We start from the raw sequence: 230,686 nt of genomic DNA on the forward strand, positions 1-230,686 counted from the left end.
GCTTCACCCTGGCGAGCAGTTCGACGTCGATCATCACGATCGGCATCTGGACAAATCTGTCCAGGTACGTGCTGATGTCGGTCGCTCTCGTCTCCGTCGTATTGTTCGGGACCGCAACGGGGTCGGAGGTGTGGATTGCCGTCGGCACGTGTGTGGTCGTCACTGCGATCTGCCTACTCGTCGCACTCGTGATCACCAACGACGCATTCGCTCGTCGTGTCGGCCGGGCGCTCACACGTGGCCGAGATGTGTTGGCACGACGGGTCGGGCGGATCGCTCCACGAGACATGGAGGAGGTCGTAGCCGACTTCCGCGAGCACCTCCTCACCCGGGTGCGTACCTGTTGGCGCTCGTTGACTGCGACGATGGTGCTCTCGCAATTACTCGGGGCACTCGTGCTCGGCGTGGCTCTACGGCTGATGGGCACGAGCAGTGACGAAGTGGGTTGGGATCGGATCGTGGTTGCCTTCGGCGCCATGTCGTTGGCAGTGCTGCTTGCACCGACTCCTGGCGGTCTCGGCGTAGTCGAGGCCGTGCTGATCGCAGTTCTCGGAGTCGGCATGACCACGGCTCAACAAGGAGATCTGGTTGCAGCCGTGATGTTGTTTCGGATGGCAACGTGGCTGCTGCCGATTCCGCTCGGTCTGATCGCCTACCTCTATTGGCGATTGACGAAGAACTGGAGAGTCACATCGGACCAGCCGTCGAGTGATCCCAGCTTATGAAGATTCCGGTGGCGTGAGAGCGTGTGCGCTGCCGTCGATCCGGAAGCTGACGGCTTCGAGCGCGAGCCGCCGGACCTCGACGAGGGCGCGCTCGAGTACGACGGTTCCGATGAGCATCGTCTCGACCGCGGTCGTGCGGTCCGGCATCGCTCGTGCGTACTTCACTTCGACTTCGGCGGTCCGCTCGGCGGTCTCGGCGGCACCGTCGAAGTCGGTGAGGGCAGTCGGAAAGTCGAACCGGCGCAGCGTTGCGACGAGCTCTGCCAGTCGATACTGCGCGGGCGCATCCGGCTCGATGTGCCAGTCCTTGACCGAAAGCCATTCCTGCACTTCGCGGTAGGCCGCCGCGACTTCGGCGGCTTCGTTATCCGGTGGGGGCTTGTCGAGACCGTGCATCACCGACCCGAATGCGTCGTGAAGCGACGTGGACTCATCGTCGACTGCGGCCAGCGTGGCGCGAACATGTGAAATCGACAGGCCGCCGATGTCGACGAGCGAGCGGATCAGGCGCAGCCGACGAACGTGCTGATCGCTGTAGACGGCCTGGTTGGTGGCAGTTTGGACACCAGCGGGAAGCAAACCCTCACGCAGGTAGTACTTGATCGAGGCGACCGATACCCCGCTGCGTCGACCGAGTTCGGAAACCCTCACCGGTATGCCCTTGACTCCATCAGTGGATAGTAGCACTATCTATTATGGATAGAGGAACTATCCATACCGAAATTGCACACGGAACGAGCGAAGGGGACGAGCCCATGGATCATCGAATACGAACCGGGCGATACACCGCACAGATCGACGGAGACTTCGTCGTCTTCCTCATTGGGATAAGAATCAACAAGCTATGGAAGATTCACAAGTGGATCGGCCCATTCCTGGCGATGCCACGCATGTTGCGAGAGCTGAGATTGCACCCGGACAAGGGTATGTTGGGTGCTCGGATATCGACGGGCGGACGCACCGTCACCGTAGTGCAGTACTGGCGTAGCTTCGACCAACTCGAAGCGTTTGCAAAGAACCCGAACGATCCGCACCTACCGTCGTGGAAGGCATTCAACAAGCAAGTCGGTGCCAGCGGCGACGTCGGGGTGTACCACGAGACCTACCGTATCGGCGCAGGCCGACACGAGTCGATCTACTCGAACATGCCCGTCATGGGACTGGCTGAAGCAGGTACATCGGTCGTAGTGGGTAAACGCAGCAACACGGCGCGAGCCCGTATCACCGCCGAATGAACCGATCATCGGTGCCGAGATGCGCCTGGCTCGGTTCGCGGCAGAGCGGCGGTAACTTTTCCTCCTAGGATGACGAATATGGCTTTCACCGGTATTCCTTTCGCTGCGCTGGACTTCTACGAGGACCTCGAAGCGGACAACAGCAAAACCTGGTGGGCTGCACATAAATCCGTCTACGACGAGTCGGTCAAAGCGCCTATGACCTCGTTGCTCGCAGAGCTGGAAGCGGAGTTCGGCGAGGGGAAGGTATTCCGTCCGTATCGCGACGTGCGATTCTCCAAGGACAAGACGCCGTACAAGACTCATCAGGGTGGGTTCGTCGCGCGCGGGCAAAGCCTCGGCTTCTACGTACAGATCGATCCAGCCGGACTCTTCGTCGCGGGCGGGTTCTACGGTTCCACCACGGACGGCATTGCCCGCTATCGAGAAGCAGTGGACAACGACGTGCGCGGGGTCGAACTCGAAAAATTGGTGACGACGTTGACCGCGGCCGGGTTCGAGATCGGTGGTGACCAGCTCAAGACGAAGCCGCGTGGATACGAGCTCGACCATCCTCGAATCGGCCTGCTCAGACACAAATCCTTGACGGCGTCGAAACACTTCGGATCACCGGACTGGCTCGAGACGCCCGCCGCGATGGCGCACGTGCGCGATACCTGGCGTGAACTCGTACCCCTGGTCGAGTGGGCGAAAGCGGTGATGGGCTAGTCGAGTGGGCGAGACAGATCCACGATCATCGGGCAGCGGACATCGAAACTCTCGAAGGAGAAACAGTTGACGGGCGATGCGACAGGGGTGCTGTTGGCTGCAGGTGCCGGTACCCGCTACGGATTACCGAAGGTACTCGCCGACGAAGGCCGGTGGCTCGACATCGCCGTGCGCGCCCTGCTCGATGGTGGATGCGACAAGGTGATCGTAGTACTCGGCGCCGCAGACAGCGCCATGCCGGACGGGGCGATCGCTGTGCACGCTCACGATTGGCCTGTCGGGATGAGCGCCTCGCTCAAGGCTGGGCTGGCCGCGGCCGAGGGCGCCTCGTACGCGGTCGTCCATGTCGTCGACACTCCCGATGTCGGTCCCGAGGTTGTAGGCGCGGTGCTCGATGCGGCCCGGGAATCGCCGTCGCATCTGGCTCGTGCGGTATTCGACGGTACTCCCGGTCATCCTGTGGTGTTCGGTCGTGAGCACTGGGACGAAGTGATCGCCACCTCGAACGGGGACGCGGGTGCACGGGTATTTCTGAGCGGTAGATTCGACGTCGTCGCCGTCGAGAGTTCTCGTTGGGCGACGGGCATCGATCATGATTATCGCTAGAACAGTGTCGCCATACGCGAATTCTGTTGTGAGAGGGACTGCATGGAATTCGACCATCTGGATATGACCAGGACGGCATATGACGCGGTTGCGCACAGCTATGCCGAGCTACTGCGAGATGAACTCTCGCACAAGCCACTCGATCGGCGATTGTTGGATACGTTTGCGGACATGGTGAGTGCCTGGGGAGGCACACGCGTCCTCGACGCCGGGTGTGGACCCGGTCGGGTTTCGGAGTACCTCCACGGCCACGGGCTGACTACTGTCGGGATCGATGTGTCCGCGACGATGATCGACATCGCCCGAAGAGACTATCCTGCATTGCAATTCGACGTCGGTTCGATACTCGATGTGAACCTCGCAGGCGGAAGCGTCGAGGGGGTAGTCGCATGGTATTCGATAATTCACACCCCGCCGAAGCTCCTGACCGTGGTCTTCGCCGAGTTCTGGCGGGTCCTTGCCCCGGGCGGGTTGCTTCTGCTCTCGTTTCAGGTCGGAGACGAGCGAGTACGGATCGAGCACGCTTACGGTCATGCCGTCGCGTACGACGTCTACCGTCTGTCTCCTGAAGAAATCTCGGATAAATTGTGCGCGAATGGATTTCAGGTGGAGGTTCGGGTACTCCGTGCGCCGACGGGATCCGAGCTGCAACCGCAGGCATACGTTGTTGCGCGCAAGTAGAAGCGAACGAGGGTCCGATCGACGCCGGGCGAAGAGTTCCCGCCCGCGAACGGGCGGGAAGCTCGGATCAGCTCTTGTACCGCAAGATTGCCGCGATCTGTGCGCCGTCGGGCATATCTTCGCTGCGGACCGCGGTCACCGTCGCACCGGACAGCAATGCACGCCGGGTTATCTCGTCCACCACGCCGTAGACCTGTGCGTCGTCGGCGTCTGTGAAGTGCACGTCACCGGTGGCTGGATCGACGGTACCCGGAACGATGCTCTCGATGTCGACCAGTACCGTGCTGATCGCCCCGTATGTGGCGGCCTTCGCGACGTCCGCAACATCAGTCAGTCCGCGGCCCTGCGACTTGCGCTCGTCGAAGAGCTGACGCAAATCGAACAGTTGGTCGCGGTAGTGATGGTCCAGCACGGTGCGGGCAGCGTCGGCCAGGGCGCCGTCGCTGAGTGCCTGGGGATTGCCTTCGATGCCCTGTGGCAGAAGCCCCGGATAGGTAGCGGTGCCACGGTAGATCGAAGCGATGGGGTCGGCCGCAGCGAGAATCAAAGGAATGCCGCGACCGATCAAGGTGGTGCGCAGCGCCTGGTCGACGATGCGGGTGAATTGCCGAATGCGGGTCATGCGACTGTCCGGGTTGTGGGGCCTTCCGCCAGGACCGTATCCGCTGCGCTCGGGCTTGCCGAGTTCGGACTCGAGGTCCGTCGGCAGGCCGGGCACGCTTACCTCTGTGGGCGGTTGGTCAGCGGAGATGTCGACCAGCCGTACGCCACCCTCGGCCAATGCCAGGACGAACGCAGTCTGTGGGAACGAAGTGGTGCGGAGCATGGGTTTGAGGTAGAAGCGGTCGCCGGCGAATGTCACGGCCGAAAGGCGGTTGGGCAAGCGATAGCTACGGATGCGCTCGGTGGTTGCGTGCACCACGAGGGTACGAGATTGGTATCGCCAGAACTCCGACCATTCGGTGAGCGCCTCGAACGACTGCTCGATAGTTGCTCGCTCGTCGGAGTTTTCGATCTGCGCTAGTGCCGAGCGCACCTGGCCGGCAAATTCCCGCTGCACGCGATCATGATCTCGCACCGTGTCTGCAGTCGGAGTGTAGATCGACACGCAAGTTCTTCCCTCGGTGGAAGCCAGGTCGATGATCTCTGCCTGGCTTGGTATGTCTGTGTGTTGCATCTTTAGCCCTTCTCTCGGAGAGAACTGACCGCCGGAAAGCTGTGACCATCCCAACCGATGCGCAGATGCGTGTTCGCGAACTGCGTGCAGTAGGTGGGGCTGTGTACCGGCTCGTCCTTCGTGAGTGTCCCACATTCGGTCTCGAACTGGGGCTGTGTGACTACGTCGGAACGAAAACATGACAAGCAGGTCAAGATGCTCCCATGGAGGTCCGCGGCCCAGGGCCGAAGTGGACTCCGCTTTCGCTCTGGGCCGAAAGTAGCCACAGGCGTTGGGTGTTCGTCCCGCACGAGGAACTAAATCGTGCGGGACGGATCTCGCCGCGCAGCGCGTGTGAGGTGAGCCGCGGCCGGTTCTCCTCAACCGGGCAGGCAGCTTCGGTGTGCTCGGTTTTCGGTGCGCACTCGACGAAAGCGGGCTACCGTGAAACCGCGATCGCTGGCTTCCGATTTCGAAAGGCTGGGAGATGCTTGCGTTTTTGGTCCCGGACAGTCAGCGTCGAACTCTCGACGAACTCGACGAGCGGCTGGATCTCGCTGTCGGCGACGGCGGTGCAAAGCGGTCGGCATTCTGGATCATGCTCACCCTTTCCGGAATCATCGCTGTCGCGGGAGTGGTTGCAGACTCGACGGCCACCGTCATCGGGGCGATGATCGTAGCTCCGTTGTCGACACCGATCCTCGGTGCCGGCCTCGGGATTGCCACCGGTCGTGGATCACTCGTGTTCAGGAGTGCTTTGCATGTACTGCTGGGGCTCCTGTTGGTCGTGGCGTTCGGATACCTGTTCGCGCAGCTGTTGCTCAACCCGAGCCACGTGCTGACCAACTCTCAGGTTCTCGGACGTACCTCCCCGACACTTGCCGACCTCATGGCTGCGATTGCCACTGGCTTCGCCGGATCCATTGCCATCGCTCGTCGTGACGTCGGTGACGTGCTTCCCGGCGTGGCCATCGCAATTTCATTGGTCCCGCCACTTGCCGTCGTCGGTGTCTGCCTCGGATCCGGGGCATCCTCGCTTGCGCTCGGTGCCCTGGTGTTGTTCGCCTCGAATGTGGTCGCCATGGTGATCACCTCCACCCTGGTACTCGTTATCGCCGGCTACGCCAAAGAAAGCCGCACCACTGAGTCGCCGCGACACGTTCGCGCATTCCTCCTGTTGGCAGCAGCACTGGTAGTCGTGGCCATTCCCATGGTGGTAAATTCGCTCACCTCACTCTGGGTGCGTCAGATTCACGACACGGCGGAGCAATGGCTCGCATCCGTTCCGGACGCCCAGGTCGGATCCGTCACCTGGCAGGCCGACACTGCGGTGATCGAGGTACTGGGCCCTCAGGATCTTCCGCCGATCGACGAGCTCGAAAAATCGATCGACGCCCTGGTGCCGTGGAATCCACAAATCGTTGTCGTCCATGCGGTCGGTGGCCGTATCGAGGCTGTGAAATAGGACCGCCTCGAAATCGATTGTTTCCACGGACGCATCTCAGAAGTGCAGGGCCGTGGAGAGTCCGGTGATCGAGTTCGCGCCGTATGTCCAGTCCGCTTCCGGAACAATGCTTTCCGCCTGTGAGGGTCACATGCCCGCGCGGTCGAGAAACCAAAGATCGAGGCTGCGACACCGATCAGCGAAAGCGAGTGAATCTAACCGAGCCGCTAAGGCAGCGGTGACCTCGCACGCAATGCTCGTTCGTCGATCCACCACGGTGCCGAACACATCGAACAGCAGGGCTCTCGGGGGATTGGAGGAAATCACCGATTGCGCCGCCTGGATCGATTTCCACCGGCAACGAGTGCACCGACGAGAGGGATGAGCAGAAAGAACAACCAACTGTTGGAGACGGGGACGATGAAAAACAGGATCAGAGCAACGATGGGGGTCACCGCCATCGCTGTCTTGCGCCAGTCCCACCCGTCGGTGCCGTCGTCCTCGTCCACGTTTGCGGGAGGGGTCGTCTTTCTCAGGTCCAGCGGAGCCGACGCGGTCGGATTCGGGGAGGGCGAAGGAAGGTCGGCGAACACCGAGTCCAGCTGCCCTCGCGTGTTGGCGGAGGCAGCCACGGCGCTTCGCTCGTCGAATTCGGGGAGGGTGAGCCGCCCATCGCTGAAATGCTGGCTCAGTGCGGATAGCGCCTGTTCACGCTCGGCCGTTCCGACGCGAACGTCCGGGTTGTCTGCCATGAGAACAGACTAACCCGGACGTCGGTGTGGATCGTGTTACTTCAATTCAGCAAGAACGGTGCCCTGAGTGATGGCCGATCCCGGCTGCACCGACAGGCCGGTAACGACACCTGCCTTGTGGGCGTTGACCGGGTTCTCCATCTTCATTGCCTCGAGGACAGCGATGAGATCGCCTTCGGCGACTTCCTGGCCCTCTTCGACGGCAACCTTGACGACGGTGCCTTGCATCGGAGCGGTGACAGCATCGCCCGATGCCGCGCCTGCGCCCGAGCCACCGCGCTTGCGAGCCTTCGGCTTACGACGGATCGCACCGTCGCTCGCGGCGCCGCCACCGCCCATTGAGAACTGGCCGGGGAGCGAGACCTCGACGCGACGGCCACCGACCTCGAGAACGACGGACTGGCGGGGGAGTGCCTCGTCTTCGTCGGCAGGCTCACCGGCGGTGAACGGTTCGACCTGGTTGTCCCATTCGGTCTCGATCCAACGGGTGTGAACGTCGAACTTCGTGCCGTCTCCGATGAACGCGGGATCGGAGACCACGGCGGCGTGGAACGGGATGACTGTTGCCAGGCCCTCGACCTTGAACTCGGCCAGCGCGCGACGGGAACGTGCGAGAGCTTCTTCTCGGGTGGCACCGGTGACGATGAGCTTGGCGAGCATGGAGTCGAACTGGCCGCCGATCACGGAGCCGGACTCGACACCGGAGTCGACGCGTACGCCGGGGCCCGAGGGGGCGACGAAGGTCGTGACCGGTCCGGGAGCAGGCAAGAAGCCGCGGCCCGCATCTTCACCATTGATGCGAAACTCGAACGAGTGCCCACGAGGTTCCGGGTCCTCGGTGATGGAGAGCTCTTCACCGTTGGCGATGCGGAACTGCTGCAACACCAGGTCGATGCCGGAGGTCTCCTCGGTGACGGGATGCTCGACCTGCAGGCGGGTGTTGACCTCGAGGAACGAGACAAGACCGTCCTGGCCGACGAGGTATTCGACGGTACCTGCACCGTAGTAGCCCGCTTCGCGGCAGATCGCTTTCGCGGAGGAATGAATCTCGGCGCGCTGGGCGTCGGTGAGGAACGGCGCAGGCGCTTCCTCGACGAGCTTCTGGAACCGGCGCTGCAGACTGCAGTCGCGGGTGCCGGCGACGACGACGTTGCCGTGCTGGTCGGCGATGACCTGAGCCTCGACGTGGCGCGGCTTGTCCAGGTAGCGCTCGACGAAGCACTCACCGCGACCGAAGGCGGAGATCGCTTCGCGGGTGGCTGAGTCGAACAACTCGGGGATCTCTTCACGGGTGCGGGCAACCTTCATGCCGCGTCCGCCGCCACCGAAGGCAGCCTTGATGGCGATCGGTAGACCGTGTTCGTCGACGAATGCGAGGATTTCGTCTGCGTCTTCGACCGGCTCGGAAGTGCCGGGCACCGAGGGCGCTTTGGCGCGGGCGGCGATGTGGCGGGCGGTGACCTTGTCACCGAGATCGCGAATCGACTGCGGCGACGGTCCGATCCAGATCAACCCGGCGTCGATGACGGCCTGGGCGAATTCGGCGTTTTCGGACAAGAATCCGTAGCCGGGGTGAATGGCGTCGGCACCGGACTTCTTGGCGGCGTCGAGGATCTTGTCGATCACCAGATACGACTCGGCAGATGTCTGTCCACCGAGAGCGAAGGCTTCATCGGCAAGGCGCACGAACGGAGCATCGGCGTCAGGTTCGGCGTATACCGCGACACTGGTCAGGCCGGCATCCGCTGCTGCTCGTATCACCCGAACTGCAATCTCGCCGCGATTGGCGACAAGCACCTTGGTGATATGCGCGCTGGCGTGGCTGGGCACTGAGCCTCCTGTGGTTTCAAGTGTTCCGTGCGCGGCGTTTTTTCGCCGCTCGGTTACGGGCGTCTATTCGGAGTGTAAGCACAGTCGCCGACACATCCGAAACTGGATGGTGGTTACAGGGAACGGACCCAAAAAAGCCGGAGGTTCCTACTGATTGGTAGGTGTCGAAGCGAACGATGCGCTGTCCAATGCCGGGCCGCTGCTCACCATCGAGGTCAGCGACGCCGTTCCCGTGTCGATCACCTCGTCGAGGATTCGCCGCAGTACGCCGATGTAGCGGTGAACGTGTGCGGTTGCGATGGCGTTGTCGGGGTAGCGCGCCGAGATGTTCACTCCGCGCGGTGTTCGGTTGATCCAGATATAGACGTCGTGGTCGTACTGCTTGCTGCGCAATGCCCTGGCGTTCCAGTCGTCCCACCGCTCGGCCATCGGCGCAAAACGCACATCCATGAACGACACCACGAAGCGCGGCTTCGCAGAGGCACCCAGCGCGCGGAAGACTCGGTCGAGTGGGACCCGGGCTACCGGTTTGGTTGCCGTGACCTGCTGAGTGGCCCGCGCAACGATCGCGCCGAACGATTCTGCATCCGCGATATCGAACGAGAGCGGGCACAATCCGACGAACCACCCGAGTGACGACACCCAGTGCGGCTGATCCCGAGTGTGTACCGGTGTGATGGTCCGGAACTCGGTCCGGTCGGTCAGCTCCGCCCCGGCCATTGCCAACGCGGCCAGCAGTCCGGCGAACATACTGTTGCCGGTCTTGCGGCACGCCACAGAAAAGGAATCGGCCCGTTCGGCATCGAGGATCCAGTCGGTCAGCCCGCCCTGGGGAGTGTCACCGCTGCCCGCGGTACCGATGTCGAGGGGGAAGGCCGGTAGCTGACCGTCGCCGGCTTCGAGGAACCGACGCCAGGTCACGACGGCATCGTGGGTGTGCTCGAGTTCGGCGTGCATCCGGCGCTCGGACACCCCGAAGTCCAGGTAGCTACCAGCCTCGAACAGCGCGGCGGCGGTGCCGTCGACTGCTTCGGCGTACAACGCGGATATCTCGTGGGCAACCAGAACGGTGGACAAACCGTCGATGATGGAGTGATCGGCGGCGAAGAAGACGGTCACCTTTCCGGTGTCTCGCGTTGCCAGCGGCTCCACTGTCACGAACGCATACGCGGGCCATGCGAGAGGGGAGGTGTACTCGTCGAACAAATACTGCAGATGGTCCAACACTTCGCTCGAGAGCTCACAGCGCTCCTGCTCGACCTGCCAGACGTCGACGGTGCCTTCAGCGGCGGTGACGCGGCTCAGCCCCCCACTGTCGACATCGATGGCTGCGTGCGAACGCATCGACTCGTGGCGATCGATCCACGCGAGCACGGCACGTCGGAACGCACGCTTGTCGAGCGGGCCTTCGATGTCGAACGCCGCGCCCAACCAACTCTCCCGGCCCTGGCGGGGACTCTTCAGGCTGTCGCGCAGGTGCGCCTCGTGCACATACGACGTGGGGCGGTCATCGGGCTGCCAGCCTGCCAGAACTGGGGTGCTCGCGTGGGGGCCGACACTGGGAATCCACTCCGTGATGGTGCCTGCGGGTATGGCGTAGTCCGCCAACTCGGTGAACTCCATTCGGCAGCAACCAACTCTCACGCGGGATGAAAAAACAACCACGGTGAGCACAACCAGACCTGCCTGACTTGCGTACACCGTGTCCGGCAACGAGTGTACCGACCCTCGAGTGTATCGATCAAGACGACCTCGACCAGCGGATCGAGGTCGTCTCTACTCGAACGTCATCTCACATGTCGCTTGATCCGCGACAGCATCGCCGACATTCCGCGCAAGCGCAAAGGACTCACGGCTTCTCCGAGACCGAGCGCAAGGTAGAAATCATCCGGCACAGCGAGAATGTCCTGCGCCGAATGTCCGTCGAGACCCTGGTGGAGTATCGAGGCGAAACCTCTCGTCGTCGGTGCTTCCGGCGGCGCACTGAAATACAGCTTGACCGCATCTCGATCCGCGCTGTCCACGGACAGAAACAGCGGTGACTGGCATTCGGGCACCGGCTCCATGGCTGCCTGTTCCAAATGCTCGGGCAACTCGGGGAGCTCACGGCTGAACTCGAGGAGCAACTGAAGCTTGTCCTGGCCCTCGACTGCGGCGAAATCCTCGACGATCTCGGAGAGCGACTCCGGCAACTCGGCCATGATCAGGCCTTCACGGGTGCGGAGCCAGGCTCCTCGCCGCGTGCAATCGGTACCCGAACTGCATTGCCCCATTCGGTCCACGAACCGTCGTAGTTCCGAACCGATTCGTGACCGAGAAGGTGAGTCAACACGAACCAGGTGTGGCTCGATCGCTCGCCGATCCGGCAGTACGCGATCACCTTCTCACTAGCGACGTAGTCGGCGTAGATCTCGTCGAGCTCTGCTCTGGTCCGGAAGCGACCGTCGGGGGCCGCAGCCTTCGCCCAGGGGATGCTGACAGCGGTAGGGATGTGGCCGCCGCGCAGTGCCCCTTCCTCCGGATAGTCGGGCATGTGGGTACGTTCCCCGGTGTATTCGGCTGGTGAACGCACGTCGATGAGTGGAATCGTGCCCAGGGTTGTAAGGACGTCCGCAGCGAAAGCTCGTATCGGTGCGTCGTTTCGCTCCACCACTGGATATTCCGTGGCCGGGTACTCAGGGACGTCGAGGGTTGTCTCGCGGTTCTCGGCCAGCCATGCGTCGCGGCCACCGTCGAGCAGTCGGACGTCTTTGTGTCCGAACAAGGTGAATACCCACAGAGCGTAGGCGGCCCACCAGTTGCTCTTGTCGCCGTAGATCACGATGGTGTCGTCGCGAGAAATGCCCTTGCGGCCGAGTAGGGCCGCGAACTGATCTCCATCGATGTAGTCCCGCGTGACGGGGTCGTTGAGATCGACATGCCAATCGATCTTCACCGCACCCGGAATGTGGCCGACGTCGTAGAGGAGCACATCCTCATCCGATTCGACGACCCTGAGGCCGGGAGTGCCGAGATGTGCGGACAGCCATTGAGTGGACACCAGTCGATCTGGGTGCGCATAGTCGGAAAACGTGGGCGTGGGGTCTGCTGCTACGGGCACTTCTTCTTCGCTCCTAGGAGTGATCGAATCGATCTGACTCTGTCGATCCTAGGCGGTCGAGGAGTTGAAGGAGCTGGGCTCGGAGTGCAGAGCCGCCCGCAGGCACCATTACTGCACACGGACAGTAGGTGGGATCCGACCCTCACTGCTGGTGAGGCTATTCTCACTTACCGATTCTTTCGGTGGTCGAGGAAAAAGATTCAAGAAGGGGAGAGGCCATGGCAGTAGTGGTGTTGTTCGGTTCGGAGACCGGCACAGCCGAGGAAGTTGCGGACAAGATCGCCGAGGTGATGACCGATCATGACGTCGACGTGCGGGACATGCTCGAATACGAGGTAGCCGATATCGATACCGACGACTTTCACGTCATCATCTGCTCCACCTACGGCGAAGGCGAACTCCCCACGTGGGCAGGCCCCTTCTACGACGCGCTCGTCGAGGACACTCCGGATCTCTCCGGGCTCAGATTCGCCATGTTCGGACTGGGCGACCGCGTGTACGAGGACACGTTCAACCGTGGCGGCGAGATCATCGCCGAGAAGCTGGTGGAACTAGGCGCTCAGCAGGTCGGCGAGCACGCCAGACACGACAGTTCCTCGAACGTGAAGCCGAAGGTGCAGGCTGCCGAGTGGGCCCGAGACATCACAGCTCTAGTGGCTTCCTGAATCGGCCCACAGCTCGGACAACGATGTACCGACGTCGGAGAGCAGACGACGGACGAGCGGTAGCCCGATCCCGATGACGCTGGACGGATCCCCTTCGATGCGGTCGACGAACCACCCACCGAGGCCGTCCAGCGTGAAGGCGCCGGCCACCGACAACGGCTCTCCCGACGCGAGATACGCCTCGAGATCGTTGGACGACGGTTCGCTGAAGTGAATCTTCGTCGAACTACACCCGGATGCAACCGCGACCGATCGCCCGTTCAAGACTCGAACGACGGCGTGGCCGGTCATAAGATCACCTGACCTGCCTGCCATCGCAGCCCACCGACGCCGCGCCACATCGACGCTGTGGGGCTTGCCCTGTAATTCGTCGCCGATGGACAACATCGAATCGCACCCGACCACCACTGCGTCGTCGAACTCGGTGAGGACTGCCTCGGCCTTGGCTTGCGCCAAGGCTACGACCACATCCTCGGGTATCGGATCGGGTCCGAGGGCTGCGGTGAGCGCGTCCTCGTCCACACCGGACACCCGCACGATTGGCTCGATTCCCGCATTGCGTATAACTTCGAGCCGCGCAGGTGACGCCGAGGCGAGAACGAAACGAGGCACTCTAGTAACGCTGCGAGGCGCCGTACGAGTACGGCGAATACGGCGCGAACGTCCGATGCTTCGAGGCATGAGAACCCCACAGCTCGGGTGGACGTGAGTCGACGGCCGAGCCAGTCGAACCCGCCGCCGCGGTGAGGACCACGACAAGTGCCGCGATGTCCTGGTCCGACGGATTGCCCTTCACCACTCGGATCACATCGAGGATTGTGGAGGCCGCCGATGCGTCTTCCAAGCCTGCAGACTCGATCAGGTCCGTAGCTTCGGTGATGTCTGATTCCTTTGCCGGTGCGCTCACAGTGGAATGTTCCCGTGCTTCTTAGGCGGCAACGTCACCATTTTTCGCTCGAGAAGCCGCAACGCAGCGACAATCTGTCCTCGCGTATGGCTCGGCGGAATGACAGCGTCGAGGTAGCCGCGCTCGGCCGCAATGTACGGGTTGACGAGCGTGTCCTCGTACTCCTGTTGCAACTTCAACCGCAATGCATCGACGTTCTCGCCGTTTTTCGCGGCCTCGAGGAGTTGCTTGCGGTAGACGAATCCGACGGCACCGGATGCACCCATGACGGCGATCTGCGCGGTCGGCCACGCGAGGTTGACGTCGGCGCCCATGTGCTTGGAGCCCATGACGTCGTACGCGCCGCCGTAGGCCTTGCGGGTGATGACGGTGATCTTGCCGACCGTCGCCTCACCGTAGGCGTAGAGCAACTTCGCGCCGCGACGAATGATGCCGTTGAATTCCTGTTCGGTTCCGGGTAGGAAGCCAGGAACATCGACGAGGGTGATGATGGGGACGTTGAAGCAGTCGCAGGTTCGTACGAAGCGAGCCGCTTTCTCTGAGGCGTCGATGTCGAGAGTGCCCGCGAACTGGGTGGGCTGGTTTGCCACGATGCCCACCGAGCGACCGTCGACACGTCCGAAGCCGACGATGATATTGCGCGCGCGGCCTTCTTGGACTTCGAGGAACTCGTCGTCATCGAGGATCCGACGGATGACCTCGTGCATGTCGTACGGGGTGTTCGGGGAATCCGGGATCAAGGTGTCCAGTTCGAGGTCCTCTGCAGTGAGGCTTTCCTCGATGCCACCGACGATCGGATCCGACGGCGCCAGGCGGGGCGCGTCGGCGCGGTTGTTGCTCGGTAGGTAGGACAGCAGATCGCGGACGTAGTCCAACGCGTCCTGCTCACCGGACGCAACGTAGTGCGCGACACCGGACTTCTCCATGTGGGTGTGCGCGCCACCGAGTTCTTCCATCGTGACGTTCTCACCGGTGACGGTCTTGATCACGTCGGGGCCGGTGACGAACATCTGCGAGGTGCCGTCGACCATGACGACGAAGTCGGTCAGTGCGGGGGAGTAGACGTGGCCACCGGCAGCCGGCCCCATGATCAGCGAAATCTGTGGGATGACTCCGGAAGCCTGGACATTGCGGTGGAAGATTTCGCCGTAGAGACCCAGGGAGACGACGCCCTCCTGGATGCGAGCGCCCGCGCCTTCGTTGATGCCGACCAGCGGGCGGCCGGTCTTGATCGCCAGGTCCATGACCTTGACGATCTTCTCGCCGTAGATCTCACCGAGGGAACCGCCGAAGACGGTGGCGTCCTGGGAGAAGACGCAGATGTCGCGGCCGTCGATGGTGCCGTAGCCGGTGACTACGCCGTCGCCGAAGGGGCGGTTGTCGGCCATTCCGAAGTTGACGGACCGATGACGAGCGAGCGCGTCCAGTTCGACGAACGAACCTTCGTCGAGCAGCGCCGTGATGCGCTCACGGGCAGTCAGCTTGCCTTTCGCGTGCACCTTCTCCACTGCAGCTTCACCACTGGGGAGCATCGCGGCTTCCCGGCGACTTCTGAGATCGGCGAGTTTTCCCGCGGTGGTGTGGATATCGGGCTTGGAGGCCGAACCCTGTGCAGTTGCGTCCTGAACACTGGTCATGGGGGATCACTTTAACCACGACTGCGATGGGTGTCCCGACCGAGGGGCGACAAGCACAGTCGACCAAGAAGCCTACTGGCCGGTACGTCGACGAGGCATGTTCGGTAGGGCCATATGCTCATGGGTCATGTGGACCAATCTCGACCGCCCCCCGCTCGATGTCGCGGCTCTTCGTCGAGCTCTTGTCGATGGACCGCAAGCGTCTTGGTCGAGGCTCGACGTGGTCGAGCAAACGGGTTCGACCAATGCCGACCTCATCGCACGCGCCGACGGGCTCGCCGACCGCACCGCGCTCGTCGCCGAGCATCAGGACAGTGGACGTGGCCGTCACTCACGGCCGTTCTCCGGCGTACCTCGCTCACAGATCCTGTTGTCGGTGCTGATGAAATTTCCAGGAATCGATCCGTCCGTCCTCGGGTGGCTGCCGCTCCTGACCGGAGTCGCCGTAGTCGACGCGTTGCGAACGGTAGCCGCGGTCGACGCGGCCCTGAAGTGGCCGAACGACGTCTTGATCGAGGGGCGAAAGGTCGCTGGGATTCTCGCCGAGGTGGCAACTTATGGTCAGCATCCGGTCGTGGTGGTTGGTATCGGGCTGAACGTGTCGATGACGACGGAGGAACTGCCTGTACCGACGGCGACATCGCTGGTGCTCGAGAATGCGGTCGTGACCGATCGTGACACCATTTTGCGCGCAATGCTGCGTGGGATCGGAGCTGAAGTGGATTCCTGGAAGGACGCCGGTTGGAACACCGAGCATCTCGCTCAGCGATACCGGGAGCGGTGCGACACGGTGGGCCGAAGAGTTCGAGTCGAGATGCCCGGGGATCGAGTACTGGTGGGGGAGGCAACCGACGTCGATGTTCACGGCCGCATCGTCGTTCGTATCGATGAGACCGGGGAAGCGGTCGCGGTAGCGGCCGGCGACGTCACGCACCTACGCGCGGTGGATCCGGAGTAATAGGTGAAGTCACATCATCCGTGACGGATGATGTGACTTCGGCCGATGCGATGGGATTGTTCTGAGCAGATAATTACCTGCGGAGGGGCGCTCATGGAACCGCGACATGCATCGGATGCGACGTCGTCGAGTATGTCGGAGTCATGGTCGCTCCCACGCGGGGTGATCGTGTTGTTGGGGCTTGCCTCACTCGTGGTCTGCGTCGCCGGAACACGCGCGTTCTCGGGCGTGGTGGGGCCGACGTTTCTGGCCTTGATGTTGACCGTCGCGGTACATCCGTTTCCGGAGTGGCTGCGACGCAAGGGGTTTCCGACGTGGGTCGCAACGATCATCGCGATTGCCGTCGTGTACGCCATCCTTCTCGTGTTGGTATTGGCGCTCGTCGTATCGACCGCCCGGCTCGCGACGCTTTTGCCGACCTACGCCGACGAATTCAACGGTCTGGTCGACAGTATTCGAAATCTTTTGTCGAACAACGGAATTGGGCAAGATCAGATTCAAAGTTTGATGTCGAAAATCGACGCAGGCACGGTGTTCGGGGTGATCGACAGTCTCCTCGTGGACGTGCTGGGTATTTTCTCCAACTTGCTTTTCGTCCTCGTGCTGCTGTTGTTCATGGCGGTCGACGGCAGTTCGTTCACCACGCGGATATCGACATTGGTCGGTACCCGGCCCGATATCGCGGGCGCATTCGTGTCGTTCTCTACGGGAACTCGTACTTATCTGGTGGTTTCGACGATCTTCGGTTTGATCGTTGCCGTCATCGACGCAGGTGCGCTGTGGGCGATGGGTATCCCGCTTCCCGTGTTGTGGGGGATCTTGTCGTTCATCACGAATTACATTCCCAACATCGGATTCGTTCTCGGACTGATTCCGCCGGCTCTGTTGGCACTGTTGCAGGGTGGGCCCAGTCTGATGATCGCCGTGATCGTCGTCTACAGCGTCGTCAACGTCGTCATCCAGTCGATCATTCAGCCGAAGTTCGTCGGTGACGCCGTGGGACTGTCGGTCACTCTGACGTTTCTCTCGCTCGTATTCTGGTCCTGGGTTCTCGGTCCGCTCGGAGCAGTCCTCGCCATTCCGTTGACTCTGATGGCCAAAGCGTTGTTGGTGGACATCGATCCAGCGACCAGATGGGCGGACATCCTGTTGTCCGGTGGTGACGGCGAAACCACCGATTCGGAACCGGACCCTGCCGATGCACCGGCTGCCGATTCCGACAGTGTGGACGATGCCGACGGCCCCTCTGATTCCGATGGTGATGAGGGTGCAACTCTCGTGGCAGGATCGCCTCGTACGAGTAGGGAGCCGGCCGAGGAGTGAGTCGTATGGGGTATCCGGAAGATGCGTTGGCAGACGAGGAAGAACTGCTTCTGCATCACCACCCGCATTGGAAGATGTTGGTGCTGCCTGCGTTGACATTCATCCTCGTCACCGCTGTCGCAGGTTTCGTCATCGGCCTGGTCTCGGTAAAGCTCGACGGTTCGAGTTCGACTGTCGCATCGATCGTCACTGCAGTCCTGTGGGCGGTCATCGTCGCCTGGCGGTGCATTGCCCCCCTCATCGGCTGGAAATGCACGCACTTCATCGTCACCGACCGCCGAGTGCTCATCAGGCAGGGCGTCATCACGCATTCTGGAATCGACATCCCGATGGGCCGTATTTCCAACGTCCAGTTTCGGCACGGACTGATCGATCGCATGCTCGGTACCGGGACCCTCATCATCGCCTCGGCGTCGGACGACCCATTGGAATTCGACGACATTCCCCGCGTCCAGCGGGTTCATTCGCTTCTCTACCAGCAGGTATTCGACGCGCTGGAGATTCGCCGGGACGACCGTCTGCAGATCGACGACGGAGAAGTCTCGTACGAGGATTCTCCGGACTCCGCGAAAAGAGGATGGCGTGCGGGGAAACGCTGGTAAACGAAGCGTTCTCACAGAAACGAACCGTAGGGTTGCGCAGGTGACCGAAGTGCTGCTTGCAGAAGACGACGAAGCAATTGCTGCCCCTCTCTCGCGAGCCCTCGGGCGTGAGGGCTATACGGTGACGGTCGAGCAGACCGGACCGGCTGCCCTCCAGCGGGCCCTCGACGGGAACTACGACCTGCTGATTCTCGACCTCGGTCTGCCGGGGATGGACGGCCTGGAAGTCTGTCGGCAGGTCCGCGCCAACAGCTCCGAGCTTGCCGTCCTGATGTTGACGGCGCGAACGGACGAGGTGGACTTCGTGGTCGGGCTCGACGCCGGCGCCGACGACTACGTCGGTAAGCCGTTTCGGCTCGCTGAGCTCATGGCCCGTGTGCGAGCCCTGCTTCGTCGGCGGGGTCCCGGTGAGGACACCCCGATCGAGGTCGGCGGGATCAGGCTCGAGCCTGCAGCCAGGCGAGTGATGGTGAACGGAACCGAGATCGCACTGGCAAACAAGGAATACGAGCTGCTCAAAGTGCTCCTCGACCATGCTGGACAAGTCGTCTCCCGCGAGACGATTCTCCGGGAGGTATGGGGCGACGCGGAACTCCGCGGATCCAAGACGCTCGACATGCACATGTCATGGCTGCGACGGAAGATCGGTGACGAGGGATCGGTTGCCGAGCGCCGCATCGCCACCGTGCGCGGAGTCGGGTTTCGGATCAACAGCGACTGATCGATGCGCCGTCGCATACTGCAATCCATCCTGGCTGTCGTCCTACTGACCGCTATGCTGCTCGGTCTGCCCCTCGTCTATACCGCTTGGCTATGGGTGGAGGATTTCACTCGCGACGACCTCCAACGTCGACTCGATCGGATGGCATCGGAAATCCTGTCGCAAGAGGGGGACCGAGGCATCGTGGAGGGTGTCCTCGACATCGGCTCGCTCAGGTTGGCCGTCCCAGAAGGTGGACGTCTCGTCGTGGTGTTTCCGACACCGCAGGATGCCGCGTCGAGGGTGGACATCGGTGAGAGTTTCGTGCCCGCGCCATTGGTGGAATCGCTGTCGCTGGGAACTGCCGGATCGTTACGGCTCGAAGTGCCGTCACGCGATATGCGAACCTTGCAGCAACAAGCTGTCGGTGCGGTCGCCCTCGTGGTGTTGGCTTCGATTCTCATCGGAACCGCCGTGGCTGTACTGACCGCCAATCGTCTGGCCGATCCGCTACGCGACGTCGCACGACGAGCGCAGCGACTCGCCGAAGGAGACTTCCGTCCCGATCCACGACGGCACGGAATTGCCGAGCTCGACCGGGTCTCGGAAGTCCTCGACTCGGCGACGGTCGAGATCGCGGGCAGACTGCAACGCGAGCATGCGCTGGTCGCCGACGTATCGCACCAGTTGCGCAGTCGGCTGACGGCCGTCCGGCTTCGGCTCGACGAACTATCGACGCATCCAGATCCCGATGTAGTCGCCGAAGCCGATGAAGCGATGGCACAGGTGGACCGCTTGACCCTCGCGATCGACGAGTTGGTGCGCTCGTCCCGTAGCGACGGGGCAGCAGGCGCCGAGGATGTAGCCGTCGTCGCGGAACTCAGCGGAGTCATCGGGGAGTGGCAGCGAAACTTCGAGGATGCCGGCCGAACACTGGAACTCGAAGGTGGACCAGGACTCAAGGCATCGGTGACGGGTTCGAGATTGCGCGAGGCAGTCGCGGTCCTGGTGGACAACGCACTCTCGCACGGCGGCGGAAAATGCACGGTGGCAGTGCGGCTGATTCCGGCACTGGACACGGCCGAGCGGCGGCGCGAGCCGCTGGTGTGTATCGAGGTCTCGGACGAGGGCAGCGGCGTCAGCAACGAGTTGGCCCCGCATATCTTCGATCGCGGGTTCTCCGGCGCCGGATCGACCGGCGTGGGTCTCGCTCTCGCACGAGCACTCATCGAGGCGGACGGTGGAAGGCTGGAACTGCAGCGACGCAAGCCAGCCATGTTCTCGGTGTTCCTGCCTGCGTCACGCGAAGAAGCCAGTGCCCCGTCTCCACGGGCCCGAGAGCCACGCTGAGCGCACCGAAGTAGGTCAGCTGTGGCCGAGTTGCTCCTCGGCTGCTTCCGCGGGCGTCGGATCGTAATCGGTCGATCCGGCTGCCGCGCCCCGGGCGTTTTCGTCGGGGAACGCGAACTTTCGCAGCGCCCAGAACCGGAATGCCATCTGTAGAAGATTGCCGATGATGTAGTTCAGGACGAAGTCGAGAATCAACACCATCGTCAGGCTGTTGTGCCCTTCGCGGATGTCGAACAAGTTGTTCGCCACCCACAGTGGGGCAGCCGCCAGAATGACACCGACCCCGCTGATCGTGAAGAACAACAAAGCCTCGTGGTGGCGCTCGCGGCCACCACGATTCTTGAAGGCCCACTCTCGGTTCAGGACGTAGCTCAAAATGGTGGCCATCACGCCCGAGATGATCTTCGCGACGACAGGCTTGGGTTCGAGGACGGTCAGACTGAGCGAATAGAAGATCACCAGGTCGAACACCATCGTGGTCCCACCGACGATCGCAAATTTGATCAGCTCGGTGTGACGAATCGCCAGTACCCGCAGCGGACCGGGAAGGCGATGAATCAAACTGTCGATCGAGGGCACAACGAAGGAGTCTACGAAACGAGGTACCCAATCGACTAACCGGCGCGCAGAGCATCAGGTATTTCTCAGTGAAGGAAGTGAGACTTCTCAGCGATGGAATTGCACGGAACGCTCGAATCCATTCCCGACTACAGGGGGTCTGCTGGCTGTGGAATCTGCCCCGCATGACACGATATGAAGCCGTGACAGGTCTATCTCCGCGCCCCACCACCCCCCGTAGTTCGTCGACCGGAATGCCGGTAGTGGCGATGATCGGCGGAGGTCAGTTGGCGCGAATGACGCATCAGGCCGCAATTGCGCTCGGCCAAACCCTACGAGTCCTCTCCGCAGGCGCCGATGAGCCGGCCGCGCAGGTCAGTGCCGATGTCGTGCTCGGACACCACGACGACCTGAATGCCCTCCGTACGGTCGCTACGGGATCCAACGTCGTCACGTTCGACCATGAGCAGGTACCGACCGAACATCTCGAAGTCCTCGTCGCGGAAGGCGTCAACGTACAACCACCGCCGTCGGCGCTGATCTACGCACAGGACAAGCTGAAGATGCGTCGGAAACTCGGTGAGATGGGGATTCCGATCCCGAAATTCGCTGAGGTCACCTGGGTGGGAGATGTCACAGCTTTCGGAGACGCCCACGGGTGGCCGGTGGTAGTCAAATCCATTCGTGGTGGATACGACGGACGCGGTGTGTGGATGCCGAAGGATGCCGACGAGGCTGAGGAAATCGTGGCGCGGCAACTCGATCTCGGCGTCGCCCTGATGGTCGAGGAGAAGGTCGAACTGCGGCGCGAACTCTCCGCCATGGTCGGAAGGTCCCCGTTCGGGCAAGGCGCAGCGTGGCCCGTGGTCGAAACGGTTCAGCGCGACGGGCAGTGCGCGGTGGTCATCGCCCCGGCAGGCTCGCTCGACGACGATGTGGCGATCGACGCCGAGAGAATGGCCTTGGGGCTTGCCGCCGAGCTCGGAGTCGTCGGCGCAATGGCGGTCGAGTTGTTCGAGACCGTCGACGGCACCATCCTCGTCAACGAACTCGCGATGCGTCCGCACAACTCGGGGCATTGGAGCATGGACGGGTGCCGAACTTCGCAGTTCGAGCAGCATGTTCGCGCGGTACTGGACTACCCACTGGGTGACACGACGCCGTTGGCACCGGTCACGGTCATGGCCAACATTCTCGGAGCACCGCAGGCTCCGTCGATGACGATGGACGAACGGCTTCACCACCTCTTCGCTCGGATGCCGGATGCCAAGGTGCACCTCTATGGCAAGAGCGAGCGCGAAGCCCGCAAGATCGGCCATGTCAACGTGCTCGGAGCGCCGAAAGGGAAAACATCGGACGAGGCGTACGTCGCCGCTGTCCGGGAGAAAGCAGAACGCGCGGCACACTGGATGTCGCACGCAGAATGGACCGACGGATGGGACCCGCACCAATGACCGAACAACTGGGCCCTCAGGTCGGCCTCATCATGGGCAGTGACTCCGATTGGCCGACGATGGAGGCCGCAGCGGACGCATTGGCCGAATTCGGGATTCGCTTCGAGGTCGGTGTCGTCTCGGCGCACCGCACACCCAAGCGCATGCTCGACTATGCGACGAGCGCGGCCGAGCGGGGGCTCAGCGTGATCATCGCCGGAGCCGGTGGAGCAGCTCATCTGCCAGGTATGGTCGCTTCGGCTACGCCGCTACCGGTCATCGGTGTACCCGTTCCCTTGAAATACTTGGACGGTATGGATTCACTGCTGTCGATCGTGCAGATGCCCGCCGGGATACCGGTTGCCACGGTGTCGATCGGTGGCGCCCGCAACGCAGGGCTCCTTGCGGCTCGCATTCTGGGCGCCTCCGACCCGGAGCTCCGGTCGCGCATCGAAAAGTTTCAACAAGACCTCGAAGCAATGGTGCTCGACAAGGACGCGGCACTACGCGCCAAGCTCCTCGGGTAGTGCGTTTCGCTCCGGTGTCCGCATGGTCGATCGAGCGGGCGGGCACCCACACTCGGGGGCGCGCGGTATCCGTCGTCACCTACCTTGCGCTCGTCTATGCGACGTTGTGGCGGGCCGAGATCGCCTTCGATGACGAGCATCGGCTTTTCCTCTGTCGGGGAATGCGAGCTGGGTTCGGTCGGGGAGGCACGACCATCGGTGCCGCTTACCTCACCCGCGCCAACATCTCGCGCAGTGTTCTGCGCCATGAGGCGGTGCACGCAGATCAGTGGGCTCGATACGGGCCACTGTTCGCGGTTCGCTATCTGGTGGAGGAACTACGGAATCCGGGCGCGAGGAATCGTTTCGAGATCGAAGCAGGCCTCGACGACGGTGGATACGCGAGCAGGTCCTAGCCGATCGTCTTGGTGACCTTTTCGGTAGTGGTGCGGCGGTCGGTCTTCGTCGGGTCCGGGTTGTTCACTTGCACGAGCGAGCTGCCTGAAACCAAAACCGACAACAGCCCATCGATCAATTCGTCGGTCGTACCCCACGGCAACGACGAGAGCACGCGGTCTCCGGTCTGCAACGAATGTGCCTGAGCGCGGGTGCGTGCCTGCGCCAACACTTCCTCGACCGATCGTCCGTCGAGAGCAGCGCCAGCGCCGGTCGGCCGAAATTGGTCTCCGTGCACGCGTACCGAGGTGGCGTAGTCGGTCACTCCGATAGGAAGATCGGGAACCGGTTTGCCGAACGCGTCGAGCGAGAGGGCAAGTATTTCGGGTATGTCGCCGGCCTCGTCGATTCGAGAACCGTGCACGAGTGCGAGCTCTGCCGTGTCGTCTGCGGTGAGGACGACCTCTGCACCTGCCCACCACGCACCGAGCAGGATGGCCGCGCTCTGCCAGTGGGCGGGTAGTAGAACACTGACCTTGGCACCCGGTGCGAGACCGAACTCGTCGCACAACAGGTTGGCGGTCTTCGCAGCCCAATTGGCGAGCGTGATCGTCGATACCTCGACCCGTTCACCCGTCTCGTCGTCGTAATACGTCACCCGTGGACCGGCGGGGTCGGTCGCGAGTATCGGATCGAGCAGTTCCTGCGTCAACGTTGTGGCCACAGGCGCAACCCTAGCGGAGCTCAGTTGACGCAGGCAGGGCCCGCCGAGCCTGCGTCGATCGGCGGCGCAGGCGATTCGCCTGCACTGCTCGCGAGCGTTTCCTCGGTGGTCGGGGATGAGGTGGTCGGGGATGTGGTGCTGCCGTCTGCGCCGGGGCCGGAGTAGTCCGAGGCCAGTACCACCCGAACGGTGTCGCGCGGCAGTGCGTCGTCGGTGGACACCTCGAGGCCGCCGAGAGCAGTTGCCACCGATCGCGCTGCGTCACTGTCCGGATCGGCCGCCTGAATCGTCGTGGTGGAGACCGACGCTCCTTCGTAGTTTCCGATCGAGCCGCTGGTGTATCCGATAGATCCGAGCGACGCCGCCACACCGTTCGCGAGTCCGTCGATTCCGCTGTCGTTGGCAACATCGACCGTCACAGACGACGGATCGACGGTGGGAGTATCGGTCCTCGGTGCAGAGTCTTGCTCGTCGGCGGATCCGTCGAGAAGCCCCTCGACGTAGGTCTTCACTGCATCGGGATCGACCTCGACAATTGATTCGCCGTAATCGGTTACGCCGTTGATGTCGACGGCGGGAATGGTCTCGAACTTGACCTTACCGCCGGCCAGATCCTGCAATCGGGTCGCGAATTGTATTATGTCCCAATCGGAATCGAGAACAACCGAACGTTGGACCGCGGAGCTGAGCTGACTCAACTTGCTGGGGTTGCTCAACGTTTTTGCACTCAGCACACTCCGCACGAGTGAAGCCATGAAGACCTGCTGTCGCACGATTCGATCGAGGTCGCCACGAGGAAGATCGTGTCGCTGCCGGACGAAACTCAATGCGTCGGCACCGGACAGTGTCTGCTCGCCGCTGGGAAAGTCAGCTCCGGACAGCGGCTCGTCCACAGAGGCATTGAGGCACACGTTCACGCCGCCGACCGCGTCGGTCAGGAGCACGAAACCGAGCAGACCCACCTCGGCGTAATGATCCACGGTGACCCCCGTCAGATCGGCCACCGACTCGATCAGCGCCTCGCGTCCGGCTTCGGTCGACTGTGGGTCCGCGTCCTTGTCGGACACGCCCTGTTCGACGAGTTCGAGGCGCTTGTTTTCCTTCGTGGCGCCGTACGCCGCGTTGATCTTGGACTTTCCTATTCCCGGAACCTCGACGTATGCATCACGGGGTATCGAGATCGCCGTTGCCGAAGAACCATCGTTCGGTACGCGAATGAGCACGATCGTGTCCGTGTTCGAGGCCACCTCTTCACCGGCGCGCAGTGAATCGAGCTCGCTCTGCGTCAGGGCGTTGCCGTGCGCATCGGTGCGGCTGTCGGTGCCGACCATGAGGATGTCCACGGCGCCGTCGGATCCACCACCTAGACCGAGGCCCCCTGCAGTAGCGATGTTGGAGCGAAGGTCGTCGACGCTTCGCCATGCGAAACCCGTCACGACCAGGACGAGAACGGATATGGCCGCGATCAGTATCCGAGGAACGCCTGGCCCCTCGGTCGGCAGTCCGTTTCCAGGTTTGCCGACAGCGCTCTCGCCTTCGCCGGGGCGGTCGTTGCGGTATGGCGCCCGGGTACGCGCCCGGGCAGAGCGTTGCCCAGGGTCGCGACGCCGCGCCGAGGACCGCCGCTCGCCTCGCGATCGGTCAGACTCTCGTTGCACCTGGTGACCTCTCCACTCTTGTTCCATGCATTTCTCGCCCCGACCAGTCAGGTTACTTGTGAAGTGTCACCGTCTCGCTCAAGCACCGCTGGCGTGCCACACTTTGCAACCGTGGCGAAAATTCTTGTGACCGGCGCGGGCGGACAGCTCGGCCGGCAGATACTGCACCTTTCGGACAACAGCGGCACGGCGAGCAGTGTCACGACGATCGGTGTGACCAGCGCAGAGCTGGACATCACCGACGCGAAAGCAGTTGCCGACGTCGTCGAGCCGGGCATGGTGGTGATCAACTGCGCCGCCTATACCGCGGTCGATGCTGCCGAATCGGACGAAGCAGCGGCGTCGAAGGTCAACGCAGACGGTCCGGAGAACCTGGCGATTGCGTGTGCACGCGTCGGTGCGCGCCTCGTTCACGTCTCCACCGACTACGTGTTCGACGGCACCGCGACCTCCCCGTACCTTCCGCAATCTCCGACGGCCCCGCGCAGCGCTTACGGTCGGACCAAACTAGCCGGTGAGGAGGCCGTCCTGCGGGCGTTACCCTCGGCAACGGTCGTGCGTACAGCTTGGGTCTACACCGGTACCGGGTCGGACTTCGTCTCGACGATGCTTCGCCTCGAACGCGAGCGAGACACCGTCTCGGTGGTCAACGATCAGATCGGATCACCGACTTATTCTCGTGATCTCGCGTCCGGACTGCTCGAACTTGCTGCGTCGCCTTCGAGCGGGCAACCGATTCTTCATCTGACGAATACCGGGACCGCAAGCTGGTTCGAACTGGCCCGTGCTGTTTTCGCCGGTGCGGGTGCGGACCCCGAACGTGTGTTGGCTTGCTCGAGTGCGGAGTTCGTGCGCCCCGCTCCCCGGCCGTCGTACTCGGTGTTGTCCGCTGATGCCTGGACCGCTGCCGGCCTTACCCCACTGCGGCCGTGGCGCGCTGCGCTCACCGATGCGTTGGGTGAGGTAATTGCCGGAGCGAGGTGAGGCAATAACGGCTTCGCCGGATAGTCTGGCCCGCGTGAGTTCCAAGCTGGCCGTCGTCACGGTGACCTATTCCCCCGGGAAGTATCTGGATCAATTCCTCTCCTCCCTCGCTTCGGCGACAGAGGAGGTGCCGCTCGTCATCATGGCCGACAACGGGTCGACCGATGGAAGCGTCGAGGCCGCGGACGCGCGCTACCCACACGTGAGGTTGTTTCGAACCGGAGCCAATCTCGGCTACGGCGGAGCGGTGAACCGCGCGGTAGCCGAACTCGACGACGACATCGAGTTCGTGGTCGTCGCCAATCCTGATGTGCGGTGGCATCCCGGATCTCTCGACGGTTTGCTTGCCGCGGCGGAGCGATGGCCTCGTGCGGGTGCGCTCGGGCCTCTCATCCGCGAGCCCGACGGCACCAGGTACCCGTCTGCTCGCGCAGTTCCGGATCTCACCTCAGGTGTCGGGCATGCTGTCGTCGGCAAAATCTGGCCGGGCAATCCGTGGACGCAACGTTATCGGCAGGACAACGAGGAGGTTACCGAACGCGCTGTCGGCTGGTTGTCCGGATCTTGTCTTCTGCTTCGTCGTGCCGCTTTCGATTCCGTGAACGGGTTCGATTCCCGTTACTTCATGTATATGGAGGACGTCGACTTGGGAGATCGGCTCGGAACCGCCGGATGGCTGAATGTCTACGTGCCCGACGTGGAAATCACCCACACCAAAGGTCATGCGGCAGGCCGACATCCAGAGTTGATGCTGCCTGCGCATCACGCGAGTGCGTACAGGTTCCAGGCAGACCGGCACCCCCATCCGTGGCAGGCTCCCATACGATGGGTTCTGAGAGCGGGCCTGGCGGTGCGCTCGAAGGTGGTTGTGGCTGCGGCACTTCGACAGCGACAGATCGACGAGAATAGAGAGGCCGACCATGTCAGCTGAAACCCGTTCCAATACAGATGCCGTAATCCTTGTGGGCGGCAAAGGAACTCGCTTGCGGCCACTCACGCTGTCGGCCCCGAAGCCTATGTTGCCGACTGCTGGTTTGCCTTTTCTGACGCATCTGCTCGCCCGTATCAAGGCCGCAGGCATCGATCATGTGGTGCTGGGTACATCGTTCAAAGCCGAGGTATTCGAGGACCACTTCGGTGACGGCTCGTCGCTCGGTCTCGAACTCGAGTACGTCACCGAGACGGAGCCCATGGGCACCGGAGGCGGTATTCGCAACGTTCTACCGCGATTACGGGCAGACAACGTCGTGGTGTTCAACGGCGACGTCCTCGGCGGCACCGACTTGACCGCGGTCCTGGACACCCATGAGCGGACCGAGGCAGATGTGACGCTGCATCTCGTGCGGGTCGGTGATCCTCGTGCATTCGGTTGTGTTCCCACCGATGACGACGGGCGAGTGACAGCCTTCCTGGAAAAAGCTCAGGATCCGCCGACGGACCAGATCAACGCTGGTTGCTACGTGTTCAAGCGTGAGATCATCGAGACCATTCCGCATGACCGACCGGTGTCGGTCGAGCGGGAGGTGTTCCCAGCCCTTCTCGCCGATGGCCGTCGCGTCTTCGGCCACGTCGACAGTGCCTACTGGCGCGACATGGGAACCCCGGAAGACTTCGTTCAGGGCTCGGCGGATCTCGTGCGCGGCATCGCTCCATCGCCTGCGTTGAACGGCACCCGAGGTGAATCCCTCGTCCATCCCAGCGCAGGCGTTGCTCCCGGTGCGCTGCTGATCGGTGGCACTGTCATCGGTCGTGGCGCGGAGATCGGCGCCGGCGCACGTCTCGACGGTGCGGTCGTGTTCGACGGTGCTGTCGTCGAAGCCGGTGCGGTGGTGGAGCGTTCGATCCTGGGATTCGGTGTACGTATCGGACCGCGCGCACTGATCCGCGATGCCATCATCGGCGACGGAGCAGACATCGGTGCCCGCTGTGAACTGCTTCGTGGCGCCAGAGTGTGGCCAGGAGTCAAGTTGCCCGACGGTGGAGTCAGGTTCTCCACCGACGTCTGATGTCGCTAACGCAGTAACGCGAGTTCCACGAGATGGGTGATCGTGTCCTTCTCGGCGGTGTCGGGAAGTGCGTCGACGGGCCACCAGCGCAGGTCCGTGGATTCTGCACTGCGGACGGCCTGGGCCCCGGCTGGGGCGCGCACCAGGAACCTCAGGTCCAGGTGCCGGGTGGGCTTTCCGAGTGAGCACGTGATCGGGTGTGTGTGCGCGGACAGCAGTGCCGTGTCGATGTCGAGATCGTCGATCCCGGACTCTTCCCGAGCTTCACGCAACGCGGCGTCGACCACGGTGTCGTCGGATTCTTCACAGTGACCGCCCAGCTGAATCCAACGGCCCACCCGCGGGTGCAGGGTGAGAAGTACGTTTCGGCCCTCCGCGTCGAGAACCAGCGAAGACGCGGTGAGGTGCCCTGCTTCGTTGGCTCGCAGGCAGGCGTCGACATTGCTGTCGATGAAGGCGAGCATCGTGTGGCGGAGTGAATCTTCGTGCCACTGGCTAGTGCGCCACTGCTTCAGCACAGTGGTGGCGGACCTACGGAGCGTGCTCGAGCTCATCTCACATCTCCAGCAGTTCGTCACTCAAGGGGTGTGGCTTCCGCACGTCAGTAGGACTGTCAGGATGACCGATTGCGATGGAGCCCAAGGCTTTCCAGTCGGAAGGTACGCCCAATTCGGTGCAAACCAGGTCTGCAGCGAAAATCGTCGAGCCGATCCAACAGCTACCGAGTCCTCGCACGGCCAGCGCCACGAGTAGACCTTGCACCGCGGCGCCGACGGCAACGGTGAACATCGTTTCCTCGGCTCGGTTTCGGCGCTCGTCGGGGTACGTGTGTGCCCCATCCGGTACGCAGAAGGGAATCACGATCTCGGGCGCATCGAACAAGATGTCGCCGCGTGAAGTTCTGCGCTCGATCTGCTCGTCGTTGTATCCGTCCGAGCGGAGGTCCTCACGCCACTTGTCCTTCATCTTGTTCAACAGTTGAGCGCGCAGAGTCGGGGTTCGAACCCACACGAATCGAACCGGATGGGTGTGGTGCGGTGCGGGAGCAGTCAGTGCTTCGGCGACGGCGCCGCGTATCTCCTCTGGATCCACCGATTCGTCGGTGAAGGAACGAACCGAGCGGCGAACGAGAAGAGCCTCCCGTCGCCCCTTGTCGATCGACTCGGCGGTACCGAGCCAGAAGAGGTCTTCCTCACCACTGCGCACCAAATCCCTTGCGCCGGTGCCGTTGTCGATCGGCTTCAGGCCACGTACGACGGCAACTGGAACGGCGCCGAGCTTTCCTTTGACCAAATCGCCTGCGGCGGCGATCTCGTCGGCGACAGCGACTTCGGTCACGATCAACTCGTTACCTTGGCGGTCCTCGGCGCCGGCATAGCCGTGGATCACGGCGAGACCGGCCGAGCCGATCGCGGCGTCGATCTGGCCGATACGCCACGCGCGACCCATGGTGTCCGTGATGACGACGCCGACGTCGACTCCGAGCGAAGACGCCAGGGCCGCTCGTATTGCGGCAGCGCTTGCATCCGGATCTCTCGGAAGCAGGGCCAATTCGGCCCGATCGACATTGGATCCGTCGATCCCCGAGGCAGCCTGCACTATGCCGAGACGATTCTCGGTGATCAGTGTTCGACCCTTGCGAGCAACGATGCGCACTGCTTCCTGCTCTACCAGCAGTCTTCGCGCGGTATCTCGCTCTTCCGGGTCCAGTGGGGCGTCGACCAGTCGACCTTCGGCCTTGGACACGATCTTGCTGGTGATCACCACTATGTCGTCTTTGCGAATCCACGGCGCGCGCGCGGCGATCGAGGACGCGACATCGTCGCCCGGCCGAAACTCAGGTAACCCGGTCACAGGGATTATCTCGATGCTGCCGCCAGGAGCATGGTCGGTCGGATTCGCCTCGGTCACAGCTCGAGTCCAGCCGACCGAAGTGCCGCTGCGGCCATCGAGGCGGTCGTTTCGGGGTCGGTCATCAGTAACGGCACGCTGTGTACGTCGACGCCGGGAATGGTGGCCTGATCGGTCGAATGGATCAACCATGCGTCGAGAATTCCGGTGTCCGATCGTGCGCCGTAGTGACGCCCGACGGCCTCGGCGGATGTCTCGACACCGATGACAGTCAGGCATTCGTCTGCCATTCCGCGCAACGGCTTTCCGTCCACCACCGGCGACAGGCCGACAATCTTGGCCGACGTCGTACGTAGTGCACTGCGAATTCCGGGGACAGCGAGGATCGCGCCGACGCTCACCACCGGATTGGATGGAGCCAGAATCACGGCGTCGGCGTCGGCGAGGGCATCGAGAACCCCGGGCGCCGGAGTTGCTTGCTCGGCACCGATATTGGCGAAGCTGTGTGTCGGAATCTGTGCTCTGTAGCGAACCCACCACTCTTGGAAGTGGATTGCTCTCTGAGTGTCTCCGTCCTTTTCGTCCGGGTCGGTGACGACGACATGGGTCTCGCTCCGGTCGTCGGTCACCGGTAGGAGTCGCACGCCTGGCTTCCATCGATTGCACAACGCCTCGGTCACCGCCGAGAGCGGATATCCGGTCCTGAGCATCCGGCTTCGGATGAGATGTGTGGCAATGTCCCTGTCTCCGAGCCCGAACCAATCCGGGTCGGCCCCGTACGCGGCTAGTTCGTCACGCGCATGCCAAGTCTCCGCGATGCGTCCCCAACCACGCTCGGTATCGATTCCGTCGCCCAGGGTGTACATGCAGGTGTCGAGGTCGGGGCAGATGCGCAAACCGTGCATCCACACGTCGTCTCCGACATTGACGATCGCTGTGATCTCGTCGTCGTCCCCGAGCAGTGTTTTGAGGCCCTGTAGGAACCGGGCTCCGCCGACTCCACCGACCAAGACAGTCACTTTCACAGATTCAGAGCCTAGGCTCTCGGTCGAATCTATCGGTCGGCGCCCGCCTCCTCGGCGGCGCCGATGCGGTGCAATCCGGACCCCGTCCCGGTTTCGACGCGTTTTTCGGGGCGCGACACGCCGACGACAGGCCATTATGCGGGGAGAGGGCCGATTTCGGTCTGGAGATGGTATTGCAATATCCCGCATCGGCTTGACCGCAACCTACTTCGGCGTGTCTAATCACATTTATGTCATTCCCCGACCATCAGGCGAGTTCGCTTGGAGTGACCCTTGATTCGAACACTCGTTCCCATCTGACGTCGAGTATGCCGGAGCGTGTGTTGAAAGTCGACGGTTGGGGTATGGGTACGAATAGCGGCGCGGGGCAAGGTATTCGGAATCGACCGGAAAATTCTGTGCTATCGAATGGTGAGGAGGCGGAATCGATGTACGACCAGTACGATGCACGTGAAAACCGGGGCGAGCCACAAGCCCACATCAGCGTGGTCAGCTACGCGTCGGAGACTGATTCCCGGGTGCGCGCGGGACGAGGCGACTGCGGGAACCGTATGAATGACAAGACTTTTGCGCCACATGCAGTAGGTGGCCGCTCGGATACGTTTGCTGTCGATGTAACTGAAGCGGACGTGGCGCTCGGTCGCGGTTCTGTGGTTCCCGGGTCTGAAGATGTAGACGATCTGGATGATATCCGTTCAGAATCAACGGATTCCAGCACTGTAGGTGTCGATCACGATTCCGAGGATTTCGTAGACGAAGACGACGCAGTGAGGGAGGGAACAGCTCCGCCGGTGCGTGTTCCGGAGAAGCCGTTTCTGAGTATGATCGCTGGATTCGATCGAATGTTCGAGGAGATCGAGGATCAGTGGCAAGAGCGTGCGCTCTGCGCGCAGACGGATCCTGAAGCATTCTTTCCCGAGAAGGGTGGATCGACTCGCGAAGCGAAACGTATCTGCCTCGGTTGCGATGTCAAGGGCGAATGCCTGGAGTACGCGCTTGCCAAGGACGAGCGTTTCGGAATCTGGGGAGGACTATCGGAGCGGGAGCGTCGTCGGCTGAAGCGGGGTATCGGCTAGGTCGAGGACCTATCTGGATCGAGGTACTCGCTGGGGTCCTCGGGTTAACGTTCTTCTTCCATGCTCGGGTCGACGGTGTCGGGGTCGACTCCTAAGTAAGTCGCAACCTGTTCGACAAGCACTTCGTAGAGAAGATCTTCCAGATCCTCCGGGTGCTTGGCGCGTCGCTCCAAGGGCCGCCTGAACAACACGATCCGTGCGCGTGTGGATTCTCCGCGCTTGTCGATGCCCGCAGGCACCAGTCTGGACAACGGAACGGGGCCCTCTGCTACCACCTCGGGAGGCCACGTGACCGACTCCGGATCTATGGCCCTGATTTTGGGTACTTCGTCGACTGCAATGTCCAGTCTCTCCAAACGCTCGTGCCACTTGTGGTCGATACGAGCGAATGCTTCCAACACCACCCGGTCGAATTTATCTGCGCGCGATCGGTGCCCTGGGACGGTCGCGGGGAGCACCGGGCCGCGAACTCCGCGGCCACGACGGTCCGCGGATCGGGAGGTCGGTTGTCGTCCGGAGCCAGTTCGAGCCATGCCCAAGGTTATCGTCTGACCCTCCGCGGTGTGTCGGGCGGCGTGCAGTCGGAGTCGCGGGATAGTCTCTTGCTCGTGAGATCACTGCGTGGATGCTGCAGGCCCGGGTGTAGCCGTTCGGCCGTCGCGACGCTCACGTATGTCTATTCGGACTCGACTGCCGTCGTGGGACCGCTTGCCACTGTCGCCGAACCCCACTCATGGGACCTTTGTGAAGTACACGCTGTGACGACCACTGCGCCCAAGGGCTGGGAAATGGTTCGCTACGAGGGTGGCTTCACTACTACGACGCCCGACGAGGACGACTTGACGGCCCTGGCCGAAGCCGTTCGCGAGGCAGGCCGTGGCGACCGTGTGCGACGCGAGGATACCGAGGCCGAGGACCGAGTTCGAGAACGAGACATTCGCGCTGACGTGGCTGGAGATCGTCGGGCGTCGGCGGCGCCGGCGCGGACCGGCCGACGGGGTCACCTTCGGGTGCTTCCGGATCCCACTTCCTGAATTGCTGGGGAATCTCCGAGTCCGACCCGGAGGTTCGGTCATTTGTTCGGTTCGATCTTCGGTCGTCGTACTCGTCGATTGTTTCGCACCACCCGGTCGCATGGGGTCGGTCACAACTGGTCGGTATTCTCGCGCTCGACGTATCGAGATGTGACAGATTCGACTCCAGAAGACGATGTCCTAAGAGCAGGGGCTAGGCCTCAGTGGCCTCCTCCACCGCTCACCCACCGAAATTCACGAGGAGTCGTTCGTGGCACGAACTGCCGAGTCCGTCGATGCTGTCATCAAGGCCTATGACGTACGAGGGGTGGTGGGCGAGCAGATCGACGCAGACTTCGTGCGAGACGTCGGCGCATCGTTCGCGCGATTGGTCCGAGAGAAATCCGTCACGCAGGTCGTGATCGGACACGACATGCGCGCATCGTCGCCGGAGTTGTCGCGGGCATTCGCGGACGGAGTCGCCTCGCAGGGCCTCGACGTCGTCCACATAGGTCTTGCCTCCACCGATCAGCTCTACTTCGCATCGGGTGTTCTGGATTGCCCTGGTGCCGTGTTCACCGCAAGTCACAATCCTGCGGAGTACAACGGCATCAAGCTGTGCCGTGCGGGCGCGAAGCCGGTAGGGCAGGACACCGGTCTCGGCACGATCAAGGCCGAGCTGGTCGACGGTGTTCCGGAATACGATGGGCAACCGGGAAGTGTATCGGACCGTGATGTTCTGGTCGAGTACGCCACTTTCGTGCGTGATCTAGTCGATCTGTCTCAGGTATCCGGTGTCAAGATCGCAGTCGACGCCGGAAACGGGATGGGCGGGCACACCGTGCCTGCTGTGTTCGATTCGTTGCCGGTCACCATCTACCCGCTCTACTTCGAGCTCGACGGAACCTTCCCCAACCACGAGGCGAATCCGCTCGACCCCAAGAATCTCGTCGACTTACAGAACTTCGTACGCGAGACCGGTGCCGATATCGGATTGGCGTTCGACGGTGACGCGGATCGGTGCTTCGTCGTCGACGAGCTCGGAAATCCGGTCTCTCCGTCGGCAGTGACCGGGCTGGTAGCCGAGCGCGAGCTCGCCAAAGAACCCGGTGCGTCGGTGATTTACAACCTGATCACCTCCCATGCGGTTCCGGAGTTGGTGACCAGGCTCGGTGGTACACCGGTACGAACCAGGGTCGGCCACTCGTTCATCAAGCAGCAGATGGCAGAGACCGGCGCTGTATTCGGCGGTGAGCACTCCGCCCACTACTACTTCCGCGATTTCTGGGGCGCCGACTCCGGAATGCTCGCGGCGCTGCATGTCCTGGCAGCTCTCGGCGCTACAGATCGACCGCTCTCGGAGTTGATGAAGTCGTACGAGTCGTACTCCGCGTCGGGGGAGATCAACTCGACTGTCGATGATGCCACCGAGCGCACGAATGCAGTGCTCGTCGCCTTCGCGGACCGTACGGTATCGGTCGACCGGCTGGACGGTGTCACCATCGACCTCGCGGACGGTGCCTGGTTCAATCTCCGAGCCTCGAATACCGAACCACTGTTGCGTCTCAACGTCGAAGCCCGAACCAGTGAAGATGTTGATGCTTTGACCTCCGAGATATTGGGCATAGTGCGAGGACAACTGGAATAGTGGGCTGGGAGGCTCGCAATCACGAACGCACTCGATCGGCGAGTGGACGTCGGTAAAGAAAGGACGGTGCAGACAGTCATGACAGCTCCGTCGTCTCTGCTGAATTTGGATGACGCCGCCGCACTTGCCGCCGCCGATACCGACGGGGCTCTGCGCAGCGCCGCATTGGCAGGTGCGCAAGTTCGTGCGACGTATGCAGCCGTCGAGGAATTTGTGTCCGAACGGCTGGGTGATCTTCGCCCTCGTAGTGTTGTTTTCGTCGCGGGCGAAGGTCGCGCGGGTCGGGCCGCGTCCATGCTCATCGCCGCGGTCGGTGCACGCATCGGTTTTCCGCTTGTGCACGCCGCGACGACGCCGCTATGGGTCGGTCCGCTCGACGTAGTCGTCCTCTCCGGCCATGACGCTGGTGACCCACGGCTCGCAGAATCGACATCCGCAGCCGTTCGCCGAGGCGCCGAAACTGTTCTCGTCACCCCGGACGAGGGGCCGCTGCGCTCTGCTGCAGCAGGCCGCGCCGTGTTTCTTCCCCCGAGGGTCGCTGTGCGCGAGCACAACACGTTGATGCGTTACCTGGCGGCTGGGACGGCAGTTCTCGCTGCTGTGTCCGACGGCGCCTACCGATCCGTGCTTCCCGACTTGTCCGGCATTGCAGACCTGCTCGACGCCGAGGCGGCTCGAAATCATCCGTCGCACGAGGTTTTTCACAACCCGGCCAAGTCACTCGCCGCTCAGATTTCGGGCAGCCGGGTTGTGTTGTCCGGTGGGGGAGCCGTCGATGTCGAGTTGGCCCGACACGGTAGTGAGGTTTTGCTGCGGGCTGCCGGCGTCGTGGCGGGGGCGGGTGAGCTCTCCGACGTCGTCGCCGCTGTCGTGTCCTCTGCTCGTACGAGCGGTGCAGCACCCGTGGAATACGATGCGTTTTTCCACGACGACGAGTTCGACGGTCCCCGGCCCGAACAGGCGATTCGAGTAGTGGTCTTGACCTCGGATTCTCTGGCTGCCTCGGCCGAGCGTCGGACGGCTGCGCTACCGGACTCAGTCGTGATCACGGCGGGCCTACCCGAGATCGACCGGGGGAGCATCGATTTCGGATCGCCTGCAAACTCTGTGGTCGGTGCCGGCGGTTACCGGCGCGAAGGTCGGGACGGTGCAGGAACCAACCCGCACTCTGCCGGTGAACTGGGGGCAACGGCAGTATTGGCGACGCGGCTGGAAATGGCTGCCGCGTATCTACAGTTGATGGGCGGGAAATAGTGCATCCACTGCTCGGTGCAGTCAGGTCGTATGCGTGGGGATCGAGAACCGATCTTGCAGCTATGCAAGGCAGGCCGGTTCCGTCCGAACATCCGGAGGCCGAGATCTGGCTCGGGGCACACCCCGCAGATCCAGCAATGATCGACTACGGCACCTCGACGCGGTCGCTGCTCAGCGTCATCGACGAGAACCCGTCTCTCGAGCTTGGAGCGGATACTTCCGCGACCTACATGGGGAGGCTCCCCTTCCTGTTGAAACTGCTTGCCGCCGACGAACCCCTGTCGCTTCAGGCCCATCCGAGCGCGACGCAAGCTGCCGAGGGATTCGCACGTGAAGAGTCAGCACGAATTCCGATCGATTCTTCGTTGCGAAACTACCGCGATGCAAGCCACAAACCTGAGCTGATCGTTGCGTTGACCGAGTTTCACGCACTTGCCGGATTCCGGTGTCCGCAGAGGACAGTGGAGTTCATCGACGCGCTGAACGTGGACGCTCTGTCCGGGTACCGATCACTGCTGGCCGACCAGCCGGACGATGCAGGATTGCGGACTGTATTCACATCCTGGATCACCTTGCCCGGGCCTGCCCTCGATGCCTTGTTGCCGCTGGTCGCCGACGGGTGCGTCGAGTACCTCTCGACTCGTGCGCATTCCGACGGGGGTGAATTCGTCGCGGAGGCAAGAACACTTCTCGAACTCGGAGAGTCCTATCCGGGTGATGCGGGAGTGCTGGCGGCGTTGTTGCTCAACAGAATTACGTTGACCCCCGGCCAAGGTATTTTTCTCGATGCGGGCAACCTGCATGCCTACTTGACCGGTACCGGTGTGGAGATCATGGCGAACTCCGACAATGTGTTGCGCGGTGGCCTGACGACCAAGCACGTGGATGTACCAGAACTTCTCCGGATTTTGGATTTCCGGCCGTCGGAGGTGAGGATCCTCGAAGCGGAGCCTGGCATGAGAGACACCGTTGCCCGTTACGAGACACCGGCGCCGGAATTCGCGTTGAGCCGTGCCGCGGTGTCGAATGGCTCTTCGGTGAAGTCGGACAGTGACGGGCCGTCGATCGTGCTGTGTACCAAGGGACGGGTCGTGGTGGACGACGGCGACCGTGAACTGGTGCTCGAGCAAGGTTCGGCCGTGTGGATATCTGCGGCGGATCCAGCGTTCACCGCCGCGGCGCGATGGGGAGACGCCGAGATATTTTTCGCGACCGTCGGGTAGCCTTTCGCCCGGTACTGGAACCGTTCGATTGGAGCTCGATTTCCCTAGGTGTTACCCAAGGGGACTCGATGGGGCGGGCGAACAAGTCGCAAGCAGAGTACCGTCAGTGACCCGATCTCGACAGGTGGACCACACGCGATGACCGAAGATCGGCCGAAGAAGGCTCCGCGAACGACCGGCCTTTTCAGTACCAAGTCCGTCGAGCAGTCCATGAAGGACACCGATGAGCCGGACACAAAACTCCGGAAGGATCTCACTTCGTGGGACCTCACCGTGTTCGGCGTGGCTGTCGTCATCGGGGCCGGAATCTTCACGCTCACCGCGCGCACTGCAGGAAACGTTGCCGGACCCTCGGTGTCGCTGGCCTTTCTTCTCGCTGCAGTCGCGTGTGGGCTGGCGGCTCTCTGCTATGCCGAGTTCGCCTCGACCGTCCCGGTGGCGGGAAGCGCATACAACCTTTTCGTACGCCACCTTCGGTGAGTTCGTCGCGTGGATCATCGGGTGGGACCTGATCCTCGAGTTCGCGCTGGCATCGTCGGTCGTACAGACGAGACGATCCGTGCGCGCGAAGCGGCCAACGAACGCGACTCGAAATAGCGCCTCAGCGCGCTCGAATAGCCTCTTTACGGGGCGGTAGGTATGTTATAGGCTCCTCGAACCAACTTCGGGTCGAGTTTCAGGGGGTGTGGGTTGAGCCAGGTCGGTCGTAACTGCGCGGTTGTGGACGAGGTCTCCGGCGGTAGCGTCCCTCCCGTCGTAGCCCCACGCCACGAGCGCGAGGCGGCGAGCGCGTCGCAAGTGTCCACTTCATCGAGCGATACGGTGTCGATCACCGGTGCGCATCCTGCCGTCGCGAAAAGCCGGCGAGGCTACAAGCGGTACCTCTGGTTGCTCGGTCTCCTCGCACCCGCTTCGGCTTTGCTGCCCTCGCAACTGGTCCTGTGGACCGGCATGCCGGTATTTTGGTGGAGCGGGTTGATGGTCTTCTTCTTGATCATCCCGGTCCTCGACAAAGCGGCCGGTGAGGACGGTGACAATCCGTCCGATACCGACGTCTCGTCGATGCAGGAAGACAAGTTCTATCGATGGTGCACCTATGCGTTCCTGCCCATTCAGTTCTTCACGTTGCTGGTCGCCTGCTGGATGTGGGCTTTCGGAGGCTTGACGGTCATCGACAGCATCGGTCTGGCTGTCACGGTCGGTCTCGTCGCCGGAACTGGGATCAATGCGGCACACGAGTTGGGTCACCGGGTCGAAAAGCACGAACGTTGGCTCGCCAAGGTGGCATTGACCCAAACCTTCTACGGGCATTTTTTCGTCGAGCACAACCGGGGGCATCACGTCAGAGTGGCAACGCCCGACGATCCAGCCAGTTCCCGGCTCGGGGAGAATCTGTGGACCTTCCTACCTCGCAGTGTGGTCCTGGGGTTGGTATCGGCGTGGCATCTGGAAACGCAGAGGTTGGCTCGCCGGAGCATCCGACCTTGGAGCATTCGGAACAACCTTCTGCATTCATGGTTGATGAGTGCGATGCTGTTCGCGCTGCTGGCGCTGGCATTCGGACCCGCAATTCTGCCCTACCTCGCGCTGCAGGCCGTCGTAGGTTTCTTGCTGTTGGAAACTGTCAACTATGTCGAGCACTACGGACTGCTTCGGGATAAGAACGCTCGGGGGCGTTACGTCAGGTGCTCACCTCGGCACAGCTGGAACAGTGACCGACTGTGCACGAACATCTTTCTCTATCACTTGCAGCGGCACAGCGATCATCACGCCAATCCCTCCAAGCGCTACCAGGTTCTTCGCACCTGCGAGGAGGCACCACAGTTGCCGGCCGGATACGCAACGATGGTGATGATGGCGGCTTTCCCACCGCTGTGGCGTCGGGTCATGGACCCACGCGTGATTGCCCACTACGAAGGCGATGTGAGCAGAGCGAATATCCTTCCCCGGAAACGCGAGAAGATTCTCCGGGCATACGGAGAGCCAGGGTACGCACAGGCCCGGATGGCCAAAAGCAGGTAGCACGAACCCTCGGGGCGTCGACCCGATAGCCTGAAAGAGAACTTCACGCAATCAGGAGAGGCAAGATGACCACCTCAGTAACGCCGGATGATCGTTCGGCCACAGGATCGGCACTCACCGCGGACAACCTCGGTGGAATCGACTTCAAGGTCGCAGACCTGTCGCTGGCGGAGTTCGGCCGTAAGGAGATCCGCCTCGCCGAACACGAAATGCCCGGTCTGATCGCACTCCGTCGCGAATACTCCGAGGTGTTGCCGCTCAAGGGCGCTCGAGTATCGGGATCGCTCCATATGACCGTGCAGACCGCCGTCCTGATCGAAACTCTGGTCGCCCTCGGCGCCGAGGTTCGCTGGGCGTCGTGCAACATCTTCTCCACCCAGGATCATGCGGCCGCGGCCGTCGTCGTCGGACCGCACGGAAGTGTCGAGGAGCCCAAGGGGGTTCCGGTGTTCGCTTGGAAGGGCGAGACCCTCGAGGACTACTGGTGGGCCGCCGAGCAGATGCTGACGTGGCCTGCGGCCGCCGACGGAACGCCACAGCCCCCCAACATGATTCTCGACGACGGCGGCGACGCGACGATGCTCGTCCTTCGTGGCGCTCAGTTCGAGAAGGCAGGCGTCGTTCCGCCCACCGACGAAGACCATGACTCGGACGAGTACCAGGTTTTCCTCGGCCTGTTGCGCCGCTCGCTCGAAGAGTCGAAGACCAAGTGGAGCGAGATCGCAGCATCGGTCAAGGGCGTCACGGAAGAGACGACCACCGGAGTGCTGAGGCTCTACCAGTTCGCTGCGGCCGGCGAATTGACGTTCCCGGCGATCAACGTCAACGACTCGGTGACCAAGAGCAAGTTCGACAACAAGTACGGCACTCGTCACTCGTTGATCGACGGAATCAACCGTGGTACCGACGTCCTCATCGGCGGCAAAGCGGTTCTGGTCTGTGGCTACGGCGACGTCGGTAAGGGCTGCGCCGAAGCATTGAAGGGCCAGGGTGCTCGCGTCACGGTCACCGAAGCCGATCCGATCAATGCGCTCCAGGCACTCATGGACGGGTTCGACGTGCGAACCGTCGAGGAGTTCATCGAGAAGGCCGACATCGTGATCACCTCGACGGGCAACCTCGGAATCATCACGTTCGCGCACATGCAGCGGATGAAGCACCAGGCAATTCTGGGGAACATCGGTCACTTCGACAACGAGATCGACATGGCAGGCCTCGAGCGCGCGAAGGACGTCACGCGGATCAACATCAAGCCGCAGGTCGACGAGTTCCAGTTCGCCGATGGCCATTCGATCATCGTTCTGTCGGAAGGCCGCTTGCTGAACCTCGGCAACGCCACTGGTCACCCGTCGTTCGTGATGAGCAACAGTTTCTCCAACCAGGTCATCGCGCAGATCGAACTGTGGACCAAGCCGAGCGAGTACGACAACGAGGTGTACCGCCTACCGAAGCACCTCGACGAGAAGGTTGCTCGCATCCACGTAGAGGCACTCGGTGGCACGATCACCAAGCTCACCAAGGAGCAGGCCGAATACATCAATGTCGACGTCGAGGGCCCGTACAAGCCCGAGCATTACCGCTACTGATCCGGACGCGACCGCAGTGGGAAAACTTGTAGTGATCGAGGGAGTCGACGGGGCGGGCAAGAACACCCTGGCCCGTCGGCTCGTCTCGGCGTGGGAGCGCGAGGGCCACGAGGTCGCTCGCGTCGGGTTCCCGCGGTACGGGTTGTCGGTTAATGCCGATCTCGCTGCCGAGGCGTTGCGCGGTGAGCACGGGGATACTGCGGAGAGCGTGCACGCGATGGCTTTGCTGTTCGCCCTGGATCGACGGGACGCGGCTGAGATGATCCGAAAGCTGCTCTCGCACAACGATATTGTCCTGTTGGACCGATATGTTGCCTCGAATGCCGCATACACCGCGGCACGGCTCGAAGAGTCGGCCGACGGCGATGGGGTCGAATGGATTCGAGCTCTCGAGTTCGAGAGATTCGGGGTACCGATTCCTGATGTGCAGATCCTCTTGGACGTCCCCGTCGAGCTTGCCGCCGAACGTGCCGCGGCACGTGAGCAAGAGGATTCGACTCGCGTCAGAGACTCCTACGAGCGTGACTCCTCGCTTCAGAGCAGGACTTCGGCGGCCTATTGCGGGTTGGCTGCCGCGAACTGGGTGTCACCGTGGGAGGTGATCGACGCTGATGTCGATCCGACCCAACTCGCCGCGCACCTGGTCAATCAGACATCCGACGGCATGAAAGTGACACCATAGGACCATGAAGCCCCGGATTCTTGTAGTCGACGACGATTCGGCTTTGGCCGAAATGCTCACCATCGTCCTTCGTGGCGAGGGTTTCGAGCCGTTCGTCGTCGGTGACGGCACTCAAGCCCTGGCCGCGGTTCGCGAGAACCGGCCCGATCTGGTGTTGCTGGATTTGATGCTTCCAGGAATGAACGGCATCGACGTGTGTCGAGTTCTACGAGCGGATTCTGGTGTCCCGATCGTGATGTTGACGGCAAAGACCGACACCGTCGACGTCGTCCTCGGTCTCGAGTCCGGCGCGGACGACTACATCATGAAGCCGTTCAAGCCGAAGGAACTGGTTGCTCGTGTTCGGGCGCGACTGCGTCGCACCGAGGACGAACCGGCCGAGTTGTTGTCCATTGCCGACATCGTGATCGACGTCCCTGCGCACAAGGTGAGCCGGGGGGACGAGCTCGTGTCCTTGACCCCGCTCGAGTTCGATCTGCTGGTGGCGCTTGCTCGCAAACCGCGGCAGGTGTTCACTCGCGAGGTGCTTCTGGAACAGGTGTGGGGTTACCGTCATGCCGCTGACACCCGTCTGGTCAATGTTCACGTTCAGCGCCTGCGTGCGAAGGTCGAGAAGGACCCCGAGAATCCAGAAGTCGTTCTGACCGTGAGAGGGGTCGGCTACAAAGCCGGACCGCCGTGACCCGACTCTCCCACTCACGGCGGCGAATCAACGGAACGTTTTCGCCGCTGCTGCGCTGGTTGCGTTCGCTCAGTACTGCGCTCGGTCATGCGTGGCGCCGTTCGCTTCAGCTGCGGGTGGTGGTCTCGACTCTGACGTTGTCGCTGGTCGTCATCACCATCCTCGGGGTCGTTCTGACCAGTCAGATCACTGATCGTCTGCTGGAGGCGAAAATTACTGCTGCGACCGAGGAACTCGATCGTTCACGAACCACGATCGAAGGGTCGCTGGCAGGAGCAGACGATTCGAGTGGGCTGAGCACCCGTCTCGAGCGCGCCCGTGCACAGTTGACCAATCGCGACGTCGATGCCGGGCAGGCATCCGGGTCGGCGGGCACCTTCGATCCGGTGCTGATAGTCGAAGGCGACGGTGTTCGGAGCGATGCCTCCGTCGGTCCCGTCGATCAGATTCCGGCGAGTTTGCGGGAGTTCGTGAAGCAGGGGTTGATCAGCTATCAGTACGCGACGGTCTCCGATAACGAGGGCGGCTACTCCGGTCCTGCGTTGATCATGGGTTCACCCACCGGGTCCGATATCGCCGGGCTCGAGCTGTATCTGGTGTTTCCACTCGGGAGCGAGGACAGAACACTCTCGCTCGTTCGCGGAACGCTTCTCATCGGTGCTGTCGTGCTCTTGGTCCTACTTGCAGCGATATCGATGCTCGTCGCCAGGCAGGTGGTCCTTCCGATTCGCTCGGCCTCACGTATCGCCGTTCGATTCGCCGATGGACGACTCAAGGAGCGAATGCCGGTGCGTGGTGAGGACGACATGGCGCGGCTGGCCATGTCGTTCAACGAGATGGCGGAAAGCCTTTCCAAACAGATCACCCAGCTCGAAGAGTTCGGAAACCTGCAGCGACGTTTCACCTCTGATGTGAGCCACGAGCTTCGAACCCCACTGACGACGGTGCGGATGGCCGCAGACCTGATCCACGACGGCAGCGCAGATCTCGATCCGGCACTGAGGAGATCCTCCGAATTGTTGGTCAACGAGCTGGACAGGTTCGAGACGCTCCTCGGTGATTTGCTCGAGATCAGCCGTCACGACGCGGGTGTCGCCGAGCTTGCCGCGGAGCAACTCGATCTACGGATGTGTGCGCGAGCTGCAGTGTCCACGGTGCGGCATTTGGCGCGAGAGACTGGCACCGAGGTCATCGTCGATATGCCCGCTACTGCCGTCATCGCCGAAGTCGACCCGCGTCGGGTGGAGCGGATACTGCGAAATCTGCTGGCCAATGCTCTCGACCACGGCGAAGGTAAGCCTGTTCTGTTGCGGCTCCGAGCCAATGCGGACGCTGCGGCATTTGTCGTCCGAGATCAGGGAGTGGGGCTACGTCCCGGTGAGGAGAAGCTCGTTTTCAATCGCTTTTGGCGTTCGGATCCCTCTCGCGTGCGTAGATCGGGAGGGACCGGTCTCGGACTTGCCATCAGTGTCGAGGATGCACGGTTGCATGACGGGAAGCTCGAGGCGTGGGGGGCTGTCGGTGAGGGCGCATGCTTCCGGTTGACGTTGCCACTCGTGCGAGGCCACAAAGTGATCGGAAGTCCTCTGCCCTTGAAGCCGAGCACTCGCCGTTACACACAGGGTCAGCCGCTTCCCTCGCGGACCGATGTGCCGCTGACTCTGGATGCGGAGCACTCCGAGTTGTCCTCTGCGGTGTCAGGTGAGTCGACGGACACTTCGAACCAGTCGGAGTCATCGTGATCCGGCGGTGCTCGGCGACCGTTGCCGCCGTACTGGTCGTTCTCCTGTCGCTCGCAGGATGCGCAAGCTTGCCCGAATCGTCGACCCCACAGGCGATCGGTTCGATCACCGGAGGGGCGGCGTCGACTACACCGCCTCCGCCGGCGGAAGGCCGTGAGCCGGATCTGCTCGTACGCGACTTCCTCGTGGCGAGCGCGAATTCGGCGAACCGCCATCAAGCTGCACGACAATATCTGACACGCGATGCCTCCAGTACCTGGGACGACGGAGCCAAAACAGTCGTAGCGGACAGAATCGACCTTTTGTCCGGTCCTCGTACTTCGGACGAATCGGAATACACGATTCGATCGAACACCGTCGGCGTCCTCGCGTCGGGTGGTGACTATCAGGCGGGTGCGGGCGCGGTGGACTCCACGATTCGGATGGTCAAGGTCGACGGGGAGTGGCGGATCGACGAGCTTCCCCCCGGCGTACTGATCGATCGCTCGCAGTTTTTCAATGCCTACCAGCGCCAGTCGTTGTTCTTCGTCGACCCGCTCGGTGCGGCGTTGGTTCCCGATGTCCGGTGGCTCACCGGTTCGCCCGATCAACTGGCCAACCAACTCGTGCAATTGCTGATCGACGGGCCGAAACAAACCTTGGCGCCTGCCGTGTCGAACGAATTGGCGAACGATGTCGGTGTTCGTGGTCCGATCACCAAGGCCGATGGTCGAACAACACAGGTCGGCGTCGGTGCGGGCGGAGTGAAAATCGATTTCGGTGGACTGCAGTCGATGGATACGAAGAATCGTGAGCTACTTGCTGCCCAGGTGATCTGGACGCTCGCATCGGCCGACATATCCGGTCCGTACGTTCTGCTCGCAGACGGGCAGCCTCTCGATGACGACAAGCCGGACGGGTGGACGACCGCAGATGTCGGTTCTCTCGATCCCTTGGGGACACCCGAGACTGCAGTGGGTCTACACGCGTTGGTCGCCGGGCAACTGATGTCGGTCGAGGATTACGGTGCCGTTCCTGTTCCCGGATACTTCGGCACCGTCGACAACCTGCGTAGCGTCGCGCTGTCGAACGACGGAACGTTGGTGGCCGGCGTAGCAGACACCGGCCGCCCGGTGCCCGAGCCGTCCTCGACGTTGATGATCGGTGGGTACGACAGCGGGGCCTTCCCCGTGGCGGAGGGGCAGTCGATCACCAGACCTTCCTGGGGTGCTGACAACAACGCGGCATGGGCTGTCATCGACGGTACGAATGTGATTCGCGCAGCACGTGATCCGGCGACTGGACAGGTGTCGGTGGTTCCGGTGGACGCCACCGCCGTCACTGCGCTCGGGGTGAGGATCACCGACCTACGGCTGTCACGCGACGGTGTCCGGGCGGCCATGATCGTCGACGGATTGGTATATGTCGCGTCGGTCGTGCGCAAGGAGAACGGCTCGTACTCCCTCATGTCGCCCAAGGCGGTCGCGAACGGACTCGGTAGCGACGCTCTGGCGTTGGACTGGAGTACCGGTGACGCCATCGTCATCGTGCGTATCGCGACCGACGTGCCGGTAGTGCAGGTTACGACAGACGGTTCGCGCCTCGATGCGCTTCCGAGTCGGAACCTCACCGCGCCGGTCCTCTCTGTCGATGCGTCGCCGACGAACGAATACGTCGCGGATTCTCGTGCAGTATTTCAGCTGAACAATGGAGATCCCGCCGGTGACCGTTACTGGCGTGAAGTAGCAGGGCTGGCAGGAGTGAAAGCGATACCGATTCTCCCGGGCTGAGCGACCTATCAAGCTGGGAAAAAGTTGTCGTACCCGGATGTTGTGATTCGCCGTATGAACGCGACTGTGCGCACGTTGCTCGACCTGGCGCTCCCTCGTGAATGTGGGGGCTGCGGTGCTGGAGGAACTCTGTGGTGTCCTCGGTGCGAGGCCACGGTGTGCTCCGCCGTCGAGCGAGTATCACCTCGCGTCGACCCAGGAGTGCCGTGCTGGGCGCTCGGGCCGTACTCAGGGGCTCGCCGAAGCGCCGTCCTCGAGCTCAAGGAACGCAACCGTCACGACGTGGCCGTCCCGCTCGGGCGGGTTCTGGCTCACGCGGTCGAGCAACTGCGGATATGGGGCGAGATCGATCCGCCCGAGCTTTCACGACTCGTGCTCGTGCCGGCGCCCACTCGCGCGCGAGCAGCGAGGGTGCGAGGCGGTGATCATGTAGAGCGCTGTGCCAGAGCGACTGCGGCTGAGCTGCGACACGAAGTCGTGCGGATACCGTCGGTATTGCGGATGCGTAGGGGAGTGCGAGATTCGGTCGGGCTCAGTGCGTCCGAGCGGCAGGCGAACGTAGCGGGTCGCATTGAGTTGGCACCGTCGTACAGCGCGAGATCCCCCGGTCGTCGACATCGCGGACGCACCGAACCCGATGTCGCTGAGTGCGTGAGAATTCCGCGTGAGAGAACTGTCCTTCTCGTAGACGACGTACTCACCACCGGCGCCACGGCGACCGAATCAGTAAGTGTCCTAGAGAATTCGGGAGTGCGTGTCGATGGGGTATTGGTAGTTGCTGCAGTTCGGTAGGCGGCCTCGATAGTGCACTCCGGACACGCCGATGCACCAATTTCGAGTGAAGAGTGGCACACGAGCAGATGACAGACTAACGTCGCGGACACGACCTCGATATGTTCTTCGAGGTCTCGTAGTGGAGGTGATGCAGCCGCACGTGATGCCGGTTGGTTCCCCATTCGGCATGAACATTTGCCGCACTGCGAAAAGCGGTGCAGCCTATATCGGGAGGTACGAGTGACGACCCCTTCACAAGCTTCTGTTTTCTTCGACGAGAAGCCTTCGGACGAGTCCACCAAGACCAATGCCGACGTTGTGGTCAAGGGCCGCAATGTCGAGATCCCAGACCACTTCCGGGTGTACGTATCCGAAAAACTAGCCCGACTCGAGCGCTTCGACCCTTCCATCTACCTCTTCGACGTCGAACTGCAGCACGAGCGCAACCGTCGACAGGCCAAAGCATGTCAGCGCGTAGAAATCACTGCAAAGGGCAAAGGCCCGGTTGTTCGAGCAGAAGCTACTGCCGACAGCTTCTACGCAGCCCTCGAGTCCGTCACATCCAAACTGGAAGCGCGTCTACGTCGGACCAAGGATCGCCGCAAGGTCCATTACGGCGACAAGACTCCAGTGTCTGTGGCAGAGGCGACGGCAGAGTTGGCAGAGGACGACAGTCTTGCACTGAATCCGGACATCAAGCTGGATTCGTTCGAGGACGAGGCGACGGGACCCGGACAGATCGTCCGAACCAAAGTCCACTCCGCTGCACCGATGAGCGTGGACGACGCCCTCTACGAGATGGAATTGGTCGGTCACGACTTCTACCTCTTCCATGACAGCGCCGCCGACCGCCCGTCCGTCGTGTATCGACGGCACGCATTCGACTACGGGCTCATCAGACTCACCTGATCTGGCCGACGCCAAAGGTCCGACGTGCGTTTCGTGTCACGTCAGTGGGCCCGACCTGGGGTTCGACCCCAGGTCGGGCCCACCAACGTGTGGTGGGCCTGCAAAGCACTCAGCATCAGCGCCTACCATGGACGCGTCGGTCCGCTGCTGGCATGAGACTTTCGTGCGAGTGCAGCGCAGCCGTCGCTGCCGTAACGCCCTGCTACGACGTAGATGACCAGTCGATATCTTGTTAGCCGATATCCGTAACCGAGGATCGAGGACGAGAAAGCCCGTGCCTTCGCTGTCGTTTTCCAAGCTGCTCCGTGTTGGTGAAGGTCGCATGGTCAAGCGGCTCAAGAACATCGCAGACCATGTGTCCACCCTGTCTCCGGACGTCGAGCGGCTGTCCGACGCCGAACTGCACGGCAAGACCTCAGAGTTCAAGAATCGATTCGCGTCCGGCGAATCTCTGGACGAGTTGCTGCCGGAAGCTTTCGCTGTCGCCAGAGAAGCGTCGTCCCGAGTGCTGTCGCAGCGACATTTCGACGTCCAGGTGATGGGCGGAGCAGCTCTGCATTTCGGGAACATCGCCGAGATGAAGACCGGCGAGGGCAAAACCCTCACTTGCGTTCTGCCTGCATATCTCAACGCGATCTCCGGCAACGGAGTGCACGTGGTGACGGTGAACGACTACCTGGCCAGGCGAGATTCGGAGTGGATGGGCCGAGTGCACCGCTTCCTCGGCCTCGAGGTCGACGTCATTCTCTCGGGAATGACTCCCGCCGAGCGACGTGCGGCCTATGCGGCCGACATCACTTACGGAACGAACAACGAATTCGGATTCGACTACCTCCGCGACAACATGACGCACTCCCTCGACGACCTGGTGCAGCGGGGACACAACTTCGCTGTCGTCGACGAGGTCGATTCGATCCTCATCGACGAGGCGCGCACGCCGCTGATCATCTCGGGTCCGGCCGACGCGTCGTCGAAGTGGTACGGGGAATTTGCCCGAATCGTGCCGATGATGAAGATCGACGTGCACTACGAGGTCGACATTCGCAAGCGCACCATCGGTGTCCACGAGGCCGGCGTCGAATTCGTAGAGGATCAGCTCGGCATCGACAACCTGTACGAGGCCGCGAATTCGCCGCTGGTGAACTACCTCAACAACGCGATCAAGGCGAAAGAGCTCTACACCAAGGACAAGGATTACATCGTCCGCGACGGCGAAGTCATCATCGTCGACGAGTTCACCGGCCGTATCCTCGTAGGGCGTCGCTACAACGAGGGCATGCATCAGGCCATCGAGGCCAAGGAAAAGGTCGAGATCAAGGCTGAGAATCAGACTCTCGCCACGATCACGCTGCAGAACTACTTCCGGTTGTACGACACTTTGTCCGGCATGACCGGTACGGCCCAGACCGAAGCGGCTGAGCTTCATCAGATCTACGGTTTGGGAGTCATTCCGATTCCGACCAACCGGCCGATGGTTCGCGTCGACAACGGCGACCTCATCTACAAGACCGAAGAGGCAAAGTTCGATGCAGTGGTCGCCGACGTCGTCGCGCGTCACGCCAAGGGGCAGCCGGTACTGATCGGAACGACGAGTGTCGAGCGATCGGAGTACTTGTCCAAGCAATTCACCAAGCAAGGCGTAGTGCACAGCGTGCTCAACGCAAAGTTCCACGAGCAGGAAGCCACCATCGTGGCCGAGGCCGGCATGCTCGGTGCCGTCACTGTTGCGACCAACATGGCAGGACGTGGCACCGACGTCGTGCTGGGTGGCAACCCGGACATCATCACCGATCTGCAGCTGCGTAAGCAGGGTCTGGACCCGGTGGAGACGCCCGACGCATATCAAGATGCGTGGGAGCTTGCGCTGGAGACCGTGAAGGCCCAGGTGAAACTCGACGCGACGACCGTGCGCGATGCCGGCGGGCTTTACGTCCTCGGTACCGAGCGGCACGACTCGCGCCGAATCGACAACCAGCTTCGTGGCCGTTCCGGTCGTCAGGGTGACCCAGGGGAGTCCCGCTTCTATCTGTCCCTCGGCGACGAGTTGATGCGTCGATTCAACGGTGGCGCACTCGAATCGATCATGACTCGTCTCAACCTGCCCGACGACGTGCCGATCGAGGCCAAAATGGTCTCCAAGGCCATCAAGAGTGCGCAGACCCAGGTCGAGCAGCAGAACTTCGAGATCCGCAAGAACGTCCTCAAGTACGACGAGGTCATGAACCAGCAGCGCACCGTCATCTACGAGGAGCGGCGCCGCATCCTCGAGGGTGCAGACATGGAAGGCCAGGTCGAGGGGATGATCACCGATGTGATCACCGCCTACGTCACCGGGGCTACTGCTGACGGGTACGTCGAGGATTGGGATCTCGAGCAGTTGTGGACGGCATTGAAGACCTTGTATCCGGTTGGTCTGGACTACAAGGAGCTCTCGCAGGAGAACGAGTTCGGCGAAAAGGGCGATCTGAGCCGCGAAGAGCTTCTCGAGGCATTGCTCGCCGATGCTCGGGCCGCGTACGCGATGCGTGAAAAGAACATCGAAGAGATCGCGGGCGAGAACGGGATGCGTGAGCTGGAGCGTCGGGTGCTGCTCTCGGTGCTCGATCGAAAGTGGCGTGAGCACCTCTACGAGATGGACTACCTCAAGGAGGGGATCGGCCTGCGCGCGATGGCGCAGCGGGACCCTCTGGTGGAGTACCAGCGCGAGGGGTACGACATGTTCCAGGGAATGCTGGAGGGGTTGAAAGAGGAATCCGTCGGGTTCTTGTTCAACCTGCAGGTCGAGGCGACCCCCGCTCCCACAGGTCCGGCGGTAGGGGCAGGCTTGGCCGTCGCGCCGGGTCTGGCGTCTCCGATCGGTACAGCCGGCGCCTCGATGCAGAAGTCGACAGCCGCCCAGAAAGCACCGAATCAGAATCCGCTGCCGACACAGGACAAACTCGCACAGCCGGTGCAGGGTGCGGCACCGAGCGCGCTCCGGGCAAAGGGCCTCGACGAGCGCCCCAGTGGACGGTTGACGTTCTCCGGTCCGGACGAAGACGGTGGTACCGAGGTACGGCGTTCCGGGGGTGGATCCGGTCAACGAGGATCAGGGCCTGCAGGAACCCCGGACACCACCGAGGGAACGCGCCGGGAGCGCCGGGAGGCAGCTCGTGAGCAGTCGAAAACCTCCAACAAGTCCGGTAGGTCCAAGAAGAAGCGTTGAGGACCTGCTGTCGTTCTGGTGAACCTCAACGGATCCTGACCGAGGTGACCGTCCATCCCGAGTGTCGCGCAGTCTTTCGATACTCGAGGCGGGCGGCCACCGCAAAGATGCGCGGTCCGCGCGCATAGGTCCCGAACACCTCCGCGGAGTTCTTTGCGCATCGACTCACGTGCACTCGTCGGAGTGACGCGGTGCCGAGACTCTGGCCCGGTGGCTGCGAATTGACAAGGGTTTTCAGGGACTCGACGACGGTGGGGGTGAACAAGCCTCCCAGCCTGGCGGTCGCTCGGCGTCTGTCGAGAACCTCCAGGATCAGTCTCAATGCGTGTTCTGCACCTCGCTGCGCGTCATCGGAAGCCTGACGCTCGCCTGGGGTCACGACAATCGATACGGGCGTGCTCCCGTGAGCGTGGTTGCCGAGACTTCGCTGAAAGGGGCGACGTCGCCGGTCCGACTGGCTGCCGGGGTGTACTTGCGCGAGATGGTGGGCGAGACGATTTCTGGCGTGTACGGCGGCACTTCCAGAGGCGGTCGGCGGCTCGAAAGGGCGGGCATGCGAAAGGAATGTATGACGATTCGACACGGTTCGGTTGTCCATTTTCTTACATCCCTTACGTCGCGGTACAAGCATCCTCTAGTGAAAGAGACGGAACCGGAGGCCGTACGGTTCCACTGTGTCTTTCGTGCAGCAGGTAGAAAAGGCTGTAGCGTTTTGCTTCATTCAAGTTCGATCGACATGGTCGATTCGAGTGTCGGGCAGAACCAGCAGATACCGGCGAACGGAAACGGGGAGCAGGATTCGCGATGGCGACAAGGCTGACTACGCAGGACGCGTCTTTCTACTTTCTCGAGGCCAGCAGCACGCCCATGCATTTGGGATCGTTGGCGACCTTTCGAACGCCGCGGAGCGGTTTCACTTACGAAAGCCTGCTCGAGCTCGTCGAGGGGCGACTGGTCCTCGTACCACGCTATCGGCGGAAGGTTCGCGAGGTTGCCTTCGGGCTGGCGCGCCCGGTATGGGTCGACGATCCGGACTTCGACATCACCTACCACATTCGTCGGTCTGCGCTACCGAAACCGGGTTCCGATGATCAGCTTCACGATCTGATCGCGCGGCTCACCTCTCGACCCCTCGATCGAACGCGCCCTCTATGGGAGATGTATCTCGTAGAGGGGCTGTCCAAGAACAGGTTCGCCATATTCACCAAATCGCATTCTGCGCTCGTGGACGGAGAGACGGCACTCGAGCTCGGTCAAGTGATCCTCGACGCAAGCAAAAGCCCTCCTGCCATGGCCGAGGAACTGTGGATGCCGGCGCGCGAACCCAAGGACATGACACTCGTCCTCGACGCCATCACCGAGATGATCGTTCGCCCGAGTGAAGGCATCGAAGTCGTTCGGGGTGCGTTCCGCAGCATCACCGATGTGGCGGGTGAGGCCGTCGCCGCTACGGGAAAGGTGTTTTCCGCGGTGCGGACGGCGGCGCAGGTGGCACCTTCCAGCCCGCTCAATACTCCGATATCTCGAAATCGTCGTTTTGCGGTGGCGAAGACAGAACTGTCCGACTATCGAAAGATTCACACCAGATTCGGTTGCTCGATCAACGATGTCGTGCTCGCCGTGGTGACGGGTGCATTGCGCAACTGGCTTCTTTCGCGCGGCGAACCGGTCACCGAGTCGTCGACGGTCCGGGCGTTGGTGCCGATGTCGGTGTACGTCTCGAACGAAGAGTCAGGGCACGTCGAGCAGGCCGCCAGGCTGACCGGTGAGCCCGATGCCGAGGTGCCGCGTAGCGAAGTGGCGTCGTTTCTCGTAGACCTGCCCGTCGGTGAGCCCAACGCCGTCGTACGGTTGTCGCATATTTCACACGCAACCGAAGCTCATTCGCGACAGTCGCCCGGAGTGACGGCCCAAACGTTGATGCGGATTTCGGGATTTGCGCCGGCCAGCTTGCATGCTATGGGCGCGCGAGCTGGTAGTCGCTTGTCGAAGCGATTGTTCAACCTGATCATCACCAACGCCCCGGGACCGCAGTTTCCACTGTATGTGGGTGGGGCGCGCATGCTGGAGATGTACCCGGTGTCGCCGCTCTTCGAGAATCAGGCCCTCAGTATCGGGCTGACATCGTACGACGGCTTCGTGTACTTCGGATTGAACGCCGACCGGGGTGCGATGCCCGACGTCGACGTGGTGACAGCATTGCTACTCGAGTCTCTCGAAGAGCTGATCGATGCCAGCAACGAGTCGAGAGTGTGAGGAGTTCTATTGTGAGGGTGTACATACCGGCGACGGTTGCGATGTTGAGGACGCTGGTGACAGACGGTGAACTCCATCCGGTGAGCAGGACCGCGTTCGCGGTGACGCCGTCCCTTCGAGAGGCGTACTCCTCGGGTGACGACGAGGAGTTGGCCGAGGTCGCCATGAACGAGGCCGCCAGGGCATCGTTGCGGCTCATCGCCGCCGGCATCGAGGACGAGACGGATGCCGGTGTAGTGGACGGGGGAGTGGTGCATCGACGTGCGGTCATCGCCGCGGATGTCGAGGACCCGACGCTTCGTCCCGATCTCGACGACGCGGTCGTTCGGTTGAAGAACCCGTTGCGCATGGACGAGGTGGCGTCGGTTCACCTGGATCTGGAGGGCGCGGAGGATGCGGTAGGAAAGGCTGTTGCGGTAGTCGACGCGGCCGACGTCGGTGATCCCGACGCAGAGTTCGTTCTCGGCGATGCCGAGGACCACATTCTGGCGTGGTATGCGACGCAGGAATTACCGTTTTTGCTCGCGTTGCTGTGACGGGGGTGTAACCCACGTCGCTTTTCCGTTTCGTCAACCTACGGTACCGTAACTTACAGCAACGCATCGTTGCCTCGAGCGAGGGGATGACCAACCGGATGGACCTCAAGAAGTGGCTGGAAGCCCCTGCTGCGGACGTATCTGCGCCCAAGCGGCCCAAGCTGAACATGCTGCGCGGAGCGTTCACCAGGATTACGACCCCATTGCTTCCCGACGATTACCTGCACCTCGCCAATCCGTTGTGGTCGGCGAGAGAGCTGCGTGGACGCGTCGTAGAGGTGAAGCAGGAAACTGCAACCGCGGTAACGCTGGTCATTCGACCGGGGTGGGGTTTCAACTTCGACTACAAGCCCGGCCAGTACATCGGCATCGGGCTCCACCTCGGCGGTAGGTGGCATTGGCGGTCGTACTCGCTGACATCACCACCGAACTGGGATGAAAAGCTCATTTCGATCACCGTGAAGGCGATGCCCGAGGGTTTCTTGTCGAGCCATCTGGTCGGTGGAGTTCCGCAGGGCACCATCGTTCGACTGGCTGCGCCGAAGGGAAATTTTGCGCTTCCGACGCCGCCTCCGGAGAAAATTCTGTTTATTACTGCCGGTAGTGGCATCACGCCGGTGATTTCGATGCTGCGAGCGCTGGACCGTCATGGAGAATTGTCGGACACCGTGCACATTCACTCGGCACCCACTGAGGACGAAGTCATGTTCGCGGGCGAGCTCTCTTCACTTGCCGAGGCGCATCCGCAATTTCATTCGCATATTCAGCTGACACGGTCCGATGGCAAGTTCGCACTCGCCTCGCTCGACGAGCTGTACCCGGACTGGCGTACCCGTGAGACATGGGCGTGTGGTCCCGCTTCGCTCCTCGAAGAGATCGAGCGCGTGTGGAAACACGAAGGGTTGGAAGACAAGCTTCACCTCGAGAGATTCGAAATTTCGCGCGCCGACACTTCCGGTAAGGGCGGAACGGTGACGTTCGCGAAGTCTGATCGTTCCACTGAGGTCGATGGCGCGACCAGTCTGCTCGAGGCAGGCGAAAATGTCGGTGTACAGATGCCTTTCGGATGCCGGATGGGGATTTGTCAGACCTGCGTGGTTCCGCTGACTGCAGGCCATGTCATCGATCTCCGCTCAGGCAAACAGCACGGTGAAGGTGATCGAATTCAGACGTGTATCTCGGCCGCGGCCGGCGACTGCACTCTCGACCTGTAAACACCTGTGCGCTGCGGGGGAGCACACCTACCTCTCAGTATCTTCGGTTATTATTTGGTTAGGCGCCCCGTCGCCTAACAGACATTCGGGCTAAGCCATCAACGCTAGGCCCAGGACCCATGGAGGACCACGATGGCCATTTCGGACATCAAGGAGTTTGCTCACCTGACCGAAGCCGATATGGAAGCCTTCGGGCGCGAACTCGACGCGGTACGACGTGATATCGAGGACAGCCGAGGCGCCAAAGATGCCGCCTACATCCGCCGGACCATCCGCGTTCAGCGCAGTTTGGAGCTCGGAGCCCGAGTTGTGCTGCTGGGCAGCAAGTATCGACCCGCTTGGCTAGCAGGAACGGCGATGCTCACCGTTGCGAAGATCATCGAGAACATGGAGCTCGGGCACAATGTGATGCACGGGCAGTGGGATTGGATGAACGATCCGGAGATTCACTCCACCTCGTGGGAGTGGGATCAGACGGGGCCGTCGGAGCAGTGGAAGCGAGCGCACAACTACTCGCATCACACGTATACGAACATCGTTGGAATGGATGACGACATCGGTTTCGGCATTCTCCGTATGACTCGTGACGAGCCATGGAAGCCGATCAATTTGATCCAGCCCTTGGCCAATGTCTTGCTTGCCATGACCTTCGAGTGGGGCATCGCCCTGCATGATCTCGATGCGAAGAAGGACCTCGACGGCGAGGCAAATCTGCCCTTCTGGAAGTCTGCTTCCAATCGGCAATTCGGCCGCAAGATCGCGCGTCAGGTGGGCAAGGACTTCGTGCTCTTCCCCGCGCTGTCCGGCCCCGCGTGGAAGTCGACTTTGACTGCCAATGCGACGGCGAACCTCGTGCGCAACCTGTGGACGTACGTAGTGATTTTTTGCGGGCATTTCCCCGATGGCGCCGAGAAGTTCACCATCGGCCAGTTCGAGAACGAGACTCGCGCCGAGTGGTACATGCGACAGATGCTGGGAAGTGCGAACTTCGAGGCGGGTAAGGTCATGGCCTTCATGTCGGGCAACCTGTGCTACCAGATCGAGCACCACATGTTTCCCGACCTTCCCAGCAACCGGTACGCGGAGATATCCGAACGCGTGCATGCGCTCTGCGAGAAATATGACCTTCCGTACACGACAGGCTCGCTGGGAAAGCAATACCTGTTGGCACTTCGTACCATCCACAAGCTTTCGCTTCCGGACTCCTGGTTGCGGGCTACCTCGGACAATGCGCCTGAAACCAGCTCTGAGCGACGTTTTCGCACGGGTGAGGTTCCGACCGTCCACGCGCTCCGAATCGATCCGATGACCGGAGAGCGGCGAGGACTTCGTTCGGCTATCGCCGAAGCCCGGGTCACACTTCGGAACGCAAAGAAGGAAGCCAAGCGGCAGGCGAAGGCACTGCGCCGCGCGTAGGCGCGAGTGAATTCACTCACACCTACGCGTGCGTAACCTACGCAACCGTAAGTTGCGGTACGGTCGTTGCAAGAACGTGTACGAAGTGCACCTCGACGACTGCCAGGAGGGCCGTATCCTATGGCGATTTCGGAAATCAAAGAGTATGCACATCTGACCGACGCCGACGTGGAAGCACTCGGAGTCGAACTCGACGCAATCCGTCGGGACATCGAGTCTTCGCGGGGCGAGCGTGATGCGAAATATATTCGCAACACGATTCGCTTCCAGCGCGCACTCGAGATCGGTGGTCGCGCAACTCTTTTCGCGAGCCGCAAGCGTCCCGCCTGGTTGCTCGGCGCAGGCCTGCTCGGTGCCGCCAAGATTATCGAGAACATGGAGCTCGGGCACAATGTGATGCACGGGCAGTGGGACTGGATGAACGACCCGGAAATTCACTCCACCTCGTGGGAGTGGGACAACACCGGACCGTCCGCGCACTGGAAGCAGACGCACAACTACATTCACCACAAGTACACCAACATCCTCGGTATGGACGACGATGTCGGTTACGGACTGCTGCGGGTGACCCGCGATCAGCGCTGGAAGCCGTTCAATCTCGGTAATCCCGTGTTCAACCTGCTGCTGCAGCTGTTCTTCGAGTACGGCGTCGCAGCCCAGCACCTCGAACTGGGCAAGGTCGCCAAGGGGCGTATCCCGCGCGAAGAGTTCGTCCAGAAGCGTCGTGAGGTTCTCGAGAAGGTCGGCAGACAGGTCGTCAAGGACTACGTCGTGTATCCGGCTCTGACCGGTCCCGCGTGGAAGTCGACGATGACGGCGAATCTCCTCGCGAACATGATCCGCAACGTGTGGACGAACACCGTCATCTTCTGTGGTCACTTTCCCGACGGTGCCGAGAAGTTCACCAAGTCCGACATGGAGGGCGAGACTCAGGGTCAGTGGTACCTGCGTCAGATGCTCGGCAGTGCGAATTTCGATGCCGGCCCCGTCATGGAGTTCATGAGCGGCAACCTCTGCTATCAGATCGAACACCATCTGTTCCCAGACCTCCCCAGTAATCGCTTGCGGGAGATCAAGGTTCGCGTCGTTCAGCTCGCCGAGAAATACGATCTGCCGTACACCACAGGATCCATCGGCAAGCAGTATCTGTTGTCGTGGCGCACAATCGCCAAGCTGTCGCTGCCGAACAAGTATCTTCGGGCCACCGCGGACGACGCCCCCGAGACAGCATCCGAGCGTAAGTTCGCCAACGTGCCTGCGGGCCTGCTGACCATCGATCCCGAGACCGGGAAGCGTCGTGGCCTTGCAACGGCGATTCGTGAAGCCAGGAAGTCCCGCGGACTGTTCGGGCGAAAAGGTAAGTGAGATAATACGGTTCGGCTCACGACCATGAACGACGTTTGGTGATCTACTGCCAGGCGTCGTTCGTGCGTACGGCCTCGAGTAGCCCGCGAACGGCGCGGACGCGACGGGCGGCGTCTCCGGTCAAGTCATCGAGCGCACATTCGGGATCAGCGGGTGGTCCGAGGTGGGTGCACCCTCGTGAGCATTCCTCGATGGCGTCGGCCAGGTCGGAGAAGGCGGCCACGACGTCGTGGGGTGAGATGTGCGCGAGGCCGAAAGATCTGATGCCCGGGGTGTCGACGACCCATCCGCCACTGGGTAAGGGCAATGCCACCGACTGCGTCGACGTGTGACGTCCCTTGCCTACGCCCGATACGACGCCGACGGCGCGGTGCGCGTCGGGGACGAGTCGGTTGACGAGGGTGGACTTTCCGACTCCCGAGTGCCCGATCAGTGCGGTCAGTTTGCCACGTAACGTGGCCGTCAGCTCGGTGAGGTCCTCGCTTTGGCCGGCGAGAACGACAGGAACGTCCAAATCGGCGAAAGACGCGGTGAAGTCGGTCGGATCCGCGAGGTCGCTCTTGGTCAGGCACAGAATCGGTGACAGTCCGCCGACATAGGCGGCGACCAGTGCGCGCTCGACGAAGCCGGTACGCGGCGGCGGATCGGCCAACGCAGCGACGATGAGTAGTTGCTCGGCGTTGGCGACGACGACGCGTTCGAAGGGATCGGTGTCATCGGCTGTACGGCGGAGCACCGTGCGACGCTCGGCTACGCGGACGATACGAGCGAGGGTATCGACCTTGCCGGTCAGATCTCCGACGATGTCGACGTCGTCTCCGACGACGATCGGTGTCCGGCCCAGTTCCCGTGCGCGCATGGTGACAACGGGCCGGTTCGGGTCACCTCCCAGAACGCATCCCCACCTGCCTCTATCGACGGCCACGACCATGGCCGATTCGGCATCGGCATGTTCGGGCCGGGTCTTGGTCCGAGGTCGCGAGCTCTTTCCTGGACGTATCCGCACGTCCGATTCGTCGTACCGGCGCGGCGTCAGGACATGGTCCCGTCGGTCTCGAGGTGCGACGGTGAACCGGTGAGCATGTCGGACCAGAGGGTCTCGAACCCAGGTAGCGTTTTCGCCGTGGTGCCGATGTCGTCCACCTGCACTCCGGGTACGCGAAGTCCAAGTATTGCGCCCGCCGTCGCCATTCGGTGATCGGCATATGCGCGCCAGAGTCCGGCGCCGAGGGGAACCGGCGTGATCTCGAGGCCGTCAGCGGTTTCTACGGCTTTTCCGCCGAGCCTGCCGATTTCGGTGGCCAGTGCTTTCAGTCGATCGGTTTCATGGCCGCGCAGATGTGCGATCCCGCGAAGCCAGGACGGTCCATCGGCGAGCGCGGCGAGCGCGGCCACGGTCGGAGTGAGCTCGCCTACATCGTGTAGGTCGATATCGATGCCGTGCAGGACTTTTGACCCCGACACGACGAGGGTGCCGTCGGTGAGTTCGACCTCGGCGCCCATGGACCGAAGGATCTCGCGGATCGCATCGCCCGGTTGCGTCGTTGCGGCCGGCCAATGGGGTACGCGCACTTCACCACCGGTGACCGCAGCTGCAGCCAGAAACGGTGTTGCGTTCGACAGATCCGGTTCGATGACCCAGTGCACCGGGGCAACAGGCCCCGGGTGGACACGCCAGGTATCGGCGTCGCCGCTGTCCTGGGGGGTGTCTACTCGCACCCCGGCCTGCCTGAGCATGTGCACCGTCATCTCGATGTGTGGCATCGACGGCACCGGCTTGCCTACGTGATGAATGGTGATGCCGTCGTCGAATGCTGCGGCGGACAGCATGAGCCCGGACACGAACTGTGAGGATCCGGATGCGTCGATGTCGACGACGCCGCCACGCAGGCGCCCAGCGCCCGTCACGCTGAACGGGAGCGAGTTACCCTCCACCTGCGCGCCCACCGACCGCAAGGCTCCCAGGATCGTATCCAGAGGCCGCGAACGGGCTTGCTCGTCGCCGTCGAAGAAGACTGCACCGTAGGCGAGCGTTGCGAGTGGTGGAACGAACCGCATAACGGTTCCGGCGAGACCACATTCGATCGAACATCCATGGAGTGGGCCGGGAGTGATGTGCAGCTCGGTCGGATCGTCTTGGTCGATGTCGATCCGTACCCCGAGATCACGCAGAGCGGCGATCATCAGATCGGTATCTCGACTTCGCAATGTTCCCGACACCGTGGACGGCCCGGCGGCAAGAGCAGAGATGATCAGCGCTCGGTTCGTCATGGACTTGGATCCGGGCAGGATCACCGTTGCATGTACGGGCTCTGTGGTCGACGGCGCTGTCCAGGTGCTCACTCCTTCATCTTTGCGCATCGACGTTCACTGCGTCGCGATGGGAGCCGTGACCGCCTTGCAGAGCCGAACCAGTTCGCGGGGATCGAGCTCGATTTCCAGTCCGCGTCTGCCTCCACTGCACAGCACCCGGTCCCACGAGAGTGCCGATTCGTCGATGACGGTGGCCAACGCCCGCCGTTGCCCCAAAGGCGAAATCCCACCGAGCACGTACCCGGTCGATCGCTCTGCCTGAGCCCGATCGGCCATGGTTACCTTACGAGTACCGAGGGCAGCCGCCGCATCCTTGAGGGACAGCGCCGTGGTGACGGGCAGTACTGCAACCGCGAGCGTGCGGTCGGCACGCTCGACCACGAGGGTCTTCAAAATCTGCCCACGCGCCAGTCCGAGTCGCGCGGTCAGAATGTCTGCGGCTTCGGCTCCGTACGAGGAGGAGCGCGGGTCGTGCTCGTAGCTGTGCAATCGGTGATGCACTTTCGCCTGGGCCAGCATCGTGACGGCAGGAGTGGGGGCGGCGCGCATGCGCGCAACCTTATCGACGTCGTCTTCGAACTGGGCTCGAGGGAACACGTGGTGTCGCGTCGGTGTTGAACACGCAAGAATCTCTAGCTGGGAAGGACGGGACCTGCTGTGACGGTTTCGACGACAGAGCGCCCCTCGCGCACACCGGTGGGCAAGGAAGCGATCTATGTTTTGGGGCTGCCCTCGCCCGCGGTAACCTGGTCGAACATGGCTACCGAAGGGATCAGCGTGGAGGAAGTCGAGCCGACAGCTCAGGCGACAGCTGAATCGGCGACCGAGCTGACCGAGCGTTTCGAACGTGACGCGCTCCCGATGCTGGATCAGCTGTACGGTGCCGCACTGCGAATGACCCGCAATCCTGCCGATGCGGAGGATCTGGTTCAAGAAACGTATGTGAAGGCGTACACGGCGTTCAGGTCGTTCCGTGAGGGCACGAACCTCAAGGCGTGGCTGTATCGCATCCTGACCAATACCTACATCAACTCGTATCGCAAAAAGCAGCGCCAGCCGGCTCAATACCCAACCGACGAAATCACGGATTGGCAGTTGGCCGCCACCGCTGAGCACTCTTCGATCGGTTTGCGTTCCGCCGAGGTGGAAGCGCTGGATGCGCTTCCCGATGACGACATCAAGGCCGCGTTGCAATCTCTGCCCGAGGACTTCCGAATGGCTGTGTACTACGCAGACGTGGAGGGTTTTCCCTACAAGGAGATCGCCGAGATCATGGGAACGCCGATCGGAACGGTGATGTCGCGTTTACATCGTGGTCGCAAGCAACTGAGGGGCCTGCTCGCTGGTGTGGCCCGTGAGCGTGGATTCAACCGCAACGGCGCGGTCGATGCGTACGAGCAGGAGGTGTCGAAGTGACGTCCGAGGCAACTCCCGACGATGCGGGGCAGAGCGAGTTCGACAATCTCGACTGTTCGGCGGTGATCGCTGATGTATGGCTGATGCTCGACGACGAGTGCGACGACGCCAGTCGGCGGCGCCTACAGAAGCACATAGACGAGTGCGGGTCGTGCTTCGCGGCCTACGGTATCGAGGAGAAGGTCAAGAGCCTGATCAGCCGCAAGTGTGGCGGAGATCAAGCTCCGAGTGGTCTTCGCGAGCGCCTGAGTATCGAGATCCGAAGGACGGTCCTGATCCGGCAAGCCGAATCCGACTGAGGCATTCAGGTCGACGTCGGGTCGATACAAACGGAAAAAGGCCAGGGAGCGTTTCGAGCTCCCTGGCCTTTTCTCGGTTCTCGGCCCGAGCGTCAGCTGTTCGGACGCTTGCCGTGATTTGCCTTGTTGTTCTTGCGACTGCGCTTCTTACGCCCACGCTTACCCATGTGTAGCTCCTCTCGTGTGTTCACTACAGTCTTTCACGTGTGATTGGCTGTGCTTCTACGGGTGCCAGGCAAGTTGGTGGCGCTTGTGGTGTGGATCACCGAACGAGAGGAAAACTCATGGCCGAAGACGTGCGGGCAGAGATGGTGTCGACTGTCTTCGAGATCGTTGTCGCAGAGGGGGACACGGTGGCTCACGGTGACACTCTCGTTGTTCTCGAATCGATGAAGATGGAGATCCCGGTGCTGGCCGAAATAGCAGGCACCGTAACAAAAATCGACGTGAAAGTCGGTGACGTCATCAAACAGGGTGACCTCATCGCAGTGGTGTCCTGAGCCCGGTCGCCGTCCACCGTGTCGACTCTCAGTGACCTTCTTGCCGAGCACACCGATCTTCCCGGGGATGCAGTCGATCATTTGCAGCGAGTGGTCGGGGAGTGGCAGCTTCTGGCCGACCTGTCCTTTGCCGATCTGCTGCTGTGGGTCGGCACCGGCAACGCGGCCGATCGCCCCGATGCCGAAGTGCTCTGCGTTGCCCAGTGCAGGCCGACGACGGCTTCCACCGCCTTCACCGAGGACATGGTGGGGTCGATCGTGTCGGAGTCGCAACACCCGACCGTGATCGACTCGTTGATCACCCGCGACATCGTCCGCGGCAGTGCTTCCGGTACCGAGAGCGTGCCGGTGAGGTGCGGCGACCACGTCATCGCCGTCCTCACTCGCGATATCAACCCCGCCCAGCAGCGGCCACCCAGCGCGCTGGAGAGCGCGTACCGAGAATGTGCCGATGACCTCTGCCGGATGATCAGCGAAGGAACGTTTCCGACGCCGGCCGAACGCACAGATGTGAACTCCTCCCCGCGTGCAGGTGACGGCTTCATTCGGCTCGACACCGATGGACGGGTTGTCTATGCCAGCCCCAACGCTCTGTCGGCGTATCACCGGATGGGATTGGCGACCGAGCTTTCGGGCCGGGACCTTGCGTCGGTGACGCGTTCCTTGATCACCGACCCGTTCGATTCCCAGGAGGTGGCGGACCACATTGCGGCCTCCACTTCGGGAGATGCAGGTCACCGCATGGAAGTCGATGCTCGCGGCGCGACCGTACTGATTCGAACCCTCCCGCTCCGACCTCGCGGTGAATTCGTCGGTGCAATAGTGCTGGTGCGCGACGTGACCGAAGTCAAACGCCGCGATCGTGCTCTGCTGAGCAAGGATGCGACCATCCGTGAGATTCACCATCGGGTGAAGAACAATTTGCAGACTGTCGCTGCACTGCTACGCCTGCAGTCCAGACGACTGGAGAACGAAGAGGCGCGCACCGCGCTGTCGGAATCGGTGCGCAGGGTGACCTCGATCGCGCTGGTTCACGAAATGCTCTCGATGTCGGTGGACGAGGAAGTCGATCTCGACGAAATAGTCGACCGGTTGATACCCATCATGTTGGACATTGCGACAGTCAATCCGCGCGTTCGTGTCGTGCGAGAGGGTGCGTTGGGGGTCTTTTCCGCCGAACGTGCAACGCCGCTGGTCATGGTGCTGGCAGAGCTGGTTCAGAACGCCATGGAGCATGGCTTCGTGGCAAGTACCGACGGCGTTGTCCGCATCACGGCCGACCGGTCGGCGCGGTGGCTCGACGTCGTTGTCCACGACGACGGTCCAGGTCTGCCCCCTGGCTTCTCCCTGGAGAAGTCCGAGGGCCTCGGGCTGCAGATCGTGCGGACGCTCGTCTCGGCAGAGTTGGGTGGGTCGCTGGAGCTGCATCGCGCCGCAGGCGGCGGAACCGACGCTTCACTTCGCGTGCCATTGGGCAGACGCGGACCGCGGATCTGATTCGAGGGTGCTTGCGCAGAAAAAAACTCGGTCCGATACGGACCGAGTTTTCACCTGCTCTTGTTTCTGTGAACGTCAGACGGAGCTACGTGCTCGCGTGCGAGCATTACGACGCTTGAGTGCGCGACGCTCGTCTTCGCTCATACCGCCCCACACGCCCGCATCCTGGCCGGACTCGAGTGCCCATGACAGGCACTCAGCCGTGACAGGGCATCGCGTGCAGACGACTTTGGCATCGGCGATTTGTGCGAGTGCCGGGCCACTGTTTCCCACGGGGAAAAATAGTTCCGGGTCTTCGTCGCGACAAATAGCGTTGTGGCGCCAGTCCATCCTCTGCTCCTTACCGGGCGCCGAAGCACCGTTTTCTGTTTCATTGATGTTCGCGAGTGCGTAACCAATGTTTCCGCTCTGTTGCTTGTGAATGCTTTCACGAACTCAGGGGAAGTCAATAGATTGCCGCGTGACCGTGGTCAAGCTCACTCTGTTAGGCTGCTTCAAGCCTTCTGCGTTCCTTTTTACCCCTCATGGTGAGATCTCGCTATCATTTTTGGTCATTGCTGTGGTAAAAGCAGCTGGATACAGGCCGGAAGTGTCCGTTGTACGAGCGTGCAGCTTTGTGACTCCACGCGTCCTCGCAGGGTTACGCGGACGGCGGGGCGATGACTTCCAGGGCAGAGGGAGTTGCGAAGAATTCGGCCTCGGTGCGCTCCCCGAGGTAGTCACCGTCCATCTGCAGACCGATCGGTTCGGTCGAAGTTATCCTGATCCGAGGCACGTCGTCGATGCGAAAGAGCTTGCGAGACTTGGGCTCTGCGCCCTTGGACAGAAGTTGTCGCACTACCAGCAAGCTGGGTGCCGCCTTGGTGGTCCTCATGGCGAACAACCCGAGTCCGGTATCGAACGTCGTACCGGGATTGGTGTGAACCGGCCTGGCATTGAGATAGGTCCACGGACTCGAATTGGAAACGAAGGCATAATGCACGCCCGTCATCGGATCGCGGCCCGGCACCTCGACGGTCAGCATCGGCTCGTGACGCTTGTGCCGGAAGAACTCGCGGACGGCCGCCCGAACGTAGTGAGTGGCGGAAACGGGGCGTCCGTCCTTTCGGCTCGCGTCGATCGCGCGACATACGTCGGCATCGAGTCCGAGGCCGGCATTGAATGTGAACCACCGGTTGTCACAGTGGGCGAGGCCGATCGTTCGTCTCGATCGCGACGCAAGAAGTTCGATGAGCTGATTTGTGGCAGCCACCGGGTCGGGTTCGATTCCCAGGGAGCGGGCGAAGACATTGGCACTGCCTCCAGGCACCACGGCCAAGGCCGGGATGGCCCCGATCGTTACCGATCGCATCGACGTCGGTAGCGGAACACCGAGAAGTCCGTTGATTACCTCGTTCACCGTGCCGTCACCACCGTGGACGATGACCAGGCCCATACCGTCCTCCCGAGCTTCGCGTGCCAGTTCGGCTGCGTGATCTCGGTGGGTGGTGTGGGCGACCGTGACGCGGACCCGGCTCGACAGCGCATGCGCCAACAGGTCGCGTGCAGCCGGAGTGGTCGATGTCGCATTGGGGTTGACGATCAGAAGCGCGCGCACGGGGCATCAGCCTAGCGGGCCGATGCCGGTGTTCTAGGCTGGCCGGGTGTCAACGCCTTCGCAGCCACTGGTGCCGCCTTCGACCTTCCGGTCCGCAGGGGTGCTCGTCGCCCTCCAAGGGCTCGTGGCGTTGGTCATTGCCGTAGTTCTACTCGTACGCGCTGTCGGCGGCGTCGAGGATGCCGCCGCGAACGGCTACGGAACCGCCGGATGGTTCGCAGTGGTCGGGGTGGCCGTCGGAGCTGCCGGTGGGGCACTGGTGTGGGGTAAGCGTTGGGCGCGAGCCATCGCACTGGTCGTACAGTTCCTCCTGTTGCCGGTCGTCTGGTCGCTGCTCACCGACTCGCATCAGCCGCTGTACGGTGCGTTGCTCGGACTGGTCGTGATCGCGATTCTGGTACTTCTTTTCAGTCCGCCGTCGTCGAGATGGATGGCCGCCGAGTACGGGGACGTCGACGAAGAAATGTAGACGGGACTCAGCTGTGCATTCGGTAGGCCGGCCCGACTACCCGCTGGAGCTGGACGTGTTCGCGAGTGCGGCCAGTGCATCGCCGGTCATCCGAAACGTCGTCCACTCCTCCTGAGCAACTGCGCCGAGCGAGCGGTAGAAGCCGATAGACGGGGTGTTCCAATCGAGCACCCACCAGCTCAACCGGGTGTAGCCCTTCTCGATGCACTCCGTAGCCAGTGCAGCGAGTAGTGCTTTGCCATGGCCTGCTCCGCGAAATGCTGGTTTGACATAGAGGTCTTCTAGATAGATGCCGTTGACGCCATCCCAGGTGGAGAAGTTCAGGAACCACAGAGCTACTCCGACGATCTCGCCGTCGTGTTCGGCGACGTGGGCGAACACCGAAGGCGCTGCGCCGAACAGGGCGGTAGCGATCTGCTCGGGTTTCACCGTGCAGTGTTCGAGAGATTCCTCGTAGTCGGCCAGTTCGTACACGAGCCCGGTGATGGCTTCGACATCGTTCTTTTCCGCCCGTCGGATCATGCTGCTCACGGCTTCTTTCTCCCGGTTCGCACCGACGGATTGATGTTGTGGACGACGAGCTGTCGATACGAGTGATCGAAGCCGAGCACCGAGTACGCCGCAGGAGCCATCGCGAAGCGTTTCCCCTCGGCAACAGGCAGTTCCAACCAACGAGTGAGCAATGCTCGTGAGAAATGACCATGTCCGACGAGGACGACGTCTCGCTCGGTTAAGACCGGCAGCGCAACGGAGAGGACGAGATCGGCGCGCGCGCCGAAGTCGTCGATCGACTCGCCGTGTGGGCACGGGTGCGTCCACACGGTCCAGTGCGGCACGGTCGATCGAATCTCGGGCGAGGTCAGGCCCTCGTAGTCTCCGTAGTCGACTTCGGAGAGCGCGTCCCACTCGCGGTCGATTGTCAGGCCGGCGAGCTGTGCGGTCCGCTGTGCCCGCCCGCGTGGGCTCGACAGGACCAGCGGGTCGCGAAGTGCGAGTTCCCCGATGAGTTCGCCTGCTGCACGGGCCTGCTGCTCGCCGACTGCTGTCAAGGGGACGTCCGTGGTTCCGGTGTGCCGGCCACTGGTTGCCCATTCGGTTTCACCGTGTCGGAGGAGCACGACCCGGCCGGTGGTGCCGGGATTGGAGATTGTCATACCCGCAATGATGCCGTGTGTCCGCGATGTGGGCGCATCGGATTCGGTTTCGACGCGCCCACATTCGCGTTCCCCTGGCTCTGACGTGCTTTGTACGCAAGGATCGCAGGTGTGACGACAGTACTGGCAGTGGCCAATCAGAAGGGTGGCGTCGCGAAGACGACGACGGTTGCGTCGCTGGCGGCTGCACTTCATGCGCTCGACCAGCGTGTTCTCGTGGTCGATCTCGATCCGCAGGGGTGCCTGACGTTTTCGTTGGGTCACAACCCCGACAAACTCGAATCATCCGTGCACGAAGTCCTCACCGGCCACAAAAATGTTTCAGACGTGCTCATCGAAACCGACGAGGGCATCATGCTGCTGCCCGCGACGATCGATCTTGCCGGTGCCGAAGCGTTGCTCCTCATGCGTCCGGGACGAGAATATGCCCTCAAGCGAGCGCTGGCACCAGTGATCGTCAATTTCGACGTGGTCATCATCGACTGCCCTCCGTCGCTGGGCGTGTTGACCCTCAACGGCCTTACCGCAGCTCAATCGGTGCTCGTTCCACTGCAGTGTGAAACTCTCGCGCATCGTGGTGTCGGACAGTTACTTCGGACCGTCTCGGAGATTCAGCAGATCACTAATCCTGATCTGACGCTGCTCGGTGCGCTGCCGACTCTGTTCGATGCGCGGACCACCCACAGCAGGGATGTACTCGGCGACGTATCCGATCGATACGATCTGCCGGTTCTGTCGCCACCGATCCCGCGAACTGTCCGGTTCGCTGAGGCTACGGCTTCAGGGTCGACGGTGCTCTCGGGACGAAAGAGCAAGGGCGCGCAAGCATATCGCGAACTTGCAGCGAATCTTCTGGCGCATTGGCAGCACGGGACTGCTTTGGCCACGTATTCTCCGAACACACCGGACTGATCGGTTTCGGTAGCACCGCTTCAGCTTCCCGCCAATGCAACGAGGTCGTCACCGCGTTGCTCGATGATGACGTCGCCGATCACCGACATACCCACCGGCCCGGTATAGCCGGCTCGGTCGACGTCCAAGGTCCGTTCCACCGTACCTTTGGCGGGATCGATCACGGCTGTTCCGCCGGGTACCGGAACCAGTAACCGGCCGGCGACGACCGTGCCGGGTCCGAGTGCGCCGGGGATCGACCACATCGGGGCCAGATCGGTCAATCCCAGTGCCACGGTTTCACTTCCAGTCCACCAGCTGAACACCGATGCGGCCTTGACTACTGCTTCGGCTGTGGGGGAGTGGTTTTCGTCGAGGACTGCCGCAGGAAGATCGAACTCGGCCAAGGGCTGTGCGTTTCCATCGAAGACGGCTACCCGCGGTGGTTGTGCAGAGTGCGCTGGAATCGCCACTGCAACACGGTCACCCGAGGCGACGAGAATCGATGCGCCGGCGACGGGGCCGTCGGGTCCTATCAACGCCGCCACTACGCTCGAACCGTACTCCTCAGGTTGCTGGGCATCCTTCGGGGCTGGATTCATCGTTGTCAGTCGTGCTCCGGACTCGCCTGGGCACTGCTCGAGAACTGCGACGCGAGAACTGTTGGAACCGGAGGACAACAGGGTGCAACCGGTTCTGGGTTGACCACTCGGATTGACCGGCGCATCGACGCGGCCGTATTCGAGTGTTCGGACCAGGTCCGAGCGCCATAGCTCCATTCGAGTGTCACCTCGCGAGGTGACGTAGGTTCCGTCCTCGCTCAGCTCGATATGCGCATCTGCGTCGCTGCTGCGTTGCGCTTTTCGCGTACCACTGGAGCTGTCGAGTTCGGTGACCTGCGAGCAACCCCTGCCGTCCCGATAGACCGCGACGATCGTGTTCCACGCATCCGTAACGGCACACAGTTCTCGATCTCGGACGTAGCTCCATGCGATCGAGCCGTCGAGCGGGTCTCGACCGGAGACAGCGCCACCGTCGCCCGTCACGACGGCACCGCCTGTGGTGACCGGCACCGAAGTGGCCGGACTCGACGCACGCCAAGTCTCGATCAGCGCGTCCGGGATCGACGTTGCCACATCAGCTTGGGGCAAAGGGGATTCCGCAGGAGCCGATGTCGTGCCGTGCGCGTCGCCTCGGAGCCACACGACTGCGAGGACGAGCACGGTCACGACTGCGATCGCTACGGCGACGGCGATATCGGACCGGCGCCGACGTTCGGGTGCAAGCACAGCTTGGGAGACTACTCCGACGCGGCCGCACCGGACGAGGCCGACGCGGAGGAGCGGCGCCGCCGCCGTCTACGTGGGGGAGCCGTCGTCTCTGTCCCTGTGTCACCGGTCGATTCGGTGGCTACCGGCCCGTTGGTGTCAGCGGCGGGTTCCGTCTCCCCGGTCGCGGGCTTGCCCGCTCTGGTGCGTGAACGAGAGCGGGAGCGGCGAGGCTTGGAAGTGCGCGGCTCCGCATCGGCGTCGGTACTTCCCGAACCCTTGTCTTCCGAGGTCTCGTCGGTCGACGCGCTACCGTTCGAGTCCTTGGGGGCCTTGGCCTCCGAGGACTTGTGGACTGTGCTGCCGACACCGGCAGGGATGTCGAGTTCTTCGAACAGGTGCGGGCTGCTCGAGTAGGTCTCGACGGGGTCGGGTGTCCCCAGATCGAGAGCTTTGTCGATGAGCTGCCACCGGGGGATGTCGTCCCAATCGACCAACGTCACAGCGATGCCGGTACGACCTGCGCGGCCCGTACGGCCGATGCGGTGAACGTAAGTTTTCTCGTCCTCCGGGCACTGGTAGTTGATGACATGTGTGACGTCGTCGATATCGATGCCTCGGGCGGCCACATCGGTGGCCACGAGAACGTCGATTCCACCGGTGCGGAACTTCTTCAGCGCTTTTTCGCGCTGAACCTGCCCGAGGTCACCGTGCACCGAACCGACGGCGAACCCGCGTTCGGCGAGCTCGTCTGCGACTTTCTGGGCGGTGCGCTTGGTGCGGGTGAAGATCATGGTTGCACCGCGGCCGTTCGCTTGGAGCACCTTGGTCACCATCTCGACCTTGTCGAGTGCGTGAGCTCGGTAGACGTGCTGGGCGGTGCGATCGTGCACTGCCGACGACTCGGCCTCTTCGGCGCGGATATGGGTCGGCTGGGTGAGGAACGTACGGGCGAGGGTGATGATCGGTCCTGGCATCGTCGCCGAGAACAACATCGTCTGCCTTTTGTCCGGGACCATTCCGAGAATGCGTTCGATGTCCGGCAGGAATCCGAGATCGAGCATCTCGTCGGCCTCATCGAGGACCAGGACGCCGATCTTGCCCAGAATCAGGTGACCCTGCTTGGCCAGGTCCAAAAGGCGTCCGGGTGTGCCGACGACGACGTCGACGCCGTTCTGCAGGGCACTGATCTGTGCCTCGTAGGGGCGACCGCCGTAGATCGAGAGCACCTTGACAGGTCCAGTCGTCGAGCGGAGATGTTTGGCAGCATTCTGGAGGTCGGAGGTGACCTGGACACAAAGTTCCCGAGTGGGCACGATGATGAGCGCCCGCGGGGTGCCGTCGAGTGCCGTGGTGCCGGAGTCCGTTGTGGAGATGCGCTGCAGCAGAGGAACGCCGAACCCGAAGGTCTTGCCCATTCCGGTGCGGGCCTGACCGATGAGGTCGTCACCGGCGAGAGCCAGGGGGAGTGTCAGCTCCTGGATTGCGAAGGTCCGCTCGATCCCGATGTCCTTCAGGGATCGGACGATCTCCTCGCGCACGCCCAGTTCGGCGAAGGTCGGGGGTACGTGCGTGTCGTCGAGCTGGGCGGACAACGTCGTGTCGCCGGTCTCGTCTTCTTGGTCGATGATGATTTTGCTCAGGGGTCTGGCCTTCCTCGTATCGAGAACGTACGCACAAGGAAGGGCACAGGCCTATTGCCGGCCGAAGTCGATGCCCTCAATCCGATGTGATGTCGCGTCGAGCCTCAGCCGCGATCGTGTTCGGGCCCGAACACGATGGGCGAAGCAGTCGTAGCGACCCGGATCAGGTGCGCACACATTGTCGCTGATCTCCGCGTGAGTCGGTCCGTATCGATCGGTCCGTGCAGTGATCTGAGCACCATGGTAGCTTGCCGAGCGCTCATCCTGTGTATCGATTGATTTTCAGTGCTTTCCCGGCGGCGCGCAACTCGACACTCATCGCCGGTCTGCGCTGATGCATCGATTCCGACGCGACTACGATCGTCTTCTATGGGAGCCCATTCGTATGATCTATCGACCGCTGCTCTGTCTACCTCGGCATCACCCACGGAGGACTCGTCCGATACCGGAGGTTCGCCCGAGATGACGTTGGTCGCATACGACCACCCCGGAATATCGGACCTCTTCGCGGTGCTGGCGTACGGCGAGATTTCCGCGTTCTATCGGCTGGCCGAGGACGCTCGGATGGCTCCGACGATGCAGGGTCGTGTCGCGCTGGCAAGTATGGCGGCAGCGGAGATGAACCACTTCGAAACCGTGGTCGGAGCACTGTCGATCCGAGGAGTGGACGTCTACACCGCGATGGACCCCTTCGTCCGCGCACTCGACGAGTATCACGCTTCGACGAACCCGTCGACGTGGATGGAAGCTCTGGTCAAAGCCTACGTAGGCGATGGCATTGCGGCCGACTTCTATCGCGAGATCGCGCACACACTCGATCCCGGCGTCGCGAGGATCGTCCGCGAGGTACTGGCCGAGACCGGTCATTCGGAATTCGTGGTTCACGAGGTCGCGGTCCGGGTGCAGGAAAGCTCTCAGGACAAGGCCCGCCTCATGCTGTGGGGCCGTCGACTGCTTGGTGAAGCGATCACCCAGGCGCAGTACGTATTGGCGCAGCGTGAAAGTCTCACCGACTTGGTGATCGCGGTCTCGGGCGATCTCAACGGCGTCGCAGCGTTGTTCGATCGAATGCAGGAGCAGCACTCGAAACGGATGCGCGTGCTCGGCCTCGTCTAGCAGAGAAGATGGTGTTCGCTGACAGCACAGGCATGAGGTGAGCTCCTGAGGTGTCGGCTGCACTAGCCTGGATGAAGCAGCCTTAGTTGTCTATGAGTTCGGAGGTTGGCCGTGGAGGTCAAGATCGGTGTGTCGGAAAGCGCTCGCGAGCTCGTGGTGAACAGTGCACAGTCGCCGGACGAGGTCGAGAAGCTCGTCGCTCAGGCTATGAGTGGCAAGGACGGCGTGCTGGCCCTCGTCGACGAGAAGGGCCGCAAGTACCTCGTGCAGGCCGCGAAGGTTGCGTATGTGGAGATCGGCCCAGCCGATCCCCGCAAGGTCGGATTCGCGACCTAAATTCGAGCAGAACGAGCGAGGCCCCGTATCGGAAGGATCGATACGGGGCCTCGCTCGTTGTCGCGAACTCTAGGGGGACTGAAGCGGAACGTGGGACAGTCCGCCCCAGGCGAGTGTCACCGTGGTGTCGACGGCGTCCTCTTTGGAAATCGGACGGTCGGCCTCGAGCCAGTAGCGCGCGGTGAACTGGCTGGCACCGACGAGACCGACGGCAAGTACGCGCGCTCGGTACGGGTCCAGACCCGAGTCGTGGGCTACGAGATCGAACACTGCATCGACACAAGCTTCCGTTGCCTGCTCGACGCGGGCGCTCACCTGGGGGTCGCCCATGAGATCCGATTCGAACACCAGACGAAACCCCTGCGTGTCGGTGTCGACGAAGTCGTAGAACGCCAGCACCGCGGCGCGGACGCGCTGCCGGTTGTCGGTCGTCGAACGTAGCGCCTGTCTGACCCCGGAGATCAGGGTGTCCACATAACTTTGCAGTACGGCAAGGTACAGCTCGAGTTTGCCGGGGAAGTGCTGGTAGAGCACCGGCTTGCTGACTCCGGCGCATTCGGCGATCTCATCCATCCCGGACGCGTGATATCCACGGGTCACGAAAATCTCGCTCGCTGCAGCCAAGAGTTGCGCGCGTCGAGCCTCGCGCGGCAAGCGCGCGCTGCGGCGGCCGGCTGGAGGAGTCGGACGGTCCGAGGACATCCGATCCGCGAGTTCTGTCATAGTGCTTGGTCCCATCCGCATAGGTCACTGCGCCGGTGTCGGTTGCCCGTGGTTGCCCGTGTCCGGAGGCGTTTTGTACTGGTAGCGCAGATCGTGGGCAACAATACCTGCCGAAGTTGTGGCCGAAGGGACTGCGGGTACTCCTCGTTTTTCGAGTCACATTTTTTGGCCGAGTCGGACATCTTGATAAATATGCCTGAATCGGGCATCGGGTTTGTTCGAAGGCGTAATTTTCGGCGCGGCGAGCGGCGTATGCGCCAGACTGTGAGATTCTGGCGGAGTGACTGACCGAGGAGGGCCGAGGCGCGGGGGTGCATACCTCCCACCCGATCAGCGGTCACGCCGGTTCGAGGCGGCAGAAGGCCGCCGTGCCGACGGCGATCGCCATACGGAGAACGCTCGAGCGCAAGGGTATGACGGCCCTGCTCGACGGTATGAAAGCGGTCTGGATGATCTCCCGCGTGAAGTTGGCGGCGCAGGTTCGCACCAGCCGCTGCGGGCCCAGTGGGACCCTACGAGCCGAGAAGAATCACGACGTCCGCGAACTCCGCGTCCGGAACGTCAAGTCAGAAAACAGAGCAAGCTCGGAAAATTTGCATCCGTCTATGGCTGGCGCGCCTATGCAATTCCGCTGCTTCTGGTGGTGACCACGCTGGTCGTGGTCGATGCGGTGCGCACCGGTGATCCCACCACCACCGCGACGGGAAACCTCTCACTGCCGGCGGATCCGGGATTCGGAGCGCTCAGCTCGGACACGAGCGGTTCCGGAGTGATCGGAGTTCCGCCGCGAGCCGACGGTAACTTCGCTGCATCCATTCCCTCCGGAGAACTACCGGACGGCGGTCCGTTTGCTGTCGATGGCGCGGGTACCTGGCATCTGGTCCCTGGATCGTCGAACAAAGTCGGTCAAGGGACCGAGCGCACCTTCACCTATACCGTCGAGGTCGAGGACGGTATCGACACGGCAGGATTCGGTGGCGACGAGTCGTTCGGAAGACTGGTCGATCAGACACTAGGTAACCCGAAGAGTTGGACCAACGACCCCCGGTTCGCATTTCGCCGAGTCGAATCCGGTGATCCTGATTTTCGAATCTCGCTGACCTCGCAGATGTCCATTCGTAAGGCCTGTGGCTACGACATTCAGCTCGAGGTCTCGTGTTACAACCCTGGAATCGAACGTGTCGTGCTCAACGAGCCCCGGTGGGTGCGTGGTGCCATCGCATTTCAAGGTGATATCGGGTCATATCGTCAATATCAGATCAATCACGAGGTCGGGCACGCGATCGGCTATCAGCAACATCAGCCCTGCGAAACCGAGGGAGGCCTGGCCCCGGTCATGATGCAGCAAACCTTCGGTACCTCCAACGACGACATCGCCCGCCTCGATCCAGAAGGCGTCGTGCCTATGGATGGCAAGACCTGTCGGTTCAATCCGTGGCCTTATCCCCGTAGCTGAACGTTCGTCTTACGATCGCGCAGCGGTGCGAGCGGTGGATCACCGAAGGGGCTACGAGTGGGCGGTTCGGTACCCTCGAGTGACCGAACGTGGCATACGGCCACTGACGGAGTGCCGTCGAGGAGTGCATTTTTCATGACGCAGTTGCCCCCGCTTGTCGAACCGGCAGGAGAGCTCACGCTCGACGAGGTGGCTCGATACAGTCGCCACCTGATCATCCCCGACGTAGGAATGACGGGGCAGCGACGGTTGCGGAACGCTCGAGTGTTGGTGATCGGCGCAGGCGGGCTGGGCTCGCCTGCATTGCTGTACCTCGCGTCGGCAGGTGTAGGGACGCTGGGGATCGTCGAGTTCGACGACGTCGAATTGTCCAACCTGCAGCGACAGGTCATCCACGGCAGTTCCGACGTCGGGCGCCCGAAAGGGGAAAGCGCCCGCGATTCGATTCGCGAGATCAACTCCGGTGTCGAGGTCAGGCTGCACAAGGTGAGGCTGGATCGCTCGAATGCTGTGCCTCTCTTCGAGCAGTACGATCTCGTTCTCGACGGAACCGACAACTTTGCCACGCGCTACCTCGTCAACGATGCCGCTGCTCTAGCGGGTAAACCCTACGTGTGGGGGTCGATCTACCGTTTCGAAGGTCAGGTCTCGGTGTTCTGGGAGGATGCCCCCGACGGGGCCGGTTTGAACCTTCGGGATCTGTATCCGGAGGCTCCGCCGCCCGGAATGGTTCCCTCTTGTGCGGAGGGCGGCGTGCTCGGGGTCCTGTGTGCTTCGATCGGGTCGGTCATGGTGACCGAGGCGATCAAGCTGATCACCGGCATCGGTGACACTCTGCTGGGGCGATTGTTGGTGTACGACGCATTGGCTATGAGCTACCGCACTATCCGTCTGCAGCGAGATCCGGATCGAATTCCGATTACCGAGCTCATCGATTACGACGCGTTCTGCGGTGTCGTGTCCGACGAGGGTGCGGCTGCAGCCGAAGATTCGACTATCACGCCCAAGGAGCTGGCAGAGTTGCTCCAGACTGGTGCCGATGTCGCGTTGATCGACGTTCGCGAGCCGGTCGAGTGGGACATCGTGCATATCGAGGGGGCAACCCTGGTGCCCAAGGGCGTGATCATCTCCGGGGATGCGCTCGCGTCGCTGCCCCACGATCGACGCATCGTGTTGCATTGCAAGACGGGAATTCGGTCGGCTGAGGCCCTGGGCGTCCTGAAGCAGGCGGGTTTCGCCGATGCAGTTCATCTGCAAGGCGGCATTATCGCCTGGGCCGGTCAGATCGATCCCAGCTTGCCGATCTACTAGTCGCACGTCGGTACTGTTCGGCCGGTCCTACTCCACGCGCGCCTGCGGAGCGGTGCGGGTCGTCGGCGGTAGCGTGAGAGTTGTGAGCTCAGTGGAACCCCCTCAACACGTGATCTCCACATTCGGGTTGCGCGATGTACCGCCTACGCCGCTCGGTGCCGACTGGGACGGTGGGTGGCGACTCGGTGATGTCGTGCTCTCGCCTGTCGCAGATCACGCGCGGGCCGCGTGGTCGGCGAAGGTGCGCGAGACCCTTGCCGTCGACGGTGTTCGCCTTGCGCGTCCCGTCCGGTCGACGGACGGACGTTACGTAGTCAGTAGTTGGCGCGCTGACACCTTCATCGAAGGTTCGCCGGAACCTCGGCACGACGAGGTCGTGTCGTTGTCGATGCGACTTCATGCGGCAACAGCTCAGTTGGAACGCCCTCGCTTTCTGGTACAGCCCCCGGTTGCCCCGTGGGCGGATGTGGATGTGTTCGTTGCGGCAGATCGGGCAGCTTGGGAGGCGGTTCCCCTGCGGGCGGCGCGCGGTGCAGGCGCTCCGGACGTAACCTCCGAAGACGGGCGTCAGAGCCTCGAATTGATCAAGCAGTTCGCGAGTCTGCGCAGACCTGTCGAGTCGGAAGACCAGTTGGTGCACGGCGATCTGTTCGGCACGGTGCTGTTCGACGGCAGTGAAGCTCCCGGCCTCACCGACATCACTCCATATTGGCGTCCGACGTCATGGGCCGCAGCGGTGGCCGTGGTCGATGCGATTTCGTGGGGTGGAGCGGACGATGCTCTGATCGGGCGCTGGGACGATCTTCCCGAATGGCCACAAATGTTGTTGCGTGCCTTGATCTTTCGGTTCGCGGTGCACGCTCTGCATCCGCGCTCGACGCCCGAAGCTTTCCCCGGGCTCGCACGGACGGCCGATTTGGTTCGCTTGATTCTCTAGTTCAGTGATCCGCCCCGAGTTCGCGGAAGAACACACGTGCTGCCTCGCCCGCACGTAGAGGGTCGCCTGCCGCCACGGCCTCGACCAGCGCGGCATGTTCGCCGACATAGTCGCTGTCGTGCTCGGCGGCGTGATGATGCATAGTCCGTCGGATCACCGGCAGTAGCGAATCGTAGAACTCCAGATAGATGGCGTTGTGGGAAGCGGCGACGATCGCGCGATGAAACTGCGCATCGATCGCGATGGCGTCATCGCGAGACCGAGTTGTCCAGGCGAGGTTTCGTGCGGCGAGTGCCTCTCGTAGAGCGCGGATGTCGTCTCCGTCGGCGCGCTCGGCGGCAAGCGTAGCAGCGGTGACCTCGAGGGTACGTCGTAGCTCGGTGACGTCACGATCCTGCGCGTCGGCGAAGTATTTTCCCAGCGCGCCGCCCAGATCCGACACCGTCATCACATACGTGCCCGATCCCTGCCTTCGCTCGAGCATTCCAGCGTGGACCAGCGCCTGCACTGCTTCGCGGACCGTGTTTCGGCCGGTACCGGTCAGCTCACACAGTTCGGGTTCTGCCGGAATGCGCGAACCGACCGGCCAACGCTTGGCCACGATCTCCGCGCGAAGTTGCGCAGTGACCTGTGAAATCAGGCTGGAACGCTGAACTTGCTGCACGCGTGACTCCCCGTTTTCGTCTCGATGTCTGGGCCAGTTTATGGCTTTGCGTCAGATGATCCGGTCATCCTATGATTTGGTGGTGAGTCCCGCTGCAGTAACAGAGTCGAACGACCGGACCCACGCCAGGAATTTGGTCCGAGGACGTCTACTCGTCTTCGCGGCCATCATTCTGTCAGCGCTGACATTGCGTGCCGCCGTGACCTCGATCAGCCCACTGTTCGGGCGTATCGGCGCTGAACTCCACTTCGGATCCACGGTCGTCGGACTGGTCGGAATGCTTCCACCGGCGATGTTCGCCGTTTTCGGCCTTCTGACACCCCTCATCGTCAAGAGAATCGGTCTCGAGCGCGCCGCCCTCGTGGCGATGTTGGCGACGACCCTCGGTATGGCCACCCGAGCATTCGCGCCGGGGACCGGCTCGCTCCTCGTCTTGTCGGCACTCGCGCTGGCAGGTATGGGAATCGGAAACGTCGTTCTTCCACCGCTGGTGAAGCGCTACTTCTCCGATCGTCTGGCCGTCGTCAGCACCCTTTACATCTGTGCCATGCAGATCAGCACGATGGTTCCGCCGCTGGTGGCAGTTCCCGTCGCGGAGGCATACGGATGGCGCTTCTCGATCGGGATGTGGGCCGTCGTGGGTGTGGCTGCAGCAGTGCCGTGGCTCGGTGTCGTTCTCTCACGCCGTGAGCGTGATGGCAGGGAAGCGGCGAGCGCAGTGGCCGTGCAGGAGCATTCGGAAGGCAAAATCTGGCGCTCGTCGCTGGCATGGGGAATGGTCGGCATGTTCGCGATGACCTCGTTCATCACCTACTCGATGCTGACCTGGCTACCGACGATCCTCACCGATTCGGGCATCAGTGAGGCCTTCGCCGGTGCCTCGGTCGCAGCGTTCGGCGGCATGGGTCTGATTTCCTCGCTGGCCGCCCCGTCGCTGTGCGCGCGCCTGCGCAACCCGTACGGCTTGGTCATCGCGGCTGCGGTCTTCTACCTCATCGGGTTCGCCGGACTGTATTTCTCGCCGACCGCTGGAACCGTTCTCTGGGTATGCCTCATCGGACTCGGCACGATGACATTTCCGATGTCGTTGACACTCATCAATCTCCGCACTCGCACCCATGCCGGATCCTCAGCACTTTCGGGATTTACACAGGGCCTCGGATACGTCGTATCGGCCACCGGACCGCTGTCGTTCGGACTGCTGCACACACTCTCCGGGGGCTGGGGAATACCGATGCTGCTCCTGACCGGATGTGTTGCGGTGCTGCTCGTAGGCGGGTACCTGTGCTGCCGCCCGCGCATGCTCGAAGACACCTGGTGACCGCGCGGTCGTAGCCGCAGGGTCGTAGCGCCGACGACCTCACGGGCACCGATTTCGCCCCGTGAGAGCAAGTTAATCGACAGGTCACCGCGGGCAGCGCCTCCGCAACAAGGTTTTTCTACCTTTGGGTCTCCCACGCGATCAGGAGGCCCACGTGACCAGCATTCCCGAGGCACCACCAGCCCAAGATGCGTCGACAACGACGCCCGAGCGAGGAAGCGTTCCGGTGTCGATCAAGCACCGCATCAGCCACTGGAACTCCGAGGACGTCGAGGCGTGGGAGGCCGGGGGCAAGACGATCGCGAAGCGGAATTTGATCTGGTCCGTCGTCGCCGAGCACGTCGGATTCTCCATCTGGTCGATCTGGTCCGTGATGGTTCTGTTCATGCCGGTGTCGGTCTACGGCATCGACGCGGCAGGCAAGTTCTTCCTGGTCGCGGTGCCGACGTTGGTCGGAGCGATCCTTCGGATTCCATACACGTTCGCAACGGCCAAGTTCGGCGGTCGTAACTGGACGATCTTCAGCGCCCTCGTCCTGCTGATCCCGACGATGCTGACCATGTACTTCATGCTGAACCCGGCGTCGTACACCACCTACATCGTCGTCGCAGCCTTTGCCGGCCTCGGTGGTGGCAATTTCGCGTCCTCGATGACCAACATCAACGCCTTCTATCCGCAGCGCGAAAAGGGGTGGGCACTCGGGCTGAACGCCGGCGGTGGAAACATCGGTGTGCCTGTCATTCAACTCATCGGCCTTTTGGTCATCGCGACGATCGGCAACACGGCTCCCGAAATCGTGTGTGCCGTTTACCTCGTCTTCATTGCGATCGCCGCCGTCGGTGCCGCACTCTTCATGGACAACCTCGAGAACCAGAAGACCAACGGCCGCTCGATGATCGACGTTCTCAGGTCCTCCGATTCCTGGTGGATCGCGTTCCTCTACGTCGGAACGTTCGGCTCGTTCATCGGATTCAGTTTTGCGTTCGGTCAGGTTCTGCAGATCAATTTCCTTGCCGGAATCACCGACGGCGCACCCGCTACCGCAGCCCAGCAGGCACAAGCGTCGTTGCACGCAGCTCAGATCGCGTTTCTCGGACCTTTGCTCGGATCGATTTCACGACCCTTCGGTGGCAGGCTCGCCGACAAGATCGGTGGTGGCAAGATCACGCTGTATACGTTCGTGGCGATGGTCTTCTCCACCGGGATATTGGTCGCCGCAGGCACGTGGGACGACAACACCGCGGGTGCTGCCACCGGAACCATGATGACCTTCTTCGTGATCGGGTTCATTCTTCTGTTCCTTCTGTCCGGCATCGGCAACGGTTCGGTCTACAAGATGATTCCTGCGATTTTCGCCGCCAAGTCCGTTGAACTGCAGGGCATGAGCATCGAGGAACAGCAGCATTTCTCGCGCAGGATGTCCGGCGCTCTGATCGGAATTGCCGGTGCCATAGGGGCTTTGGGTGGTGTGGGAATCAACCTCGTGCTGCGAGCTTCGTACTCGGGCGCGGCGAAGTCCGCAACCACGGCTTTCTGGGTGTTTCTCGTTTTCTATGTTGTGTGCTGTGCAGTGACGTGGGCCGTTTATCTGCGCAAGCCGCGGGTTCTCGAAGGCGAGAAGACGGACGCGTCCGTCGCGGTCTGACTTCTTTTCTTCGAACATTGTTCGACACGAAATTCTCGAAAGGACAACTCACGTGAAGAACGCGGTGGTTGTAGGACACGGCATGGTAGGTCACCGATTCGTGGAGGCGCTCCGCGCGCGAGCCACCGCGTCCGACTGGAAGGTGACAGTGCTCTGCGAGGAGGCATTGCCCGCCTACGACAGAGTGGGGCTTTCGTCCTATGTGGGCGCCTGGGATCACCGGGAGCTTGCTCTGGCGGGCAACGACTATCTCGACGATACAGGCGATCTCGGTAACACAGCCGTCGATCTGCGAATCGGTGTACGAGCTGAGCACATCGACCGCACAACGAAGACGGTCACGACATCGACCGGAGAGACCGTCGACTACGACGCCCTCGTATTTGCTACCGGTTCCTACCCTTTCGTTCCTTCGATCACCGGGCACGATCGCCCGGAGTGCTTCGTCTACCGCACGCTCGACGACCTGGACCGGATCAGGACCTGCGCGGACGCTGCGGGTCCAGGCGCGGTGGGTGTCGTGGTGGGCGGAGGTCTACTCGGACTCGAAGCAGCCAACGCGCTGCAGAAGATGGGCATGACGCCCCATGTCGTCGAATTCGCTCCGCGACTGATGCCGCTTCAGGTCGACGAGGGTGGTGGCGCGCTGTTGGCACGTCTGGTCACCGACCTCGGGCTGACTGTCCACACCGGTGTCGGCACCTCGTCGATCAGCGAGAACGACGATGGGGCAGGGCTTTCGGTGGAGTTGTCCGACGGCAGTGTCATCGATGCAGCGCTGCTGGTGTTCTCGGCCGGTGTGCGGCCACAGGATCGACTTGCTCGGGACTGCGGCCTCGAACTGGGTGAGCGCGGCGGAATTTTGGTGGACATCGGTTGCTGCACGGGCGATCCCGATGTGTATGCCATCGGTGAATGCGCCGCGGTCGAAGGGACTTCCTACGGACTCGTCGCCCCTGGCTATTCGACGGCGGAGGTCGTGGCGGACCGACTGCTCGGTGGTTCAGCCGAATTTCCCGGTGCCGACATGTCCACCAAGCTCAAGCTCATGGGTGTCGACGTCGCCAGCTTCGGCGACGCCATGGCTCTCACACCGGGAGCGCTGGAGGTTGTCTTCAGTGACGCTCCGAAAGGGACGTACGCCAAGTTGGTCGTGTCCGATGATGCGAAGACCTTGCTCGGTGGAATCCTCGTCGGTGATGCTGCCGCGTACTCGATGCTTCGCCCGTTGGTCGGACGGGAACTTCCCGGCGATCCAGCATCGTTGATCTCTCCTGCTGCCGAGGAAGTCGGGATCGGTGCGTTGCCGGATGATGCGGAGATCTGCTCGTGCAACGGCGTGAGCAAGGGTGCGATCTGCAACGCGATCGCGGAGGGGGCCTGTGATCTCGCCTCGGTGAAGAGCTGCACGAGCGCCGGCACGACGTGTGGGGGATGCCTTCCGTCGATCAAGGCGCTTCTTGCCGCATCGGGTGTGGTGATGTCGAAGGTGCTGTGCGAGCACTTCGGTCATTCTCGTGCCGAGCTGTTCGAGATCGTTCGGGCGACGAACACCCGCACGTTCTCTTCGCTGATCGTCAAGTACGGCAAAGGGACTGGATGCGACATCTGCAAGCCGGTCGTAGCTTCGATCCTGGCCTCGACGTCCTCGGACCATATCCTCGACGGTGAGCAGGCATCTCTACAGGACACCAACGATCATTTTCTGGCCAACATTCAGAAGAACGGCACGTATTCCGTTGTTCCACGTATGCCGGGAGGAGAGTGCACGGCGGAACAACTCATCGTCATCGGTGAGGTGGCACGAGATTTCGGTCTGTACACCAAGGTGACCGGCGGTCAGCGAATAGACATGTTCGGAGCCCGCGTGGAGCAGCTACCTGCGATCTGGAAGCGGTTGGTGGACGCGGGCATGGAATCCGGTCAGGCGTACGGTAAGTCGTTGCGCACGGTCAAGAGTTGCGTCGGATCGAGTTGGTGCCGTTACGGCGTCCAGGATTCGGTGGGGATGGCCGTTGACCTCGAGAATCGATACCGAGGCCTGCGCTCGCCCCACAAGATCAAGTTCGGTGTCTCCGGTTGTGCTCGCGAATGTGCGGAGGCGCGGGGTAAGGATGTCGGCGTCATCGCTACCGAAGGTGGTTGGAATCTGTACGTCGGCGGTAATGGTGGCCAATCGCCCAAGCATGCGCGGTTGCTCGCATCGAATCTCGATGACGCCACCCTCGTCAGCTACATCGACCGGTACCTCATGTTCTATGTGCGGACCGCGGACCGTTTGCAGCGGACCGCGCCTTGGCTCGATGCGCTCGATGGTGGTCTCGAGCATCTGAAGGCCGTCGTCTGCGAGGACAGCCTGGGGATCGGCGCCGAACTCGAGGCCGATATAGACCGCCATGTGGCCGGTTACAAGGACGAATGGGCAGGCGTTCTCGAGGACGAGGAGAAGTTGGGCAGATTCGTCTCGTTCGTCAATGTGCCCGACGCGATCGATCCGACCATTGCCTTCGACGAGTCGGGTGAGCGCAAGGTTCCGGTGCTGATGGGGATGCCGGCCTTCGGCGGTTGAGATATCGCTCACAGCCTCCCACGGCATCGGACCGCATGTGCACATCTGAGTAACCGCTACTTAACGACCAAGAAACACGGGCAACGTGCAATAGCACCAGGAGGTACGTGATGACTGTCATCGAGTCTCGAACCAGCACCACCAGAAACAGGAACCAACAGTTCGCTGCGACATCGGGCACCGAATCCGCGCGCTCGTGGACTGCCGCGTGCACTGTCGACGCGCTCGTTCCTGGACGAGGCGTCGCCGTTCTGCTGAGAGGAGGAACCCAAGTGGCGTTGTTCGCATTGCCCGATGCGCGTGTGTTCGCGGTCGGCAACATCGATCCGTTCGGCCGGGCAGCAGTGATGTCCAGGGGTCTCGTCGGCGACCGTAACGGTGAACCCACCGTGGCCTCGCCATTGCTCAAGCAGGTCTTCTCTCTTCTCGACGGCCGATGCCTCGACGCCGTCGACATCTCGCTCGGATCTTTCGAGACCAAGATCTCGGGCGGCGTGATTTTCGTGCGTGGCGCATCGACATGAGCTCGACTGCCGAGACCGGGGAACCTCTGGCAGGATTCGCTGTCGGCATCACCGCGTCGCGGCGCGCCGAGGAGTTCGCGACGCTGCTCGTTCGGCGTGGAGCCTCGGTAATGCACGCGCCGGCCATCCGGATCATTCCGCTGTCCGACGACGCCGAATTGGAACGCGTCACCGCCGCCATCATCGCCGATCCGCCGACGATCACCGTTGCAACGACGGGAATTGGATTTCGAGGCTGGATCGAGGCAGCCGACGGGTGGGGTCAGGCCGAAAGCCTCGGAGCAGCGCTTGCGTCGTCTCGACTGCTGGCTCGTGGGCCGAAAGCCAAGGGGGCGATCCGCGCAGCCGACCTACGCGAAGAGTGGTCACCGGCATCGGAATCTTCGACGGAAGTGCTCGAACATCTTCTCGCAGAGGGGGTCGAAGGCAAACGGATTGCTGTGCAACTCCACGGCGCAACAACGGAGTGGGAACCGGTTCCAGACTTTTGTAAGGAGTTGCGTTCCGCCGGCGCGGAAGTGGTGCCCGTTCCGGTGTACCGCTGGATCGCACCGGACGACAGCGTTCCGATGGATCGCATGATCGAAGCAGTCATCGTCGGAGATCTCGACGCCATCAGCTTCACGAGCGCGCCCGCAGTGGCGTCCCTGCTGATGCGAGCACACGAGAACGGCGTTCTCGAACCTTTGCTGCAATCGATGCGTACCCGGGTGCTGCCGGTATGTGTAGGACCGATCACCGCCGCACCTCTCGAACAACTGAGCGTCGCGACGACGCAGCCGGCACGTGCTCGCCTAGGGGCGATGGCGCGTCATATCGCAGAGGAATTACCGCGACGCTCCCAACCCATGAGCGCGGGCGGCCACCTCCTGAGTGTGCGCGGCAAATGTGTCGTTGTCGACGGCGAAGTGCGTTCGGTGTCCCCGGCGGGCATGGCACTGCTCAAAACTTTGTCGACGCGACCTGGGCGAGTGGTATCCCGGGAAGATCTACTCGCATCGCTACCCGGCGGCGGGGGAGATACTCACGCCGTCGAAACGGCCATGACTCGACTTCGCTCCGCGCTCGGCGCACCGAAAGCCATTCACACCGTGGTCAAACGAGGCTACCGGCTTGCGGTCGACGAACCCGAGGTCACCGGGGAGTTCGAAGAGGACGAGGTTCCCGAACGAACCTCCATGTCCGCCATGCCCACTTGTGAAAGGAGCAATTTCTAGATGAAACCAGGTCCTGCCCTTGTACTGGTCGCCCACGGGACCAGAAATCCGCGCGGCGTGGAGATGATCGCCGAATTGGCCGATGTCGTGAGCGGGCAGGTCGGGGTGTCGCGGGTCGCTTTCGTGGACGTCCTCGGACCCTCTCCATCCGAGCTTCTTCGCGAGGTCCATGGGCCTGCCGTCGTGGTCCCGGCATTTCTGGCCTCGGGATACCACGTACACACCGATGTACCCCGTGAGGTCACCGACAGCGGTCACCGGAGCGTGACAGTCACTCGCGCACTCGGACCGGACCCGGTGCTCGCCAGGGTGCTGCTCGAACGACTGAGCCAAGCAGGATGGCGTCCCGGGGACGCCGTCGTCCTCGCCGCAGCAGGTTCGTCCGATGCCCGGGCACAACTCGAGCACCGCCGTGCCGCTGACATGCTCGCGAGGATCGCCCGCGTCGACGTCGCCGTGGCCCATATCGCCATCGCGTCACCCGCAAACGCGGTCGTCCCGGACACAGTCACCGCCCTACGTGCACAGGGACACGGCCGAGTGTTCCTGGCCTCGTATCTACTTGCGCGCGGCCTCTTTCACAATCGACTTGCCGAGGCAGGCGCCGACGGCGTCGCCGAACCGCTGGGTGTGCACCCCGCCATCGTCGACCTCGTCGTGGATCGATACCGCGAAGGTGCTCGGCAGTTCAACGCACGATCGGCAGCAGTTCCACCGGTTCGGTCGAGCTGACCTCGGCCGGCACCACGGCCAACGCGTCGTGATCGATCAGGTGGAGCAAGTGTGCTGTGCGAACAGCGGTGTCTGCTCGCCATTCGGTGCCTTCGCGCACCACCGGAACGATCCGAGCCGTCGGCGAACCCACGGCTTCCGGGTTGGTCAGGTAGCCGAGGCGAGGGGCGCTCGGAGTACTTGCGGTGAGTGCTTCGACCACAGTGGGCGCAATGAGCAGAAGAGTCCCGATGGCAGCCAGTGGATTACCCGGTAACCCCAGCACCACTCGCCCGCTCGGCAGTACCGCGGTGATCTGAGAGCCGCCTGGGCGCACCAGGATTCGACCGACCACTGTGTCGGCATCTGCGTGAACCAGTGCCGTACGGAGTTGATCCGCGGCACCCGCTCCTGTTGCTCCGACGACGATCGTGATGTCCGCTGCCGTCGACGCAGTCAACAAATCTTCGAACGCCGTCGGTGAATCGGGGAGGTACACCGTGTCGACGACGGTGATTCCGCACGCGTGAAGATACAGGGGAAGAATCGGTCCGAGCGTGTCGCGTGTCTGCCCTGCTTCGAGTGGACCGGACGCTTGTATCTCGTTGCCGCTCAGTACAATTTGCGCACGAACCGGGCCGCGGACCGTCAGCTTGGCGACCTCTGCGCTCAATGCGACCGACACGACTGCAGGAGACACCGACGTGCCGGCAGGCGCGAGCTCGGCACCGGCGTGCCAATCCTCACCGCGGCGTCGCGTGTCGTCCTGCTGCGTGACGTTCGGTGACAACCGCAACTGTCCGTCGGAATCGAGCTCGACGAATTCGTCGCGGACCACTGAGGTCGCGCCTGCTGGAACGTGTGCGCCGGTGGCGATTCGAACAGCGTGGCCCTCCGGAATGGCCGCAAGTCCACTGGTTCCGGCATAGGCGATGTCCGCTCGAACAGTCCAGGGGCCGCTTCCGGACACCGCATAGCCATCCATGGCCGATATGTCGACGTAGGGGAGTGGACGGGCAGCGATCATCGGCTCGGCCAGTACCGTGCCACGCGCCTCCAGCGGTGGTACTCGTCGGGTTGCGCCAGGGGTGAGTCTTTCTCGAATCCGCTTGCGGGCCTGGTCGACGGTGAGAGCCGGCGGTATGGAATCGGCGACGGCACGTTGTGCTCGTGCCCGGTAGAGATCCCCGACGGTATCGCAATCACCGGATACTTCGGAAAGGTCGAGGACTGCATGGTCGTCGGGGGTGATCGATCGCATGGATCGGTTCGCAAGTGTGTCCATTCGGGTCAGTGTCGCCACCAACTTCGAACGATCCCACACACCGAAAAGGTATTGCGTTCGGCCTGTTTCGTCCCGGACGAACGTCGCACCCGCAGAGTTGGTCAGTGACGCAGCGAGAAGGGCGTCGACGCTGCTCGCGTCGATGAAGGGTAGGTCCGCGGCAAGAATGACTACCACTTCCGCCACTGACTCCTGCAGTGCTCTCAGACCGGCTGCGACCGCCGCGACCGGCCCCGATCCGGGCGGCGACTCCTGCGTCTGGCGGACACGAGAATCCAGCTCGTGCCGGGTAGGCCCCACCGTCACGATCAGACCGGCGTGCAGCACGGCCTCCACTGCGATCCCGATCATGCTTCGCCGTCCGACGGTCAACGCAGGTTTGTCGACCCCGCCCATCCGTGAACCGCGTCCCCCGGCCAGGACGATCGCGTCGAACTTCGGATTTTCGCTGTTCACGTCGGGAGCGGGACGTTCTGCAACCGAACCTGGCCACGTGCAAGTGCTTTTCCGCTGTCGGATGCAGTGATGGTGACGAGCCACAGTTGCTGAATTCTGCCTTGCTGCAACGGTTCTGCCAGTACATCGATGCGGCCGCCCTTGCTGGCGCGAAGAAAGTCGGTTGCGTTGTGGACCCCGACGGCGAACTCGCCTCGTCCTTTGACCGCTTCGCTGGCCCCGATACTCGCAGCCGACTCCACCGCGGTCGTGTAGACCCCGCCGTGCACCACTCCCCATGGGGTGAAGTGTTCCGGGGTGAGCTCGATGTGACCCGCGACGCGTGTTCCCGAGACCTCGTCGACGACCAATCCGGCGCTCGCGACGAATTCACTCGCAGTGGCAAGTGCGTACTTGGCGGTCGGACGCGGATCGAATTGTCCCAGGTTCATTCTTCCAGGTTAGTGCGCGAACTGGATTCAGGTAGCCGATGACTACGGGGTGGGCCGTCGAGGCCGCACCGACCACCACTTCGCACAATGACGGGAAGCCAGGCCAACGATGCCACAGGGATCACCAGAAGCAGTCCTATTATCAACATGACTCATTATTGGACTATATTCGGCGAGATTTACTAGGGCCTGTGTGTGAAACTGGACTGATGTCATCCCGCGTCGGCTCTTCCGCCAATACCGCCGATCCCCAGGCCGAGACAGATGCGCGCACGCTTGCCGGACTGATGGGATCGGTCAAGATCGAGGGGATGCCGCTCTACCGTTCGTTGGCGAATCAGTTGCGGAGAATCATTGCCGACGGCACGGTCCCGGCGGGCAAGAGACTGCCGCCCGAACGGGTGATGTCGGCCCAACTCGGCGTCAGCCGTGTGACGGTCACCTCCGCGTACCGGGAATTACGCGAGCAAGGCTGGGCGGCAGCTGTACACGGGGCAGGTACCTTCGTCGCGGTCCCCAGTGACGGGGGTTCCTGGGTATCGATGATGGGCTCGGAGGGTTCGAGCGTTCTCGATTTCGTCAATGCGGCGCCGGAGGCCTCGCCGCTCCTTGCGGATGCTCTCGTCGACGCGGTGTCGTCACTGGCGAAGACCATAGCGGGGCACGGCTACACCCCACCGGGCACCTCGGATCTACGCAGAGCCATCGCGGACAGATACTCCCGTCGCGGCCTGCCATGATCGAGCAAGCCGCCGCCGTCCGATTGTTCGCGGTGTTCGACGATATTGTCGCCGAGCGTGTCACAGGGGTACGTGAGCGCAGAGATCTGCTCGTCTCACGGGTGGCTACTCAATTGCCCGACTGGACATTTCGCGTTCCCGACGGGGGATTGTCGCTGTGGTGCGGACTGCCGCAAGGATTGTCCTCGCAGGATCTGGTTCGCCGTGCGGCTACCCGCGATCTGCTCCTTGTGTCGGGAACAAGATTTGGAACCGGCTATGCCTTCGACGACAGGCTGATCCTTCCGTTCACAAGATCCGCTTCGGAAATTGCTGCGGCGGTGGACGTACTGGCCAAGGTGGTAGCAGGAGATCTCGGCCTGCGGGCCGAGCCGCTTGCCGTCGAGCACGTCGTCTGAAGTTGTTCAGCCCAGATCGAAGCGGGCAGTTCGGAGGTCGACACGGCCGTCGCGAATGCTGACACCCTCACCCTGTAGCTCGGCGAGTTGCCGTGTCGCCAGATGTGCGGCCGGTCTCCCGTTGGCGGGCACGACGCGGTGCCAAGGTAGGTCGGCCGAGTCGGTGCGCAAGATCCACCCGACTGTTCGAGGACTCGACAAGCCGGCGGCCGCTGCGATATCGCCGTAGGTCACAACCCTACCCGGCGGAACCGAGGCAACGATCTCACGTACCCGCTCGACGTGTTCCTCCGTCGTCGCAGCCATCTACAACAGTTCGAGGACCAACTTGGCAACCTCTTTGGGTTTCGCCTGGGCCACCATGTGATTGCAATCCAACTGGACAAGAGTGAGATTCTCGCCCAATTGCTCGCGGAACGCGGCCTTCAGTTCCTTGCTGACATACGGAGGCTGCACTTTCTTTGCCTGAACGACGACGGTCGGTGTACCCGGCGGCGGTACCACCAACGGCCTGGCCAGTTCGCCCCAGGACGCGACTGTTGCAGCGGTGGAAGTCCGCCATTTGACTCGGCCGTCGTCCATCGTCTCGAGGTGCTGGTCGACCTCGAGATCGAGTAGCGCGTGCGGTACATCGGCCCATGCACCGTTGATCTTTTCGGCCTTTGCTTCCTCGGCGTCCGTGTAGTCGGAATGCACCGCGGTCAGTTCGGCCACTTCGAGCAGGTCGACGGGGTCGAGTCCGATCGCCGGATCGAGCAGAACGAGCCCGCGGACGAGCTCGGGATGCTGCACAGCAAGGTGGACTGCCAACGCACACCCGTACGAATGGCCGACGACGAGCACAGGACCGTGGGCATGGTTGTCGAGAAGTGTCTTGAGTCCATCGACCTGCGCGCCGATATCCCACGGCGGCGTCCAAGGCGATCGGCCGTGGCCGATCAGGTCCGGAGCGAGCACTCGGGCCTGCGGAAGATAATTGTCGGCAAGGTCACCCCAGCGAGCACCGTGGCCGGTCATCCCATGGATTGCGAGGATCTCGGGTCCGGTGTCCGGGCCGTACTGGTGAAAGTTCAATTCTGGCACCGCTGACACTATGCCGCATCGCGGCCCGACCCACATCACGTGGACGAGAAACCGAGCATCGAACATGCGCACGGCTGAGGGTCTGTCGGTGGCGCATGATCGAATCCTCTCCATGACTACGGCGAATCCGAGCGGAGTACCGACCATCAGCGGCGGCGGTACCACCACGCTCGTTCGGGCGCCCAAGGTGAAGTCCCCTCGCCGCATCTGGACGGGGCCCGCTGCCCGCCTTCTTGCCAGCGACGAGAATGCGGCCGAAGCCGCATCGAACGGATCGCCGGGTTGGAACCCGTGGCAAGTCCTCGGTGGGCCGGGCACGGGAAAGACCGCACTGGTCGCCGACTACGCGGTGTCGCGAATCGAGCGTGGCGACCCAGAATCGGTGCTGGTACTGACGCAATCGAAGCGCGCTGCCACGGCGGTCCGGGAAGAAATAACTGCTGGACTGTTCGCCGGGGAGCGCGCACCACGTGCAACTCGTGAGCCACTGGTTCGGACCGTTCACTCCTATGCGTTCGCCGTTCTCCGCCTGCAGGCAGCTATCTACGGCAATCCGCCACCACGATTGCTCACCGGTGCCGAGCAGGACGCAGTGGTGCGAGAGATGTTGCGGGGAGACATCGAAGACGGAGCCGCTGATTGGCCCGAACGCGTGCGCCCTGCTCTCGGCATGTCGGGATTCGTCACCGCGGTTCGTGACCTGATGCTCCGCTCGGCCGAGCGTGGCCTCGGCCCGGAAGATCTCGTCAAGCTCGGGCGTCGGCACACTCGCCCTGAGTGGGTCGCAGTGGGAAAGTTCGCGGCCAGATACGAGCAGTCGATGCTGCTGCGTAGTGCTGTCGGGGTAGAGGCAGCGGGAGCGACGGCGCCCGGCCTCGATGCTGCCGAGCTCATCGGCAGCGCGCTCATGGCGTTCGCCACCGACCCCGAGTTGTTGGCGTCGGAGCGCGCTCGGATCAGACATCTCGTGTTGGACGATGCACAGCATCTGGACCCCCAGGCGGCGCAGCTGGTTCGGCTCATCGGCATCAACACCGAGAGCACAGTGATAGCCGGAGATCCGGACCAGTCCGTGTTCACTTTCCGCGGTGCCGATCCGTCTTTCGTCGCCGATCTCGCCGAGCCTGGTTCGGAGCGACGGATCGTCCTCGATCGAAACTTTCGCAGTAGCAGCGAGATTGCCGAGATCACCGGACCGATCGCGGGCAGGCTCTCCGGAACAGGAAGGCACCGAGGTGCAGAAGGGGTGAGAGAGCCACGATACGGTGCAACTCGCACCCTCGTTCAGACCCTGCCGTCAGTGGCCAAGGAAGCGGCACTCATCGCCGACGCCATGCGACGAGCGCATCTCGACGACGGAATGCCCTGGTCGGACATGGCCGTCGTAGTGCGATCCGTGCCCAGGACGATCGCGCCACTGCGGCGGGCGTTGCAATCCGCAGGTGTACCGATCGTCACCCCTGCCTCCGAGATTCCCGTGCATCGGCAACACGGGGCGGTCGGTCTACTGCTCGTGCTGCGTGCGATCGTGGACGAATCCTTCGACGGTGAAGATGCTTTGGCATTGTTGTCCGGCCCGATCGGCGGTGCGGACCCGGTGAGCCTGCGCCGGTTGCGCCGCGGAATTCGTCGTATCGAGCTCTCGTCGGGAGGCGAACGTGACTCTGCCGAACTGCTGCGCGCCGTGATCGTCGAGTCTGCACAACCCACTGAGTCTGCACAACCCACTGAGCCTGCACAACCCACTGAGTCCGACGACCACGACGCGTCAGCCCGTCGCAGTGCCCGCTTCGTCTCAGCGTTGTCCGATGTCGAATCCGCACCGTTGCGCAAGGTGCTCGGGGTCGTCCGAAAAGCGTCCGCGCGCCGAAGCCGCGGGGTCGAGGACGTGTTGTGGGCAGCGTGGCAGGCATCGGGCTTGGAGAGGCGCTGGGCCGCCAGCTCGACGCGGGGTGGATCCACTGGTGCGCAAGCAGATCGGGATCTCGACGCCGTCGTCGCGTTGTTCGAATCAGCCGCCTCGTATGTCGACCGGTTACCGCAGGCGGGACTCGCAGGGTTCGTCGACTACATCTCCGGACAGCAGATTTCGACGTCCAACTCCATCCGTTCGACCGTGCAACCCGATGCGGTCACGGTGCTGAGTGCGCATTCAGCAGCTGGTCGGGAGTGGGAACTGGTCGCAGTCGCGGGCGTACAGGAAGGCTTGTGGCCGGGGCTTCGCTCGCGGGGAAGCCTTCTCGGCACCGAGGCCCTGGTCGATCTCGCTGCCGGAATCGCCGACGCCGGAGAGCTCATCGATGACAAGCTGTCGAAGACCGCACCCCTGCTGGCCGCGGAACGCAAGCTGTTTCTCGTTGCCTGCTCCCGTGCCCGGTCGGTGCTGCTGGTGACCGCCGTGGATTCGAGTACTGGGGACACCGATCTGGTGAGGTCTCGGTTCATCGACGAGCTCCAGGGGAGGGGAGAGCCGGATCTCGATGCGCCCCACACCCCGCCGGCATACGTGTCCGGTCGCATCCTGGCGCTGCCGATGCTCGTCGCAGAGTTACGCAGCGCGGTATGCGATCCGATTGTCGCAGAGAAGGATCCAGCAAAGCATGAGCGGGCCGCGCAGCAACTTGCTCGGCTGGCGCGGGCGGGTGTGAAAGGGGCGGACCCCAAAGAGTGGTTCGGTATCGGTGGAGTCAGTACCGATTCTTCCCTGTGGACCCTCGAAGACGGGCCGGTACCGCTCTCGCCCTCGACGGTCGAGCAGCTCACTACGTGCCCTCTGCGTTGGATGCTCGATCGGCACGGTGGAAACGACGGTGCCAATACGCACGCCGTCACCGGCACTCTCGTGCATACCCTCGTGCAGGCTGTGGCCGGCAAGATGCCACCGGAGCAGGTTCGGAGGGCACTCGAAACTGCCTGGGATGGCGTGGACTTGGGCTCGCAGTGGTATTCGCGGCACGAGCTGGAAAGAACCGAAGCCATGTTGAATACCTTCGAGGCATGGCTTCGCGGTACTCGCGGCGAACTCACCGAAGTAGGCGTCGAAGTCGAGGTCGACGGAATTCTGGAGTCACGGTCCGAGGGAGAACCGTCGGTTGCTCTTCGCGGACGGATCGACAGACTCGAGCGTGATGCCGACGGGCGTCCCGTGATCATCGACGTCAAGACGGCCAAGACCGTGATGTCGAAGGAAGACGCCCGCAGACATAGTCAACTGGCGACGTATCAGGTCGCCGCCGCGGCGGGTGCCATCGAAGGTGAGCCCGCGGGAGAACCAGGAGGAGCGCGGCTGGTGTTCGTGGCCAAATCCCACAACAAGGATGGGGCGACGCAGCGAATCCAGCCGGCGCCGACACCGGAGGTCCTCGAGGAATGGCGAAATACCGTGCACGATGCCGCGTCCGCGACACAGGGGCCGACGTTCGCCGCGTTCGTCAATGACGGGTGTCGACACTGCCCGGTGAAATCGAGTTGCCCAGCACACGAGACCGGCAGACAGGTGACCGACCGATGATGGCTCGTTCCAAGAATCGGGCTCCGATCGACGTCGGTTCAGCTCGAATCGATCCGATCGAACTGGCGAGCGCTCTCGGACAGAAGCATCCACCGACCCCCGAACAAGCTGCTGTCATCGCATCTGCGTTCGGTCCGACACTCGTGGTCGCCGGCGCCGGTGCCGGTAAGACCGAAACGATGGCAGCGCGAGTGGTGTGGATGGTGGCCAACGGCTTCGTAGACCCGGACAGCGTCCTCGGTCTCACCTTCACCAGAAAGGCTGCCCAGCAACTGACGTCGAGGATCCGAGCGCGCCTGGCGCGGCTGGCTGGATCTGATGTCGTGCGGGCACTCGACCCCAGTCTGCAGCTACGCGACCGTATCGTGAGCGGAGAACCAGAGGTCAGCACGTATCACTCGTACGCCGGACGATTGTTGACCGAGCACGGGTTGCTGTTGCCGATCGAGCCCTCGGCCACATTGCTCTCGGAAACCGAACTGTGGCAGCTTGCCCACCGCGTCGTCAGCACCTGGGACGGAGACCTCGATACCGACCGCAACCCGACCTCGATCACCGAGACCGTATTGGCTCTGTCGGGCCAACTCGCCGAGCACCTTGTCGATCCCGATGATCTGCGACAGGCACACACCGATCTGGACAAGCTCGTACACACACTCGCGCCGGGTGCAGGGCAGCGCGGGGGTCCCACGAAAGAACTTCTCGACATTCTCGATGCGCAACATAAGCGAGTTGCGCTGTTGCCCCTCGTGAGCCGTCTCGCCGAGACTCTTCGACGTGAAGGTGCACTCGACTTCGGGAGCCAGATGTCCATGGCTGCACGAGTGGCTGCCGAGCATCCCGAGGTGGGCCGATCCGAGCGAGAACGATTCCGGTTGGTGCTGCTCGACGAATACCAAGACACCGGGCACGCTCAAAGAGTTTTGCTGTCTTCACTGTTCGGAGGAGGTTCCGACTCCGCCCTTGCCTTGACAGCAGTGGGAGATCCGATGCAGTCGATCTACGGTTGGCGCGGTGCTTCGGCAGCCAACCTTCCGCGTTTCGCAACGGATTTTCCGTTGGTGGGAGGTGCGCCTGCCCCGCGGCTCGAACTCTCGACCAGCTGGCGCAACCCACCGGAGGCGCTCGAGCTGGCCAACCTCGTGACAGCGCCGCTCCGGCAAACAGGAGTCAGTGTGCCGACACTTCACGCCCGTCCGGGGGCCACCCCAGGCGATGTTCGATTGACGGTCACCGACACAGTGCTCAGTGAACGCGAGTGGGTGGGCGACCGGATAGCAGGGGAGTATCGGTCCGCAGCCGAGAACGGACGCACACCCCCCACCGCCGCAGTGTTGGTGCGGCGCAACGCCGACGCCGAACCGATAGCCGAGGTGCTGCGTGAGCGAGGCCTTCCGGTAGAGGTCGTGGGGCTCGGCGGCCTGCTCCACATCCCGGAAGTCGCCGACGTGATCGCGATGCTCAGGGTAGTGGCCGATCCGTTGGCAGGTAGCGCAGCAATGCGAATTCTCACCGGTTCTCGCTGGCAAATCGGTGCCGCGGACCTTCGTGCGCTTTCTCGCCGGGCCAGAGAACTGGGCATAAGGTCCGGCTATGGGGCAGTGGGACGCGTCGAGGATGCCGCAGAACTGGACGCTGCGCTCGGGAGTTCGTTGCCCGGTGAGCAATCCGAAGATGCGGGTCTGGCGGACGCAATCGCCGATCCAGGCCCGGCAGAGCACTATTCGGAGATCGGCCGAAGACGGATCACTGCACTCGCCGCAGAGCTGCACACGTTGCGTGAGCGCATCGGTCAGCCGTTGACCGAGCTCGTCGCAGACATCGAACGGCTGATGGGAATCGGGACCGAGGCGCAGGCGCGCACACCGTTCACAACTGGAGGAGACGTCGGCCGGGAACATCTCGACGAGTTCGCCGGTGTCGTTGCTGATTACGCGGACAACCCCAAGGCGACGATCACAGGGTTTCTGTCGTTCCTCGCGGCCGCGGAAACAGTCGAGAACGGTTTGGCCCCCGGCGAGGTCGAGGTGTCTCCGCATCGCGTGCAGGTGCTCACTGTGCACTCGGCGAAGGGTTTGGAATGGGAAGTCGTTGCTGTGCCCCATGTCTCGAAAGGGGTGTTCCCGTCGTCGACTGCGTCCTCGACCTGGCTCGGCGCAATGGCCGAGCTCCCGCCTGCCCTCCGAGGAGACAGAGCGCTCGATGCGGAGGGTTCCGACGGCGTGCCCGTGTTGGATCTGAGTGAGCTGTACACCAGAAAGGATCTCCAAGAAGCTGTCGGTCGCCACAAGGACGCGCTGGCCCGCCGCCGTCTCGCCGAGGATCGACGATTGTTCTACGTTGCGCTTACCCGAACGGAGCGTGCGCTGTTCGTTTCCGGCCACCAGTGGGACGAGACCGGTTCCAAGCCTCGCGGTCCGTCGCCGTTCCTGGACGAGCTGAAGAAGTTCGTCGACGAGTCCGCCGCCACAGGGTCCGCGCCGGTCGCAGTGATCGACGGATGGGCTCCAGCACCGGAAAGCGGTACTGCCAATCCGCTGAGCGCAGAGCCGTATTCAGCGATCTGGCCACGCGACCCGCTCGGTGCACGCCGCCCTGCCGTGGAGAACGGCGCGCGCTCGGTGATCGCGGCGCTTTCGGTATCGACGTCGCAGCATGAGGCGGACCCTGAGAGCGTCGAGGATCCTGAGAATTGGGCTGCCGATGTCGATGCACTCCTGGCCGAACGCGAGGGGCGCTTTCACCCGACGGTGACCGTCGCGTTGCCAGAGAATCTTTCGGTCAGCCAATTGGTCGACCTCGCTGCAGATCCCGATGCGTTGGCCGAACGGCTCCGGCGACCGCTACCGTTCCCACCGAACCCGCTCGCGCGGCGCGGGACAGCCTTTCACGCGTGGATCGAACGGCGGTTCGGGGCAACTCGATTGCTCGACCTGGACGAACTTCCGGGCTCTGCGGACGACGGCGCGGCGGCCGACATCGATCTGGAGATTCTGCAGCACGCTTTTCTCGCGTCCGATTGGGCGCTCCGGAGCCCGATCGAGGTCGAGGTTCCCTTCGAAACATCGGTCGCGGGCACAGTTCTGCGCGGTCGTATCGATGCGGTGTTCGCTGATTCGGACGGAGGCTGGACGGTGATCGATTGGAAGACCGGAAAGGAACCGACAGCCACCGAAGAGGAGTCGGTGGTCATGCAGCTGGCGGCCTATCGAATCGCCTGGGCTGAACTGATGTCGGCCACTCGCCCCGAATCGGACCCTGTCCCGCTCGACAAGGTTCGTGCGGCGTTCCACTACGTGCGCAGCGGCCGGACTGTCGCCCCGAGGGACCTGCCGGACGCGAAGACGCTCGCCGCACTCATCGACGGAACCCCGCACGGGGAATTAGCCAGCGAGGCATAGGTTTTCGAAGCGACCTAGGATGCGTTACGGCGTGCTTTCAGTGCTTGGGTCACCAACGGTATTTGAAGGGGAAGCCGGGCTATCAACGCAGCCTTGACTACGGGGGAGGTCTTCGGATTCTGGACATACCGTCGTGCAAGGTCGATGTTCGCGGGGAATACGGCCACGAAGAGCGCGGCGGCCAATGCGCCTCCGAGACGTCTGGTCCGCGGCACCGCGAGCGTCGCAGCGACGGCAAGTTCGGCCACCCCTGATACCTGGGTGTAGGTACGTGCTTTGCCCGGCAATGCAGCAGGAACCTGAATGTCGAAGTACTGGGGCGTGACGAAGTGGAGAACGCCCGCGCCGCCCAATATCACCGCAAGGCGGACTGCTGCAGCCTGGCTTTTGTGCTCGCTCATGCGTATACCGTGCCACACGGGTATCGGTGAAACTCTCGGCAGCGGTACTACTGAGCGCTCGAACAGGGTTACGCTGCCAGCCGTGGATGATATCGACATAGGTGGCCGACGTGGCAGGTAGGTTACGAGCGCGTTTGACCGCCGGGGACACGCTGACCGACAGACCCGACTTTGCACTCGTGGGCGTACTTCGCGTGCCCGAACTACAGAGCAGTCCGTGGCGCGCAATCTATCGACGCATTCTGGTCGCACTGGCAGTGTTGCTTTTCGCGGCGCTGATCGTATGGATCGACCGAGACGGCTACATAGACGCGCAGGGCGACGAACTCTCGTTTCTCGATTCCCTCTATTACGCAACCGTCTCGCTCTCCACGACCGGTTACGGCGATATCACCCCGATCACGCCGTCGGCGAGGCTGGTGAATATTCTCGTCCTTACGCCGCTACGAATCTTCTTCCTCATCTTGTTGGTCGGTACGACGCTCGCAGTACTCACCGAGCGCTCCCGGCAGGCATTCAAAATTCAGCGTTGGAGGCACAAAGTGCGCAATCACACCGTGGTCATCGGCTTCGGAACCAAGGGCCGCACTGCTGTGGACGCCATGCTGGGTGACGGTGTTCCTGCGTCGGAGATCGTCGTCGTCGACACCGACCCCGCTGTGCTGGAATCGGCGTCGAGCATGGGGTTGGTGACCGTGCACGGTTCGGCTACCAAGTCCGATGTTCTTCGGTTGACCGGTGCACAACATGCGGCAGCGATCATCGTCGCCACCAACCGGGACGATACCGCGGTCCTGGTGACGCTGACCGCGCGCGAGATCGCGCCCAAAGCGAAGATCGTCGCGGCGATCAGGGAAGCAGAGAACACTCACCTGCTGCGGCAATCCGGTGCAGACTCGGTGGTCGTGTCTTCCGAGACGGCCGGCCGACTGCTGGGAATCGCTACGACGACGCCGAACGTCGTGGAAATGATCGAGGATCTTCTGACTCCCGAGGCGGGCTTCGCCATCGCAGAACGCGAAGTCGAACGCGACGAGGTCGGGGGTTCTCCTCGCCATCTGAACGACATCGTTCTGGGGGTTGTCCGCGGCGGCAAGCTCTTCCGTGTCGGATCGCCCGAGGTCGATGCAGTCGAGGCGACCGACCGGTTGCTCTACATTCGTCGCGTCGGCGACTGACGACGGGATCGCGAGGAGGCGAGCCTGCGTTCGCCCGGCGTAGTCGCTCGAGTCCTACGGCAGGGTCCCACGCCTCCACGATAGTGTCGTCGTTGTGCCACGATTCGAACTTGCTCAACCTCCGCTTCTGTCACGGTCGCCGCTCGATCGCGCCGAGGAGTCGAGAAAAGATGCCGAAACTCTTCGGGCCGGCTGGCCGACCGCGAAAGTCGTGCAGATCGATCACCGAGGTCGGCTCCGGATCGACACATCGGGTCTGGTCTACACACCTGCTTCCGACGTCGCGGCCGAGCCTGCGCTGGATGCAGTCTTTCTCGGAGTTCGAGACGGTCACCATCTTTGGGCTCAGCGCGTAGGCGCACTGACCGGGGAGTTGGGGGATCTACGAACAATTGGAGAACGTCTCGACGAGACCGAGTTGTCGATTCTGACCACTGCGCTCGCCATCCTCAATTGGCACGCCAGAGCCAGCTTCAGCGCTATCGACGGGGCAGCGACCACGCCGTCGGCCGCAGGATGGTCGCGGACGAGCACATCCGATGGTCATGAGGAGTTTCCTCGCACGGACCCCGCGGTCATCTGTCTCGTTCACGACGGTGCCGACCGGGTCCTGCTCGCACGTGCACCGACGTGGCCGGAGCGAAGGTTCTCCATTTTGGCGGGATTCGTCGAGGCGGGGGAGTCCCTGGAAACATGTGTCGTACGCGAGATCGCCGAAGAAGTCGGCATCGCCGTGTCCGACATCACCTACCTGGGAAGTCAGCCATGGCCGTTTCCCCGGTCGGTGATGATCGGCTTCTCGGCAGTAGGCGACCCGGAAGTACCCTTGCAATTTCTGGACGGCGAAATAGTCGAGGCCCATTGGTTCGACCGCGAGGAAGTGCGAGCTGCGCTGAAGTTGGGGGACTGGGCAGCAGAATCCGATTCACGGCTGCTACTTCCCGGGTCCATCTCTATCGCACGCGGAATGCTCGAGGCATGGGCCGCCGCCGACTAGCGGTCTCGGCCCGGGCTCCTTACATCGACAAAGCGCTTTTCACTGCAGCGAGTGAGGGATTGGTTGCAGTGGTGCCGTCGGCGAACAACACGGTGGGGACGATGTGGTTGCCTCCGTTGACACTGCCCACGAACTCGGCCGACGCCGGATCTTTCTCGATGTCGATCTCTTTGTACTCGATACCGGCTTCGTCCAGTTGGGTCTTCAGCCTGCGGCAGTAGCCACACCACGTAGTGGAGTAGACGGTGAGTGCGGCCTGGTTTTCGGAAGTAGTCACGGGGAGACTCAACACCGTCCGGTGTGTGATTGTTCCATGGCAGCAGTCGGCCAGCCGGCGTCCGGAACCGCGCTCCAAGAACCGTCGGTGCCTCCTGACATGATGGTCGGCATGCCAGTGGACTCGATGATCGCCGGGTTGGATCCCGAACAGTCTGCTGCCGTGTCGGCGCCACGTGGTCCCGTGTGTGTGCTGGCGGGTGCAGGAACAGGTAAGACTCGGACCATCACCAGGCGGATTGCGCACCTGGTCTCGGCCGGGCACGTATCGGCGGGCCAGGTGCTTGCGGTGACCTTCACCGCACGCGCGGCAGGGGAGATGCGTGGCCGCCTCCGCGAGTTGGGTGTCGGTGGTGAAGGTCCACCGGTGCAAGCGAGGACCTTTCACGCTGCCGCGCTCAGGCAGCTCAAGTACTTCTGGCCGCAGGTTGTCGGTGACACCGGTTGGCAACTGCTCGATCGCAAGTTCGCACTGGTGAGCCAGTCCGCCCATCGTGCGGGTGTGTCGACGTCCACCGATTCGATCCGGGACCTGGCGGGTGAAATCGAATGGGCCAAAGGTTCGCTCGTTGCGCCCGAGGACTATCCCGCGGTAGCGGCACGCCTGCATCGAGAAGTTCCCATGGACGCGTCGAAGGTCGCATCGGTCTACGCGGGTTACGAGGACCTCAAGACTCATGGCGGCGACGGCATGTTGCTCGACTTCGACGATCTGCTGTTGCACACCGCGGCTGCTCTCGAGGAGCACTCCGCGGTCGCCGACGAATTCCGCGAGAGATACCGATGCTTCGTGGTGGACGAGTACCAGGACGTGACGCCGCTTCAGCAGCGAGTCCTCGACGCTTGGCTCGGAGAACGCGACGATCTCACCGTCGTCGGAGATGCGAATCAGACAATCTATTCCTTCACCGGTGCGACCCCGCGATACCTCCTCGACTTCTCCCGACGTTTTCCCGACGCCACAGTCGTCCGACTCGAGCGCGACTACCGTTCGACACCCGAGGTCGTGTCGTTGGCCAACCGAGTCATCGGCGCAGCGCGAGGCCGCATCGCCGGCACCAGGTTGCAGTTGATCGGGCAGCGCCCGTCAGGGCCGGAACCAGAGTTTTTCGAATACGACGACGAGCCGGCCGAGGCCGACGGAGTCGCCCGCGCTGTGAAGAGGTTGATTGCTTCGGGTGTCGCACCTTCCGAAATCGCGGTGCTGTATCGGATCAACGCTCAGTCGGAGGTTCACGAGCAGGCATTGACGGAATTGAAGATCCCGTACCAGGTTCGAGGCGGCGAAGGATTTTTCAACAGACCGGAAGTGCGCCAAGGTCTTTCCGCTTTGCGGACGGCGTCGGGTCGAGACGATCTCCCGCTAGAGTCCAAGTCGGGTGAGGGTGTTCCCTCACTCGTGCGCGCCGTTCTCGCACCGCTCGGTCTGACCGCAACGGAACCAGCGGGTGCTCAGGCTCGTGAGAAGTGGGCCTCGCTCGGCGGTCTGGTTCAGGTGACCGAGGAACTGCTGGCGCAGGATCCCGACTTGGACCTCGATCGCCTCCTGGGCGAACTCGCGGCGCGTGCCGAGGCGCGACATCCACCGGTTGTACAGGGCGTCACCCTGGCTTCCCTGCACGCAGCGAAGGGGCTGGAGTGGGATGCAGTGTTTCTCGTCGGACTTGCCGACGGAACGCTTCCCATCTCGCACGCGCTGGGCAATGATCCGAGTTCGACCAATGATGCTGCTATCGAAGAGGAGAGGCGGCTCCTCTACGTCGGTGTCACGCGCGCGAGGGTGCATCTTCATCTGTCGTGGGCGTTGGCTCGCAACGAGGGCGGGCGGAAGTCGCGTCGCCGATCTCGCTTTCTCAACGGGTTGATTCCGGAGGACTCACCCGCGTCTCGGATTGCAGTACCGGCTACCAAGAAATCCGGTCCCAAGTGCCGTCTCTGTGGGAAGCCGTTGATCGGTTCCGCCGCAACGATGTTGGGTAGATGTGAAAGCCATCCGTCGGATGTCGATGTCGAACTTCTCGACGCGTTGAAGTCGTGGCGACTGGACAAGTCCCGCGAGTTGAAGGTGCCTGCATACGTTGTGTTCAGTGACACGACTTTGACGGCGATCGCAGAACAGCTTCCGCAGGACGATCGCGGTCTCGTCGCCATCCCCGGCATTGGCGCCAAGAAGCTGGAGCGGTTCGGTGAGGATGTGTTGACGGTGGTTCGTGATTCTTCGGCCAAGTGAATAGTGTCGCGGCCGCAAAACTGCAGGTAGAAAATAGCTTGTGCCGTTCGAAGCGTGGGGTTTAGTCTGTTTCCACCGCCCGTGGTAGACCGCGAGCGGGAAGAATGTTCACTTGGTGAACGAATCATCCGTTGATCGAAGAGGAGGTGGGAGAACTATGAAGAATCACATTTTTGTTGCTGACGACACGCAGGCTGCTCAGTCCGTGCCTCTGGCTCATGTTTCTGCCTACCTCGCCACAGCCGGAGCAACCATTGGTGCCGGTGCAACCCCGGCAGGGATTGACACGATGACCGCGAACTGGACAACCCAGTCCTGCGGCGCAGCACTACGTCCCGCAGGCGCAGCAGCTTTTCATCGCCGAGCACAGAGTATGTCCGTGATCGAAAGTCGATATCGAGGGAAGCCTCGATAGGAACGCTTCGAGAATCGCCTCCAAAAGGCCACGGACCCGCTCATGCGGACCGTGGCCATTTTTGTTCGAGAAGACCCCCTCCTGACTCGAACGTTCGGCCCAGGGTTCGCACAGAAGTCGCAGAACCACACATACGCCGTACGACAAGTAGAGGAGACTGACGTGTCTACCGTCATAACCCGGACGACATGCCGATACGAGGTCGAGAGTTCGACCGATTCACATTCGAGCGCAGCACGCATCGCTGCGTCGCCGCAGGCTGTAGCGATATCGACCGACAATGGCATCATCTTCGGAGTCGAAGTACCCTGTCGGGCAGACGATCCCGACTTGTGGTTCGCGGAGAGTCCGCATGAACTGGAGCGAGCGAAAGAGCTGTGCGTCGAGTGCCCCATCCGCCGTATGTGCTTGAGCGCCGCACTCGATCGCGCCGAGCCGTGGGGTGTGTGGGGCGGCGAGATACTCGATCAGGGTGTCGTCATCGCCCGCAAACGTCCGCGTGGTCGGCCTCGGAAAGACAGGAGCAACCAGCTGGAGGTTGCGTGAGATCGGTATGTGATGCCCGGCGTGCGCCGGTCCGATCAGCCTTCGCTCGACCGAGCGTCGTCGTCGGTGAAGCCGGGCATCCATTCGGTCAAGATCGACATGTAGGGCGCGTATGCGTCCAATTGTGCACAGATACCGACCAGGCCACCGAGAACGCGGAAGATCATGACGTATTCGGCGGGCATATTCAGTGCGCGAACAGTTTTGAGCTGGGCGCTGTCGAATTCAGCTGCGGAACCAGCTGCCCTCTGAAGCCATGCGCGCGTGAAGTGGAATGTGTCTGTGCGAATCGGATCCGTGAACGGCCGTAGATAGTCCGATATTTCCGTCGCAGTCACAGTGCGCCCGGGAATGACGAATCCATTATCGGTACACAGTTCGACCAACTCGTCGAATCGTTCCTCGCGTGCTAACCGAACCATCCTGCCCAGCACCGGCGGCAAGCCGTTCGGCATCGGTGCGGTCGCGCCGAAGTCGATGACGCCGAGTCGGCCGTCGGGCAGCATCATGAAGTTTCCGGGGTGTGGATCGGCGTGCAGCAGATCTGCCCTTGCCGGAGCCGCAAAAGCAAACAAAGCCAGCAGAGCTCCCGCGTGGTTGCGTTGTTCTACCGTTCCGCTCGCGATGATGGTAGCCAGCGGTGTACCGCTCATCCACTCGCTGACCAGAACCTTCGGCGCACTGGCGACGACCCGGGGCACCGCGAATTGTGGGTCGCCGTCGAACTCTTGCGCGAAAGCCCGCTGGTTGGTCGCCTCGATACGGTAGTCGAGTTCGTCCTCGGTCCGAGCTATCAATTCTTCGAGCACCGGTTTGACGTCTGCGCCGGTGAAAATGGCGCTGAATGTATTGGCAAAACGCGACAACGTCTTCAGGTCCGCACGCAAAGCGTCGTCTGCGCCTGGGTACTGCACCTTGACCGCGACGTCTCGTCCATCCGCCCACACCGCGCGGTGAACCTGACCGATGCTCGCCGACGCCACCGGAGTGTCGTCGAAAGAAATAAATCGGGACCGCCACGTGGTGCCGAGCTGCCGGTCGAGCATCCGATGCACTTTGTCTGCTGGCAGGGGCGGTGCATCCGCTTGGAGCTTGGTGAGCGCCTCGCGATACGGCTCAGCGAACTCCTCCGGGACGGCGGCTTCCATCACGCTGAGTGCCTGCCCGAACTTCATTGCGCCACCTTTGAGTTCGCCGAGCACCGAGAAGAGTTGCTCGGCTGCTTTGGCAGCAAGCGCGCTGTCGATTTCCTGGCGATTGCCGCCGGCAAGCTTCTTCCCGAAGCCCAACGCAGCCCGCCCGGCGATACCGATCGGAATTCGTGCGAGCTTGGCAGTTCGGGCTGAGCCGCGGCGAGGAATGTCTGACACACACCCATCATGGCTGAACGAAGAACTTCTTGCCCACCTGGCAGGTGAGAGCACACATGTGACTGCTATACGAGGGCGCAGTCGCATCCTGGATGCCGAATCCAGTGGCGGGAGTCCATGGTGTGCGCCACGAGATCGAGCTCGAGCGACATGTCCCGCAATGCGACGTCATGTCCGGCGACGAATGCTTCGATCTGGGCGAGGGCGACGGCAGCGGTTGCCAGAACGGTGGGCTTGGTGGCGTCACCGACACGGCCGAGGAGTTGAGCCGACACGTGCGGCCACTGTGGATCCAAGCTGCACCGAATCAACTCCGCGCACCGAAGGCAACTGGTGTTGCCAGGATCGACGAACGGACCCACGATTCCCTTTCCATCGCGAATTCGAACCTGAAGGTGTGGAGTGCGTGAACGTACGAGCGAAGTGATCACGCGTGGATCGGGCGCCATATCGTCGGCGAGCACGGCGATGTCACAGGGCCATCCGGCGTCGTCCAGTTTCAGTAGTTGTGCGGGCGCGACACTCGAGCGCACTACGACGAGGACGGAGGAGGGGGTCAGACCGGCGGCCAAGGCATCCGACAGCGGGCCTCGTCCGAGTATGTGGACGGTCATCACATTGCTTTCAGCTCCGTCCGTCGACGGAAGGACTCCCTCGCTCAACAGTCCGGCTTCGTCGAGTTCGGCGAGGAGAGTGGACATCGAGTTGCCGGTCAACCCCACGGTGCACCCGAACCACACCACGTGCGCACGAGAATGGGCGCCGTCGAGCTGGCCGAGGATATCGAGCAGCACCTTCGGTTCGACCCCGGGCGGGGGAGTGAGAATGAACGACCGGTCGGGATCCCACCCGACACGAACGGCCCCGTCCCGTTGTACGAACGCCGATACACGAAGCTTCGGTCGACGGATCGCTGATGTGCTCATGAATCGAAACGATGACAGGCGACACGGTCCCACTACGTCGCGAACTGTCGGTTATCCACAGGCCTCGAACGTAGCTGAACAGCGGATAGAGATAAAAAACTGGGTGGACCGAAGATTCTCGACCCACCCAGTTCCCAGCCGCGGTTTCCCGGCTTGTACTTCTAGGAGGACTTGTCGCCGTCCTTCTTTTCACGTTCGGATCGTTCCTGAGCCTCGGTGGCTTCGAGTTGCGCAATCGGGTCGTCGAAACTGCTCGATCCGCCGCCCACGACGCCGTCGATGAACCCGGCGGGGTCGTCGAGATCTGCCGATACGGGCAGCAGATCGGGGTGAGACCACACACCGTCGCGTCCGTCGATACCGACCGCGGCGGTAAGTCGACGCCACAGCTCGCTCGCCTCGCGAACCTTGCGGGGGCGCAACTCGAGACCGACCAACGTTGCGAAGGTTTGTTCCGCCGGTCCACCGGATGCGCGACGACGTCGAATGGTCTCGCCGAGCGCACCCGCGCCCGGAAGCCTCTCGCCGAGAGCTTCACCTACGACGGTCTCGACCCAGCCCTCGACGAGCGCCAGCATGGTCTCGAGGCGTTCGAGGGCGTGCTTCTGCTCAGGCGTCGTCTGGGGCTCGAACGCGCCTTGCTGCAGAATCTCTTCGATCTTCGACGGATCGGTGAGGGATGCGGGGTCGAGGCCTGCCGCTGCCTCCTCGATTGCCGAAAAGTCCATTCGAATGCCCCGGGCATACTCTTCCACCGTGGCAAGCACGCGCTGTCGTAACCACGGAATATGGCTGTACAGCCGGTGATGCGCAGCCTCTCGGGCAGCCAGGAACACGAGAACTTCGCGTTCGGGTTGTTCAAGACCTTCGGAGAACGTCGCGATGGCCTCCGGCAACAGCGCTCCGACCCCGCTCGGTCCGAGGGGAAGACCGATATCGGTAGAGGTCAGTACTTCTTTGGAGAGCTGGCCGAGAGCCTGACCTAGTTGAGACCCGAATGCCATCCCACCCATTTGAGACAGCATGCCCATCATCGGCCCGGCCGCCTGCTGAGCATCGGCCGGAAGACCGGAAGTCCACATTCCGGAGATCTGCTCCGCGACTGGATCGCACAACCGTTTCCAGGTTTCGATGGTGTTGTCGAGCCAGTCTCCCGGAGTCCACGCAAGTGTCTTGCTCGCCCCGGCAGGCAGCGTCGTAGCGCCGTCGAGCCAGAGTTCGGCGAGGTGTGCGGCGTCCGCCACAGCCTCGGATTTGCCTGCAGTCACCGAAGTGATCGTGCCGATCTGCTGACGAGCGAGTTGGACAGCCAGGTCGTAGTTCACCGGCCCCGCGGTCGCGCCTCCCTGTCCTTGGGTGCCCATCCCGCTCAGCATCTGCCCGAACTGGGTAAGCATCTGGCCCAGGGCCGCGGGGTCGAAACCCTCACTGCCGAATCCGAAGCCACCGGGCGTGCTGTTTCCGCCCGGATCCTTCTTCTTGTCCGGATCCTCGTCGGAGCTCTCGAAACCAAAATTGCTCATGGGTCAACGGTACAAGGCTGCAGCGCTCGAGGGTATCAACGGTGATCACGCTGTCGGCGAACACACGCACTGGCTCGCCGATAATGCGGAAAGGAGGGGTCTTGCACCGGTCGTCGTTCGATCGGTTCTACTGTTTGTCGGGTGAATCGTAGGATCGCTACTCTGGTCGCCGCACTCGTGCCCGTTGTCGTACTCGGCGTCGCGGGAACTGTCGTCACCGTTCCGTTCGCCGCGCTCGGCCCGGGGCCCACCTACAACACCCTCGGTGATGCAGACGGGGTGCCCGTAGTGGAGATCGACGGCGTGGGCGTAGACCCCACTACCGGCCACCTGAACATGACCACCGTCGCGGTGCGTGATCAATTGAACATCTTCGAAGCGTTCGGCTATTGGGTGAGCGGACGGCAGGGACTGGTGCCGCGCGAAGAGGTGTATCCACCGGACAAGACGAAGGAAGAAGTTCAGCAGAGTAACGAGGCAGATTTCGAGCAGTCGGAGGCGAGCGCAGAACTCGCCGCGCTGCACCACCTCGGCTTTCCTGTGGTGCTTACGGTCGGATCGGTCGCAGCAGACGGGCCGGCGGCAGGGAAGCTGACCGAAGGTGAGGGCCTGATCTCGATCGATGGCGTTCCCGCCGAGACCGTCGCGGGGGTCCGTGAGGCCGTCAGTGCCCGAGCACCCGGTGCAGACGTCGAGATCGTCGTGTCGAACGTAGACGGCGAACGAACCGAATCCGTGACGCTGGGAGCTCGACCGGACGACCCGGAAAAGGGGTACCTCGGTGTCACACCGGCCGAGAAACCCGATGTCCCGTTCACCGTGAAATTCAACCTGGCGGACGTCGGCGGCCCCTCTGCCGGCCTGATGTTCAGTCTCGCAGTGGTCGACAAGCTCAGCCCCGGCGAACTGAGCAACGGTGACTTCGTGGCAGGCACCGGCACAATCGACGCAGCCGGGACGGTCGGACCGATCGGCGGAATCCCGTACAAGCTGATCGCGGCGAGGGAAGCCGGTGCGACGACGTTCCTGGTCCCGTCGAACAACTGCGAGGAGGCGAAACAGAACGTTCCCGACGGCCTCCAACTGATCAGGGTCGATTCGCTCGATGGCGCTATCGAGTCACTGCAGTCCATCGGCGACGGGGGAGTCGCACCTACCTGCTGAGTGAGTCCTCATCCACCCGGTCAGTCCTCGTAGACCCGGTCAGTCCTCTTCCACGTTGTCGAACGTCGAGTACAACGCGTGCACGATATTGGGTGCGAGGTTGTCGTAGAGGAGCAGTTCGATCGGGGCGAAGGGGTCGGCGTCGTCGTCCGGCTGCATCTGTAGCAGCGTCAACGTGGGGCCGTCCTTGATCACCGCGGCGATCAGTCGGCCATCCTTGCGATCGGGGTGGGTCCGAGCGGCGAGGCGCGCTGCCTCGTCTGCTGCGTCACTGTTTGCCAGCAACGGTACGAGTGCTTCGTCGAGCGCTGACTCGGCCGCGGGTGGCAGCACGACGATCTCCTGGACGAGTGCGCATCCGACGACTCCCTCCGGCCAGCTGGTCGTGGCGAGAAACTCGTCCAGTGCCGGCGAACCGCCCTTGATGTCATCGGGAAGAGAATGCTGCTGAATAGGAGTGAGCTTCGAACCGTCGGCCAATTCTTCCAGTAGTCCCGGCTCCGCAGCAGCCAGTACCGAGGTCGGGACCAGTGCGAAGAGTTGTGGTGGCTGCCCCCACCCTTCGGCGTCGACGAAATCTGCCACTTCGTGCGCGCATCGCGCTAGTGCGGCACCGAGTTCTTCGGGGTCGTTTTCATAGTCTATGCCGTCGCCGTACAGGTCGTCGCTGAAATCGCTCACGTGTTCATCCTCCCACCGAACAGAAAATGCACCTCGCAGGGCTACGAAAGAGTCGACGGGTGTGGGCAGGTCGGTGGGGTCTTCCGTACAGTGGTTCTCAAATCGGACATGGCGGCACACAATGTGTGCCGCCGAAGCCATCTGCGGTACAGATTCGTACCGCCCGAAGTTGGAGTGTGGCACGTGGGCATGAGGCCCCCCTCCGGACTGCCGTCGCTATCGCGACGGAGCCGAATTCTACTTGTCCTGGCTTTGGTCCTCGCAGCGTTGCTGCTGGTCGGCCCACGCCTTATCGATACCTACACCAACTGGTTGTGGTTCGACGAAGTCGGCTTCCGCCAGGTCTTCACGACGACAGTGCTGACTCGCTTGGTGATCTTTCTGGTTGTCGGATTGCTCGTCGGTGGCGTCGTATTTCTGTCGATATATTTTGCCTACCGGAATCGTCCCGTCTTCGTTCCCGTTGCTGGGCCGAACGATCCGATTGCTCGGTACCGCACGACCGTCATGAGCAGGCTCCGTCTGTTCGGCGTCGGAGTTCCCCTGATCTTCGGTCTCATCTCCGGTCTCATCGCGCAGACCAACTGGGTCACGGTCCAGTTGTTCCTACACGGCGGCGATTTCGGAGTTGCCGATCCGCAGTTCGGTCTCGATGTCGGCTTCTACTCGTTCGACCTTCCGTTCTACAGATTCATTCTGAACTGGTTGTTCGTCTCTACGCTCATCGCGTTCTTTGCGAACTTGGTGACGCAGTACATTTTCGGCGGCATTCGTCTGGCCGGCCGCGAGGGCGCTCTCACTCGGGCCGCACGTATTCAGTTGGCAGTCCTTGCCGGTTCGTTCGTTCTGTTCAAGGCAATTGCGTACTGGTTCGACCGATATTCGCTGCTGTCCAGTAGTCGGAAGGAACCGACGTTCACCGGTGCAGGCTTCACCGATATCAATGCTGTGCTCCCGGCCAAACTGATTCTGTTGGCCATTGCATTGATCTGTGCCGCAGCTTTCTTCGCGGCGATCTTCCTCCGCGATTTGCGTGTTCCAGCGCTCGCAACTGCGTTGCTGGTGCTGTCGTCGATCCTCGTCGGTGCAGTGTTCCCGCTCCTGATGGAGCAGTTCTCGGTCCGTCCCAACGCTGCAGTCAAAGAGCAGGCATACATCGAGAGAAATATCGCGGCTACCCGAGATGCCTACGGTATCGGGGACGACAACGTCGAGTATCAGGACTATTCGGGCGAAGGTTCGCAGTCTCCGCGGGAAAGCCCAGCGGACATCACCACTATTGCGAACACCCGTCTGCTCGATCCGAATGTTTTGTCGCGCACCTTCACTCAGCAGCAACAGCTGAAGAACTTCTTCGGGTTTCCGACATCGCTGGATGTCGATCGGTACGAGATCGACGGCCAGCTTCAGGATTACATCGTCGCTGCACGTGAGCTGTCGCCCGAGAGTCTTACAGGCAACCAGACTGACTGGATCAACCGGCACACGGTCTACACGCACGGAAACGGTTTCGTGGCAGCTCCAGCCAACCGCGTAAACAAAGCGGTACAGGATCCGACTGCAGAGGGGTCCAACAGCAACAGCGGCTACCCGATCTACACCGTCAGTGACATTGCTTCGCAGGGCACCGATCAGGTCATTCCAGTGGATCAGCCCCGCATCTACTACGGCGAGGTCATTGCACAAGCCGATCCCGATTACGCCATCGTCGGTACCGGCGGTTCGAGCGGAGATCGCGAGTACGACACCGATACTTCTCGCTACACCTATTCCGGTGCGGGCGGCGTCCCAATCGGTAACTGGTTCAACAGGTTGGCCTTCGCAGCCAAGTACGCCGAGCGCAACATCCTGTTCTCGGGCGCTATCGGCGACGATTCCAAGATTCTGTTCAATCGTGATCCCCGCGAGCGTGTTCAGAAGGCCGCTCCTTGGCTGACCACGGACAGCGACTCCTACCCAGCTGTTGTGGACGGGAAGATCGTTTGGATAGTCGACGGCTACACCACGTTGGAGAACTATCCTTACGCGCAGCGTGCGTCGTTGGACGGTCTCACCGCGGACAGCGTGGAACCGACGACAGGTCGGCCGCTTCCGAAGAAAGAAGTTTCCTACATTCGGAACTCCGTCAAGGCGACGGTGGATGCCTACGACGGCACGGTCACCTTGTATCAGGTGGACGACAAGGATCCGGTGCTCGACGCATGGATGGGCGTATTCCCCGACTCGGTCCAGCCGGAGTCGTCAATCCCCGCCGATCTTCGGTCGCACTTCCGGTACCCGGAGGATCTGTTCAAGGTTCAGCGCGAAATGCTCGCCAAGTACCACGTCGATGATCCGAACGAGTTCTTCACCAACAACGCGTTCTGGTCGGTTCCGAGTGATCCGACCGTTGACGGCGGTACCGATCTCAATCAGCCTCCGTATTATGTACTGATCGGCGATCCCGAGACCGGCAAGCCCTCGTTCAGATTGACCAGTGCCATGGTCGGATTCGATCGGCAGTTGCTGTCGGCGTACATATCGGTGCGTTCCGATCCCGACAATTACGGCAAGTTCACGATTCTCCAATTGCCGACCAACACTCAGACGCAGGGTCCGCAGCAGGCGCAGAACTCGATGACATCGGACGCACGAGTTGCATCGGACAAAACGTTGTTGCAGCAGTCCAACAAGATCCAATACGGAAACCTGTTGACACTGCCGATTGCCGACGGCGGCATTCTGTACGTGGAACCGTTGTACACGGAGCGAAATACGGCTTCTACTTCGACATTCCCACAGCTGACCAGGGTTTTGGTGAGCTACCGCGAACCGGGTTCGGGAGGTGGTGTGCGCGTCGGATACGCAGCGACGTTGTCGGAGGCACTCGACCAGGTTTTCGGGTCGGGTACAGGAACTGCGGCAACCGCACCCGGTGGTGCTCCCGAGAATCCTCAGCCCACCGTCGAGCCAGGTGCGACGACAGGGGCGACTCCGCCACCCGCCACTGCGCCACCGGCTCAGGGCCAGCCGAGTCAAGCTGCTGTGCAGCGATTGAACAGTGCGCTCACCGATGTGCGCACCGCTCAACAGAGCGGTGATCTCGGACGATTGGGAACTGCATTCGACGCACTTCAGCAAGCTATCGACGCGTATAACAACGGCGGCAGCTGACGGTGACTGCGAGTACCCGAACTACTGGGTACTCGCAGTCACCGGGTCACAGACAACATCGGTGACAGAGATCTGAAGACGAAGACCAACGCGAACGGCGCCGTCACTCATATGAGTGACGGCGCCGTTCGCGTTGTTGCGAAGCTATGTCGCGTCGATCAGCGCTGACGGATCAGCCATGCCGAACGGGCGATCGACTACCGGCCGATCGCGCTGAAGATCGGTGCGTTGGCTGCAACGAGCTGCTGGAACTGTGCGCTGACTCCGTACTGCTCGGCGAGCTTCGACGCGGTGTCGACGTACTGCTGTGCAACTGTGGTGGCCTGATCGACGTACTGCTGTGCGGTCGCCTGGTACTGAGGCGCAACAGGAAGTTCCGGTGTGACGACGGGCTCGACCGGGGCGATGTACTCGGCCGGTGCTGCTGGTGCTTCCTGGACGGGTGCTGCTGGTGCAGGCTCGACCTCGGCGGCGGGTGCCGGTGCCGAAACGCCGGTGGTCAGGTTCTGACCGCAGACCGGCCAAGCTCCGGGTCCCTGGCTTTGCAGGGTGTTCTCCGCTACGCGGATCTGCTCGGCCTTGGATGCGTTCTGGGGTGATCCGCTGCCACCGTTGGCGGTCCAGGTGCTCTGCGAGAACTGCAGGCCACCGTAGTAGCCGTTGCCGGTGTTGGTGTTCCAGTTGCCGCCGCTCTCGCACGCCGCGACACCGTCCCAGTTGTGCTCTGCAGCGTTCGCAGTGCCCATCGAGAGGCCGAGGGGGATTGCTACGACTGCGCCGGTGACGGTCGCCCATCCGAGTGCACGCTTGCCGAAATTGGTTCCATTGGACATGTGGGGAAAATCCTCTCCGCGCATGCTGACGCAACCGGCCGTACTGGACTTCGCGAGTGTTACGTGTCCAAGGCGCTGTGTACGAGTAACTCGCACATGTTGCGGCTCTGCCCCCGTTCGTATTCGGGGATCCATCCCCCGCGGGGCAGAGCAACGCTAGCGGCGGGGGTGGTACTGGCCCTGTGTTTTAGGACCGAGAGCGAAGGTAGTCGAGGATTTTCGTGACGTCACACTAAGAATTTCCTGTACGACCGTCCACCTGTTGGGATGAATCACGGCGTTTCCGCTGCTGGGGAGCGGTCGGGACCATTTCGTATCCACATCGTTACGTGCTCGTTATGTGCTATACATCACGTAGTTTGAGTGACTCAGAGCACCGTATTCGGTCTACTGAACCGGCGTGTCCAACAAGTTTCGGACTCATTGTGTTGGATAAATGCCGTGAAGGGACCGCGTCCGGTTTTCTCGTAGTGCCGAGAGTCCAGGTCTCGCTTCACCGGTAGAAGCGATTTGCTTTCGTTCCAGATGGTCCGGTAACTTAGGTCCTACATCGCGGGGTGGAGCAGCTCGGTAGCTCGCTGGGCTCATAACCCAGAGGTCGCAGGTTCAAATCCTGTCCCCGCTACTAAGAACTAAAGCCGGTACCCACTACGGGTACCGGCTTTAGTTCTTTTTAAACTCAGTTCAGTCCGTTCGGCATCTGGTCGATCCGTTACCAGGTCTTCTCGGTCCGTAGATCGTTCACGCCGGCAACCGGGCCGGCATGCTCCGTCAGAGCCCGCCGCAGGATTTTGCCGGTAGCGTTTCTGGGCAACTCGTCGAGGAACACGATTTCGCGTGGAACCTTGTACCGAGCCAGGTTCGACTTCACGTAGCTCACAATCTCGTCTGCATTTCGCGTCGAGTCGTCCGTTGGGACGATGAAGGCCTTGAGGCGATGTCCGAAATCCGGATCAGCGACTCCGATCACCGCGGCCTCGACGACATCCGGACGTTCGGCAAGCAAGTTCTCCACTTCCAGTGGGTAGACGTTCTCACCGCCCGAGACGATCATGTCGTCGTCGCGTCCGTCGACGAACAGCAGGCCATTCTCGTCGAAGTGTCCGACGTCACCGGTCGACAGCATTCCGTCGATCCGCTCCTTGTCACGTCCATCGGTGTAGCCGGAAAAGCTCAGTCCGCTCGAGACGAAGATCCGGCCGACTGCTCCGACGTCGGTCACGCGTCGTCCGTCGTTGTCGAACAGTTCGACGTGGCACGTAACGGGTGGCCGACCCGCAGTGCCGGGTGCCACCGCAAGATCCTCGGGTGTTGCGACGGTGGCAACTGCGACCTCGGTGGATCCGTAAAGATTATGCAGAACGTGCCCGAACGCCTCGGTCGTACGACGGCTCAAGTCGGGTGAGATGGCCGATCCTGCTGCGAAAACTATTCGTAGAGAGGATGTGTCGTACTTCGCGAGTACAGCGGGCGGGAGATCGACAATCCGTTGCAGCATCGTCGGAACCAACACCAAGGAGTCCGCGGAATGACGGGCGACCAGCGCGAGAGTGTTTTCTGGATCGAATTTCCGATGCATCACCACGGTGTTGCACAGTGCCAGAGCCAGTGCGAATTGTGAGACGCCGGTTCCGTGGAAAGCAGGAGCTGCCATCACCATCGTCTGTCCGCGGCGCAGTGGAACCCGATCCAGGAACTGCGCCGACGCCAACGGGGACGTGTGATTTCGGGGAGCGCCTTTCGGCGTTCCGGTCGTGCCACTTGTCAGTAGAACGAACCCTCCTTGCGCCGTCGGTGCCGGGACAGGCAAGGTGGTTTGTCCTTTCGCCACGTCGGCTAGGGTGGCGATTGCGGGATTCGGCGAGTCGGACCAGCTTAGAAAAGCCTTCACCTCGGGTGCGAGAACGGCCGCGACAGGGGCGAACTCCTCGTCGTACACGAAGGTGCCGACCTGCTCGCGGACTGCGACGTCGGCCAATTGCGGGGGAGCGAAACCGGTGTTCATCATCACGAGCCGGATGCCTCCTTTCGCAGCGGCCAGCATGGTGAGCACGAGCCCCCGGTGATTGCGGGCCATGACGCCCATGACGGATCCCGCTCCGACGCCTGCATTCATCCAACCTCGGACGAGCGCGTTGGACTGCTGCTCGAGGTCGATGTACGACATCGACCCCATCTCGTCGACGAGAGCGGTTGTGGTGACGCCCGCCGCGGCGTGCGCGTGGACCGGACCGGCGAAGGGTCCGTACTTACCTACTGCACGGATCGATGCGATTCCTCGATCCAGTCGCGGAAACGGTATGAGTCCCGCTCGATTCATGACGCGTACTGCACCGGCTCCTTCGATAATGTGTGACAGCGTGCGGTGTCGAACCATGCTGTGTTTGACCGACATGATCATCCCCTCGAGATCGTGCGTCGTGCCGAAACTGCTTCGCTTGCAGGTGGGTCGAAGACCGTGGACCAGCACCCTGCGGTCTTGATCATAGTGTGATTCAGTTCACTCCGGGGTGAAAGCGTCAATCCTGGAGTCGCACTGGTGTTCGATTCAGGGATGCGGACAAGTGTCAGAATCCAGGGGTGTCTTCCGGAGTCGGCGCGTTGCGATAGCACGCGGCCAGTCTGCGCTGGACAAATCTCTGCTCGGGTTCGGAGCCGGCGAGGCCGAGTGCGCGTTCGAACCATCGAGCAGCTTCCGACCAGCGTTCGAGCCGTGCGAGGAGATCCGCTCGGGCGGCAGGATATGGATAGTAGTTCTGTAGCAAGGGCTCGGTGGACAACGTTTCCATCACTTCCAGGCCTGCGCTGGGACCCTCGGACATTGCGATAGCCGCCGCCCTGTTGAGAGAGACGATCGGCGACGGCGTGATCGTCGCCAGCACGCCGTACAACTCTGCGATCTGACGCCAATCCGTGCTCTCGGCATCGGTAGCTTCGTCGTGCAAGGCCGCAATGGCTGCTTGAACGCCGTACGGCCCAGGGGAGCCGCCGGTGAGAGCGAGTACCACCAATGTGCGCCCTTCGTCGATCATGTCGCGGTCCCATAACCGACGGTCCTGTTGTTCGAGCATCACCATCTCACCGTCTTTGCCTGCGCGTGCCGGATGCCGGGCGTGAGTGCAGAGCATGAGCGAGAGCAGCCCGGTAACTTCACGCTCGGCCGGAAGCAGGCCATGCAGAATCCGGCCGAGTCGTAGTGCTTCGTCGGCCAGATCTGTTCGGAGCAGGCTTTCGCCGGACGACGCTGCGTAGCCCTCGGTGAAGATCGAATACACGACCTGCAGAACTCCGGGCAACCGTTGCGCCATTTCATGTCGATCCGGGACGCGGAAAGGAATCCGTGCGACCCGGATTTTGTTCTTGGCCCTGGAGATTCGCTGTCCGGCCGTCGACGAAGGAATCAAAAAGGCGCGCGCAACCTCGGTTGTGGTCATTCCGACCAGACAGCGCAGTGTGAGAGCAATTCGATCGTCCGGTACCAGCGCGGGATGCGCACAGGTGAAGAAGAGTTGGAGACGCTCGTCGGGCAGACCGCCGTCGACGGGATCGGCGGACGGGGCCTGAAATGCGCGATCTTGCTCAAGCTGAAGTACGGCGAGTTTGGCGGCGTAGGTCTGATCGCGTCGAAGTCTGTCCACGGCCCGACGCCGGGCGGTGGTCAGTAGCCAAGCGCCGGGTCTCGAGGGGACGCCATCGACCGGCCATCGGCTCAAAGCGGCCTCCAGCGCATCGGAGGTAGCGTCTTCGGCCAAATCCAGATCGCCGAATCGCCCCACGAGCGTTGCCAGGAGTTGCCCATATTCTTCGCGGAACACCGCTTCGACGGAGAGTTCCGATCTTTGACTCATAGAGACAGTCTCAGAAGTCGGCGATCGGTCGTACGACTACCGAACCACCTCCGTGAGAACCCGGGCACCGTTCGGCCCAATCGAGCGCGGCGTCCAGATCCGGCACATCGATGACCTCGAACCCGCCCAATACCTCTCGCGTCTCCGCAAACGGCCCGTCCGTGATGCTGCGCTGCCCGGACGAGTCGACCTGCACTGTTGTCGCCGTCGTGAGATCTGCGAGGGCGTGGCCGGCAACCCACACGCCTGCATCCTGCATTTCCTTACCGAACTGCATCCAGTCCTCCACCGAGCAACCGTTGTCGAAATCCGCGCTCGGCGCGTTGATCAGCAGCATGTACTTCATGGTTCGTCTCCTTGTATCAGCGGTGCCTTGTTCGGCACGTTCGTTGTCTTACATGGTGACGACGAACGGCGTTCAACGATTTCGACACTGTGGCAGAAAATTTCCCGCCGCACATCTACCGACGATAGTTCTGCAGGGACGCAAAAAACCCGTGGTCGACTCGAGCCGACCACGGGTTTGTTCGGGAATGCTGTCTGAAACGACTACTTCAGCGTTGCCGACGTCTTTCCCAGCACGCGACGGGCGACGATCAATTGCTGAATCTGCTGCGTTCCTTCGAAGATGTCGAGGATCTTCGAGTCTCGGCTCCACTTTTCCAGGAGAAGTCGTTCCGAGTATCCAGATGTCCCGGCCAGCTCGACGGCTTTGAGCGTGATATCGGTTGCCGAACGGCCGGCTTTCGCTTTGGCCATCGAAGCTTGAAGCGAGTTCGGCTGCTTGTTGTCTGCCATCCAGGCTGCTCGGAGTGCGAGGAGGTGAGATGCCTCCCAGTCCGCTTCGAGTCGCAAGAACTCGGCTGCAGCGGCATGCTGGTTGTATGCCGGTGTGGTGTACGAGATATCGACACCGGCGTCGGTCAGAATCGACCGCAGCTCTTCCAGGGCAGCCCTGGCTACGCCGATCGCCATACCGGCTACGAGTGGTCGCGTGTTGTCGAACGTCTGCATGACGCCCGCGAACCCTTTGTCCACATCCACTTCTGGGTTTCCGAGGAGATTGTCCTTCGGAATCCGACAGTTTTCGAAGAGCAGCGCTGCTGTGTCGGAGGCTTTGATTCCGAGCTTGTGTTCGAGGCGGGCCACACTCAGCCCTGGGGCATCGCGCGGTACGACGAATGATTTGATCGCTGCGCGTCCCTTCGACTTGTCCACGGTCGCCCATACTACGATGTGGCTCGAGCGCTCACCAGCGGTCACGTAGATCTTCTCGCCGTTGAGAACCCACTCGTCGCCGTCGAGAACTGCGGTGGTGGTCACGGCTGCCGAGTCGGATCCGAAGCTTGGTTCGGTGATGGCCATGGAAGCCCATACCTTGCCGAATCGTTCGAGTTGCTCGTCGGTGGACACTGCGGCGATAGCCGAGTTGCCGAGTCCCTGATAGGGGATGGACAACGTCAATCCGACGTCGCCCCAGCAGGTCTCGATGACGTTGATCAGTGCGGACATGTTTCCGCCGTTGGCATTGGAGGTCTTGCTGGGCTTGGGTGCGGACTCGCTGTCTTTTTGCCGTCCACCTGCTGCGCCACCGATATCGTTGCCTGCGTCGGACATTCCCTCGATCATGGACGCCATGGTGTCGAGTTCGACCGGGTATTCGTGCTCGGCGAGGTCGTACTTGCGCGAGATCGGACGGAAGATCTCGGCCGCCACCTGGTGCGCTTGATTCGCCTGCACCCGAAGCTTTTTGGGTAGTTCGAGATTGATCATCGTGTATGTCCTTGGGTCATTTTCTTCAAGGTGGGCGCGAATCAGATGAGGACGATGCCCTCGGCAGTGCCGATGGCGCGAAGATCGCGGTACCAACGTTCTACCGGGTGCTCCTTGGTGAAGCCGTGCCCGCCGAGGAGTTGGACTCCGTCCGAACCGATTTGCATACCCTTTTCCGACGCGAGGCGACGTGCGAGAGCGGCTTCGCGGGCGAACGACAGTCCCTGCTCCGCACGCGACGCACCGCGGAGGGTGACCAACCGCATGCCGTCCAGCTCGATGGCGATATTGGCGACCATGAAAGCGACGGCCTGGCGATTGCTGATGGGTTCACCGAACGCCTCACGCTCGTTGACATACGGGATGACGTAGTCGAGAACTGCTTGGCTGGCACCGACTGCGAGGGAAGACCAGCCGAGGCGAGCAAGGCTGATGGCATCGGCGTAGTCGAGCGCATGCTGGTCCGAATCTCCGTCGCCGAGCAGTGCGGACTCCGGGAGGGCGACGTCGGTCAGGATCAACCGTCCGAGGCCTGCGGCCCGCAGGCCCATGCTCGGATCGGCTTCGACGACAAGGCCTTTGGAATCGGACTCGACGATGAAGAAGGCTGGGCGGCCCTCCAGTTCGGCGGCGACGATGAACAATTCGGAACTTGCGGCCGCGGGAACAAGGCTTTTGACGCCGTTGAGCTTGAAGCCGCTGGGCGAGCGAACTGCCTTGGTAGCCAAGGCGAATGGGTCGAACAAGGCGCGAGGCTCGTTGACGACGACGGCTGCATTGGGCACCTTGTCGCCGACGAATGCGGGAAGATAGGTTTTCTGCTGGGCGTCGGTGCCCCACTGGGTGAGTGCAACGGCAACTCCGCTGGGCGCCAGAATGGGCAGTGCCAGTCCCATGTCTCCGTGCGCCAATGCTTCGGCAACCAGGGAGTTGGTCACGGCACCGCGCTCGGAGGCCGCGCCGTCGAGCTCCTCCGGCACGTTGATCAACGTGATGCCGAGTTCGGCGGATCTGCGAACGAGGTCCTCTGGAGAGGATGCGGAGGCATCCGAATCGAATGCTGCGGGCCGCAGAATTTCCTCGGCGAATTCCCTGACGGTCTCGACGATCATGCGCTGCTCGTCGTCGGGAGTCAGGTCGAAGTATCCGAGGTTCTTGGTAGCTGAGTCGTCGAGGCGCTTCGGCTTCTCGTTACCGGTCGCCTTCGCGAACGTACGAGTTGCAGCACCGAGGGTCTTGAACCCGCTCTTGGTGCTCTCGTAGGTGACGCGGTCGATTGTTTGGCGGAGGTTGTACTTCTCTGCCAGCTCGGATCCGGTGATTGCCGTGAGCACGCGCATAGCGGTGCCGATGGCATCTCGTTTGAACGGATTGAGGCCAACCGCGGACGTGTCGCGAGGCGCTTTGCGCTTCGTTTCGGTCACACTGTCTTGCTTGCTCATGATCACCAGCTGTTTCTCGGTGTCGGGCTCGGACTCGGACTATCTTACTCCCGGGTAAGATAGCTGTCTACTCCTGAGTAAGTTGTTGGCGGTCGCCGCACGTCAGCGCCAGTGCGGCGGCATCCGAACACCGCAGCACCGTCGTCCTCATGTCTCAGCGCAGACGGCGAACGACCTCGTCCTGAAGAAGTCCGTTGGTCGCAACAGCACTGCCGCCGTGAGGACCCGGTCGGCCCTCGACCGAGGAGAACTTGCCACCGGCCTCGCGTACGAGAATGTCCAGCGGTGCCAGGTCCCACAACGAGACCTCCGGCTCGGCTGCAATATCCAGAGCGCCCTCTGCCACCAGGCAATAGGAGAAGAAGTCGCCGTAGCCGCGCACTCGCCACACATCATCAGTCAACGAGATGAACTCCTCGCGTACCCCACGCTCCAACCAGCCAGAGAGGCTGGCGAAGCTCAAACTGGCCGAAGACAGTTCCCGCACCGCCGAAACACCGAGTCGTCGGGGCGAGCCGTTGTCGAAGTCGGTGAACGCGCCTTCGGACTCCGAGGCCCACCACCTCCGGTTCAGTGCCGGTGCGCTGATGACGCCGACGACCGGGACGCCGTCGTTCAGCAGTGAGATGAGTGTTGCCCAGATCGGAACACCGCGAACGAAGTTCTTGGTGCCGTCGATAGGGTCGATCACCCACTGGCGTCCCTTCAGTGCCACATCACCGCCAAATTCTTCACCTAGCACTGCATCATCGGGGCGTTGCTCGGTCAGCACAGACCTGAGTTGATGTTCGACGGCCAGATCCGCGTCGCTGACCGGGGTCAGGTCCGGTTTGTCATCGACTTCGAGGTCCAGGGCGAGAAATCGATTCCGCGTGATGGAGTCGGCGTCGTCGGCCATGGCAAGCGCGAGTCGGAGGTCGGCAGCGTAATCGGTCACGCGAACAAGACTAAGGGTGTCGACGCAGTCCCCGTCACCCTCGTCAGTCGATGCCTTGGGAAAGTCCGGGGTCGTGCCGGACATAGCGATGCCGTCCGAATGATGGCGCGAAAGATTATGCTCGCAACTGCCGCGGGCCTGCTGGGGGCTCGATCGGGGTCGACTTCCGTCATGCCGAGTTCAGGCGCGGCACCGCCAGGATCGGGCGGCTGTCTCCGCGCCGTCGACGGTGCCGGTAACCTTGGCTCTCGTGCATCCTGACGTTTCCGCAGACCTAGCCGAACTCGACATCACCCTCACCACGATCGAGTCTGTCCTCGACGTCGAGGAGCTGCGCAGACGGATCAACGAGTTGGAGCATCAAGCTGTGTCGCCGGACCTGTGGAACGACCAGGACCACGCTCAGCAGGTGACCAGTGCGCTCTCGCACGCACAGGCGGAACTGCGCCGTGCGGAGGCGCTGCGACAACGGCTCGACGACCTCCCGGTTCTGTACGAACTGGCAGAGGGCGAAGAAGGTGAAGCCGAGGTGTCCGCGACGGCGGATGCCGACGCCGAGCGCGCCGCGTTGCGAGAAGACATTGCTGCCGCCGAAGTCCGGACGCTGCTGTCCGGTGAATACGACGAGCGTGAGGCGCTAGTCAACATTCGTTCCGGCGCCGGCGGAATCGACGCGGCCGACTGGGCCGAGATGCTCATGCGCATGTACATACGGTGGGCCGAAAAGCATGGATACGGTGTCGAGGTCTACGACACGTCGTACGCCGAAGAAGCGGGCATCAAGAGTGCGACGTTCGCGATCAAGGGCCCATATACGTACGGCACGCTCTCGGTCGAGCAGGGAACGCACCGGCTGGTTCGAATCAGCCCGTTCGACAACCAGGGACGACGTCAAACTTCCTTCGCCGAGGTAGAGGTCCTGCCGGTAGTCGAGACCACCGACCACATCGAGATTCCCGAGAACGACATCCGTGTCGACGTCTACCGGTCCAGTGGTCCGGGTGGTCAGTCCGTCAACACCACCGACTCCGCCGTGCGATTGACGCATATTCCGACCGGCATCGTCGTGACGTGTCAGAACGAAAAGTCGCAGCTGCAGAACAAGGTGTCCGCGATGCGCGTGTTGCAAGCCAAACTCCTCGAGGTCAAGCGCAAAGAAGAGCGGGCCGAGATGGACGCGCTCAAGGGCGACGGCGGTAGCTCGTGGGGCAACCAGATGCGTTCCTACGTTCTGCATCCGTATCAGATGGTGAAGGATCTGCGCACCGAGTACGAGGTGAACAATCCCTCCACAGTGCTCGACGGCGACATCGACGGTTTCCTGGAAGCCGGCATTCGCTGGCGTATGCGGGGGGAGGAGTAGACCTACATGACAGCTGGCAGTGCGGTGCACGCTCTCTCTTCAGGAATACCGGACGATCTTCAACTGTGGCTCAGCGGCCGCGGTTTGGAAATCGTGCTGTACATACTCGGCGGCATGCTGGTGGCCAGGTTGATCAGCTGGACCGGATCAAGAATCACCACGCGGATCGACTCGAACTACCAGCACAGCGACGCGCTGGTCCGGTCCGAGGCAGCCAAGCACCGGCACGCACTCGCTCAAGTGATCACCTGGGTTGCGGTCGCCATCGTCTACATACTCGTCACCATCGAAGTTCTCCGACGCTTCGGATTTGCCGTCACCTCGCTCGTCGCACCCGCAACCGTCCTGGGTGCAGCGCTCGGCTTCGGCGCGCAGCGCGTAGTGCAGGACATTCTCGCCGGGTTCTTCATCATCACCGAACGGCAGTACGGGTTCGGTGATGTCGTACAGATCGCCGTCCTCGGCTCGGCAGAAGATGCCGAGGGGACCGTCGAGGACGTCACGTTGCGTGTCACGCGGGTTCGTAGCGTGGACGGTGAAGTGATCACCGTTCCGAACGGGCAGATCGTCAAAGCGATCAACCTGTCGAAAGACTGGGCACGGGCGGTGGTCGATGTTCCGATTCCTTCCACTGCCGACCTCACGCACGTCAACGAAATTCTGCGACGCGTCGGGCACGCTGCCTTCGCCGACGCCAGACTGCGAAAATTGCTGCTCGACGAGCCCACCGTGATGGGTGTGGAGAGCATCGAAGTCGATCTGGTGCATGTGCGCCTGGTGGCGAGAACGTTGCCGGGCAAGCAATTTCAGGTCGGACGCGAACTGCGTGTTCGGGTGGCAGCAGCGTTGCAGCCCGAGGGAATCAGTGTGGCCCCGGACATCTCGACTGCCGGAGTCGCACCCGACTCTGCCCAAGGCGATCGAGGGGCGGACAGATGACCGAAGCGAACACCGAAACCGATCGTTGGACGCGCCACTGGAAGATTCCCTCGCGAATCTTCGGGCGTGCTCGGACTTCGACAGTGGCCCTCGGAATCTGTTTCGTGCTGACCGCACTGCTCTACGGTCAGGTACGGCCTGAGCCGGAAGGAGCGGTGACCGGCCCGACTCCGGTCGACACCGGTCAATACCAGAACCGTCTCCCGAGCGACGTTCCAGAATCCCTACCGCCGTCGAGCAGCGTCCCGCCATCGCCGAGCGGCGACTCCACGACATCGCAAGACCCGTCGGACACAAGCGGCACACCGGAGGAGCCTGGGCAGCAGCGGCAACCGGGGCAGCAAAGAGAGCCAGGGTCGTCGACCGGAGAATCGGGCAGTACGACCTCGCAGGTTCCCACCTATTTGCCAGGTATCACCGTTCCTCCGCAACTGCGATCGCTGTATCCACAGGCGCCTACCACCTCAGCCCCGTCGAGCACCCCATGACATTCGAATCGCGGTCCTCACTTCGGTCGGCTACCCGCCGGTAAGGACTACACTGCGAGCCGTGATCAGCACCACGAATGTGTCCAAGTCGTACAAGACGTCGACCAGGCCTGCTCTGGACAACGTGACCGTTTCCGTGGACAAGGGCGAGTTCGTCTTTCTCATCGGCCCTTCCGGTTCGGGCAAGTCGACGTTCATGCGCCTTCTTTTGAAGGAAGAGAGTCCGACCTCAGGGGACATCCACGTAGCGGACTTTCACGTCAATCGGCTCTCGTCACGGCGGGTTCCACGGTTGCGGCAGAGCATGGGGTGTGTTTTCCAGGACTTCCGGCTGCTCCAGCAAAAAACCGTCGTCGAGAACGTCGCATTCGCCTTGGAAGTCATCGGCAAGCCGCGCTCGATGATCAAGCGGACAGTGCCCGAGGTTCTCGAACTGGTCGGGCTCGGCGGTAAGTCCGATCGCTTGCCCTCCGAACTGTCCGGCGGCGAACAACAACGCGTCGCGATCGCACGCGCATTCGTCAACCGACCGCTGGTTCTCCTGGCCGACGAGCCGACCGGAAACCTCGATCCCGACACCAGCCAAGACATCATGATGCTGCTCGAGCGGATCAACCGAACCGGCACGACTGTCCTCATGGCTACCCATGACAATCACATCGTCGACTCGATGCGGCGACGCGTCGTGGAACTGGACAACGGCCGAGTGGTGCGAGACGAGGCTCGCGGGGTCTACGGCGTGGGCAGATAGCGTCTCCGGTCGTTCCGCAGGCTCCACTCCTGGACAGCGGGTCGTTCCGCAGGCTCCACTCCCGCAGCCTTCGGGTCGTTCCGCAGGCTCCACTCCCGCAGCCTTCGGGTCGTTCCGCAGGCTCCACTCCCGCAGCCTTCGGGTCGTTCCGCAGGCTCCACTCCCGCCGGCACGCCGGCTGACATGACCTTCTCGACCGCACACACCGAAGGGCCCGGATTCCGCGATGCGCGCAAGTTTTATTTTCAGTGAGGTTCTGACCGGACTTCGCCGCAACATCACCATGACAATCGCCATGATTCTCACGACCGCGATCTCGCTCGGCCTGTTCGGCGGCGGTCTGCTGGTCGTGCAGATGGCAGGAAAAACGCAACAGATCTTTCTCGATCGCGTCGAGGTGCAGATATTCCTCACCGACGACATTTCCGCGACCGACCCGGAGTGCGCGCAAGAAACATGCGCGGCGCTTCGTAGCGACCTGGAGTCGACCCCCTCAGTCGTGTCCGTCGAATACCTGAACCGGGATGACGCGGTCAAGGACGCGACCGAACGTGTCTTCAAGGACCAACCCGAGTTGGCACAGTTGGTCAGCCCGGACAGCTTCCCAGCGTCGTTCAAAGTGAAGTTGAGCGATCCCGAGCGGTTCGGCGTCATCAACGACAACTTTGCCGACCGTCCAGGAGTGCAGAGCGTGCTCAACCAACGCGACCTGGTCGAGCGGCTCTTCAGTGTGTTGAACGGGGTACGCAACGCCGCCTTCGCTATCGCCATCGTGCAGGCGATCGCCGCAGTTCTATTGATTGCCAACATGGTTCAGATTGCGGCGTTCACCAGGCGTACCGAGGTCGGGATCATGCGACTGGTCGGCGCAACACGGTGGTACACGCAGTTACCGTTCCTGCTCGAGGCCGTCGTCGCGGCGATCATCGGATCGGCACTCGCAATCGCAGGACTGTTCGGTGCCAAGAACATCTTCATAGACGACGTACTCGCCGACGTATACGAAGCCAACATTCTCGCGCGTATCTCCAACAGCGACGTGCTGCTGGTATCACCGTTCCTGGCCCTCGTCGGAATCGGTATGGCGGCCGTGACTGCCTACATCACGCTGCGCCTCTACGTCAGAGAATAGATCCGCTCCGGCTGATTCTGGTCACTCCGCGGGCTCCGCTCCGGCTGATTCTGGTCACTCCGCGGGCTCCGCTCCGGCTGATTCTGGTCACTCCGCGGGCTCCGCTCCGGCCGGAAGAAAACCGATTGCGCACCGGTTCTATGCTGGAGCGGCTGTGTAAACGAACGCACACGCCTTCCCGCGTTCGAGAAAGGGCCCTGCAGTGAGAGAGAAGGGCCGTAAGGCCATCGCGACCAACCGAAAAGCGCGACACAACTATGCGATCCTCGATGTCTACGAGGCCGGTGTCGCCCTTGTCGGAACCGAAGTGAAGAGTCTTCGCGAAGGCAAAGCATCCCTGGCCGACGCTTTTGCGACTGTGGATGACGGTGAGGTGTGGCTCCGCGGACTGCACATCCCCGAGTACACGCAGGGCAGCTGGACCAACCATGCACCGAGGCGCACTCGGAAGCTTCTTCTACATAAGCGAGAAATCGAACGACTGGCGGGCAAGGTCAAGGAAGGGAGCCTGACGATCGTCCCGCTGTCGATGTATTTTTCCGATGGCAAGGTCAAGGTCGAACTGGCCTTGGCCAGAGGTAAACAGGATTACGACAAGCGTCAGGACTTGGCGCGCCGCACCGCCGAGCGCGAGGTGACGCGCGAACTCGGACGTCGTATCAAGGGTATGCGCTGACAGCAATCCTGCTCGCGCTCGTCGCAGCCGTCGGCTATGGAGTCAGCGACTTCGTCGGCGGAGTCGCATCGAGGCGGGTAGCCGCACTTCGGGTCGTCATCGTTTCTTACCCGTTCTCTTTGGTCGTCGTCTTGCTGATAGCCCCATTCGTCGGCGGCACCGTGTCGTTGGTTCCGATGCTGTGGGGGCTGGCGTCCGGTGTCGCCGGGGGACTTGCCGTGTGGTGGTTCTATCTCGCTCTGGCGTCGGGACCGATGGCCGTCGTGTCGCCGCTGACGGCCGTCCTCGTCGCCGGTATACCAGTGCTCGCTGGGCTCCTGATCGGCGAAAGACCCGGCATACTCGCATTTTGCGGAATTGCCCTTGCACTCGTTGCGGTCGTCTTGGTGAGCAAGGAGTCGCCGGACGAGGCGACTGGCGAGGTGGCGGGCGGTCGCGACATGAGATTCACTCGTACGGTCGCCTGGCTCACGGTCGGCTCGGGCATCACTTTCGCGATGGCGTTCATCTGTCTCCATCAGATCGGTGAAGGGTCTGGGCTGTGGCCACTAGCCGCGTCGCGAGCCTCGGCGACCGCCGTGGTGTGGAGCGTCGCCTTGGCAACCGGCCACTTTTCCGCCACCCATGGAAGTGTTCTGAAACTCGCGGCGTTCGTCGGCGTGCTCGACGTCGTCGCGAACGCCGCGCTGCTCTACGCCTACCAGGGTGGGATGCTCTCGCTTGTCAGCGTCATCGCGTCGCTGTATCCGGCGGCGACGGTGCTGTTGGCGATGGTCATGCTCGGCGAGCGTGTTGGTCGTCTGCAGCAGATCGGAATGGTCATAGCTCTCGGTGCGGTCGGGATGATCGCCGTCGCGTGATGGTCCGATTCCGGTTGGGTGCACATGATTGCCGTGCCGATCCCGGTTGAATCACCCACTACGGGGGTATCAGGGGTTGATGACCGCCAACATCGACTCGACCCCGCTTCGCGTGCTTGTCACCGGAGCGACGGGCTATCTCGGAGGACGCCTCGCTCCGCGGCTTCTCGACGCTGGTTACACAGTGCGAGTGTTGGCGCGTAACCCTGACAAGCTGGACGGTGTTCCGTGGGCAGACGACGTCGAGATCGCGCAGGGTGACCTCAACGATCGAGATTCTCTGAAGGCTGCGTTCGCGGACGTCGACGTCGTCTACTACCTCGTCCACTCGATGGGCTCGGTAGGCCACGACAATTTTGCGGACGCCGAGCGTGCCGGCGCCGAGAACGTCGCCGAGGTCGCCGCTGAAAGCGGAGTGGGAAGAATCGTCTACCTCGGCGGATTGCACCCCACCGACGGCCAGCTGTCGGAGCATCTGCAATCTCGCGCCGAAGTAGGTCGGATTCTCATCGAATCCTCGGTCCCCACCCTGGTGCTCCAGGCTGGCGTCGTGATCGGTTCGGGATCGGCGTCGTTCGAGATGATCCGGCACCTGACGAACCGTCTACCGGTCATGACTACGCCGAGATGGGTGCACAACAGGATTCAGCCGATAGCGGTGCGAGATATGCTCCACTACCTCATCGGTGCCGCTGAGGCCGATCTGAAGGAGAGCCGAACGTTCGACGTCGGAGGCCCCGACGTCATGGAGTACGGCGAAATGATGAACATTTACGCAGGAGTGGCCGGGCTGCGCCAGCGTCGGATGGTGGTGCTGCCGGTGTTGACGCCGCGTCTCGCCGGCCATTGGATCGGACTGGTCACCCCGATCCCGCGCGGACTGGCCATGCCACTCATCGAATCTTTGCAATTCGACGCCGTCGCACACGAAATGGACGTCGATTCGATCATCCCTCGACCTGCAGGTGGTCTGACCTCGTATCGAGACTCCGTTCGTCTCGCGCTGCGGAACATCGAGGAAGGGGAGACCGAAACGACGTGGTCCGACTCCGACTCGGCGCAACCGTCCGATCCACTGCCGACCGATCCGACGTGGGCAGGCGAGGTCGTCTATCGCGACAACCGCAGCGTATTTCTCGGTAGCGGGCCCAGCGAGATCCGTAGTCGACTGCGAGGCGCTGTCGAATCAGGTGAATTGAAGGGTTGGCGTCGGGAGGACCGTGACGGGGAAAACTCGGGTGAGGTGCGGTTGCGGTCTACCGCATCACTGCCTGGCGACGCGCGGATGCACTACCGAGTGATATCGGCGGGTGGTGGCACTCGACTCGAACAGCGAACCTATTTCTTCCCACGCGGACTCGCAGGGAGAGTGTTCTGGTACGGGTCACTGCCGGCCCGCAAGGTCCTGCTGGGCCGTACGTTGCAGGCGGTCGTCGGGCAGGTCGACCGCGCCTGACGCACCGCGGTTGGTATCCCGATGGGTATCGGGATGATTCTGCTCGGCGCACGCGTTACACTGACAAGCCGGAGCACAGTGTTTCGGAACATACGGGGCTGAACGGTTTCGACTTTGTATGTTGAGTCAGGGGAAGCGTGTCGGTGCAGGCGAGAGACCACCGTAAGCGTCATCGCAAAAATATAAGCGCCGATTCCAATCAGCGCGACTACGCACTCGCTGCCTAAGTAGCGACTGCGTGTCTGTCAGTCCGGGTTTGCCCTCGGTCCGGGTACTGGCATCAGCTAGAGGGCTTACCGATTCACTCGGCCACGGAGTGATGAGGAAAATCAAACAGTGGCTGGGATCGTCATCCTGGCTTGTTTGCGAGATCGGGAGATCCAAGTAGAGGCATAGCAGACTGCACACGGAGAAGCCCTGGCAATGCAGCAGAGGACCCGGGTTCGATTCCCGGCAGCTCCACGCAGACGCCGGGCCGCACAAGAGCACCAGCTCTCGAGCGGCCCGGCGTTTTTCTGTATGCCAGTCTCCTTGGCGCTCCGCATCTCTGTACACGTCGCCGGATCGCAGGTGCGCCGACGCGAATCATCGCCGGGGAACTAGTGTTGTCCGGGAGTTGACTCTGCGACAAGAAGGAGGCGCATCATGGCGCACGAACGAGCTGGTTCCATTGCTCTGCCTGAGGATCTCGTCGATCTCGCGCAGCTGGTCACGGCCTACTACTCGCGTACTCCGGACATGTCGGATCCGGGCCAACACGTCGTTTTCGGGACGTCCGGTCACCGCGGATCGAGCCTGGATACGGCGTTCAACGAGGCCCATATTCTCGCAACGACGCAGGCGATCGTCGAATACCGCGCGGCGCAGGGCATCGCCGGCCCGATGTTCATCGGTCGTGACACGCACGCACTGTCCGAGCCCGCCTGGACCACCGCGTTGGAAGTTCTTGCCGCAAACGATGTTTCGGTTCTCGTCGACTCCGGAGATCGCTATACGCCGACGCCCGCAGTCAGTCACGCGATTCTGCGCTACAACTCGACCGGATCTTCGGCCAAGGCCGACGGCATCGTCGTCACACCTTCACACAATCCGCCGCGTGACGGCGGTTTCAAGTACAACCCTCCGCACGGTGGCCCCGCGGACAGTGACGCTACGTCCGTGATCGCGGACCGTGCGAACGAGCTTCTGCGAGGTGGACTGGCAGGTGTGAAGCGTGTGTCGTTGGCGACCGCACTCAATACCTCGGTGGACAAGTACGACTTCCTTGGAACTTACGTCGAGGATCTGCCGAATGTCGTAGATCTCGACGCGATCAGGTCGGCCGGGGTGCGCATCGGTGCCGATCCGCTCGGTGGTGCGAGTGTCGACTATTGGCAGGCGATAGCCGAGCGTCACAACCTCGACCTCACTGTCGTCAATCCACTCGTCGACGCGACTTTTCGCTTCATGACGCTCGATACCGACGGAAAGATCCGAATGGATTGTTCGTCTCCCAACGCGATGGCGTCGTTGATCGCAGCACGGAACTCGTACGACATCTCCACGGGAAACGACGCCGACTCGGACCGCCACGGAGTGGTGACACCTGACGGTGGTCTGATGAATCCCAATCACTACCTGGCCGTTGCAATCGACTACCTCTTCACCCACCGGACCGGCTGGCCGCCGAACTGCAAGGTCGGAAAGACCTTGGTGTCGTCTTCGATGATCGATCGTGTCGTCGCAGGCCTCGGTAAAGACTTGCTCGAGGTCCCTGTCGGATTCAAATGGTTCGTGCCTGGACTCCTCGACGGCAGTCTCGGATTCGGCGGCGAGGAGTCGGCGGGAGCGTCGTTCCTGCGAACCGACGGGCGGGTATGGACGACGGACAAGGACGGCATCATTCTCGCGCTGCTCGCCTCCGAGATCACCGCTGTCACGGGCAAAACGCCGTCCCAGCGCTACGCCGACTTCACTGCGCAGTACGGCAGTCCCGTGTACGCACGGGTCGACGCGCCGGCTTCCCGTGAGGAGAAGGCCGTCCTGGCGAAGCTCTCCGCCGACCAGGTCACGGCAACCGAACTTGCGGGGGAGAAGATCACGGCCACACTGACTACCGCACCAGGTAACGGCGGCGCGATCGGGGGACTGAAGGTGACCACCGAAAACGCGTGGTTCGCCGCACGTCCATCGGGAACCGAGGATGTCTACAAGATCTACGCCGAATCGTTCAAGGGCGAAGATCATCTCGCGCAGGTTCAGACCGCTGCGAGAGAACTGGTGTCGCAGGCACTCGACCGATCGTGACAGCTCCGAAACCGACCGACGGTGTGAAGGGCGGCGCACTGCCGTCGCAAATCTGGGTCCTGATCTCGGCGAGCTTCGTGATTGCTCTCGGATTCGGCATCGTCGCACCGGTCATTCCACAGTTCGCCACCGAATTCGGTGTCGGTGTCGTCGCTGCGTCGGCGGTCATCAGCGTGTTTGCGGCGATGCGACTGTTGTTCGCGCCTGCCAGCGGTCTTTTGGTGCAGAAGCTCGGTGAGCGACCGGTGTACCTGGCAGGTCTGTTGATCGTGGCTGCATCGACCGGCGCCTGCGCATTCTCCCAAACCTATTGGCAGCTCCTGATCTTCCGGGGGCTCGGCGGTATCGGCTCGACAATGTTCACGGTGTCGGCTTTGGGTCTTCTCATCCGAATGAGTCCGGCGGACAGCCGCGGACGCGTATCAGGGTTCTACGCGACGAGCTTCCTGATGGGGTCGATCGGTGGCCCGCTCGTCGGCGGCGCGGTCGTCGGATTGGGTTTACGAGCACCCTTCATCATCTACGCAATCGCTCTGATCATCGCGGCTGCGGTCGTCTTCTTCAGCCTTGGCAACGTCGATTCGACCGAATCCGAGCACGATTCTGCAGTACCGATGATGTCGCTGCGCGCTGCGTTGAAAGTGCCCGCCTACCGGGCTGCTCTTTCCTCGAATTTCGCGACGGGGTGGGCAGTGTTCGGTGTTCGCGTTGCGTTGGTTCCGCTGTTCGTCGTTGCGGTGCTCGACCGCTCGGCTGCAGTGGCTGCAGTGGCGCTGGCGGTGTTCGCCGTTGGAAATGCCCTCGTGCTGATCACCTCCGGACGACTTTCCGACGTCCGCGGGCGAAAACCATTCGTCGTCGCAGGCCTCATCGTTGCGGGTGTGGGAACCGCAGCCATCGGTCTGACGGATAACGTGGCGCTGTTCATGATCGCCTCCTTCGTTGCGGGTTTCGGATCCGGTTTGATGACACCGGCGCAGCAGGCCTCGGTGGCCGACATCATCGGCTCCCGTGCACGCGGTGGTCCGGTTCTCTCGACATTCCAAATGGCATCCGACGTCGGGGCAATTCTCGGCCCCATCGTCGCCGGCGCAGTGGTCGAGTACTACTCCTACGGAACGGCCTTCGTGATGTCCGGGGCGATTCTGCTCGCGGCGGCGGTGTGGTGGCTGTTCGTGACGGATACGGCGAGCGCGGCAAGAGCTGCTGCCCGTAAGCAATGAAGTGCTTCCCGGCACCTCGCGCCTCGGCCGGGTAGCGCTCCGTACTATTTCCACCGTGAGCCAAAAAAGAACATCGAGTGCGAAGTACACCCCACAACCGACGTCCAGTACCTCTACGTACGTTCTGGCCGCGGTGGCGGTACTCGTGGTCGCTGTGGTCGTCGTCGTGGCGGTCATGTGGCAGCGCGGCAGTGACACCCCGCGCAACGACGGCTACGGCACGGTCAAAAATGCGAATGTGGAATTGACGGTTCTTCCCGATGGCGTAGTCCAGCTCGCAGTAGCAAATGCCGCACCGGTCGTCGACCTGTTCGAAGATCCGATGTGTCCCTTCTGCGGTGATCTGGAAGTCGAGCACGGCCAGGAGTTGGCCCAGAAGATCGACGACGGTGCGGTAGCCGTCCGATATCACCTGGTTGTTCTTCCTCAACTGGACGCTTCTTCGGCGAGCGGTAGCTACTCGAGTCGGGCGGTTGCTGCGTCTCATTGTGTAGCCGCATCGGAGAATGCCATCGTTTATTCGGCATTTCACGCGGGACTGTTCGGCACAGAATTCCAACCCGAAGAAAACGGTGATTCCGACCGCACCGACACCGAACTCGCCGACCTTGCCCAGAAGGGTGGCGCAGCAGAGGCGACCACGCAGTGCATTCTGTCCGGCGCGATGACCGAAGTGGCCGCAGCAGATGCGGAGAGCGCCCGTGAAGCCCTGTCCGCGGCCGGCGCAGCCGGAACCCCCGGTGTTCTCGTCGATGGTCAGGTCGTCGATGCTCTCCGTGACTCTTCCTGGATCGAATCGATCGGCTGATCGGGCAGTTGCTGTCCCAGCAGCGGATTTGTAGCAGTGTGCGGCCATGGTGTAACTTCGTTCGAGCAACCGCAGAACAGCGCGGGTGTGCAGTACGGGGCTATGGCGCAGCTGGTAGCGCACCACACTGGCAGTGTGGGGGTCAGGGGTTCGAGTCCCCTTAGCTCCACCGAGTTCGTCCTGAAGGAAGTACACGCAAGCCCTGACCGGTGATTCTGGTCAGGGCTTGCGCTGTTTGTGGCGATGAACGAGTAAATGGGGGCCACCTCGTGGTGACCCCCATTTACTTACCCAGACGTGCTGCAGCCCCGGGTCAGTGAGCAGCGTCGAATGCGTTCTCTACGTCCGAAGGAATTCGGCCCCGTGCCGAAATGGTGTATCCGTTGGATCTTGCCCACTCGCGGATAGCCTTCGTCTGATTGGCATCGCGCTTTTGGCCGGACGAGGTGGCACCGACGGCCTTCTTGGGCCGTTTGCCGCCGACACGGGCCGAGTGTTCGATGTAGTAATCGAGCTTGCGGTGGAACTCTATGGCGTTCTTGTCGCTGAGGTCGATTTCGTAGCTGACGCCGTTGACGGAATAGCTTATGTGCTCTCCGCCGGAGTCGATCGGCTTGTCGTCGATATCGTCGACCAGTTGAACATAAACTTTCTTGGCCATTCTGGAGGTCTCCAATGATCAATCGGGATGAATCCGCGTAGAACTCAGGAAACTATACGACCGAACCCTCGAATATTCCATATCAGCGACCGTGTATCCGAAGTTCATGTATTCGATTGTCCAGTAGAAATCTACGATATCGACGAACAAGTTCTCGAAGCCGAATTATTGGAATCAGGATAGATCCGTACTCGGAGGCTGAGCTGCGAGTCTCATCTCGTCCAAGCCGACGAACTTCACGCGAGGACGCCCAGCGTCTTTTCCAGCCGAAACCTCTGCTTTGTCGATGCGTGCCCACGCGGGAAAGTCCAGTGCGTCGGGTGCTTTCTTCTCCAGCAATAGGTCGAGTTCCGCTCGATCCGCGCGGGAGCGAGGAAGACGGTCCGCCGCTATGTCTTCCAGTAGGCTCCGAACAGTCTCGGCTGCACACTTCTTGTTGGTTCCGATCACGCCGGTGGGCCCGCGCTTTATCCAGCCTGTTGCATAGGTTCCGGAAACCGGTTCGCCTGCATTGTCGATCACGCGGCCTTCTTTGTTGGGAATCACGCCGACACCGGAATCGAACGGAACGCCTGGTATCTCGCTTCCGTGATAACCGACCGAGCGCAGAATCAGACCGGTGTCGAGCATCTCTTCGGTCGAGGTTCGCTCGGCTTTCACCGTGCCGGACTCATCGGTCCGCAGTTCGTTGTGTATCAGACGAACAGAGGTTACCGATTCTTCTCCGAGTATCTCGTCAGGGGAAACACAGAAACGAAGGACTATGCGCTTCCGGTTCGGTTCGGCTCCATGGCTGGCTCCGGCTGCAATCTCGCGAGCCAGTTCCACCTTCAACGCGGTGGAGGGTTCGGCGGTGCCTGCTTCCAGAGCCGCCAGTGTGGTGGCATCTGGTTCGGCTTCGTCGGCTGACAACACGATGTCGATGTCGGCAGCATTCATCAACCCGATCAATTCGGGGTTGGTGTATGCCGCCTGGGCGGACCCGCGTCGACCCAGAACTACCACCTCGCGGATCTTGCTGCCTCGCAAGGCCTCCAACGCGTGGTCGGCGATATCGGTGTTCTCGAGTTCGGCCGGTGAAACCAGCAGAACACGAGCGATGTCGAGGGCGACGTTTCCGTTGCCTACGATGACTGCTCTTTCGCTCGTCAGGTCGTAGCTGCGGTCGGCGTAGTCGGGATGGCCGTTGTACCACCCGACGAACTCGGCAGCTGCGTGAGAGCCGGGAAGATCTTCCCCTGGGATTCCGAGGCGTCGATCGTTGGAGGCACCCGTCGCGTAGATGACCGCATCGTGGTGTTCGAGAAGTTCCTCGTGCGAGATCTCGGTGCCGATCTCGACGCCGAGATGGATCCGTACCGACTTCTTGCCGCCGACCGCGCGGAAGAGATCGGTCACCGCCTTGGTGCCTGGATGATCCGGTGCTACGCCCGCACGAACGAGCCCGTACGGGGTCAACAGGCGGTCGTACATCTCGACCTCGATACCGCGGATGGACGCGAGTTCGGTGGCGGCATAAAACGCCGCAGGGCCCGATCCGACGACGGCAATTCTTCGGCCAGTGAAGTCGACGCCTTTGAATGGCGAACCGACCGCGTTGTACCCATTGCTCTGCATCGGGTGGAATTGGAAGTAGTTGGCATTGATCCCGAGGTATCGCTCTTGTTCGGGCTCCAATTCGTGGTCGGCGCGGATGGCGTCGACGGGGCATTCGTCCACACAAGCACCACAATCGATACAAGTGTCCGGATCGATGTGCAGCATCTCCGAGGTCATGAAGCCCGGTTCGTCCGGCGTGGGGTGAATACAGTCGACTGGACACACATCGACGCACGATGCGTCGTTGCAGCAGGGTTGGAGAATCACGAACGTCATGAACCTGTTCTACCGCTAGATGCACAACTGCGTGGCCGGTTCACTACTCCTACTGCAACGGTTCGGTGTCGACTTGCTCACATTCCGCTTGCAGATTCGGATCAGCCGGTATCGCGCGACCAACTCGGCCTCACTTTTTGTTTGACTTGTAACGAAAGTGTCTGCTGTTGCTGGTGTGCCACAGAGGCTACTGATTCGCGATGTGGAAGGGGAGTGGCACGCTCGACTTCGTCGGAGTGTGTCCAACTGCTTGATGAATAGAACCTCTGTGCTCGGCGTGCTGTCCGCAGGTGTGTTGGCCGGCGCGCTGATGATTCCTGCATCAGTGTCGGCCGCCCCTTCGGGCCTGGAGCTCGACGGCAAAACGGTCTTCGTGGATCCCGGTCACCAAGGCGCGGGCCACGCCGAGAATCTGGCTGCGCAGGTGGACGACGGCCGCGGCGGTACCAAGGACTGCCAGACATCAGGGATGACCACCGTCGACGGCGTCGCCGAACACACCATCAACTGGAACGTCGCTCAGCTGGTGAAATCGAGTTTGGAAAGCCTCGGTGCCTCCGTCGTCATGAGCCGTACCGACGACTCTGCGTGGGGCGGCTGTGTCGATGACCGAGCACGAGCGGCCGGTGCGTCCGGGGCGGACGTCGCTGTCAGCATCCATGCGGACTCGACGGCTGTGGGCACCGATGAAGACAAGCTCGGGTTCCACCTGATCGTCCCAACGCTCCCCATTCCCGACGCGGCTGCCAACGCGGCCCAGTCGGGCGGTGGTCTGGCCGCATCGAACCTGATGCGTGACGCGTATGAGCGAGCCGGGTTCAGTGCCGCCAACTATGCGGGGATTGTGGACGGACTGCAGGATCGTTCCGACATCGCCGGGCCGGCACTGACCAGTGTGCCCTTGGTTTTCGTCGAGATGGGAAACGGCTCCAACCCTGTCGACGCTGCTGTGCTCGAAAGCCCGGAGGGGCAGCTGAAGCACGCCATCGCGATCTCCACCGGGCTGATCGACTATCTCCTCGGCCCGAACACCACTGTCGCGGCACTACCGGTGGAGGATGGACCGGAAGCACCGTCCGACTCGGCCACGGCGACCCCTGCTGCTGGTAAGCCGAAGCTCGAAGCCGCCCCGACTTCGGCCGGGGGGAGTCCGCTCGCGCGCTTGCTTGCCGGGATCGCACCCTACGTCGATTCCGTCGGGATCGACGGATTGTCGGATCTGGTGACCGACGACAACGTTCGGTCGGTGTCGAACTTCGCGCAGGGCCTGCTGAAGCAGATGCTCGCAACCGAGTAGCCTCACGACTCGTGGCGCGTGCACTCGGAGACCGAAGGATTCCCGTAATTCTCGTCTCAGGATTTCTCGGTGCGGGCAAGACGACGTTGCTCAATCACCTGCTTCGCCACAATCGAGGAATTCGCATCGGAGTCATCGTCAACGACTTCGGCTCCATCAATATCGATTCGATGATGGTTGCCGGTCAAGTCGATTCGATGGTGGCTCTCGGTAACGGGTGCATCTGCTGCGCCGTGGACATCGACGAAATGGACTCGATGTTCGACGTCCTGTCCGAGCCAGCGAGAGCACTCGACGTGATCGTTGTCGAGGCCAGTGGCATCGCGGAGCCGAGAAGCCTTATTCGAATGGTGCTGGCCAGCAACAATTCTGCGATCGTCTACGGCGGCCTTGTCGGAGTCGTCGATGCAGTCGAATTCGGAGCCACCGTCGAACGGCATTCCGAGATCGAACAACACCTCCGACTCGCAGACCTCGTGGTGCTCAACAAGACCGACCGACTCGACGATGCCGAGGCGGCCGCGGTTCTCGACAGTGTCCGCGGGAGAGTCGGAGACGTCCCGATCATGGCGACCAGACATGGCCGCGTCGATGCAGCGTTGCTCTTCGATGTACCGACACGTGCTGACGACAGAAGCTCGGCACGGCAATTATCGTTCGACGAGGTGCTGTACGAGGACGACGATCACGACGACCACTCGCAGCATCTGCACGCCGCCTATACGACTACGAGCTTCGAGACCGAAGAGCCGATGGACCCGCGCCGCTTCATCGAGGTGATGGAGAATCCGTCGGGAGAGGTCTACCGCGCAAAGGGTTTCGTATATTTCGGTGTGGATGGCTACGCGGGGAAATACGTACTCGGTACGGTCGGCCGTCATATCCGACTCGAATCGACCACGTGGGGCCGCGACGAGCGAAGAGCGACCTCACTGGTAATGATCGGAACGGATATCGACGAAGAATTGGTCGAGGTCCGCCTGCTCGACTGCATCCGCCGGGCCGGGGACCCGACCGATCGAGCAGCGATGCTACCGGTTCATCGATACACGCCGAATCCGGCGTGAACAGACACCCTGCTGCATCAGTCAGAGGCCGACCCATTCCGAAGTACCCGTGGCGAAATGCTGACGCTTCCAGATGGGAACTTCGGACTTGATGCGTTCGACGAGCGTGGCGCACGTCGCGAAGGCTTCCGCGCGATGTGGTGACGCGACCGCGGCGACGAGCGCGACATCGCCGACAACCAGGTCCCCGACGCGATGTACTGCCGCGACGGGCAACCCTGATTGCGCCGCCACTTCGGCGCAACACGCGCGGAGAAATTTCTCTGCGTCAGGATGCGCCTGATATTCGAGTGCGGAAACCGCTTGACCGCCATCGTGATTGCGCACCACGCCGCTGAAGAGCACGACCGCGCCGTGCTCCGGCCCGGCGACTGCGGCCTCGACGATATCGATATCGATCCGATCCTTCGAGATCTCTGCCAGAGGCTCGTTCACGGCAATTCGCCTTCCTGTGTTTCGGCGTGCAGACCGTTACCGGCAACCTGCGCGAGCAGGTGGTCGAGGATCGGCCCGAGGACCGAAAGTCCGTCCTTGACCCCCCCGGGTGACCCAGGCAAATTCACGATGACGGTCGTTCCGGCAAGCCCGGTCAGTCCACGACTCAAGGTCGCATGAGGAGTGACGGTGGTTCCCTTGGCCCGAATCGCGTCGGCGATCCCGGGGAGTTCGCAATCGAGAACTGCTCGTGTCGCCTCGGGGGTGGCATCGGTCGGTGACACGCCTGTACCCCCGGTGGTGATCACCAGTGATGGCGCACCGGTCAATGCGTCGTCCAGGCCGGATGCGATATCGGCGTCGGCAAATACCAACGGCCCGCGAACAGTGAACTCGCGCTCGCGCAGCCACCGCGCTATCACCGGTCCGGTGGTGTCCTCGCGGGTTCCTCGCGCACCACCGGTCGACGCTACGAGTACCACAGCCGATCTCGTTCCAGCGCAAGATGATTCGCGGTCCTCCTCAGCGCTTCGGGACCATCGCCCACGTTTTCCGCCCTCTTTGCTCAGCAGACGGACGTTGTTCATGGTTGCGGACGGGTCCACGGCCTTGACCATGTCGTGCAGGGTGAGACCAGCGACGGCGACGGCCGTCAGCGCCTCCATTTCCACTCCCGTCGGGCCGGTGGTCTTCGCCGTTGCCTCGACAGTGATCGTCGTATCGGTGAATCCGAAGCGCACATCGACCGAAGACAGTGCCAGCTGATGGCACAGCGGTATCAGCTCCGAGGTCTTCTTGGCCCCGGAGATACCCGCGATTCGAGCCGTGGCCAACACATCTGCCTTCGGCATTCCATCGGCCCGGACGAGGGACACAACCTCGGCAGTGGTGGCCAGTTCGCCTGCAGCGACTGCTATTCGGGTGGTGTCGGACTTGTGTGACACGTCGACCATGCGGGCGCGGCCCTCGGAATCGACATGGGAAAAACTTGTCATAACGGCACCACTGTCACTTCGGACCCCGCGGTCATCTCGGTCACTTCGACTGGCACGTCCACCAACACATCTGCCCATGCCATCGCGGCAACGAGGTGCGAACCTGCTCCGGCTATCAATGTCACGGTCTCTCCCTCCAGCTTTCCTCGCAGAAACTGCCGCTTGCCCGCGACTGAGGTGACGTCTGCTGCCAACTTCGCCACCCGGGTCGGCACCGGCGGTAAGCCTGCTGCGTCACGAAGCACGTCGCGTGCGAAGACCAGGAACGAGACGACGGTGCTCACCGGATTACCCGGAAAGTTCAACACGGGAACGCCGTCGACGACGGCCGTACCTTGAGGGCCGCCTGGCTGCATCCGTACCGGCCCGAATTGCCCGCCCAGCGGGAGCAACACATCCTTCACGACCTCGAAATCGCCCATGGATACGCCGCCGGAGGTGATGATGAGCTCGGATTCGGCGGCAGCAGCGGTGACGATGCGAGCAAAGTCTGTGGGCTCGTCCGAACTGCGGTGTACGCCCGTGACTTCGGCGCCGTTACTACGAAGATGAGAGGCCAGTGCGATGCCGTTGGAATCGAAAATTTGGCCGAGCCGAAGCGAGGAGCCTGCCTCGACGAGTTCGGCGCCGGTGGTGATCACGGCTACCCGAGGTCTGCTGCGAACCTGCGTGTGCGACAAGCCGACTGCGGCGAGGACTGCGATGTGACGAGGTTCCAGAAGCTGGCCTGCTCGGATAAGAATAGAACCAGCGATGACGTCGCTGCCCTGCTCGCGAATGTAGTCACCGGGTTGCCTGGACACCTCGATCGTGACGGAATGCTCGTCATTTGCAGTCGTGTGTTCGACGGGTACGACAGTGTCCGCACCATCCGGGACAGGTGAGCCAGTCATGATCTTGACGCTGGTGCCGGGTTGCACTGCACTCGGCCCCGTCGCTCCCGCGGCCACAGTGCCCGCAACTTCGAGGGTCACCGGGACGGTGGTGATGGCCGAGGAGTGGACTGCGTATCCGTCCATCTGCGAATTTCTGAACAGTGGAAGGTCGACCGGCGAAGCGACGTCCGCGTAGGCGACACGGCCCAGTGCATCGCTCAGCAGGACCGACTCCGCGGTGCGTGTTTTCAAGGGATCGAGTAGGCGTCGAACGTGAGCGGCATGGTCTTCGACAGAGGCCGCGGTCATGCTCCGCTCGCCTTCGGGGCCGACGTGGCGCGGGTCTTCATAGATTCGATCCTAGGCGTGCGTGTTTTCGAAATCGGGGGCGGCCGAGGCCCCCCGTTCTGTGAGGAACGGCATACTGGACCACGTAGCGTTGTCGGAGCGAGTATTCGCTCTTGTTTCTCGAGGAGGGTGCACATGACCGTCAGCAGTGTCGTCGGACTCGGTATCCCCTCGATAAAGAGCCCTGGGGTGTTCTCGGTGGACGACCGGCCCGATATACCGGTTCTGATAGACCGGTTCGGCCGGGTGGCGCGCGATCTGCGAGTGTCCATCACCGAAAAATGTTCGCTCCGTTGTACTTATTGCATGCCTGAAGAAGGTCTGCCTGTCATTCCGGCCGAGGACCTTCTCACTGCCGAGGAGATCGCGCGTGTTGTGTCCCTCGCCGTCCATCGGCTCGGTGTCGAGGAGGTGCGCTTCACCGGTGGTGAACCGCTGATGCGGGCCGATCTGACCGAAATTCTCGCCCGATGCGCACAGCAAGTGCCTGGCGTGCCCCTCGCGATGACCACGAACGCCATCGGTTTGGAGCATCGGGCCAAGAGTCTCGTCGAGGCTGGGCTGAGCCGAGTCAACGTCTCGCTCGACTCCATCGACCGCGCGCATTTCGCCGAACTCACCCGACGCGATCGTTTGCCGTCCGTGATGGCGGGAATCCGGGCAGCGAAGCGAGCCGGATTGAACCCTGTCAAAGTGAACGCCGTTCTCATGCCGGAGACGCTGCACGGTGCAGGCGACCTGCTCGAGTGGTGCCTGAACGAAGGCGTGGCCCTTCGATTCATCGAGCAGATGCCGCTCGACGCCGATCACGAATGGGCCCGTTCCAACATGCTCGACGCGCAGCAACTGCTCGATGTGCTCGTCACCCGTTTCGACCTGACCGAGGTCGGTCGCGAGGATCCGTCGGCGCCGGCCGAGGAGTGGGCAGTCGACGGAACCGACGCCACCGTGGGCATCATCGCGTCCGTCACCAGGTCGTTCTGCTCCGACTGCGATCGAACTCGGCTCACCGCCGAAGGAACAGTGCGGTCGTGTTTGTTCAGCGACGAGGAAACCGACCTGCGGGCCGCCATGCGCGGGGGCGCCACCGACGACGAACTCGCTGCACTGTGGCGGGGCGCAATGTGGAACAAATGGGCAGGACACGGAATCGACGCCGAAGGTTTCGTTCCACCGACGAGAAGTATGGGAGCAATAGGTGGTTGAGGTTCGTTACTTCGCCGGTGCGGCGGACGCGTCGGGATGTGCCGCCGAGACTTTCGATCTGCCCGGGGGCAGCGATCTCGCGGCGTTGAAAGCTGCGGTAGCTCACAGACACGGCGGAAAGGTGGCGGATGTTCTGCGCGTGTCTGCGTTTCTGATCGGCGACGATCTCACGCGCGATCCCACCGCGACGTTCGGCGACCGAGTCGACATCCTGCCACCGTTCGCGGGCGGCTAGCCCGAAGGCTCAGTTCTCGGTGGTCCACCAATCGTCGAACGGTGTGACGGGAACCGCGCGCTTGTGCCTGGAGTTCAAGAACATCCTTTCCAGTTTCTCGGCAACCTCCTCGGTCACGTCCTTGCCTTCGAGGTAGTCGTCGATCTGCGCGTACGTCACACCCAGGGCCTCCTCGTCGGGGAGTGCTGGACGATCGTCCTCCAAGTCCGCAGTGGGCACCTTCTTCCACGTGCTCTCCGGCGCATCGAGTTCTCGCAGCAGCTCGGCCCCCTGACGCTTCGTCAGTCCGGTAAGAGGTGTGATGTCCACTCCGCCGTCACCGAATTTGGTGAAGAATCCGGTGATCGCCTCGGCTGCATGATCAGTGCCGACCACGACGTAGCCGAGTTCGCCGGCGAGCGCGTACTGCGCCACCATGCGCTCACGGGCCTTGATGTTGCCGCGCACGAAGTCGCGAACCGCGTCGTTGCCCAGGGCGTCCGCCACCGAGGCAGCCGCTGCGTCGGCCGATGCTTTGATATCGACAGTCACGGTCCGGTCGGGATCGATGAACGACAGCGCGATGGATGCATCGTCTTCGTCGGCCTGCACGCCGTAGGGGAGACGCACGGCAAGAAATCGGGCTTCGGCGCCTTCGCTGCGAAGTTCGGTGACCGCGCGTTGAACCAGCTTGCCGGCCAAGGTGCTGTCCTGACCGCCGCTGATGCCGAGCACGAACCCCGTGGCAGGTGTCGAACGGAGGTAGCTCTTGAGAAAGTCGACGCGTCGGGTGATCTCGGAGGCGGGGTCGATGGTCGACTGGACCGCGAGTTCACGTTGGATTCGAGTGCGCAATTCCGAACGGATGAGAGACATCACGCCATCTTAGGTGTGCTCCGTACACTGCAGGTGATGACAGCGAAGACCTTTTCGAAGTCCGATCGCAGTGCCCACCCCGACTTCTTTGCAGCCGAGGCCGCCGGGCTTGCATGGTTACGAGCGGGCGGCGGCACCACCGTCGATGTGCTGGACGTCGGACCGACACATATCGAACTGGCCCGACTGGATCCCGGTTCGCCGACGCAGGCCGCGGCCCGCGCGTTCGGGGCCGGTCTTGCCACCGTTCACAGTAGTGGAGCTCGTGGGTTCGGTTGTCCTCCAGACGGTTTCGATGGCCAACTATCTATCGGGGCAAGGCCCATGTCGAGCGTCGAGCACTCGGCGTGGGGTTCGTTCTATGTCGAGGAAAGGGTTCTCCCGTTCCTGCGGGTAGCGCTCGAGGTGGGAAACGTGACGCCGAGTCAGGCTGCTGATATCGAGCGTGCGTGTGAGCGGGTTCGTGCGGGCTGTGTCGACGACGGCGAGTCACCGAGCCGCATTCACGGAGATCTGTGGACCGGAAACGTCGTCTGGACCGATTCCGGCGCGGTGATGATCGATCCGGCAGCGCACGGCGGTCACCGTGAAACCGATCTGGCAATGCTGGAACTGTTCGGTTGTCCATTTCTGGCGGACATCGTCGACGGCTATCAGTCGGTGTTTCCACTGCGCGAGGGCTGGGAGACGCGTATTGCGTTGCATCAGTTGCATCCCTTGGCCGTCCATGCAGCAGGACACGGACCGGCGTACGGCGCGGCACTTCACCGCACTGCGGTGGCGGTGGAACTGCTCTCCTGACGGGTTGCTCGCCGGACCAGGTCTTCCCAGCCGTCGGCGAGCCGTTGCTTCGACATGCCGAGGTCGCGGAATTGGTGCAGTACCAGCGTTGCTTCGAGCGGTGTCAGGAGTCCGTAAGCGAGGAGTTCGAGATCGCCCTCCACGCGGGCTGCTCGGAGGAGGGTCAGCACGTGCGTGTAGTTGACCTTGTGTGCAGGAGCCGAATATCGAAGTTCCGGTGAGTTTTCGGCCGCGCGCATGACCTCTCCTTGTACCTCGACGAGGTTCAAGCGTGCGCGCCCGAACGCGACCAATCTGTCGATCGGGTCCGCCCCCGGGCCCAGCGGTGGGGGGCCGAAAAGGAAGCCGTGCTGCAATTCCTTCTCGGTATGGTCCACCAGCGCTTGCATGAGCCCGGATCGGCTGCCGAATCGGCGGAAGACTGTGCCCTTGCCCACACCGGCTCGGGCGGCCAGTGCGTCCATCGTGACAGCGTCCGCCCCGACTGTGGAGACCATTTCTGTGGCCGCGTCCAGTAAGAGGCGTCGATTACGTGCAGCATCGCAGCGCTCGGTTTCCTCGCCTGCAATGGGGAGCATGAAGTCGGCCACAAGCGAAACCATACCTGTTCCTGGAATAGAAATGGACCGCAGTCCGCTTAGGGTGGTAAGAATCTACCTGCACCAGTCGCAGCTTCAACTTTCGAAGGATTTTTTCATGTCGCAAGCACACGTCCTCGTTCTCGTCGGCAGTCTCCGCGTCGACTCGGTGAACAAGCAGATTGCCGAGACCGCCGCCGCGCTCGTACCGGAGGGAGCCGACGCGCTCGTGTACGAAGGACTTGCAGATGTGTCGTTCTACAACGAGGACCTCGACGTCGCGGGCAAGGTGCCTGCGGCTGCGCTGAGTCTGCGTGCAGCCGCCGAGAATGCCACCGCGTTTCTCCTTGTCACCCCTGAATACAACGGCACCATTCCTGCGGTCTTGAAGAACGCCATCGATTGGCTGTCGCGTCCGTATGGGGTGAGCGCAGTGCAGGGAAAGCCGGTTGCCGTCATCTCCGCCTCGCCGAGCGGTAACGGGGCCAAGTGGGCTCATGACGACACGCGTAAGTCGGTCGGCATTGCAGGCGGAAAGGTTCTCGAGGACGTCGTGCTCACTATCGGCGGCACCATCGACAAGTTCGGGTCCGCGCATCCTCGTGAAAACGTAGAGGTGTCGGCACAGATTTCCGCTGTGGTGGCCGAGTTGGTCAAGGCATCGCACGAGCTCGTCGACGCCTGATTCGAAGCGCGCCGCTCCTGAATGAACTGCTCCGTCGAGGCGTCGTTGCAGAGCCCCCGAATTTGTGTTCGGGGGCCCTCTGCTGCCTACAGGTCGCAAACTTCACCCTCCGCGCGCCGCGTGTCGACTTGCGGTTGCGCGGGCTGCTCATTTCTGGCTGCGAGGCGTACGCGCACCGCAACAATGTGTGATGCACGACACGCCGAGTCGACCTCGACTTTTGGTCCATCTCGAGAGCGTGACCAGCGAATGTCATGGATGTTGTTCGCAACATCTCGTGTTCTAGCTATAAGTCGGACACTAGGTGTAGTGTCTGAACAACCGAGAGGCCACAACGCTCCCCGCCGAGAAAACCGGTACGGAGCCCGTGAAATCCCGCTCGGAACTGCTCGAATCCGGGTTCATATCCGGAATCGACACACAGTCGAAAAAGAAGTTCGAAAAGCTATTCCGCAGTGCATTACGAGCATCTCGGTGAACTCCGCGATGCTGGACAGTGAGAAGGGAACCCTATGAGCGTCACCGTCTACACCAAGCCCGCTTGCGTTCAGTGCAATGCCACCTACCGCGCCCTCGACAAGGAGGGTATCGAGTACTCGATCATCGATATTTCACAGGACACCGAGGCCCGCGACTACATCATGGCGCTCGGCTACCTGCAGGCGCCGGTCGTCGTTGCCGGCGACACTCATTGGTCGGGATTTCGCCCCGATCGCATCAAGTCGCTCACCGCAAGCGTTGCTTGAACAGAAGACGGAGATGAGCAGGTGTGACGTTCACCGGTCTCGATTCGGCTCGGCTTCCTGCCTCGACGCACCCACTGGTGTACTTCTCCAGTGCGTCGGAGAATACGCATAGATTCGTCACCAAGTTGGATCTTTCGTCGAGTCGGATACCGATTCACCGGCCGGAAGAATTTCGGGTGGATCAGCCGTACGTTCTGATCGTCCCGACGTACGGCGGTGGCACCACATTTGCCGGCCGTGACACCAATTACGTTCCCAAGCAAGTGATCAAGTTTCTCAATGACAAGCACAACCGGTCCTTGATCAGAGCGGTCATCGCAGCTGGTAACACCAACTTCGGTGATTCGTTCTGTTTTGCGGGCGATGTCATTTCGCAGAAGTGCGCTGTTCCGTACCTTTATCGCTTCGAGCTGATGGGAACCCCCGAAGACGTGGTTCGTGTTCGGGACGGTCTCGGCGATTTCTGGGAGCGGGAGTCGCGACGAGCGGCGCACATCTATTGACATCACTACGAGTTCAGCAGTACAAGACGCACGAAGAAAGTGGAGCATCCGCCGTGGCACCGACAATCACCGATACAGCACCCGCCCAGACAACCGTCCGAGCGGATGGTGATCTCGACTATCACGCGCTGAATGCGATGCTGAATCTGTATGGCCCCAATGGGGAGATTCAGTTCGAGAAGGACCGCGAGGCGGCCAACCAATACTTCCTGCAGCACGTCAATCAGAACACCGTGTTCTTTCACGACCTGGATGAGAAGCTGGACTACTTGGTCGAGGAAAACTATTACGAGGCAGAGGTTCTCGACCAGTACTCCCGTGAGTTCGTCAAGTTCCTGATCAACCACGCCTACTCGAAGAAGTTCCGCTTCCCGACGTTTTTGGGTGCATTCAAGTACTACACCTCGTACACGCTGAAGACATTCGACGGCAAGCGCTACCTGGAGCGGTTCGAAGATCGCGTCTGCATGGTTGCCCTGACTCTCGGTGCAGGTGACGAAGCCCTTGCCACCGATCTGGTCGACGAAATCATCGCAGGCCGTTTCCAGCCCGCGACTCCTACCTTTCTCAACTCCGGTAAGAAGCAGCGCGGCGAGCCGGTTTCGTGCTTCCTGCTGCGCATCGAAGACAACATGGAATCGATCGGTCGATCGATCAACTCGGCACTGCAGCTGTCCAAGCGCGGCGGTGGAGTTGCGTTGCTGCTCAGTAATATTCGCGAAGCCGGCGCGCCGATCAAGCGAATCGAAAATCAGTCCTCGGGTGTCATTCCGATCATGAAGCTGCTCGAGGACTCCTTCTCCTACGCGAACCAGCTCGGTGCGCGTCAGGGTGCAGGCGCTGTGTACTTGCACGCGCACCATCCCGATGTCTACAAGTTCCTCGATACCAAGCGCGAGAACGCGGACGAGAAGATTCGTATCAAGACGCTCTCACTCGGAATTGTCATCCCGGACATCACGTTCGAGTTGGCGAAGAAGAACGAAGACATGTATCTCTTCTCGCCGTACGACGTCGAGCGGATCTACGGGGTGCCTTTCGCGGACATCAACGTCAGCGAAACGTACTACGAGATGGTCGACGACAAGCGGATCCGCAAGACGAAGATCAAGGCACGCGAGTTCTTCCAGACGCTCGCCGAGTTGCAGTTCGAATCCGGGTACCCGTACATCATGTTCGAGGACACCGTGAATCGGGCCAACCCGGTGAAGGGCAAGATCACTCACTCGAACCTGTGCTCGGAAATTCTGCAGGTCTCGACCCCGTCGACGTTCAACGACGATCTGTCGTACAGCCACGTCGGCAAAGACATTTCCTGCAACCTCGGCTCGCTGAACATCGCCAAGACAATGGATTCGCCCGATTTCGGCAAAACCATCGCAGTGGCAATCCGCGGGCTCACGGCCGTGTCCGATCAGACTCACATCTTCTCGGTTCCGTCGATCGAGCAGGGGAACAACGACTCTCACGCTATTGGTCTCGGCCAGATGAACCTGCATGGATATTTGGCGCGCGAACGGATTCACTACGGATCCACCGAGGGCATCGACTTCACGAACATCTACTTCTACACCGTGGTATTTCATGCCATCCAGGCGTCGAACCAACTCTCGATCGCACGCGGTGAATACTTCAAGGGTTTCCCGGACTCCAAGTACGCATCGGGTGAATTCTTCGACAAGTACACCGACGAGGTCTGGGAGCCTGCCACGTCCCGCGTCGCCGCATTGTTCGCCGATGCCGGAGTGCACATTCCGACGCAGGCCGACTGGTCCGCACTGAAGGCGTCGGTGCAAGAACACGGCATCTACAACCAGAACCTGCAGGCAGTACCGCCGACGGGGTCGATTTCCTACATCAACAACTCGACCTCCTCGATCCACCCGGTTGCCTCGAAGATCGAGATCCGCAAGGAAGGCAAGATCGGTCGCGTCTATTACCCGGCGCCGTACCTGAACAACGACAACCTGGAGTTCTACCAGGACGCGTACGAGATCGGGTACGAGAAGATCATCGACACCTACGCTGCGGCAACGCAACACGTCGATCAGGGCTTGTCGTTGACGCTGTTCTTCAAGGACACCGCCTCGACCCGCGACATCAACAGGGCGCAGATCTACGCATGGCGTAAGGGGATCAAGACGCTGTACTACATCCGCCTACGTCAGTTGGCGTTGGAAGGCACCGAGGTGGAGGGTTGCGTTTCCTGCATGCTGTAGAGCTTTCGTCGTCGTAGTTCCCGTGCGTGGCTGCGAGTCCGCACAGGAACTACGACACACATCTTGTGTCGAGGATTACCTCCCACCACAACGGGTAGTGTCCAGGCAAGCCAACGTTCGGCAGTGTTCCACCGGTAGTAAAGGAAGCATCGTGAAGCTCATCGATCGTGTCTCGGCCATCAACTGGAATCGCGTCCAGGATGACAAGGACTCGGAGGTGTGGGAGCGCCTGACCAGTAATTTCTGGCTGCCAGAGAAGGTGCCGGTGTCGAACGACATCCCTTCGTGGGAGACGTTGAATGCAGTCGAGAAGCAGTTGACGATGCGGGTGTTCACCGGACTCACGCTGCTGGACACGATCCAGGGGACAGTCGGAGCGGTCAGCCTCATTCCCGACGCGATCACCCCGCACGAAGAGGCTGTCTACACGAACATCGCGTTCATGGAGTCGGTACATGCGAAGAGCTACAGCTCTATCTTCTCCACACTGAGCTCCACGCGAGATATCGACGACGCGTTCCGGTGGTCCGAGGAGAACGTCAACCTGCAGCGTAAAGCCGAGATCGTCTTGAAGTTCTATCACGGCGACGATCCACTCAAGCGGAAGGTCGCGTCGACCCTGCTCGAGTCTTTCTTGTTCTACTCGGGCTTCTACCTGCCGATGTACTGGTCTTCACGAGCCAAGCTCACCAACACCGCCGACCTGATCCGGTTGATCATCCGTGACGAAGCTGTGCACGGCTACTACATCGGATACAAGTATCAGCGGGGTCTGGAGAAGGTCACCGAAGCCGAGCGCGAAGAGCTCAAGAACTACACGTTCGAGCTGCTGTTCGAACTGTACGACAACGAGGTCGAGTACACCCAGGATCTCTACGACGAGATCGGGCTCACCGAGGACGTCAAGAAGTTCCTGCGATACAACGCGAACAAGGCACTGAACAACCTGGGATACGAAGGGCTGTTCCCGAAGGACGAAACCGACGTGAACCCAGCCATCTTGTCGGCGCTGTCACCTAACGCCGATGAGAATCACGACTTCTTCTCGGGCTCGGGCTCGTCGTATGTCATCGGTAAGGCCGTCAACACCGAAGACGACGACTGGGACTTCTGACCCAGGGACGGTGTGGTGTGTTCGGCAACCGGCCGGTAGCCGAACACACCCGGAACCGGTGATCAACCACGAAACCAGGTCTCGACCGAGTCGTCGAGTGCTTTGTCGATCCGCAAACGTGAAGTCTCCGAGAGGGTTTCCGGTAGCGCGTCGGACTCGAACCATTCCACTGCCAAGTTTTCGTCATCGGCGACGTGCGCTTCGCCTCCAGTGCGGCGGACCAGGAACGTGAGGTCGAGGTACTGCGCCTGGTCGCCGTTCGGGTAAGTGATCGGCCCTGTGACGTCGACGCTCGTCAACCGAATCAGATCTGCATCGATCCCGGTCTCCTCGGTGATCTCGCGCAGTGCCGCGGGTCCAGGTTCCTCGCCGGGTTCGAGAATGCCCGACACCACTGCCCAGAGACCGTTGTCGCGTCGCCTCGTGAGGAGTATCCGGTCGTCGTCGTCCAGGACGACTGCGCTGACGCCGGAAAGCCAGAGCGGGGCCGTACCCACTTGCCGCCTCAGCGAGAGGACGAACTCGGGTACCGGCACCTCAGGACGCGTATGCGTTGAGAGAGTTCCGCACGTCCGCGAGAATTGCCCGCGCGGCGACGATGCCGCTCCCGGACCACACTGTGTCGTCGACGGCGAACACGCGGCCGTCCTTCACCGATCCGAGCTCCAGCCACGGATCACTGCGCAGGACCTCGGTTCCGAACGATTCACCCTCGTCACCCTCGAATCGCACGTAGACGATGTCGCCTTCGGCCGCGCGCAGATCGTCGGGGACAACGGTGACTTCGCCATCGCGCTGCGCAGGCGGGCGCTGAACGCCGATCTCCGCGAGTACCTGGCCGGCGAAGGACGCCGTGGAATCGGTGACGATGGAATCGGGAAGGAAACGCACGAGGGAGGCTTGGGTCTGGACGGCGTCGATGTCGCGGCCGGCCTGCTGAGCGTCGGCACTGAATCGAGCGAGTTCGTCGAATCCGGTCCGACCACGTCCGAGGGCAGCAGCCGATTGCAGGAACGTTCCCTTCCAACCATCATCGGAGCTCGTGAAGACGGTGGGTGCGATATCGCTGAGGGACGCGTAGGTATCCCGGCCCAGTGAATCGGATCCGATGATGAGGTCGGGGGCGAGAACGGCGACCGCGTCGATGTCCGGAGCGCCGAGAGTTCCGACGCTCGGAACTCTCGCTATGCCCGGTCCCAGATACAGCTCTTGGTCACCGTCGCCACGGAAGTCGGGGTCGAGCGTCGACGCGCCGACGACTCGTTCCCAAACGCCTACCGCGCAGGTGGCGTCGAGCGAAGCTGCGTCGAGCACCACTATGCGCATGGGGTCGGCTGGAACGTTGCTTACTCCTTCGCTGTGGCCGACCGGTCGTACCGATCCTTCTATGCCGGTCGGATCGAGCGGAGCAGGCTCGGAGCACAGGCCGGCAGTCTTGCGGTCGTTGCCGACCACACCCGCTCCGGCGATATTGGACGTGCTCCGGACGATGGTCGACGCGTCGTCCGAGGATGAGGGGGGAGTGGAGCACCCGGCCGTGAACAGAGCGACACCGATGGCCAGAATCAGCCCGGCACGCGAAGTCGAAGTCACGGTCGACAGGCTTGAGGTAGTGGACAACTCGTGCGTTCCTAACGGGAGTGGGATGCAATCACACCATATCGGTCCGTAGCCGTCGGCCCCTTCACATGGTGGTGTGAGGGTGGATTGGTTTCGTTGTTCGGAGGTTCGTACAATCGAATACGACACACGGTAGGACCGGTTCGGCGCTGCTCTGTGGGACGGTCTACGATTTGTGGAGCGCAAGACACCAGGACGTCGCCTCGTGGTTCGAGGTACGACGCGCATTCAGGAGGATCAGTGACTGCCCTAGCGCCTAGGCCCACTCCCGCTGTGGAAGCGGTGAGGCCTTTTCCGCCGCGGACGGGACCCAAGGGTTCGTTCATCCACAAGGCGGTGACGACGACAGATCCCAAGGTGTTGGGGATCATGTACATCGTGACATCGATTGCTTTCTTCCTTGTCGGTGGCTTGATGGCGTTGCTCATGCGCGCCGAGCTGGCGGTACCGGGAATGCAGTTCCTGTCGAACGAGCAGTACAACCAGCTGTTCACCATGCACGGCACGATCATGCTGCTGCTGTACGCAACGCCGGTCGTGTTCGGCTTCGCCAACTACATCCTGCCGCTGCAGATCGGTGCGCCGGACGTGGCGTTCCCGCGGTTGAATGCTTTCTCGTACTGGCTCTACCTGTTCGGTGCGTTGGTCGCCTCGGCAGGATTCATCACCCCCGGTGGTGCAGCTGACTTCGGGTGGACCGCGTACACCCCACTGTCGAGTGCATTGCATTCGCCGGGCGTCGGTGCAGACCTGTGGATCATGGGCCTCGCAATCGCCGGACTCGGAACTATTCTCGGCGCTGTGAACATGATCACGACGGTCATCTGCTTGCGAGCACCCGGTATGACGATGTTCCGGATGCCCATCTTCACGTGGAACATTCTGGTCACCAGCATTCTGATCCTTCTGGCGTTCCCGTTGCTGACGGCGGCACTGTTGGGATTGGCAGCCGACCGACATCTCGGTGCGCATCTCTTCGACCCGGCGACCGGTGGAGTGTTGTTGTGGCAGCACTTGTTCTGGTTCTTCGGCCACCCCGAGGTCTACATCATCGCGTTGCCGTTCTTCGGGATCGTGTCCGAGGTGTTCCCGGTCTTCTCGCGTAAGCCGATGTTCGGCTACACCACCTTGATCTACGCAACGATCGCCATCGCTGCTCTGTCGATCGCGGTGTGGGCTCACCACATGTACGCCACGGGTGCGGTGCTGTTGCCGTTCTTCTCGTTCATGACGTTCTTGATCGCGGTGCCCACCGGTGTGAAGATCTTCAACTGGGTCGGCACGATGTGGCGTGGTCAGGTGACATTGGAAACCCCGATGCTCTTCGCTATCGGCTTCTTGATCACCTTCCTCTTCGGCGGCCTCTCCGGAGTGCTGCTCGCCAGCCCGCCGATCGACTTCCACGTCACCGATACCTATTTCCTGATTGCCCACTTCCACTACGTGGTCTTCGGCACTGTGGTGTTCGCAACGTTCTCAGGCATCTACTTCTGGTTCCCGAAGATGACCGGCCGAATGATGGACGAAAGATTGGGCAAGTGGCACTTCTGGCTCACGTTCCTCGGCTTCCACGGCACTTTCCTGGTCCAGCACTGGCTCGGTAACGAGGGCATGCCGCGTCGCTATGCCGACTATCTCTCTTCCGATGGATTCACCACGCTCAACATCATCTCCACCATCAGTGCGTTCGTGCTCGGTGCTTCGACGCTGCCGTTCGTGTGGAACGTCTTCAAGTCCTATCGCTACGGCGAGGTGGTCACTGTGGACGACCCATGGGGCTACGGCAACTCGCTGGAATGGGCCACATCGTGCCCACCGCCGCGGCACAACTTCACGGAGTTGCCGCGTATCCGTTCCGAGCGTCCGGCATTCGAACTCCACTACCCGCACATGGTGGATCGCTTGCGGGCCGAGGCTCATGTCGGCCCGGGCAGTCACGGTGGACAGACCACCGAAGTGCTCGAGCAGGCGCGTCGAGCTCCTCTCGCTACCAGCGACCACGAGCACTCAGGCGACACGGACCCCAAATAAGTACCCGATCGACCTGAAGAGCCCCTCCCGGTATCCGGGTGGGGCTCTTCGCTTGCAACAATCATCGGGCAGACCAATCAACTTTCGGCTCCTCTGCAGAGCGGGGTCGTGTGAAGGGAGAATCGGTGGCGTCATCGGACACCGCTGTACTCGTGACGGTGACAGGCCCGGACAAGCCGGGCGTCACCTCGGTTCTGTTCGCTGCGCTCTCACGGCACGAGGTCAGCCTGCTCGACGTCGAGCAAGTGGTCATCCGTGGACGGCTCACGCTGGGCGTGTTGCTGACCTGCCCGAACGATCCCGAGGACCTACAGGAAGAACTCGAAGAAGCCATGTCGACGGTGGGTGTGCACGTCGACGTCGAGATCGACGCGGACCCTCTCGGCAAGCACTCGTTGGCTACTCACGTGGTGGTCGTTCTGGGTCGCCCCGTCACAGCCCGCGCGTTCAGCACAATTTCGCGTGAACTGGCACGCCAGGGCGCCAACATCGACTCGATCCGTGGCATCGCCGACTACCCGGTCACGGGACTGGAACTTCAGGTGACGGCGACCGACACGACTCCCGACGCAGACCGCCGACTGCGGACCGGTCTGTCCGAGATCGCAGCCGGAGTCGGATGCGACGTCGCGGTGGAACGCAGCGGAATCTCGCGGCGGTCCAAACGTCTCATCGTGTTCGACGTCGACTCCACCCTCGTGCAGGGTGAGGTCATCGAAATGCTGGCGGCGAAGGCCGGTCGTGAAGACGAGGTCCGCGCCGTCACCGAGGCAGCAATGCGTGGCGAGATCGACTTTGCGGAGTCCCTCACGCAGCGGGTGGAGGCGTTGGCAGGCCTCGATGCCTCGGTCATCGACGAGGTTGGCGACGCGCTCGAGTTGACGCCGGGCGCTCGCACCACGATCCGCACACTACGCCGACTCGGATATCACTGTGGCGTCGTCTCGGGTGGATTCCGTCAGGTCATCGATGGTCTCGCACATGAACTCGAACTCGACTTCGTCAAAGCCAATACGCTCGAAATCATCGATGGGAAGTTGACCGGTCGGGTGATCGGCGAGGTCATCGACCGAGCCGCGAAGGCGACGGCATTGCGGGACTTCGCTGCGCAGTGTGGTGTTCCGATGGAGCAAACGGTAGCTGTCGGTGACGGCGCGAACGACATCGACATGCTCACTGCAGCTGGGTTGGGCGTGGCGTTCAACGCCAAGCCTGCGCTGCGCGAGATTGCCGATACCGCGATCTCGCACCCGTATCTCGATGCGGTGCTCTTCATGCTCGGTGTGACGCGTGGAGAAATCGAGGCTGCGGACGCCATCGACGGTGGCGTCCGACGCGTCCCGATCCCGTGACCGAACCCGTAGCCGAACCGGCGGACGAGACAGTCCCACCGCGAAGTACCTTCGCCGAGCGTCACGCTGTGCTGGCCCTCGGGTATGGGGGCAGGGAAGACCCGCCCGTCCCGGCGGATGTTCTCGCGATGCCGATCGTGCTGAACATTTCCAAAGCGGATCCGCCGATGCGCAGCGATCTGTTGGCAGCGGCGGCAATCGCAACGGTGCGGATCTGCCTCGATGAACGCGCAGGACCCGACGGCGAGTGGGACGAGCAGTTTCGGGCGTGGACTTCGGCACGCATCCGAAAGGTAGCTCGCCGTGCCCGCGGCGCCCAATGGGAGGCGGCTCTCGTAGTCGAAGGCGTCACCGCCGAAGTCGGCACAGCCCAGGCCCGCGCGTTGGTCCCCGGACGTGTCGGCGATCTCGACCCCCGAATCAAGAAGTTGCAGATCGGCGGGACCGATCTCGAGCACGACGATCCGGGTCCCCCTCGGCCCGCTGCGCCGGTGCTGTGGATCGACCGGTCGTTGGACATGACGGTGGGCAAGGCTGCTGCACAGGTAGCGCATGCGTCGATGTTGTTGGCGGCAGTGATGAGTGTCGAGCAAGCTCAGGCATGGGCAGGGCAGGGTTTCGAGTGTTCGGTCCGCGACGCCGATCCAGCGCAGTGGGCGAGTGCTCGTGCGCTTGTCGATGGCGGAGGCGGGGTGGCCGTGCGCGATGCAGGCTTCACCGAAGTAGCCCCCGGTTCGATGACCGTCATCGCACTCGCCTCACCCGGACATCGGTAGAGGGTCCACTAGCTCACAACTGGATGTTTGTGCCGCTACCAGTCTGGCGGACACTCGATGGATGTCTTGGATCGTCTCTGTGCTCGCCCGTGCTCGCCTGATCCACCTCTGGCGAAGACTCGTAGCGCTCTACGTGGGTTTGTGTCTGTACGGGTTTTCGATGGCGCTGATGATCACCGCCGGTCTCGGACTCGATCCGTGGGATGTACTGCATCAGGGCCTGAGCCTGCACGTGCCACTGAGTTTCGGAGCGATCACCGCAGCGACCGGAATTGCTGTGTTGCTCGCCTGGATTCCATTGCGGCAGAAGCCAGGACTGGGAACCATCAGCAATGTGGTGGTGATCGCGGTGGCAGTCGACCTGTCGATTCGATGGCTCCCGACTTTCGACCCGATGGCCGTGCGAGCGGCCATGATGGCGACCGGCATCGTCGTCAATGCATTCGCGACAGCCCTGTACATCGGCGCAGGAATGGGTCCCGGTCCACGAGACGGCCTGATGACCGGACTGGTCGCACGAACGGGACTCTCGATTCGCCTGGTCCGGACGTGTATCGAGTTGGCCGTCGTCGCGACCGGCTGGATGCTCGGAGGAACCGTGGGTGTCGGAACCGTGCTGTACGCCTTGGGGATCGGGCCACTCGTTCAACTGTTCATGCACTACCTGCCGTCGCTGCGCAGTACGAGGACCGTCGAACCAGTAAGGGAGATGGCCGATCCGGCGGGCAACGACGTCGTATCGGCGGGAACCCCAGTGGCGGTGGAGGAGTCGAATATTGGAACGAATCTGCTTGCGGCCCAGGAAGGACAGGCCAGTTCGATGTCGGTCGGTCCACCCGAATGCACGATCAACAACGAACTTGCATCCAGGACGGGCTGCCCGTCGGGATCGTAGGACCGAACGTCTGCGCCGTCCACCCATGCTTGCAACGTGCGTACCGAGTCGTCGTTCCACGAGTGCGAGGTCAGTTCGGCGCCGTCTGCACCGAACCAGACCAGATCCGGCCTGCCCGATGGAGTGTCACGGCCTGTGAAGAATTCCTGTTGGCGCAGCGATGGAGCACTGCGCCGGATTCGGAGGAGTCTGGCGACGAAAGCGATCAGGTCCTCATCGCCGTTGGACCAGTCGAGTGCCCACGATTGTGCGGCGGGTGCATCGGCGGGAACGCAGTAGGCATTGTTGTTGCCGAATTGGGTGTGGCCGAGCTCGTCACCTGCGAGGAGCATCGGAGTGCCGGTCGAAAGCATCAGCGTGGCAAGGAGTGCGCGAACATGGCGGCCCCGTTCGGCCAGGATGATCGGGTCGTCGGTGGGACCCTCCGTTCCGTGATCGACGGAGTAGTTGTTGTCGGTCCCGTCGCGATTGTCTTCGCCGTTCGCCTCGTTATGTTTGGTTGCGTAAGAGACGAGATCGGCGATGGTGAAGCCGTCATGCGCGGCTACGAAGTTGATCGATGCCCAAGGCTTGCGTGAACCGCCGCCGTAGATATCTTCCGAACCTGCCATGCGGGAGGCGAGTTCGCGAACACCGGTGTGGCCGGCCCAGAATCGGCGAACGGTGTCGCGGTAACGATCGTTCCATTCGGTCCACAGACTTCCGAAATTGCCGACTTGGTACCCCGCACCGGTCGCATCCCACGGCTCGGCGACAAGTTTCGTACGTGAGAGAACCGGATCGGTTGTTATTGCAGTCAGTATCGGGGCGCGGGGCTCGAATCGCCAGCCTCCTGGCCGGCCGAGGGTGCTGGCAAGGTCGAATCTGAATCCGTCGACACCCATCTCGGTAGCCCAGTATCGAAGGCTGTCGCACACCATCCGAACCACGGCAGGTGACGCTGAGTCGAGTGTGTTGCCGCACCCGGTGAGGTCGACGTCGTAGCCACGTCCGTCCAGCAAGTAGTAGCCGGGGGCATCGAGCCCACGCCAACTGATCGAGGGCCCGTCGACCCCGGACTCGCATGTGTGGTTGTAGACGACATCGAGGACGATCTCGATTCCGACGGAATGAAGTGCCCGCACCATCGCCCTGAACTCGTCGATCTCGGCTCCCGGTACTGCTGCGAAACGGGGGTCGGGTGCGAAGTAGGCGCCGGTCGAGTAGCCCCAGTGATTGCGCTTGCCGCGGGCGCGCACACCTGGTTCGGTGAGCATCGTCTGAACTGGGAGCAATTCGATGGTGGTCACGCCGAGGCGGGTCAGATGTTCGAGCACGGCGGGCGCGGTCAGTCCGAGATACGTTCCGCGGTGTGCGGGGGGAACGGCCGGATTCCTTGCTGTGTAGGAACCGACGTGCATCTCGTAGATCACTGTCCGATCCCAGGGGACGTTCGGAGCCGAACCGGTGTCGACAGTGGATCGGCCGGTGACGACGGAAAGTGGGACCGCGCCCAGAGAATCGATGGTGCTCGGGTGTCCGAACGGATCCTCGTCGTAGGGCAGTAAGGCTTGGGCCGAACCGAGGCTTCCGGTGATCTGACGGGCGGCGGGATCGATCAGAATCTTGTGCGCATTGAATCGGCGTCCGGTGGAGGGATCCCACCGCCCATGCACCCGGTATCCATACCTCTGTCCCGGTCCGACATCGGGAACGATGCCATGCCAGATCCCGTAGGTGCGGCTGCGGAGTTCGACCCTTCGTTCGGTCCCGTCCGCCCCGATCAGACATACCTCGATGCCGTCGGATTCGGGGGAGTGGACCGCAAATTGCGTACCACCGGCGTGGACGGTTGCACCGAGGGGTATCGGCGATCCTGGCGGCAGAGGCTCTTCGCGCCGGGCGAGATGAAGGTTGGACGACACGCCTGCAGATTCTGCCGTGAAAGCCCGACGAATGTGGGACAAGATAGACAGGTGTCTGAACCGGATCCCGATTTGCTCATCGATTTCAACAACGTTCTCGTCAAGCGGGGCGGGGTAACACTCGTCGGTCCCGTCACCTGGCAGGTAGAACTCGACGAACGCTGGGTCGTACTCGGGCCCAACGGGGCAGGCAAGACCTCGCTGCTGCGCGTTGCAGCCGCCGAAGTACACCCGACTTCGGGAACGGCTCACGTTCTCGGTGAAGTGATGGGCAAGGTCGATGTCGCCGAACTGAAAACTCGAATCGGCCTTTCGTCGTCCGCATTGGCACACCGCATACCCCCGGACGAGATCGTGAGCGATCTCGTGGTCTCCGCCGGCTACAGCGTGCTCGGCCGCTGGCGTGAGCGTTATGACGAGATGGACACCGAGCGGGCGGTGGAGATGTTGGAAAGCCTCGGCGCCGAGCATCTGGCCGATCGCACTTACGGAACGCTCTCCGAGGGCGAACGCAAGCGGGTACTGATCGCACGAGCACTGATGACCGATCCGGAACTGCTGCTACTCGACGAGCCTGCTGCCGGGCTCGATCTGGGCGGCCGCGAAGAACTCGTCGCACGGTTGGCGGACCTGGCTGCAGATCCGGATGCTCCGGCAACGGTCCTCATCACCCACCATGTCGAGGAAATACCACCTGGCTTCTCTCACGCACTGCTGCTCAAGGAAGGTGGGGTCGTTGCTCAGGGACTTCTCGAGGACGTGATCACCGCGGAGAATCTGACCGAAGCTTTCAGCCAGTCGATTGCGCTCGATCGTGTCGACGGTCGGTTCTTCGCTCGTCGAACTCGCACACCCGGTCAGCATCGCCGCTGAACGCAGCAGGTTCGGTGCCGGGTAGGTTCTCGAACATGACATCAACTGGTGTGTCGGTGCCCGAGCATGTCCCTGTCCGCGACGCGTCGACCGTCATCTTGGTTCGAGATGGTGCGCTCGGTATCGAGGTGTTTCTGCTCGAACGCGTCGGTGGAATGGCGTTTGCCGGCGGCATGACCGTCTTTCCGGGTGGTGGCGTCGACTTGTCCGACGCGGACGCCGATGTGGCTTGGTCCGGCCCCGGGCCGGTGTGGTGGGCGGACAGGTTCGGTGTGGACGAGCGCAAAGCGACGGCGCTCGTGTGCGCCGCAGCTCGCGAAACGTTCGAAGAATGCGGAGTTCTTCTCGCAGGCCCCACGCCGGACTCGACTGTCGCCGATACCAGTTGTTTCGCAGAGGATCGAGGCAAGTTGGAGCGGCGGGAGCAGACCTTCGGCCAGTTCCTCACCCGAAACGGGCTCGTTCTGCGGGCCGATCTGCTGCGGCCGTGGTCGAACTGGATCACGCCGGTCGGAGAGACGCGTCGTTACGACACGAGATTCTTCGTGGCAGTGCTTCCAGACGGTCAGGAGGCAGACGGAGCGACCAGTGAAGCGGCATCGGTTGGATGGCGTTCGTCGACGGCGGCATTGGCGGACTGGCGACGCGGAGAGACGATCTTGTTGCCTCCGACGTGGAGCCAGCTGTCAGGACTCGAAGGCTTCGACTCGATCGCCGATATTCTCGACGCTTCGCCCGATATTTCGCCGATCCAGCCCGATTTGCATCGGGTCGACGGAAAGATTCGGGTCGATTTCCCAGGCCAAGACGGGTACTACGCGGACAGTGCGCATCCGTGGTCGGATAGAAAACTCTAGGTCGGTCGTGGGGCCTACCCCTGAGTTCGCAGACCGCGAGCACAGGTAGCGTGTGTTCCCATGGCTGAGTTCGTAACTTTAGAGGTCGAAGACGGTATCGGAACCATTCGGTTGGCTCGTCCACCCATGAATGCGTTGAATCGGCAGGTCCAGGAGGAGCTGCGGGCAGCAGCCCGCGCGGCGACCGTCGATTCTTCGGTCAAGGCGGTAATTGTGTACGGCGGCGAGAAGGTCTTCGCGGCCGGTGCGGACATCAAGGAGATGGCAACGCTCACCTTCGGTCAGATGAGCGACATCGCCGGTGATCTGCAGTCGGCGATCGGGTCCTTGGCCGACATTCCCAAACCTGTCGTCGCCGCGGTCACCGGATACGCACTAGGTGGGGGACTCGAAGTAGCGCTGAGCGCGGATCGTCGAGTCATCGGAGACAACGTCAAACTGGGTGTGCCGGAAGTGCTGCTCGGCGTCATCCCCGGCGGCGGTGGCACACAACGTCTCGCCCGCCTGATCGGGCCGAGCAAGGCCAAGGATCTCGTATTCACGGGCCGTTTCGTAGGTGCGGAGGAAGCACTGCGTATCGGTCTGGTCGACGAGGTCGTGGCCCCGGACGAGGTGTACAACGCCGCGCGAAAGTGGGCTTCCCAATTCGTCGGAGGCGCGTCCAGGGCGTTGGCAGCTGCCAAAGCGTCGATCGATCAGGGGCTCGACGCCGACTTGAACACTGGCCTGAAGATCGAGGCCGGCCAGTTCGCATCCCTCTTCGCCACGGCCGATCGCACCATCGGGATGGAATCTTTCATCGCGAACGGACCTGGCAAAGCCGAGTTCACCGGCGAGTGAAAAGATACAAGAAACTAGAACTTGTTCATTTCCTACCGGATAGTAGGCTGCCCTCATGACTGCAAGCTCCCACGACGGCAAAGACTCGTCGACCGGCAGCGCTGACACCAGCCTGCGAGCTGTCCCCGACGCTTCGAGCGACCCGACGCCCAACCCACATGCCACCGCTGAGCAGGTGGAGGCGGCACGGTCCGATACCAAGCTCGCCCAGGTGCTCTACCACGACTGGGAAGCCGAAACGTACGACGACAAATGGTCGATCTCGTACGACGAGCGTTGCATCGATTACGCGCGCGGCCGATTCGATCAGGCTGTCAGTGGGCAAGCCGGCGCACAGGAGGCACTGCCGTACGGACGAGCACTCGAACTCGGGTGTGGCACCGGCTTCTTCCTGCTCAACCTCATGCAGGCCGGTGTTGCCGAGAAGGGCTCGGTCACGGACCTGTCTCCCGGGATGGTCAAGGTCGCGTTGCGCAACGCAGGCCACCTGAATCTAGACGTCGATGGTCGGGTCGCCGATGCCGAGACGATTCCGTACGAAGACAACACGTTCGATCTGGTCGTAGGCCATGCGGTGCTGCACCACATCCCCGACGTCGAGCAGTCGCTTCGTGAGGTGCTGCGAGTGCTCAAGCCGGGTGGACGTTTCGTGTTCGCCGGCGAACCCACGACCGTCGGCAACTTCTACGCCCGCTGGCTCGGCCGGCTGACGTGGGAGGCGACCACTCGCACAACCAAACTGCCTTTCCTGAGCAGCTGGCGCAAGCCACAGGAGGAGCTCGACGAGTCGTCCCGCGCAGCGGCGCTCGAGGCAATTGTCGATCTGCATACGTTCGATCCCACGGATCTCGAGAACATTGCCGTGTCGGCAGGGGCCGTCGACGTCCAGGCTCGAACCGAAGAATTTGCAGCAGCTCTGCTCGGTTGGCCGGTCCGCACTTTCGAAGCCGCCGTGCCTGCAGACAAGCTCGGATGGAACTGGGCCAAGTTCGCGTTCGGTAGCTGGAAGACGCTGAGCTGGCTCGATGAGAAGGTGTTCACGCACGTCGTTCCGCGTGGATACTTCTACAACGTGATGATTACCGGAGTGAAGTCGGACTGATCCAGCGTTCACCCCGGTACTGCACATGGCTTATCTTTTCGGCGACGCCGACATCGACTATCTCGTCAGCGATGTCGGCGTCGCTGCGCTGACAGATGTCTACCGTTATGCGTTGACGCCGAAGTCGATGTTGGCCGACATCGGGGCGATCAGGTCGGTGTACCCCGATCATTTCGCAGCTCTCGTGGAAACGGTCACCCTTCGTCGTCGTGCTAGCGTGAAATTGGCCGATGCCGACCGGTGGCTGTTGACAGACGATGCCGTTCAACAAGCGACACCGTCACTTGTCGCCGATCGTAGGGCCCGCCGTTTGGCGGGTAGAGCAGTGCACGATGTGACGTGCTCCATCGGCACCGAATTGGCCTCTCTGACCGGTGTAGGCAACGACACTGTGATCGGCAGCGATCTGGATCCCACGCGGCTGCGGATGGCCGCGCACAACGTGTCTGGCGCTGCTCTGCTGCGCGCGGACGCCTTGACGCCGACCACGACGGGGACGGTGATTCTTGCCGATCCCGGACGCCGCAGCGGGGGGAAGCGAACACTCGATCCCGCGGCACTCGAGCCCCCGCTTCCGGCGCTTCTCGACGCGTATGCCGGGCGCGATCTGGTCGTCAAATGTGCACCCGGTTTGGATTTCGACCGGCTCGACTTCGCCGGTGAGATCGAGGTGACATCACTGGATTCCGGGGTCCGGGAGGCTTGTCTGTGGTCGCCAGGTCTCACGCGGTCCGGCGTACGTAGACGGGCATCGGTGCTCTCCTCGACGGGATCGTCCTACGAGATCACCGATACGGAGCCTGATGACATCGAGGTCCAAGCTCCAGGTGCGTGGATCGTCGACCCCGACGGGGCGGTCGTTCGCGCAGGTTTGGTTCGGCATTATGCGGCCAGACACGGACTGTGGCAGCTCGATCCACGGATTGCGTACCTCACTGGAGATTCGGTGCCGGACGGTGTCAACGGATTTCGCATCCTGGAGCGAATCAAGTACTCGGAGAAGACGTTGCGCCAAGCTCTGACTGCTCACGGTTGTGGAGCGGTCGAGATTCTCGTGCGCGGCGTGGACGTCGACCCGGCCCTGCTGCGTCCCAAACTCAAGCTGCGAGGTGAGACCGCCTTGTCGGTGATCATCACCCGAATCGAGCGTGCGGGGGTCGCGTTCATCTGCGAAGCACGCCGACCGGGCACGCCGGTCAGGACGCGTAGGTGAAAATCTCGCCCAGGTAGGTCGAGGTGACGACCTGACCGTCCGGTCCGATCGAGGTACCTACGGTGAAACCCGTTGCGTCCGGGAGGATCTGCTCGGAATTGGTAGTCCCGGACTGAGCATCGAGGTTGGTCAGTGCCAATTCTTTGCCGCGGCGGACTACCGTCTGCACGGTCCCGTCCGCGCTCTGAACTGGAATCCCGACTTGCTGCAGGTCATTTCGCGACCACGCGAGAGTGGCGTGGTCTCCCTCGTCCTGTAAGGCTTGCATGCCGCTGTCTCCGCCCGTCGGAACTATCAAGCCGGTGGAGGAGACCGACGGCGATCCGGAAGCGCCGAATGCTGCGCCCTGAGTCCACTTCTCGGTGCCGTCCGAGGCGTTGTAGGCGCCGACTCGGCCGTCGACGTCGGCGATGTACACGGTGGAGCCGTCCTGCGACAGAACCGGGCTCGAGGTCACCCCTGCCGGGAGCAACTCCGAAGACCATTGCTCGGTCAGAGCCGGGGTGGCGTCGGCGTCGTAGTGGAGTGAGACCAGCTGTGGCGCAATGGCGCCGGGCCGCCACAGGACGAGGTAGATCGAGGACGATTCGAGGTCTACCGAAGGGGCGGCACCGACGGGACAGGACGCCGATCCGGTTGCGCAGTCTGCAAGTCCGGAGTCGGATGCGAGGAAGTTCGTGTCGGGGGATTCGAGGAAGTCCGGGGTGTCGATCAAGTCGTGGATAGGGACGGTCAGCTGTCCCGTCTGCGTGTTCAGAACGTTGACCTGCCCGAGTTGTGTCACCGCGAGCACGCTTCCATCACCGAGGAATTGGGCGGTGCGCGGGACTCCGTAGACGGGTGTGCGCCAGCGCAACTGCCCGTGATCGTTGAAGGAGGAGAACGCACCGTCTTCGCCGACGTACACGTTTGCTACCGAGTCCACGAGCGGGGTGGACACGGCCACTGATGGCGCGAGTCGGTTGCACCAGCGCTTGCGACCGGAATCGATATCGAACGAGAAAAGGTTGCACCCGGCGTCGGTGTAGGTCGAGACGAACATCTGACCGCTTGCGGCAATCGATACCGGTGACACCACGGCGCCACCGAGCGGACGTGACCACGCGAACGACACCGCGGACAAGTGGGTGTGTTCGGTGGTGTTGCTGTTTCGTGCGTCGCCGTGTGCGACCGGCCAACTCCCCGGCGCGAACGCGTCGATGGTCCCGGTCCCGCTCGAGCAGGCACCGACGGTCAAGATGCCGACAATCGCAAGGGTCGCGATTCGCACGCGGTCCGCTCTGCCGCCAAGCACCTGGTGATCTCCTTCGTGTCCGGTCTCTGCTCATGATCTTCGAGGGAGGGGCCGGGGGAGGCACCGCACTCGTCGGACAGAGACTATCGCGGCCGAGGTGTCGATCTCGCGTCGCGGCCTCTTCGATGATTTCGTGGTGTCCCATGTATCGACGGCCGTCGGAAAGCTCGGACGGTCGAGTTGGATTGCGAGAGCACCGAAACTAGGGTGAGGCGTTATGACGAGCATGTGGAACGCACCGCTGCGTACGCGGTGGCGTGGTTCGAGACGACGCGACCCCGACCAGGCACAGTTCCTCACGCTCGACTCGCTGCGATGGATCCGCCGAAACAAGGCTTACACGCCCTGGTACCTCGTCCGGTACTACCGTCTCGCCCGGTTCAAGATGGCGAACCCGCACGTGATTCTGCGGGGCATGGTGTTCCTCGGTAAGAACGTGGAAATCCACTCGACTCCAGAGCTGTCGCGGCTCGAGATCGGTCGATGGGTCCACATCGGCGATGGCAATGCCATTCGGAGCCACGAGGGATCGCTGCGGATCGGTGACAAAGTCGTCTTCGGCAAGGACAACGTGGTCAACGCCTACCTCGACATCGAGATCGGTGCGTCGACGCTGGTCGCGGACTGGTGCTACATCTGCGACTTCGATCATCGGATGGACGACGTCACGATGCCCATCAAGGATCAGGGAATCGTCAAGGGACCGGTCCGGATCGGTCCGGACACCTGGATCGCGGCCAAGGTGACGGTGCTGCGAGAGACGCGCGTCGGACGAGGCTGTGTCCTCGGTGCACACGCCGTCGTCAAGGGCGATATACCCGACTACAGCATCGCTGTGGGCGCGCCCGTCAAGGTCGTGCGCAATCGGAAAGTGGACTGGGAAGCGGGCGCGGCCAAGCGCGCCGAGTACATCGCAGCTCTCGAGGACATTGCCCGCAAGAAGGCGCTCACGGCGGCCGAGGCGGCTCGGGACGACTCAACCACGCTCGGGTAGCGCACGCTCGACGATATTCGGCCGTGCAAGCGGGAACCGAACCTTGCGCTTTGCCGAAAGGTAGACCTGCGCTGTCGATTCGGCCACGTGTTTCCAGTCGAAATCGACGGTGAGACGTTCTCGCGCTGCTGAAGCGCGTGCCTGGGCAGCATCGACGTTGTCGAGCACGTTGCGGACCGCGGCCGTGAGCCCGGCGACGTCCGCCGGTTCGAACGACAACCCTGTCTGCCCGTCCACGATCGCCTCACCCAGCCCACCCGCGGTCGATGCAACGAGTGGTGTGCCCGCTGCCGCAGCCTCGAGCGCAATGATCCCGAAAGGTTCGTATCGGCTCGGGAGCACGATGGCGTCGGCACTATGGAGGGCGCCGAGTAGATCTGCGTGGCCGAGGGTGCCGAGGAAAGAGACCGCACGGGCGACGCGATGGGTCCGTGCCAGCTGTGCGAGCCAGGCGAATTGTGTTCCCTCCCCGGCAATGTGCAACGTGGTCCCGGGGTGAGAGCGTCTGATGCGGGGGAGCGCGGCGATGGCGTCCTGAATGCCCTTCTCGTACTCGAGTCGCCCGACGTACAGCAGTGTCGCAGGCGTCGACCGCGGCTCCCGTAGCCGGAAGTTCCACGCACGAATGTCGATTCCGTTCCTGATGACGGTGACCGCGGCGTCTGGAATGTCGAAAAGTCGGGCCACCTCGTCCTTCATGGATGCCGAGCACGCGATGACGGCGTCCGAGTCGTTGGCGAGCCACCATTCGATCGAGTGCACCTGCCGATTGACCGGACCCGAGATCCAGCCGCTGTGCCGTCCAGCCTCGGTGGCGTGGATGGTGGACACCAGTGGGACGTCGTAGTGCTCGGCGAGGGTGATGGAGGGGTGAGCGACGAGCCAGTCGTGTGCGTGGACGACGTCGGGTTGCCAGCCTTCACCGAGCCCTGGTTTACCCAACGCGATTCCTGCCCGAACCATGGCGTGACCCATCGCCAGCGTCCATGCCAGCATGTCCTCACCGAAGACGAAGTGGGCAGGATCCTCGGCGACCGCGACCACGAGAACACCGTCCTCGATGTGGTGCGAGGTCGGATGTGTGGATGCGTCGGTACCGGTGGGACGGCGTGAGAGAACGACGACCTCGTGACCGGCGCGTACGAGTTCGGTCGCGAGATGGTGGACATGTCGACCGAGCCCGCCGACGACGACCGGTGGGTACTCCCACGACACCATCAGTATCTTCACTTCGACGTTCCCCTCCGTACAGCCCGTGTCCAGTGTGCATGTGGCCTACCGACGACCACTCGGTAGGCGCCGGGCATCGAGCGCAGGAAACAGTCCGTCTGCTCGATTCCACTGCGCCGCGAGCCCCTTCGCTGCCGCGTCGTGCGCCTGGTTCACCGCGTCGGCGATCTCCCGGAGAGCGTGCGCGTGGACGTGCGCTCGTTCGCGGGCATAGCCGGCGGCAGTGTCCTTGCTGACCATGAAGGCCCAGTCGCTGGCTACCGCCATGAGTGTCTCACGCAGCATCTGGTCGTTGATCCGGTTACGCAATTCGGGCTGTCCTGGAATCGACGCGTTGGCGCGAGAGAAGTCGACAGTATCGAGCGCGGCCGACACGACCTCGGCGTTGAGCGCGACCAAGTCTTCGACGGCATCTCCCGCCCAGACCCGCCAGTCCTTGCCCGAGCCCCACGACGAGTCCTCCAGCTCGACCGGGGATCCGACGTAGCCTCTCGATCGGGCATCGTCGAGGGTGCCGACGTCTATTCCGGCTTCGGGTAGTGCTCGTAGAACCCGTTCGAGCCAGACCGGACCCTCGAACCACCAATGGCCGAACAGTTCGGTGTCGAATGCGGCCACCACGAGGGCCGGTCTTCCGACACGGGCGGATTCGGAGCGTAGGCGTTGTCGTATCGCATCGACGAAATCCACCACGTGGCGATCGATGGCCGCGGATGCGAGCTCCGGGTCGTATGGTGCCTTGTCTGCCGAGTCGACGTTTCGACCCGTCACCCGTGAAGATTTGAGTCCGGTCGAGTGGTCGTAGGTGTGGAAATCGCGATAGGCGCTGTGCCCCGGGTATCCGGATTTGGGTGACCACACCCGATAGCTCACCTGAAGATCTCGTCCGAACGCGATGACGTCGGATTCTCGGACGGGCCGGCCCACGGTGGTGTCGCCGCGCAACGCCGGCCCGTCGACCATGAAGTGGGTGACCCCCGCAGCGTCGTATTCGGCCTCCATACCTGGGGTGTACGCGCACTCCGGTGCCCAGAGACCGTTCGGCCTCGTACCCCAGCGTGTCTGCGCATCCGAGAGCCCCTCGTCCAGTGAGAACTGGCGCAGGCGTGGATCGAGCAGCGGAGTGAAGGGATGAGCCAGTGGACCACCGAGAAGTTCGATGGTGCCCGCATCGACAAGCCGACGAACAACTGCAGAACCGCCGTGACGCCAGTGTGTCTCGAAAGTGTCCAACGCCGACGCGGCAGCTCGATGCTCGCGGATCGCGAGCGCCCGATCTGTCGACTCGTGGGCGCGCAGTTGCCAATTGCCGAGCCAGTGGTGCATTCCGGCGAGGCTGTGTGGATCGTCGAGTTGCGCAGCGAGGACCGGTGTGATGCCCAACGACAGCAAGTTGTGACGTCCCTCACTTGCCAGACGGGAAAGCATCTCGGTCAACGGCAGATACGACGCAGCCCATGACTGATACAGCCATTCCTCGCCGACGGGCCACCGGCCGTGGTTGGCGAGCCAGGGGAGATGGGAATGAAGTACCAGGGAGAACATCCCGGGTTCTTTCACCCGTTTACCGAACCCACGTGTGCCGAGTCAGGTTTCACCGCAATCGCAACGAGGTCGAGGCTGGCGTCGATATCGTCCGGAACGAGATCGAAATCTGCGGTCGTCACGGCAGCGACGTCCGCAGTCAGTTCCGAAGGCCATGGCTGTCCTGCGAGAGCGCGTTCGATCTGAGCATCGATGAACGAACCACCGTGTTTGGCGTCCAGCGCGCGCAGAGCACCACCGTGGTGGACCCCGGTCATCTCCTCGACGGCGAAACGCGCGTCTTCGAGGAGCCCGGCGAGTTCGGTCGCGTTCAGTTCGCGGGTGTGAAACGGATTGAGCGGCGTGTCGCGGCCAGGGGAGAACGTTATGCGGTTGGGCGTGGAGATCAGCAGCAGGCCGCCGGGAGCCAGCACGCGGAAGCACTCGTCGAGAAACTGCGCTTGGTCCCAGAGATGTTCGATGACCTGAAAGTTGACGACGACATCGATCGCGGAATCTTCGATGGGCAACTGTGCGAGATTGCCGCGCAGCATGGTGATTCGGGGATAGCGAGCAGCCACGTGCGCTGCTGCGGAGGCATCGTAGTCCAGTCCGATGACCGCCTTCGCGAGGGTGGCAATCATGTTGGCGCCGTAGCCTTCTCCCGATCCTGCTTCCAGGACCGTGCGGTTTGCGCAGTGACTCGCCAGGCGCTCGTACACGATTTCGTGTCTACGGAACCAGTAGTTCTCCTCCGCAATGCCGGGCACCGTCCGTTCCCCGGTGAGAGGGAGCGGCTGAGCCGCATCGGTTGCCGGGTTCATCACCGGGGGTGTCGCTGCCGAGGCTGCGTTCGAGGAATCGCTCACCGACGAGAGGTTAGTGCCTACGGGATCGGTTCGGCGGAGAGTGGTCACTTGGTCCGGTGCGGTCGGATGTATGGTCAACCGGGAAACGTCGTAAGTTACCCGCCAGTAACTTGGTATGAGGTAATCTTCGGCAGAGTCGTAAGAACTGCAATGCGGTGCTGCACCGAAGCGGCATTGCAATAACACCGAACGAACATTCGATACAGCGGAACATGACCAGGAGGTCGACGCAGACCCATGACGAACATCGTTGTTTTGATCAAGCAGGTTCCCGACACGTGGTCCGAGCGCAAGCTGACGGACGGCGACTTCACTCTGGATCGTGAAGCAGCCGACGCAGTGCTCGACGAGATCAACGAGCGTGCGGTCGAGGAAGCTTTGCTCATCAAGGAGTCCAAGGGCGGCGAGGTCAAGGTCCTGTCCGCAGGCCCCGACCGCGCGACCGACGCAATCCGCAAAGCACTCTCCATGGGTGTCGATAGCGCTGTCCACCTCAACGACCCGGCCCTCCACGGCTCGGACGCGATCCAGACGGGCTGGGCCCTCGCGGCTGCGCTCGGTCAGATCGAGTTCGAAAACGGTGAGCCGACAGAGCTCATAATTGCGGGCAACGAGGCAACCGACGGTCGTACCGGCGCAGTTCCGGCGATCATCGCCGAGTACCTCGGAATTCCTCAGCTGACGCAGCTCCGCAAGCTGACGATCGACGGTGACACCGTCTCCGGTGAGCGCGAGACCGACGAGGGCATCTTCGGCCTCGAGGCGACCTTGCCTGCGATCGTCAGTGTCACCGAGAAGATCAACGAGCCGCGATTCCCGTCCTTCAAGGGAATCATGGCAGCAAAGAAGAAGACTGTGCAGACGCTCACGCTGGCCGAGATCGGTGTCGATCCCGAGACCGTCGGCGTCGAGAACGCCGGCACCACCGTGACTTCGTCCACTCCGAAGCCTCCTAAGACTGCGGGCGAGCGGGTCACCGACGAGGGCGACGGCGGCGACAAGATCGCGGCGTACCTCGTGAGCCAGAAAATCATCTGAGCACACACCCGAAGCAACGCAGACCACAAGAGGAGAGCAAGAAATGGCAGAAGTACTTGTGCTCGTCGAGCACGCAGAGGGAACGCTCAAGAAGGTCAGCCTCGAGCTCATCACCGCGGCACGCGCACTGGGTGAGCCGTCGGCAGTCGTGACCGGTCCGGCCGGCACCACCGACAAGCTGGCCGACGCATTGGCAGAGGCCGGTGCCGAGAAGATCTACGCCGCCGAGTCCGAGGACATCGACGGTTTCCTTCTCACGCCCAAGATCGATGTTCTGTCGAGCCTCGCGGAGTCCGTGAGCCCGGCAGCGATCATTACTGCGGCAAGCGCTGAGGGCAAAGAGGTTGCAGGCCGTCTGGCCGCGCGCCTGGGATCCGGGCTGCACTCCGACGTCGTCGCCGTGAACGGTGACGGCAGCGCCGTGTACTCCATCTTCGGTGGCGCGTTCACCGTCGAGGCCAAGGCAAACGGCGACGTTCCCGTCATCTCGGTTCGCCCCGGTGCAATCGAAGCCGAGCCGAAGGCCGGCGCCGGCACCCGTGAGACCGTCGAGGTCCCAGCCCAGGAAGAGGGCGTGACCAAGGTCACCTCGCGTGACCCGATCGTCGGTGGAGACCGTCCGGAACTCACCGAGGCGAAGGTTGTCGTCTCCGGTGGCCGTGGCGTCGGTAGCGCAGACAAGTTCAGCGTCATCGAAGAACTTGCCGATTCGCTCGGTGCCGCCGTCGGCGCATCACGCGCGGCGGTCGACTCCGGCTACTACCCGGGCCAGTTCCAGGTCGGGCAGACAGGCAAGACCGTCTCACCGCAGCTCTACATCGCTCTCGGAATCTCCGGTGCCATCCAGCACCGCGCGGGCATGCAGACTTCGAAGACGATCGTCGCGATCAACAAGGACGAAGAGGCACCGATCTTCGAGATCGCCGACTACGGCATCGTGGGTGACCTGTTCAACGTTGCGCCGCAGCTCAAGGATGCTGTGAAGAAGCACAAGGGCTGACAAGCTCGGTAGTAGTCGAAGAATGTCCCCGCCGTCCTCGCGACTGCGGGGACATTTTTCTGTGTCCACAACTTCGCAGAAGAAGTAGTTCACACAACGGCTTCGGACGCGTTACCCGCTGGATGCGCTGACGCCGCCCCGAGTCGTTAGACACAGCATCATGGCCACCTCAGTCATGACTTCGCATCTCTCGACCGCTCCCGTCACCGACCGCTACACGATGGTGATGGAAACCGACAAAGACCACCGCGAAGCCGCGCAGCGCCTTCGCTACAACGTGTTCGCGGCCGAACCGGGCTTTCGAATGCCGAGTGATTCCGATGGACGCGATGTCGATCGATTCGATGAATACTGCGACCATCTACTTGTCCGCGACAATCTCAGCGACTCCTTTGTCGGGTGCTACCGAATGCTTCCTCCCGACGCCGCAATCCGGGCTGGTGGGTACTACACGGCGACCGAGTTCGACATCACCGCGCTGGATCCGGTGGGCTCCAGGGTCGTCGAAATGGGCCGGGCCGTCGTACATCCCGACCACAGATCGGGTTCCGTTCTGGGTTTGATGTGGGCCGGGATTCTGCATTACCTCGAGGTCACCGGACTGCACTCGGTGATGGGTTGTGTGTCGGTCCCCATGCAGTCCGGGGGTGTCGAGCTGCCGGGTGCGAACGTTCGCGGGGTGCGTGACTTCCTCCTCGATCGACATGGATCCCCCCTCGATCAGCGGGCTGTGCCATACAACCCCGTGGTCGTCGACGGGAGATCGCTCGACGAGACAGCCCGCCCTGTTCGTACCGTGATTCCGCCGCTGCTGAAGGGTTACCTGAGGCTCGGTGCCACGGTATGCGGGGAACCCGCTCATGATCCGGCGTTCGAAGTTGCCGATTTCGTGGCGCTCCTTGGTTTGCAGCAAGCGAATACGCGCTACCTGGACCGGCTTCGTAGCGCTGCCGGCACTGTCGAAAGGACGTCGAACGCGTGAGCGAGGTTGAGATTCTGTCCTCGGTGCCACCGCCGCAACTGTCGGCTTCGCATGCCGAGCACTCCTGGATGCCGTCGAGTCCGTGCGGAGACCGATGCATTCCGCGCAGGTCGGAATCCATCCGGCGGATCGGATTGGTGGTGCGAGCGGTGCTGGCGTTGTTCGCCATCGGATTGCTGCCGCTCTTGATCCTGATCGGTCTGCTCTGGCCAGGTGTCCGAGGGGGCGCGGCGACAGTCGGCGCAAGATTGTTGTTGACGGCGGTCGGTATCGGTCTCCGGGTGGAGGATCATCGATCCGACCGTGAGGCCTCGCGCACACGGAACGGTTCGCTGGTGGTAGCCGGCCACGTGTCCTGGGCTGACATCCTGGTGTTGACGGCGATTCGTCCCGCCAGATTCGTCGCTCGGGCAGATCTGGTCGACTGGCCCCTCCTCGGACTCTTGGCGCGGTCGATGAAGGTGATTTCCATCGATCGGGGCAAGCTTCGCGCACTTCCCGAGACAGTCGGCCAGGTATCGGCCACGCTGCGCGAAGGGGGCTCGGTGATCGTGTTTCCCGAGGGAACCACGTGGTGCGGACTTGCATACGGATCGTTCCGGCCCGCTATGTTCCAGGCCGCGATCGATACCGAGACCTGGGTGCAGCCGGTTCGACTGCGATATGTCGACACCCTTCGCGATCGGACTACGACGTCGACGTGCTTCGTCGGGGACGAGACCATCGGCAGATCGATCGGACGTATTTTTAGATTGAAGGGCATAGTGGCGGAGGTCGCATTGGTCGCCCCGCAAGCGCCAGGAAACGACCGACGCGATCTTGCGCGTCGTTGTGAGGCCTCGATCAGAGCCGGTGACGTGCACGACCGGCGCCTTCATTCGATAGTCGAGAGCGCGGGCGTCGATCCGAAAGCCACCCACGTGCGCAGTTGACGCACTCCAGTCCAACTATCGCGTGCGAATAGCAACGGCGACGACCAGCTATCCTGGTAATCGTTATGCCCTCTGCCCGCAGTTCGGCTGCTATCAACTCGACGATTCCCCCCGTCTACCTCGACCACGCAGCGACGACACCGATGTCCGCCGCCGCGATCGAGGCGATGACTGCTGCTTTATCGACCGTCGGCAACGCGTCGTCCTTGCACGGCTCGGGCCGTGCGGCCAGGCGCCGCGTCGAGGAGTCGCGCGAGTCGATCGCTGCACACCTCGGTGCCCGGCCCTCGGAAGTGATTTTCACCTCAGGTGGCACCGAAAGCGACAACCTCGCTGTGAAGGGAATCTTCACGGCCCGACGTGACGAGGATTCCCGTCGGACCAGGATCATCGCCGCATCCGTGGAGCACCACGCCGTGCTCGATGCGGTGGAATGGCTCGTCGCGCACGAGGGCGCTCAGGTGACGTGGCTGCCGGTCGACGCGTCGGGATGCGTGCATCCCGACGTATTGCGCGCCGAACTCGACGTGAACGCGAGCGAGACCGCGTTGGTCACCGTCATGTGGGCGAACAACGAAGTCGGCACCGTCATGCCGATTCACGCTCTCGCGAGTGTTGCTCGCGAATTCGATGTGCCGATGCACAGCGACGCCATTCAGGCAGTTCCGCATCTGCAGGTCGACTTCGCCGCCAGCGGGCTTTCCGCGCTCAGTATTGCTGCCCACAAGTTCGGTGGCCCGCAAGGCGTCGGAGCGTTACTGCTGGGCCGGACCGTTCCCTGCGTTCCGCTGCTGCACGGTGGCGGCCACGAACGTGACGTTCGATCGGGCACGCACGACACAGCGTCGATCGTCGCCATGGCTGCAGCGTTGCGGGATGCCGTCGACAATCGTGAGCGGCGACACGAAGAGCTGTCCCGGCTGCGCGATCGCATGATCGACGGAGTCCGCGCCATCGATCCCGAGGTGATCGTCAACGGCGCCGCAGGTGAAGGTGGCCTGGCAGGGATCGCGCATTTCACTTTCCCTGGTTGCGAGGGAGATTCGCTGTTGATGTTGCTCGATGCCGCTGGGATCGAATGCTCGACGGGGTCTGCGTGCACGGCAGGCGTTGCAAGCGCCAGCCATGTGTTGATAGCGATGGGAGCGGACCCGGCGACTGCGCGGGGGTCGTTGCGGTTCTCGTTGGGAGCCGGTTCTTCCAACAGTGACATCGACGCCCTCTTGGCGGCGCTGCCTCAGGTAATCGAACGTGCCCGCGCTGCGGGACTTGCGAGCGTAGGAGCTCGGGGAGGACATCGCTGATGCGTGTTTTGGCAGCAATGAGTGGCGGAGTCGATTCGGCGGTGGCGGCTGCGCGGGCAGTCGACGAGGGACACGATGTCGTCGGTGTACATCTGGCGTTGTCCAGCGAGCCCGGGACGCTTCGTACCGGCTCACGTGGGTGCTGCTCCAAGGAGGACGCCGGTGACGCACGCCGCGCTGCGGACGTCCTCGGTATCCCGTTCTACGTCTGGGATTTTGCCGACCGCTTCAAAGAAGACGTCATCGACGATTTCATCGAATCCTATGCCGCGGGCGAGACTCCCAATCCATGCTTGCGCTGCAACGAGAAGATCAAGTTCTCCGCGCTGGCCGACCGTGCACTGGCACTCGGGTTCGACGCCGTCGCCACCGGTCACTATGCGCAATTGCACGATGGTGTCCTGCGTCGAGCGGTCGATGCCGACAAGGACCAGTCGTATGTACTCGCCGTTCTCACCGAGAGCCAGCTCTCTCGTGCGATGTTCCCGATCGGCGACACACCGAAGTCCGAGATCCGCGCCGAAGCGGCCGAGCGGGGACTCGCCGTCGCCGACAAGCCGGACAGTCACGACATCTGCTTCATTCCGTCGGGAGACACACGAGCATTCCTCGGTGCCACGATCGGTATCCGGCCGGGCAAGGTAGTCGACGCCGACACTGGCGCCGAGCTGGCCGACCACGACGGCATACATGGATTCACCATCGGGCAGCGCAAGGGCCTGGGTGTCGAGGGACCTGCAGCAGACGGGAAGCCCCGCTACGTGACGGCGATCGAAGCCGAGAGTGGCAACGTGATCGTCGGCTCGGCAAGTCGTCTGGATGTGTGGGCTATCACCGGTGAGCGTGCAGTGTGGACTCAGGGGACCGCTCCGGTCGGGCCGATCGAGTGCGTTGTGCAGGTTCGTGCGCACGGCGGGTTGACCGACGCTGTAGCCGAGGCCACCGCCGACGGAGGCATGGACATCACTCTTCGTGCACCGCTCACTGGCGTTGCCCGGGGACAGGCTGCCGTTCTGTATCGCCGGGATATGGAGGGAGACATCGTGATCGGGAGCTCCACGATATCCGGCACTCGTTCCGAGAACGTGTGACCGCGGGCGTTTTCAGCTCCCTCTCGACCGGTATCGGATCGTGGCCCGGCGTCGACGTTCGTGAGGCCTGTGCCGTTGTGCTCGGGGAGCTGCCGGTTCTGCCTCATCTCGTAGAACTTCCTGCCCGTGGTATCGGCGCCGACATGATCGGGCGTACTGGTGCCATCATGGCGGACATCGAGCTGGATGTCCGAACTTCGGGTTACCGTGTCGCTCAGCGTAAGTCGCTCACCGGACGGCGTGCTGCGGACCTACTGCGCGAGGATCTCGATGTTCTCGAAGAGCTTTGGGAGACGGGCGGTTTCGCGTCCTCTGACCGCCGGTTGAAAATTCAGGTCGCCGGCCCGTTCACCATGGCTGCGCAGGTGGAGCTTCGGTCGGCCCATCGCGTGCTGACCGACCGTGGCGCGGTGCGCGACTTTGCCGGATCGCTGGCAGAGGGTGTCCGGCAACACTGTGCGGAGATATCCTCGCGCCTCGGTGTAGAGGTAGTCGTCCAACTCGACGAACCGAGTCTGCCTGCGGTGCTGGAAGGTTCACTGAGTGGAGTGACGATGCTGGATTCGGTGCGCGCCATGCCCGAGCCCGACGCGTTGGATCTGCTCGACACCGTCATCGCTGGTATCGGCCTCCCGGTTGCCGTCCACTGTTGCGCTCCTGCCGCTCCGCTAGAGCTGATTCGTCGCAGTGACGCGCAGGCTGCGGCAATCGACGTCTCCTTGCTGCGATCACGCGATCTCGATGCTGTGGGTGAGTTTCTGCAGGCGGGAAAGACGCTGATGTTGGGATTGGTACCCGGTGTCGCCCCGGATCGGACGCCGAAGTGGCGTGAGGTGGCGACACCTGCGGTGACGCTCGTCGACCGGCTCGGATTCCCGCGGTCCGTGCTCGCGACACAGATCTCCGTGGTGCCTGCGTGCGGTCTGGCGGAGGCGACGCCCGACTGGGCTCGCACTGCACTGGCTTTGGCGAAGGACGTCGCAGACGCCTTTCAGGATGCGCCCGACTCCCTGTAACGCTTTCGGTGCGTCATCGGTGTCGGTCGGGTCCGTTAATCTTTCGGTGTGGACGAAACGACTGCTGTACCGAGTTCTGCTGCCGAGCGTTCGATCGACAATCCGTCAGGGATGTCGGCGGGTACTCCTGCCTCGGGCGCCGATCGTGAACGGTGGCAGGCCTTGGCCGAGGAAGTTCGAGGCCACCAGTTTCGTTACTACGTCCGTGATTCGCCGGTCATCTCCGACGGTGAATTCGATGTTCTGCTGCGAGAACTGACCGAGCTCGAGCAAGCGCATCCAGATCTCCGTACTCCAGATTCGCCGACGCAACTGGTCGGCGGAGGATTCGCCACCGACTTCACGGCAGTCGATCATCCCGAGCGAATGTTGAGTCTGGACAACGTCTTCGACTACGACGAACTTCGTACCTGGGCAAAACGGGTCGAGGCCGAAGCCGGAGCCGATCTGCACTACCTGACCGAAGTGAAGATCGACGGTGTTGCGCTCGATCTGGTCTACGAGAACGGAAAGTTGGTTCGCGGCGCCACCCGCGGTGACGGTCGTACCGGCGAGGACGTCACCCTCAACGCTCGAACGATCGAGGACATACCGGAGATTCTCGTGGCCACCGCGGACCACCCGGTGCCGGCGTTCCTCGAGGTCCGCGGCGAAGTCTTCTTTCGTCTCGAGGACTTTCGGGCGCTCAATGCATCGCTGGTCGAAGAAGGTAAGCCGCCCTTCGCCAATCCTCGAAATTCCGCTGCCGGCTCCTTGCGGCAGAAGAATCCGGCTATCACTTCCAAGCGTCGGCTGGGGATGATCTGCCACGGCCTCGGACGAATGGAAGGCTTCTCACCCGATTCGCAATTGCACGCGTACGAGGCTCTGAAGGCCTGGGGGTTGCCTGTCTCCATTCATACGACACGCGTACAGGGGATCGACGCTGTCGTGGAGAGAGTGGCCTACTGGGACGAGCACCGGCACGACGTCGAACACGAAGTCGACGGGCTCGTCGTCAAGATCGACGACATGGGTCTGCATCGCAGACTCGGTACTACTTCACGTGCGCCGAGATGGGCGATTGCGTTCAAGTATCCGCCAGAGGAGGTCACCACGACGCTCCTCGACATCAAGGTGAGCGTCGGCCGAACCGGTCGGGTCACTCCGTTCGCCTACATGAAACCGGTGCTGGTCGCCGGATCGACCGTGTCGTTGGCGACCTTGCACAACGGTTCCGAGGTCAAGCGCAAAGGCATCTTGATCGGGGATACCGTCGTGATCCGTAAGGCGGGCGAGGTCATTCCCGAGGTGCTCGGCCCCGTGGTCGATGCTCGCACTGGTGACGAAACCGAGTTCGTCATGCCGACACACTGCCCCGAGTGCAGCACGCTTCTCGCGCCCGCCAAAGAGGGTGATGCCGACCTTCGGTGTCCCAACTCTCAGTTCTGCCCCGGCCAACGACGCGAACGGTTGTTCTTCGTCGCCGAGCGTGGCCGTTTCGACATCGAAGGTCTGGGATACGAGGCCGCGTCGGATTTGCTCGCGGCGGAGGTGGTTCTCGACGAGGGAGACATCTTCTCGTTGACGGAAGTGGACCTGCTGAAGACTCCGATCTTCCGAACCAAGGCGGGCCTGTTGTCCGCCAACGGGCGCAGGCTGTTGGACAATCTCGATTCCGCGAAAGATCGTCCGCTGTGGCGGGTGCTGGTGAGCCTGTCGATCCGACACGTAGGCCCGTCGGCCGCGCGAGCGCTGGCAGGTGAGTTCGGCAGCCTCGACCGGATAGAGGCCGCCTCCCAAGCAGAATTGGCAGCTGTCGACGGCGTCGGCAACACGATCGCGACGGCGGTGTCGGAATGGTTCTCGGTGCCCTGGCATCGCGAGATCGTCGACAAATGGCGTGCGGCAGGTGTGCGGATGGAAGACGAACGAGACTCCTCGATAGTGCGCAACCTCGAAGGACTCTCGATCGTCGTGACCGGATCGCTCGAGAAGTACTCGCGCGACGAGGCAAAGGAAGCGATCCTCGTTCGCGGTGGCAAGGCGGCCGGCTCGGTGTCGAAGAAGACCGCATTCGTCGTTGTCGGAGAGTCGCCGGGAACCAAACACGACAAGGCCGTCGAACTGGGAGTGCCCGTGTTGGACGAAGCGGGGTTCACGACGCTGCTCACCGAGGGGCCCGACGCCCTCCGGTCGGCCGAACCGGAGTAAGACGGACCGATCTAGTTCAGAACAGTGGCGACAATGCCGGCCAGGTATCCGAGGCGGGCTACTTCCGACGGTCTGAATTCGGGTCCGCCTGGGCGTCCCAGCATCAATACTGTCCCGGTTGAGCCCAGCGGCGCGGCAGCCAGTGTCGTGTCCATATCTCGCCACACCTTGGGGACCCAATCGGCATCGCCGTCGAGGCTTGCCGGACGTGTGAGCGGCATCCACGGCATCTCGGTGGCGTGGGTTTCGGGCGCGCCCGAACTGCCGACGACTCGAAACGATCCATGCTTGTTCGTCGCTACCACGACGCTCCACCCGACCCGCAATACCCGTGGTGCGCCGTCGACCAGTACCTGAAGTCGATCGTCGGACGCTGCTGCGACGCGGTCGATGAGTTCGAGTTCACGGTGGGTGTCCAGCACTCCGGTGTACGGCCTGATGGAGTCCACTCGGACATCGGCCACATTCTCCGAGGCAGTGATCAACGTGTCCGGCAGGGAACCGGGCGCGACTTCCACTACTAGGTCGTCCACCGCGTAGCCGTCGCCCCGTTCGATCACGTCGAGAGAGAGGATGTCCGCGCCCACGGAACCCAACGCGACTGCGAGTGCACCGAGACTGCCTGGTCGATCGGGCAGTTGGACTCGGAGCAGGTATGACATGTCGCAGCCTTTCGGTGGCGTGTGGCGGAAGAGTTCGGAGCCGTCAGCTATCCGAACTTAACCGACCCGATGCGCCGCGTCTGCGCAGCGCCGCGCGCAATCCTTGCATTGTCTTGGATATGAGGTCGAACTGCAGCCCCGCGTGTAACCAGGACGACATATACCGCGGAGAGTGAACGCTGAATGCGGCGACTGGATGGTCAGCTACTACGCTTGCACACGGTCGCGTACCTGTGCGGCTTGCTACTCGACATGTGTGAAAGGGGTCTACGCGGTGCCTGATATCTCCCGCGACGAGGTGGCTCACCTCGCCCGGCTGTCCCGGCTGGCTCTCAGCGAAGCCGAACTGGACGAGTTCGCCGGCCAGCTGGATTCGATTCTTCACTACGTGAAGACGGTCGCGGAGGTTGCAGCGGACGACGTCCCACCGACGGCCAATCCCAGTGCTATCACCAACGTGACGCGACCGGACGTGATCGCGCCGGGTCTTACCCCCGAGCAAGCGTTGTCGAGCGCGCCCAACGCAGAGGGGAATCGGTTCGCCGTCCCGCAGATTCTGGGAGAGAACGAATGACCGATCTGACTGCCCTCGACGCCTCCGAACTGGCATCGCGTATTCACTCTCGTGAAGTCTCGGCAGTGGAGGTGACGCAGGCTCACCTGGACCGCATCGACAAGGTCGACGGCGAGTTCCACGCATTCCTTCATGTCGCCGGAGCCGGTGCCTTGGTATCCGCCAAAGAGGTCGATGCTTCGCTCGCCGCCGGGGATGCACCCGCATCCGCACTCGCCGGGGTGCCTCTTGCGCTCAAGGATGTCTTCACCACGACCGACATGCCGACGACGGCTGCGTCGAAAATCCTAGAGGGATGGATCTCTCCCTACGATTCGACGGTCACCTCCAAGCTTCGGGCCGCGGGGATCCCACTGTTGGGCAAGACCAACATGGACGAATTCGCGATGGGCTCGTCCACCGAGAACTCGGCCTACGGGCCGACCAAGAACCCGTGGGACACCACGCGTATCCCAGGTGGCTCCGGAGGCGGAAGCGCGGCGGCACTGGCCTCGTACCAAGCCCCGCTCGCCATAGGCACCGATACCGGCGGTTCGATTCGTCAGCCCGCTGCCCTTACCGGCACCGTCGGCACCAAGCCGACGTACGGCACGGTATCTCGCTATGGGCTCATCGCCTGTGCGTCCTCGCTCGATCAGGGTGGCCCCTGCGGGCGCACGGTTCTGGACACCGCGTTGCTGCACGAGGTCATCGCCGGGCACGACCCACGCGATTCCACCTCGGTCGACACCGTTGTGCCGTCGGTCGTCGCGGCAGCACGCGAAGGTGCCCGAGGGGACCTTTCCGGTGTTCGCGTCGGCGTCGTGAAGGAATTGCACTCCGAGAGTTATCAATCCGGTGTCATCTCCTCTTTCGATGCCGCCGTTGCAACGTTGACCGGTCTCGGTGCCGAGGTGGTCGAGGTGTCGTGCCCCAATTTCGTGCATGCCCTCGCCGCGTACTACCTGATTCTGCCTTCCGAGGTGTCCTCGAACCTTGCCCGTTTCGACGGTATGCGTTACGGCGCCCGCGCCGGTGACGACGGAAGTAACAGTGCCGATCAGGTCATGGCCATCACGCGCGCCGAAGGATTCGGCGCAGAAGTCAAGCGTCGCATCATGATCGGTACCTACGCGTTGTCCGCCGGCTATTACGACGAGTATTACGGCCAGGCACTCAAGGTCCGCACGCTCATTGCGCGCGACTTCGACGCCGCCTACGAGAAGGTGGACGTCCTGCTGTCGCCGACGACGCCGACGACAGCGTTCCCGTTGGGGGACAAGGTGAACGATCCGATCGCGATGTACCTCAACGATCTGTGCACGTTGCCGACCAACCTTGCCGGCCACTGTGCAATGTCCGTGCCTTCGGGTCTGGCGTCCGAGGATGGGCTGCCTGTCGGCTTGCAGATCATGGCACCGGCATTCGCCGACGATCGCCTCTACCGGGTCGGTGCGGCATACGAGGTTGCTCGCGGCCCGCTGAAGTAGCGAACGGGGGGACCTCGGCGCCGCGGCTCGACTGCAATTCGGTCGATGCTGATCGCTCAGCACGCGGGCATCGAGGTTCCCTGGTCGGTGCCGTATCGGTGGCCATGCCCAGCAGGCACGCCGAGTGCGGAGAACAGGTCCACTGTCGTCTGGACGAAGCTGACGCCCGGTATCCATTGCGGTATCGGTGCGTCGCGACGGGCGGAGCTCAGATCTGGTTTCGATCCGACGAGCTCGGTGGACCACCAGATGACCGGGTCGGATGTGTTCGCCATCATTGTCGCGTTTCCGGGGACAACCTCGTGCGCAGGTGGGCCTGCCCACAGCGCTCCACACAGTGTGGTCGGCGTAGTAGTTCCCTCGAGTACGGCTGCGGCCGAACTGCCTCCGATTGCCCCGAGGCTTTGGCCGTAGAGATAGAGGTTCGGCCGCGCGTCGAGCGGTACCTCGCCGATACGGCGCGATACCGCCTCGAGCAATGCCGTCGCGGACGCCTTGGCAAGCGGTTGTGCGAAAAGAAATGTAGCCCAACTGGGTTCATGTGAATACTGGGCCGCGACGGTAGCGACGTCCCCGGCGAACCGTGTTTCGAGTCCGGTCACGGCATTTTCGTCGATCCACCCGGAACCGGTCGGTACAGCTACGACGATGTGTGAGCGGTCGAATCCACCTGTGCGGTCGAGTTCGCGTACTGCCAACTCGGCGCGTGCTTCGGCGTCGGTCGACTCTTGGAGCCCGATGTAGGCGCGTACGGTCGAAAGATCGGTACCGCCTGCGGCGAAAATGCGGCCTTCACGGCCCAGATCGTTCCAGGTGATCAGCGATGCGGCACTGCCGGAGCGAGAAGGCGACTTCGGAATCGACAGGGAAGTGTCGACGAGAGAATTCGCTACAGCGGACCGTTCGGCAAGGCCGGAGAAGGCCATCGGTACCGCGATGAAGTGGGCGCCGATCAGGAGGACTGTCAGCATGACAATCGCTTTCACTCGTCCAAGGCGTAGAAATCCGCGAGTGGTCGCGAGAAAGAGCACGATCAGAATCGCCGAGACGGAGACCGAACCGCACACTATTTCGATCCAATGCCACCGGCTTGCTGCAGGCATGCCCATGGACGAGCGCAGGAAGCTTTGCCACCGCGCGGCGGCAACTCCTGCGACAGCTACCGCGACAACACTTGCCGCAGCCGACACACGTCGGGCTCCTAACCGCGGGGCGATCGGCACGAGTCGGCGGAGAAATCGGTGGAGTCCAGCCGACAGTCCGAGGCCGAGGGCCGCCAGGACTCCAGTGACCATTGCTTGTGTCAGCGACGACCTGGGCAGAAGTCCCGGGGCAAGCGATACGGCAACCATGCCTCCGACGATCAGCGACGTCGCGACGCGAGGAACTTCGAGTCGGGTCTCGGGCGCAGTTTGAAGTGCAGCAGTGGGGCGTAAGCGAACGGACGTGGTCATGATGACACTGCCTGGCGGGCGTGACGAGAAGGGTAGAGCGACAAGGCACCCAGCGCCGCGGCCGACAATGCTGTAACGACAGTGCCGGCAAGCAGGAACGGTAGTGCAGGTTCCGGAATGGGTGTCCCGTCGTGCTGACGCCATGAGTTCAAACGAACCGAGGAAGCCGCAACCTCGGCCATACCGTCGCACACTGCACGAGAAAGAACTTCGGTCCGCTGTGCACACGCGGCGTGCATATCTGCCGCGAGCATCGAATCGAGACTTCGTCGCGCAGAGGCGGGAAGCCTGTTGCCGTGAATCGCGCCGTGGCGTAGTAGATCGTAGCCGAGATCATGTGCTGCACAGGAAGATTCAAACTCCTCGGGCAGCGGTATCGGCGACGAGCAGCTCCCAGTGGGATTCACCAGCAAGTCATGTTCGATGGTAGGGGAGTAACCGAAGTCGCCGACGAAGTCGGGAGGCACTTTCGATGCCGCGTCGGACGCGTCATGCATGATCAGTGCCTCGATGGCAATCGAGGTTTCGGTACGCACCGTCGATCCGGATGGAGCGTCGGCACTCGCCTCGGGTACCGAGAACGCCACGGTCGCAGCTAATGCTGCGCACACCGCCGCCACCGTTGCCAGGTGGTTCGTTCGTCTTGTTTCGCTGGGCGTTCCGGCCGTTTGCTTCATGGTCAGGACGCTATGAACGGGTTGTGCCAGGTGTCCTCGCCCTGCGGTGCTGGTTCTGCCCGACACCGACACCTGGATGTCGACGCTGCGCTGATACCTAGGGGTTGGTGTCTTCTCACTCCTCAGTACGATGACTTTTCGGGTCAGGGTTCCTAGTGTTCACACCTGTGGGCAGAAAAATACTCTTCAGAACGCGCCGGACGAACGGCGCACGGACGGGCGCCGTTGCGCGCGTCGTTTCCTATATCGGTCCGATTCGACTGGTGGATATCGCGATCGTGATGATCACTGCCGTTCTCTATGCGGTGGCGTGGCCGACGCTCGCTCTCACCCATCAGGTTCCAGCCCCGATCATGCCGATCGTCGCGGCGCTCGCTGCGTTTCCGTTCGTCGTGGTTCGCACGAATCCAGCACTGGGGTGGGCTGTTTCGGCGGGCTCCGGATTGATCATCCCGGTCGCGTTCTCGCTGCAGCCGGGATGGGAGTATCCCTGGCAGGTCGTGCACATCATCGTTTTGCTGACTCTCCTGTTCGCGGTGAGCTTGCGATGTGCAGTGCCGATCGTGGCGGTCGCCTGGGTGTCGACCGTGTTGCTGTTCGTTGCCGACATGCCCGGATCCGACGGGATCGGCTGGGCGGTGGGCCTGACGGCGATTACGATCTTCGGCCTGCTGATCCGCTGGCTGATCCTCTCGCGGCGACAACTGGCGAAGCAAGAGGAAGTAAGTGATCTCGAGCGGACACGGCGCACAGTGCTGGAAGAGAAAGCCAAGATCGCACGCGACCTGCACGACGTGGTTGCTCACCACATGTCGCTGGTGGTCGTTCAAGCCCAGACCGCACCTTTTCGTCTCGACGATGTATCACTCTCGGCTGCAGCTGAATTCGATGCGATCGGCGCCACCGCACGCGAGGCGCTCAACGAAATACGCGGAATGCTCGGGGTACTTCGAAGCGATGGGGAACAAGCGGCGGATGCGCCGCAACCTGGAGCGGCCGACGTCGAATCACTGCTGGAAGGCAGCCTCCGCGCAGGGGTCCGATTGAGCTGGACATCGACCGGTGACCCGACGGTCATGTCGGATGCAGCAGGTCTTGCGCTGTACCGCACCATGCAGGAATCGCTGTCCAATGTGGCCAGGCATGCCCCTGGGGCGGAAGTCCGAGTGCGGCTTACCTACGACCAGGACCCGGTATCGATGGAGGTCGTCAACGGACCTGCACCTGGCATAGGGCCTGTGGTGATCGAATCGGGCACCGGCGGACATGGTGTGCGCGGTATGCGCGATCGCGCGATGGCCGCCTCGGGGTGGCTGGATACAAGGATTCTCCCCGACGGCGGATTCGAAGTAGTCGCGCGGTTGCCGCCACGCGTCACTCCAGCGGCAGACAGGTCGGCATAGGGTGTCGCCTGTGGTCATCACCGTTTTCATCGCCGACGATCAGGCCATGGTTCGGCAAGGATTCGGCGCGCTTCTAGCCGCGCAGCCCGACATCAGCGTCGTCGGCGACGCAGACAACGGCGCTACCGCGGTCACCGAAGTCGAACGTCTGAGACCCGACGTCGTCTTGATGGATGTGCGGATGCCGCAGATGAACGGATTGGAGGCGGCCCGGGCGATCCTGCGCGGCTCGCACGACCCACCGGTGCGCGTCCTTATGTTGACGACCTTCGATATCGACGATTACGTGTACGAGGCACTCACTATCGGTGCGAGCGGTTTCATGCTCAAGGATGCGCCTGCCGAGGAGTTGATCCGCGGCGTTCGTGTCGTCGCGGCCGGTCAGGCTCTGTTGGCGCCGTCGGTTACGAGGCGACTCATCGCGGACGTGACCAAGAAGCGTGGTTCGCTGCGATCACAGCCGGCGAAGTTGGCCGTCCTCACACCCCGCGAACGCGAAGTGCTCGAACTGATCGCGCAGGGCCTGTCCAATGTCGAAACTGCCGAAGCGCTTTTCGTGGCGGAGCAGACCGTCATGACGCACATCGGCAAAGTTCTCGGCAAACTCCACTTGCGCGATCGAGCCCAAGCAGTCGTGCTCGCCTACGAAACTGGAGTCGTCATACCCGGCTGATGTTGCCCATCGTGCTGCCGAAGCGGAAACGAACCGGCAAGATTACGGTGGACGGTATGGATTCGAGGAGAGGCGAGAACGCTATGCGCATCGGAGTTCTGACCGGCGGTGGTGATTGCCCAGGTCTCAATGCGGTGATCAGAGCTGTGGTGCGCACCGCAGATGCGCGATACGGATCGACAGTCGTGGGATTTCAGGACGGATGGCGTGGCCTGCTCGAGAATCGGCGCGTCCAACTCCGCAACGACGACCGGAACGATCGGCTGCTGACCAAGGGCGGCACGATGCTCGGAACAGCACGTACCAATCCCGACGTGCTTCGGGCCGGGCTCGACAGAATCAAGGAAACGCTCGAGGACAACGGAATCGATGTCCTCATCCCGATCGGTGGTGAGGGCACTTTGACTGCCGCGCACTGGTTGTCGGAGGAAGGCGTACCCGTCGTCGGGGTGCCGAAGACCATCGACAACGACATCGACTGCACCGACGTCACATTCGGGTTCGACACTGCTCTGACGATCGCCACCGATGCCATCGACCGGCTACACAGCACCGCGGAGTCCCATCAGCGGGTCATGCTCGTGGAAGTAATGGGCCGTCACGCCGGTTGGATCGCGCTGCATGCAGGTCTCGCGTCGGGATCTCACATGACGCTGATCCCCGAGCATCCCTTCGATGTCGACGAGGTCTGCGATTTGGTTCGCAGGCGCTTTCAGCGCGGTGATTCGCATTTCATCTGTGTCGTCGCCGAGGGCGCCAAGCCGAAAGAAGGATCGATGTCGTTGCTCGACGGCGGCATCGACGAGTTCGGACACGTCAAGTTCACCGGTGTTGCCCACCAACTGGGCCAGGAGATCGAGCGTCGGATCAACAAGGAAGTGCGCACCACGGTCCTGGGGCATGTGCAGCGCGGCGGCACACCCACTCCATACGACCGGGTGCTGGCGACAAGATTCGGGGTCAACGCTGTCGACGCTGCTCATGCAGGCGATTTCGGCCAGATGGTGTCCGCGCGTGGCACCGAAATCGGTCTCGTATCGCTTGCCGAGGCGGTCAAGCAACTCAAACGAGTGCCCGAGAGTCGGTACATCGATGCCGCGGCGTTCTTCGGATAGAGCACCGTCTGTTCGTGTTCATACCTCACTGCCCGATCGTGATGGGCACCCGTGGTTACTCGCGCGATGTTCCGAGCGCATAAACTCCTGTCCATGACTGCTGCCATGGTCGATCTGATCGATTACGACGACGTGCTCGCCCGTTTCGACCCCGTACTGGGTATGGAGGTCCACGTCGAGTTGGGCACAGCTACCAAGATGTTCTGCGGATGCCCGACGGCGTTCGGCGCCGAGCCGAACACTCAGGTGTGCCCGGTGTGTCTGAGTCTTCCGGGTGCGTTGCCCGTCGTGAACGAGGCGGCCGTGGAATCTGCAATTCGCATAGGGCTGGCCTTGAACTGCTCGATCACGCCGTGGGGAAGATTTGCGCGCAAGAACTACTTCTACCCCGATCAGCCGAAGAACTACCAGATCTCCCAGTACGACGAGCCGATCGCGACCGAGGGCTACCTCGACGTGTTGCTCGACGACGGCAGCACCTTCCGCGTCGAGATCGAGCGTGCCCATATGGAAGAGGACACCGGAAAGTCCACTCACGTCGGCGGCGCCACCGGCCGGATCGAAGGGGCGAGTCACTCGCTGCTCGATTACAACCGTGCCGGAGTTCCGCTGGTCGAAATCGTCACCAAGACCATCACCGGCACCGGCGCCCGTGCACCAGAGGTCGCTCGCGCGTACGTGACCGCGCTGCGCGATCTGCTGAAGTCGCTCGAGGTGTCGGACGTCCGGATGGATCAGGGCTCGCTCCGGTGCGATGCGAACGTATCGCTCATGGAGAAGACTGCAACCGAGTTCGGCACCCGCACCGAGACCAAGAACGTCAACTCGCTCAAGAGCGTGGAGGTGGCGGTTCGCTACGAGATGCGTCGTCAGGCCGCCGTGCTGGTTGCTGGTGGCGAGATCACCCAGGAAACTCGTCACTTCCAGGAGGTGGACGGAACAACGACCAAGGGGCGCAAGAAGGAGACTGCCGAGGACTACCGGTATTTCCCGGAGCCGGACTTGGCGCCCGTCGCGCCGGATGCTGCGTGGGTCGAGGAACTGCGCGGCACACTTCCGGAGTTGCCGTGGTTGCGCCGAGCGAGGATCCAGGCCGACTGGGGTGTCTCCGACGAAGAGATGCGGGACCTCGTCAATTCCGGCGCACTCGAACTCGTGGCTGCGACCGTCGACGCCGGGGCGCCACCGCAGGCCGCGCGTTCGTGGTGGGTCTCTTACTTGAGCCAGCAGGCCAACATCGCCGGTATCGAATTGGGCGCACTCGCGATCACACCCGCTCAGGTGGCCGAGGTCGCCGCGCTCGTCGAAGACGGCAAGGTCAACAACAACGGCGCTCGTCAAATCGTCGACGGTGTTCTGGCCGGCGAAGGTGAACCTGCGGCAGTCATGGCCGCCCGCGGCCTCGTCATGGAGAAGGACGAGGGGAAGCTTCAGGCAGCGGTGGACGAAGCTCTGGCAGCGAATCCCGGTGTCGCGGACAAAATTCGCAGCGGCAAGGTGCAGGCTGCTGGTGCAATCGTCGGCGCTGTCATGAAAGCGACTCGGGGCCAGGCCGATGCGGCTCGGGTGAAGGAACTGGTACTTCAAGCCTGCAGCTGAGTTAGAGTCGGCCCATGCCGTCGGCGGGTGCATCGCTCTTCTGGATCTCACTGATCGCGGTGCTGGCGCCGCTCGTCGCAGGGTTCGTGCCGCGGCGATTACTGCCGGAAGTCGTCCTTCTGTTGGTGTTCGGAATGCTGGTGGGCCCAAACGTACTCGGCCTCGCCGTCGACGGCGCCGAAGTGGACTTATTGCGCGAACTGGGCCTCGGCATGTTGTTTCTTCTCGCAGGTTTCGAGATCGACGTCTCCGAAATCACCGGGCGCGGGGGCCGTCGAGCGCTGGCTACGTGGCTGGTGTGCCTCGTCGCAGCATTCGGAGCGGTATTTCTGCTCGGACAATCGGGTGTGGTCACCGCGGAAATCGCGGTGGCCATCGCATTGACCTCGACGGCTCTCGGGACATTGCTGCCGATCCTCAAAGACGGTGGTCTACAGAACACACCGCTTGGACGCACTGTGATCAATCATGGAGCGATCGGCGAGCTCGGTCCCGTGATCGCGATGGCCGTTTTGCTCGGCTCACGTGGTGACGTGAAGTCGATCCTGATTCTCGCGCTGTTCGTCGCTGCAGCCGTCGCCGTCGGTTTCATCCCGGCGCGGTTGCTCCGCGAAGGCTCCGATCTACTGGCGGTGATTCGGCGAGGCGCAGGCACCACCGCGCAGACGACGGTACGTCTGACGATGCTGCTGCTCATCACATTGACCGCCATCGCGACGATCTTCGGACTCGACATCATCCTCGGTGCCTTCGCCGCCGGATTCATTCTGCGGCGGGTCGTCCCGAGCGGCGATGAACAGCTCGAGACCAAACTCGAGGGCTTGGCATTCGGGTTCCTGATCCCGGTCTTCTTCGTGACCTCAGGAATGTCGATCGACATCGGTGCGGTGCTCGCGGAACCTGGAATTCTCCTTGCGTTTCTGGCTCTTCTCGTCCTGATTCGGGGTGTTCCGGTTTTCATCGCAACCAGGTTGGATCGACAGGAGAATTTCACCACCCGTGAGCAGTTCCGCGTCGCGCTCTACGCGACGACCGGCCTGCCACTCATCGTCGCGGTCACCGGTGTAGCTGTCGACGCGGGGGAGATGTCCACGGCCAGTGCCTCGATACTCGTTGCGGCAGGCGCCATTACAGTGTTGGCGCTCCCAATGATCGCGACCCTCCTCGCCTCGGATCCTCCGCAGCTAGACCAGTCGGCCCACGAGGTGCACCCCCGAGAACCCTCCTGACGCCATCGACGCGGGCGGTGTCGACGATCATGAGGTCCAGGTTTTGAGGTGCTCGGCAGCCGTGCCGTCGTTACCGAGTGATATACACCGATTGCTGCCGGTCAGAACCAGGGTGCTGATTCGGCGGACAGTTCGAAGCCGTGACCGTTGCCGGTTGTGCATCCCATTCCGCTCCGGCGGGACACACAGGTGTATCCACCGGTAGTAACGGACTGGCCGTACTCCAAGACTGTGGGGTGTTCGGTAGTGAATACACCCTGGTTGAAGCACGATGGCTCCACGCTGTCTGGATGCAGGAAGAAGCCCTTGCTCAACTGTTCGACGGTGAAGGTGGGATTGACGCAGTTCGCTCCGTCCGGAACAGGTGCATCGCGGGCTTGGCATCCGGAACCATAGGTTCCTTCGGAGATGCGGCACCAGATGTTGCCCGACGGCGATACCCACGCTATTCCGTATCCGTCGGCGGACAGCGAGGCCGGATCGACCGCGAGCACATCATTATTGGGGTCAGTGCCGTTGGTGTTCGTCGCCTCGACGGGCTCAGGATTCGTCGTGACCGTCAGTGCGGGTGTCGATATCGGCGTGTCCGTCCCGTTCGAACCGTCAGCGGCTGTGCATCCGGTGAGCATCGCGATGGCAGCGGCAACCGCCGCAGCAATCGATACGTGCGCGCGGGTCTTGAACAACGAAATCCGTCGTGTCCGCTGGTCCGCGGGTTTGTTCATGAACGAAACCTTAGCCCGGGAACGGTGCACATTTCGAAGACTGCGCATCCGCCATTCACAGTGGCATTTCTCCGGATTCGATCGCGTTGCGTCCGTACGGGTATCGATCGAGTATGGAAACCCTTGTCGCGGTTTGTTGCAAATATCGACGAGGGCTGGCTGCACTGGGAATTTCCGTAGACCTGCAACATGTCTAACCTGACACTGTCTCGGCAACGAACGATGGCGAAACACCTGAATTGGCGCATAACTATCCAAAAGAAGATGTTCGGGTCGACGCCCGGAAACCGGTGGCAGTTTCACCCCAATCCGGAATTGCCCAACGGAATTCCCAAGCACATGTCGTGACAGGCAACTGGCCACAGATCACCCGACAGAATGTCTGCGGAGGCCTCCATTCATCGACGGTCAACTGCGATATTCAATACCAGTCCGACATCCATCCGATGGGTGTACCCACTGCGCATTTCGCCGCGGTTGAACCACCTTGGACTTCGCGTCACAGCCCGCAGAATGTCCGAACCCTCGATTGGCTCCCAGCCTTGGCCTTCGACTTCCTGGTATGTCTGCGATCGGATCTTGATTCCGATGACGAGACCGATGGTCAACGGTATTGCGTTCGGAGTTGAGCCTCCGAGCAGTGTTCCTGACAGCACGCCGCGTATGTCACCGGTCAGAAGTCCATCAGGATCCTGTGGGGCGTTCATCCAATACGCGACAGTCCCTCCGGATTTGAGAGTCCGGCATTCGGGTACCCAAGTCGGATTTCGAGGGAAAGGCCCGGCGTAGAGCTCGTCTACGCTGCGAAAGCTCAACTTCCAAGCGGCTTTGAGGCCGACAACTGGCGGTGGTGCTGCTCCGTCTTCGATGTCCAGGTTGTCGATGTCAACGATCAAGACATCGACCATTGATTCGACGGGTGTTGGGTCGGTGAAGCGATGCATCGATTGTGTCCCGTGCACTCGGAGGAACCGACGGACGAAGACGTCGGGCACGGGATTACCTTGCCCTCCAGGTTACCCGGTTCGTGGTCGACACCGTCCGGCTAGGGATCTTCTTTCGGTGTCTCACCGAAGCGCTGCCTCAGAACCGGACGAATCTGGGGCTGTCGCTGAGCGGGTCTTGTTCACCGTCATGCCGAGGTCCGGCCCAGAACCACAGGAGCGCATCGAAAACGGGAACTGCGAGTACGAAAAGGCACCACCACACCTTGCCGTCACGGCGCGGATGCTCGGTGCGAAGTATCGATACGCACGCAACTCACGCAAGCAGAAAACAAGCCAATACTGTTGCAGTCCAGGCCAAATGGAACGCCAGCGACAATGTGGGATTGATGTGGTCATTCATCGCTGACGTACTCCTTCCGACAAGTAGGTCGATGTGGACTGCCGCGTTGAGCAGCGCGCACAGGAAGAGGGCTAGTCGAACCCGCCGCCGCCGGCCGGAATGGGAATCTTGACTACCCGGTCGTCGTTGGCGCCGGGGGCGTCGCCGTTCTTGTTGACGGTCCCCGCCCAGATCTGACCGTCCGGAGCCATTGCCGCGCCGTTGAGTTGGCCGTATCGATCCTGAACGAGCAGTGTCGGAGCCGCGGTGACCGAGCCGGTGTCCTGATCGGTGGCGAGCACTGCCATCGCGCGGGCAGTGGTCAGTGACACCGCCACGGTTCCGGGTCCGGCCGCGCATCCCGCGACGCCGGGGCGGTCGGGCCACGTCCAGACCGGCGAGATCACAGTACCGAGCGGATCGATGCGCTGCAGTCGATCCTCGACGGCTGTGCGATCGGTGACCCAGATGCTGCCCGTCGGATCCAGGCACACGTCTCCTGCTGTTCCGATTCCGCTGAGCGCGACCTGAGGCGGGGGCTGCGTCGGCGACGGTGTGAGGGACTCGACACGTAGAAGCTTCCCGGCCAAAGACGCGGGATTGGTTGCCGCAGAAGGGTTTCCCGCATCTCCGGTCAAGACGAGCAGTTGGTTCGGGCTGTAGAAGTCGAGGGCACCGCGATTGCCTTGGCTCCCTTTGGGAATGCCGGTGAGCACCGCCTTGGGTGTGTCGCCGACTGCGATTCGTACGACGCGGTTGTCCGAACCGGTAGTGATGTAGGCGTAGATCAGCCCGTCCTCGGCGTAGGTGGGGGACAGGGCGAGATCGAGAAGTCCTCCGTCGCCTTGGGCATCGACGTCGATCTGTGCGATCTGGATTGGAGACTGCCCCGCAGTCACCTGCATGATCCGTCCTGTGCGACGCTCGGCCACCAAAGCGGACATCCCGCCCGGCAACACCACGAGACCCCCCGTCGAGTCCAAGCAAGTAGCGACGACGTTGGGGTCTGGATCCACGCAAGGCCCCGCTGGCGGCACCTGCCCGCCGGGCTGCGTCGAGGTCGGGGGTGCATCGGGATCCACCGGGTTTATCTCCGCCGCACCGAACGACGGTTCCGGGCTGAAGGGTGTCGACGCCGACTCGTCGAAGCGCGCGCATCCAGTTGCGATCACTGCCGTCACCGCAAGGATGGCTGCTGCAGTTCGGGTCGGCTTCATCGTCTGAAGGGTACCCAAAAGCGAGAGGGCCATCGCGCGGCGTCCGCATTTGTGCCGCCGCGCGGAGTCGAATGAGCCTGGATCGGCGACGCGGCGATCTAGTGTTGAGCCTGTGACCGACAAGCCTCGTGACTCCGACGCATCCGACACCGGCTACGAACCGGCGCCGAGCCCGTACGACCAACCGACCGAACAGCTGACGCCGACGACTCGGTCGACCCCGACCCCGCCGGCGTCATCCGCTGATTCCGGTAGCAGTGGATCGGCCAGCAGTGGATCGGCCAGCAGTGGATCGAACAGCAGCGGATCGAACAGCAGTGGATCGAACAGCAGTGGATCGGATCGGATGCCGCGTACCGAAGAGGACCTGGACTTCGGCGAGCGCGGCTCCGGGTCGTACCCGACCGAGCAGATACCGTCGTTTCGGCCGTCCAAGTACGACGAGCCGATCGCCCCGGATTCGCGATACGGCGCCGGGTCTCACTCGGAGCAGCCGACGGAGTTCATCGAAACACCGGCGGCCAAAACTCATAGGAGTGGTGTTGCCGAGGTGGCCGCGCCAGTCCCCGAGCCGATCACTCGGACCGAAACCGTCGAGATTCCTGCGCGAAGAGGAACGACAGATCTCGGTTTGCTCCTACTCAGGCTGGCGGTAGGCGGAATTTTTCTGGTCCACGGGCTGCAGAAGCTTATCGGCCTGTGGAACGGTCCGGGTCTCGACGGTTTCCGCACACTTCTCGAGGACTCCGGCTACGAGCAGGCCAATCTCTTGGCCATCGCCGGCGCAATCGGTGAGACGGCAGGCGGTGCGCTATTGATCCTCGGCTTGGCGACGCCGTTCGCCGGGGCTGCGGTACTCGCTGTCGCCATCAACGCGTGGTGTTTCAAGCAGGCCGCAGAGCCTGGCCTCGCATTCTTCGCGCCGGACGGTGTGGAATACGAAACTTTGCTCGGTGTTGCAGCGGCGGCGATCATTTTGACCGGCCCGGGCAAGATCGCCCTCGACGGTCGTCGAGGCTGGGCAACGCGTCCGCGCTTCGGTTCGTTCATCGCGCTCGTAGTCGGCATCGCAGGCGGCGTGTGCTTGTGGATTTTCCTGAACGGTGCCAACCCTCTGGTCCAGTAGATTTTTCAACAGCGAAGGGCCCGGATGCGCATCGAGCGCAACCGGGCCCTTCACTGGTTTTTCAGTACTCAGGGTACGTATCGAACAGCACCCTTGTCGGCAGAAGTGGCCAGGGCTGCGTAGGCGCGCAATGCTGTGGTGACCGTTCGCTGCCGGTCCACCGGCTGCCAAGGCCGTTCGGACGCATTCATTTTCGCTCTTCGCTCTTCGAGAACCTCGGCGTCGACGAGTATTTCCAGTGTGCGCGTAGGGACGTCGATGCGTACCTGGTCCCCATCTCGAACCAATCCGATGACGCCTCCGGCCGCTGCCTCCGGCGAGATGTGTCCGATGGACAATCCGGATGTTCCGCCGGAGAATCTTCCGTCGGTGATCAAGGCGCAGACCTTGCCGAGGCCGGCTCCCTTCAGGAATGCGGTCGGGTGCAGCATCTCCTGCATTCCCGGGCCGCCCTTGGGGCCTTCGTAACGTACGACGAGGACATCTCCTGGCTTGATCTTCTTCTGGAGGATCGCCGAGACCGCCTCTTCCTGCGACTCCACGACCAGCGCCGGGCCCTGGAAGGTAAACAGTTCTTCGTCGATTCCCGCCGTTTTCAGGATTGCGCCGTCGAGGGCGACATTTCCACGTAGGACCACCAGACCGCCCTCGACGGTGTAAGCGTGTTCCTTGTCACGAATACATCCTCCGGCCGCGTCGGTATCGAGCGAAGACCAGCGGTTGTCGGTCGAGAACGGTTCCACGGTGCGTACTCCACCCGGCGCGGCGTGGAACAACTCGATCGCCTCGTCCGAGGCGACACCCGAACGAATGTCCCAGGTGTCGAGCCACTCTTCGAAACTCTTGGTGTGGACGGTGGATACATCGGTTTCCAGCAGTCCGGCACGTCGCAGTTCGCCGAGCAACGCCGGAATTCCGCCCGCCCGGTGCACGTCTTCCATGTGGTAATCCGAGTTGGGGGAGACCTTTGCCAGACAAGGCACCTTGCGGCTGATGTCGTCGATGGTGTCCAGATCGAAGTCGACCTCGCCTTCCTGCGCAGCAGCGAGCGTATGCAGAACGGTGTTGGTCGACCCGCCCATCGCGACGTCGAGAGCCATCGCGTTTCGGAAAGCCGCCGGAGTGGCGATGTTGCGGGGTAGGACCGAGGAGTCCTCGTCGCGGTAATACTTCAGCGCTGCTTCGACGATGGTGGTTCCGGCACGGGTGAACAGCGTGCGCCGCGCCGAATGCGTGGCCAGCGTCGAGCCGTTTCCGGGCAGAGCGAGGCCGAGCGCCTCGGTGAGGCAGTTCATCGAATTGGCAGTGAACATCCCCGAGCAGGATCCACAGGTCGGGCAAGCGCTGCGCTCGATCTCGTCGAGGCCGTCCTCGGACACAGCATCGTTGGCCGATGCCGAGATAGCGGTGATCAGGTCCGTCGGAGCTTGCGCGACGCCATCGACGACGACGGCCTTTCCTGCTTCCATCGGCCCGCCGGAGACGAAGACTGCTGGAATGTTGAGGCGCATGGCGGCATTGAGCATTCCAGGGGTGATCTTGTCGCAGTTCGAGATGCAGACGAGTGCGTCGGCGGTGTGCGCATTCGCCATGTACTCGACGGAGTCGGCGATGATCTCGCGGCTGGGCAGCGAATACAGCATGCCGCCGTGACCCATCGCGATTCCGTCGTCGACGGCGATGGTGTGAAATTCACGGGGCACTCCGCCTGCGGCACGGATGGCGTCCGCGACGATCTCACCGACGTTCTTCAGATGGACGTGGCCGGGCACGAACTGCGTGTAGGAATTGGCGATCGCCACGATCGGTTTGCCGAAGTCGGAGTCCGTCATTCCTGTTGCGCGCCACAGCGAGCGAGCGCCCGCAGCGTTGCGTCCGACAGTGGTTACTCGTGACCGTAGCGGGGGCATGTCTTCGATTCCTCAATCTCGGAGCGGTTTATCGCGCCGTCGAGATTACTCCCGTGCTAGGAGGGGTCAGTCTCTGGAGCGATGTCCGGGGCTTGGTCGGGATCCTGGGCATCGCTCGCGGCATCGGCTCGGGCCGAGGCATAGGGGTCGGTGATTCGACCACCGCTCGCGGCCGCCAACTGGGGTAGCCGATCGAACCGGACGAGGGGTAGTGACTTCTCGGTCTTGTCGGTCAGGACAACGCGTGCCCAGCGCCGGTCGGGAAAGTGGATTCCTCGAACTCGGTCCCATTCGATGAACTCCGAACCCACGATCCGACGCACCGCGAGGCCTTGCTCGCTTACGGTCGTGCGGACTCGGAGGACCCAGATGGCTACCGCGATGGGCACGAGGAACAGCCAGCCCAACGCGGCCGGCCAACTCGCGGCCGGGAACGACACGCCGAACAGAAGAAGGACAACGCCCACCAACGCGAGCTTGGGGAGTCGGATGACCTGCGGAGACGGATCAGGGGTGTGGGATGATGAGTCCGGTGGTTCGGACTGCTGCGAGGATGACACCCCTTCATCTTCGCATTGCAACTGCGCGATCTCACATAATGGGATTGCGTCGTGACGAGTTTGACTCTTCCCTATGCGCGCGCCTACCGTCGAGCACGTGAAGCGGAATTGGATACTCGTAATCGGCTGGCGCGTCAACGCCTGAGCCGGTTGTTCAAACTCGCATCGACGCGCCACCCTCGTACAGCTACTGCTGACGGGGGTTTTTTCTTGCCCAGAGATCGCCCAGAACTCGAAAATCCTGAGGAAGCAGCAGTGAGCGCACCAACCGCACGCCCAGGGCCCACGACTCGTAAGTCGGGCACAGTCAACAGCTCGTCGACGTCCGAAACGCCGACGGCCGGACCCATCGACGGATCGCGTCGTCACATCGCGCCCGAGAAGGTGACCGGCGCACAGTCCGTCGTCCGAGCGCTCGAAGAACTCGACGTCGACACTGTCTTCGGCATTCCGGGAGGAGCGGTACTGCCCGTATACGACCCACTCTTCGATTCGAAGAAGGTTCGACACGTCCTGGTTCGCCATGAGCAAGGCGCCGGACATGCCGCGACCGGTTATGCGCAAGCCACCGGCCGTGTCGGCGTGTGCATGGCGACCTCCGGCCCCGGAGCGACCAACCTTGTCACTCCGCTCGCCGACGCGCAGATGGACTCGGTCCCGATCGTTGCGATCACCGGTCAGGTCGCCCGGTCTCTCATCGGTACCGATGGTTTCCAGGAAGCCGACATCTCGGGCATCACGATGCCGGTGACCAAGCACAACTTCTTGATCACCGACGGCGCCGACATCCCCCGCATCATGGCCGAGGCGTTCTATCTCGCTGCCTCGGGACGTCCCGGTGCTGTGCTCGTCGATATCCCGAAAGACGTGCTCCAGGCGCAGACCACCTTCTCGTGGCCGCCGGAGATGCGTCTGCCCGGCTACCGACCGGTCACCAAGCCGCACGGGAAGCAGGTTCGCGAGGCGGCACGCTACATCGCTGACGCCAAGCAGCCGGTCCTCTACGTCGGCGGCGGCGTCATCAAGTCCAACAGCTCCGCCGAACTGCTCGAGCTCGCCGAGCTGACCGGGATCCCCGTCGTCACGACGCTCATGGCCAGGGGAGCGTTCCCGGACAGCCATCAGCTCAATCTCGGTATGCCCGGAATGCACGGGACAGTCGCTGCCGTCGCTGCGCTGCAGCGCAGCGATCTACTCATCACTCTCGGCGCGCGCTTCGACGACCGCGTCACCGGGCAGTTGTCCACGTTCGCCACCAACGCGAAGGTCATCCACGCCGACATCGATCCGGCCGAGATCGGTAAGAACCGCTACGCCGACGTCCCGATCGTGGGCGACTGCAAAGAGGTCATCACCGAACTCATCGAGGCCATCCGCGCGGACCTGGCGACCGGAACCACACTGGATCTCGCCGACTGGTGGGTCTATCTCGATGACATCCGCAAGACTTACCCGTTGAGCTACGACCGTCCGAGCGACGGCGCGATGTCGCCTGAGTTCGTCATCTCCTCGGTCGGTAAGTTCGCCGGACCGGATGCGATCTACTGTGCAGGAGTGGGCCAGCATCAGATGTGGGCTGCCCAGTTCATCAAGTACGAGAAGCCGCGCACGTGGCTGAACTCTGGTGGACTCGGAACCATGGGTTACGCGGTGCCCGCCGCGATGGGCGCCAAGATGGGATTGCCCGACGCCGAGGTGTGGGCGATCGACGGTGACGGCTGCTTCCAGATGACCAATCAGGAACTCGCTACCTGCGCAGTCGAAGGCATCCCCATCAAGGTTGCGGTCATCAACAACGGCAACCTGGGCATGGTGCGCCAGTGGCAGACCTTGTTCTACGAGGAGCGGTACTCCAACACGAACCTGGGTACGCACGGCGCCAAGCGCATCCCGGACTTCGTCATGCTCGCCGAAGCGCTTGGGTGTGTCGGACTGCGGTGCGAGCGGGAAGAGGATGTCGAGGACGTGATCGCACAGGCCCGCGCGATCAACGACCGTCCAGTTGTCATCGACTTCATCGTCGGTGCCGACGCGCAGGTGTGGCCGATGGTCGCCGCCGGCACCGGAAACGACGAGATCATGGCGGCCCGCGGAATCCGGCCGCTGTTCGACGACGACGAGGCTGCAGGCGCTGAGCCTGCTGTGATCGAAGAAGCTATGGCACGCGAACAGGCGCACGGCGAAGCGAAAGGCACCGACAAGTGAGCACGAGCCATACCCTCAGCGTTCTCGTCGAGGACAAGCCAGGCGTCCTCGCCCGAGTTGCGGCATTGTTCTCGCGACGTGGATTCAACATCTCCTCGCTCGCCGTGGGTGGGACGGAGATTCCCGAGATTTCGCGGATGACGATCGTGGTCACTGTCGACGAGTTCCCGCTGGAGCAGGTGACCAAGCAGCTCAACAAGCTCATCAACGTCATCAAGATCGTCGAGCAGGACGACGATTCTTCGGTGGCCCGCGAACTCGTACTGATCAAGGTGCGAGCGGATTCGAGCGTGCGCAGCGAAGTCATCGAGACCGTGAACCTGTTTCGTGCCAAGGTTATCGACGTGTCGCCCGAGGCAGTCACGGTCGAAGCAACGGGTACGAGGTCGAAACTCGATGCGTTGCTCAAGATGTTGGACCCCTATGGAATTCGAGAAATAGTCCAGTCGGGAGTCGTTGCCGTCGGACGTGGACCGAAATCGATCACCGCGTCGCGCTAGCGACCGCAGTGACGTACAAGCGTAAAACCCAAGAGGAAAGGTAGTAACCAGTGGCAGTCGAGATGTTCTACGACGACGATGCTGATCTGTCGATCATTCAGGGCCGCAAGGTCGCTGTTATCGGCTACGGAAGCCAGGGCCATGCGCACTCGCTGAGCCTGCGCGATTCCGGAGTCGATGTGCGCATCGGCCTCAAGGATGGCTCGAAGTCTCGCGCCAAGGCCGAGGAGCAGGGCCTGAAGGTCGGCACTCCCGCCGAGGTCTCCGCATGGGCCGACGTGATCATGGTGCTCGCACCGGACACCGCTCAGGCGTCGATCTACAAGGAAGAGATCGAGCCGAACCTGAAGGACGGCGACGCGCTGTTCTTCGGACACGGACTCAACATCCACTTCGATCTGATCGAAGCTCCAGACTTCGTCACCGTCGGCATGGTCGCCCCGAAGGGCCCCGGCCACCTCGTGCGTCGTCAGTTCGTCGACGGCAAGGGTGTCCCGGCGCTCATTGCCATCGATCAGGATCCCAAGGGTGAGGGCCAGGCGCTCGCACTGTCCTGGGCCAAGGGCATCGGCGGCACGCGCGCCGGAGTCATCAAGACCACGTTCAAAGAAGAGACCGAGACGGACCTCTTCGGCGAGCAGGCCGTGTTGTGCGGTGGCACCGAGGAACTGGTCAAGGTCGGTTTCGAGGTCATGGTCGAGGCCGGTTACGCGCCGGAGATGGCGTACTTCGAGGTGCTCCACGAGCTCAAGCTCATCGTCGACCTCATGTACGAAGGCGGCATCGCTCGGATGAACTACTCGGTGTCCGACACCGCTGAGTTCGGTGGCTACCTGTCCGGACCGCGCGTCATCGACGCCGGCACCAAGGAGCGCATGAAGGCAATTCTGGCCGACATCCAGTCCGGCGAGTTCACCCGTCGTCTCGTCGCCAACGTCGAGAACGGCAACACCGAGCTCGAAGGCCTGCGCAAGGCCAACGCCGAGCACCCCATCGAGGTCACCGGCAAGAAGCTGCGCGGTCTGATGAGCTGGGTCGATCGTCCGATCACGGAAACAGCCTGATCGCAGCCGAATTCGTTCGGTAGTACCTGCTTGACGAGAGGGGCGCCCCACACACTGACCAGTGTGTGAGGGTGCCCTTCTGCCCGGGTCGTGAGGGCGACACCGATGCGCCCCACCTCGGCATCTAAACTTGTGCCGCACCACGCCATTCTTCATTCCGATCGACAGCATCATTTCCGATGACATAGGGAGTTCTTCACGTGAGTCAGCCAGGCCGTCCTGTCGTTCTGATCGCCGATAAACTTGCGCAGTCCACAGTCGAGGCACTCGGCGACGGCGTAGAGGTCCGTTGGGTCGACGGCCCGGATCGCCCCGCACTTCTCGCGGCAGTCCCCGAAGCCGACGCCATCCTCGTCCGATCCGCCACCACGGTCGATGCCGAGGTTCTCGCCGCCGGCACGAAACTCAAGATCGTCGCTCGCGCGGGTGTCGGCCTCGACAACGTCGACGTGCCTGCCGCCACCGAGCGTGGCGTCCTCGTGGTCAATGCCCCGACGTCGAACATCCATACTGCTGCCGAGCACGCTGTGACGCTGTTGCTGTCCGCTGCTCGCCAGATCCCCGCTGCCGACGCCACGCTGCGTCAGCACGAGTGGAAGCGCAGCAAGTTCAACGGTGTCGAAATCTTCGGCAAGACAGTGGGAGTCGTCGGGCTCGGCCGTATCGGCCAGCTGTTCGCTCAGCGTATGGCTGCCTTCGAGACGCATGTCATCGCGTACGACCCCTACGTCTCCGCTGCTCGCGCCGCCCAGCTCGGAATCGAACTCGTCAGCCTCGACGAATTGCTGACACGCGCAGACATGTTCTCCGTGCACCTTCCGAAGACACCCGAGACCAAGGGCATCATCGGCAAGGAAGCCCTCGCGAAGACCAAGCCGGGTGTCATCGTCGTCAATGCTGCCCGCGGCGGTCTCGTCGACGAGCAGGCGCTCGCCGACGCCATCACCAGCGGCCACGTGTTCGCTGCCGGAATCGACGTCTATGCGTCCGAGCCGTGCACCGACAGCCCGCTGTTCGAGCTGCCGCAGGCCGTCGTCACCCCCCACCTCGGAGCATCGACCACCGAAGCTCAGGACCGTGCGGGCACCGACGTCGCGAAGTCTGTATTGCTTGCTCTCGCAGGTGAATTCGTTCCCGACGCAGTCAACGTCAAGGGTGGTGCAGTCGGCGAAGAGGTATCGCCTTGGCTCGAGATCGTCCGCAAGCAGGGCGTGCTTCTCGGCGCACTCTCCGAAGAACTGCCTTCCTCGTTGTCGGTGGATGTACGCGGCGAGCTTGCTGCCGAAGATGTCGAGATCCTCAAGCTGTCGGCACTGCGCGGCCTGTTCTCCGCGGTCATCGAGGACTCGGTCACCTTCGTCAACGCTCCGTCACTCGCCGAGGAGCGCGGGGTCACCGCCGAGGTCACCAAGGCGCCCGAGAGTGAGAACCATCGCAGCGTCGTCGACATTCGCGCCGTATACGGCGATGGAACCGTCCTCAACGTTGCAGGCACTCTCACCGGCACCAAGCAGGTCGAGAAGATCGTGAACATCAACGGCCGCAACTTCGATCTTCGGGCCGAGGGCAAGAACCTGATCGTCAACTACGCAGATCAGCCCGGCAGCCTCGGCCGCATCGGCACACTGCTCGGTGACGCCGGAATCGACATTCAGGCCGCAGCGCTCAGTCAGGACACCGAGGGTGAAGGCGCCACGATCCTGCTCCGCGTCGACAAGGACGTGCCGTCGGAGCTGAGTGTAAGCATTGCCACCGCAGTCGGCGCATCGACGATCGAACTCGTCGACCTGTCCTGAGCACCGTCTCATTCCGAACGCATTACACAGAACGAGGAGTTCAATGAAGCTCGCCGTCATCGCTGGAGATGGAATCGGCCCTGAGGTCGTCGAACAGGCACTGAAGGTGTTGGACATCGTCGTGCCCGGTGTCGAGAAGACCGAATACGACCTCGGAGCCCGGCGCTACAACGCGACCGGCGAGCTTCTTCCTGAGTCGGTCTTGGAAGAGATTCGCGGACACGATGCAATTCTCTTGGGTGCCATCGGCGACCCGTCGGTACCCAGCGGCATCCTCGAACGCGGCCTGTTGCTCAATGCACGCTTCGCGCTCGATCACCACGTCAATATTCGTCCCGCGAAGTTGTACCCCGGGGTGGCCGGACCGCTCGCAGGCAACAAGGAAATCGACGTGCTCGTCGTACGCGAGGGAACCGAAGGGCCGTACACCGGCAACGGTGGAGCACTGCGGGTGAACACCCCGCACGAGGTTGCGACCGAGGTGAGCGTCAATACTCGCTTCGGTGTCGAGCGCGTGGTTCGCGATGCGTTCGCTCGTGCCCTCGGCCGGCGCAAGCACCTCACGTTGCTGCACAAGACCAACGTGCTTGCGTTCGCCGGCAGTCTATGGGCGCGGACGGTGGAAGAAGTCTCCAAGGAATTCGCTGACGTCGAGGTTGCATACCAGCACATCGATGCCGCGATGATTCACCTCGTCACCGACCCGGGCCGGTTCGACGTCATCGTCACCGACAATCTTTTCGGCGACATCGTCACGGACCTCTCCGCTGCCGTCAGCGGCGGCATCGGCCTCGCAGCCAGTGGCAATATCGACGCAACCGGAACCAACCCCAGCATGTTCGAGCCCGTGCACGGCAGTGCCCCGGATATCGCAGGGCAAGGCAAAGCGGATCCGACGGCGGCAATCCTGTCGGTGTCGCTACTTTTGGCGCACCTCGGCGACTCCGCCAACGCAGCACGAGTCGAAGCTGCAGTTGCTGCAGACCTCGCTTCCCGGGGGTCTGCATCGGCGACCACCACCGAAATCGGCGACCGGATCGCTGCCAAGCTGTAAATCTCTCGCTGAGTGCATCGAATGCCTCTCACGTGCACCTGCTGGGTGCGGTGAGGGGCATTCGTTCGTTTTCGGTCTCTACTCGTTGCTCTCGTGATCGTCCGGGATGACGGGGACGGACAGGGCAGGGAAGACGGCCGACACCAGGAATGCCAGCGGAAAGCTCACTGCAGCGAGGGCGCCGAATGCCGGCGGTACGAGCGACGCCGCGATGAACTGCCCGGTGTTCTGGACGCCGAGGGCACGCCCGCTCCAATAGGATCCCGAGAACTCGGCAACAGCGGTGAAGGCTAGCCCGTTGGGTGCAACGGTGACGATCGAGGCCACGACCAGCAGCACGATAGAGATCGGGGAGTCCAGCCAGGCGGTGACGGCGAGCGCGAGCATGCTCACGGTCGTCGAGATTGCGACCCATCGCAACGGACGCATTCGGCTTCCGACTCGGTCCGACAGTGCGCCGACTCCCATTCGGCCGAATGCTCCGAGAATTTGGGTGACGGTCACCAAGATGCCCGCCGAGGCTGCCGACCATTCGCGATCGGTCATGAGCCAGACAAGCGCATAGGTCCACACGAGGTATTGAGGAACGACGAGCAGGACCGAGGTGGAATGAATCCGCCACAGTTGAGAACTGGTCCGGTACGGGTTGGCAAGTAGTCCCTGTTCGGCTGCATCAGCTCGCGTCGGGCGTGGGGGATCGACGACAGCCAAGCACAGCACGGCTCCCAGAGTGCAGATGATTGCGGGGACCAACAGGGCTGCCGAGACGCCGTGGTCTCGCGCAATGGGTGGTATCGACAGCGCACCGATGGCGACGCCCAGCGGTACCGACATCTGCCGAATTCCCATGGCGAGGCCGCGTCGCTGGGGCGGGAACCATCCCACGACGACGCGTCCAGAGGCACTGTTTGCGCTCGCTGCGGCCATTCCGCCGATCAGGAAACACAAGCCGAGCATTGCGAACGAGGTGGTGAAGTATGCCGCGAAGCTGGCAGCCGCGGTGAGGCCGAGTCCGAGAACGAGCACGATGCGTTCGCCGATGCGGTCGACGAGCATCCCCCAAGCGATCAGCGTGAGCATGATGCCTACCGTCGGCATCGCGACGAGCAGTCCGGCGCTGGGCAGGCTCAACCCGCGGTCCTCGTGCAGAGCTGGAATGAGGAACGCAGCCCCGTTGATGAACACCGCGCCTGAAGTCTGCGCGAGCATTCCGAGCGCGAGCATGAACCACTTTCGCGCGTTGTCCGTGTCGAGGACGCGATCCGTTGTAGTCATGGCCCCATTCCTCTATCCCAATATGTGGACGTTCAATCTTGATATGTGAAATTCAGGTGCGACGTTACACCCGTACTGCATGCTGCATCGGACGGCATGGGCGCCGCGAAATGGAAGGTCGATAGACTTTCGACATGCGTCTGGGTCGAATTGCAAGTCCTGATGGTGTGGCATTCGTGAGTATCGAGGGAGAGGGTGATGAACGCACCGCCAAGGAGATCGCCGAACATCCCTTCGGCACGCCGACTTTCACGGGCCGGTCGTGGCCACTGGCCGATGTTCGTCTGCTCGCGCCGATCCTCGCCAGCAAAGTCATAGCGGTCGGAAAGAACTACGCTGCACATGTAGCCGAGATGGGCGGGGAGGCTCCCAAGGATCCCGTTATCTTCATCAAGCCGAACACCTCGATCGTCGGGCCGGGAGCGCCCATCATGTTGCCTGCTACCTCGAACGAGGTTCACTACGAAGGCGAACTGGCCATCGTGATCGGGCGTCCGTGCAAAGACGTGCCCGCAGCCAAAGCTCTCGACGTGATCTTGGGTTATACCGTCGCGAACGACGTATCCGCTCGTGACCATCAACGGCACGACGGTCAATGGACCAGGGCCAAGGGACACGACACGTTCTGCCCGCTCGGGCCTTGGATCGAGACCTCGCTCGACGCCTCCGACCTCGAAATCACGACCGAGGTCGACGGCGAAGTGAAACAGCGCAGCAGGACGTCGTTGCTGCTGCACGACATCCCTGAGATCATCGAGTGGGTGTCGGCCGTCATGACACTGCTGCCCGGAGACGTGATTCTCACCGGTACCCCCGAGGGCGTCGGTCCTATCACGGCAGGACAGTCCGTGTCGGTCACGGTCGAGGGCATCGGCACGCTGACCAACCCCGTCGCCGCCAAGAACTGACGTACCTTGCACCTTCCCCTCGAACGCGAGCGAGCTATGACCTCCAACGAAGTACGAGTCCGATTCTGTCCGTCACCCACCGGAACCCCGCACGTGGGCTTGATCCGCACGGCCCTGTTCAACTGGGCGTTCGCGCGCCATCACGGCGGTGCTTTCGTCTTCCGTATCGAAGACACCGATGCAGCACGTGATTCCGAAGACTCGTATGCGGCGATCCTCGACGCACTGCGATGGCTCGGGCTCACCTGGGACGAGGGCCCGGAGGTCGGTGGGCCGTACGAACCGTATCGACAGTCGCTTCGGCGTGATCAGCATCTCGACGTAGTCCGACAGCTGCTCGAGGCGGGGGAGGCGTACCACTCCTTCTCGACCCCCGAGGAGGTCGAGACCCGTCACAAGGCCGCTGGGCGGGACCCCAAGTTGGGCTACGACAACTTCGATCGCGATCTGACCGACGAGCAGCGACAGAAATTCCTCGACGAAGGCCGCAGCCCCGTCGTTCGGTTGCGTATGCCCGATCACGATCTGTCGTGGACGGACCTCGTTCGTGGGGAGACGACCTTCAAAGCCGGCACGGTGCCGGACTTCGCACTCACCAGAGGCAACGGGATTCCGTTGTACACGTTGGTGAATCCGGTGGACGACGCGCTGATGAAGATCACGCACGTGCTTCGCGGAGAGGACCTACTGTCCTCGACCCCGCGACAGTTGGCGTTGTACGAGGCGCTGATCCGGATCGGTGTCACGGACAGCACACCAGAATTCGGCCACCTCCCGTTCGTGATGGGCCCGGGGAACAAGAAGCTCTCCAAGCGCGATCCCGAATCCAATCTCTTCATCCACCGTGACCGCGGATTCGTGCCCGAGGGACTGCTGAACTATTTGGCGCTTCTCGGCTGGGGCATTTCCGACGACCATGACGTCTTCTCGCTCGACGAGATGGTGGCGGCGTTCGACATCTCCACCGTGAACTCCAACCCGGCTCGATTCGACCAGAAGAAGGCCGATGCCATCAATGCCGAGCACATTCGGCTGCTCGAGCCTGCGGATTTCGCGTCGCGCTTGCGTACGTTCCTGACCGAGCAGGGGCATTTGCCCGAGCAGGTCGACGAGGAGCAGTTTGCCGTGGCCGCCGATCTCGTGCAGACACGCATCGTGGTGTTGTCGGACGCCTGGGGACTGCTGAAGTTCCTCTACGTCGCCGACAGCGACTTCGGCATAGACCCAGCGGCGGCGGCGAAGAACCTGACGTCCGATGCCGGACCTGTTCTCGACGCGACCATCACGGCATTGACCGAGTTGTCCTCCTGGCGCACAGCGGATCTGGAGGCGACGCTCAAGGCGGCACTGATCGACGGCTTGGAACTCAAGCCGCGCAAGGCTTTTGCACCGGTCCGCGTCGCGGTGACCGGATCGCACATCTCTCCGCCACTGTACGAGTCGATGGAACTCCTCGGGCGCGAGAAGACGCTCGCGCGACTCGGCGCTGCGCGCGCCTCCATCGGCTGATCAGCGCGGTAACCGGGTGTCTGTCGCCGCACGGGTGGACCGAGTTCAGCGTCGCCACCCGGTCCTCGGCTTTCCGCTGGCGGTGATCTACAAGTTCGTGGACGATCAGGGCGGCTATCTCGCTGCTCTGATCGCCTACTACGCATTTCTGTCGCTCTTTCCGTTGCTGTTGCTCGGATCGACGATCCTAGGAATCGTGTTGGCCGGTAACCCGCAGCTGCAGCAACAGATCCTGGATTCGGCACTGAGCCAGATTCCAATCATCGGTGACGAGGTCGGTGAACCGGACAAGATCGGTGGCGGAACTCTCGGTCTGATCATCGGTGTCCTGGGTTCGCTCTACGGTGGCCTCGGGGTCGCCGTAGCCGTTCAGAATGCGATGAATGTTGCGTGGGCAGTACCGAAGAACCTTCGCCCGAACCCGATTCGTTCACGAGTACGCGGGCTTGCGTTACTCAGCACGGTCGGGGTCGCCGTCCTGGCCATCACTGCCGTCAACGTTGCCAGTTCTGCGGGTGTCTTCGGCAGCATCAACGGCAGTGTGGTGCTGATTGCGTCCATTCTTCTCAATATCATCGTCTTCACCGTCGCTTTCCGGCTGGCGACGGCCCGCGACTTGTCGATCTCGAACGTGCTTCCGGGGGCGATCGTGGCCGGGGTGCTCTGGCAGATTCTGCAGACATTCGGCGGTGTGTACATCAGATATGTCGTGGGCCGAGCGTCGATCACCAACGGGGTGTTCGCGGTAGTGATCGGGCTTCTGGCGTTCATGTACATCGCTTCGGTCCTCATCGTCTTCGCCGTCGAGATCGATGTGGTTCGGGTGGAAAAGCTCTACCCCCGTTCACTTCTGACGCCGTTCACCGACGATGTGATCCTTACCGAGGGCGACCGTCTCACCTATACCGGGCAAGCGGAAGCACAGCGCAGCAAGGGTTTCGAGGAAATCGAGGTAACCTTCGACGGGCATGGATCCGAGGAAGAATCTCAGTCCCCCGGATCGGCGTAGCAAGCCCTGACCGCGACATCCATCGGAAATCGAACTGCCGTGTCGCCGAAGAGAAGCCTTGTGGCACTGAGTGCAGCGGCTTCGATGTGCCGACGAGCTGCCAGGCAATCGCGACTGTGCACGACTACCTCGTCGTGTTGAAAGAAGACGAGTTCGCCGGACCCGGGTTCGGCCGCCAGCCTCTTTCGCAAGTCGGCCAACAGGCATATTGCCCATTCCGATGCGGTCGCCTGCACGAGAAAGTTTCGGGTGAATCGCCCGCGCGCATGTGCATCACCGTGCGCCCACCACTCAACCGACGGCTGCGGACAAGCGCGCCCGAGCCACGAATGGACGACCTCCCCGCGTTCACCGCTCCGAGCGGCCCGCTCGACGTACTCGACGGCCTCCGGGAATCTGCGGCGTAGCAACGTCAGAAGGGACCGCGACTCACCGGACGTGGCACCGTACAAGACCCCGAGGATGGCAACTTTCGCTTTGCTTCGGTCGCCGCCGAAAGCCGCCTGTGCGACGGGGGCGTACAGATCTTCGGTACCGGCGGCCTCGGTCATTGCAGGGTCGGCCGACATCGCAGCCAAGATCCGTGGCTCGAGTTGCCCGGCGTCAGCGATAACGAAATCGTAGCCGGGTTCCGCTATCACGCTGGTGCGCAGGGGTTTCGGAATTTGAAGTCCGCCACCGCCGCGGCTGGCCCAGCGACCGGACACCACCGCACCGGGCACATAGACGGGGCGAAATCGGTCCTCCCGAACCCACGCCTGCAACCATGCCCATCCGTTGGTACTGAACAACTTCGACAGATCCCGGTGACGGAGCAACAGCGGAACTGCCGGGTGATCGACGGCGCTGAGAACGTGGGCACGCGTGGAGGTCAACTCGATGTCGTCCCGGGCAAAAGCGGCGATGACCTCCAGGTGTGAACTCGGATTGACCCTGCGACCGAACACCACGCTGATCTCGGATTCGAGCTCGATGATCGAGGGTGGCAAGTCTCCGTCGCGTGGGCGTCGGCCGAGCATCGCCTCGAGGTATCGATCGTGTGCGTCGGCAGAAAATGGCAAACCAGCGTGGCTCATCTCCGCAGCGGCCAGTGCCCCCGCGGATTCTGCAGCGAACAGGAGGCGGAGGCCGGCAGATGCGGCACTCTCGACTACGTGTCGACGATGCAGTTCGAGGATCGATTCGGAGCTCGGATATGCGTATGCATCGAACAACCCCGGTCGGTCGTCTGTGGGGGCGGTCGTGGGTGGGGGGACCTCGCCCCGGCGGACGGCCAGGATCCCTTCCACGAGGGAAAGATCGTGACAGCGGTCGACGCGTACCCCTGCCTCCAGCAGCGGGCCATAGGTACGCGCAGTGGACTCCCAGATCCACCTGGGACGATCAGCGGCTTCGATCCGGTACACGGCCGCAGCGAGATCGGTGCATTCTTCTCGCTGCCCGGACAGGCGTCCGTCGTCGTCGGTGGGGAAGAGGTGATGAGCAGTGCCCTTCGGCACTACGACAACCTTCACTTGCGTCCATCGTCGCTGATCACAAGATCGAGTGTCCGCTAGGGCCTTCGACGTCGCCCCTGCGGGTCCGTAGGTCGCTGTGGCGCGTAGTTCGAGACTCTGACCAGCCGATTTGGAGAAACCCGGGTATCCTTTGATAGTCTCTATCCCGGCCCAGAACGCAGTGCACATGTTGGTTGTGTGGACGTCGTCGAAGGTCATTGGGGTATGGTGTAATTGGCAACACAGCGGTTTCTGGTACCGCCATTCTAGGTTCGAGTCCTGGTACCCCAGCAAGCGTTTCGGTGGTGATTTTGTTGCCGAACGTCAGCCGGTTAAGCTGGCTAAGCTTCCTTCTGGTCGTACACAGTTGGATGTGATTGCAATCGAAGTTCGGTTGCGTTCGAAGAAGTTCCTGGCCCCGTCGTCTAGCGGCCTAGGACGCCGCCCTCTCAAGGCGGTAGCGCGGGTTCGAATCCCGTCGGGGCTACAACGAAGTAAACACCCTCTCACCGGTTCGGTGAGAGGGTGTTTTCGTTTTGTGCAAGCGGGTCTACGTCTACGAACCTAGACGCTCTTGCGTCGGAACATCCGCTGATGGTCGGCGGGGCCGTGGGCGTTGTTCACCTTCGGTCCGCCATCCTTGTGCTCGACCGCGGTAGCCGACTTGTGATTCTTCTTTTCCAGGGCCTCGCGAAACTTCTTCTTCGTATCTTCTTTGCTGGGTTCTGTCATGATCGCTCCTTGCACGTCGGTGACGAGAAAAAGGTACCGCAGAATGAGAGCGGAGATTGCCCCCTCTGTTCTCCGATCTCGCTAGCTATAGGTGTTCGGCCGTGGATCCACCCAGTGGAATGGCGGGCAGGCCGAGCTTGCGGTGATCCCACGAGCGTGTGCGGTCGACGACGACCCTTACTGCAATTCGCTTCTTCATCATCTGCTCCACCATCGGACGCACCTGTTCCGAATACGGCCCGGTGTACCGTTCCCACACACTTATGCCCACTGCAGAGATCGACTCGGGATCGTCGAGTATCTCCGCTGTCCCTTCGAAGGAGACGCCGCGGAGAGTGTCATAGGTGTTGCCGTCCTCGACGAGCACCGTGATCCGTGAGTCACGACGGATGTTGACGGCTTTTTGCGACTTCGCCTTGGTCTCGAACCACACCTCGCCGTCGATGACGCCGTACCACATTGCTACGAGGTGAGGCTGTCCGTCGGCTCCGATGGTGGCGAGAGTGGCAACTCGACTTCTGTCGATGAACGTCGCGATTTCGACGTCGGTCATTGTTATCTGCGCGCGCTGATTGGTTCCCACGCTCATTGCTTATCAGAGAACGGGACATCGAGGACCGTAGATTCCCGATCTGTTCACTGTCAGAGTCGTTTGTGAATCGCTTCGGCGGCAGCGAGCAGATCTGCGGCCCAACGCGCACCGGGTCTACGGCCGATTCGGTCGATGGGCCCCGAGACGGACACCGCGGCGATGACATTTCCTGCCGCATCTCGGACCGGAGCTGCGACGCTGGCGACTCCTGGCTCACGTTCCCCGGCACTTTGAGCCCAACCCCGCCTGCGGACTTCGATCAGCACACGTTCTCCGAATTCTGCATCCGGCAGAACGGCGCGTTGGGTCTGCGGATCGGCCCACGCAAGTAGAACTTTCGCGCCAGAGCCTGCTGACATGGGAAGGCGGGCACCGATGAGAACCGTGTCGCGCAGACCTGTCGGCGGTTCCATCGAGGCGACGCAGACCCGTACGGTGCCCTCGCGTCGGTAGATCTGGACGCTTTCGCCGGTAATTTCGCGCAGGCGCGGAAGTACGGATGCTGCTGCGTCGAGCAAGGTGTCGGTGGCACTGGCCGCGAGTTCGGCAAGGCCCGGCCCGGGCCGGAAGAGCCCGTGCGTGTCACGCGTAACGAGCCTGTGGACTTCGAGACCGACGGCCAGGCGATGTGCGGTGGCGCGGGGGAGTCCGGTTCTTATGCAGAGATCACTCAGCGTGCAGGGTTCCGCGGCAACCGCATGGAGAACCCCCATCGCTTTGTCCAGAACGCCGATGCCGCTATGCTGTCTCATAGACCGATACTAGCGTCTCGCATCGTGGGAATGCACATTGTGGAATGTGCTCACTCGCGGCGGGAGATACGTAATGTCGGTGCGATAGCGCGACGTGGGCCAGCCCGTAGTCCACCGGCGCGACACACATCAGGAAAAGGTTGGTGGCATTGATGGCCGGCACAGCACGCACTCTGGCAGAGAAAGTATGGGATCAGCACGTCGTCGTTCGAGGCGGCGGTGAAGGGGGCTCCCGGGAACCGGATCTCATCTTCATCGATCTCCACCTCGTCCACGAGGTGACGAGTCCACAAGCGTTCGACGGACTTCGCCTGGCCGACCGCCCCCTGCGTCGACCGGATCTCACCATCGCAACCGAGGATCACAACGTCCCGACGGCCGATATCTTTGCGCCGATCGCGGATCTCGTCTCGCGTACCCAGGTCGACACTCTTCGAAAGAACTGCGAAGAGTTCGGAGTTCGCCTGTACCCCATGGGCGACCTCGATCAAGGGATCGTGCACATCATCGGACCTCAGCTCGGTCTGACGCAGCCGGGTATGACAGTTGTCTGCGGAGACAGCCATACCTCTACCCATGGTGCATTCGGGGCGATCGCGATGGGGATCGGAACCAGCGAGGTCGAGCATGTGATGGCCACGCAGACTCTGTCGCTGCGGCCGTTCAAGACGATGGCCATAACCGTGGACGGAGAATTGGCGCCCGGGGTGACGAGCAAGGATTTGATTCTGGCCGTTATCGCCAAGATCGGAACGGGTGGCGGGCAGGGGTACATACTCGAGTACCGGGGTGAAGCCATTCGAAAGCTTTCGATGGAAGCTCGAATGACCATCTGCAACATGTCGATCGAGGCAGGTGCGCGTGCCGGGATGATCGCACCCGACGAGATCACGTACGAGTACATCAAAGGCCGGCCGCATGCCCCGCAGGGAAGTGACTGGGACACCGCCGTTTCGGCGTGGAAGGAACTCGCAACGGACGCGGACGCTGTCTTCGACAACGAAGTCCACATCGATGCTTCCAGTCTCACGCCGTTCGTCACGTGGGGTACGAACCCCGGTCAGGGTGCGCCACTGGCGGATCGGGTGCCGAACCCGGCCGACATGACCGACGAGGGAGAAAAGCTCTCGGCCGAGAAGGCGTTGGCGTACATGGGTCTCGAAGCGGGGACGCCACTTCGAGAGGTGTCGATCGACACCGTGTTCGTCGGTTCGTGCACGAACGGACGAATCGAAGATCTGCGTGCCGTCGCGGGAGTCCTGGAAGGACGAACGGTGGCGGAGGGGGTGCGCATGCTGGTGGTGCCCGGCTCGATGCGGGTTCGCGCCCAGGCCGAAAAAGAAGGTCTCGGCGACATCTTCACTGCCGCAGGAGCCGAGTGGCGTCAAGCGGGATGCTCGATGTGTCTGGGAATGAACCCCGATCAATTGGCTGTGGGGGAGCGATCGGCGTCGACTTCAAATCGAAATTTCGAGGGTCGGCAAGGCAAAGGCAGCCGTACGCACCTTGTCTCGCCATTGGTCGCGGCTGCCACCGCGGTCAGGGGGACGCTGTCGTCCCCGGCCGATCTTGATTAGTTCTTTCGCCCAAGCCGCCTGATCGTTCGTCAAACGTAGGAGATTTTTCGATGGAAGCCTTTATCCGCCACCAAGGAATCGGCGTGCCTCTGCGCCGTTCGAATGTCGATACCGACCAGATCATTCCTGCGGAATACCTGAAGCGGGTGACGCGCACCGGTTTCGAAGACGGACTCTTCTCCGCATGGCGCAACGACCCGGAATTCATTCTCAATGTGAGCCCTTACGACCGAGGCTCGGTCCTGGTTGCAGGCCCCGACTTCGGAACTGGGTCTTCCCGCGAGCATGCAGTGTGGGCGCTATCGGACTTCGGATTTCGGGTTGTGATCGCATCTCGCTTCGCCGACATTTTTCGTGGGAACGCCGGAAAGGCCGGGCTTCTCGCGGCAGAAGTCGAGCAGAGCGACGTCGAATTGATCTGGAAAGCCCTCGAGGAACAGCCCGGTCTGGAAATTTCTGTCGACCTCGAATCGAAAACCATAACGGCCGGAACCTTGGTGGTGCGCTTTGCCATTGACGACTACACGAGATGGCGTCTGCTGGAAGGTCTGGACGACATCGGACTGACATTACGCCAGGTAGAGGCTATCTCCGAGTACGAAAAGTCAAGGCCGTCATGGAAACCAGCGACGCTTCCGGCACGTATCGAGGAACCTGCCGAGGGGTGACGAGGGAGGGCTCCGACACGCTATGCGGCCCTGCCACATTCCGCGACACGTGATGAGAAATGGCGTGGCGCATAGACTCTTGACGACTTGGGGTTTACCGTTGTAGTAGTCGGTCCGACGATGGACCACAATATTGCGGAGGAATTCCATGAACAAGGCAGAGCTGATTGACGCCCTGACCGAGAAGTTGGGGTCGGATAGGCGGAGCGCCACAGAGGCTGTCGAGAACATCGTCGACACCATTGTGCGTGCAGTCCATCGCGGCGAGAGCGTAACCATCACTGGTTTCGGCGTCTTCGAGCAGCGTCGTCGTGCGGCGCGTGTGGCCCGCAACCCGCGCACCGGTGAGACGGTTCGCGTGAAGCCGACCAATGTCCCCGCATTCCGTCCGGGCGCTCAGTTCAAGGCAGTGATCGCCGGCGGACAAAAGCTTCCCGCAACCGGACCCGCGGTAAAGCGTGGATCTGCTTCGACGCCAGTCAAGAAGACTGCTGCAGCGAAGAAGACGGCCGCCAAGAAGGCCGCAGTCAAGACCACGGCACGCAAGACCACTGCCGCGGCCAAGAAGGCTGCACCGGTCAAAACTGTCGCAAAGAAGACAACGCCAGCCAAGACCGTCGCGAAGAAGGCAGCTCCCGCCAAGACGGCGGCACGTAAGTCAGTGGCAAAGAAGGCTCCCGCGAAGGCTCCTGCGAAGGCGCCGGCCAAGAAGGCTACGACCACTGTTGCAGCGAAGAAGGCTCCGGCCAAGACTGCATCGAAGAAGACTACGACCACTGCTGCAGCGAAGAAGGCTCCGGCCAAGACTGCAGCGAAGAAGACGGCGGCAAAGAAGGCCCCGGCAAAGCGCGCAGCTCGCAAGTAGTTCTCGATTCAGTAGTCGACGAGCGAACAGAAAAACAGGGCCCCAGGCAGTTTCTGCTGGGGCCCTGTTTTCGTGTGAGGATCTACCAGTTCAGTCCTCGGCCGGAATCACCGGCAATGGACTGGCAAGGTGGTCTGCCGCAATCAAACGACCGTCGTGGAGTGAGAGCACCCAGACGCTGCCTTTGCGGTTTCGGTTGGGTGGGAGTTTCACGCCGTCCTCATCGGCCCACGACTGCAACAGATCCGGGATGACTTTCCCCTGGCTACAAATCGCGCGGACACCACCCGCAGAGACGATCGCACGTGCACGCTCGCGCGCACCCGCGGGATCCTCCCAGTAGCCCTCCTCGGAGAGCAGCGGCTCCAAGGTGATCTCTTCGCCGAGCCGATCGGCCAAAGGTTGCACTGTTTGAATACAACGGCGCCTGTCGGCGGAGTGGACACCGTCGGCTCCGAATGCCAGGAGCTGAGCCACCAACGCGTCGGCCTGAGATTGTCCGACCTTGTCCAGCGGCCGCAACGTGTCGTCGCCTTTGTATCGTGAGCGTCGTCCGGCGCGGCCATGTCTGACGAGGAGGACGGTGTCGGTGTCGGGCGGCTTTTCGAGAAATCTACGGAGAACCATCCGATCCATCGGGTACGACAACTCCTCCGAGGCCTCGATCGGTGAGACCCAGCGGAGCTCGTCGACTTCGTCGTTCGGCTCGAACTTGCCGTCGTACGCTTCTGCCGCCCAGTATTCGACCTTCTTCATCCGCTTATGCCCGGTGACGGGATACGTGACCTTGGACAAATATCGACCGACGCGTGCGGCGAACCCTGTCTCCTCCTCGACCTCTCGGACGGCCGCTACCACCGCAGTCTCTCCTGGATCGATCTTTCCTTTCGGAAAAGACCAGTCGTCGTACTTCGGCCGGTGAACGAGGGCGACGCTTATCTCCTCGCTCTTGCCCTGAGATTTCTGCCACAGAACCGCTCCGGCGGCAAAGATGTTGGCAGGCAGCGGCGTGCTGCGGCTTGCCATCACGAGGCCTGGTTTCGACGACTGCGCATCAATTCCTGTTGGTGTTCACGGACCTTCTCACCATGGTCGGGGGACGCGGCCCAGCCGCCGTCCGCTCTCAGTTCCCAGCAACGAGTCGTCGGATCCAGCGCAGACTCGAAAATTTCGTCCAGTTGATGAGTGAGACGTGGATCCTTCACCTGCGCCATGACTTCGACGCGGCGGTCGAGATTTCGGTGCATCATGTCTGCGCTTCCGATCCAGAACTCATCGGCACCCCGAAAATTCAATACGCGCGAGTGCTCGAGGAATCTACCGAGGATGGAGCGTACTTCGATGTTCTCACTCAGGCCGGGTACCCCCGGCTTCAGTGCGCAGATTCCGCGTACGACGACCTGAACCGAGACACCCGCCGCTGATGCGCGGTAGAGGGCATCGATGACCTGCTCGTCGACGAGAGCGTTGGCCTTGAGTCGAATTCCAGCTTCGCCGCCTGCCAGCTTGCGCTCGATCTCGCCTTCGATACGTTCCACGATGCCCCTTCGCACCCCGTAGGGAGCCACGAGGAGGTTGCGATAACTGGTTTTTCGCGAGTACCCCGTCAAAGAGTTGAACAGATCCGTGAGGTCGGCGCCGATCTCGGGCGATGAGGTCAACAAGCCCACGTCCTCGTAGATTCGAGCAGTCTTCGGGTTGTAGTTGCCGGTTCCGATGTGGCAGTACCGTCTGATCACAGAGCCTTCGCGCCGCACCACCAAGCACGTCTTGCAGTGCGTTTTCAGTCCTACGAGTCCGTACACGACATGGACCCCGGCCTTTTCGAGCTTGCGCGCCCATTCGATGTTGGCTTGTTCGTCGAATCGCGCCTTGATCTCCACGAGTGCCACCACCTGCTTGCCCGCGGCTGCCGCATCGACGAGAGCGTTGACAATGGGGGAGTCACCGGATGTCCGATACAACGTTTGCTTGATGGCGAGAACCTGGGGGTCGGCCGCAGCTTGCTCGATGAAGCGCTGGACGCTGGTGGAGAAGGAATCGTATGGATGATGGACCAATACGTCCTCGTCGCGAAGAGTGGAGAAAACACTCTTGGGAGTTTCACGTTCCCCGAACGCCGGATGCGTTGCAGGGACGAAAGGCGCATCCTTGAGGTTCGGCCGGTCCACGCCGTACACCTGCCACAGGCACGAGAGGTCGAGCAAGCCTGGAACCTGGATCACGTCACCGGGGTCGACGTCCAACTCTCGCAGCAGCAATTCGAGCATGTGCTCGGTCATGTCGTCTGCGATCTCGAGTCGAACGGGAGAGCCGAATCTGCGACGCGCGAGTTCGCGCTCCAGTGCTTGGAGGAGATCCTCGTCCCGATCTTCCTCTACCTCGAAGTCGGCGTTGCGAGTGATACGGAAGGCGTGGCTTTCCACCACGTCCATACCAGGGAACAGCACATCGAGATGTGCGGAGATCACTTCCTCCATCGACAGAAAAGCATCGATGCGATGGCTGCCGTCGCCGCGTCGGACTCGAACGAAACGATCGACATTGTCCGGTACCTTGACGCGCGCGAAGTGCTCACCCGAAGTGGCGTAATCCTTCACTGTCACAGCAAGATTGAGGCTCAACCCGCTGATGTACGGGAACGGGTGAGCCGGGTCGACGGCGAGCGGGGTGAGGACCGGAAACACTTGTTCGTGGAAATAACCGGACAGGCGCTCCCTCTCGTCCGCATCGAGATCGGACCAGCGGATGATCGCAATGCCCTCGGAAGTCAGCTCGGGGAGTATGGCGTCGAGGAGAACACGGGCATGGCGGTGCGCGAGTTCCTGGGTTCGCTCACCGATCAGAGCCAGTTGTTCGCGCGGTGTGAGACCGTCCGCGGATCGGACCGACAACCCTGTCTCGTCGCGTCGCTTGAGGCCTGCCACCCGAACCATGTAGAACTCGTCCAAATTGGATGCGAAAATAGCTAGGAACTTCGCTCGCTCGAGAAGCGGGAGAGACGAATCCTCCGCGAGCGCCAGGACGCGGGAGTTGAAGTCGAGCCAGCTCAATTCCCGGTTCAGGTACCGGTTCTCGGGCAGGGCGTCCGCGGCGTCCAGAGAATCGAGCGCAGTAGTCGCGGGAAGCGATGTGGGATTTCCTGGCGTCGGGGTCGGCGGCTTTGCACTCGACTGCACTGTGCCGGTGCTGCCGTCGGACTCTGACGATCGGGTGGCGGAGGCTGGTCCTTCACTGTTGCTCACCGTCCGATCATCCCTCATCCGGGTAGACAGTGAAACTCGGACCGGTGAATTGTCCGGTCTCGATCTTTGCGTAACGTCACCAACCGAGCGAGTGCAGCACTTCTGTGGTTGCGCGCCCCACACCCAGTTCGAAGGCAAGCCGAACGTCGGCGATCGTATCGACGTCCAGACGCAGTCCTGGCCACTGGCCGTCGAGGTCGAGCGCACCGGAATCCTGATGACGTTGCGCTGACGCCGGGCCGAACAGTGGGTCGAAACGACTCGAAGTGCCCTTGAGGATCAACGCCGCTGTGCCGGTCCCATGATGGTCGCTGACTATGGAGCGGCCATTAGGTCGAGCGCGTGCATACGCCTGCGCCAATTCCTCGCTGCGCAAGGCGGGCAGATCGGCTTGGAGTGCGACGATGTCGAGTCCATCCTGTGCCCGGATTGCCGATGCAGCAGTGGAGAACGCAGAGTTGAGCCGTGCGGACGAGTCCTCGCAAGGATGGCTCGACGGCTCTCGCGCAACGCGCGCACCCATGCTTTCGGCGATCTCTGCGACCGCGGGATCGGGAGTGACCACCGTGATCCCGACGACCGAGTCGACGGCCCGAGCGGCCTCCGCCGTATCGCGAAGCATCGCCACGACGAGGCGTGCGCGATCGGCAGCGGTGAACGAGTCGGCCAACCGAGACTTGGCGGTAACCAAGTCCCTGACGGCAATCACCACGTGCGCTCTTCCCATGACGGTCCATTCTGTCAGCGACTCGAGTATCAGTGGAGTTCGGCCTCGGCAACGACTCGGACAGATACTGTGGTCCGGCGTGGTCCACATGATTTCTTGGCGATCAAAGAAGGTGGCGTTCGATGACCAAAGCAGCGGTACTCGGTTCTGGATCGTGGGGAACCGCATTCGCGAAGGTGCTCGCGGACGCAGGCACCGACGTCACGATGTGGGCCAGACGTCCGGAGTTGGCCGAGTCGATCAACGATAGTCACGAGAACACGGACTATCTTGCGGGAATCACATTGCCATCCTCGATCTCGGCGACGAGTGATCCAGGACGTGCACTGGACGGTGCGGACATCGTCGTTCTCGCCGTACCGTCACAGTCGCTTCGGGACAATCTCGCCGTGTGGACCGACTCGATTCCAGCCGGCGCAACCTTGCTCAGCCTTGCCAAGGGGATCGAGACCGGGACATTGCTACGCATGAGTCAAGTCATCAGTCAGGTGACCGGAGCCGATCCGAGCCGAATCGCAGCATTGTCCGGCCCGAATCTCGCTCGGCCGATCGCCGAGGGACAGCCTGCTGCCACTGTTATTGCATGCTCGGACTCCAGACGTGCTCTCGAGGTTCAAAAGTCCTGTGCAACAGGATATTTCCGGCCATACACTAATTCGGACGTCATCGGGGTCGAAATCGGTGGTGCGTGCAAGAATGTGATCGCGTTGGCGTGCGGCATGGCAAGTGGAGTCGGGTACGGCGAGAACACCCTCGCCTCGATCATGACTCGCGGTCTCGCCGAGATCATCAGGCTCGGCTCGGCGCTCGGTGCGAACCCCGCCACCCTTGCAGGTTTGGCCGGTGTCGGTGATCTGGTGGCGACCTGTTCGTCGTCGCTGTCACGAAATCGATCCTTCGGGGAACGGCTGGGTGTCGGTGGGTCGATGGAAAGTGCCCAAGCGGCAGCGCACGGTCAGGTCGCCGAAGGCGTCAAGTCCTGCACCTCGGTGCGTGCTCTGGCGGAGAGTTACGACGTCGAGATGCCGCTGACCGACGCGGTGCACCGCGTGTGCCACAGCGGACTGTCGGTCCCGGATGCAGTGGGTCATCTGCTCGGCCGTCGGATCAAGCCCGAGTAGCGTCGACGGGCCACGTCGAGGCCCCTCTTCGGGGTGACGGTACGGTTTCGCCGTGAGCAATCCTCGTACCAGAGTCGCCCTGATCTTCGGTGGTCGGAGCAACGAGCACGCCGTTTCCTGCGTATCCGCAGGTAGCGTGCTCGACAACATCGACCGTGAACGATACGACGTGATTCCCATCGGTATCACCACCGATGGTGCATGGGTTCTCGGTGCCACCGACGTCGACGACCTTGCCATTCACGGACGGTCCCTGCCGTCGGTGGACAAGAACGGTACGGCTCTGGCGTTGACAGCGGACCCCACCCGGCGGGGCGCCATCATCGGTCTGGGTGAAGAGGACGCAGGAAAGATCTTGGCGTCGGTGGACGTCGTGTTTCCCATTCTGCACGGCCCTTACGGCGAAGACGGCACGCTACAGGGACTCCTCGAGCTGGCCACCATTCCCTACGTCGGGCCCGGAGTGTTCGCCAGCGCCGCTGGCATGGACAAGGAGTTCACCAAGAAGTTACTGGCATCGGAGGGGCTACCGGTCGGCAAGCAGATCGTTCTCAGGCGCGGAAGCGACGCACTGACGGTCGACCAACAGGAGTCTCTCGGCCTGCCTGCGTTCGTCAAGCCGGCGCGTGGGGGATCCTCGATCGGCATCACGAGAATCGTCGCATGGGACCAGCTTCCGGCTGCGGTGGCCGAGGCTCGCCGCCATGATCCGAAGGTGATCGTGGAGGCCGCAATTCACGGACGTGAAGTCGAGTGCGGAGTCCTCGAGTTTCCGGATGGATCCATCCGAGCAAGCGTCGTGGCGGAGATCAGAATGCCCGACGCCGCAACCGACGATCACACGTTCTACGACTTCGACAGCAAGTACCTGGACAATGTGTGTGAATTCGACGTTCCAGCACTCCTGACCGAGGACATCAGCGCATCCATCCGGGCTGCAGCGGTCGAGGCATTCCGTGCATTGGACTGCCAGGGTCTGGCACGCGTCGACTTCTTCGTCACAGACGATGGACCGGTGATCAACGAGATCAACACCATGCCGGGATTCACCTCGATCTCGATGTTCCCGAAGATGTGGAATGCAACCGGTGTCGAGTACGGAACGCTGATCGACACCCTCATCCAGACCGCACTCGCGCGCGGCACCGGGTTGAGATAATTTGGCAACCTACCGGAGCGGGGCCGGATCGAGAGGCGTCTGCGCGAGTGAGTCCGAAATCGCAGTCGAGGCATCTTGCAGCGGCGTGGGTCCGGACCCGTTCGGCACGGTCAGCGCCACGTACACCGGGCGATCTACTGCGAACCACGTGCTCGCCTCGATGCCCGAGTCGGCGCCGGAGACCTCGAACCACTGAACCCCGTTGATCACCTGCAAAGGCGCTGCGACATCGAATCCGTCGGGACGGTTCAGGCCGCACCGCAAAACCACTGGCTCGGATGTGTCGTCGTCGAGCGCCCACGCCCGGGTTGTCGGCGGTGCCGGATCGGCGAGTTCGACGGTCTCGTAGTCGCCGAGTGCTGCTGGTAAGGCGTCGACGAGTGCGCTGCAGTCGGCACTGTCTGCAGCAGGAGCGTCGACCGGACCAAGGGCCTCGGGTGCCCGCGTCGAGGTTCCGGATATCGATACCGCAGCCACGATGAACCCGACCATCAGGGCAACGGGAAGTGCGATCGCGGTCGCGATTACCGCGGGATGGCGCTTGTCGGGCTCGGGCTCGGGGATGGATTCGGGTGCGTGTTCGTCGGTATTCATCGTCCTCGGTGTCATCAGGAGTCGTTGTCGGACATTCGACAGCTCAGCCTACGGGTGATCGGCCCGTCCGAAAGTCGCCACCTTGACACCCAGGTAATGTCGCGGTGGTTCTCGGGCGCGTCGAAAGTAGTCGGGTCTTTGCTCGGCCGCAGCTGAGAGGTACCGCAGGGGTCGACGGCAAGCCTGCCGCACCAGATGTAGGAGGAAGATCATCGACGACGAAGATCGTGTCGAAGTCCGGCAGCGAACCGTTGCCGAGATCGGCGAATTCGCGGTTATCGACCGCGCGACTCGCGGGCGCGTCCAGACCGCCGACTCGATCCTGGGTCCGGGCGACGACGCTGCCGTTGTCGCCGCACCGGACGGCAGGGTCGTCGTGACCACGGATATGTTGGTGCAGGGCAGGCACTTTCGTCTGGACTGGTCCAGCCCGGTCGATATCGGCCGGAAGGCAATCGCTCAGAACGGTGCGGACATCGCTGCGATGGGAGCGCGGTGCACCGGATTTCTCGTTGCTCTCGGGTGTCCGGCCGACACGTCCATCGACGTCACCGATGGCGTGACCGAAGGGCTGTGGCGGGAGGCGAGCCGAGCGGGCGCCGGAATCGTCGGTGGCGACCTCGTGCAGAGTGACAGCTTGGTGATTTCGATCACCGCGCTCGGTGACCTCGAAGGAAGATCTCCGATCCTGCGGTCCGGGGCAGAACCGGGCGACGTCGTTGCCGTTGCTGGACGGTTGGGGTGGTCGGCAGGCGGTCTCGCAGTGCTTCTCGCGGGATCGGCACGCCATCGCAGCCTCACGGAATTTCATCGCGCTCCGCAACCGGACTATCTTCAGGGAATCTCCGCCGCAATCAATGGTGCGACATCTTTGACGGATGTGTCCGACGGGTTGATCGCCGATCTCGGCCATATCTCCCAGGCATCCTCGGTCGCCATCGATCTCCACAGCGAATCGATCACGCTGGACGAAGAGATCGTCGACGCTGCCCACGATCTCGATTCGTCCGCGCTCGACTGGGCTCTCACCGGAGGCGAAGATCACTCGTTCGCAGGCACCTTCCCGGCGGATGCCTCGCTCCCCGACGGTTGGATCAAGATCGGCTGGGTCCGCGAGGGGGCTGGGGTCACCGTCGACGGTCGGAAGTTCTCGGGCGGGAACGGGTGGTCGAGTTTCTCGACCTGACCGTCGAGATCGACTCCGCCACCCTCGGCGGCTTCACACAGGTCGAACAAGTTTTTGGACATGTAAGTTGCAGGACATGGCAATCTACGCGCTCGGTGACCGTGAACCGCAGATACATCCCGACGCTTACGTACATCCTGACGCTGTGATCATCGGGGCTGTGACATTGGCCGCAGGCTCGTCTATCTGGCCGGGAGCAGTCCTTCGTGGTGACTACGGGACGATTTCGGTCGGCTCTTGTACCAATGTGCAGGACGGAACGGTCCTGCACTGCACGCCGATCCACCCGACCGTCATCGGATCGAACTGCGTCCTCGGACACAACGCTCACGTGGAAGGGGCAGTCATCGGTGACGATTGCCTGATCGCTTCCGGTTCGGTGGTCCTCAACGGCTCGACGATCGGTGCCGGTTCGGTCGTCGGCGCCGGCGCGGTGGTTCCGTTCGGATTCGTAGTCCCGGAGCGACGTATGGCTCTGGGGGTGCCCGCGAAAGTCCGCGAGGGATACGAGGTCCCGCTCGGTCACCTCGACATCAACGTGAAAATGTATACGGCGAATGCCACCTACTACCGCGACTCGCTTCGGCGGTTGGACGTATGAACGGTAGGCCTCTCGCCGATATCGTCGAAAGCGGTTGGGCTACAGCCCTTGCACCGGTGGAGGACCGAATCTCGGCAATGGGGGATTTCCTTCGAAACGAAATCACCGAGGGGCGCACCTATTTACCGTCCGGTGAGAACGTGCTGCGCGCTTTCACACGGCCTTTCGCCAACGTCCGTGTTCTCGTCGTCGGCCAGGATCCATACCCGACACCCGGCCACGCTGTCGGACTGAGCTTTTCGGTTGCTCCCGACGTTCGCCCGGTCCCGCGAAGCCTGGCCAACATCTTCAAGGAATATTCGAGCGATCTCGGATTTCCGACGCCATCGAGCGGAGACCTGACCCCATGGGCGGACCAGGGGGTTCTTCTCCTCAACAGAGTCCTCACCGTGGAACCAGGAGTCGCCGCATCGCACCGCAAGAAGGGGTGGGAAGCGGTGACCGAGCAGGCGATTCGGGCGCTCGTAGCGCGCGAGGAAGCAGACGAGCCGTCGGGACTTGTCGCCATCTTGTGGGGTCGTGACGCGGCGACACTCAAACCCATGCTGGGACGAATTCCCATCATCGAGTCCGTGCATCCGTCACCGTTGTCGGCATCGCGAGGGTTTTTCGGCACCACGCCGTTCAGTCGCACCAATGAGCTACTGATCGCCGGAGGATACGAGACTATCGACTGGCGGCTTCCCTGACTGTGCGCGAATCAGGAGAAATCGGGTCGACGCTTTTCGACGAAAGCATCGACACCTTCGCGGCCTGTGGGTCCGACCGCCGCCGCGGAGATCGACACGGCCTCTGCCTCCAATTGCTCGGCAAGAGTCCGGTGCTCCGAATGCGCCAGCAATTCTTTCGCGCCGCGGTAAGCCGATGTCGGACCGGCGGCGAACGTTCGAGCCAACCGCTCGGCCTCGCTCACGATGATGTCGTCACCGACGAGCCGGCTCAGCAATCCGAGTCGCACGGCTTCTTCGCCGTTGAGGATCGAGTCGTTCAGGAGAATGTCACGCGCTCTGACCGAGCCCACGATCCGCGGCAAAGTCCAGGTCATCCCGCCATCCGGGGTGAAACCGATTCCTGGGTAAGCCGGACGCATCTTGGTTGCCCGCCCGCCGATGGCGACATCGGCGTGACACACCAGACTCATCCCTGCACCTGCTGCCCATCCATGTACGCCGGCGACAACGGGAACGGTCGTGGCCGCCAGTTCCAGGACGAAGGCATGGAAGCCGTCGGCCACGGCGCGGACGTAACTTCCGCGATCGTCCGCTGAAGCGAAGGCTCGCACGTTGCCGCCCGCGCAGAAATTGGGGCCGGTACCGACGAGAAGAACGCATCCGACGCGAAGATCACCTGCGTTCACCGACCGAAGTGCCGCGGCCCCTTCGGTCACGGCATCGCCACTGAGCGAGGTGCCCGCGGCATCGGTCGACACGATGATCTTGAGGACGCCGTCAACCAGTTCGACATGATTCGTGCTTTCGAAGTTCGTCACAATCGCACTGTATCCGGCCGCATCGGTCGGCATCGACGGTGCCCTGGCGACGAGGGCGACCGCGAGGACATTCATGTCGAACTACTCTGGCCGACAAGACAACTATGGCCTCACTGCTCCGAGAGCAGTGAGGCCATAGTCGAGTCTCGTGGGCGAAAGTCAGCCCCGAACCACCTTGCCTGCCTTGAGGCAGGACGTGCAGACATTCATGCGCTTGTTGTTGCCGGGGGCAACCTGAGCATGAACGGTCTGGATGTTCGGGTTCCAACGACGGTTGGTCCGTCGGTGCGAGTGCGAGACCGACTTACCGAAGCCGGGCCCTTTGGCGCATACGTCGCAGACGGCAGCCATAGTCGCGAACTCCTTGATAGATGATTGATCATTAACGTGCGGGCGATTGCTCCGAATAGCTTCAGCAGACAGTACGCCGAACCACACCGGGCAACCGTGCAAGAATAGCGGGCGTAGCGGGAATTAACCAAACCGCGTCCGGACGCCACGTCATAAGAGTCTCTCGGCGGAGTGCCGACCTGTGCCTGCAGGAGCTCGAGTCTAGGCTGACTCGTCGAAAGAAGCTGGGTCATGCAACGTCGGTGTCGCAGCGAAATGAATGTCGGTTCTTTCGACGAGAACTGGGGGCGAACAGGTGGTGGACGTGGTCGAGCACGGCGAGAAGTCCATGGCAGTCGGCAGGCCGATGTCCCCGCCCATGTCCCCGCCCATGTCCCCGCCCATGTCCTCGATAGGGGTCGAGGAGCTTCGGCTGTGGGCCTATAGATGTGTCGACGGCCTCACTGCGCGATGCGACGAGATCAACGAACTGAATGTCTTCCCGATCGCGGACTCCGATACCGGCACCAATCTCGTGTTCACCATTCGTGCGGCGGTGGAGTCGATGCGCACCGCAGGCGCGGATGCCGGCATCGCTGCCGTTGCCGCGGCGCTGGCCCAAGGCTCCATAGCCGGTGCGCGGGGCAATTCCGGGGTCATCTTGTCGCAATTGCTTCGTGCCGTTGCAGAGGTCGCGGCCGACGGTGAGTTCGATGGAGCCGCACTCACAAGTGCACTGGTTCGGGCGGCCGATCTCGTCGTCGACGTCGTGAGCGTTCCGGTGGACGGGACGATTGTCAGCGTGCTGGGCAGTTCGGCACGTGCGGTCGCGAATCTCGGTCAGCCGCGCGATATCGCAGTGGTGGCGCGTTGCGCTGCTGAATCGGCAGCCGTCGCACTCGACCACACGCGTCACCAACTGCCGGCTCTTCGAGCAGCGGGAGTTGTCGATGCAGGCGCGCTCGGTCTTCTCGTGATGCTCGACGCGCTCTGTGGTGTCGTGACCGGAAGCGAGCCGCCGCCGAGACAGCGCTACCACCGGCAAGTGACGACCGAGACCAGTCGCGCCGTGATGCCGAGATCGAACAATCGCCTCGATTCGGTGCAGGTAGGAGAGGCGATCGTCGGATACGAGGTTCTCTATCAGCTTTCCGATATCGACGATGCCACTGCGATCGAGTTGCGGCGGGCGCTGACAGAGATCGGTGATTCGGTGGTCGTCGCCGGTGACGGCAACGGTTCGTGGTCCGCTCATGTTCACACGGCAAATGCTGGTCTGGCCGTCGATATAGGCATAGGCGCCGGGCGGATACATGGTGTGCGCATTGCCGCCTTCGGCGCGGGGGAGAACTGTGACACGGCTACTTCTCCTCCGGGCGACAGTGTGGAATTCATTGGCCGCGAGATACTGGCGGTGGTGGCAGGCGACGGTGCCGAGCAGCTGTACCTCGCCGAGGGCGCACGCGTACTTCGTTGCGACACTACAGAGGTAGGGCCGACACAGTTGTGCGCGGCGATCGTCGGATCCGGGCACACGGAGGTTCTCGTCCTGCCGAACGGGGCACTGTCCGCCCAGGAGTTGGTGGCCGTGAGTGTCGCCTCACGCAACGCAGGCAAGGACGTCTTGATGCTTCCGTCGGCGTCGATGGTTCAAGGCCTGGCGGCACTCGCCGTCCACGACCCGACCAAAGAAGGAGTGGACGACGCATTCACGATGTCCGAAGCGGCGGCCGGGACCCGGTGGGCTTCGGTCCGAATCGCCGAAGGGCGCGCCCTCACGTGGGTCGGGACTTGTGAACCCGGTGACGGCCTCGGCTTGGTCGGGCGGGAAGTGGTGGTTATCGGGCCCGACGCGATCACGGCCGGATGCAACCTGCTCGATCAATTGTTGTCGGCGGGTGGTGAGATGGTGACCATGCTGCTGGGGGAGTCCGCACACGACGAATTCGGTCAGCGGTTGGCCGAGTACGTCGCCGAGCACCATCCCGTCGTGGAGTTCGTCATCTATCGCGGAGGACAGCCGGGAGACATGGCTCAACTCGGCGTGGAATGAGAACTTCGCACGAGAACCGGATCGAGAAGGTAAGGACGACAATCGAGATGGTGGCACTCTCGGATCGGCTCGACGGGGTCCTCGGCGACAAGGTAGCCGGGCCCTTGGCGGAATTGTTCGCGCTCGAGACCGTCGAGGATCTCTTGCGGTACTACCCACACCGTTACATGACGCAGGGCGCCGAACTGAGCGAGAAAGAACCGCCGGAGGGCGAGCACATCACCATCGTCGCGACGATCGCATCGGCAACGTTGCGAACGATGAAGGCGCGCAAAGGTCAATTTCTTGCAGTGTCACTTGCGGCGGACGATCAGCAGATCGATGCGACGTTCTTCAGCCCCCACAAGCTCAAGCACGTTCTCACTCCTGGTAAGCGTGGAATGTTCTCGGGCAAAGTCAAGTATTTCGGCCGACGGTGGAATCTGACACACCCGAGTTACGTGATGCTCGGTGGGGACGAGGATGACGGGGCGGTGCTCACCCAAGGTCGGGTCGTGGGTGGCGGATCGTTGGCAGGTTTGGCGCGCGGCTCGCTGGATTCGTCCGGCAGTGTCGACATGTCGGTGTTCGGGCGCACATTCGTCCCGATCTATACCGCGGCGAAAGACGTGGAGAGTTGGACGTTCATGCGCTGCGTCCGTCAAGTTCTCGACCAGCTGGACACCGTCGCGGACCCACTTCCGCCGGAGGTGCGTTCGGAGCGGGGTCTGGTGGACCTCGACACCGCACTGCGTTGGATCCACTTTCCGGAGTCAGCAGAAGAAAAGGATCAGGCCCGAGCGCGTCTGAAGTTCGATGAAGCACTTGCAGTGCAGCTCGTTCTGGCAGCGCGCAGACAGGATGCGTCGAGCAGGGTTGCGCCCGAATGTGCGCCACGTGTGGACGGGATTGCGGCGGAGTTCGAGCGTCGACTTCCGTTCACGTTGACTGCAGGGCAGCTGACGGTGGCGGCGGAAATCTCTGCTGATTTGTCGCAGGGACATCCGATGTCGCGATTGCTACAGGGTGAAGTGGGATCGGGTAAGACAGTGGTTGCCCTACGGGCGATGCTGCAGGTGATCGATTCGGGCCATCAGTGTGCATTGTTGGCCCCTACCGAGGTCCTTGCGTCGCAGCATGCGCGATCCATCTCGGCGATGCTGGGCTCGTTGGCGGCCGCCGGTGAACTCGGATCCCACGAGCTCGCCACCAAAGTTGCCCTGCTGACTGGTTCCATGTCGACAGCGGCCAAGCGGACAGCGCTGCTGGATGCAATTACCGGAGACGCCGGAATCGTGATCGGGACGCACGCGCTCATCCAAGATCGCGTCGAGTTCATGGACCTCGGCATGGTCGTCATCGACGAACAGCACCGGTTCGGCGTCGAACAGCGCGACGCGCTCAGATCCAAAGCGCGTAACAACAGAAGTCCCCACCTGCTCGTGATGACGGCAACGCCGATTCCGCGAACCATTGCCATGGCCTCACTGGGTGACCTCGAGACGTCCATTCTGGCCGAGCTCCCGCGCGGACGCGCACCGATCAAGACCAGTGTGGTTCCGGCCATGGCAAAGCCGAGTTGGGTCGATCGCGCTTGGGAACGTATTCGCGAGGAAGTCCAAGCGGGCCGACAGGCCTACGTCGTCTGTTCGCGGATCGGTGACGATGACGCGGAGGGCACCGGGAAGCGGCCACGGACACGTGCAGCCGGTCGTGACGACGATCGAGCACTGCCCGAGACCAAATCTGCGCTCGAGATGTACGACATGCTCACCGGTGGCCCGTTCGCCGATCTCCGCGTCGGGATGCTGCACGGCCGGATGCCCGCAGAGGAGAAGGACGCCGCGATGCAGGATTTCACGGCAGGTGAGATCGATGTGTTGGTGTGCACGACCGTCGTCGAGGTCGGGGTCGACGTGCCGAATGCCACGGTCATGGTGATCGTCGACGCAGATCGGTTCGGAATCAGTCAGTTACATCAGCTACGGGGTCGTATCGGCCGTGGCGGTCATCAAGGTCTGTGCATCATGATCAGCCAACTCAGTCCTATGGGTGCTTCGTTCTCGCGTTTGACAGCGGTGGCAGCGACCAACGACGGATTCGAGTTGGCCAAGCTCGATCTGACTACGCGCCGTGAGGGCGATGTGCTCGGCGCAGCACAATCGGGGACCGTAACCAGTCTTCGCCTGCTCTCACTCGTCGACGACGAAGACGTGATCGCCGACGCCCATGCCTGCGCGAGGGCGCTCTTCGAATCGGATCCGACGATGGCAGATCATCCTGGCGTCGCGTCGATGATGAAATCCGCGTGGCGATCGGACCGGATCGACTATTTGGAGAAGTCCTGACGGGTCTCTGCACCGTTTAAGACGCCGAACTATCTCATATCTCGAGATGGTGGACGCTATCGGTGGACTTGTCGGCGGTAGGTTTAGCGCATGTTCTCCAAAGTGTTGGTTGCCAATCGTGGCGAGATTGCTATCCGTGCATTTCGTGCGTCGTACGAGTTGGGTGCCGCTACCGTGGCTGTCTTCCCGTTCGAGGACCGCAATTCTGTTCACCGAACGAAGGCGGACGAGGCGTACGAGATCGGGGAGAAGGGCCATCCCGTCCGCGCCTATCTGTCGGTGAAGGAAATCGTCGCTGCAGCACAGCGCAGCGGTGCCGATGCGGTCTACCCCGGGTACGGATTCCTGTCGGAGAATCCGGATCTCGCTGCTGCGTGCGCGGAGGCGGGCATCACGTTCGTCGGGCCTTCGGCCGAGGTGCTCGAGTTGACGGGCAACAAGGCCCGCGCAATTGCCGCGGCCAAGCGTGCCGGTCTGCCGGTCTTGGCCTCGTCCGAGCCGTCCTCGGACATCGAAGAGTTGGTCGCGGCTTCGGAAACGATGACGTTCCCCTTGTTCGTGAAGGCAGTGGCGGGCGGCGGCGGCAGGGGCATGCGCCGAGTGGCCGAGCCGGCGCAGTTGCGCGAGTCGATCGAGGCGGCGGCGCGTGAGGCGGAGTCGGCGTTCGGTGACGCGACTGTGTTCTTGGAGCAGGCGGTCATCGATCCGCGTCACATCGAGGTGCAGATCCTCGCCGATGGGCAGGGCAACGTGGTGCACCTGTTCGAGCGGGATTGTTCTCTGCAGCGGCGTCATCAGAAGGTCATCGAGATGGCACCTGCGCCGAATCTCCCTGGGGAGCTTCGTGATCGGATGTGCGCCGACGCGGTCGCTTTCGCGAAGGAGATCGGATACTCGTGCGCGGGCACGGTGGAGTTCCTTGTCGATACTCGGGGCAATCATGTGTTCATCGAGATGAATCCGCGTATCCAGGTCGAGCATACGGTGACCGAAGAGGTGACCGACGTCGATTTGGTGCAGGCGCAGTTGCGCATTGCCTCGGGGGAAACCCTCGCCGATCTGGGATTGGCTCAGGAGAACATCGTATTGCGTGGGGCGGCATTGCAATGCCGAATCACCACCGAGGACCCGTCGAACGGGTTCCGTCCCGACACCGGCCGTATCACCGCGTATCGCACCCCGGGTGGTGCCGGTGTGCGGTTGGATGGTGGCACGACGCTCGGTGCCGAAGTGGGTGCCTACTTCGACTCCATGTTGGTCAAGTTGACGTGTAGAGGTAGAGATTTCGATACCGCCATTGCGCGTGCGCGTCGCGCGGTGGCAGAGTTCCGTATTCGTGGCGTAGCGACGAATATCCCGTTTCTGCAGGCAGTTCTGGTCGACCCGGACTTCACTGCGGGGAGGGTGACGACGTCGTTCATCGAGGAGCGTCCGCAACTGCTGACCTCGCGTACCTCCGGTGACCGCGGTACGAAAATTCTGACGTATCTGGCGGATGTGACCGTCAACAAGCCGCACGGGGAGCGGCCGTCGCCGGTGTACCCGCACGACAAACTTCCCCACGTCGATTTCGCTGCACCGATTCCCGACGGTAGTAGGCAGCGCTTGTTGGCGTTGGGCCCAGAGGGTTTCGCTCGTGATCTGCGAAATCAGAAAGCGCTCGCGGTCACCGACACGACATTCCGGGATGCACATCAGTCGTTGCTTGCAACCCGGGTTCGTACGTCCGGGTTGTTGATGGTCGCGCCGTACGTGGCCCGCACGACGCCGGAGTTGCTCTCGATCGAATGTTGGGGCGGGGCGACATACGATGTGGCTCTGCGTTTCCTACACGAGGATCCTTGGGAGCGTCTGGCCGCGTTGCGTGAGGCGGTGCCCAACGTTGCGTTGCAGATGTTGTTGCGTGGCCGAAATACTGTCGGTTACACCCCGTATCCGGAGAAGGTGACGCGTAGCTTCGTTGCGGAGGCGACGGAGACGGGTATCGATATCTTCCGTATCTTCGATGCGCTCAACAACGTCGATCAGATGCGTCCGGCGATCGACGCGGTTCGTGAGACAGGGACCGCGCTTGCCGAGGTTGCCATGAGCTACACCGGTGACCTGTCGAATCCGAACGAGACGCTGTACACGCTGGACTACTATCTGAAGCTGGCGGAGCAGATCGTAGATGCTGGTGCCCATGTGCTGGCGATCAAGGACATGGCCGGGTTGTTGCGAGCCCCTGCCGCACGGACATTGGTAACGGCGTTGCGGAGC

The 230,686-nt window shown here is 62.2% G+C and carries 209 protein-coding genes, 4 tRNA genes, 1 other RNA gene and 3 pseudogenes (2 of these 217 cut by a window edge); 136 read left to right on the forward strand and 81 right to left on the reverse strand.

From position 1 onward, the window contains the following. On the forward strand, window positions 1–725 hold the 3' portion of the coding sequence (locus BJI47_RS14430; protein ID WP_088944370.1) for a YbhN family protein. 331 nt of this gene lie to the left of the window's left edge; only the last 725 of its 1,056 coding nucleotides appear in the window; its start codon lies beyond the left edge, outside the window; the stop codon is at window positions 723–725. On the opposite strand, the gene BJI47_RS14435 is transcribed toward BJI47_RS14430, so the two are convergent. Beyond that, window positions 720–1,376 (reverse strand): MerR family transcriptional regulator, encoded by a 657-nt coding sequence (locus BJI47_RS14435; protein WP_088944628.1) that lies wholly within the window; start codon window positions 1,374–1,376, stop codon window positions 720–722. The two genes, BJI47_RS14430 and BJI47_RS14435, sit on opposite strands and share 6 nt — an antisense overlap. Before the next feature lie 104 nt (window positions 1,377–1,480). Here BJI47_RS14435 and BJI47_RS14440 point away from each other — a divergent pair, with 104 nt between their 5' ends. The 4 genes from BJI47_RS14440 (at window position 1,481) to BJI47_RS14455 (ending at window position 3,955) form a co-directional block, all read left to right on the forward strand. Further along, window positions 1,481–1,960 carry a DUF4188 domain-containing protein gene (locus tag BJI47_RS14440; RefSeq protein ID WP_088944371.1) on the forward strand — a complete coding sequence of 160 codons (480 nt, stop codon included), beginning with the start codon at window positions 1,481–1,483 and terminating at the stop codon, window positions 1,958–1,960. 78 nt (window positions 1,961–2,038) lie between these two features. Further along, the gene (locus tag BJI47_RS14445; RefSeq protein ID WP_088944372.1) at window positions 2,039–2,668 is read left to right on the forward strand and encodes a DUF2461 domain-containing protein; all 630 of its coding nucleotides are present in this window, start codon (window positions 2,039–2,041) and stop codon (window positions 2,666–2,668) included. A 66-nt stretch (window positions 2,669–2,734) separates the two neighbouring features. Continuing rightward, window positions 2,735–3,274 (forward strand): NTP transferase domain-containing protein, encoded by a 540-nt coding sequence (locus BJI47_RS14450; RefSeq protein WP_088944373.1) that lies wholly within the window; start codon window positions 2,735–2,737, stop codon window positions 3,272–3,274. A gap of 63 nt (window positions 3,275–3,337) precedes the next feature. Beyond that, window positions 3,338–3,955, forward strand: a complete 618-nt coding sequence (locus BJI47_RS14455; RefSeq protein WP_088944629.1) for a class I SAM-dependent methyltransferase — start codon at window positions 3,338–3,340, stop codon at window positions 3,953–3,955. A 67-nt stretch (window positions 3,956–4,022) separates the two neighbouring features. Here the strand turns inward: BJI47_RS14455 and BJI47_RS14460 are convergent, their stop codons facing one another. Further along, window positions 4,023–5,132: a hypothetical protein gene (locus BJI47_RS14460; RefSeq protein ID WP_088944374.1), complete on the reverse strand. Its 1,110-nt coding sequence runs from the start codon at window positions 5,130–5,132 to the stop codon at window positions 4,023–4,025. Window positions 5,133–5,598: 466 nt separating this feature from the next. Between BJI47_RS14460 and BJI47_RS14465 the strand changes: the two genes are divergently transcribed. After that, the gene (locus BJI47_RS14465) at window positions 5,599–6,576 is read left to right on the forward strand and encodes a TIGR00341 family protein (RefSeq protein WP_088944375.1); all 978 of its coding nucleotides are present in this window, start codon (window positions 5,599–5,601) and stop codon (window positions 6,574–6,576) included. Between the two features lie 302 nt (window positions 6,577–6,878). On the opposite strand, the gene BJI47_RS14475 is transcribed toward BJI47_RS14465, so the two are convergent. The 5 genes from BJI47_RS14475 to BJI47_RS14495 form a co-directional block, all read right to left on the reverse strand. Next, a complete protein-coding gene (locus BJI47_RS14475) occupies window positions 6,879–7,307 on the reverse strand; it encodes a DUF1707 domain-containing protein (protein WP_088944377.1) in 429 nt (142 codons plus the stop codon). Between the two features lie 36 nt (window positions 7,308–7,343). Then, entirely contained in the window at window positions 7,344–9,137 is a 1,794-nt protein-coding gene (locus BJI47_RS14480; RefSeq protein ID WP_088944378.1) for an acetyl/propionyl/methylcrotonyl-CoA carboxylase subunit alpha, read from the reverse strand. Window positions 9,138–9,284: 147 nt separating this feature from the next. Further along, on the reverse strand, window positions 9,285–10,760 hold the full coding sequence (locus tag BJI47_RS14485) for a condensation domain-containing protein (RefSeq protein WP_088944379.1): 1,476 nt from the start codon (window positions 10,758–10,760) through the stop codon (window positions 9,285–9,287). Window positions 10,761–10,924: 164 nt separating this feature from the next. Next, complete coding sequence (locus tag BJI47_RS14490; protein WP_088944380.1) at window positions 10,925–11,338, reverse strand: SufE family protein; 414 nt, start codon at window positions 11,336–11,338, stop codon at window positions 10,925–10,927. A gap of 2 nt (window positions 11,339–11,340) precedes the next feature. Continuing rightward, window positions 11,341–12,237 carry a sulfurtransferase gene (locus BJI47_RS14495; RefSeq protein WP_088944381.1) on the reverse strand — a complete coding sequence of 299 codons (897 nt, stop codon included), beginning with the start codon at window positions 12,235–12,237 and terminating at the stop codon, window positions 11,341–11,343. 218 nt (window positions 12,238–12,455) lie between these two features. On the opposite strand from BJI47_RS14495, the gene BJI47_RS14500 reads away from it, so the two are divergent. Beyond that, entirely contained in the window at window positions 12,456–12,902 is a 447-nt protein-coding gene (locus BJI47_RS14500) for a flavodoxin domain-containing protein (protein WP_088944382.1), read from the forward strand. Here the strand turns inward: BJI47_RS14500 and BJI47_RS14505 are convergent. The 3 genes from BJI47_RS14505 to BJI47_RS14515 are packed head-to-tail and all read right to left on the reverse strand — an operon-like array spanning window position 12,888 to window position 15,446. Further along, complete coding sequence (locus BJI47_RS14505) at window positions 12,888–13,514, reverse strand: nucleoside triphosphate pyrophosphatase (protein ID WP_088944383.1); 627 nt, start codon at window positions 13,512–13,514, stop codon at window positions 12,888–12,890. The genes BJI47_RS14500 and BJI47_RS14505 overlap by 15 nt on opposite strands. 1 nt (window position 13,515) lies before the next feature. Then, on the reverse strand, window positions 13,516–13,809 hold the full coding sequence (locus BJI47_RS14510) for an acyl-CoA carboxylase subunit epsilon (RefSeq protein WP_088944384.1): 294 nt from the start codon (window positions 13,807–13,809) through the stop codon (window positions 13,516–13,518). Beyond that, window positions 13,806–15,446 (reverse strand): acyl-CoA carboxylase subunit beta, encoded by a 1,641-nt coding sequence (locus tag BJI47_RS14515; protein ID WP_088944385.1) that lies wholly within the window; start codon window positions 15,444–15,446, stop codon window positions 13,806–13,808. The genes BJI47_RS14510 and BJI47_RS14515 overlap by 4 nt, the downstream gene beginning before the upstream one ends. Before the next feature lie 127 nt (window positions 15,447–15,573). Between BJI47_RS14515 and BJI47_RS14520 the strand changes: the two genes are divergently transcribed. The 5 genes from BJI47_RS14520 (at window position 15,574) to BJI47_RS14540 (ending at window position 20,379) form a co-directional block, all read left to right on the forward strand. Next, window positions 15,574–16,404, forward strand: a complete 831-nt coding sequence (locus BJI47_RS14520; protein WP_088944386.1) for a biotin--[acetyl-CoA-carboxylase] ligase — start codon at window positions 15,574–15,576, stop codon at window positions 16,402–16,404. A gap of 93 nt (window positions 16,405–16,497) precedes the next feature. Next, window positions 16,498–17,727 (forward strand): AI-2E family transporter, encoded by a 1,230-nt coding sequence (locus tag BJI47_RS14525; RefSeq protein ID WP_176224866.1) that lies wholly within the window; start codon window positions 16,498–16,500, stop codon window positions 17,725–17,727. 5 nt (window positions 17,728–17,732) lie between these two features. Then, a complete protein-coding gene (locus BJI47_RS14530) occupies window positions 17,733–18,329 on the forward strand; it encodes a PH domain-containing protein (protein WP_088944388.1) in 597 nt (198 codons plus the stop codon). Window positions 18,330–18,369: 40 nt separating this feature from the next. Then, on the forward strand, window positions 18,370–19,050 hold the full coding sequence (locus BJI47_RS14535) for a response regulator transcription factor (protein WP_088944389.1): 681 nt from the start codon (window positions 18,370–18,372) through the stop codon (window positions 19,048–19,050). A 3-nt stretch (window positions 19,051–19,053) separates the two neighbouring features. Further along, entirely contained in the window at window positions 19,054–20,379 is a 1,326-nt protein-coding gene (locus BJI47_RS14540; RefSeq protein ID WP_088944390.1) for a HAMP domain-containing sensor histidine kinase, read from the forward strand. 15 nt (window positions 20,380–20,394) lie between these two features. Here BJI47_RS14540 and BJI47_RS14545 read toward each other — a convergent pair whose 3' ends face one another. Next, window positions 20,395–20,958, reverse strand: a complete 564-nt coding sequence (locus BJI47_RS14545; protein ID WP_088944391.1) for a GtrA family protein — start codon at window positions 20,956–20,958, stop codon at window positions 20,395–20,397. A gap of 164 nt (window positions 20,959–21,122) precedes the next feature. On the opposite strand from BJI47_RS14545, the gene BJI47_RS14550 reads away from it, so the two are divergent. Genes BJI47_RS14550 through BJI47_RS14560 form a run of 3 tightly spaced genes read left to right on the forward strand, consistent with a single transcriptional unit; the run spans window position 21,123 to window position 23,292 of the window. After that, on the forward strand, window positions 21,123–22,391 hold the full coding sequence (locus BJI47_RS14550) for a 5-(carboxyamino)imidazole ribonucleotide synthase (protein ID WP_088944630.1): 1,269 nt from the start codon (window positions 21,123–21,125) through the stop codon (window positions 22,389–22,391). Next, window positions 22,388–22,897 carry a 5-(carboxyamino)imidazole ribonucleotide mutase gene (purE, locus tag BJI47_RS14555; RefSeq protein WP_084346841.1) on the forward strand — a complete coding sequence of 170 codons (510 nt, stop codon included), beginning with the start codon at window positions 22,388–22,390 and terminating at the stop codon, window positions 22,895–22,897. Before BJI47_RS14550 ends, purE begins: the two co-directional genes overlap by 4 nt. Before the next feature lie 14 nt (window positions 22,898–22,911). Continuing rightward, on the forward strand, window positions 22,912–23,292 hold the full coding sequence (locus tag BJI47_RS14560) for a hypothetical protein (RefSeq protein ID WP_254900629.1): 381 nt from the start codon (window positions 22,912–22,914) through the stop codon (window positions 23,290–23,292). Here BJI47_RS14560 and BJI47_RS14565 read toward each other — a convergent pair. After that, window positions 23,289–23,996, reverse strand: a complete 708-nt coding sequence (locus tag BJI47_RS14565) for a TIGR03089 family protein (RefSeq protein ID WP_088944392.1) — start codon at window positions 23,994–23,996, stop codon at window positions 23,289–23,291. The two genes, BJI47_RS14560 and BJI47_RS14565, sit on opposite strands and share 4 nt — an antisense overlap. Window positions 23,997–24,016: 20 nt before the next feature. Further along, window positions 24,017–25,462 (reverse strand): LCP family protein, encoded by a 1,446-nt coding sequence (locus tag BJI47_RS14570; RefSeq protein ID WP_088944632.1) that lies wholly within the window; start codon window positions 25,460–25,462, stop codon window positions 24,017–24,019. A 303-nt stretch (window positions 25,463–25,765) separates the two neighbouring features. Here BJI47_RS14570 and rfbD point away from each other — a divergent pair, with 303 nt between their 5' ends. From rfbD to BJI47_RS14585, 3 genes are read left to right on the forward strand one after another with little or no spacing between them, the layout of a single operon-like run. Continuing rightward, complete coding sequence (rfbD, locus tag BJI47_RS14575) at window positions 25,766–26,638, forward strand: dTDP-4-dehydrorhamnose reductase (protein ID WP_088944393.1); 873 nt, start codon at window positions 25,766–25,768, stop codon at window positions 26,636–26,638. 34 nt (window positions 26,639–26,672) lie between these two features. After that, a complete protein-coding gene (locus tag BJI47_RS14580; protein WP_088944394.1) occupies window positions 26,673–27,569 on the forward strand; it encodes a glycosyltransferase family 2 protein in 897 nt (298 codons plus the stop codon). Beyond that, complete coding sequence (locus BJI47_RS14585; protein ID WP_088944395.1) at window positions 27,559–28,644, forward strand: sugar phosphate nucleotidyltransferase; 1,086 nt, start codon at window positions 27,559–27,561, stop codon at window positions 28,642–28,644. Before BJI47_RS14580 ends, BJI47_RS14585 begins: the two co-directional genes overlap by 11 nt. A gap of 5 nt (window positions 28,645–28,649) precedes the next feature. Here BJI47_RS14585 and BJI47_RS14590 read toward each other — a convergent pair whose 3' ends face one another. Genes BJI47_RS14590 through cofD form a run of 3 tightly spaced genes read right to left on the reverse strand, consistent with a single transcriptional unit; the run spans window position 28,650 to window position 31,520 of the window. Continuing rightward, window positions 28,650–29,198: an NUDIX hydrolase gene (locus BJI47_RS14590; protein ID WP_088944396.1), complete on the reverse strand. Its 549-nt coding sequence runs from the start codon at window positions 29,196–29,198 to the stop codon at window positions 28,650–28,652. A gap of 1 nt (window position 29,199) precedes the next feature. Next, a complete protein-coding gene (locus tag BJI47_RS14595) occupies window positions 29,200–30,555 on the reverse strand; it encodes a coenzyme F420-0:L-glutamate ligase (RefSeq protein WP_088944397.1) in 1,356 nt (451 codons plus the stop codon). Next, entirely contained in the window at window positions 30,552–31,520 is a 969-nt protein-coding gene (gene cofD, locus BJI47_RS24695; RefSeq protein WP_088944398.1) for a 2-phospho-L-lactate transferase, read from the reverse strand. The genes BJI47_RS14595 and cofD overlap by 4 nt, the downstream gene beginning before the upstream one ends. Window positions 31,521–32,341: 821 nt before the next feature. On the opposite strand from cofD, the gene BJI47_RS14605 reads away from it, so the two are divergent. After that, window positions 32,342–32,596 carry a WhiB family transcriptional regulator gene (locus tag BJI47_RS14605; protein ID WP_088944633.1) on the forward strand — a complete coding sequence of 85 codons (255 nt, stop codon included), beginning with the start codon at window positions 32,342–32,344 and terminating at the stop codon, window positions 32,594–32,596. Between the two features lie 44 nt (window positions 32,597–32,640). On the opposite strand, the gene BJI47_RS14610 is transcribed toward BJI47_RS14605, so the two are convergent. Further along, a complete protein-coding gene (locus BJI47_RS14610; RefSeq protein ID WP_088944399.1) occupies window positions 32,641–33,129 on the reverse strand; it encodes a metallopeptidase family protein in 489 nt (162 codons plus the stop codon). Window positions 33,130–33,204: 75 nt separating this feature from the next. Between BJI47_RS14610 and BJI47_RS14615 the strand changes: the two genes are divergently transcribed. The 14 genes and pseudogenes from BJI47_RS14615 to secA all read left to right on the forward strand — a co-directional run bounded on the left by BJI47_RS14615 (window position 33,205) and on the right by secA (window position 51,105). Beyond that, complete coding sequence (locus BJI47_RS14615; RefSeq protein ID WP_176224867.1) at window positions 33,205–33,630, forward strand: DUF3499 domain-containing protein; 426 nt, start codon at window positions 33,205–33,207, stop codon at window positions 33,628–33,630. Between the two features lie 250 nt (window positions 33,631–33,880). Next, complete coding sequence (locus tag BJI47_RS14620) at window positions 33,881–35,257, forward strand: phosphomannomutase/phosphoglucomutase (protein ID WP_088944400.1); 1,377 nt, start codon at window positions 33,881–33,883, stop codon at window positions 35,255–35,257. Window positions 35,258–35,335: 78 nt separating this feature from the next. Further along, entirely contained in the window at window positions 35,336–36,511 is a 1,176-nt protein-coding gene (locus BJI47_RS14625) for a tobH protein (protein ID WP_088944635.1), read from the forward strand. Next, a complete protein-coding gene (gene manA / locus BJI47_RS14630) occupies window positions 36,511–37,734 on the forward strand; it encodes a mannose-6-phosphate isomerase, class I (RefSeq protein WP_088944401.1) in 1,224 nt (407 codons plus the stop codon). Before BJI47_RS14625 ends, manA begins: the two co-directional genes overlap by 1 nt. 138 nt (window positions 37,735–37,872) lie before the next feature. Next, window positions 37,873–38,278: pseudogene (locus BJI47_RS14635) on the forward strand (amino acid permease); the annotation flags it as partial. 278 nt (window positions 38,279–38,556) lie between these two features. Next, the gene (locus BJI47_RS14640) at window positions 38,557–39,756 is read left to right on the forward strand and encodes an alkane 1-monooxygenase (protein WP_176224896.1); all 1,200 of its coding nucleotides are present in this window, start codon (window positions 38,557–38,559) and stop codon (window positions 39,754–39,756) included. 65 nt (window positions 39,757–39,821) lie between these two features. Then, complete coding sequence (gene ahcY, locus BJI47_RS14645) at window positions 39,822–41,342, forward strand: adenosylhomocysteinase (RefSeq protein WP_088944402.1); 1,521 nt, start codon at window positions 39,822–39,824, stop codon at window positions 41,340–41,342. Window positions 41,343–41,358: 16 nt separating this feature from the next. Continuing rightward, window positions 41,359–42,024: a dTMP kinase gene (locus BJI47_RS14650; protein WP_088944403.1), complete on the forward strand. Its 666-nt coding sequence runs from the start codon at window positions 41,359–41,361 to the stop codon at window positions 42,022–42,024. A gap of 4 nt (window positions 42,025–42,028) precedes the next feature. After that, window positions 42,029–42,706: an MtrAB system response regulator MtrA gene (gene mtrA, locus BJI47_RS14655; protein WP_027496508.1), complete on the forward strand. Its 678-nt coding sequence runs from the start codon at window positions 42,029–42,031 to the stop codon at window positions 42,704–42,706. Beyond that, on the forward strand, window positions 42,703–44,448 hold the full coding sequence (gene mtrB / locus BJI47_RS14660) for an MtrAB system histidine kinase MtrB (protein ID WP_254900607.1): 1,746 nt from the start codon (window positions 42,703–42,705) through the stop codon (window positions 44,446–44,448). Before mtrA ends, mtrB begins: the two co-directional genes overlap by 4 nt. Then, window positions 44,448–46,217: an MtrAB system accessory lipoprotein LpqB gene (gene lpqB / locus BJI47_RS14665; protein ID WP_088944637.1), complete on the forward strand. Its 1,770-nt coding sequence runs from the start codon at window positions 44,448–44,450 to the stop codon at window positions 46,215–46,217. The genes mtrB and lpqB overlap by 1 nt, the downstream gene beginning before the upstream one ends. Before the next feature lie 54 nt (window positions 46,218–46,271). After that, window positions 46,272–47,009 carry a ComF family protein gene (locus BJI47_RS14670; protein ID WP_088944404.1) on the forward strand — a complete coding sequence of 246 codons (738 nt, stop codon included), beginning with the start codon at window positions 46,272–46,274 and terminating at the stop codon, window positions 47,007–47,009. Between the two features lie 222 nt (window positions 47,010–47,231). After that, window positions 47,232–47,900, forward strand: coding sequence for a ribosome-associated translation inhibitor RaiA (gene raiA, locus BJI47_RS14675; RefSeq protein WP_088944405.1), 669 nt, complete (start codon window positions 47,232–47,234; stop codon window positions 47,898–47,900). Window positions 47,901–48,174: 274 nt separating this feature from the next. Beyond that, complete coding sequence (gene secA, locus BJI47_RS14680) at window positions 48,175–51,105, forward strand: preprotein translocase subunit SecA (protein WP_088944406.1); 2,931 nt, start codon at window positions 48,175–48,177, stop codon at window positions 51,103–51,105. 25 nt (window positions 51,106–51,130) lie between these two features. On the opposite strand, the gene BJI47_RS24700 is transcribed toward secA, so the two are convergent. Continuing rightward, on the reverse strand, window positions 51,131–51,484 hold the full coding sequence (locus BJI47_RS24700; protein ID WP_254900608.1) for an Rv3235 family protein: 354 nt from the start codon (window positions 51,482–51,484) through the stop codon (window positions 51,131–51,133). Next, on the reverse strand, window positions 51,481–51,660 hold the full coding sequence (locus BJI47_RS24705; RefSeq protein ID WP_254900609.1) for a hypothetical protein: 180 nt from the start codon (window positions 51,658–51,660) through the stop codon (window positions 51,481–51,483). Before BJI47_RS24705 ends, BJI47_RS24700 begins: the two co-directional genes overlap by 4 nt. A 249-nt stretch (window positions 51,661–51,909) precedes the next feature. Here BJI47_RS24705 and BJI47_RS14690 point away from each other — a divergent pair, with 249 nt between their 5' ends. From BJI47_RS14690 to BJI47_RS14710, 5 genes are all read left to right on the forward strand, one after another. Continuing rightward, on the forward strand, window positions 51,910–53,361 hold the full coding sequence (locus tag BJI47_RS14690; RefSeq protein ID WP_088944408.1) for a wax ester/triacylglycerol synthase family O-acyltransferase: 1,452 nt from the start codon (window positions 51,910–51,912) through the stop codon (window positions 53,359–53,361). An 11-nt stretch (window positions 53,362–53,372) separates the two neighbouring features. After that, window positions 53,373–53,897: a hypothetical protein gene (locus BJI47_RS14695; protein ID WP_088944409.1), complete on the forward strand. Its 525-nt coding sequence runs from the start codon at window positions 53,373–53,375 to the stop codon at window positions 53,895–53,897. A 98-nt stretch (window positions 53,898–53,995) separates the two neighbouring features. Next, on the forward strand, window positions 53,996–55,111 hold the full coding sequence (locus BJI47_RS14700; protein ID WP_088944638.1) for a ferredoxin reductase: 1,116 nt from the start codon (window positions 53,996–53,998) through the stop codon (window positions 55,109–55,111). A gap of 132 nt (window positions 55,112–55,243) precedes the next feature. Continuing rightward, window positions 55,244–56,527: an acyl-CoA desaturase gene (locus BJI47_RS14705; protein ID WP_088944410.1), complete on the forward strand. Its 1,284-nt coding sequence runs from the start codon at window positions 55,244–55,246 to the stop codon at window positions 56,525–56,527. A gap of 120 nt (window positions 56,528–56,647) precedes the next feature. Beyond that, window positions 56,648–57,892 (forward strand): fatty acid desaturase, encoded by a 1,245-nt coding sequence (locus BJI47_RS14710; RefSeq protein WP_088944411.1) that lies wholly within the window; start codon window positions 56,648–56,650, stop codon window positions 57,890–57,892. Between the two features lie 43 nt (window positions 57,893–57,935). Here the strand turns inward: BJI47_RS14710 and rsgA are convergent, their stop codons facing one another. Genes rsgA through ybaK form a run of 3 tightly spaced genes read right to left on the reverse strand, consistent with a single transcriptional unit; the run spans window position 57,936 to window position 60,754 of the window. Beyond that, complete coding sequence (rsgA, locus tag BJI47_RS14715) at window positions 57,936–58,928, reverse strand: ribosome small subunit-dependent GTPase A (protein WP_176224898.1); 993 nt, start codon at window positions 58,926–58,928, stop codon at window positions 57,936–57,938. Further along, complete coding sequence (gene aroA, locus BJI47_RS14720; RefSeq protein ID WP_088944412.1) at window positions 58,925–60,253, reverse strand: 3-phosphoshikimate 1-carboxyvinyltransferase; 1,329 nt, start codon at window positions 60,251–60,253, stop codon at window positions 58,925–58,927. The genes rsgA and aroA overlap by 4 nt, the downstream gene beginning before the upstream one ends. 6 nt (window positions 60,254–60,259) lie before the next feature. Continuing rightward, window positions 60,260–60,754 carry a Cys-tRNA(Pro) deacylase gene (ybaK, locus tag BJI47_RS14725; RefSeq protein ID WP_088944640.1) on the reverse strand — a complete coding sequence of 165 codons (495 nt, stop codon included), beginning with the start codon at window positions 60,752–60,754 and terminating at the stop codon, window positions 60,260–60,262. Window positions 60,755–60,961: 207 nt separating this feature from the next. Between ybaK and BJI47_RS14730 the strand changes: the two genes are divergently transcribed. The 4 genes from BJI47_RS14730 (at window position 60,962) to BJI47_RS14745 (ending at window position 63,917) form a co-directional block, all read left to right on the forward strand. Continuing rightward, window positions 60,962–61,621: a sigma-70 family RNA polymerase sigma factor gene (locus BJI47_RS14730; RefSeq protein WP_088944641.1), complete on the forward strand. Its 660-nt coding sequence runs from the start codon at window positions 60,962–60,964 to the stop codon at window positions 61,619–61,621. After that, entirely contained in the window at window positions 61,618–61,920 is a 303-nt protein-coding gene (gene rsrA / locus BJI47_RS14735) for a mycothiol system anti-sigma-R factor (RefSeq protein ID WP_088944413.1), read from the forward strand. Before BJI47_RS14730 ends, rsrA begins: the two co-directional genes overlap by 4 nt. Before the next feature lie 284 nt (window positions 61,921–62,204). After that, window positions 62,205–62,420 (forward strand): biotin/lipoyl-binding carrier protein, encoded by a 216-nt coding sequence (locus tag BJI47_RS14740; protein WP_084346870.1) that lies wholly within the window; start codon window positions 62,205–62,207, stop codon window positions 62,418–62,420. An 18-nt stretch (window positions 62,421–62,438) separates the two neighbouring features. Beyond that, window positions 62,439–63,917 (forward strand): sensor histidine kinase, encoded by a 1,479-nt coding sequence (locus tag BJI47_RS14745; RefSeq protein WP_088944414.1) that lies wholly within the window; start codon window positions 62,439–62,441, stop codon window positions 63,915–63,917. 75 nt (window positions 63,918–63,992) lie between these two features. On the opposite strand, the gene BJI47_RS14750 is transcribed toward BJI47_RS14745, so the two are convergent. Together BJI47_RS14750 and BJI47_RS14755 are read right to left on the reverse strand one after the other, a co-directional pair. Continuing rightward, a complete protein-coding gene (locus BJI47_RS14750; protein WP_084346872.1) occupies window positions 63,993–64,247 on the reverse strand; it encodes a WhiB family transcriptional regulator in 255 nt (84 codons plus the stop codon). Window positions 64,248–64,557: 310 nt separating this feature from the next. Beyond that, complete coding sequence (locus BJI47_RS14755) at window positions 64,558–65,514, reverse strand: diacylglycerol kinase family protein (RefSeq protein ID WP_088944415.1); 957 nt, start codon at window positions 65,512–65,514, stop codon at window positions 64,558–64,560. 46 nt (window positions 65,515–65,560) lie between these two features. Here BJI47_RS14755 and BJI47_RS14760 point away from each other — a divergent pair, with 46 nt between their 5' ends. After that, window positions 65,561–65,983 (forward strand): hypothetical protein, encoded by a 423-nt coding sequence (locus BJI47_RS14760; protein ID WP_088944416.1) that lies wholly within the window; start codon window positions 65,561–65,563, stop codon window positions 65,981–65,983. Between the two features lie 36 nt (window positions 65,984–66,019). On the opposite strand, the gene BJI47_RS14765 is transcribed toward BJI47_RS14760, so the two are convergent. Both BJI47_RS14765 and BJI47_RS14770 read right to left on the reverse strand, forming a co-directional pair. After that, window positions 66,020–66,505, reverse strand: a complete 486-nt coding sequence (locus BJI47_RS14765) for a GNAT family N-acetyltransferase (RefSeq protein WP_088944642.1) — start codon at window positions 66,503–66,505, stop codon at window positions 66,020–66,022. A gap of 5 nt (window positions 66,506–66,510) precedes the next feature. Then, the gene (locus tag BJI47_RS14770) at window positions 66,511–67,137 is read right to left on the reverse strand and encodes an acid phosphatase (RefSeq protein WP_088944417.1); all 627 of its coding nucleotides are present in this window, start codon (window positions 67,135–67,137) and stop codon (window positions 66,511–66,513) included. A gap of 111 nt (window positions 67,138–67,248) precedes the next feature. Between BJI47_RS14770 and BJI47_RS14775 the strand changes: the two genes are divergently transcribed. Beyond that, window positions 67,249–68,049, forward strand: coding sequence for a ParA family protein (locus BJI47_RS14775; RefSeq protein WP_088944418.1), 801 nt, complete (start codon window positions 67,249–67,251; stop codon window positions 68,047–68,049). A 20-nt stretch (window positions 68,050–68,069) separates the two neighbouring features. On the opposite strand, the gene BJI47_RS14780 is transcribed toward BJI47_RS14775, so the two are convergent. Together BJI47_RS14780 and BJI47_RS14785 are read right to left on the reverse strand one after the other, a co-directional pair. Then, a complete protein-coding gene (locus BJI47_RS14780; protein WP_088944419.1) occupies window positions 68,070–69,317 on the reverse strand; it encodes a hypothetical protein in 1,248 nt (415 codons plus the stop codon). Between the two features lie 11 nt (window positions 69,318–69,328). Then, complete coding sequence (locus BJI47_RS14785) at window positions 69,329–70,939, reverse strand: DEAD/DEAH box helicase (RefSeq protein ID WP_088944420.1); 1,611 nt, start codon at window positions 70,937–70,939, stop codon at window positions 69,329–69,331. Between the two features lie 462 nt (window positions 70,940–71,401). Here BJI47_RS14785 and BJI47_RS14790 point away from each other — a divergent pair, with 462 nt between their 5' ends. Further along, window positions 71,402–72,055: a ferritin-like fold-containing protein gene (locus BJI47_RS14790; protein ID WP_088944643.1), complete on the forward strand. Its 654-nt coding sequence runs from the start codon at window positions 71,402–71,404 to the stop codon at window positions 72,053–72,055. A gap of 111 nt (window positions 72,056–72,166) precedes the next feature. Further along, on the forward strand, window positions 72,167–72,391 hold the full coding sequence (locus BJI47_RS14795) for a DUF3107 domain-containing protein (protein ID WP_176224869.1): 225 nt from the start codon (window positions 72,167–72,169) through the stop codon (window positions 72,389–72,391). A 69-nt stretch (window positions 72,392–72,460) separates the two neighbouring features. On the opposite strand, the gene BJI47_RS14800 is transcribed toward BJI47_RS14795, so the two are convergent. Beyond that, complete coding sequence (locus BJI47_RS14800; RefSeq protein WP_088944422.1) at window positions 72,461–73,114, reverse strand: TetR/AcrR family transcriptional regulator; 654 nt, start codon at window positions 73,112–73,114, stop codon at window positions 72,461–72,463. A 445-nt stretch (window positions 73,115–73,559) separates the two neighbouring features. Here BJI47_RS14800 and BJI47_RS14805 point away from each other — a divergent pair, with 445 nt between their 5' ends. The 3 genes from BJI47_RS14805 (at window position 73,560) to BJI47_RS14815 (ending at window position 76,818) form a co-directional block, all read left to right on the forward strand. Beyond that, on the forward strand, window positions 73,560–74,570 hold the full coding sequence (locus BJI47_RS14805; protein WP_088944644.1) for a DUF3152 domain-containing protein: 1,011 nt from the start codon (window positions 73,560–73,562) through the stop codon (window positions 74,568–74,570). A gap of 135 nt (window positions 74,571–74,705) precedes the next feature. Then, the gene (gene moeZ, locus BJI47_RS14810) at window positions 74,706–75,881 is read left to right on the forward strand and encodes an adenylyltransferase/sulfurtransferase MoeZ (RefSeq protein ID WP_088944423.1); all 1,176 of its coding nucleotides are present in this window, start codon (window positions 74,706–74,708) and stop codon (window positions 75,879–75,881) included. An 82-nt stretch (window positions 75,882–75,963) separates the two neighbouring features. Then, on the forward strand, window positions 75,964–76,818 hold the full coding sequence (locus tag BJI47_RS14815; RefSeq protein WP_088944645.1) for a TIGR02569 family protein: 855 nt from the start codon (window positions 75,964–75,966) through the stop codon (window positions 76,816–76,818). A gap of 1 nt (window position 76,819) precedes the next feature. Here BJI47_RS14815 and BJI47_RS14820 read toward each other — a convergent pair whose 3' ends face one another. Next, complete coding sequence (locus BJI47_RS14820) at window positions 76,820–77,482, reverse strand: FadR/GntR family transcriptional regulator (protein WP_088944424.1); 663 nt, start codon at window positions 77,480–77,482, stop codon at window positions 76,820–76,822. An 82-nt stretch (window positions 77,483–77,564) separates the two neighbouring features. Here BJI47_RS14820 and BJI47_RS14825 point away from each other — a divergent pair, with 82 nt between their 5' ends. From BJI47_RS14825 to BJI47_RS14850, 6 genes are all read left to right on the forward strand, one after another. Beyond that, complete coding sequence (locus BJI47_RS14825; RefSeq protein ID WP_254900610.1) at window positions 77,565–78,803, forward strand: CynX/NimT family MFS transporter; 1,239 nt, start codon at window positions 77,565–77,567, stop codon at window positions 78,801–78,803. Window positions 78,804–79,035: 232 nt separating this feature from the next. Then, window positions 79,036–80,448, forward strand: a complete 1,413-nt coding sequence (locus BJI47_RS14830) for a NarK/NasA family nitrate transporter (protein ID WP_088944647.1) — start codon at window positions 79,036–79,038, stop codon at window positions 80,446–80,448. 52 nt (window positions 80,449–80,500) lie between these two features. After that, complete coding sequence (nirB, locus tag BJI47_RS14835; RefSeq protein WP_088944425.1) at window positions 80,501–83,017, forward strand: nitrite reductase large subunit NirB; 2,517 nt, start codon at window positions 80,501–80,503, stop codon at window positions 83,015–83,017. Window positions 83,018–83,127: 110 nt separating this feature from the next. Further along, entirely contained in the window at window positions 83,128–83,541 is a 414-nt protein-coding gene (gene nirD / locus BJI47_RS14840) for a nitrite reductase small subunit NirD (protein WP_088944426.1), read from the forward strand. Then, window positions 83,538–84,758, forward strand: coding sequence for a uroporphyrinogen-III synthase (locus BJI47_RS14845; RefSeq protein ID WP_088944427.1), 1,221 nt, complete (start codon window positions 83,538–83,540; stop codon window positions 84,756–84,758). The genes nirD and BJI47_RS14845 overlap by 4 nt, the downstream gene beginning before the upstream one ends. Next, the gene (locus BJI47_RS14850) at window positions 84,759–85,490 is read left to right on the forward strand and encodes a sirohydrochlorin chelatase (RefSeq protein ID WP_088944428.1); all 732 of its coding nucleotides are present in this window, start codon (window positions 84,759–84,761) and stop codon (window positions 85,488–85,490) included. Here the strand turns inward: BJI47_RS14850 and BJI47_RS14855 are convergent. After that, window positions 85,447–87,210: an NTP transferase domain-containing protein gene (locus BJI47_RS14855; RefSeq protein ID WP_254900611.1), complete on the reverse strand. Its 1,764-nt coding sequence runs from the start codon at window positions 87,208–87,210 to the stop codon at window positions 85,447–85,449. The genes BJI47_RS14850 and BJI47_RS14855 overlap by 44 nt on opposite strands. Further along, window positions 87,207–87,641: a PaaI family thioesterase gene (locus BJI47_RS14860; protein ID WP_088944429.1), complete on the reverse strand. Its 435-nt coding sequence runs from the start codon at window positions 87,639–87,641 to the stop codon at window positions 87,207–87,209. Before BJI47_RS14860 ends, BJI47_RS14855 begins: the two co-directional genes overlap by 4 nt. 209 nt (window positions 87,642–87,850) lie before the next feature. Here BJI47_RS14860 and BJI47_RS24710 point away from each other — a divergent pair, with 209 nt between their 5' ends. Beyond that, window positions 87,851–88,381 carry a GntR family transcriptional regulator gene (locus BJI47_RS24710; RefSeq protein ID WP_254900612.1) on the forward strand — a complete coding sequence of 177 codons (531 nt, stop codon included), beginning with the start codon at window positions 87,851–87,853 and terminating at the stop codon, window positions 88,379–88,381. Further along, complete coding sequence (locus tag BJI47_RS24715; RefSeq protein ID WP_254900613.1) at window positions 88,378–88,779, forward strand: hypothetical protein; 402 nt, start codon at window positions 88,378–88,380, stop codon at window positions 88,777–88,779. Before BJI47_RS24710 ends, BJI47_RS24715 begins: the two co-directional genes overlap by 4 nt. 6 nt (window positions 88,780–88,785) lie before the next feature. Here BJI47_RS24715 and BJI47_RS14870 read toward each other — a convergent pair whose 3' ends face one another. Together BJI47_RS14870 and BJI47_RS14875 are read right to left on the reverse strand one after the other, a co-directional pair. Beyond that, window positions 88,786–89,085, reverse strand: a complete 300-nt coding sequence (locus tag BJI47_RS14870) for an MGMT family protein (protein ID WP_088944430.1) — start codon at window positions 89,083–89,085, stop codon at window positions 88,786–88,788. Then, window positions 89,086–89,862: an alpha/beta fold hydrolase gene (locus BJI47_RS14875; protein WP_088944649.1), complete on the reverse strand. Its 777-nt coding sequence runs from the start codon at window positions 89,860–89,862 to the stop codon at window positions 89,086–89,088. A gap of 112 nt (window positions 89,863–89,974) precedes the next feature. Here BJI47_RS14875 and BJI47_RS14880 point away from each other — a divergent pair, with 112 nt between their 5' ends. After that, window positions 89,975–93,373 (forward strand): ATP-dependent DNA helicase, encoded by a 3,399-nt coding sequence (locus BJI47_RS14880; RefSeq protein WP_088944650.1) that lies wholly within the window; start codon window positions 89,975–89,977, stop codon window positions 93,371–93,373. Beyond that, complete coding sequence (locus BJI47_RS14885; protein WP_303393529.1) at window positions 93,370–96,774, forward strand: ATP-dependent DNA helicase; 3,405 nt, start codon at window positions 93,370–93,372, stop codon at window positions 96,772–96,774. Before BJI47_RS14880 ends, BJI47_RS14885 begins: the two co-directional genes overlap by 4 nt. 14 nt (window positions 96,775–96,788) lie before the next feature. On the opposite strand, the gene BJI47_RS14890 is transcribed toward BJI47_RS14885, so the two are convergent. After that, window positions 96,789–97,175, reverse strand: coding sequence for a hypothetical protein (locus BJI47_RS14890; RefSeq protein WP_088944432.1), 387 nt, complete (start codon window positions 97,173–97,175; stop codon window positions 96,789–96,791). A gap of 110 nt (window positions 97,176–97,285) precedes the next feature. Here BJI47_RS14890 and BJI47_RS14895 point away from each other — a divergent pair, with 110 nt between their 5' ends. Further along, entirely contained in the window at window positions 97,286–98,353 is a 1,068-nt protein-coding gene (locus BJI47_RS14895; RefSeq protein ID WP_088944651.1) for a TrkA family potassium uptake protein, read from the forward strand. Between the two features lie 94 nt (window positions 98,354–98,447). Continuing rightward, complete coding sequence (gene nudC / locus BJI47_RS14900) at window positions 98,448–99,350, forward strand: NAD(+) diphosphatase (protein ID WP_088944433.1); 903 nt, start codon at window positions 98,448–98,450, stop codon at window positions 99,348–99,350. Between the two features lie 19 nt (window positions 99,351–99,369). Here the strand turns inward: nudC and BJI47_RS14905 are convergent, their stop codons facing one another. Beyond that, entirely contained in the window at window positions 99,370–99,627 is a 258-nt protein-coding gene (locus tag BJI47_RS14905) for a mycoredoxin (protein ID WP_088944653.1), read from the reverse strand. 102 nt (window positions 99,628–99,729) lie between these two features. Between BJI47_RS14905 and BJI47_RS14910 the strand changes: the two genes are divergently transcribed. Then, window positions 99,730–101,856 carry an ATP-dependent DNA helicase UvrD2 gene (locus tag BJI47_RS14910; protein WP_088944652.1) on the forward strand — a complete coding sequence of 709 codons (2,127 nt, stop codon included), beginning with the start codon at window positions 99,730–99,732 and terminating at the stop codon, window positions 101,854–101,856. Between the two features lie 655 nt (window positions 101,857–102,511). Then, complete coding sequence (locus BJI47_RS14920) at window positions 102,512–102,817, forward strand: WhiB family transcriptional regulator (RefSeq protein WP_303393530.1); 306 nt, start codon at window positions 102,512–102,514, stop codon at window positions 102,815–102,817. Window positions 102,818–102,852: 35 nt separating this feature from the next. On the opposite strand, the gene BJI47_RS14925 is transcribed toward BJI47_RS14920, so the two are convergent. The 3 genes from BJI47_RS14925 to BJI47_RS14935 form a co-directional block, all read right to left on the reverse strand. Then, window positions 102,853–104,187: an AarF/ABC1/UbiB kinase family protein gene (locus BJI47_RS14925; protein ID WP_088944435.1), complete on the reverse strand. Its 1,335-nt coding sequence runs from the start codon at window positions 104,185–104,187 to the stop codon at window positions 102,853–102,855. Window positions 104,188–104,252: 65 nt separating this feature from the next. Further along, a complete protein-coding gene (locus tag BJI47_RS14930) occupies window positions 104,253–105,113 on the reverse strand; it encodes a hypothetical protein (RefSeq protein ID WP_088944436.1) in 861 nt (286 codons plus the stop codon). 161 nt (window positions 105,114–105,274) lie between these two features. Further along, complete coding sequence (locus tag BJI47_RS14935; protein ID WP_088944437.1) at window positions 105,275–106,636, reverse strand: zinc-dependent metalloprotease; 1,362 nt, start codon at window positions 106,634–106,636, stop codon at window positions 105,275–105,277. 141 nt (window positions 106,637–106,777) lie between these two features. Here BJI47_RS14935 and BJI47_RS14940 point away from each other — a divergent pair, with 141 nt between their 5' ends. Next, window positions 106,778–107,800 (forward strand): PDZ domain-containing protein, encoded by a 1,023-nt coding sequence (locus BJI47_RS14940; protein ID WP_088944438.1) that lies wholly within the window; start codon window positions 106,778–106,780, stop codon window positions 107,798–107,800. A 39-nt stretch (window positions 107,801–107,839) separates the two neighbouring features. Here the strand turns inward: BJI47_RS14940 and BJI47_RS14945 are convergent, their stop codons facing one another. Further along, window positions 107,840–108,445 carry a PPA1309 family protein gene (locus tag BJI47_RS14945; protein ID WP_176224901.1) on the reverse strand — a complete coding sequence of 202 codons (606 nt, stop codon included), beginning with the start codon at window positions 108,443–108,445 and terminating at the stop codon, window positions 107,840–107,842. Between the two features lie 219 nt (window positions 108,446–108,664). On the opposite strand from BJI47_RS14945, the gene BJI47_RS14950 reads away from it, so the two are divergent. Next, on the forward strand, window positions 108,665–111,634 hold the full coding sequence (locus BJI47_RS14950; protein ID WP_176224871.1) for a UPF0182 family protein: 2,970 nt from the start codon (window positions 108,665–108,667) through the stop codon (window positions 111,632–111,634). 197 nt (window positions 111,635–111,831) lie between these two features. Here BJI47_RS14950 and BJI47_RS14955 read toward each other — a convergent pair whose 3' ends face one another. Then, window positions 111,832–112,467 (reverse strand): transglycosylase family protein, encoded by a 636-nt coding sequence (locus BJI47_RS14955; protein ID WP_088944440.1) that lies wholly within the window; start codon window positions 112,465–112,467, stop codon window positions 111,832–111,834. 551 nt (window positions 112,468–113,018) lie between these two features. Here BJI47_RS14955 and BJI47_RS14960 point away from each other — a divergent pair. Beyond that, a tRNA-Met gene (locus tag BJI47_RS14960) sits at window positions 113,019–113,092 on the forward strand. Window positions 113,093–113,179: 87 nt separating this feature from the next. Here BJI47_RS14960 and BJI47_RS14965 read toward each other — a convergent pair. The 6 genes from BJI47_RS14965 to hisN form a co-directional block, all read right to left on the reverse strand. After that, window positions 113,180–114,844, reverse strand: a complete 1,665-nt coding sequence (locus tag BJI47_RS14965) for an acyl-CoA synthetase (RefSeq protein ID WP_088944656.1) — start codon at window positions 114,842–114,844, stop codon at window positions 113,180–113,182. Window positions 114,845–115,034: 190 nt separating this feature from the next. After that, on the reverse strand, window positions 115,035–116,315 hold the full coding sequence (locus BJI47_RS14970) for an RNA polymerase sigma factor (RefSeq protein WP_088944441.1): 1,281 nt from the start codon (window positions 116,313–116,315) through the stop codon (window positions 115,035–115,037). Window positions 116,316–116,325: 10 nt separating this feature from the next. Then, a complete protein-coding gene (locus BJI47_RS14975; protein WP_088944442.1) occupies window positions 116,326–116,661 on the reverse strand; it encodes a YciI family protein in 336 nt (111 codons plus the stop codon). Window positions 116,662–116,864: 203 nt separating this feature from the next. Beyond that, window positions 116,865–118,088: an acyl-CoA dehydrogenase family protein gene (locus BJI47_RS14980; protein ID WP_088944443.1), complete on the reverse strand. Its 1,224-nt coding sequence runs from the start codon at window positions 118,086–118,088 to the stop codon at window positions 116,865–116,867. A gap of 41 nt (window positions 118,089–118,129) precedes the next feature. After that, the gene (locus BJI47_RS14985) at window positions 118,130–119,536 is read right to left on the reverse strand and encodes an acyl-CoA dehydrogenase family protein (protein WP_088944444.1); all 1,407 of its coding nucleotides are present in this window, start codon (window positions 119,534–119,536) and stop codon (window positions 118,130–118,132) included. Between the two features lie 148 nt (window positions 119,537–119,684). Next, on the reverse strand, window positions 119,685–120,467 hold the full coding sequence (hisN, locus tag BJI47_RS14990) for a histidinol-phosphatase (protein WP_088944657.1): 783 nt from the start codon (window positions 120,465–120,467) through the stop codon (window positions 119,685–119,687). Window positions 120,468–120,717: 250 nt separating this feature from the next. On the opposite strand from hisN, the gene prfB reads away from it, so the two are divergent. From prfB to BJI47_RS15055, 13 genes are all read left to right on the forward strand, one after another. Further along, window positions 120,718–121,830, forward strand: coding sequence for a peptide chain release factor 2 (gene prfB / locus BJI47_RS14995; protein WP_088944445.1), 1,113 nt, complete (start codon window positions 120,718–120,720; stop codon window positions 121,828–121,830). A gap of 6 nt (window positions 121,831–121,836) precedes the next feature. Then, complete coding sequence (locus tag BJI47_RS15000) at window positions 121,837–122,769, forward strand: mechanosensitive ion channel family protein (RefSeq protein WP_176224873.1); 933 nt, start codon at window positions 121,837–121,839, stop codon at window positions 122,767–122,769. Beyond that, complete coding sequence (locus BJI47_RS15005; RefSeq protein ID WP_088944446.1) at window positions 122,766–123,257, forward strand: hypothetical protein; 492 nt, start codon at window positions 122,766–122,768, stop codon at window positions 123,255–123,257. The genes BJI47_RS15000 and BJI47_RS15005 overlap by 4 nt, the downstream gene beginning before the upstream one ends. A gap of 61 nt (window positions 123,258–123,318) precedes the next feature. After that, window positions 123,319–124,008, forward strand: coding sequence for a cell division ATP-binding protein FtsE (ftsE, locus tag BJI47_RS15010; protein WP_088944447.1), 690 nt, complete (start codon window positions 123,319–123,321; stop codon window positions 124,006–124,008). 226 nt (window positions 124,009–124,234) lie between these two features. After that, window positions 124,235–125,140, forward strand: a complete 906-nt coding sequence (gene ftsX, locus BJI47_RS15015) for a permease-like cell division protein FtsX (protein WP_084346911.1) — start codon at window positions 124,235–124,237, stop codon at window positions 125,138–125,140. 202 nt (window positions 125,141–125,342) lie between these two features. After that, window positions 125,343–125,816, forward strand: a complete 474-nt coding sequence (smpB, locus tag BJI47_RS15020) for an SsrA-binding protein SmpB (protein WP_084346912.1) — start codon at window positions 125,343–125,345, stop codon at window positions 125,814–125,816. Window positions 125,817–125,824: 8 nt separating this feature from the next. Continuing rightward, window positions 125,825–126,676 (forward strand): DMT family transporter, encoded by an 852-nt coding sequence (locus BJI47_RS15025; RefSeq protein WP_088944448.1) that lies wholly within the window; start codon window positions 125,825–125,827, stop codon window positions 126,674–126,676. 79 nt (window positions 126,677–126,755) lie between these two features. Continuing rightward, window positions 126,756–128,132 (forward strand): NAD(P)H-binding protein, encoded by a 1,377-nt coding sequence (locus BJI47_RS15030; RefSeq protein WP_088944449.1) that lies wholly within the window; start codon window positions 126,756–126,758, stop codon window positions 128,130–128,132. Window positions 128,133–128,226: 94 nt separating this feature from the next. Then, window positions 128,227–128,597, forward strand: a transfer-messenger RNA (tmRNA) gene (gene ssrA, locus BJI47_RS15035). Between the two features lie 180 nt (window positions 128,598–128,777). After that, entirely contained in the window at window positions 128,778–130,418 is a 1,641-nt protein-coding gene (pgm, locus tag BJI47_RS15040) for a phosphoglucomutase (alpha-D-glucose-1,6-bisphosphate-dependent) (RefSeq protein WP_088944450.1), read from the forward strand. After that, window positions 130,415–131,641 (forward strand): MFS transporter, encoded by a 1,227-nt coding sequence (locus BJI47_RS15045; RefSeq protein WP_254900614.1) that lies wholly within the window; start codon window positions 130,415–130,417, stop codon window positions 131,639–131,641. Before pgm ends, BJI47_RS15045 begins: the two co-directional genes overlap by 4 nt. A gap of 55 nt (window positions 131,642–131,696) precedes the next feature. Next, window positions 131,697–132,449: a thioredoxin domain-containing protein gene (locus tag BJI47_RS15050; RefSeq protein WP_176224874.1), complete on the forward strand. Its 753-nt coding sequence runs from the start codon at window positions 131,697–131,699 to the stop codon at window positions 132,447–132,449. A gap of 96 nt (window positions 132,450–132,545) precedes the next feature. Next, window positions 132,546–132,618, forward strand: a tRNA-Ala gene (locus BJI47_RS15055). 144 nt (window positions 132,619–132,762) lie between these two features. Here the strand turns inward: BJI47_RS15055 and BJI47_RS15060 are convergent. Both BJI47_RS15060 and BJI47_RS15065 read right to left on the reverse strand, forming a co-directional pair. Beyond that, window positions 132,763–133,110 carry an Lsr2 family protein gene (locus BJI47_RS15060; protein ID WP_088944451.1) on the reverse strand — a complete coding sequence of 116 codons (348 nt, stop codon included), beginning with the start codon at window positions 133,108–133,110 and terminating at the stop codon, window positions 132,763–132,765. A gap of 174 nt (window positions 133,111–133,284) precedes the next feature. Further along, a complete protein-coding gene (locus tag BJI47_RS15065) occupies window positions 133,285–134,985 on the reverse strand; it encodes an FAD-dependent oxidoreductase (RefSeq protein WP_088944452.1) in 1,701 nt (566 codons plus the stop codon). A 253-nt stretch (window positions 134,986–135,238) separates the two neighbouring features. On the opposite strand from BJI47_RS15065, the gene BJI47_RS15070 reads away from it, so the two are divergent. Together BJI47_RS15070 and BJI47_RS15075 are read left to right on the forward strand one after the other, a co-directional pair. Further along, window positions 135,239–136,282, forward strand: a complete 1,044-nt coding sequence (locus tag BJI47_RS15070) for an N-acetylmuramoyl-L-alanine amidase (protein ID WP_088944453.1) — start codon at window positions 135,239–135,241, stop codon at window positions 136,280–136,282. Between the two features lie 11 nt (window positions 136,283–136,293). Continuing rightward, entirely contained in the window at window positions 136,294–137,349 is a 1,056-nt protein-coding gene (locus tag BJI47_RS15075) for a GTP-binding protein (RefSeq protein WP_088944454.1), read from the forward strand. 21 nt (window positions 137,350–137,370) lie between these two features. Here BJI47_RS15075 and BJI47_RS15080 read toward each other — a convergent pair whose 3' ends face one another. The 3 genes from BJI47_RS15080 to glp are packed head-to-tail and all read right to left on the reverse strand — an operon-like array spanning window position 137,371 to window position 139,963. Then, complete coding sequence (locus tag BJI47_RS15080; RefSeq protein ID WP_088944455.1) at window positions 137,371–137,784, reverse strand: molybdenum cofactor biosynthesis protein MoaE; 414 nt, start codon at window positions 137,782–137,784, stop codon at window positions 137,371–137,373. Next, window positions 137,781–138,779, reverse strand: coding sequence for a bifunctional molybdenum cofactor biosynthesis protein MoaC/MoaB (moaCB, locus tag BJI47_RS15085; protein WP_088944456.1), 999 nt, complete (start codon window positions 138,777–138,779; stop codon window positions 137,781–137,783). The genes BJI47_RS15080 and moaCB overlap by 4 nt, the downstream gene beginning before the upstream one ends. Beyond that, on the reverse strand, window positions 138,776–139,963 hold the full coding sequence (glp, locus tag BJI47_RS15090) for a gephyrin-like molybdotransferase Glp (protein WP_088944457.1): 1,188 nt from the start codon (window positions 139,961–139,963) through the stop codon (window positions 138,776–138,778). Before glp ends, moaCB begins: the two co-directional genes overlap by 4 nt. A 174-nt stretch (window positions 139,964–140,137) precedes the next feature. Here glp and moaA point away from each other — a divergent pair, with 174 nt between their 5' ends. Both moaA and BJI47_RS15100 read left to right on the forward strand, forming a co-directional pair. Next, window positions 140,138–141,208, forward strand: coding sequence for a GTP 3',8-cyclase MoaA (moaA, locus tag BJI47_RS15095; protein WP_088944458.1), 1,071 nt, complete (start codon window positions 140,138–140,140; stop codon window positions 141,206–141,208). Then, window positions 141,201–141,443: a MoaD/ThiS family protein gene (locus tag BJI47_RS15100; RefSeq protein ID WP_088944459.1), complete on the forward strand. Its 243-nt coding sequence runs from the start codon at window positions 141,201–141,203 to the stop codon at window positions 141,441–141,443. The genes moaA and BJI47_RS15100 overlap by 8 nt, the downstream gene beginning before the upstream one ends. A gap of 9 nt (window positions 141,444–141,452) precedes the next feature. Here BJI47_RS15100 and nadE read toward each other — a convergent pair whose 3' ends face one another. Then, complete coding sequence (gene nadE, locus BJI47_RS15105) at window positions 141,453–142,298, reverse strand: ammonia-dependent NAD(+) synthetase (RefSeq protein WP_088944460.1); 846 nt, start codon at window positions 142,296–142,298, stop codon at window positions 141,453–141,455. Between the two features lie 36 nt (window positions 142,299–142,334). Here nadE and BJI47_RS15110 point away from each other — a divergent pair, with 36 nt between their 5' ends. After that, entirely contained in the window at window positions 142,335–143,099 is a 765-nt protein-coding gene (locus BJI47_RS15110) for a fructosamine kinase family protein (protein ID WP_088944661.1), read from the forward strand. On the opposite strand, the gene BJI47_RS15115 is transcribed toward BJI47_RS15110, so the two are convergent. After that, window positions 143,063–143,701 carry a TetR/AcrR family transcriptional regulator gene (locus BJI47_RS15115; RefSeq protein ID WP_176224875.1) on the reverse strand — a complete coding sequence of 213 codons (639 nt, stop codon included), beginning with the start codon at window positions 143,699–143,701 and terminating at the stop codon, window positions 143,063–143,065. The genes BJI47_RS15110 and BJI47_RS15115 overlap by 37 nt on opposite strands. Window positions 143,702–143,795: 94 nt before the next feature. Here BJI47_RS15115 and BJI47_RS15120 point away from each other — a divergent pair, with 94 nt between their 5' ends. From BJI47_RS15120 to nrdF, 5 genes are all read left to right on the forward strand, one after another. Continuing rightward, window positions 143,796–144,362 (forward strand): NAD(P)H-dependent oxidoreductase, encoded by a 567-nt coding sequence (locus BJI47_RS15120; protein WP_088944462.1) that lies wholly within the window; start codon window positions 143,796–143,798, stop codon window positions 144,360–144,362. 512 nt (window positions 144,363–144,874) lie between these two features. Continuing rightward, window positions 144,875–145,108 (forward strand): glutaredoxin-like protein NrdH, encoded by a 234-nt coding sequence (gene nrdH, locus BJI47_RS15125; protein ID WP_084346927.1) that lies wholly within the window; start codon window positions 144,875–144,877, stop codon window positions 145,106–145,108. 74 nt (window positions 145,109–145,182) lie between these two features. Continuing rightward, window positions 145,183–145,611, forward strand: coding sequence for a class Ib ribonucleoside-diphosphate reductase assembly flavoprotein NrdI (gene nrdI / locus BJI47_RS15130; protein WP_088944662.1), 429 nt, complete (start codon window positions 145,183–145,185; stop codon window positions 145,609–145,611). 53 nt (window positions 145,612–145,664) lie between these two features. Then, window positions 145,665–147,830, forward strand: a complete 2,166-nt coding sequence (nrdE, locus tag BJI47_RS15135) for a class 1b ribonucleoside-diphosphate reductase subunit alpha (RefSeq protein WP_088944463.1) — start codon at window positions 145,665–145,667, stop codon at window positions 147,828–147,830. A 151-nt stretch (window positions 147,831–147,981) separates the two neighbouring features. Next, on the forward strand, window positions 147,982–148,944 hold the full coding sequence (nrdF, locus tag BJI47_RS15140) for a class 1b ribonucleoside-diphosphate reductase subunit beta (protein WP_088944464.1): 963 nt from the start codon (window positions 147,982–147,984) through the stop codon (window positions 148,942–148,944). A 62-nt stretch (window positions 148,945–149,006) separates the two neighbouring features. Here the strand turns inward: nrdF and BJI47_RS15145 are convergent, their stop codons facing one another. Together BJI47_RS15145 and BJI47_RS15150 are read right to left on the reverse strand one after the other, a co-directional pair. Then, entirely contained in the window at window positions 149,007–149,480 is a 474-nt protein-coding gene (locus BJI47_RS15145) for an NUDIX domain-containing protein (RefSeq protein WP_088944465.1), read from the reverse strand. A gap of 1 nt (window position 149,481) precedes the next feature. Beyond that, window positions 149,482–150,537 (reverse strand): ABC transporter substrate-binding protein, encoded by a 1,056-nt coding sequence (locus BJI47_RS15150; RefSeq protein ID WP_254900615.1) that lies wholly within the window; start codon window positions 150,535–150,537, stop codon window positions 149,482–149,484. Between the two features lie 267 nt (window positions 150,538–150,804). Here BJI47_RS15150 and ctaD point away from each other — a divergent pair, with 267 nt between their 5' ends. The 4 genes and pseudogenes from ctaD to BJI47_RS15170 all read left to right on the forward strand — a co-directional run. Continuing rightward, the gene (gene ctaD, locus BJI47_RS15155; protein ID WP_088944467.1) at window positions 150,805–152,595 is read left to right on the forward strand and encodes a cytochrome c oxidase subunit I; all 1,791 of its coding nucleotides are present in this window, start codon (window positions 150,805–150,807) and stop codon (window positions 152,593–152,595) included. A 125-nt stretch (window positions 152,596–152,720) separates the two neighbouring features. Beyond that, window positions 152,721–153,947 carry a phosphoserine phosphatase SerB gene (gene serB, locus BJI47_RS15160; RefSeq protein ID WP_088944663.1) on the forward strand — a complete coding sequence of 409 codons (1,227 nt, stop codon included), beginning with the start codon at window positions 152,721–152,723 and terminating at the stop codon, window positions 153,945–153,947. Continuing rightward, on the forward strand, window positions 153,944–154,723 hold the full coding sequence (locus BJI47_RS15165) for a peptidyl-tRNA hydrolase (RefSeq protein WP_254900616.1): 780 nt from the start codon (window positions 153,944–153,946) through the stop codon (window positions 154,721–154,723). The genes serB and BJI47_RS15165 overlap by 4 nt, the downstream gene beginning before the upstream one ends. Window positions 154,724–154,784: 61 nt before the next feature. Then, window positions 154,785–155,375: pseudogene (locus BJI47_RS15170) on the forward strand (YitT family protein); the annotation flags it as partial. Between the two features lie 8 nt (window positions 155,376–155,383). On the opposite strand, the gene glgX reads toward BJI47_RS15170, so the two are convergent. Then, the gene (gene glgX, locus BJI47_RS15175; protein WP_088944468.1) at window positions 155,384–157,522 is read right to left on the reverse strand and encodes a glycogen debranching protein GlgX; all 2,139 of its coding nucleotides are present in this window, start codon (window positions 157,520–157,522) and stop codon (window positions 155,384–155,386) included. Between the two features lie 51 nt (window positions 157,523–157,573). Here glgX and BJI47_RS15180 point away from each other — a divergent pair, with 51 nt between their 5' ends. From BJI47_RS15180 to BJI47_RS15200, 5 genes are read left to right on the forward strand one after another with little or no spacing between them, the layout of a single operon-like run. Continuing rightward, window positions 157,574–158,395: an ABC transporter ATP-binding protein gene (locus BJI47_RS15180; RefSeq protein ID WP_088944469.1), complete on the forward strand. Its 822-nt coding sequence runs from the start codon at window positions 157,574–157,576 to the stop codon at window positions 158,393–158,395. A 35-nt stretch (window positions 158,396–158,430) separates the two neighbouring features. Further along, complete coding sequence (locus tag BJI47_RS15185) at window positions 158,431–159,252, forward strand: NUDIX hydrolase (protein ID WP_176224876.1); 822 nt, start codon at window positions 158,431–158,433, stop codon at window positions 159,250–159,252. Window positions 159,253–159,312: 60 nt separating this feature from the next. Beyond that, on the forward strand, window positions 159,313–160,092 hold the full coding sequence (locus BJI47_RS15190; protein WP_088944471.1) for an enoyl-CoA hydratase/isomerase family protein: 780 nt from the start codon (window positions 159,313–159,315) through the stop codon (window positions 160,090–160,092). 55 nt (window positions 160,093–160,147) lie between these two features. Beyond that, window positions 160,148–161,194 carry a class I SAM-dependent methyltransferase gene (locus BJI47_RS15195; RefSeq protein WP_088944472.1) on the forward strand — a complete coding sequence of 349 codons (1,047 nt, stop codon included), beginning with the start codon at window positions 160,148–160,150 and terminating at the stop codon, window positions 161,192–161,194. A 25-nt stretch (window positions 161,195–161,219) separates the two neighbouring features. Beyond that, complete coding sequence (locus tag BJI47_RS15200) at window positions 161,220–162,407, forward strand: SAM-dependent methyltransferase (RefSeq protein ID WP_088944473.1); 1,188 nt, start codon at window positions 161,220–161,222, stop codon at window positions 162,405–162,407. Here BJI47_RS15200 and BJI47_RS15205 read toward each other — a convergent pair. Continuing rightward, window positions 162,391–163,701, reverse strand: a complete 1,311-nt coding sequence (locus BJI47_RS15205; RefSeq protein ID WP_254900617.1) for a PQQ-binding-like beta-propeller repeat protein — start codon at window positions 163,699–163,701, stop codon at window positions 162,391–162,393. The genes BJI47_RS15200 and BJI47_RS15205 overlap by 17 nt on opposite strands. 217 nt (window positions 163,702–163,918) lie before the next feature. Between BJI47_RS15205 and BJI47_RS15210 the strand changes: the two genes are divergently transcribed. After that, a complete protein-coding gene (locus BJI47_RS15210; RefSeq protein WP_088944474.1) occupies window positions 163,919–164,695 on the forward strand; it encodes an acyltransferase in 777 nt (258 codons plus the stop codon). On the opposite strand, the gene BJI47_RS15215 is transcribed toward BJI47_RS15210, so the two are convergent. From BJI47_RS15215 to BJI47_RS15225, 3 genes are read right to left on the reverse strand one after another with little or no spacing between them, the layout of a single operon-like run. Then, window positions 164,678–165,925, reverse strand: a complete 1,248-nt coding sequence (locus BJI47_RS15215; RefSeq protein ID WP_088944475.1) for a glycosyltransferase family 4 protein — start codon at window positions 165,923–165,925, stop codon at window positions 164,678–164,680. The genes BJI47_RS15210 and BJI47_RS15215 overlap by 18 nt on opposite strands. Window positions 165,926–165,970: 45 nt before the next feature. Beyond that, window positions 165,971–167,470: a glycoside hydrolase family 57 protein gene (locus BJI47_RS15220; RefSeq protein WP_176224877.1), complete on the reverse strand. Its 1,500-nt coding sequence runs from the start codon at window positions 167,468–167,470 to the stop codon at window positions 165,971–165,973. An 11-nt stretch (window positions 167,471–167,481) separates the two neighbouring features. Beyond that, on the reverse strand, window positions 167,482–168,273 hold the full coding sequence (locus BJI47_RS15225; RefSeq protein ID WP_088944666.1) for a methyltransferase domain-containing protein: 792 nt from the start codon (window positions 168,271–168,273) through the stop codon (window positions 167,482–167,484). A gap of 282 nt (window positions 168,274–168,555) precedes the next feature. On the opposite strand from BJI47_RS15225, the gene BJI47_RS15230 reads away from it, so the two are divergent. The 8 genes from BJI47_RS15230 to ligA all read left to right on the forward strand — a co-directional run bounded on the left by BJI47_RS15230 (window position 168,556) and on the right by ligA (window position 177,874). After that, window positions 168,556–169,356, forward strand: a complete 801-nt coding sequence (locus tag BJI47_RS15230) for an electron transfer flavoprotein subunit beta/FixA family protein (RefSeq protein WP_088944477.1) — start codon at window positions 168,556–168,558, stop codon at window positions 169,354–169,356. 43 nt (window positions 169,357–169,399) lie between these two features. Next, window positions 169,400–170,356 carry an electron transfer flavoprotein subunit alpha/FixB family protein gene (locus tag BJI47_RS15235; protein WP_088944478.1) on the forward strand — a complete coding sequence of 319 codons (957 nt, stop codon included), beginning with the start codon at window positions 169,400–169,402 and terminating at the stop codon, window positions 170,354–170,356. A 160-nt stretch (window positions 170,357–170,516) separates the two neighbouring features. Then, complete coding sequence (locus BJI47_RS15240; protein WP_088944479.1) at window positions 170,517–171,338, forward strand: GNAT family N-acetyltransferase; 822 nt, start codon at window positions 170,517–170,519, stop codon at window positions 171,336–171,338. Then, on the forward strand, window positions 171,335–172,270 hold the full coding sequence (locus BJI47_RS15245) for a lysophospholipid acyltransferase family protein (RefSeq protein ID WP_254900618.1): 936 nt from the start codon (window positions 171,335–171,337) through the stop codon (window positions 172,268–172,270). Before BJI47_RS15240 ends, BJI47_RS15245 begins: the two co-directional genes overlap by 4 nt. A 65-nt stretch (window positions 172,271–172,335) precedes the next feature. Then, entirely contained in the window at window positions 172,336–173,574 is a 1,239-nt protein-coding gene (locus BJI47_RS15250) for a cysteine desulfurase family protein (RefSeq protein WP_088944480.1), read from the forward strand. Beyond that, the gene (gene mnmA / locus BJI47_RS15255) at window positions 173,574–174,665 is read left to right on the forward strand and encodes a tRNA 2-thiouridine(34) synthase MnmA (RefSeq protein ID WP_088944481.1); all 1,092 of its coding nucleotides are present in this window, start codon (window positions 173,574–173,576) and stop codon (window positions 174,663–174,665) included. The genes BJI47_RS15250 and mnmA overlap by 1 nt, the downstream gene beginning before the upstream one ends. Further along, complete coding sequence (locus BJI47_RS15260; RefSeq protein ID WP_088944482.1) at window positions 174,662–175,681, forward strand: methionine synthase; 1,020 nt, start codon at window positions 174,662–174,664, stop codon at window positions 175,679–175,681. Before mnmA ends, BJI47_RS15260 begins: the two co-directional genes overlap by 4 nt. Before the next feature lie 111 nt (window positions 175,682–175,792). Continuing rightward, window positions 175,793–177,874 (forward strand): NAD-dependent DNA ligase LigA, encoded by a 2,082-nt coding sequence (ligA, locus tag BJI47_RS15265; protein ID WP_088944668.1) that lies wholly within the window; start codon window positions 175,793–175,795, stop codon window positions 177,872–177,874. Window positions 177,875–177,885: 11 nt separating this feature from the next. Here the strand turns inward: ligA and BJI47_RS15270 are convergent, their stop codons facing one another. Then, entirely contained in the window at window positions 177,886–178,536 is a 651-nt protein-coding gene (locus BJI47_RS15270) for an amino acid-binding protein (RefSeq protein WP_088944483.1), read from the reverse strand. Between the two features lie 274 nt (window positions 178,537–178,810). Here BJI47_RS15270 and gatC point away from each other — a divergent pair, with 274 nt between their 5' ends. Together gatC and gatA are read left to right on the forward strand one after the other, a co-directional pair. Continuing rightward, entirely contained in the window at window positions 178,811–179,110 is a 300-nt protein-coding gene (gene gatC / locus BJI47_RS15275; RefSeq protein WP_088944484.1) for an Asp-tRNA(Asn)/Glu-tRNA(Gln) amidotransferase subunit GatC, read from the forward strand. Beyond that, on the forward strand, window positions 179,107–180,579 hold the full coding sequence (gene gatA, locus BJI47_RS15280; RefSeq protein ID WP_088944485.1) for an Asp-tRNA(Asn)/Glu-tRNA(Gln) amidotransferase subunit GatA: 1,473 nt from the start codon (window positions 179,107–179,109) through the stop codon (window positions 180,577–180,579). Before gatC ends, gatA begins: the two co-directional genes overlap by 4 nt. A gap of 56 nt (window positions 180,580–180,635) precedes the next feature. Here the strand turns inward: gatA and BJI47_RS15285 are convergent, their stop codons facing one another. Then, window positions 180,636–182,033 carry an alpha/beta-hydrolase family protein gene (locus tag BJI47_RS15285; protein WP_088944486.1) on the reverse strand — a complete coding sequence of 466 codons (1,398 nt, stop codon included), beginning with the start codon at window positions 182,031–182,033 and terminating at the stop codon, window positions 180,636–180,638. Continuing rightward, the gene (locus BJI47_RS15290; RefSeq protein WP_125458735.1) at window positions 182,030–182,710 is read right to left on the reverse strand and encodes a phospholipase A2; all 681 of its coding nucleotides are present in this window, start codon (window positions 182,708–182,710) and stop codon (window positions 182,030–182,032) included. Before BJI47_RS15290 ends, BJI47_RS15285 begins: the two co-directional genes overlap by 4 nt. A 281-nt stretch (window positions 182,711–182,991) precedes the next feature. Here BJI47_RS15290 and BJI47_RS15300 point away from each other — a divergent pair, with 281 nt between their 5' ends. From BJI47_RS15300 to BJI47_RS15320, 5 genes are all read left to right on the forward strand, one after another. After that, complete coding sequence (locus BJI47_RS15300) at window positions 182,992–184,113, forward strand: sensor histidine kinase (protein WP_088944669.1); 1,122 nt, start codon at window positions 182,992–182,994, stop codon at window positions 184,111–184,113. Window positions 184,114–184,123: 10 nt separating this feature from the next. After that, window positions 184,124–184,786 carry a response regulator transcription factor gene (locus tag BJI47_RS15305; protein ID WP_088944489.1) on the forward strand — a complete coding sequence of 221 codons (663 nt, stop codon included), beginning with the start codon at window positions 184,124–184,126 and terminating at the stop codon, window positions 184,784–184,786. A gap of 83 nt (window positions 184,787–184,869) precedes the next feature. After that, the gene (locus BJI47_RS15310; protein WP_088944670.1) at window positions 184,870–185,901 is read left to right on the forward strand and encodes an ATP-dependent 6-phosphofructokinase; all 1,032 of its coding nucleotides are present in this window, start codon (window positions 184,870–184,872) and stop codon (window positions 185,899–185,901) included. Window positions 185,902–185,994: 93 nt separating this feature from the next. Then, window positions 185,995–187,500: an Asp-tRNA(Asn)/Glu-tRNA(Gln) amidotransferase subunit GatB gene (gene gatB, locus BJI47_RS15315; RefSeq protein WP_088944490.1), complete on the forward strand. Its 1,506-nt coding sequence runs from the start codon at window positions 185,995–185,997 to the stop codon at window positions 187,498–187,500. A gap of 14 nt (window positions 187,501–187,514) precedes the next feature. Then, entirely contained in the window at window positions 187,515–188,729 is a 1,215-nt protein-coding gene (locus BJI47_RS15320) for a cation:proton antiporter (protein WP_088944491.1), read from the forward strand. Window positions 188,730–188,830: 101 nt separating this feature from the next. Here BJI47_RS15320 and BJI47_RS15325 read toward each other — a convergent pair whose 3' ends face one another. From BJI47_RS15325 to BJI47_RS15335, 4 genes and pseudogenes are all read right to left on the reverse strand, one after another. After that, the gene (locus BJI47_RS15325) at window positions 188,831–189,454 is read right to left on the reverse strand and encodes a DUF6636 domain-containing protein (protein WP_254900619.1); all 624 of its coding nucleotides are present in this window, start codon (window positions 189,452–189,454) and stop codon (window positions 188,831–188,833) included. A 398-nt stretch (window positions 189,455–189,852) separates the two neighbouring features. Further along, on the reverse strand, window positions 189,853–190,449 hold the full coding sequence (locus BJI47_RS15330) for a hypothetical protein (RefSeq protein WP_125458736.1): 597 nt from the start codon (window positions 190,447–190,449) through the stop codon (window positions 189,853–189,855). An 88-nt stretch (window positions 190,450–190,537) separates the two neighbouring features. Beyond that, window positions 190,538–190,702 (reverse strand): annotated as a pseudogene (locus tag BJI47_RS25020) (hypothetical protein); the annotation flags it as partial. A 170-nt stretch (window positions 190,703–190,872) separates the two neighbouring features. Further along, on the reverse strand, window positions 190,873–191,997 hold the full coding sequence (locus BJI47_RS15335) for a sorbosone dehydrogenase family protein (protein ID WP_088944672.1): 1,125 nt from the start codon (window positions 191,995–191,997) through the stop codon (window positions 190,873–190,875). Between the two features lie 112 nt (window positions 191,998–192,109). Between BJI47_RS15335 and BJI47_RS15340 the strand changes: the two genes are divergently transcribed. Next, complete coding sequence (locus BJI47_RS15340) at window positions 192,110–193,123, forward strand: DoxX family protein (RefSeq protein WP_088944493.1); 1,014 nt, start codon at window positions 192,110–192,112, stop codon at window positions 193,121–193,123. Between the two features lie 68 nt (window positions 193,124–193,191). Here the strand turns inward: BJI47_RS15340 and ilvD are convergent, their stop codons facing one another. Both ilvD and BJI47_RS15350 read right to left on the reverse strand, forming a co-directional pair. After that, window positions 193,192–195,033 (reverse strand): dihydroxy-acid dehydratase, encoded by a 1,842-nt coding sequence (gene ilvD / locus BJI47_RS15345; RefSeq protein WP_088944494.1) that lies wholly within the window; start codon window positions 195,031–195,033, stop codon window positions 193,192–193,194. A 56-nt stretch (window positions 195,034–195,089) separates the two neighbouring features. Then, a complete protein-coding gene (locus BJI47_RS15350; RefSeq protein WP_176224878.1) occupies window positions 195,090–195,593 on the reverse strand; it encodes a PH domain-containing protein in 504 nt (167 codons plus the stop codon). Window positions 195,594–195,848: 255 nt separating this feature from the next. On the opposite strand from BJI47_RS15350, the gene BJI47_RS15355 reads away from it, so the two are divergent. The 5 genes from BJI47_RS15355 (at window position 195,849) to BJI47_RS15375 (ending at window position 202,212) form a co-directional block, all read left to right on the forward strand. After that, window positions 195,849–197,798 carry an acetolactate synthase large subunit gene (locus BJI47_RS15355; RefSeq protein WP_088944495.1) on the forward strand — a complete coding sequence of 650 codons (1,950 nt, stop codon included), beginning with the start codon at window positions 195,849–195,851 and terminating at the stop codon, window positions 197,796–197,798. Then, a complete protein-coding gene (gene ilvN, locus BJI47_RS15360) occupies window positions 197,795–198,298 on the forward strand; it encodes an acetolactate synthase small subunit (protein ID WP_084348552.1) in 504 nt (167 codons plus the stop codon). The genes BJI47_RS15355 and ilvN overlap by 4 nt, the downstream gene beginning before the upstream one ends. A 62-nt stretch (window positions 198,299–198,360) precedes the next feature. After that, the gene (ilvC, locus tag BJI47_RS15365; protein ID WP_176224905.1) at window positions 198,361–199,362 is read left to right on the forward strand and encodes a ketol-acid reductoisomerase; all 1,002 of its coding nucleotides are present in this window, start codon (window positions 198,361–198,363) and stop codon (window positions 199,360–199,362) included. Between the two features lie 200 nt (window positions 199,363–199,562). Then, window positions 199,563–201,158 (forward strand): phosphoglycerate dehydrogenase, encoded by a 1,596-nt coding sequence (gene serA, locus BJI47_RS15370; RefSeq protein WP_088944497.1) that lies wholly within the window; start codon window positions 199,563–199,565, stop codon window positions 201,156–201,158. 43 nt (window positions 201,159–201,201) lie between these two features. Beyond that, the gene (locus BJI47_RS15375; protein ID WP_088944498.1) at window positions 201,202–202,212 is read left to right on the forward strand and encodes a 3-isopropylmalate dehydrogenase; all 1,011 of its coding nucleotides are present in this window, start codon (window positions 201,202–201,204) and stop codon (window positions 202,210–202,212) included. Window positions 202,213–202,290: 78 nt separating this feature from the next. Here the strand turns inward: BJI47_RS15375 and BJI47_RS15380 are convergent, their stop codons facing one another. After that, window positions 202,291–203,487: an MFS transporter gene (locus BJI47_RS15380; RefSeq protein ID WP_088944499.1), complete on the reverse strand. Its 1,197-nt coding sequence runs from the start codon at window positions 203,485–203,487 to the stop codon at window positions 202,291–202,293. Window positions 203,488–203,621: 134 nt separating this feature from the next. Here BJI47_RS15380 and BJI47_RS15385 point away from each other — a divergent pair, with 134 nt between their 5' ends. Genes BJI47_RS15385 through BJI47_RS15395 form a run of 3 tightly spaced genes read left to right on the forward strand, consistent with a single transcriptional unit; the run spans window position 203,622 to window position 206,913 of the window. Further along, window positions 203,622–204,395 carry a fumarylacetoacetate hydrolase family protein gene (locus BJI47_RS15385; protein WP_084348557.1) on the forward strand — a complete coding sequence of 258 codons (774 nt, stop codon included), beginning with the start codon at window positions 203,622–203,624 and terminating at the stop codon, window positions 204,393–204,395. 36 nt (window positions 204,396–204,431) lie between these two features. Continuing rightward, a complete protein-coding gene (gene gltX / locus BJI47_RS15390) occupies window positions 204,432–205,904 on the forward strand; it encodes a glutamate--tRNA ligase (RefSeq protein WP_088944500.1) in 1,473 nt (490 codons plus the stop codon). A 16-nt stretch (window positions 205,905–205,920) separates the two neighbouring features. Then, entirely contained in the window at window positions 205,921–206,913 is a 993-nt protein-coding gene (locus BJI47_RS15395; protein WP_176224879.1) for a YihY/virulence factor BrkB family protein, read from the forward strand. Here BJI47_RS15395 and BJI47_RS15400 read toward each other — a convergent pair. Continuing rightward, window positions 206,892–208,628: a bifunctional 3'-5' exonuclease/DNA polymerase gene (locus BJI47_RS15400; protein ID WP_254900620.1), complete on the reverse strand. Its 1,737-nt coding sequence runs from the start codon at window positions 208,626–208,628 to the stop codon at window positions 206,892–206,894. The two genes, BJI47_RS15395 and BJI47_RS15400, sit on opposite strands and share 22 nt — an antisense overlap. On the opposite strand from BJI47_RS15400, the gene BJI47_RS15405 reads away from it, so the two are divergent. Both BJI47_RS15405 and BJI47_RS15410 read left to right on the forward strand, forming a co-directional pair. Beyond that, window positions 208,629–208,700 (forward strand) — tRNA-Gln (locus BJI47_RS15405). It abuts the gene before it with no gap. A gap of 123 nt (window positions 208,701–208,823) precedes the next feature. Continuing rightward, a tRNA-Glu gene (locus BJI47_RS15410) sits at window positions 208,824–208,896 on the forward strand. A gap of 77 nt (window positions 208,897–208,973) precedes the next feature. Here BJI47_RS15410 and BJI47_RS24130 read toward each other — a convergent pair. The 3 genes from BJI47_RS24130 to BJI47_RS15425 form a co-directional block, all read right to left on the reverse strand. Next, window positions 208,974–209,141 (reverse strand): DUF5302 domain-containing protein, encoded by a 168-nt coding sequence (locus BJI47_RS24130; protein WP_168708266.1) that lies wholly within the window; start codon window positions 209,139–209,141, stop codon window positions 208,974–208,976. 85 nt (window positions 209,142–209,226) lie between these two features. After that, window positions 209,227–209,724, reverse strand: coding sequence for a PPOX class F420-dependent oxidoreductase (locus tag BJI47_RS15420; protein WP_088944676.1), 498 nt, complete (start codon window positions 209,722–209,724; stop codon window positions 209,227–209,229). A 59-nt stretch (window positions 209,725–209,783) separates the two neighbouring features. Beyond that, window positions 209,784–210,485 carry an IclR family transcriptional regulator gene (locus tag BJI47_RS15425; protein WP_088944502.1) on the reverse strand — a complete coding sequence of 234 codons (702 nt, stop codon included), beginning with the start codon at window positions 210,483–210,485 and terminating at the stop codon, window positions 209,784–209,786. Window positions 210,486–210,637: 152 nt separating this feature from the next. Here BJI47_RS15425 and leuC point away from each other — a divergent pair, with 152 nt between their 5' ends. The 3 genes from leuC to BJI47_RS15440 all read left to right on the forward strand — a co-directional run bounded on the left by leuC (window position 210,638) and on the right by BJI47_RS15440 (window position 213,595). Continuing rightward, window positions 210,638–212,062 carry a 3-isopropylmalate dehydratase large subunit gene (gene leuC, locus BJI47_RS15430; RefSeq protein WP_088944677.1) on the forward strand — a complete coding sequence of 475 codons (1,425 nt, stop codon included), beginning with the start codon at window positions 210,638–210,640 and terminating at the stop codon, window positions 212,060–212,062. A 50-nt stretch (window positions 212,063–212,112) separates the two neighbouring features. Continuing rightward, the gene (gene leuD, locus BJI47_RS15435) at window positions 212,113–212,730 is read left to right on the forward strand and encodes a 3-isopropylmalate dehydratase small subunit (protein WP_088944503.1); all 618 of its coding nucleotides are present in this window, start codon (window positions 212,113–212,115) and stop codon (window positions 212,728–212,730) included. A gap of 148 nt (window positions 212,731–212,878) precedes the next feature. Further along, window positions 212,879–213,595, forward strand: coding sequence for an HU family DNA-binding protein (locus tag BJI47_RS15440; RefSeq protein ID WP_088944504.1), 717 nt, complete (start codon window positions 212,879–212,881; stop codon window positions 213,593–213,595). 90 nt (window positions 213,596–213,685) lie between these two features. On the opposite strand, the gene BJI47_RS15445 is transcribed toward BJI47_RS15440, so the two are convergent. The 3 genes from BJI47_RS15445 to cofC all read right to left on the reverse strand — a co-directional run bounded on the left by BJI47_RS15445 (window position 213,686) and on the right by cofC (window position 217,567). Next, complete coding sequence (locus BJI47_RS15445; RefSeq protein WP_088944505.1) at window positions 213,686–214,621, reverse strand: bifunctional NUDIX hydrolase/histidine phosphatase family protein; 936 nt, start codon at window positions 214,619–214,621, stop codon at window positions 213,686–213,688. Further along, window positions 214,621–216,774, reverse strand: a complete 2,154-nt coding sequence (locus BJI47_RS15450) for an RNA degradosome polyphosphate kinase (protein ID WP_254900630.1) — start codon at window positions 216,772–216,774, stop codon at window positions 214,621–214,623. Before BJI47_RS15450 ends, BJI47_RS15445 begins: the two co-directional genes overlap by 1 nt. Before the next feature lie 142 nt (window positions 216,775–216,916). Beyond that, on the reverse strand, window positions 216,917–217,567 hold the full coding sequence (gene cofC, locus BJI47_RS15455) for a 2-phospho-L-lactate guanylyltransferase (protein ID WP_176224880.1): 651 nt from the start codon (window positions 217,565–217,567) through the stop codon (window positions 216,917–216,919). Window positions 217,568–217,689: 122 nt separating this feature from the next. Between cofC and BJI47_RS15460 the strand changes: the two genes are divergently transcribed. Further along, window positions 217,690–218,688: an NAD(P)H-dependent glycerol-3-phosphate dehydrogenase gene (locus tag BJI47_RS15460; protein WP_088944507.1), complete on the forward strand. Its 999-nt coding sequence runs from the start codon at window positions 217,690–217,692 to the stop codon at window positions 218,686–218,688. Between the two features lie 52 nt (window positions 218,689–218,740). Next, the gene (locus BJI47_RS15465) at window positions 218,741–219,847 is read left to right on the forward strand and encodes a D-alanine--D-alanine ligase family protein (RefSeq protein WP_088944508.1); all 1,107 of its coding nucleotides are present in this window, start codon (window positions 218,741–218,743) and stop codon (window positions 219,845–219,847) included. 9 nt (window positions 219,848–219,856) lie between these two features. On the opposite strand, the gene BJI47_RS15470 is transcribed toward BJI47_RS15465, so the two are convergent. Further along, window positions 219,857–220,441: a DUF3515 domain-containing protein gene (locus BJI47_RS15470; protein WP_088944509.1), complete on the reverse strand. Its 585-nt coding sequence runs from the start codon at window positions 220,439–220,441 to the stop codon at window positions 219,857–219,859. A 277-nt stretch (window positions 220,442–220,718) separates the two neighbouring features. Between BJI47_RS15470 and BJI47_RS15475 the strand changes: the two genes are divergently transcribed. The 3 genes from BJI47_RS15475 (at window position 220,719) to BJI47_RS15485 (ending at window position 222,917) form a co-directional block, all read left to right on the forward strand. Next, on the forward strand, window positions 220,719–221,627 hold the full coding sequence (locus BJI47_RS15475) for a thiamine-phosphate kinase (protein ID WP_368655898.1): 909 nt from the start codon (window positions 220,719–220,721) through the stop codon (window positions 221,625–221,627). Between the two features lie 76 nt (window positions 221,628–221,703). After that, entirely contained in the window at window positions 221,704–222,228 is a 525-nt protein-coding gene (locus BJI47_RS15480; RefSeq protein WP_088944511.1) for a gamma carbonic anhydrase family protein, read from the forward strand. Next, on the forward strand, window positions 222,225–222,917 hold the full coding sequence (locus tag BJI47_RS15485; RefSeq protein WP_088944512.1) for a uracil-DNA glycosylase: 693 nt from the start codon (window positions 222,225–222,227) through the stop codon (window positions 222,915–222,917). The genes BJI47_RS15480 and BJI47_RS15485 overlap by 4 nt, the downstream gene beginning before the upstream one ends. 11 nt (window positions 222,918–222,928) lie before the next feature. On the opposite strand, the gene BJI47_RS15490 is transcribed toward BJI47_RS15485, so the two are convergent. Further along, window positions 222,929–223,717, reverse strand: coding sequence for an enoyl-CoA hydratase/isomerase family protein (locus BJI47_RS15490; RefSeq protein WP_176224907.1), 789 nt, complete (start codon window positions 223,715–223,717; stop codon window positions 222,929–222,931). 159 nt (window positions 223,718–223,876) lie between these two features. Next, window positions 223,877–224,068, reverse strand: a complete 192-nt coding sequence (gene rpmB / locus BJI47_RS15495; RefSeq protein WP_084348574.1) for a 50S ribosomal protein L28 — start codon at window positions 224,066–224,068, stop codon at window positions 223,877–223,879. Window positions 224,069–224,372: 304 nt separating this feature from the next. On the opposite strand from rpmB, the gene BJI47_RS15500 reads away from it, so the two are divergent. The 3 genes from BJI47_RS15500 to BJI47_RS15510 all read left to right on the forward strand — a co-directional run. Next, window positions 224,373–226,100 carry a DAK2 domain-containing protein gene (locus BJI47_RS15500; RefSeq protein ID WP_368655896.1) on the forward strand — a complete coding sequence of 576 codons (1,728 nt, stop codon included), beginning with the start codon at window positions 224,373–224,375 and terminating at the stop codon, window positions 226,098–226,100. A 47-nt stretch (window positions 226,101–226,147) separates the two neighbouring features. Next, window positions 226,148–228,427, forward strand: a complete 2,280-nt coding sequence (gene recG / locus BJI47_RS15505; RefSeq protein WP_088944513.1) for an ATP-dependent DNA helicase RecG — start codon at window positions 226,148–226,150, stop codon at window positions 228,425–228,427. Window positions 228,428–228,517: 90 nt separating this feature from the next. Next, window positions 228,518–230,686, forward strand: the 5' portion of a protein-coding gene (locus BJI47_RS15510) for a pyruvate carboxylase (protein WP_088944514.1). The gene runs 1,242 nt beyond the window's last position; the window shows 2,169 of its 3,411 coding nt (coding positions 1–2,169); its start codon is at window positions 228,518–228,520; its stop codon lies off the right edge, out of view.

It is taken from the genome of Rhodococcus sp. 1168 (assembly GCF_002091955.1).
GTDB lineage: Bacteria > Actinomycetota > Actinomycetes > Mycobacteriales > Mycobacteriaceae > Rhodococcoides.

What these genes read in the sequence shown, in the direction of transcription:
- BJI47_RS14440 (WP_088944371.1), top strand. Translation starts at nt 1,481, where the DNA reads ATGGATCATCGAATACGAACCGGGCGATACACCGCACAGATCGACGGA.
- BJI47_RS14445 (WP_088944372.1), top strand. Translation starts at nt 2,039, where the DNA reads ATGGCTTTCACCGGTATTCCTTTCGCTGCGCTGGACTTCTACGAGGAC.
- BJI47_RS14455 (WP_088944629.1), top strand. Translation starts at nt 3,338, where the DNA reads ATGACCAGGACGGCATATGACGCGGTTGCGCACAGCTATGCCGAGCTA.
- BJI47_RS14460 (WP_088944374.1), bottom strand. Translation starts at nt 5,132, where the DNA reads ATGCAACACACAGACATACCAAGCCAGGCAGAGATCATCGACCTGGCT.
- BJI47_RS14465 (WP_088944375.1), top strand. Translation starts at nt 5,599, where the DNA reads ATGCTTGCGTTTTTGGTCCCGGACAGTCAGCGTCGAACTCTCGACGAA.
- BJI47_RS14475 (WP_088944377.1), bottom strand. Translation starts at nt 7,307, where the DNA reads ATGGCAGACAACCCGGACGTTCGCGTCGGAACGGCCGAGCGTGAACAG.
- BJI47_RS14485 (WP_088944379.1), bottom strand. Translation starts at nt 10,760, where the DNA reads ATGGAGTTCACCGAGTTGGCGGACTACGCCATACCCGCAGGCACCATC.
- BJI47_RS14490 (WP_088944380.1), bottom strand. Translation starts at nt 11,338, where the DNA reads ATGGCCGAGTTGCCGGAGTCGCTCTCCGAGATCGTCGAGGATTTCGCC.
- BJI47_RS14500 (WP_088944382.1), top strand. Translation starts at nt 12,456, where the DNA reads ATGGCAGTAGTGGTGTTGTTCGGTTCGGAGACCGGCACAGCCGAGGAA.
- BJI47_RS14515 (WP_088944385.1), bottom strand. Translation starts at nt 15,446, where the DNA reads ATGACCAGTGTTCAGGACGCAACTGCACAGGGTTCGGCCTCCAAGCCC.
- BJI47_RS14520 (WP_088944386.1), top strand. Translation starts at nt 15,574, where the DNA reads ATGTGGACCAATCTCGACCGCCCCCCGCTCGATGTCGCGGCTCTTCGT.
- BJI47_RS14525 (WP_176224866.1), top strand. Translation starts at nt 16,498, where the DNA reads ATGGAACCGCGACATGCATCGGATGCGACGTCGTCGAGTATGTCGGAG.
- BJI47_RS14530 (WP_088944388.1), top strand. Translation starts at nt 17,733, where the DNA reads ATGGGGTATCCGGAAGATGCGTTGGCAGACGAGGAAGAACTGCTTCTG.
- BJI47_RS14540 (WP_088944390.1), top strand. Translation starts at nt 19,054, where the DNA reads ATGCGCCGTCGCATACTGCAATCCATCCTGGCTGTCGTCCTACTGACC.
- BJI47_RS14550 (WP_088944630.1), top strand. Translation starts at nt 21,123, where the DNA reads ATGACACGATATGAAGCCGTGACAGGTCTATCTCCGCGCCCCACCACC.
- purE (WP_084346841.1), top strand. Translation starts at nt 22,388, where the DNA reads ATGACCGAACAACTGGGCCCTCAGGTCGGCCTCATCATGGGCAGTGAC.
- BJI47_RS14585 (WP_088944395.1), top strand. Translation starts at nt 27,559, where the DNA reads ATGTCAGCTGAAACCCGTTCCAATACAGATGCCGTAATCCTTGTGGGC.
- BJI47_RS14590 (WP_088944396.1), bottom strand. Translation starts at nt 29,198, where the DNA reads ATGAGCTCGAGCACGCTCCGTAGGTCCGCCACCACTGTGCTGAAGCAG.
- BJI47_RS14605 (WP_088944633.1), top strand. Translation starts at nt 32,342, where the DNA reads ATGATCGCTGGATTCGATCGAATGTTCGAGGAGATCGAGGATCAGTGG.
- BJI47_RS14610 (WP_088944399.1), bottom strand. Translation starts at nt 33,129, where the DNA reads ATGGCTCGAACTGGCTCCGGACGACAACCGACCTCCCGATCCGCGGAC.
- BJI47_RS14625 (WP_088944635.1), top strand. Translation starts at nt 35,336, where the DNA reads ATGACAGCTCCGTCGTCTCTGCTGAATTTGGATGACGCCGCCGCACTT.
- ahcY (WP_088944402.1), top strand. Translation starts at nt 39,822, where the DNA reads ATGACCACCTCAGTAACGCCGGATGATCGTTCGGCCACAGGATCGGCA.
- mtrA (WP_027496508.1), top strand. Translation starts at nt 42,029, where the DNA reads ATGAAGCCCCGGATTCTTGTAGTCGACGACGATTCGGCTTTGGCCGAA.
- BJI47_RS14670 (WP_088944404.1), top strand. Translation starts at nt 46,272, where the DNA reads ATGAACGCGACTGTGCGCACGTTGCTCGACCTGGCGCTCCCTCGTGAA.
- BJI47_RS24705 (WP_254900609.1), bottom strand. Translation starts at nt 51,660, where the DNA reads ATGCCCGCCCTTTCGAGCCGCCGACCGCCTCTGGAAGTGCCGCCGTAC.
- BJI47_RS14690 (WP_088944408.1), top strand. Translation starts at nt 51,910, where the DNA reads ATGGCGACAAGGCTGACTACGCAGGACGCGTCTTTCTACTTTCTCGAG.
- BJI47_RS14700 (WP_088944638.1), top strand. Translation starts at nt 53,996, where the DNA reads ATGGACCTCAAGAAGTGGCTGGAAGCCCCTGCTGCGGACGTATCTGCG.
- BJI47_RS14705 (WP_088944410.1), top strand. Translation starts at nt 55,244, where the DNA reads ATGGCCATTTCGGACATCAAGGAGTTTGCTCACCTGACCGAAGCCGAT.
- BJI47_RS14710 (WP_088944411.1), top strand. Translation starts at nt 56,648, where the DNA reads ATGGCGATTTCGGAAATCAAAGAGTATGCACATCTGACCGACGCCGAC.
- aroA (WP_088944412.1), bottom strand. Translation starts at nt 60,253, where the DNA reads ATGCGCAAAGATGAAGGAGTGAGCACCTGGACAGCGCCGTCGACCACA.
- ybaK (WP_088944640.1), bottom strand. Translation starts at nt 60,754, where the DNA reads ATGCGCGCCGCCCCCACTCCTGCCGTCACGATGCTGGCCCAGGCGAAA.
- BJI47_RS14730 (WP_088944641.1), top strand. Translation starts at nt 60,962, where the DNA reads ATGGCTACCGAAGGGATCAGCGTGGAGGAAGTCGAGCCGACAGCTCAG.
- BJI47_RS14740 (WP_084346870.1), top strand. Translation starts at nt 62,205, where the DNA reads ATGGCCGAAGACGTGCGGGCAGAGATGGTGTCGACTGTCTTCGAGATC.
- BJI47_RS14750 (WP_084346872.1), bottom strand. Translation starts at nt 64,247, where the DNA reads ATGGACTGGCGCCACAACGCTATTTGTCGCGACGAAGACCCGGAACTA.
- BJI47_RS14765 (WP_088944642.1), bottom strand. Translation starts at nt 66,505, where the DNA reads ATGATCCGACGGGCGGAAAAGAACGATGTCGAAGCCATCACCGGGCTC.
- BJI47_RS14770 (WP_088944417.1), bottom strand. Translation starts at nt 67,137, where the DNA reads ATGACAATCTCCAATCCCGGCACCACCGGCCGGGTCGTGCTCCTCCGA.
- BJI47_RS14790 (WP_088944643.1), top strand. Translation starts at nt 71,402, where the DNA reads ATGACGTTGGTCGCATACGACCACCCCGGAATATCGGACCTCTTCGCG.
- BJI47_RS14800 (WP_088944422.1), bottom strand. Translation starts at nt 73,114, where the DNA reads ATGACAGAACTCGCGGATCGGATGTCCTCGGACCGTCCGACTCCTCCA.
- moeZ (WP_088944423.1), top strand. Translation starts at nt 74,706, where the DNA reads ATGACGCAGTTGCCCCCGCTTGTCGAACCGGCAGGAGAGCTCACGCTC.
- nirD (WP_088944426.1), top strand. Translation starts at nt 83,128, where the DNA reads ATGACTGTCATCGAGTCTCGAACCAGCACCACCAGAAACAGGAACCAA.
- BJI47_RS14845 (WP_088944427.1), top strand. Translation starts at nt 83,538, where the DNA reads ATGAGCTCGACTGCCGAGACCGGGGAACCTCTGGCAGGATTCGCTGTC.
- BJI47_RS14850 (WP_088944428.1), top strand. Translation starts at nt 84,759, where the DNA reads ATGAAACCAGGTCCTGCCCTTGTACTGGTCGCCCACGGGACCAGAAAT.
- BJI47_RS14860 (WP_088944429.1), bottom strand. Translation starts at nt 87,641, where the DNA reads ATGAACCTGGGACAATTCGATCCGCGTCCGACCGCCAAGTACGCACTT.
- BJI47_RS24710 (WP_254900612.1), top strand. Translation starts at nt 87,851, where the DNA reads ATGTCATCCCGCGTCGGCTCTTCCGCCAATACCGCCGATCCCCAGGCC.
- BJI47_RS24715 (WP_254900613.1), top strand. Translation starts at nt 88,378, where the DNA reads ATGATCGAGCAAGCCGCCGCCGTCCGATTGTTCGCGGTGTTCGACGAT.
- BJI47_RS14870 (WP_088944430.1), bottom strand. Translation starts at nt 89,085, where the DNA reads ATGGCTGCGACGACGGAGGAACACGTCGAGCGGGTACGTGAGATCGTT.
- BJI47_RS14880 (WP_088944650.1), top strand. Translation starts at nt 89,975, where the DNA reads ATGACTACGGCGAATCCGAGCGGAGTACCGACCATCAGCGGCGGCGGT.
- BJI47_RS14885 (WP_303393529.1), top strand. Translation starts at nt 93,370, where the DNA reads ATGATGGCTCGTTCCAAGAATCGGGCTCCGATCGACGTCGGTTCAGCT.
- BJI47_RS14890 (WP_088944432.1), bottom strand. Translation starts at nt 97,175, where the DNA reads ATGAGCGAGCACAAAAGCCAGGCTGCAGCAGTCCGCCTTGCGGTGATA.
- BJI47_RS14910 (WP_088944652.1), top strand. Translation starts at nt 99,730, where the DNA reads ATGGTCGGCATGCCAGTGGACTCGATGATCGCCGGGTTGGATCCCGAA.
- BJI47_RS14930 (WP_088944436.1), bottom strand. Translation starts at nt 105,113, where the DNA reads ATGAGCACATCAGCGATCCGTCGACCGAAGCTTCGTGTATCGGCGTTC.
- BJI47_RS14935 (WP_088944437.1), bottom strand. Translation starts at nt 106,636, where the DNA reads ATGAGCAATTTTGGTTTCGAGAGCTCCGACGAGGATCCGGACAAGAAG.
- BJI47_RS14955 (WP_088944440.1), bottom strand. Translation starts at nt 112,467, where the DNA reads ATGTCCAATGGAACCAATTTCGGCAAGCGTGCACTCGGATGGGCGACC.
- BJI47_RS14965 (WP_088944656.1), bottom strand. Translation starts at nt 114,844, where the DNA reads ATGGTTCGACACCGCACGCTGTCACACATTATCGAAGGAGCCGGTGCA.
- BJI47_RS14970 (WP_088944441.1), bottom strand. Translation starts at nt 116,315, where the DNA reads ATGAGTCAAAGATCGGAACTCTCCGTCGAAGCGGTGTTCCGCGAAGAA.
- BJI47_RS14975 (WP_088944442.1), bottom strand. Translation starts at nt 116,661, where the DNA reads ATGAAGTACATGCTGCTGATCAACGCGCCGAGCGCGGATTTCGACAAC.
- BJI47_RS14980 (WP_088944443.1), bottom strand. Translation starts at nt 118,088, where the DNA reads ATGATCAATCTCGAACTACCCAAAAAGCTTCGGGTGCAGGCGAATCAA.
- BJI47_RS15000 (WP_176224873.1), top strand. Translation starts at nt 121,837, where the DNA reads ATGACAGCTGGCAGTGCGGTGCACGCTCTCTCTTCAGGAATACCGGAC.
- BJI47_RS15005 (WP_088944446.1), top strand. Translation starts at nt 122,766, where the DNA reads ATGACCGAAGCGAACACCGAAACCGATCGTTGGACGCGCCACTGGAAG.
- ftsX (WP_084346911.1), top strand. Translation starts at nt 124,235, where the DNA reads ATGCGCGCAAGTTTTATTTTCAGTGAGGTTCTGACCGGACTTCGCCGC.
- BJI47_RS15030 (WP_088944449.1), top strand. Translation starts at nt 126,756, where the DNA reads ATGACCGCCAACATCGACTCGACCCCGCTTCGCGTGCTTGTCACCGGA.
- pgm (WP_088944450.1), top strand. Translation starts at nt 128,778, where the DNA reads ATGGCGCACGAACGAGCTGGTTCCATTGCTCTGCCTGAGGATCTCGTC.
- BJI47_RS15060 (WP_088944451.1), bottom strand. Translation starts at nt 133,110, where the DNA reads ATGGCCAAGAAAGTTTATGTTCAACTGGTCGACGATATCGACGACAAG.
- BJI47_RS15065 (WP_088944452.1), bottom strand. Translation starts at nt 134,985, where the DNA reads ATGACGTTCGTGATTCTCCAACCCTGCTGCAACGACGCATCGTGCGTC.
- BJI47_RS15070 (WP_088944453.1), top strand. Translation starts at nt 135,239, where the DNA reads ATGAATAGAACCTCTGTGCTCGGCGTGCTGTCCGCAGGTGTGTTGGCC.
- moaCB (WP_088944456.1), bottom strand. Translation starts at nt 138,779, where the DNA reads ATGACAAGTTTTTCCCATGTCGATTCCGAGGGCCGCGCCCGCATGGTC.
- glp (WP_088944457.1), bottom strand. Translation starts at nt 139,963, where the DNA reads ATGACCGCGGCCTCTGTCGAAGACCATGCCGCTCACGTTCGACGCCTA.
- moaA (WP_088944458.1), top strand. Translation starts at nt 140,138, where the DNA reads ATGACCGTCAGCAGTGTCGTCGGACTCGGTATCCCCTCGATAAAGAGC.
- nadE (WP_088944460.1), bottom strand. Translation starts at nt 142,298, where the DNA reads ATGTCTCTCATCCGTTCGGAATTGCGCACTCGAATCCAACGTGAACTC.
- BJI47_RS15110 (WP_088944661.1), top strand. Translation starts at nt 142,335, where the DNA reads ATGACAGCGAAGACCTTTTCGAAGTCCGATCGCAGTGCCCACCCCGAC.
- BJI47_RS15115 (WP_176224875.1), bottom strand. Translation starts at nt 143,701, where the DNA reads ATGGTTTCGCTTGTGGCCGACTTCATGCTCCCCATTGCAGGCGAGGAA.
- BJI47_RS15120 (WP_088944462.1), top strand. Translation starts at nt 143,796, where the DNA reads ATGTCGCAAGCACACGTCCTCGTTCTCGTCGGCAGTCTCCGCGTCGAC.
- nrdH (WP_084346927.1), top strand. Translation starts at nt 144,875, where the DNA reads ATGAGCGTCACCGTCTACACCAAGCCCGCTTGCGTTCAGTGCAATGCC.
- BJI47_RS15185 (WP_176224876.1), top strand. Translation starts at nt 158,431, where the DNA reads ATGACATCAACTGGTGTGTCGGTGCCCGAGCATGTCCCTGTCCGCGAC.
- BJI47_RS15190 (WP_088944471.1), top strand. Translation starts at nt 159,313, where the DNA reads ATGGCTGAGTTCGTAACTTTAGAGGTCGAAGACGGTATCGGAACCATT.
- BJI47_RS15195 (WP_088944472.1), top strand. Translation starts at nt 160,148, where the DNA reads ATGACTGCAAGCTCCCACGACGGCAAAGACTCGTCGACCGGCAGCGCT.
- BJI47_RS15200 (WP_088944473.1), top strand. Translation starts at nt 161,220, where the DNA reads ATGGCTTATCTTTTCGGCGACGCCGACATCGACTATCTCGTCAGCGAT.
- BJI47_RS15210 (WP_088944474.1), top strand. Translation starts at nt 163,919, where the DNA reads ATGACGAGCATGTGGAACGCACCGCTGCGTACGCGGTGGCGTGGTTCG.
- BJI47_RS15220 (WP_176224877.1), bottom strand. Translation starts at nt 167,470, where the DNA reads ATGTTCTCCCTGGTACTTCATTCCCATCTCCCCTGGCTCGCCAACCAC.
- BJI47_RS15225 (WP_088944666.1), bottom strand. Translation starts at nt 168,273, where the DNA reads ATGAACCCGGCAACCGATGCGGCTCAGCCGCTCCCTCTCACCGGGGAA.
- BJI47_RS15230 (WP_088944477.1), top strand. Translation starts at nt 168,556, where the DNA reads ATGACGAACATCGTTGTTTTGATCAAGCAGGTTCCCGACACGTGGTCC.
- BJI47_RS15235 (WP_088944478.1), top strand. Translation starts at nt 169,400, where the DNA reads ATGGCAGAAGTACTTGTGCTCGTCGAGCACGCAGAGGGAACGCTCAAG.
- BJI47_RS15240 (WP_088944479.1), top strand. Translation starts at nt 170,517, where the DNA reads ATGGCCACCTCAGTCATGACTTCGCATCTCTCGACCGCTCCCGTCACC.
- BJI47_RS15250 (WP_088944480.1), top strand. Translation starts at nt 172,336, where the DNA reads ATGCCCTCTGCCCGCAGTTCGGCTGCTATCAACTCGACGATTCCCCCC.
- mnmA (WP_088944481.1), top strand. Translation starts at nt 173,574, where the DNA reads ATGCGTGTTTTGGCAGCAATGAGTGGCGGAGTCGATTCGGCGGTGGCG.
- ligA (WP_088944668.1), top strand. Translation starts at nt 175,793, where the DNA reads ATGTCGGCGGGTACTCCTGCCTCGGGCGCCGATCGTGAACGGTGGCAG.
- BJI47_RS15270 (WP_088944483.1), bottom strand. Translation starts at nt 178,536, where the DNA reads ATGTCATACCTGCTCCGAGTCCAACTGCCCGATCGACCAGGCAGTCTC.
- gatA (WP_088944485.1), top strand. Translation starts at nt 179,107, where the DNA reads ATGACCGATCTGACTGCCCTCGACGCCTCCGAACTGGCATCGCGTATT.
- BJI47_RS15285 (WP_088944486.1), bottom strand. Translation starts at nt 182,033, where the DNA reads ATGACCACGTCCGTTCGCTTACGCCCCACTGCTGCACTTCAAACTGCG.
- BJI47_RS15290 (WP_125458735.1), bottom strand. Translation starts at nt 182,710, where the DNA reads ATGAAGCAAACGGCCGGAACGCCCAGCGAAACAAGACGAACGAACCAC.
- BJI47_RS15300 (WP_088944669.1), top strand. Translation starts at nt 182,992, where the DNA reads ATGATCACTGCCGTTCTCTATGCGGTGGCGTGGCCGACGCTCGCTCTC.
- BJI47_RS15310 (WP_088944670.1), top strand. Translation starts at nt 184,870, where the DNA reads ATGCGCATCGGAGTTCTGACCGGCGGTGGTGATTGCCCAGGTCTCAAT.
- gatB (WP_088944490.1), top strand. Translation starts at nt 185,995, where the DNA reads ATGACTGCTGCCATGGTCGATCTGATCGATTACGACGACGTGCTCGCC.
- BJI47_RS15320 (WP_088944491.1), top strand. Translation starts at nt 187,515, where the DNA reads ATGCCGTCGGCGGGTGCATCGCTCTTCTGGATCTCACTGATCGCGGTG.
- BJI47_RS15325 (WP_254900619.1), bottom strand. Translation starts at nt 189,454, where the DNA reads ATGAACAAACCCGCGGACCAGCGGACACGACGGATTTCGTTGTTCAAG.
- BJI47_RS15335 (WP_088944672.1), bottom strand. Translation starts at nt 191,997, where the DNA reads ATGAAGCCGACCCGAACTGCAGCAGCCATCCTTGCGGTGACGGCAGTG.
- ilvD (WP_088944494.1), bottom strand. Translation starts at nt 195,033, where the DNA reads ATGCCCCCGCTACGGTCACGAGTAACCACTGTCGGACGCAACGCTGCG.
- ilvC (WP_176224905.1), top strand. Translation starts at nt 198,361, where the DNA reads ATGTTCTACGACGACGATGCTGATCTGTCGATCATTCAGGGCCGCAAG.
- BJI47_RS15375 (WP_088944498.1), top strand. Translation starts at nt 201,202, where the DNA reads ATGAAGCTCGCCGTCATCGCTGGAGATGGAATCGGCCCTGAGGTCGTC.
- BJI47_RS15380 (WP_088944499.1), bottom strand. Translation starts at nt 203,487, where the DNA reads ATGACTACAACGGATCGCGTCCTCGACACGGACAACGCGCGAAAGTGG.
- BJI47_RS15385 (WP_084348557.1), top strand. Translation starts at nt 203,622, where the DNA reads ATGCGTCTGGGTCGAATTGCAAGTCCTGATGGTGTGGCATTCGTGAGT.
- gltX (WP_088944500.1), top strand. Translation starts at nt 204,432, where the DNA reads ATGACCTCCAACGAAGTACGAGTCCGATTCTGTCCGTCACCCACCGGA.
- BJI47_RS15400 (WP_254900620.1), bottom strand. Translation starts at nt 208,628, where the DNA reads ATGACCTTCGACGACGTCCACACAACCAACATGTGCACTGCGTTCTGG.
- BJI47_RS24130 (WP_168708266.1), bottom strand. Translation starts at nt 209,141, where the DNA reads ATGACAGAACCCAGCAAAGAAGATACGAAGAAGAAGTTTCGCGAGGCC.
- BJI47_RS15425 (WP_088944502.1), bottom strand. Translation starts at nt 210,485, where the DNA reads ATGAGACAGCATAGCGGCATCGGCGTTCTGGACAAAGCGATGGGGGTT.
- leuC (WP_088944677.1), top strand. Translation starts at nt 210,638, where the DNA reads ATGGCCGGCACAGCACGCACTCTGGCAGAGAAAGTATGGGATCAGCAC.
- leuD (WP_088944503.1), top strand. Translation starts at nt 212,113, where the DNA reads ATGGAAGCCTTTATCCGCCACCAAGGAATCGGCGTGCCTCTGCGCCGT.
- BJI47_RS15440 (WP_088944504.1), top strand. Translation starts at nt 212,879, where the DNA reads ATGAACAAGGCAGAGCTGATTGACGCCCTGACCGAGAAGTTGGGGTCG.
- BJI47_RS15445 (WP_088944505.1), bottom strand. Translation starts at nt 214,621, where the DNA reads ATGGCAAGCCGCAGCACGCCGCTGCCTGCCAACATCTTTGCCGCCGGA.
- cofC (WP_176224880.1), bottom strand. Translation starts at nt 217,567, where the DNA reads ATGGGAAGAGCGCACGTGGTGATTGCCGTCAGGGACTTGGTTACCGCC.
- BJI47_RS15460 (WP_088944507.1), top strand. Translation starts at nt 217,690, where the DNA reads ATGACCAAAGCAGCGGTACTCGGTTCTGGATCGTGGGGAACCGCATTC.
- BJI47_RS15470 (WP_088944509.1), bottom strand. Translation starts at nt 220,441, where the DNA reads ATGAATACCGACGAACACGCACCCGAATCCATCCCCGAGCCCGAGCCC.
- BJI47_RS15480 (WP_088944511.1), top strand. Translation starts at nt 221,704, where the DNA reads ATGGCAATCTACGCGCTCGGTGACCGTGAACCGCAGATACATCCCGAC.
- BJI47_RS15485 (WP_088944512.1), top strand. Translation starts at nt 222,225, where the DNA reads ATGAACGGTAGGCCTCTCGCCGATATCGTCGAAAGCGGTTGGGCTACA.
- rpmB (WP_084348574.1), bottom strand. Translation starts at nt 224,068, where the DNA reads ATGGCTGCCGTCTGCGACGTATGCGCCAAAGGGCCCGGCTTCGGTAAG.
- recG (WP_088944513.1), top strand. Translation starts at nt 226,148, where the DNA reads ATGGTGGCACTCTCGGATCGGCTCGACGGGGTCCTCGGCGACAAGGTA.